Raw genomic sequence first — 230,686 nt, 5'->3', positions numbered from 1 at the left:
CTTCAGTGGTTAGTGAGATTGCTCGGCGTCCGCCGGTAGAGGCCTGTTGAGCGACCTCTTTGATAAGGCCGCGCTCGAGTAATTGGCGGGTAATTTTTGTAACGCTCGCAGGTGCCAACTGACTGACGTCAGCGACTTGGATTCGCGATATTGGCCCTTGCTGATCAATCAGCCGGTAAACTGCTGCGCTGTTTAGCTGTTTTACTAAGTCTACGTTACCTATTTGTCCGCCATTCATTCTTAACTTTGCTCGTATTGTCCATTAACAACCGTCGCCTGAACTTTGAAGTCACGATCAAATATGGCCAAATTTGCAACCATGCCTTGTTTAACTCGGCCTAGCTGCTCTTCGACCCCGATTGCTTTCGCGGGGTATAAGGTTGCCATACGAAGTGCTTCATCCAGAGCGATACCGACGTGCTCAACGGTGTTCTGTACTGCTTCTATCATTGTCAGTGCTGAGCCGCCTAGTGTGCCGTTTTCATCAACACACTTACCATCTCGGTAATATACTTTCTTACCAACAAAAATAAAGTAATCCATGTCAGCGCCTGCAGGAGCTGTGGCATCTGTCACTAATACTAATTTTTCGCCCTTAATTTTGTGAGCGATACGAATGTTTGCATAATCGACGTGGAACCCGTCCGCGATGACGCCGGCATAGACATCAGGTGTGTCGTAAATAGCGCCAACTACGCCTGGTTCGCGGCCCACCATCGGGGTCATGGCGTTAAACAAATGCGTGGCAAACGTAATACCTGACTCAAAGCCTTTTCTTGCTTCAGCATATGTCGCGTTGGTGTGACCAATAGCAACGATGATGCCTGCTTCCTTAAGCTGTTGAATATGCTCTGGGGCGTTATGTTCAGGAGCCAGTGTAACCTTAGTGATGACATCTGCGTTTTCACAGATGAAGTTAATCATGCTGTCGTCAGAAGGGCGGATGTAATCCACACTGTGGATACCTTTTTTCATTACGTTTAAATATGGGCCTTCAAGGTGTAAACCCAGAGATTGGTTTTGGTACTGCGCATGATAATCGCGCGCGGCTGCAATCGCTTGGCGCATGTCTTCATCAGAGGATGTAATAAGAGTCGGTAAGTAACTCGTGCAACCCGACTTTAAGTTTGCCTTATGCATAACCTGCATTGTTTCAGCCGTGATTTCATCATTGAACATGACTCCGCCACAACCATTAAGTTGTAGGTCAATGAAGCCTGGGCTGACATTTGCGCCATTTAAATCAAGAGTTTCAAGGCCTTGAGGAAGGTCAGCTACCGGGCATACTGAATCTATCAGTTGGTCTTTGATGACTACTGCGTGGTCAACAAGTACGTCGTTGCCGGTGTAGATCTTACAGTTAGTTAGCGCATACATGGTTAGCTAATCCTTATAAGTTTGATTTTTAATACTTCTATTCGTCCAACTGAAACATTTACCACGTATCTTTATACTTTATTTGTGAGCTTCAATTAGGTCGCAAAATATCTTTAGCAAGCAGAAAATATTCTATATGAATTTAGTTTTATCCTCATCTAAGAGCCTACTGAGTATAGAGAAGATAACCGATACGAAATCTGGTAAACCCCTTGCTCTGTCAGCGTGATGTCGATGAGTACATCTTAAGAATACCGTGAATATTGCGTGTGCGTTGCTATTTTTTTGTATTGTAAAATAAGTTTTATGATCTCGCTAGCAAAATCCTTGAACTATGCCGTTTTCTGGTGATTATGATCACAATTGATAAGGTTTTAATTTGCGGGGCAAAATTAATGGCATAAACTGAGCAGGACTAAATTGAGCGACTAAAAAAAGTAGCTCAGCCAAAATACAAAATCCTATAGGGGGAACTTAAGGTGAATATTCTTGGATATGCGCAAAAGTTAGGTAAAGCTCTTATGCTACCTATCGCAACGCTTCCAGTTGCGGCTTTGCTCTTACGCTTAGGTCAACCAGACCTTCTTGATATTGCGTTCATGGCGCAAGCTGGTAACGCAATCTTTAGTAACCTGCCGTTGCTATTCGGCCTAGGTATCGCGATTGGTCTGTCTAAAGATGGCTCTGGTGCTGCGGGTCTAGCAGGTGCGGTTGCCTACTTTGTTCTAACTGCAACAGCAACGACAATCGATGCTTCAGTTAACATGTCATTCTTCGGTGGTATTTTTGCGGGTATCATTGCAGGTCACTCATACAACGCTTTCCATGCAACACGTCTTCCAGAGTGGCTAGCCTTCTTTGCGGGTAAACGTCTTGTACCTATCATGGCTGGTCTATTCGCAGTTGTCGCGGGTGCTATTTCTGGCGTTGTTTGGCCAACGATTCAGGGCGGTCTAGATACATTGGCGCACGCAGTTTCTACTTCTGGTGCGATTGGTCAGTTTGTCTACGGTACGCTAAACCGTGCGCTAATCCCTGTTGGTCTTCACCATGTACTTAACTCTTACTTCTGGTTCGGTATGGGTACATGTCAAGAAGTGTTGGTGACAGGTGCTCAGGCGGCAGGTCAAGCTCTTCCTTCTCTACAGCAGCTGTGCGTGGACCCAAGCATTGCTAAGACTCTAGTTGCTGGTCAGACTCACACCTTCGAATTTGCTAACTCTGTAACACCAGAAATTACAGCAACAGTGAAAGAAGTAACTGAAACTATCAAGTCTGGTGATCTAAACCGTTTCTTCGGCGGCGATAAGAGCGCTGGTGTATTCATGAACGGTTTCTTCCCTGTAATGATGTTTGGTCTACCAGGTGCAGCACTTGCAATGTACCTAGCGGCTCCTGCTGAAAAGCGCAGCCAAGTGGGCGGTGCGTTGTTCTCTGTTGGTTTTTGTTCTTTCCTTACAGGTATCACTGAACCTCTAGAGTTCATGTTTGTTTTCCTAGCGCCTGCACTGTATGCAATCCACGCTGTATTTACTGGCCTGTCACTGGTTGTAGCGAACATGTTCGGTACTCTGCATGGTTTCGGTTTCTCAGCGGGCCTAATCGACTTCATCTTGAACTGGGGTCTAGCAACTAAGCCATTCACGCTACTACTGATTGGTCTTGGTTTTGGTGCGCTTTACTTCTTCACTTTCACGTTCGCGATTCGCGCATTTGACCTGAAATCTCCAGGCCGTGAAGATGACGATACAGAAGTGGCGGCTACTGCAAGCGGTGACGCAGGTAAAGGTGATCTAGCTCGCCAATACCTAAAAGCGTTAGGTGGTCACGAGAACCTAACAACGATTGACGCTTGTATCACACGTCTGCGTCTGACGCTGAAAGATCGCTCAGTTGCGAATGAAGATGTGTTGAAGAAACTTGGTGCTAAAGGTGTAGTGAAACTGGGTGAGAACAACCTTCAAGTTATTCTTGGTCCTTTGGCTGAAATTGTGGCTGGTGAGATGAAAGCCATCGGTGTAAACGAAGATTTATCTGACGTAAAACTGCCATAATCACATTGAATTACACTGGATAAGACAAAAGCCTCCCTTCATGGGAGGCTTTTTGCATTTAGTCTTAAGTGCCGAACTGATGAATTCCTGAGCAAAGCCGGTAAGCAATCCCATCAATTTGCTAATTATTGCCATTTAAACTGCGGTTATAGTTGTGTAACTGCAAAGAATTGTGGATCATTAGCCGTTATATATCTGGTATTGCTAAGAGCCGTCCCAGAGAACTTTTATCTGACAATACTAAACAATTGAGGTGCTATAGATGAGTGAAGCTGAGGCTCGTCCATCGAACTTCATTCGCCAAATCATCGATAAAGATTTAGCGGATGGTAAACACACTAGCGTGCATACTCGTTTCCCGCCGGAACCGAACGGTTACCTGCATATTGGTCACGCTAAGTCAATTTGCTTAAACTTTGGTATTGCTCAGGACTATCAGGGTCAGTGTAATCTGCGTTTTGATGACACTAACCCGGAAAAAGAAGACGTCGAATACGTTGAGTCTATTAAGAATGATGTGAGCTGGTTAGGCTTTGAGTGGGATGGTGAAGTATGTTACTCATCAAACTACTTCGATAAGCTTTACGGCTACGCGGTTGAATTAATTGAGAAAGGCTTAGCGTATGTTGAAGAGCTAAGTCCTGAGCAGATCCGTGAGTACCGCGGTACACTTACCCAGCCAGGTAAGCCAAGCCCATATCGTGATCGTACTCCTGAAGAAAACTTAGCGTTGTTTGAGAAAATGCGCGCTGGTGGTTTCGAAGAAGGTAAGGCGTGTCTGCGCGCTAAGATTGACCTAGCGTCATCTTTCATTGTGCTGCGCGATCCGGTTCTTTACCGTGTACGTTTTGCTGAACATCACCAGACAGGTGATAAGTGGTGCATTTATCCAATGTACGACTTCACACACTGTATTTCTGATGCGCTGGAAGGCATTACGCACTCTTTGTGTACGCTGGAATTCCAAGATAACCGTCGTCTATATGACTGGGTGCTGGAAAACATCACCATTGATTGCCAGCCGCATCAGTACGAATTCAGCCGTCTAAACCTTGAATACACAGTGATGTCTAAGCGTAAGCTAAACCAACTTGTAACTGAAAACCTCGTTGACGGTTGGGATGACCCACGTATGCCAACGATTTCTGGTTTGCGTCGTCGTGGCTTCACGCCTGGTTCAATCCGTGAGTTCTGTAAGCGTATTGGTGTCACTAAGCAAGACAATATGATCGAGATGGGTTCGCTAGAATCTTGTATTCGTGATGATCTTAACGAGAACGCGCCACGCGCGATGGCGGTTCTTGATCCCGTTAAGATTGTTATCGAAAACTACGATGAAGATAAGGTGGAAACACTAACCGTAGCTAACCACCCTAACAAACCAGAAATGGGCGAGCGCGAAGTACCGTTCACTCGTGAGGTTTGGATCGAACGTGAAGACTTCCGTGAAGAAGCTAACAAGAAGTACAAGCGTCTTGTTTTAGGTAAAGAAGTTCGTCTACGCGGTGCGTACGTGATCAAAGCTGAGCGCATCGAGAAAGATGCTGAAGGCAACATCACTACAATCTTCTGTACTTATGACGCCGATACTTTAGGCAAGAACCCAGAAGATGGCCGTAAAGTGAAGGGCGTAATTCACTGGGTATCGGCTGATAAAGGTCTGCCTGCTGAGATTCGTCTATATGACCGTCTATTTACAGTGCCTAACCCAGCTGCGGCGGATAACTTCGCAGAAACAATCAACCCAGAGTCGCTAGTTACGATGAAGGGTTTTGTTGAGCCAAGCCTAGTGTCTGCTGAAGCGGAGAAAGGTTACCAGTTCGAACGTATGGGGTACTTCTGTACTGATGCGAAAGACTCTAAACCTGAAGCACTAGTGTTCAACCGCACGGTTGGCTTACGTGATACTTGGGCTAAGATTGAAGCGAAATAAACTTCGTTTAATAAATACTAAACAATGAAAATGCCCGTCATAGTACGGGCATTTTTTTATCCAAAAATTGTCGTGTGGCGACATAGCATTTCTCCTTGTCTGAGAACGTGAACTCAAGGTCAGTGAAGATTCTCAACAAGTAAAAAAACGTTGCATAGAAAAAAACGCTCCCGATTGGGAGCGTTTTATTATTTCTTCTTGTGAGCGTCTGGGTTATCTCGACAGCTACCATCTGCGCACTTGCCGTAAAGGTACAAACTGTGGTTTGTCAGAATCACATTGTATTGTGAAGCGATCTCTTTTTGGCGTTCTTCGATAATGTCGTCGGCAAACTCAATAACTTCACCACAGTCCAGACACACAAGGTGATCATGGTGGTGTTGAGTGGACAGTTCAAACACTGACTTGCCGCCTTCGAAATGGTGGCGAGTGACAATACCTGCATCATCAAATTGGTTCAGAACTCGATATACTGTTGCCAGGCCGATCTCTTCACCAAGATCAATAAGCTTTTTGTACAGTTCTTCGGCGCTGATATGTTGGCATTCCGGCTGTTGTAATACTTCTAAAATTTTCAGTCTCGGAAGGGTAACTTTTAGACCAGCGTCCTTAAGAGCTTGGTTATTGTCTGACATATACTTTCCTGTTGATGATCTGCAGTAAATAACAGAGTTCAATATTCCTATCATTATAGGGTAGTACAAGATAACAATAAACCACGAACTTCAAAGGGTTACTAGTATTTTTTTGTAAACTCGCGCAACGTCACTGATAAAACACGTCAGACCAGTTACAATTAATTAACATCTTGTTGTTAACACTCTATTTTCAGGGATGGAAGAATGAATAAATCGCTGGCAAAAATATACAAGCCCGGAATTGTAAAATTTGCCCTTAACATATGGCCACCCTTTTGGGGGGCTGGGATTCGGATCATTTCCATCAGCGAAGATTTCCGTCAGGTAAAGATGAAACTTAAACTGCGCTGGTGGAACAAGAACGCCAATCGGACTCAATATGGCGGAAGCATCTTTTCTCTCACTGACCCTGTCTACTCGTTGATGCTGATGGGAATTTTAGGTGAGCGCTATTTTGTGTGGGATAAAGAAGCGAGTATCAATTTTATTAAACCGGGACAAAGCGATCTGTATGCGGACTTTATTGTTCCTCAGGACTTACTTGATGACATCTTAAGTCAAACGGCCAACGGCGATAAGTGTTTCCCTGAGTTCATCATTTATGTCAAAGACAAAAATGGCAATGTCGTCTCTGAAGTCCAACGTAAACTGTATGTTCGTAAGAAGCCCCAATATCGTGAAGACGATGAAGGTGAAGAACAAGTGGCATAAAAAAACCTCCGCAAGGGAGGTTTTTTCAAAATTTCGGGCTTAGCCTTCTAGTTCGGCTAGGCACATTTCTTCGTGAATCTGTTTACACCAGTTGCTCACGCGTTCGTCAGTTAATTCTGGCTGACGATCTTCATCAACACATAGGCCGACAAACTGACTGTCATCACCTTCAACTAGGCCTTTTGAAGCTTCAAACTCGTAGCCTTCAGTCGAAGTGTGACCGAGAATAGTACCGCCTTTCGCTTCGACGATATCACGTACTGTGCCCATTGCATCACAGAAGTACTCTGCGTAATCTTCTTGGTCTCCGCAACCAAAGATAGCAACAAGCTTAGTTGAGAAGTCGATTTGCTCAAGCTCAGGGAAGAAATCATCCCAGTCACATTGTGCTTCACCGTAATACCAAGTTGGGATACCAAGCAACAGAAGATCGAAGTTATCGATATCTTCTTTACTGCTTTTCGCGATATCTTGTACGTGAACTAGTTGTTTACCTAGTTGCTTTTGAATCATCTTTGCAACAGCTTCAGTGTTACCTGTGTCGCTACCAAAGAAGATACCTACACTTGCCATAGATTCGTTACCTTTACTATTTTCTGTTGTGGCCAATCAAAGAGGGATCAACCCAACCCAGTTCCTTCCCAGCTCAGCTGAATGAGGCCTTTAGCGACAAAACCAGCGCAGCCCAGGAACAGAACGAGCCAAACTATACGACGACCGAAAGGTGGAACATTCCCCGCTTTGAGGACATCTTTTATCGCCATACCAATAAAGAAGAAGATAGACGCAAAAAGTAAATCGAGACCAATTGACTCGAGCATGTTCATATAGTCGTAAAGCATGGAATCCCTTTATGCCAGATTACTTGCGCCGCACTATACCACTGTTAAAAGATAAAGTTAACGGGCAGGGCGCAACAGACCTCTCATTCTGTTTTTAAGCGATAAATTTGCGTATAGCGCGCAGAACTTCCTGAGGCTTTTCTGCGTGTAACCAGTGACCAGTATTGGCGATGACATGCGCCTTTACATTGGCAAACTGTTTTTGCACTTCACCTTGATGCTCTGCTGTGAGGTAGTCTGAGTCTCCACCTTTCACCATCAGAGTCGGAGTGGTGATTTTATCTATTGGATTCCAACCTAGAATCTGAGAGTAATTGTCCCAAAGACTGGCAACGTTAAACCGCCATTCTAAATGCTCACCATTGTTGTATAGCGACTTGCCAAGAAACTGCCTGACGCCTTCCATCTCGATATGATGCGCAAGAATGTCCAGAGCTTGCTTACGTGAAGTCGGTTTCTGTTCAAGTACTGCTTTTAGGCCCGCAAAGACATTATCGTGTCGACGTTGGCCGTACGCGACTGGCGCCATATCTAAGACCAATAGTTTTTCAACTTGAGCTTGGGCAAGCCCTGCTAATTTCATTGCCACTTTGCCGCCCATCGAATGACCAATCAGAATGTAGCGTTCAAGGCCAAGGTGTTGCAGCGTGTTTAACACGTCTTGAGCCATCAACTCATAATTGTGTTGAGAGGATTGAAAAGACAAACCATGATTGCGCAGATCAATGCTGACCACCTGAAAATCTTGGCGTAAATCTCGGGCTAGCAGACCAAGGTTATCTAGGTTGCCAAATAAGCCGTGGATCAAAACTATGGTGTGACCCTCACCTTCGATTTTGTAGTTGAGCAGTTGTGACATTTTACTATATTCGTGACTGGTTTAACGTAGCGCCTCATTCGGCCATTGATCTGCTTCAGATAGCAAATCTGGAACTCGCATATTGAGGGGACTTGGGTATATAATCCCACAGAGTTTAAACATAGAGATTGTGAAAAGCGAATGAAAACAATTGAGGTTGATGAGGATCTATACCGTTACATCGCAGGTCAAACCCAACACATCGGTGAAAGTGCATCAGACATTTTACGTCGCCTTCTCGCGGTTGATGAGCAGAATCAACCATCAACACCTGTAGTGCAAGCCGCACAACCTAAAGGAATTGTGGTAAGCCGTGATGCTGCAAAAGAAGAGAAAGTAGACAGCGTAAAAGCAATGCGCTCGCTGCTCATTTCTGATGAGTTTGCTGGTCTGAAAAAGGCCATCGATCGATTCATGTTGGTATTATCGACTCTGAACCGCATTGACCCGCAGGGATTTTCAGAAGCAACTCAAGTCAAAGGTCGTAAGCGTGTGTATTTTGCTAACAATGAGCAAACGCTGCTAGAGAGCGGTAACACGACAAAACCAAAAGCGATTCCTGGCTCGCCTTTCTGGGTGATTACTAACAACAACACCAGTCGCAAGCGCCAAATGGTTGATCAGTTGATGGCGAGAATGAACTTCCCCGCTGATTTAATTGAGAAGGTCACGAACTCAATTTAAGAATTCTGATTTAAACCTCATAATGTTCAAATAGCTCTGAGTATTATGAGGTTTTTTTGTTTCTGATAATTTTTAAGAAAGGATGTCAAAATGGCTATGCACCCACGCGCTGGACAAAAAGCCCAACAGCAGGATCTGCATAATATCCCTGCACTTGTCGCGAACTATTTTCTACTTCAACCTGACCCTGCTAATCCAGAGCACAAAGTTGAATTCGGCACTTCTGGACACCGCGGTACAGCGGACAAATCTACCTTCAACGAAAATCATATCTTGGCGATCGCTCAAGCGATAGCTGAGGTGCGTGCTGAGAAAAAAACGACAGGGCCTCTATTTGTTGGCAAAGATACGCATGCTCTGTCGGAGCCTGCCTTCTCCAGTGTTGTGGAAGTGTTGATTGCAAACGGTGTTGAAGTTGTTGTACAGCAGGATAATGGTTACACGCCAACGCCAGGGGTGTCACACGCGATTTTGACTCATAACCTTAAACATCAAGATAAGGCGGATGGCATTGTTATCACGCCTTCGCACAACCCGCCGCAAGATGGTGGTATCAAGTACAATCCAACGCACGGTGGTCCGGCAGAAGGTGAATTGACTCAGGCGATACAAGATCGAGCAAATGTCCTGATTGCTGAGGGCTTGCAAGGTGTTAAGCGTATGCCATTAGCGGAAGCAAAAGCATCAGCGCTTTTCACAGAGAAAGACTTAGTTAAGCCATACGTTGACGATCTTGTGAATGTGATTGACATGGATGCAATCCAAAAAGCAAACCTCAAGATCGGGGTTGATCCACTTGGCGGCAGTGGGATCGACTACTGGCGACAAATTGCAGCGGCGTATAACTTGGATCTCACTCTAGTCAGCGAAGCGATTGACCCTTCTTTCCAGTTTATGTCTCTGGATAAAGACGGCGTTGTGCGTATGGATTGCTCGTCACCTTATGCTATGGCTGGTCTGTTGGCGTTGAAAGACGAGTATGATCTCGCTTTTGGTAATGATCCTGATTACGACCGCCACGGTATCGTGACGCCTAAAGGTTTGATGAACCCGAACCATTTCTTAGCTGTGTGCATTGATTACCTATATCGCCATCGCCAAGGTTGGGGAAGTGACGTTGCAGTGGGTAAAACACTAGTTTCCAGTGCCTTGATTGACCGTGTAGTGGCAGACTTAGGCCGCGAACTGTGTGAAGTGCCAGTTGGTTTCAAGTGGTTTGTTGATGGCTTATATCAAGGTAAGTTCGGCTTTGGTGGTGAAGAAAGTGCAGGCGCTTCGTTCTTGCGTAAAGATGGTACACCATGGTCAACAGATAAAGACGGCATCATCCTTTGTCTGCTAGCTGCTGAAATCACGGCAGTCACTGGTAAGAACCCACAAGAATATTATGAAGAGTTGGCAGCTAAGCATGGCGAGTCTCAATATAATCGTATTCAAGCCGTAGCAAGCGGGCCTCAAAAAGAGGTACTGAAAAAGCTGTCTGCAGAAATGGTCAAAGCAGAGACGCTAGCAGGAGATAAGATCACTGCTCGCTTGACGCATGCGCCTGGTAACGGTGCTGCGATTGGTGGCCTCAAAGTCACGACTGATAACGGTTGGTTTGCGGCGCGCCCATCAGGTACGGAAGATATCTATAAGATTTACTGTGAAAGCTTTAAAGGTGCTGAGCACTTAAAGCACATTGAATCCGAAGCGCAAGAGATCGTGAATCAAGTGTTTGCAGACGCTGGCTTGTAAATTAAATACTTAAGCTGAAGAAAAAGGCTGACCGAGTGTCAGCCTTTTCTTTTTTGCGGGTTAGAACTCTCATTATATGGAGAGAACTGCGCTTCATTTGGCTATCCGTTAGGCCAGTGGTCTGGAACCACAAACCAAAATTGCCCTTGTTCAGTTTGTGCATGAACAAATCGGCCATCAGGTTTGGTAATTGGCTGCTCAAAACCTTGCCTACCTGTTGCCCAGAAAGGTTTGTCTAGCTGGTATAAAGGCTCATCAATGAGTTCCCACTGGCTTTCATAGCACCAAAACCCTGATATTTGGGTTGTGTCGATCTCATAGCCTAGGCAGTGTGTGGGAATGGGCTCGGTGGAAAATGGATTAATATAGAGCCTCCCCTGAAGCAGGAGATGCTCAGTTAAATTGTCTAATTCAGGGTACTTGGATGAAAATTGCGTTGAACTGCTCATTTTTAATTGATGAGAGAGCATGCGATCAAGTTTCTTATCCAGTTGGTCGTGGGCGTTAGGGCCGTACCAAATGCCTTGATGCAATAAATAGAATTTAATTGCCACTTCCCAGTGCTCTAACTGATTCGAACTTTCATTTTTCAAAATCAGATCGATGGCCCCAAGTGTCTGGCCATTTTCCCGATGGATTTGGACTTCTTCTAGCTCTACAGAATATCGACCACTATTGACGAGAAGTTGGGTACATAAATGTTGGTATAGAAAACCGAGTCTAGGGTTACCGTGATAATTTGGGTCACTTAAGGGATGTACCGGCAAAGTCTGCAGAGACTCGAATGGTGGAGTCAGCGTAAACAGAGATGGTGAAGAGGCAATCCAATGGTAAAAACGCTGTAGCTGATTCATCTCTGATCCTTTAAAACAAAATTGACGCTATTGTAACCGCAACCGATTGAAACTAGCATCCTTTATATAGTTGCAATACACTTTGCAAATCGTGCAGTTACTGGAAGTCACAATGAACAATATACAGCTGGAACAGATTCTTAACGAAAAACTTTCTCCTCAACTCATCAAAGATTATGCACCGAACGGTTTACAGGTCGAAGGTAAAACAGACATTAAACGTGTGGTAACGGGGGTGACGGCCTCTCAAGCTCTGATTAACAAAGCGGTTGAGTTGAAGGCGGATGCATTGCTTGTTCATCATGGATACTTCTGGAAAGGAGAACCTGAGCCTATTCGTGGAATGAAAGGGAATCGCATCCGAACGCTAGTCAAAAATGATATCAACTTGTTCGGCTACCACTTGCCCTTGGATATTCATCCTGAACTCGGTAACAACGCAGAGCTAGCACGATTATTAGAGATTGACGTGGAAGGTGGCCTGGAAGGACATCCGCAATCATTGGCAATGTTTGGTCGTCTGGAACAGCCGATGACTGGTGCAGACTTCTCAGCCAAGATAGAAAAAGTACTGAGCCGTACTCCTTTACATATTTCACCTGATAATGCAGATAAAGTAATTGAAACTGTAGGTTGGTGTACCGGTGGTGGGCAAGACTTTATCGAGTTAGCAGTAAAACATGGTCTGGATGCGTTTATTTCGGGTGAAATCTCTGAGCGCACTACCTACACAGCCAGAGAAATGGATATACACTATTTTGCAGCAGGGCATCATGCAACAGAGCGTTATGGTATCAAAGCTCTTGGTGAGTGGTTAGCTAAAGAACACGACTTGGATGTTGAGTTTATCGATATTGACAACCCAGTTTAAGGTTCACAATCGCTAAAGGAGCAGAACCAATCGGAGGCTGTACTTATGAATAGAGCCTCCAATATGGACGAAGCGATTCAAACCGCGCTTTATAACTCCCAAAATATTAAAAGGGTTGATGCGAAAGCATCAACCCTTAATTTTTCTAGCTTCTAGCTTCTAGCTTCTAGCTTCTAGCTTCTAGCTTCTTATTCGCGTTCGTGAATAGGCTTGAAGTTACGCTGAGTTTCACCAGTGTAAAGCTGACGCGGACGACCAATGCGGTTCAGTGGATCACTGTGCATTTCGTTCCAGTGAGCGATCCAACCAATTGTACGTGAAAGTGCGAAGATTACTGTGAACATTGAAACCGGAATACCAATCGCTTTCAGAATAATACCTGAGTAGAAATCTACGTTCGGGTACAGCTTCTTAGATACGAAGTACTCATCAGACAGAGCAATACGCTCAAGTTCCATTGCTACATCCAGTAAAGGATCGTCAATGTTCAGTTCTTTCAGAACGTCATGACACGTTTCGCGCATTACCGTCGCACGTGGATCGTAGTTCTTGTAGACACGGTGACCAAAGCCCATTAGGCGGAATGGGTCATCCTTGTCTTTAGCACGATCAATGTACTCAGGAATGTTGTCGACACTGCCGATTTCTTCCAGCATCTTCAGACACGCTTCGTTAGCACCGCCGTGTGCAGGTCCCCATAGTGATGCGATACCCGCGGCAATACATGCGAATGGGTTTGCACCTGAAGAACCAGCAAGACGAACCGTTGAAGTGGAAGCGTTTTGCTCGTGGTCTGCGTGAAGTGTGAAGATCTTATCCATCGCACGTGCAACCACTGGGTTTACTTCGTATTCTTCACATGGGTTAGCAAACATCATGTGTAGGAAGTTTTCCGCGTAGCTTAGGTCGTTACGTGGGTAGATAAATGGTTGACCGATAGAGTACTTGTAACACATTGCAGCAAGCGTCGGCATTTTCGACAGTAGACGATAAGCCGTGATCTCGCGGTGAGTGTCGTTGTTGATGTCTAGTGAATCGTGGTAGAAGGCTGCCAAAGCGCCAACTACACCACACATTACTGCCATTGGGTGTGCGTCACGGCGGAATCCGTGGAAAAAGCTCGCGATCTGCTCATGCACCATAGTATGGCGAGTGACAGTAACTTTGAATTGCTCGTATTGTTCTCGTGTAGGGGCTTCACCGTAAAGAAGGATGTAACATACTTCTAAATAATCAGCATTATTAGCTAACTGATCAATAGGGTAACCACGGTGCAAAAGGATACCTTTGCCGCCGTCGATGTAGGTGATTTGAGATTCACAGGATGCAGTGGCAAGAAAACCTGGATCAAAAGTGAAATAACCATTTGCTCCAAGTTTACGAACATCAATTACAGGCGTGCCAAGGGCACCTTCCATAATTGGCAGTTCGATAGGCGCTTGACCTTCAACATGAAGGGTCGCTTTCTTATCTGCCATAACAATCTCCTTTGTTTATTATTTAATCCGTCCAGGATGTTTGTGTGACATTTTTGTACGTGTGTTCGTTATCAAAGTCAATTTTTCTCCTCCGACTTGTGCACTTGTTTTGATTTTTTATACGTATAAGGTTAAAAATCTGTTCTGTGTAGCAAAAATTGTTACATCAATTGTGCTAAAATGTTTCCAGCCGTATAGTGGCGCCGTAAATTTTGGTGGAAACCTTATAAATTCAAGGTTTGAAACAAATGTGAGGTGATGTTTCAAATCTTGTTGTTAACAAATATTTTACAAATTTACCCCGGTTTTTTGCCTGCTTGTTGTTAAATAAATGTTAACTTTTGTAGGTTTGCAATCAAATTTCGTTCATAACAATAAATGCTTCAATGGAGCTGAGTGAGCAAGCCCGTGAAAGAAAGAAAGTCAAGACCTGTTAATTTAGATTTGCAGACTATCAACTTTCCGATCACAGCAATCGCATCTATCCTGCACCGAGTTTCAGGTGTAATTACGTTTGTCGCGATCGGGATACTTCTTTGGTTATTATCCATTTCCCTGTCTTCCCCTGTAGGTTACGCACAAGCTGTCGACATCGTTGACGGTTTCTTTGTGAAATTTATTTTGTGGGGTATTTTGACGGCTTTGGCCTACCATATAGCAGGTGGTATTCGTCACTTGTTGATGGACCTAGGTCATTTTGAAGAGCTGGAATCTGGCGCAATGAGCGCTAAGGTTGCATTCGCAGCGACGGCCGTTCTGTCTGTACTTGCGGGGATTCTGGTATGGTAAAACACATTTCATCTTTTGGTCGTAATGGTGTGCACGATTTCCTACTAATTCGTGCAACTGCAATCATTATGACGCTTTATACTATCTATCTGGTGAGCTTCTGTGCTTTCTCAGATATTTCTTACGTATCTTGGACACAGTTCTTCGGTGGGACTTTTACTAAAGTCTTTACCATGCTTGCGTTGGTATCCGTTCTTATCCACGCTTGGATTGGTCTATGGCAAGTTCTTACAGACTACATCAAATGCGCTAAGCTTCGCGGTTTTCTACAGCTAGGCATCATTGCAGTGCTATTTGGTTACTTCTTCTCTGGTCTATTTATTCTGTGGGGTGCGTAAGTGTCTATTCCAGTTCGCGAATTTGATGCCGTAGTAATCGGCGCTGGTGGTGCAGGCATGCGTGCTGCGCTACAAATTTCTGAGCAAGGCCTGACTTGTGCTTTGCTATCTAAAGTATTTCCTACTCGTTCACACACTGTTTCTGCTCAAGGTGGTATTACCGTAGCACTGGGCAATTCACACAAAGACGATTGGCAATGGCACATGTACGACACCGTTAAAGGGTCGGATTACATCGGTGACCAAAATGCTATCGAGTATATGTGTAAGAATGGTCCTGAGTCGGTTATTGAATTAGAAAAAATGGGTCTTCCATTTTCTCGCTTTGATAACGGAACGATTTACCAACGTCCTTTTGGCGGCCAGTCGAAAGAGTTTGGTGGCGAGCAAGCCGCTCGTACCGCTGCTGCCGCTGACCGTACTGGTCATGCACTGCTTCATACTCTGTACCAACAAAATGTAAAACACAAAACCACTATCTTCTCTGAATGGTACGCGCTTGATCTGGTTAAGAACCAAGACGGTGCCATCATGGGTTGTACAGCAATCTGTATGGAAACGGGTGAGATTTGTTACTTCAAATCTAAAGCGACCGTTCTAGCCACTGGTGGTGCTGGTCGTATCTACGCTTCAACGACTAACGCACACATCAATACTGGTGATGGTGTTGGCATGGCACTACGCGCAGGCGTACCAATGCAAGACATGGAAATGTGGCAGTTCCACCCAACAGGTATTGCAGGTGCAGGTGTACTTGTGACCGAAGGTTGTCGTGGTGAAGGTGGCTATCTTCTTAATAAAGATGGTGAACGCTTCATGGAGCGTTATGCGCCTAACGCGAAAGACCTAGCGGGTCGAGACGTTGTAGCGCGTTCAATGATGATCGAAATCCGTGAAGGCCGCGGCTGCGATGGCCCATGGGGTCCTCACATCAAACTGAAACTGGATCACCTAGGTAAAGATGTTCTTGAGTCTCGCCTACCAGGTATTTGTGAGCTTTCACGTACGTTTGCTCACGTAGATCCAGTTAAAGAACCAATCCCAGTTATTCCAACTTGTCACTACATGATGGGTGGTGTACCAACTCAGGTTTCAGGTCAGGCTATTAAACAAGCGGCTGACGGCAGCGAATCTGAAGTTCAAGGTCTTTTTGCGTGTGGTGAAATTGCTTCGGTATCTGTTCACGGTGCTAACCGTTTGGGTGGTAACTCACTGCTTGATCTGGTTGTATTTGGCCGTGCTACTGGTTTGCACCTTGGCGAAACGTTGGCGGCTCAAACAGAAGCTCGTCCTGCGACAGAATCTGACATTGAAGCCTCTCTAGCGCGTACTATGCGTTGGGAAAACAGCACAGGTGGCGAAGATCCAGTACAGATTCGTAAAGATCTACAAACTTGTATGCAAAACAGCTTCTCGGTTTTCCGTGAAGGTGACGCAATGGCAACGGGTCTAGAAGAACTAAAAGTTATTCGTGAGCGCTTGCAAGACGCACATCTTGCCGATAAATCGTCTGAGTTCAATACTCAGCGTATCGAGTGTCTGGAGCTAGACAACCTAATGGAAACAGCGTTCTCGACAGCAGTTGCGGCAAACTACCGTACAGAGAGTCGTGGAGCACATGCTCGTTTTGATTACCCAGAGCGTGATGACCAGAATTGGCTATGTCACTCTATTTATAACCCGGAAACAGAAGCGATGACTAAACGTGATGTCAACATGACGCCAGTTCATCGTGAAGCTTTCCCGCCGAAAGTACGTACATACTAAGGGAGGAATAAATGATGAAACTAAACTTCTCTTTGTATCGTTACAACCCAGATGTCGATGATAAGCCATACATGAAGGATTATATCCTTGAAGTAGACGAAGGCTCTGACATGATGGTTTTGGACGCCTTGATTCTGCTTAAAGAACAAGATCCAACAATTGCATTCCGTCGTTCGTGTCGTGAAGGGGTTTGTGGTTCAGACGGCCTTAATATGAATGGTAAAAACGGTTTGGCCTGTATCACTCCACTGTCTGCGCTAGCAGGCGATAAGCTAGTGATTCGCCCGTTACCTGGCTTACCAGTTGTTCGTGATTTGATTGTCGATATGACTCAGTTCTACGATAACTACGCAAAGGTTAAACCATTCTTGATTGATGATGATGCGTTGCCACCATCACGCGAGAACCTTCAATCTCCTGATGAACGTGCTCATTTAGATGGATTGTACGAATGTATTATGTGTGCGTGTTGTACTACCTCGTGCCCATCGTTCTGGTGGAACCCAGATAAATTTATCGGTCCTGCAGGGTTGCTTGCTGCTTATCGTTGGCTGATCGATAGCCGCGATACTGCAACAGATGAACGTTTGTCAAATCTTGATGATGCATTTAGCGTTTTCCGTTGCCATGGCATCATGAATTGTGTAAGTGTTTGTCCTAAGGGACTAAACCCAACGAAGGCTATCGGTCACATTAAGACAATGCTGGTCAATCGTTCGGTTTAATAAACAATAAAAATTGCCGATCACTCTGGTGATCGGCTCTTTATAGCTCGGCATAGACCGAAGCAAACGTGAAAACTACTGGTTAAGGGAAAATATGCACAACGGCGTGATGAAGGCATGGCTCGAGTCTTCACACTTGGCTGGCGCCAATGCAACTTATGTAGAAGATCTCTACGAACTGTATCTAAGTGATCCCGATCTGGTAAGTGAGGAGTGGAAACGTGTATTTGATGGCTTGCCTAAGCCTTCTGAAGAGGTTGTTGAGCAGCCTCATTCGCGTGTCCGCGACTACTTCCGACGACTCGCTCAAGAAACAAAGCATTACAATGTCCAAGTTAGTGATCCAGATGTCGACGCTAAGCAAGTAAAAGTTCTTCAACTTATTAACGCATACCGTTTCCGCGGTCATGAAGCTGCAGAACTTGATCCACTCGGTTTATGGCAACGTCCAACAGTGGCGGAGCTAGACCCAGCATTCCACAATCTCACCGAAGATGACTTCGAAGAATCGTTTAACGTCGGTTCTTTTGCAATTGGTCAAGAGACCATGTTGCTGAAAGACATCTACTCCTCTCTCAATAAAATCTACTGTGGCTCCGTTGGTGCAGAATACATGCACATGACAGACACTGAGCAAAAACGTTGGATCCAGCAACGTTTAGAATCAGTGGTAGGTAAGCCTTCTTTTTCAAAAGAAGAGAAACAAGAGTTTCTTGAAGAGCTGACCGCTGCAGAAGGCCTAGAGCGATACTTGGGCGCTAAGTTCCCTGGTGCGAAGCGTTTCTCGCTAGAGGGTGGTGATGCGCTCATTCCAATGACGAAAGAACTAATTCGCCACGCTGGTAAAAACGGCATGCGCGAAGTTGTTATTGGTATGGCACACCGTGGTCGCTTGAATATGCTGGTCAACGTTCTAGGTAAAAAGCCTCAGGATCTGTTCGACGAGTTTGCGGGTAAACATGACGAAACATGGGGTACTGGTGATGTTAAGTATCACCAAGGTTTCTCTGCAGATTTTGCTACCCCAGGCGGCGATGTGCATTTAGCACTGGCTTTCAACCCGTCTCACCTTGAGATTGTTAATCCAGTAGTTATTGGTTCGGTTCGCGCGCGTCAAGATCGTCTTGGTGATACTGAGGGAAGTACTGTTCTTCCTATCACTATTCATGGTGACTCTGCAGTTGCAGGTCAGGGTGTTGTTGCTGAAACATTTAACATGTCTCAGTCTCGTGGTTTCCGGGTTGGTGGTACTGTTCGCATTGTTGTGAACAACCAGGTTGGTTTCACTACGTCAAACCCGAACGATACGCGTTCGACTATGTACTGTACTGATATTGCGAAAATGGTACAGGCACCAATTTTCCACGTTAATGCTGATGATCCAGAGGCAGTTGCATTCGTGACTCGCATTGCTCTTGATTATCGTAACGAGTTTAAGCGTGATGTTGTGATTGATTTGGTTTGTTACCGTCGCCATGGTCACAACGAAGCGGATGAGCCAAACGCTACTCAGCCATTGATGTATCAAAAAATTAAGAAGCATCCAACGCCACGTAAGCTTTACGCTGACGTGTTAATTGAGCGTGGGGACTTTGGTATTGATACCGCTACTCAGCTAGTAAATGAATATCGTGATGCTTTGGATCGTGGTGAAGTCGTTGTTAAAGAGTGGCGTCCAATGGCTCTTCACTCTGTCGACTGGGCTCCGTACATTGGGCATGATTGGGACGTTGAGTGGGACAGTGAGTTCCAAAAAGAACGTTTGCTAGAGTTGGGACAGCGCATTTGTCAGTACCCAGAAAGCCACAAGCTACAGAGCCGTGTTAACAAGCTATACAATGATCGTAAAGCGATGTTAAGTGGTGAGAAAGCGATTGACTGGGGTATGGCAGAAACACTGGCATATGCGACTCTTGTTGATGATGGTAAGCGTATTCGTATTTCTGGACAGGACTCGGGTCGTGGTACTTTCTTCCACCGTCACTCAGTTCTGCACAACCAAACGGATGCAAGTACATTTGTGCCATTGGCCAATATTCATGACAAGCAGGGTCCGTTTGAAGTTTATGACTCTGTTTTGTCAGAAGAGGCCGTGCTGGCATTTGAGTATGGATATGCCACAGCAGAGCCAAGCGGCCTAACTATTTGGGAAGCGCAATTTGGTGACTTTGCTAATGGTGCTCAGGTAGTTATTGACCAGTTCATATCCTCAGGTGAGCAAAAATGGGCGCGTCTGTGTGGCCTGACAATGTTGCTGCCACATGGCTATGAAGGTCAGGGACCAGAGCACTCTTCCGCACGTTTGGAGCGATACCTACAGCTTTGTGCTGAGCAAAACATGCAGGTTGTTGTGCCATCTACGCCAGCTCAGGTGTACCACATGATTCGCCGTCAGGTTGTGCGCCCGATGCGCCGTCCTCTTATCGTGATGTCTCCTAAGTCATTGCTTCGTCATCCTCTATGTACGTCATCTATTGAAGAGCTTGCGGAAGGTACCTTCCAGCCAGCGATTGCTGAGATAGACAAGTTGGATGCTAAGAAAGTGAAACGCGTCGTTTTCTGTTCAGGTAAGGTGTATTTCGACCTATTAGAACAACGTCGTAACAACGAGCAAGAAGACGTAGCGATTGTGCGGATTGAGCAACTTTACCCATTCCCTCTGGAAGAGGTTAAAGCTGCCATCGAGCAATACACAAATGTAGAAGATTTCGTTTGGTGTCAGGAAGAGCCGCAAAACCAAGGTGCTTGGTACTCAAGCCAACACAACTTCCGTGCTGCTATTCCGGCAGGTGCAGATCTTAAATACGCTGGACGTCCAGCGTCAGCATCACCTGCAGTAGGTTACATGTCAGTACACTTGAAACAACAGAAAGCGTTGATTGAAGACGCACTTACCGTGAATACAAAAGCTTCAGACTAAGAACTGAAGTTAAAGGAAGAAACAGATATGACAATTGAAATTCTGGTTCCAGATTTACCTGAATCTGTTGCTGATGCGACAGTAGCAACATGGCACAAACAACCAGGTGACGCGGTAGAGCGTGACGAAGTTCTGGTTGACATTGAAACTGATAAAGTAGTTCTAGAAGTACCGGCTCCTGAAGCGGGTGTTCTAGAGGCTATCATCGAAGAAGAAGGTGCTACCGTTCTTTCTAAGCAACTGATTGCTAAACTTAAACCTGGTGCTGTTGCTGGTGAGCCAACAAAAGATACGACTGAGGAAGCGGAAGCGTCTCCAGATAAGCGTCACAAAGCGTCTCTGAGTGAAGAAAGCAACGATGCGTTGAGCCCAGCTGTACGTCGTCTTCTTGCTGAACACAACTTGGAAGCAAGCCAAGTGAAAGGTACAGGTGTTGGTGGTCGTATTACGCGCGAAGATATTGAAGCGCACCTTGCGAATGCCAAAGCTGCACCGAAAGCAGACGCTCCTGTAGCCGAAGCGCCAGCAGCTGCTCGCAGCCAGAAACGCGTTCCTATGACGCGTCTGCGCAAAACTGTTGCAAATCGTCTGCTTGAAGCGAAAAACAACACGGCAATGCTGACTACGTTTAACGAAGTAAACATGAAGCCAATCATGGATCTTCGTAAGCAGTACAAAGATCAATTCGAAGAGCGCCACGGCATCCGTCTTGGTTTCATGTCTTTCTACGTGAAAGCGGTTACCGAAGCACTGAAACGTTACCCAGAAGTAAACGCTTCTATTGATGGCGATGACATTGTTTACCACAACTACTTCGACATCAGCATGGCGGTTTCTACGCCTCGTGGTCTAGTTACTCCAGTCCTAAAAGATTGCGATACGCTAGGTTTTGCTGATGTAGAAAAAGGCATCAAAGAATTAGCGATCAAAGGTCGTGACGGCAAGTTGACAGTAGACGAGCTGATGGGTGGTAACTTTACTATCACTAACGGTGGTGTTTTTGGTTCACTAATGTCTACGCCAATCATCAACCCGCCGCAATCAGCGATTCTTGGCATGCACAAGATCCAAGAGAGACCAATGGCTGTTGATGGCAAAGTAGAAATTCTACCTATGATGTACCTTGCACTTTCTTACGATCACCGTTTGATTGATGGTCGTGAGTCAGTTGGTTTCTTGGTTACCATCAAAGAGCTACTGGAAGATCCAGCACGTCTACTTCTTGACGTGTAATTAACTCAGGCACCAGATTGATTTTGGTAATCTGGTGCCTAAAGTTTCTAAGGCTGAGCACGCTCAACGCTCAGCCTTCATTTGAAGCACTCGTTATTGAATTGGATAGCTAGTGGTTTAATTGAGAAGACCCTACAGACGTTAGGTCGTTTCGATCAAAGCGTCATGGACATAATAATCCCTCAAGGGAAAACAAACGGAATATCAAAATGAATTTGCATGAATACCAAGCCAAACAGCTGTTTGCAGAATTCGGTTTGCCTGTACCGGAAGGCTATGCGTGTGATACCCCTCAAGAAGCTTTCGAAGCTGCGGGACGCATTAGCACAGAGAAAAAAGTTGTTAAATGTCAGGTTCACGCTGGTGGCCGCGGTAAAGCGGGTGGTGTTGAACTACATGACACAAAAGATGGCGTAAAAGAATTTGCGCAAAAATGGCTAGGTAAGAACCTGGTAACTTACCAAACAGATGCAAATGGTCAGCCTGTTACAAAAATCCTTGTTGAAGAAGCGTCTAATATTGCTAACGAACTTTACCTTGGTGCGGTTGTTGACCGTGCAAGCCGTAAGATCGTTTTCATGGCTTCAACGGAAGGCGGTGTTGAGATTGAGAAAGTTGCGGAAGAAACGCCGGAGCTAATCCACAAAGCTGCGATCGACCCATTGGTTGGTCCTCAAGCTTATCAGGGCCGTGAACTTGCGTTCAAACTAGGCCTAGCGGGTGACCAGATCAAGCAGTTCGTTAAGATCTTCATGGGTCTTGGTACTATGTTTGCTCAGTACGATCTAGCACTACTAGAAATCAACCCACTAGTTGTTACTGGTGAAGGTAACCTGCTTTGTCTAGATGGCAAGATTAACATCGATTCAAACGCTATGTACCGTCAGCCTAAGCTGCGTGAAATGCACGATCCTTCACAAGAAGATGAGCGTGAAGCTCATGCTGCTCAGTGGGAACTGAACTATGTCGCTCTAGATGGCAACGTTGGCTGTATGGTTAACGGTGCGGGCCTAGCAATGGGCACAATGGATATTGTAAACCTACACGGTGGTAAGCCAGCTAACTTCCTAGATGTAGGTGGCGGCGCGACTAAAGAGCGTGTAGCAGAAGCATTCAAGATCATTCTATCTGATGACAATGTAAAAGCAGTACTAGTAAACATCTTCGGTGGTATCGTGCGTTGTGACATGATCGCAGAAGGTATTATTGGTGCAGTTAAAGAGGTAGGTGTAAGCGTACCTGTTGTTGTTCGTCTTGAAGGTACTAACGCAGACCTAGGTCGCGAAGTTCTTGCTAATTCTGATGTTGATATCATCGCTGCTGAGTCACTAACTGACGCAGCTCAGAAAGTTGTTGCTGCTGCGGAGGGCAAATAATGTCTGTACTAATTAATAAAGACACCAAAGTAATCTGTCAGGGTTTCACTGGTGGTCAAGGTACTTTCCACTCTGAGCAAGCTATCGCATACGGTACACAGATGGTTGGTGGTGTATCTCCAGGTAAAGGTGGTCAAACTCACCTTGGTCTTCCTGTATTCAACACTGTACGTGAAGCAGTAGAAGCAACTGGCGCAACAGCAACAGTTATCTACGTTCCAGCACCTTTCTGTAAAGATGCAATCCTAGAAGCGATTGATGCAGGTATCGAGCTTATCGTAACGATCACTGAAGGTATCCCTACAACAGATATGATCGACGTTAAAGTGAAGCTAGAAGAAACTGGCGTTCGCATGATCGGTCCTAACTGTCCAGGTCTAATCACTCCTGACGAGTGTAAGATTGGTATCATGCCTGGTCATATCCACAAGAAAGGTAAAGTAGGTATTGTTTCTCGCTCTGGTACTCTAACGTATGAAGCGGTTAAGCAGACTACAGATGAAGGCTTCGGTCAGTCTACTTGTGTTGGTATCGGTGGTGACCCAATCCCAGGTTCAAACTTCATTGATATCCTAAAACTGTTCCAAGAAGATCCAGAAACTGAAGCTATCGTAATGATCGGCGAGATCGGTGGTACAGCAGAAGAAGAAGCAGCGGCGTTTATCAAAGAGAACGTGACTAAACCTGTAGTTTCTTACATCGCTGGTGTTACTGCACCTCCAGGTAAACGTATGGGCCACGCTGGTGCAATCATCTCTGGTGGTAAAGGTACAGCGGAAGACAAGTTTGCAGCTCTAGAGGCAGCAGGCGTTAAGACGGTTAAGTCTCTAGCAGACATCGGTAAAGGTCTACGTGAAGTAACAGGTTGGTAATTCACCAGTCTGCCTAAACAAACAAAGGCTTGGCATTGCGCCAAGCCTTTTTTATTTTCTGGCCCTAAACCACCTTCTTTAGAAGGTGGTGATCGTTCTTTTGGGCTTTGCCCGAAGAACGCTCATGTTCAAGATGTCCTCGTTTGCAACCAACAAATGAAGGAAATAACGAACATGAGCAGATATGAATCCGCTTCACACGTTTATCATCGGTGCCAATATCATATTGTTTGGACACCTAAATATCGACTAAAGATTCTGAAAGGAAATTTAGGCAAAGAGCTGTATCGAAGTATCTACGTTTACAGCAATATGAAGAAATGCAAGGTTGTCGAGCTTAACGTCCAAATTGATCATGTCCATTTAGTCGTGAGGCTTCCGCCGAGCATGAGTATCTCAAATTACATGGGGTTTGTTAAAGGTCGTACAGCGATTAGGTTGTTTAACAAATTTCCGTATTTGAGAAAGAAAAAGCTCTGGGGTAATAAGTTCTGGCAACGAGGTTACTTTGTTGATTCGGTAGGGATGAACGAGGAAATTATACGTAGATACGTCAGGCACCAAGATCGTGTGGGGAAAGAAGAAGAGGAGCGACAAATGCTTCTAGGGTTAGATAAATAGCAGTGAGCCCCCTTATAGGGGGCCAACCAAAGCCACCTGCTATGCAGGTGGATTTTTACTCTGGGTCTTATCAGCGAGATAAACTCACTTACGAGTTCGCCATCTTCTCTTCTAATAGTGCCAACCTAGTGGTCAACTCAGCGACTTGTTTTTCCAGCTCAGTAATTCTGCATGCGTCATTAGCTGTTTTAGCAGCGACTTCTACTTTGGGAACACGGTTAGCACTTTTCCAGCTTTTAATTGTCGTTATAAGAGCGGGCATAGGGATGGCTGTACTAAGGCGTGCTTTCACCAAGGCGACGGTTGGCTCCTTACCCTCTTTTTGGAGCTGTTCTAAAACTTCCTTAAGCTCCTGACTAACATCTTGAGTGAGCATATGACCTCCTTGAATGCGTTTAGCGTCATGATACTCAACGTATCCTGTGAATGCGAATAGAAAATGCACGCTTGTAATGTGCGAGATCTCTTACGCTTAGTGTGCGATAAAACAGTCTTACACAGGTGTGATAAACGCATTGTTATTTTATGTTGTTGAATTTGTTTGATATTAAATCTAAATAGCGTATTTATGTAACCTGAGCATTCGTTTATCGCATTGCTTATAGAAAGAGGTAGGGTAAATTACCAAGTGTTGGACGGGATGCTGACACGGAACAGGAACGTTAAGGACTGAACATCTTCGGGACGAAGATTTGGCTAGTAAGGAGTGCTAGTCAGCAAGGAGCGAAGGATACTGTAGGGAAGCAGTTACTGATGGGAACTCAGTACTAAGGACGGATAGGGCCCCTCTGGGAAGAGGCGTGACATTATCAGGATGATGCAAAGGACACCGCTCAGGGAACTAGTGACGTGCGCTAACAGGTCAGTTAGCTATCAGGACGATTAGGACACCGCTAGGACGGCGAAGCCAGGATAACACTGAAGGATTCAGTGACTATTAAGGAAGATGCATGGAGCACCTTTTGTGGCCGGACTGCTACGAGTAAGACTATAGCCCCGATATTTGCGTATCGGGGCTTTTCTTTAACCTTAGGCATAACTCACACTAACAACGTCAAAATAACAATCTAGATCAATAACTAAACCTATCAGTTGGTATAACTTTTCGGCTTTGTTTCTACGTTTGGAAACAAAAAATAGCCCCTGTGCTTCGGGGGCATGCTGTCAATAAGGATGTGTTGTGACTATCGTAACTCGCCGAACATTACTGGTGCCATACAATGAATCATTACAGTCAGAATTCTTGATGCTTAACTGTTGTGCCAAGAATCGAGCTGAGATGAATGGACCGCACACTGTTTCTTCAGCAAAACAACTTTTCCAGCAAGTTTTACATGATCACACCATTTATGCGTTGGCTGTTTTAGACAGTCATTCACGAGAATATATCGGGCATGTATTTATCTATCATTTGGATAGTGGGCCGGAATTAGGGTATATCTTTGATAAAGCCTATTGGGGGAAGGGATACGCCAGTGAAGTACTGAAGGCCTTTTTCCCTAAGGCGGTGCGGGATCTCAACTTAACTCGCGTATCAGCAACAGCCAACATTGAGCACACGCCATCGATTCGTATTCTAGGCAAGCTGGGTTTTGAGTTATGCGGTCAAAATCGTGATGCATTTGGCCCGTATAATCAGTATGTATTTACATCCGATGAGGTGGCAGATCGACCTTTATCAGTCGAAAGCCTTGCATGATCAACTTGCCTTGGTAGCAGTCATCACCAAGCGATGAAAACTCAAATTGATAAACAGAGTGCCAACGCCAGATTCCGTCTGGCGTTTTCAGTTTATGACCTTTTAGCGCGACGCTGATCAATTGCAAATCGAGCTGCTTACATTTGTTGGCCGCGATTGATTTGGCTAACTCAGCTTGTCTTCTCTGTTGCCAGAATAAAAAACAGCCGAATACCAATCCCAGAATGGCTAGAAGGTCACCGATCATCTTTTAGCCCTTAGTCGCTTGTTGAAGTTTTACCAGTGCCTCTGCCAGCTCCTGAGATGGTGCAGAATGAAGCAGGGGTAATAACACCATTCTCAATTCAGGCAGCATCACCAGATCGGCAAACAGTTGATTAAATAGTGCCTGATTTCCAGTCTGAGCTAAACGCAGAAGAAATTGCTGCGCACGTTGTGGGTCGCGGAGAAGGTACCAACTGCGGCCTGCTACACCAATCAACACTTCTTGATGACTTAAGCGAGGAGACGCGAGTATTTTGTCGAGTATCACTCCTGAATACGACGTGTTAGCTCCAGACAATGCACGAGCGAGAGCGCCGAGGAGGAAGATATCTGGGTCTTTGCTGTCTATCTGCTCAAGGGCCATTTCTTGTAAACGCTCTGCCAGTTTATCCGGCAAAGGAGTGTGCTCCAGCGCTCCTAACAAGGCATAAAGGGGCTCATTAGGCAGGTGCTTTAGTGCTTTACGTAAGTTGACGCCGTTTTGGTTGTGTCCAAGGCGAGCACAGATATCGGTTACACCTTGAAGGCCGACGGTCTGCCATTTGTCCCAGCCGAGACCTCCAGAAAAGTAGTGCTGTGCGTGCTCATAGTACTGACTGCATGGTAAGTCGAGTTGAGCTCTTATCTGACTGTGAAACACAGCCATTTTATCTTCAGCAGGCTTATAGGTATAAGGGTTATTCGATAGCTTTTGTTGCTGCTCTTCCGTCATTTCCTGACTCAAGCGCGTTCCCATCGCCTCAACGACATATTTAATGAAGTTGCCTACATCAGCCTGCTTCAATAGACCACGCTCATCCAGCTCAAACTTTAAAAACCAAATCCACGGTTGCTTGTGTTCATTCCAGTAAGCAATCGCGAGATGCGCTTTGCGTTGTAAAGGGAACGGATAGGGTTGAAGGCCTTTTTCTACATCGGCAAACACTTTGCTGTCTATGTGTTTGATTCGGCGCCCTAGATCGTAAACCTGATATTGGCATTCACTATTGGTTAATAACTGGCTGAGGGTATGAATGGTGTCCATTGCTGAATAGTCCTAACTTTCTTTCCTCTATAAATGGTACTCTTATGCCTAATTTCAAGGTTTCCCCTCAGGTTTATGACAAAAGAACAGCAATTAGTACCACTTCTAGACCAGTTACCCTCTGTCATGCGCGAGCTAAAACTATGGCAACGACACAAGCCTGCTGACCAAGCACTACAAAGTGCTGAACCTTTTGCGGTCGATACGTTACAACCAGAACAATGGTTACAGTGGGTATTTTTACCAAAAATGGCATATCTTCTTGAGCAGAAGATGCCTTTACCCGCGGGCTTTGCGATTACGCCTTACTTTGAAGAGTGTTGGAAAGAGCATGGGGCATATACTCCATTACTTGATCTACTTAGAGCGATAGATGAGGCCTGTGCGTGATATTAGATATTGTTTTTCAGGACGAGTACTTTGTTGCCGTGAACAAGCCTGCTGGGATGTTGGTTCACCGTAGTTGGTTAGATAAACACGAAACTCAGTTTGTGATGCAGACATTGCGTGACCAAATTGGTCAACATGTATTTCCACTTCATCGTCTTGACCGACCGACGTCGGGTGTACTGATTTTTGCGTTGTCGAGTGATGTGGCCTCTCAAGTGATGCCTATGTTTGCCAACCATGAAATGGTCAAGACCTATCACGCCATTGTGCGAGGTTGGATTGAAGAGGCGGGACGATTAGATTATGCCTTAAAGGTTGAGCTGGATAAGATCGCCGATAAGCATGCGAGCCAAGAGAAGGAGGCTCAGGAAGCGATCACCGATTACCACACATTGGCAAAAGCAGAGATCCCTTATTCAACAGGAAAGTTTCCCACGACTCGTTACTGTTTGATGGAATTAAAGCCTCTGACTGGGCGTAAACATCAGCTCAGACGACATATGGCTCACCTTCGTCATCCGATAGTCGGTGATACCACGCATGGCGATGGCAAGCACAACAAATTGTTTAGAGAAGTCTATGACTCCCACCGCTTGCTTCTGCATGCCTCAAGCTTAGAGTTTGTGCACCCGTTTACTAACCAAACGGTGCTGATTAAAGCGAAAGTCGATGATACATGGCAGAAGATTTGCGATGAGTTTGCTTGGCAGATGCCTGAATAGAATGAAAAAAGCTCTCGAAAGAGAGCTTTTTAGCAGTAATGTAAGCTGAACTGAGCGCTATTTTTCGAGGTAATTTCGAATTGACTGCTCAATGCCTGTGGCATCTAATCCGAGCGCTTGGTGCAGCTCATCTTGAGTTCCTTGAGCAATGAATTGGTCAGGAAGGCCTAAATTCAGTACTGGTTTAATGAGTTTTTCTTGCATCATAAACTCAATCACACCAGCACCAGCGCCGCCTGCGATGGCATTTTCTTCTAATGTGACAATCACATCATGCTCATCAACAAGCTGTTTGATCAAAGCTTCATCAAGTGGTTTGACAAAACGCATATCAGCAACAGTCGCATTGAGTTTTTCAGCCGCTTCCAGTGCATTGCCTAAGAAGGTACCGAAGCTGAGAATCGCCACTTTTTCACCTTTTCGTACGACTCGGCCTTTGCCAATTTTTAACGCAGTGAAATCTTGCTCAATTTCAGTTCCGATGCCGCTCCCACGAGGGTAACGTACAGCACTTGGCCCAGTGTGCTTATGTCCTGTGTAGAGCATTTGGCGACATTCATTCTCATCACTTGGTGCCATGATGACCATGTTTGGAATACAACGCATAAAGCTCAGATCGAACGCACCTTGGTGAGTCTGACCGTCAGCACCGACTAACCCAGCACGGTCAATCGCAAACATCACTGGGAGATCCATGATGGCGATGTCGTGAATTAACTGGTCGTAACCGCGTTGAAGGAAAGTAGAGTAAATTGCGACAATTGGGTTGTTGCCCGCAATCGCCATACCTGTTGCCAAGGTGACGGCATGTTGTTCCGCGATCGCGACATCAAAATACTGCTGTGGGTATTCTTTAGAGAAGCGAACCATGCCGGAACCTTCACGCATCGCTGGCGTGATGGCCATCAATTTCGGGTCCTGAGCGGCCATATCACACAAAAAATCACCGAAAATTTTAGAGAAGGTTGGCTTGCTGCCGCTGCTCTTTGGCAATGAAGTATGGGCAGGGTCGAACTTAGGCACGCCGTGATAACCGATAGGGTCTTTCTCTGCAGGCTCGTAACCTTTGCCTTTCTTAGTCATGATATGAAGGAATTGCGGACCTCTTAGTTCACGCATGTTCTTCAATGTTTTGACCAGTTCGTTAACATCGTGACCGTCAACCGGTCCAATGTAGTTAAAACCCAATTCTTCAAACAGAGTGCCGGGTACGACCATGCCTTTAAGATGTTCTTCAGTGCGGCGAACCAGTTCTTTGATTGGTGGAACGCCTGACAGTACTTTTTTTCCGCCTTCACGAATAGAGGTGTAGAGGCTGCCAGAAAGCACCTGAGCAAGGTGGTTATTCAGTGCTCCGACATTTTCAGAGATCGACATCTCGTTGTCATTCAGCACGACTAGCATGTCCGAATGAACGTCGCCTGCGTGGTTCATAGCTTCAAATGCCATACCTGCGGTAATTGCACCATCACCAATCACGCTGACCACTTTGCGGTTTTCACCTTCTTTCTCCGCGCTGATCGCCATACCTAGCGCAGCGCTGATAGAGGTTGATGAGTGACCGACAGATAGCGTGTCATACTCACTTTCTTCGCGCCAAGGAAAAGGGTGCAGCCCGTCTTTCTGACGGATAGTCGACATTTGGTCTCGGCGACCTGTCAGAATCTTGTGCGGATATGCTTGATGGCCAACATCCCAAACCAGTTGATCAAACGGGGTGTTGTACACATAGTGAAGCGCCACTGTAAGCTCCACAGTACCTAAGCCTGAGGCTAGGTGACCGCTGGATTGACTGACAGAGTTCAGTAAGTAGGTGCGTAATTCGTCACACAGCGTAGGCAAAGCTTCCTTAGGAAGGCTACGTAGTTCATCTGGAGTATTTGCCAGAGCCAGTGTTGGATATTTTGAAATATCAAGAGTCATATAAATGCGCGCTTTTAGTTTAGTTCTTGCGCTCGATGACGTATCGGGCGAACTCTTCGAGTAATTCTGTATTGTATGGGATTGCTTCTAAAGCTTGAAGAGCTTCCGTTAACAGAGTGTGAGCTTTGTTAATAGCGCCTTCTAATCCTAGCAGTGCAGGATAAGTACTTTTGTCTAAATCCTGATCAGAACCTTGAGGTTTACCTAAGGTCTCTGTGTCACTGATAATATCTAAAATGTCGTCTTGAACCTGAAACGCTAGGCCAATAGCGTCAGCAAACTGGTCTAACTGAGGTAAGATTTCAGAGCCTTTCTGCCCTGCAGCAAGCGCTCCAAGCCGGATTGCACATTTCATTAGTGCACCGGTTTTATTACGGTGAATGTTTTCCAACTCTGCAAGCGATACCTTTTGACCTTCTGCCGATAGGTCCAAAGCTTGTCCTAGGCACATACCATTTGCGCCGGATGCTTCTGCCAGTGCTTTCACCATCTTTATACGATAGGTTTCTGCTTCAGGGCTCAATTCGCCATCAGCAAGAATAGTAAATGCCAAGGTTTGCAGGGCATCGCCAGTCAGGATCGCTGTAGCTTCATCGAATTTGATATGGCAGGTTGGTTGTCCACGACGAAGCTCATCATCGTCCATCGCAGGTAAATCATCGTGGATAAGCGAGTATGCATGGATGCATTCAATCGCCGATGCTGGGGTATCTAACTCTTCCAGCTTACAGCCCAACATCTGGCCTGTGATATAGACCAGAAACGGGCGTGCGCGTTTTCCACCTAATAGCAGGCCGTAGCGCATAGCTTCAATCAGAGGCTGTTCCTGATGAGGAAGCTGGTTTAGCCAGCGCTCTAATTGTCGATTGTTTCTTTGTTGTAGAGAGGTTAACGCCTCGTGCATAGGAGCAATTCTTCTGTGGTAATTATTCTGGCTGAGTCGAGAACTCTGAAAGCGGGGTCTCATCGTCGTTCTGTAGTAAGATACTGACGCGTTGTTCTGCATCGCTTAGCTTACTCTGACCTTCACGGGCAAGCGCGATACCACGTTCGAACTTTTTCAGTGCGTCATCAAGAGCCAGATCACCGTTTTCAAGGTGTTCAACAATAGAGTCGAGTTCTTCAATTGCTGCCTCAAAGGACATGTTTTCAGGTTTCTTGCTCGCCATAATATTTCTACATTTGAAAAGATGCACGAAAGTTACCTTAGCAGGTAATGATGGTCAAATTTAACCGAGGAAAATTGACAGAAAAATCGAGTTGGCGCGGTCAATATTATCTATAAAGGTCACGTCACTGCTTTAGTCTAGTTTACTCTGTCGCCATAACATCTATATTTGTGTGAGTGCGATACCAATAAAACACTAAAGATCTGAAGATGTTGCCGATATAATTTACCAGAAGCTTAAAAGATAGCATGAGGAGTGCTTTGTGGATTTAGCAACGCTGATAGGGCTCATTGGCGGCTTTGCTTTCGTAATCATGGCGATGATTCTGGGCGGAAGCATAATGATGTTCGTCGATGTGACCTCTATTCTAATCGTAGTTGGTGGCTCGACCTTCGTTGTCCTGATGAAATTTACCATGGGGCAGTTTTTCGGCGCGGCTAAGATTGCGGGCAAAGCCTTCATGTTCAAAGTCGATGAACCTGAAGATCTGATTGCTAAAGTGGTCGAAATGGCGGACGCCGCACGTAAAGGTGGCTTCCTGGCTCTTGAAGAAATGGAGATCACTAACAACTTCATGCAGAAAGGCATTGATTTACTGGTCGACGGCCATGATGCTGACGTCGTGCGTGCGGCACTGCAAAAAGATATTGTCCTGACTGATGAGCGCCATGACTTTGGTGCTAGTGTATTCCGAGCTTTCGGCGACGTTGCTCCTGCAATGGGGATGATCGGTACGCTAGTTGGTCTGGTTGCCATGCTGTCCAACATGGATGACCCGAAAGCGATCGGCCCAGCCATGGCGGTCGCACTTCTGACGACGCTCTACGGCGCAATCTTATCTAACATGGTGTTCTTCCCTATTGCTGACAAATTGTCACTGCGCCGCGATCAGGAAAAACTCAACCGTCGCCTAATCATGGATGGTGTGCTCGCTATTCAGGATGGACAGAACCCACGCGTTATCGACAGCTATCTGAAGAATTACCTCAACGAAGGTAAGCGCGCTCTTGATGTAGATAACGAGTAAGGTCGCTGGTATGGAAGAGGAAGAACCAAAATGCCCACCCCCCGGTTTACCGTTATGGATGGGAACATTTGCTGACTTGATGTCACTGTTGATGTGCTTCTTCGTACTTCTGTTGTCATTCTCTGAGATGGACGTACTGAAGTTCAAGCAGATTGCAGGTTCAATGAAGTTTGCGTTCGGTGTACAGAACCGACTGGAAGTAAAAGATATTCCTAAGGGTACCAGTATCATTGCGCAGGAGTTTCGCCCAGGCCGACCTGAGCCGACCCCGATTGATGTCATCATGCAGCAAACCATTGATATTACTCAGCAGACACTAGAGTTTCATGAAGGTGAATCAGATCGTGCTGGTGGTACGCAGCGTGATAAAGGTAAGCAAACAGGTGGTAAGTCACCGGACACTTCGACACAGGATAGTCAAAACTCTGAATCAGACAGCGAACAGCAGCAGTCAGCGGAGCTTTCTCAGGAGCTGGAAACCTTGATGGAGAGCATCAAGAAAGCTTTGGAGCGTGAAATTGAGCAAGGCGCGATTGAAGTTGAGAATTTAGGCCAGCAGATTGATATCCGTATTCGAGAGAAAGGGGCATTCCCTGAAGGTTCTGCATTCCTTCAGCCTAAGTTCCGTCCGTTAGTCAGACAGATTGCGGAGTTAGTCAAAGATATTCCGGGGATAGTGCGTGTCTCTGGTCATACAGATAACCAGCGAATTGACTCTGAGTTGTATCGCTCCAACTGGGATCTTTCCGCTCAACGAGCTGTATCAGTCGCACAGGAGATGGAAAAAGTTCGTGATTTCTCTCATCAGCGTCTTCAAGTCCGCGGTATGGCAGATACGCAGCCGCTTGGGCCAAATGATACCGAAGCGCAGCGTTCACGTAACCGCCGCGTTGAAATCAGTATTATGCAAGGGGAACCTCTCTATAGTGATGAAGTTCCATCCTTACCAAGTACGAACTAAGAAAAGACGAGCGAAATGCTCGTCTTTTTTATGGTCTTTGCTTCATGTATAATCTTGCGCCCTTAGAGGCAGCTTAAAGCTAAACACAGCTGCTAGGCTCCGTAGAGCGTGAAAATAGCGAAACAGTTAACTTGTGAAGTGAATTATGAAATTTATCGTAAAGCCCCATCCAGAAATTTTTGTAAAAAGTGAGTCTGTGCGTAAGCGCTTCACAAAGATTCTTGAATGTAATATCCGTAACATTATTAAGAGTCGTACAGAGTCTGTAGCTGTTTTCAATCGTCGCGACCATATTGAAGTCACATCTGAAACGGATGAATTCTACAAAGAAACAGTGGAAGTGTTGACTCAAACTCCAGGTATTCACCATGTTCTGGAAGTTCAGCAATCAGAGTTTAAAGATTTGCACGATATCTTCGAGCAAGTACTTGAGCTCAATCGTCCTAGCCTTGAGGGCAAAACCTTTGTTGTTCGAGCTAAGCGTCGTGGTAAGCATGATTTCACTTCTATTGAGCTAGAGCGTTATGTTGGTGGTGGTCTGAACCAAGCGATTGAAAGCGCGAGCGTGAAACTGCGTAACCCAGATGTGACGGTTAAAGTGGAAGTGGCAAACGAGAAGCTCAACCAAGTAATTAAACGTCACAAAGGTCTGGGCGGTTTCCCGCTAGGCACTCAGGAAGACGTATTGAGCCTTATCTCTGGTGGTTTTGATTCTGGTGTTTCAAGCTACCTACACATCAAACGTGGTTCTAAAGTTCATTACTGTTTCTTTAATCTTGGTGGTCCAGCACACGAAATCGGTGTTAAGCAGGTATCTCACTACCTTTGGAACAAGTACGGCTCTTCTGCCAAGGTACGTTTTATCTCGATTGATTTTGAGCCAGTTGTGGCTGAGATTCTCGAGAAGGTCGATGATGGTCAAATGGGCGTTATCCTCAAGCGTATGTTTATGCGTGCCGCTGGTATGGTTGCTGAGAAGTTTGGTATTCAAGCTTTGGTAACCGGTGAAGCATTGGGCCAGGTATCAAGCCAGACGCTCACGAACTTGCGCCATATTGATAACGTGACAGATACGTTGATTCTGCGTCCGCTTATCAACTGGGATAAAGAAGACATCATCAACCTAGCGCGCGACATCGGTACTGAAGATTTCGCGAAGACTATGCCTGAGTATTGTGGTGTGATTTCGAAGAAGCCAACAGTGAAAGCAGTCAAAGTTAAACTTGATGCAGAAGAAGACAAGTTCGATTTCAGTATTCTTGAGCAAGTGGTTCGTGATGCCCGTCAGATGGATATCCGTGATATTGCTAAAGAAACGGAAGCGGCAGCACCGGAAGTAGAGCAGGTGCAGGCGGTTGAGCAACACGCGATTGTTCTTGATATCCGTAGCCCAGAAGAAGAAGAAGATAATCCACTTGAGATCGACGGTGTTGAAGTGAAACACCTGCCTTTCTATAAGTTGGGTACACAGTTTGGTGATTTAGATCAGTCTAAGACTTACCTGCTGTACTGTGATCGTGGCGTCATGAGCCGCCTACAAGCGTTATACCTTCAAGAGCAAGGTTTTGCTAACGTTAAGGTTTACCGCCCTTAATAGAGGCTTTATGAATCTAGAAAGCGCAAATCGTTCATTCGGTTTGCGCTTTTTTATTTGTATGGCTCTTGATGACTTTGTCATGATACCAAAATGGTATCTAGGGTAAGTTAAACAGATAAAAAAACACCGCCATAAGGCGGTGCTAAATAATTTGACAGACAGGTCAAAATAAATACAGGAAGTATGTGTTTCGTCTCTAGTTAGAGAGGCGAAACTTGGTAGAAACCTACCTAACTCGAAATACGAGTTTGCAAACACAACATCGCAACAATATGCCAATTGATTCCACGAAGGAATCAAGCCGTTCTGGCTCTTGCTGCGGGAGGAAATATAGAATTTCTCTGGTCGTCAGGCAATGGACATTTTATAATGTTTCAGATTAAAAAAACTAATCCAATTTATGGAAGGGCACCATGTCTAGAAGATTGCCACCTTTGAACTCCCTGAAAGTGTTCGAAGCTGCTGCACGTCATTTGAGCTTTACTAGAGCTGCGGAGGAGTTATTTGTGACTCAGGCTGCAGTTAGCCATCAAATCAAAGCGTTAGAAGAGTTTCTTGGCCTGAAGCTCTTTAGAAGACGCAACCGTTCATTACTGCTGACGGAAGAAGGTCAAAGCTACTTTCTGGATATAAAAGATATTTTTACTTCTCTTTCAGAAGCCACAGATAAAGTGCTAGAGCGCAGTGAGAAAGGCGCATTGACGATCAGTTTGCCGCCAAGCTTTGCGATCCAATGGTTGGTTCCGCGTCTGGCTGACTTTAATCAGCAGGAACCGGATATTGATGTTCGTATTAAAGCGGTTGATATGGATGAAGGCTCCCTTACCGACGATGTTGACGTGGCAATTTACTATGGTCGAGGAAATTGGCCAGGTCTGCGTGCGGATAAACTCTATCAGGAATTCCTTATTCCGCTTTGTTCACCATCCCTGTTATTGAGCAATAAACCATTAGAAACTCTAACTGACTTGAAGAAACATACTCTGCTACATGACACTTCACGTAAAGACTGGAAACAGTTTGCGAAAGAACATGGTATTGAAGGGATCAATGTCAACCACGGGCCTATCTTTAGCCACTCTACGATGGTGTTACAAGCCGCTGCTCACGGGCAAGGGGTAGCGCTAGGCAACAACGTGTTAGCTCAACCAGAAATGGAAGCTGGGCGATTGATTGCGCCATTTGATGAAGTGTTAGTGTCTAAGAACGCGTTCTACGTGGTGTGCCATGATAAACAGGCCGACATGGGGCGTATTGCTACATTCCGTGACTGGATGCTTGCCAAGGCACAAAGTGAGCAAGAGGAGTTGCTTGATGACTGATTTCCTGATTGATGGTGAGCAAGGCAACCCTGTTTTTATTTTTGCTCACGGTGCGGGAGCTGGTATGGAGCATAATTTCATGGCGGCAGTGGCAAAAGGGCTAGCGCATAAAGGGATACAAGTTGTCCGCTTTAACTTCCCTTATATGGTGAAACGTGCCGAAGATGGTAAACGTCGTCCGCCAGATCGAGCGCCTAAGCTTCTGGAAGCGTATCAGGCTGTGATTGCCAAGTTTTCTGATGTACCGGTTGTGATTGGTGGGAAATCCATGGGCGGGCGCATGGCCAGCTTGCTTGCTGAAGACGGTAATGTAGCAGCGATTGCTTGTTTAGGTTTTCCTTTTCACCCGCCGGGTAAGCCCGAAAAGTACAAAGGTGAGCATCTAGCGACGCTCGATAAGCCGTGTTTAATCCTTCAAGGAGAGAGGGATACTTTTGGTAAGCAAGAAGAGTTTAAAGATTTCGCTCTCTCAGATGACATCAAGGTGAAATTTATCCCTGATGGCGATCATAGTTTCAAACCTAGAAAGAGCTCTGGTCACACCGAAGCGGGCAATATCGCTTTGGCGGTTGAGCATTTAGCTGATTTTGTATTGGAGAGCTATGGTGAAAAGTAAGCAGTTACTTACCGTTGGTGGAATATTTGCCGGAGTTGGCGTCGCACTTGGCGCTTTCGCCGCACACGGGTTAAAGCAATCATTATCACCTTATTTACTGGAGGTCTTTAATACAGGCGTCCAGTATCAATTTATTCATGCCCTAGCGATTTTGCTCTGTGGAGTCTTACTCTCGATGGGGATGGCTGAGAAAGCGCAAAAATATTTCGCCCTTGCTGCAAATTGCTTTATCATCGGCATCTTTTGTTTTAGTGGCAGCCTCTATGCCCTTGCATTAACCGGAATCAAATGGTTTGGACCTATTACTCCATTTGGCGGTTTAACCTTTATGCTTGGCTGGGGACTGTTTGTTTTCGCAGCGTTACAGATTAAAGAGGTGAATCAGTGAAACACTTAATGCTCTACTGCCGAGCTGGTTTTGAAAAAGAGTGTGCTGGAGAGATTCAGGATCGCGCTACCCAACTTGAAGTGTTTGGCTTCCCTCGTGTAAAAAACAACACTGGTTACGTACTGTTTGAATGTTATCAGCCGGGTGATGCAGAACGTCTGGCGAAAGAACTCGACTTTAAGTCGCTGATTTTCGCACGTCAGATGTTTGCGGTTGCGGTGGAGATTAAAGACCTTCCACGTGAAGATCGTATTTCTCCTATTTTAGAGGAACTCAGCGAGGTTGAGTCTTTCCCGCGTTGTGGCGATATCCGCATCGAAACGCCGGATACCAATGAAGCGAAAGAACTGCTTAAGTTTTGTCGTAAGTTCACGGTTCCTATGCGCCAAGCCATGCGTGGCAAAGGCATTTTGTTCCCGAAAGACAGCCCTAAAAAGCCTGTGCTGCATATTTGTTTTGTTGCTCCTGGCCACTGCTTTGTTGGTTACTCTCTGCCAAGCAATAACTCACAGTTCTTTATGGGGATTCCACGTCTCAAATTCCCAGCAGATGCACCAAGCCGCTCAACGCTTAAGTTAGAAGAAGCGTTTCATGTCTTCATTCCACGAGAAGAATGGGATGAACGTCTTGCTGCTGGTATGTGGGGTGTCGATTTAGGCGCGTGCCCAGGAGGCTGGACTTATCAGTTGGTTAAGCGCTCGATGTTTGTTCATGCGGTGGACAATGGCATGATGGCCGACAGCCTGATGGAAACCGGTCAGGTTAAGCATCATCAGGAAGATGGCTTCAAATTTGAGCCTGCACGTAAAAACGTGACTTGGCTTATTTGTGACATGGTTGAGAAGCCGTCTCGCGTTGCTCAATTAATGGGTGAGTGGATCATCAGCGGATGGGCCAAAGAAGCGTTATTTAACCTGAAATTGCCTATGAAAGGTCGTTACGATGAAGTTCTAGAAGATATTGAAAATCTCAAGATCTTCCTGATTGAGAACAAAGTGAAATTTAAGCTTCAGGCGAAACACCTTTACCATGATCGTGAAGAGATCACGGTTCATGTTCAGTGCTTATCAAACATCTCACCAAGATAAGAAAACGCTCCCTCGGGAGCGTTTTTTACATTTACTCAGATGTAGGCCACATCTCCCAAAGCTGAGACTCCATTGAATTCTCAACGCTATCACTAAGTAGTGAGAAGAAGTCCAGCCCGGTTTGTTGTTCGACATCGTCAATAGTGGTGACAAAGCTTGCCAGTTCGCTACTGGAAACATCACGATGTGGGACTACAAACGCAATTGCATCGTTGAAGTAGGGGTCAAGAATGACTTTATAGAATGCACTTGGAATCACGACATTGTCGCCAATGCTGCTTTCACCGCCTTGATAAATTGGCCCAGTCACGACGTACAGTTCGTTATATTCATTGGCGAGATCGCGGACATGTTCCTCCAAAATACGCCAGCCGACTCGATTAAAGCCCGGAAGCTGAGGTGACATATTGCTCATCAAAAAGCTTTGTGTCATTGATTCCTGACTAAAGTCCATTGTTGCTGAAGGGGCAAGGTGTCCACGGTCGTAACCAGAGCCACTGTAATCGGCGAGGGTTGAGCGTGCGTAATCAGGCAGTTCAGTGTCCTCTTTGAAACTGTTACTGCGTTTATAGCTGGCGTTCACACTGTCTGCCGTAATGTGGTAAGCAACCCAGTCTGCGTTTTTCATCTGGTAGTTGTAGCCTACCGCGTAGCCGTCGCGGCAAAGGACTTGATCAGATTGATAGGAAGGTAAGCCAACGTCGAGGTGCTGACCGCAGGTTTGTGCTACGGCTGGCAGTGAAAAGACAACAGCAAGACTTAGTAAAATAGTATTTTTCATTATTATGCTCCTTGTTATTGGAGCTATGAAAAATAGAGAAATTAGTCAGTAGTGCTGTGATGTTGATTGAAATTTAATCAACACTCAATCTGGTATTGATTAAATGAATGTTAACTGTGTGAAAGCAAAGGATTTCACAACAGATTTTATAAACATTGTTTTATAATCAAAGGCTTGATGTTAGTCAGGCGTTAGGTTGTTGGAGTATTGGCACCGGTAAAGCGAATATCTTGTAGATTGAAACCTAACTCAATGTCTGTTTTCAGTGCAGAAACTTTTTTACATCGGCGGGCTGAATCAATGTGCTCATCCAGTTTCTTGCGATATTTAGCAACCAGCTCATCGGATGTATAGGCTTGTTCAATATCTTCAAACTGTGTAAGGATTTCTTTGGCCGCCTTCGGGCCAACACCTGGAACTCCTGGCACTTGGCTAGAACTCACGCCTGCCAGCCCCCAGTAGTCAGCCAGCTGAGAGGGTTTGACGCCGAATTCTTTATCAATAAAAGGTGCATCAAGCCAGCGATGTTGAAAGTAATCGCGGATCTGTAAAGTTGGTGACAGCAACTGGCAGTAGCCCTTATCTGTTGAAATGATCGTCACCTTTTCTTTGTGGCTCGCCACTTTCATTGCCAATGTTGCCACCAAATCATCTGCTTCATCGCCTTCAGACAGCAGAGAATCAATCCCCAGTTCCCACCATGCTTGCTGAATTGCATCCAAGCCGTTAAGTAACGGCTCTGGCATGGGTTTTCGGTTTTGCTTGTATTCAGGGAGGACGTCAGCACGCCAACCTCTTTCTTGGAGGTGATGATCGAATACCGCGATGATGTGCGTTGGTTGCGATTCGTTGATGATTCGATTCAGTGTTCGTGTCGTTGTGGTAATGGTTCTTGCTATGTCGTTTGGGTCTGGTTGCGCTGAGTGGACACGTCGAATGAGATTCAGAGCGTCGATAATAACAAGATGAATAGACATGAAAATCAAAAAAATAAGGGCTGAGAAGCCCTTATTGTAAAGCATGGGGGAGAGATTGCCAGTTGTTAAACTAGGTCTTAATTTGGTAACAAGGCTCGTACGCGGTTCCACCGGGCAATTTCATGCGATCTTGCTCGACAAAGTCACGCAGAAGTTTATCCATTTTCTTCATTAGCGTAGCATCGCCATCAAGGGCAAATGGACCATGCCGTTCAATCTCTCGAATCCCTTCGGCTTTGACGTTACCCGCAACAATGCCTGAGAAGGCCTGCCTTAGAGCCGCTGCCAGGTTTTCCGGACGCTGATTGAGATGCAGATCCAGGCTGGCCATATTGTCATGTGTTGGTTCGAATGGCAGCTGAAACTCTGGCTCAATCTTCAGCGACCAGTTGAAACTGTAAGCATCGCCTGTGTCTTTACGATGTTGGCGAACATCGCTCATTCCACGTTTCATGATTTGCGCGACTTTTTCTGGGTCATCAACCACTATTTCATAATGGCGCTGAGCTTCTTCGCCTAATGTCTCGCCAATGAAACGGTCAATGGAGCGGAAGTACTCTTCACTTTCCTTTGGACCTGTTAGGACGATAGGCAGAGGCTGGTGGGCATTATCTGGGTGCATCATGATGCCAAGAATATAAAGCAGCTCTTCTGCTGTCCCTGCGCCGCCAGGGAAGATAACAATGCCATGTGCCATACGCACGAACGCTTCGAGACGCTTTTCGATATCTGGCATGATGACCAGTTCGTTGACGATAGGGTTTGGTGGCTCAGCCGCAATGATGGATGGCTCGGTTAGGCCTAAGTAACGTTGATCGTAGTAACGCTGTTTTGCGTGACCAATTGCAGCGCCTTTCATTGGGCCTTCCATCGCACCAGGGCCACAGCCTGTACAGATGTTAAGCTCGCGCAGGCCTAGTTCATGGCCGACTTCTCGCGTGTACTGATATTCCGTACCGTTAATGGAGTGACCACCCCAACAGACCACTAGGTTAGGCTCAATACCAGGGGTTAAGGCGCCTGCGTTACGCAAGATGCCAAACACTAGATTGGTAATGTGACTAGCATTGGTTAAGTTGAGGCGTTGGTTGTCTGCAAGGTGCATGTTGACGTAGACAATGTCACGCAACACGGAGAATAAATGCTCTTGAATCCCTTTGATGATGTGCCCATCAACAAAAGCGTGCTCAGGGGCATTACTGAGTTCGAGTTTGATGCCGCGTTCACGGCGAACCACGTTAACATCAAACGACTTGTATTTATCGAGCAGTTCTTTGGAGTTATCTGTGTGGCTACCTGAATTCAGCACCGCAAGCGTACAATTTCGGTAGAGCTGATACAGATCACTGGCGGCAGTTTTCTTAAGACGCTCAACTTCGAGTTGAGAAAGCAGATCCATACTACCAGCCGGACTGATGTGAGTGATCATAGTGACCTCCTTGATGAGAGAAAACTTCTCTACAAAACCCTTCTTATTGTTGTTGTGCCTCAGCGCGATAATGGCTGCTAATCAAGCGATGGAATCGCGAGAGGTACTATCAAGCTTAGCACGCTTTGACGGATATAAAAGGCTAACTGATTGATATATCTACATCAATCAAGGCATGAATGGCTTTTGGGAAGGAGGAGGGGGTAGGGTTATTTCCAAACAAGCTGGTTAGGGCCAATGGTTTTGGCTTCGTTGAGAACGCGATTTAAACGCTCCAGTACTTCCTCTGGCGTATCGGATTCTTTAAAACCAGTGCTGGATGCTGACATGGTAATGACCAAGTTTTGTTCGCGAAATTTGAACGGCAGTTTGGCCACTTTGCTCTGAATGCTCTGGATAGTATTAAAGCAATCATTATCTGAGCTATCTGGCATCAGTACGATGAACTCTTCACCTGAAAAGCGGGCGACAGTGTCGGTGTCAGACAGTTCTTTCTTGATGGTACGAGCGATGATTTTTAACGCCTTGTCTCCGGCGGTGTAGCCGAAGCTGTCGTTAATTGCTTTAAAGCCATCAATGTCGAGCAAAATAATACGCAAGTTGTTCTGCGAGCGTATCCAGCGTCGATATTCCAGCTCTAAGCGGTCATTAAACGCTGTGCGATTGTAAACCTTGGTCAAAGGATCTAAGAGGACGCGTTGAGCTTGATCTTCCAGACGTCGACGGTAATCTTGTGTCACCTCGAATAAAGCTTCTAACTGACTCTTGCCATAGCCCATACGTTCGATCAGTGCTTGTTCACGTCGCTCTGCATGATGAAGACGTTCAGAAAGAGAACTTAGCTTGGCTAATAATGGGTTGAGTTGAGTTTGCAGCGAATCGAGAGAGCTAGCCGTGTCGACTTTGGCCTTAGTCTCAGCAACTAATTCATCCAGCTCACCATTCATTTCCTGACGATGTTCAAAGTAGGTTTGACTTTGATCGACATTCTGCGAAGAGCTTTTCAGCGTTGAGGAGAGGGAAGCATTAACTTGCTCGAGAAATTGTTCTGAGGTCTTGCGCTCGTATTTTGTGCCTTCGATAACCAGCTTAAGTACTTGCAGAGTCAGTTCAATCAACACGTGTGTATTGACACCGAGGAGCAGCTTAGCGCGGATATCTGTCAGTAAGTCACCAGATTCGCCTTCAAAGTCCAGTTCAGTAATGACATGCTGAAGTTCATCAGAAAGTCGCAATAGCAGTTCTTTATCAGCACTATTGGTAATTTGATTGATGGCAGTATCAGGGTTGGAGGTGATGATTTTCAGGGAGCGTTCGTAAATGGCAAGCAGCTTCATTGCCGAATCGGCTTTCGGGCGTTCGACACCGTTGGAATAGCTGAGCAGGTCACGCAGGTCACGCTTTACTTTGGCAGGTAGCCCAGTCACACGTAACAGGGTTTCACCGCTGTGTTTTATCTGGGAATCCAGATGCTCCGTTTGTTTTTCCATAGCCACACTCTGTTGCTTAAGCAAGCGCTCAAGTACTGCCAACTTCGGGATAAGAGAACTGACATCTTTTTGTTGCTCTATGGCTTGTCTAAGTTCGGTTAGCCCTGACTTCAGTCTTGGATCTTCACCGCCGCATGCATCACTCAGTGATGCAATGATGCGCTTCAATACCTTTTGTTCTCTTTTAAATTTGAACGAGGTATCTCTTTGTGTCAATCGAACTTGCTCTAATTGAGATTTCAGATTGTGCAGCTGTGACTGAATATCTTGCTCGAGGACGCCCATGAAAATCTATGCTTATGAAGATAAGATCGAAGACGATCTTATTAATTAATCAAACGATAATAACAAATAAAATTACCGCGTCACGTTCAACACGGTCTGTTTGAGCAGCTTTTACTCATCTTTTAATAATTTTTTGATGCTCTCCTCATTCTTGTAAGAAGAGTGAACTTTTATCAGCCCCTGACTGATGGAATGTTTGCACGCTTTGCGAATATTACCGGTTGCTAGGCTGGCCGCAGGCGCATTCTCTATCGCTTTCAGATACACCCACTGGCTTGAATGTTCTTTCATACTCAAAGTACGAGCAGCGCTGGTCGACATGAGCAAAATATCCAGCAATTCTTTGTCATTGATTGCAGTGTAAGCACGAGGCAAAAACGGGTAATCGGCCATGCCCATACGAATGATATTATTTAGCCCATACTTCTGCGCAAATTCATCTACCCAGCTTTGAATCTTTTCAAACACCAGCTCCGGGTCGGCCATGCTATCACTGTTCGGCTCTATGTAGAGTAGGTTCGCATCAGAGAAATGATACACCCTTGCTGGGCGTTGTACCTTCCCTCTGAGGTACTGACCGAAGGCTTTCTCAATCTTGAGTCCATCTGAGTAGCCATGTTGTAAGTACATATTGCGCAGGAAGGGCACATCGATCATCACAAAGCGCAGTCGATCATTCAGTGGCTCGTGGATCAGTTCACCCACATGCCACTTTTCAAACTTGTGGCTGCTCGCTTCCAACGAGGCAGGCAGCTTGGCGTTGAGCATACGAAGGTTTTTTAGACCTGAGCGGGAGTGAGTATAGAGATCATCATTCAGTTCATCGATTTCATCTTTTTGCACACTCATGATGTGGCCACGGCGGAGTAAGAAAATAAACAGCAGTGCGCAGGTGACGAACAATGTAAACGAGATCTTCTGGAACTTGCGATATTCGTTTTCGGTTTGCTCCAGTTGCTGTTTCTGCCCCACGAGGTGCAGTGTCTGTTCAACAACGTCTTTCTGTTGTCGAAAGTCATCTTCGTTGATCAGATCCGATTCTTGCTGCTCAATATTCGCTAGCGCGTTGTATTGCTGGAGATATTGTAACGCGGCTTTGTAGTTGCCCAGTAGTTCATTACCTACGTTAAGCATCTGATAGGCATTTTTCTGTATCGAGAGATCTTCGAGCTCGACTGCGATGTCTAATGCTTTGGTGGCTTTGGCGACGACCTCTTGGGGATGCCTCTGATGTGAGGCTAAACCTGCCTCCAACAGCAACGCTTGTGCTTTGAGCTTTGGAATATCAACATAGCTCAGCAGCTCTTCGGCACGCTCAAGATATTGCTCGGCAAGAGGGAAGTTGACCAGTTGCAAGTAGGTGGCTGCCAGTGCGAGACGAATGGCGATGACGTTTTCAATATTATTCTGGATACGCTCGTGATCGATGGCATTGAAGTAGTGCACTAACGCGAGGTTGTATCTGCCCTGATGGTAATAGATATCGCCCATACGTTTGAGAATTGGAGGCAGAATCGGCGAGTTTTCATAGTTGTCGTAAAAATCGGCAGCTTGCGAAAAGTGATCCGTTGCTTTGTCCAGTACGCGTCGCTCGTAGAAAAGTTGTCCTAGTAGGCGATTCACTTCAGCCAGCTGTAGACCAGATGTATCTTCAATTGCGCTCCAGTAGCTTGTTAGCAGCTCTGATAGGGCTTTGTTGTAGATCTTATGAGCCAGAAAGTGCTTGCCCAAGGCGATATGGTAGGCAATGACGGTGTGCTTATTATTCGACTGTTCGATATAAGGGATCACGTCCTCGTACAACTGATTGGCGAGCTCGATCTGGCCTTCAGCAGATGCGATATCTGCTTTGAGCATTGTCAGCTGATAATTGAGCCCCTTAGCCAGTTGTTCTGGATTCTGGATGGCATTAAACGCTTGCTCAACCTCCGCAATATCCTTTCTAGCGGTTTCTGCATCACCATCGATTTGCCAGCGCAAGCGAATTTCGAGCAATCGTAAATCAAGACGTAAGTATGGGAGGCGATACTTGGTTGTCAGTGCTTTGGCTTCATGCAGATATTTCAGCGCTGCATCGGTATTACCCAAGTTGAATTCAGCACGGGCAAGAATTTTCAGTGCATCGATGGTACCGCCGGGCGTTCGCACTCGGCTATCGGAGTCATCACGGGAAATCGCCGACGGACTTTTTTCGGTTTGGTCGGTCAGTTTGCGCTGAGCGAGATAACTGGTCGCAAGCTGTTTGGACTGTTTTGGCACAATATCTACCAAGGTACTGGCTTCATTGAGCATGGCCGATGAATACACGGTTGACGCCATCACTTGAGATGATAGCAACAAAACCAATAGTCCAAACAAACGTTCCCAGCGCAAAATCTGCATTCTGTAGTCCAATCCTTATTGACGTGCCATACGTTGGTTATGAGTAGGCAGAGCCTGCTCGGTTGAACGGTAAGGGTTGATATCCAGACCACCGCGGCGCGTGTATCGAGCGTACACGGTTAGCTTTTCTGGCTGACAGTATTTCATAATGTCAGTGAAAATACGTTCGACGCACTGCTCATGGAACTCATTGTGTTCACGGAATGACACTAGGTAGCGTAACAGAGCTTCACGATTGATTTTTTGACCCTGATACTGAATCTCTACACTGCCCCAATCTGGCTGGTTAGTGATCAGACAGTTGGATTTGAGAAGATGGCTATGCAGACTTTCCGAGACGTGTTCTTGTTCGGCGGCACCTTCTAGCAAGCTGGTATCAAACTCGTAGCTCTCAATCTCAATATCCTGATCATCAATGCAGTCACCGTCCATTGTCACGACCACACTGTCGGTATAGTCGACGACAGAACGAATAGTGACTGAAACCTCTTCACCTGCACAGTGGGAGAGATCCTTCGCTAATGTTTGTTCAACCTGATCCCATGAGCTAAAGCGGGTTTGGTTAAAGCTGTTGAGGTACAACTTAAAGGACTTGGATTCAATCAGGTTAGCACTGGTCGCAGGAATGGACACGTCGCCAATGGCTACCTGTGGCAGGCCTTTCTCGTTCAACCAAGACAGCTCGTACAGTGTCCAGATATCACAGCCCTGAAATGGCAACTCATCACCCAGATTCAGGTCATCGCGGTTTAAGCTGCGTGGCACAGGTTGAAGTAAAGAAGCGTCGTATTGGTTGGCGTATTCGGTTTTTTGACCGAGCGTTAATCCCGCCAGTTCCTTTGCGTCAGAATATTTGCTCATACTTTGCATAGATTTGGATTAGAATGGCGAGAATTTTACGCAATCCTGTCGTTAAAAGCGAACATTCGAAGACTCAATTGGAGAATCTAATGGCTGAAACTGCCTTGCAAGCGCTGCGCTCGTTCAGTGAAAAGTACCGTCAGAGCTGTCTTGACACCCATGGACATTTGCCAAGAAGCGAAGAGCTGGTGGATCTCGTGTCACCTTGCGTTGAAGCAAAGCAAACTCACCATGTTGAATGGCAGGCACATGAGCGTGAGCATCCAGCGGATTTCACTAATGTTGAAAACGGTATCGAACTGACACTCCATCAAGACATTAAAACCTTCTATGGTTCGCAGTACAGTGCGGATATGGAGGCGACTTGGAATGGGAACGAGCTGACGCTACTTCAGGTATGGAGTGATGAAGATTTTGTTCGTTTGCAGGAAAACATTCTTGGTCACCTAGTCACTCAGCGTCGACTTAAACTGAAGCCCACGGTTTTCATCGCAGCAACTGATGCGGAATTGGACGTGATTTCCATTTGTAACCTGACGGGTAACGTTATTCTCGAACGATTAGGTACTGATAAACGCGATGTTCTTGCAGAGAATGTAGCGGAGTTTTTGGCTAACCTAGAGCCAGCGGTATAACCATGTACGTTGTTGAATTACAGTTTGAGTGTTTTGATAACACCACTATTTCTGCTGTCGATAAAGCGATAAATGGCCTGATGGATGCGTTGCGTTATAACGGTCAGGTACTTGGACGTGAGTTCTCTATCGTGATGGGGGAAGGGGAATTTTTTGTTCGGGTAGTATGCCCTGAGCAGGAAAGCTTGCACCCTAAATACCATTCGGATTTTGTTAACGTCTGCATCGAACGTTTGGCAGAGGCGTGCTTACTGGCACCGAAAGCCCGTTTGCTTGGGCGAGATTTGAATTCAGAGCAAGCCGCAGAAGAAACCACACCTGAGTGGCAGGTGCTCTACACCACATATGTGCATACTTGTTCGCCTTTGCGCAGTGGTGAAAGTTTGTTGCCAATCCCTCTTTATCGTAATGGCCCGACGCTCAATGGCGACCATAAAGCGGTCATCAAATGGCAGACTGAGTGGCAGGCGTGCGATGAAATCCAGATGGCTGGAGCTTGCCGAGCGGAACATGCGGCACTACATGAAATTTGTGATGCCGACAGTGTCCTTTTCAAGCGTGGTTGGGATTTACGTGGTCGGATCGAATATGTGACGGAAATTCCGACCTATTACTATCAGTACCGAGTCGGTGGCAAAAGTCTGACAGATGAAAAACAGCGTAAATGCCCTAAGTGCGGCGGAGAGTGGTTGTTGGATGAACCACTGCATGACATTTTCCACTTTAAGTGCGATGAATGCCGAATTGTCTCCAATATTTCTTGGGATCACATCAAATAGTGCATCTTAAATGAAAAAGACCCGTGTTATTACGGGTCTTTTTTTTCCTCTTGCTCAGTGGATTCTTCGTCCTGAGAGCGAGCTTTTTTTTCCGTTTGTCCAAACTTCATTTTGGCTGTGTACTTCAGTGCTGCAATATTACCTATGATGACACTCAAGACGATAAAGATGATCACCCAAGGGTTGGTGAGTAGTTCCATTAATCCACCTCATTGGAGATATTGGTGACAAATTGATTGTAGATCGTTTCGAGATTCGACAACACCAATTCCTCACCCTGTATTCCACTGTTTATCAGCTCTTTTTGAAGTGTCTCCAGACTAAGCTGGGATAAACAAGACGATGCAGTTGCACTATGACTAATGTGCCATGGCTCTGCTGCGACACCGCCCTGATCTTTTGCATATGGAAAGAAGAAACCAAATTCAGTCAGAGACTCCGTGAGCCAGCGATAAAAATCTGCCTGATGGCCTGTTAGGTATTCCCATTGCTCAAGCTGCAACTGGATGTCTTGAGGTAGACTGCTGCGATCAAATACATCAAAGTCACATCCCCAATGATGTCGGCTGGCACCCGGAAGTGCAGACCAACGTAAGATAGCCATGATCTTTTCTGAATCAGAAAGTCGCTGGCTATCTAGAGGTTGGCTGTTTTGATCAAGAATGGCTGTTTGACCAGCCATCTTTCTGTTCCAGATAGCTTTCTGGCGCTCAAAATCGCGGAAACCGCTGGCAATATTGAGATTGAAACCAGACTGAGCAGCAGCTTGTCGCAAAGCTTGTAGATCGTTTTCGACATTAGGGTGAACGGCGAAAACCTTCTGACCAAACATAGTGTCAGTCAGGTGAGTTGAAACTTTGCCAGTCAGCTGCTCAGGGGTCATGTTCACGCCAGAAGATTCTCCAGAGTTTTCTGATACATCTTGGTCAGTTTCTCAAGATCGTCCACTTTCACGCACTCGTTCACTTTATGAATGGTCGCGTTAACTGGGCCTAACTCGACTACCTGGCCACCCATACGGGCGATAAAGCGGCCATCGGATGTACCTCCGGTGGTGAGTAGGGCTGGTTTGGTTTGATTGACGGTATCAACGGCATCAACCACAGCGTCGAGAAGTGCGCCTGTATCTGTCAGGAATGGGTCGCCGTTGAAGGTCCACTTAAGCTCGTAGTCTAAGTCGTGTTTATCAAGAGTATCAGTGACACGTTTAACGATTATGTCGTTGTTAAGCTCGGTGCTGAAACGCAGGTTAAACTGAACATTGAACTCGCCAGGGATCACGTTAGATGCACCGGTTCCCGCATGCACATTCGGGATCTGGAAGCTGGTAGGTGGGAAGTAGTCATTGCCTTTGTCCCACTCGGTTGACGCCAATTCATGAATCGCCATCAGCGACTGGTGAACGGGGTTCTTAGCTAAATGCGGGTAAGCTACGTGACCTTGAACACCTTTAACGGTTAAGTCTCCGGTGATAGAACCTCGACGACCATTTTTCACTACGTCACCGACGAGTTCAGTACTTGATGGCTCGCCGACAATACACATATCGATGTTTTCGTCGCGCGCCATTAGGGTTTCGACAACACGGACTGTACCATTGATAAATGGGCCTTCTTCGTCCGAAGTAATTAGAAAGCCAATTGAACCTTTATGGTCAGGGTGTTCGGCAATGAACTGCTCAACAGCAACAATCATACTTGCTAGAGAGCCTTTCATATCGGCGGCTCCGCGACCATGTAGATAGCCGTCAACCATAGTCGGTTCGAATGGAGGCGTATCCCATAGCTCGACATTGCCCGCTGGCACAACATCAGTGTGACCAGCAAACGCAAACAGCGGTGCTTCTGTGCCACGACGTGCCCAGAAGTTTGTGGTGTCTTCAAACACCATCACTTCAATTTCAAATCCTAAAGCTTTCAGGCGTTCAATCATCACATCCTGACAACCTGCATCCACAGGTGTTACCGATTGGCGGCTAATTAAGTCTTTTGCAAGCGCCAAAGTAGGGCTGTCTGTCATCCTTGAATTCCTTTTGCTTAAGAGAAAATGGCTGAGTATTGATCGGCTTTAAAGCCAAGATGGTAGTCATCACCAGAGACTAAAATTGGGCGTTTGATCATCGCCGGTTGCTCTACCAGCAGATCAATGGCGTTGGCTTCGTTCAGGCTGTCTTTCTGTTCCTGAGTTAGCTGACGAAAAGTCGTGCCGCGTTTGTTAAGCACATTTTCCCAGCCTAGTTGCTGGCAAAATGTTTCAACCATTTGTTTATCAACGCCCTGTTTACGGTAGTCATGGAATTGGAATTCCACACCTTCTGCTTCCAGCCATTTTTTGGCTTTTTTGATGGTATCGCAGTTCGGAATTCCGTACATGGTGATTGTCATAGTTAAACCTTTGAGAGTGACTTATATAAAGTTATTAGAAGCTTTTTGGCATCCTAGCAGGAACTGTAATCAGAGACAAAAGTGTCTCAGATATATTTCATCTGACAAAAAAAATGTGTTTCAAAAGTTGAGGATCGATGAGTTATTGATCAAACGCAACACACCGCATAGCAAAACAGAAATAATGACTCTAGAAATTTATAGGAGGTATCAATGGAATTGAGTCCTGTTTTTGCAAGGCGCTTATATTTAGCATTACTGGTCCAAAATCTCGATAGGCCGAATGTGCCAAAACTGATTGAGAAAACGGGCTGGCCACGCCGGACGATTCAAGACGTAATCAAAGCTCTGCCTGGTATTGGCATCGAACTGATGTTCATTCAAGATGGCCGCAGACACAACGATGGGTATTATCAGTTGTCTGACTGGGGGCCTTTTGACAGCCAGTGGGTATTAGACAGAGAAGCGGACATTGCCGCTAGTCTAGGGTTTTGTGCCTAACGGCCTGTTGGGCAGTTATAGGCACTACCCAGTATGGTAAAAGATGTCGTGAAGTCTTGTGGCGACGTCATATAAACGGTATTCGCGCCAAGTTGACTGGCGCGATTTTTTATCTGATTAACCGCTCCCTGAACCATGACATCGTTAGGGTAGAACAGGTAGGTATACCAGTGTCCTTCACTGCCAGTCAGATCGCCCTGCCACTGACAGTTCGCGGGATCGAAACTGCTGTCCATTCTGATCTGGACGCTGCTGGCATCCTTATTGAGTTGAGAGATTGGGGTTGTGCAGCCTGCGAGTAAAGTAATCGGCAAAGCGATGAAGCATAGCTGACTAAATTTGAGTGACATAAATAATAAAACCAATCCAACTGAGGGCTAATAATGCCCATGGTAGCATATTGGTTTTTGCTTGCGCTTCTACTGTGGTCACTGTTTCAGCTTCTGGCTGCGCGATGGCAGAGTGTTGAGCTTGCTTGGCTTTTTGTGCTTTTTTCTTGGCTTTATCCGCTTGGCGAGCTTTATCTTTGTGCTGCTTTTTGTACTGAGCGATGCCTTTTTCGATTCCCTGAGCAATCAACTTAGTCTGTTCTTTAGTTTGGCCCGGTTTCTGTGTCGCTTTGGCGATTTTCATCGCTTCTTGTTGTGTTTCCTGAGAAGGAACGACTTTATTTTTCATGAGGGTTGTTACCGCGAGATCAAAGATAGCGTTATCTTAACACGATATAATTCTGCCTATCATTGAAGTTATTCCTTTGTCGATGGAACGGATAAATGAAGCGTATCTTGGTGACCAGTTTAGTCATTTCACTCCCCGTGTTTTTGTGGCTACGGGGTGAAGCGCCACAACCTCAACAACCTGTGCTTTCTGCTCAAACTCATGATGCGTGGATGCAAGATATCCAGAATCAGCTTAAACAGGATCCCAATCAGGCGGAGTTGTGGTTTCAACTGGGACACGGTTATCTGAATAAACAGGACTTTTCCTCGGCACTCACTTGTTTCGATTATGCGATTCGCCTAAGTCCGGAAGCTAGCGCCAATCAGTTTGCTGCCAAAGCGACTGCGCTTTATTTCGAACGATCTCAGCGTATGACTGATGAGGTGAATCATCTACTGGCAAAGGCACTGGAGTTGGATGCCAGTAATGTGACGGCTCTGACCTTAATTGCCAATGATCATTTCATCAGTTTTCGCTATCAAGAGGCCATCGATACTTGGACTCAACTGTTGGACTCTCAGCGTCAGGATATCGACCGAGTTGCCGTAATTCATTCGCTTAATCAAGCAAAAGCCATGTTAGACCGAGAATAAATCGACGGCGCGTCTTGAAAACAAAAAAACCTCCCGTGTCAGGGAGGTTTTTTATTAGTAGTGAGTGTCTAGTACGTCGCCTCTTCGCGTTTCTGGGCGGATTTTTCCCACTCCGGCACAACCGTTTTAAGGAAATGTTGTTTATCGCTGTTCATTTTTTCCATGTCCATGCCAAGAGCCTGCTGGGCTTTGGCCTTAGTCGAAATGTCCGGCAGTTCAACGGGCTCTGTTACGCCTTTGGTTGCGAGTAAGCGCACCAATTTTGTACGGGCATCCGCCGCACGGTCGACCGCTGTACCTAACACTTCAAGTGCCACTTCTGGCGCATGCATGTGAATACCATGAGAGGCGATCGCGTAGTCCCAACGCCACTGAGCATGACGAATATCCTGAAGAATGTCTTTCATTTCATCTTCAGTCGCGCCAGCTTTCCATGCTGCTCCAGCTTCAAAGTGTGCGGCGACGATCTGCTTCTCTGCCGTAAGCTTCATGTTGAGTACCTGAGCTTTGCGCGATGAAACGATGTTCTTCAATTGATCTTTGCTTTGCGTATGGCAGTTGGCACAGGTGTCTTCAAAGCGGTCAAAGGGGTTACCCACTTTATGATCGGTATAGATGGTGCCATCTTCTTTGGTGACTTTTGGCATATGGCAGTCCACACAGGCAACTTTGTTCTTACCATGAATGCCGTCACGCCAGGTTTCATAGCCAGGGTGCTGTGCTTTCAACATCGGTGCTTTCGATACTTTATGCGTCCAGTCTTTGAAGCCAATAGAGTCATAGTACTCTTCCATTGCCGCGACGTTGGTGCCTTTATCCCAAGGGAACTTGACCGATTTTTTGGGCCCAGTGAAGTAGTATTCGACGTGACATTGGGCACAGACTGTCGCTTGTTGGTCGAGGCGTGACTGTTCTTCAAAAGGTTTGTCGATAGCTTGGAAAGCACGTTCTACATAGGGCTTAGTTATAGCTAAAGCGGGCTCGCCATTTTTGAATGATTCACTGCGGGTATCATGGCAGTCAGCACAGCCAATTGGGTTAACGATCTGATCGCCAAGTCGTGCCCATTTGCCATCGAAATAGCCGTCTTCGCCACGTTCATCGATCACTCGGCCTACATCAGGGCTTTTACAACTCCAGCAAGCCATCGGCATTGGGCCTGATTTTTCGTCACTTGGAGCGCCAGTCCTCAGTGTTTGGCGCACGTCGTCAATGGCATAAAAGTGGCCGCGGGCTTTATTGTAGTCTTTGGCAAAGCCATAACCTGCCCACATGATGACCATATTGGGGTCATCGGCGAGAGCATCTTCAATATGGTCACTTTCTGATGTTTCTTTCCAAGATTGGTACTGATCAGGGTGATGTTGTTCATAGGCCTGATTTCGCGGATCGATAAGGCCTTTTTCATCAGATGCAGCAACGCTGGTGGTACTGATAACAGTACCCGCCAATATTACTATTGCTGCAACGGATTTTGGTATCCAGTGCAATTTATTCACAGTGCTATCTCCATAATTCTGTTTTATTAGCAGCGTTGTGAACTGGCTAATTCCAAATTAAGAATTGGAGAACTGAAATAAATTGTAATAAAAGGAAATATTTGTAAAAACTCACGAATAACCCTTCATTGCTTTAGATCAATTTAGGTCAGTGATCTGGCTCAAAGTTGATTTTTAATAACCCTAAAGGGGTAGGCTTATTGTTAGGTATGGATAATGAAATTCATTATCATCAATGACTTATGGCTATTAACCATGTATAAAATAAGGTGATAAGGATCGAGGTTTTGTGCAAAAAATCTACTACTAAAGAGTAGGCTGAGTAAAATGTAATCGATAGCGTTGTGGCTTTTCCAAAAATAAGAATTGATCTCATTTAGTGGTGATTTAAATACCGCTAAAGGGCATTGGTTTTGACCAGACTGTTTATTTTGAGCGTGGCTCAAAATCTGTTCTGGAATAAGGAAAGGATAAAATGGGCAATATAAAGTTGGCCATAGTCATAATGCTGAAAACCATTCTTGCATTCTGCCTCTATGGCTATTCTCTTCATGCCGTTGCTGCTGATTCTTCTGCCCCTACAGCCGAAGAAAGCTCGACTCGTCATGAAGTTACGCTTATCCGGGACAAAGATTACAAATGTATTCAATGTCATAAGGATTCCAAAGAATCACTTCAGCAATCTCATGGTGAAAATGCTCATGAGATTCTAGGTCGTGAAGTGAATTGTACTAACTGTCATAGCAACATCGGGCCTGACCACCGTGAAGGTGCTCCGCAAGTCATCAAGTACTCATCTGCACAATCTCAGCAGGGAACAGACAAAACCTACCTAGACCCTGACGCCATTTTGAAGGCCAATAGCCAGTGTACTGATTGTCATAAGCCGAAGTATCTGCGTGAAGATAGCTGGACACATGATGTGCATGCCAAAAACCTCACCTGCTCTAACTGTCATGATGTTCATGCCAGTAAAGCAAAAGTCCTTGGTTTGGAGCGCAAGCAGAAAATCAAGCTGTGTGTCGACTGTCATTCAGACTTCAATCAGTTGAAAGAGGAGCAATGATATGAGTTGTTCTAGACGAAATTTTTTAACTGGTGCTGGCGCCTTGATTATGACCACAGGCGTAGCCGGGACTGCGATGATCAGCAGTCGTAAGACGTTAGCAAATGTCGAACAGGTCGATGACAAGCTCTATGGCATGATTCACGATGAGACCGCCTGTATCGGTTGTACCGCTTGTACTGAAGCTTGTCGCGAGGTCAACAAGGTACCAGAAGGGGTGTCGAGACTGGAAATCATTCGTAGCGAGCCACAAGGCGAATTTCCTGATGTGGAATATCGCTTTACCCGTAAATCTTGCCAGCACTGTGAAAACCCACCTTGTGTGTATGTTTGCCCGACGGGCGCAGCATATAAAGATGAGAAGACAGGCATTGTCGATGTGGATAAAGACAAGTGTGTCGGCTGTGGTTACTGCCTTGCCGCGTGCCCTTATCAAGTGCGCTTTTTCAATCCCGAAGACCATTCCGCAGACAAGTGCAATTTCTGTCGTGATACCAATCTTGCCGAGGGCAAATTACCCGCCTGTGTAGAATCTTGCCCGACCAAAGCCTTGGTGTTTGGCGATCTCAACGATCCGCAGAGTCAAATCAATCAAGTGTTAAGTAACCATGTGGTCTATCGCGATAAAGCGCACTTAGGTACCAAGCCTAAGTTGTACAAGATCCCACACAACAAAGGGGAGGTTTCATGATGAACGGTATTGAAACGGCTTTCCATTTCGATTCATTGGTCTGGGACTGGATCATTGCCATTTACTTGTTTCTTGCGGGAATGTCCGCTGGGGCTGTGATGATTGGCTTGTATCTCAAACGCCGCGTAATTGAAGGTGACCCTGCCAATAACGGCATCCTTAAAGCCGTCGCTTGGCTGGCTCCCTTTGGCATTATTGCCGGTTTGACCATATTGATTTTCCACCTCACCAAACCTTTGTCGTTCTGGAAGATTATGATCTACTACAATCCGTCTTCAGTCATGTCGATGGGGGTAATTCTCTTCCAAGTTTATATGGCGGTCTTATTCGTTTGGATTGGTGTGATTTTCCGCCACCAGATCATACAGTTCTGCGAAGGCAAGCTTCCGGGTGGGCTATTAGACTGGGTTGATGGTGTGTTGATAAAAGTCGGTAAGATAAACAACCCTGTCGAGTTGTTTCTGGGTGTGTTGGCGATATTGCTTGCGGCTTACACTGGTTTTCTGCTCTCTGCACTGAAAACTTACCCGATGCTGAACAACCCTGTGTTGCCGATCCTGTTCCTGTTTTCCAGCCTTTCTTCGGGCGCAGCGGCATGTTTGTTGTTTGGCATTCTAGTGTTCAAAGAATCGGCACACAGCCCAAGTGTCCGTTGGGTGCATGGGTTTGAACGTCCGGTTGTGTTATTCGAACTGTTTGTGTTGGTGACCTTCTTTACTGGCCTGATATTCAGTGGCGGTCAGAATGAAGTGGCGGCTTGGAATGCGATCGGGGGAGGCTTCTGGTCAAACTGGTTCTGGTTTGGCGTTGTGTTGATTGGGATGTTACTGCCGCTGACTCTCAATGCCGTTACGCCAAACGAAGTGCGCCATAACGGCAGTTACATCTTCATAGTGACAACGCTGAGTTTGGTCGGGGTACTGATGTTACGTACCTTTATTCTCTACGCCGGTCAGATGACGGTGGTGTAAGCATGTGGGGAGAGATAGGACATTTTGCTCTGATATGGGTTGCTGTTTCGAGTTCAGTTTGCGCTGTAGTCTGGGCGCGGCAGCACTATTTTGATCAAGGTGCAACGTTCTCTCTGATATGGCCTGTCAGGCTCAACGCAGCAATGGCTTCGTTGAGTCTGATTGTTCTGGCGATTTTGTTTGCCTCTGACCGATTTGAATTCGAGTACGTGGCCACTCACTCTAATATTGAGCTACCACCACTCTTCAAGCTGGCTGCTGTGTGGGGAGGCCATCAAGGTTCCATGCTGTTTTGGGTGTTTACACTCAACTTGTGGGCAGGTTTGATTTCATTTATTCGTCATTCTAATGGGCGATATATCGCCCATGTTCTGTGGATCATGACATTGTTTATTGCAGCGTTTTCATGGTTTACCTTACTCTCTTCAAATCCGTTTGTTTACGCTCAAACCTTGTTAACTCAGGGGCGCGATCTCAATCCTATGCTTCAGGACGTGGGGCTGATTTTTCATCCTCCGCTGTTGTACCTTGGCTACATTGGTTATTCCACTGTACTGGCATTTGCGTTGGCGGCGTTGATGCAAAAACCGTATGACAACCAATGGGTCACACTATGTAAACCTTGGGCGATATCTGCGTGGGCATTTCTCACGCTTGGGATACTGGTCGGTTCATGGTGGGCCTACAATGAGTTAGGCTGGGGAGGATGGTGGTTCTGGGATCCAGTTGAGAGTGCATCATTGTTGCCTTGGCTGACGGGGACAGCTTTGCTGCATAGTATGGTGGCCTCTAGGCGCCATCAGCAGTTGATGGTCTGGACGTTGATCTTAGCTTCGGTGACATTCAGCCTTAGTATTCTCGGTACCTTTATCGTCCGCTCGGGAGTATTGACCTCGGTGCATGCCTTTGCGGTTGACCCGGGAAAAGGCATTGCGCTTCTTGGTATTTTGGCTGTTACCTTGTTCGCCTCTTTTGCCCTTTTAATTGACCGAGGGGAGACCATACGAAGCCAAAAGTTGACGGCTATTATCAGCCGATCTTATCTCGTGCTTCTTGCGATTGGCCTGCTGGTGATCGCCACGTTTACTGTTTTCCTTGGTACTTTTTACCCCATGGTTTATGAGTTGCTGCAACTGGGAACAATATCAGTTGGCGCCCCCTATTTTAATACATTGCTTCTACCTTTATCGGCTCTGGCGCTAACGGCAATGGGCTGGGCTCCTTTTCTGAGTTGGCAATCAGGGCTGGTGAACTCATGGCAACGGATGGTCGTGTTTTTTGTCTCCTCATTCTTTGTCGGTGCAATGTTGTATTTTTGGCAGGTGGAAACGTGGTCATTCGCAGTCATGTTGATTTGGGGGCTGGCGTGCTGGGTGGTGTTTAGCCATCTGTGGTGGGCTGTCCGTTTAGGTAAGCTCAATTTTATGCTCTTGGCTCATATCGGGTTGGCTATCGGCGCGATAGGGTGTGTTATGAATGCGGAGCACTCATCTCAGCTAACTCGCAAACTTGGTCCAGGAATGTCAGCAGAGTTTCGCGATTGGCAAGTTGAGTATCTGCAAACGGAGTGGCGTGTAGATAAAAACTTCACGGCAGAGCAAGCACAGCTGCGTTTTACTGATGCTGAAGGTCGAGCGTTTGAGCTCAAACCTGAGCGTCGCCATTATCCCGTTCGAGTCATGAACATGAGCGAGCCTGCGATTCACACGACTTGGCTTGGAGATTATTATGTGACACTTGCTGCCAAAGTCGACGGGCACAGCTACGCGGTCAAAATTCAGTACAAAGCATACATCTGGTGGATCTGGGGTGGGGGATTATTGGCGACGTTTGCTGCATTTTTGCCTCTTATCACCAAACTTTCGCCGAGAATAGTGAGAACAAAATATGGCGTCGTCCAAAAAGTCTAAATTCATCGTCCTTTGCGTCTCGCTGGTAGTGTTTATCCTAATCCTCGGGGCGGCACTGAGTGAAGACACTTCCAACTCAGGCAGTCACGCTGTTCGAAAATTTCCAGTGAACGAGGTTGAGTTACTGGCTGGGAATGAACGGGTTCAGGCTAAGGCGTTATTCCAGTCAGAGTATCAACTGGTTAATGTCTGGGCATCGTGGTGCAGTATTTGCCGTGCGGAACATGATTTTCTTAATCAATTGAGTGAGCAAGGCATTGCTGTGATCGGACTTAACTACAGAGACCAAGCAAAGGCAGCAAACCAGTATCTGGCTCAATTGGGTGACCCTTATCAAACGGTGATCTACGATCCTCAAGGGGAGTTATCTATCGATCTGGGTGTGGTTGGCACCCCCGAGACATATCTTATCAATCAGGCCGGGGAAATTGTGTATAAACACTCAGGGCTGCTCAACCCTAATATCTGGAAGGAGCAATTTGCCCGCTTCTTTACTGAGGAGAAGAGTTGATGAGAGCGCTTTATTACTTGATCCTGTTGCTGTTTGTTCAGAGTAGTTACGCGGGTGATGAAGAGCTATTTGTTGCGGTTTCAGAACAGCAAATATCCCAAGTTGAGTTGTTTGAGTTTACCTCTCCAGAGTTACACGAAAAAGCGTTACGTTTGGCTAAGTCCTTGCGTTGCCCGCAGTGTCAAAATCAAAATCTGATCGAATCCAACTCCCCCATAGCAAAAGACTTGCGTCTGATTGTTTTCAATAAGATCAATCAAGGGGAGAGTGAGCAGGAAGTGAAGGACTTCATGACGGCGCGCTACGGCGAATTTGTGTTATATCAGCCTGAGTTTACCGTCCGCAATGCTCTGCTTTGGTTCGCGCCGATCTTATTACTTCTGATGTTTATCACTTTATCAATAAGGCGAGTGCGGGTGAACTCTAACAATATCGGATGAGTTTTATAGGTAATATCTGATAGAAAAATACCTCAATTGGTATAGAGTGGAGTTTATTTTCTCAACCGCAGTTACCTATCAGTGCGATACGCTTTAGAACAATACGATAAACATGGTTTTCTCAAAGCCCCTAAATGGCTTTGGCTTGGTTGGCTTTTTCTCGCCAAAGCGTGGGTGGTGTTTGTTGTCGCCGGTGCAAGCCGAGAAAGCGGCGCTAAGATCCTTAATATTGTCTATCCCGATCATTCAATGTTGTATCTGGGGTTGGCGATGGGGCTGCCTAGCATTGCGTTAATGTGGATGATCAGCTTGCGCAGCCCGGAACGCAAATGGATAAGCCATTTAGTCAGTTGGGGTAAAATGATTACCATGCTGGCGATTGGCGGCCAGTTTGTTCAAACTCTTTATCACGTCTACCTAGAACATGGCGCTTTCCGCTGGGCGAATGCCGCTACCTTGCTATTTCTGCTGTGGTTTATGCTTTATATCTATAAGAGTCGCAGCGTACGCGATTGTTTTTCTGCGCCGCCATCCGATTGACGTAACGGGTGATGATCGCTATCAATACACTGAAAACAGAACATAATACACTGAGCAAATATGTAAATGTGAGGACATAAAAATGACAATCCCTCAAAGTGCCATCCTTCCTGAAGCAGGACCTTTCGCTCAATACACGCTGCTTAAGGTGACACAGGAACCTGCTGCCGTACTGGAACAGCTACAGGCTCTACCAACACTTGTAGAAGAGCTTAATCAGCAGCAGCCTGGGGCTGAATTGACTCTTTCCGTTGCGTTCAGCAAATCATTCTGGTCAAAGTGTGACGCCGCGATGCCAGACGAACTGATTGATTTCCCACAGCTCGGTGAAGGCAGCACCTTAGCGCCGAGTTCTGATGTGGATGTGCTTATCCACTGTCATTCGAATCGTCATGATTTGCACTTTTATCTGCTGCGCACATTCTTTGCACAAGCATCAGATAACGTAGTGGTGGTTGATGAAACCTATGGTTATCGCTATCTCGACTCTCGAGACATGACGGATTTTGTCGATGGGACAGAAAACCCGAAAGATAGTCAGCGTCATGAAGTGGCAATTATTCCTCAAGGAGAGTTGGCTGGTGGCAGTTACGTTATGGTCCAGCGTTTTGTCCATGACCTGCCTTCTTGGAATCGACTGAATGTGTCTGCCCAAGAAAAAGTCATCGGGCGAACTAAACCGGATTCGATTGAGTTAGATAATGTGCCAGCTGCGTCTCACGTTGGTCGTGTGGACATTAAAGAAGAAGGTAAAGGCCTGAAGATTGTTCGCCATAGCTTGCCTTATGGCAGTGTGTCGGGTGAGCATGGTCTGCTGTTTATTGCCTACTGCAATACGTTACATAATTTTAAAGCCATGCTGGAAAGCATGTATGGCGAGACCGATGGTAAAACAGACCAGTTATTGCGCTTTACTAAAGCCGTGACAGGAGCATACTTCTTTGCCCCGTCTGTAGAGATGCTAAACGGGTTAAAGCTTAAGTAAGTCAATGAAAGCAAACTAAAGCCTGCAAACTATACCGACTATAAACCGAGCCAACGCGCTCGGTTTTTTTGTGCAAAAAGGCTAAAGAAAATCTCTTCAGGCCGATATAACAAATAACCCTGTTGAGGAAACACTATCTATCGTTATGGCAATCACTGTTAATACCAACGTATCAGCAATGACGGCGCAGCGTTATCTTACGAATGCGACGGACATGCTGAACCAATCACTGGAGAGGCTATCTTCAGGGAATCGTATTAATAGTGCCAAAGACGATGCAGCAGGTTTGCAGATCTCGAATCGACTTGAGTCTCAGATGCGTGGTTTGGACGTCGCAATGCGCAATGCGAACGACGGCATATCCATCATGCAGACAGCCGAAGGTGCGATGAACGAGACAACCAACCTTCTTCAACGCATGCGTGATCTTTCATTACAATCGGCGAATGGTTCGAACAGTCGAGCAGAAAGAGATGCATTACAGGAAGAAATGGCGGCTTTGAATGATGAATTGAATAGAATTGCCGAAACCACCTCTTTCGGTGGTCGAAAATTGCTCAATGGTTCATTTGCCAGTTCTTCTTTCCAAATCGGCGGCAGTTCCGGTGAAGCGGTTCAGGTATCTTTGAAGAACATGCGATCCGATAGTATAGAGATGGGGGGCTTCAGTTATATCGCTGCTGGAAAAGCGGACAATAACTGGCAGGTTTCTCAGGGCAGCCAAACGTTGGTGATGGAATATACCAATGCCGAGGGCCAGCAGGAATCGATTCAGATAGAAGCTAAAGCTGGCGATGACATCGAAGAGTTAGCCACATATATCAATGGTCAAACGGATAAAGTCTCGGCCTCAGTAAATGAAGATGGGCAGCTGCAGGTCTTTATGGCAGGCAAAGAGACATCGGGTACTATTTCCTTTTCTGGCAGCCTTGCAGGTGAACTGCAAATGGGGCTAGCTGGTTATGAAGCGGTTGATAATCTGGACATTTCTAAAGTTGGCGGCGCACAGCGAGCGGTATCTGTAATAGACACCGCGCTTAAGTATGTTGATGGTCATCGTGCTGAACTAGGGGCGATGCAAAATCGCTTTAATCATGCGATTAACAACCTAGGCAACATCAACGAAAACTTGGCCGCGTCGAATAGCCGTATAAAAGACACCGATTACGCCAAAGAAACCACCCAAATGCTTAAGCAACAGATTTTACAGCAAGTTAGCACATCAATCCTGGCACAGGCTAAACAACAGCCAAATCTAGCCCTAACCTTATTGGGTTAATTATCAAAAAAAGAAAATATTATCGACTGAGTGAATTAAAGCTTTAGCGAAAAATTGCGTTTTTTAAAGTTTTTTCGTATTTGGTCAACTTTCCTCCTCCAAAAGCATTTTTTTCAAAAAAAACTTAAAAAAATACTCAAGGTTCTCGAAATTGAGCCGTTAATAAAAGTAACTTTGAGAGAACTACTTTGGTTTTCCGAGACGTCGGAAACCGGTTACATCGGAAAATCAAACGGAGAAATCACCATGGCAGTGAATGTAAACACTAACGTAGCAGCAATGACAGCACAGCGTTACCTAAATGGCGCTAACAATGCACAACAAACTTCAATGGAACGTCTATCTTCTGGCTTCAAGATTAATAGCGCTAAAGATGACGCAGCAGGTCTACAGATCTCTAACCGTTTGAATGTGCAAAGCCGCGGTCTAGATGTTGCAGTACGTAACGCGAATGACGGTATTTCTATCGCGCAGACTGCTGAAGGTGCGATGAATGAAACGACTAACATCCTGCAACGTATGCGTGACCTTTCGCTACAATCTGCGAACGGCTCTAACTCTAAATCAGAGCGTGTTGCGATTCAGGAAGAAGTTACAGCACTAAATGACGAACTTAACCGTATCGCAGAGACAACCTCTTTTGGTGGTAATAAACTACTGAACGGTACTTACGCGACGAAATCTTTCCAAATTGGTGCAGACAACGGTGAAGCCGTGATGTTGACTTTGAACGACATGCGTTCAGACAACGTTGGCATGGGCGGTACAAGCTACCAAGCAGCAAATGGTAAAGATAAAGATTGGACAGTACAGGCCGGTGCAAACGACTTGGCTATCACACTGACCGATACTGACGGCCAACAGCAAACTATTAATATCAATGCAAAAGAAGGCGATGATATTGAAGAGCTAGCGACATACATCAATGGTCAGACTGACATGGTAAAAGCGTCTGTCGACCAAGATGGTCAACTACAGGTATTCGCTGGCACTGATAAAGTTGAAGGCGCAGTAAGCTTTGGTGGTGGTCTTGCTGGTGAACTGAGTATGGGTCAAGGTCAAGCAGTTACTGTTGATACTATTGATGTAACATCTGTGGGTGGTGCTCAGGAATCTGTAGCAATTATTGACTCGGCACTGAAATATGTAGATAGCCACCGTGCTGAGCTGGGTGCATTCCAGAACCGATTCAACCATGCGATTAGCAACTTAGATAACATCAACGAGAATGTGAATGCGTCTAAGAGCCGAATCAAAGATACGGACTTTGCTAAAGAAACAACGGCACTGACTAAGTCGCAAATTCTTTCTCAGGCTTCAAGCTCAATTCTTGCTCAGGCAAAACAAACGCCAAACTCAGCTCTGAATCTTCTAGGCTAAGTTTAAAACCTTCGAAAAAAATCCAGCTTCGGCTGGATTTTTTTTCGTTTATATAATCCATTGATTTAAAAGATGTTTATAGCTTGTTGATACCCATCACAGAAATTTTTTTTAAAATTTTTCTAAAGGATATATTTCTTCCGCCGTTAAAAGACTGAGAGAAATGAGATGCACCAAAGTGAGGTGAGAGACGCTGAGGTGCATCACCCTTAATGCCTAAGGAGATCAATATGGCAATTAACGTAAACACCAATGTGTCTGCGATGACTGCTCAGCGATACCTTAATGGTGCTGCTGACGGCATGCAGAGATCGATGGAGCGTCTATCATCGGGTTACAAAATAAACAGTGCTCGTGATGACGCTGCAGGCCTTCAAATTTCCAACCGTTTAACATCGCAAAGTCGTGGTTTAGACATGGCGGTGAAAAACGCAAACGATGGTATCTCCATTGCACAAACCGCTGAAGGTGCAATGAATGAGACGACCAACATCCTTCAACGTATGCGTGACTTGTCACTGCAATCGTCAAATGGTTCGAACTCCCGTTCAGAGCGTATTGCGATTCAGGAAGAGGTTACGGCTCTTAACGATGAATTAAATCGTATCGCAGAGACTACCTCGTTTGGTGGTAACAAGCTCCTCAATGGTACGTTTGGTAGCCAATCATTCCAGATCGGTGCGAGTTCAGGTGAGGCAGTAATGCTCACTATGGGCAATATGCGCTCAGATACATCAGGAATGGGTGGTAAAGCCTATATTGCGCAACAGGGTAAAGATACTGACTGGGCCGTCTCTCAGGGTTCAACAGACCTTACTCTGGACTATACTGATGTACATGGGGAAGCCAAACAGTTAACCATAAATGCTAAGGTTGGTGACGACATCGAGCAGCTTGCGACTTATATCAATGGTCAGAGTGAAGACGTGAAAGCGTCGGTCGGTGAAGAAGGGAAGCTACAGTTGTTCGCTGCGAATAACAAAGTAGCGTCGGACGTAACAATTGGTGGTGCGTTAGGCGGTGATATTGGTTTTGGTGCCGCTGAAAACAAAACGGTTTCCGACGTTGATGTTTCTACCGTAGCAGGGTCTCAGATGGCAGTTTCTGTTATCGATGGTGCTCTGAAAACGGTTGACAGTCAGCGCGCGGAACTGGGTGCATTCCAGAACCGTTTTAGCCATGCGATCAGTAACTTGGATAACATCAACGAGAACGTTAACGCGTCTCGTAGCCGTATCCGAGATACTGACTATGCGAAAGAAACGACTCAGATGACTAAGTCGCAGATTTTGCAGCAGGCAAGTACCTCTGTACTGGCGCAGGCAAAACAATCACCATCGGCAGCTCTTAGCTTATTAGGTTAATCGATAGGTTCGAACGAGCTTATTGGTAGGTAACGTGATTACCAACCTATAAGGTGGAAGGGAGATTGTTATGGAAATACCATCCTACACATCGAACGTCCAGCCTTACGGCTCAGAAAGTGGCACTAAAATTGCTTCAAAATATGATGGTGCACAGCAAGTTTCCTCGCGGAAAGAACAGGTTTCTACAGCCGAAGTGAGAGAGCAAGCTGCTGAAGCTGTTAATCAAGCGATAGAAGCGTCTCAACAACGTGAAAAGCTTAACAGGGAAGAGCGGCAACGTATGGTACAGCAAATGAACGAGTTCATTGCGTCCATCAACACTGGCCTATCTTTTCGGGTCGATGAAGAGTCGGGAAGAGATGTAGTTACCATTTATGAAGCGGATACTGGCGATATAATTCGTCAGATACCCGATGAGGAAATGTTAGAAATACTGCGACGCCTGAGGGATCAAACAGCCCGGTATTCATCGGGGTTGTTGAACCAGACGGTATGATCGTATTTTGAGGTGATTGAATGAGCTTTGGCCCTGTAGGGATGAATTCTGGCATGGATATCAATGCCATGGTCAGCAAAATTGTTGATTCGGAGCGCGTACCTAAGCAGCAACGAATCGACAATGAGCGTGGCAAAATTGATTCCAGTATCAGTGCCTACGGTCGGCTCAGAGAGTCGTTGGATACGATGAAAAACTTGATGGCGAGCTTTCGTCAAGAGAAAGCTTTCGCCGCAAGAAAGGTAGAATCTACGGATGATACCGTTGTATCCGCGACGGCAACCACTGAAGCTATCGCTGGTAGATATGCTATCGATGTGTTGCAGCTTGCCCAGAGTCATAAAATTGCGTCTGACGTATTACCGGAAGATGCGAAATTTGGCCCGGGTAAGCTGCAGATTTCTCTCGGTGAAAAAAAGTTCACCGTTGAGGTTCAGGAAAATTCTAAGCTGGTTGATATTGTTCGCGGTATCAATGGCAGCAAAACCAACCCCGGCGTTCGTGCATCAGTCATCAATGATGTCGAAGGCCCACGTCTTATTGTCGCTTCAAGTAATTCAGGTGAACAAAACGCACTCAAACTGAGTGTGGAATCGGCACCGGATAATCTTCTTAAAAGACTCGAATACAAAACACTTGAACAGCGCGTTAAAGACCTTGAGCAAGCTCGTGCGGCTGCGCAAGATCTACTCAAACCACTCACTGCTGAAGAACAAGCCGTTGCCGATCGCATTGCTGAGCAAAATATCGAGGCGGCAAAGGTTGTCGATCAAGAGATTGCCGATACGTCCAAACAAGCGGCAATTGCTGCCGATGCCAATGCGGCAAAGGATGCAAGTGCTGGTAATGAACTTTCAGATGCAGCCGCTGCAGCCGCTGCTGCGGCCGGTGCCGAAGCTAATAAGTACTTAAAGCCAGAAGAGCGCATTCCTGGCTGGACCGCGACCGCGTCCGGTACATTGCTTGACTCGTATTGGGAGCCAGAGCCTCAGCTAGATGCAAAAGCGCTGGAAAAAGCCCCTGATGTTCCCGGTTGGAGTGTCACGGCTTCCGGTACACTGACGGATTCTTATGTAACACCAAAAGAAGCGCAGGCCGCGTTAGATGCGAAACAAGCTGCGTTGGAAGATAAGCTAGCTCAGGAAAAAGCATCACTTCAAGCGCGTGTTTTGGCAGGCGAATTAACCCCTGAGCAAGCTAAAGAGCTTGAACGTGCCAAACTGCCAAAAGAAGAAAGGGAATATCTGGAGCGAATAGATCAGGCTCAGGCTGACCTGAAATCGGCGCAGGAGTCATTTGACGCTTATCGTGGTATGAGCCAAGTACAAGCGGCACAGGATTCGAAAGTGCTGCTTGATGGTGTGGCTCAGCTTTCCAGTGATAACAACATTATTGAAGATGCCATTGAAGGTGTAGACCTAACCTTAAAAGGCCGTTCTGAGCGTGGCAAGACACCGTCAGAGATTGATATCGAATATGACCGTCAGGGCGTACGAGACGATATTGAGCAGTTCGTTTCGGCATACAACCAGTTCTATCAGGTCTCTCAAGAACTTTCCGGTGTAGATCCACGAACTGGAGCCGCAGGCCCACTGGCGGGTGACAGTGTGGTTCGCAGTGCCGATTCAAGACTGAAGTCGGTGTTTTCATCACGAGTTGAACCTGCTCCTGAAGATCTTAAAACATTGACTGAGTTTGGTATTACAACGACACGTCAGGGTACACTGGAAATCAACTACGACATGTTGGATCGCCAGCTCAATAACAACTTCAATAAGTTAGAAGATTTCTTTGGCGGCAACCAAGGGTTTGCAAAAAAAGTTGAAGATGCGATTCAGGGTATCACTGGTGTCACCGGCTCAATTCGTACTCGTGAGCGGAGCATGGTGGAACAAAATTACCGCCTTGATGATGATCAGGCATCTCTGGATCGTCGTATGGATAGCTTAGAGAAACGTACACACGCCAAATTTACGGCGATGCAGGACGCGACGAGCAAGATGCAGTCTCAGCTAGCAGGTATGATGAATGCACTTGGCGGATGATTTTTTGGCACAGATCTCATTTCTTGGTGATCTTGATCACGATATTACTAGTAATCTTTCAGCAGCTGACATTAATACTGAAGAAATCGTTCAGTTGGTCGATAAAAGGGAACAGTTATTGCTAACCTTGATCAGTACTATTAATGAGCACCAAGAGTTAGCGCAGTTACCAGAGTGGCAGAGTGCCATTGAGCGCACTCAGTTGACTGTTGAGTTGATGCAGAAGAAAACCGCTGAGCTTGGCAGTAGTTTGCAAAAGTACCGCTACGGCAATAAATCGGTGCAGCAGTACAAGAAATTTATATAAAGAGGATTGTTATGCGTGGTTCATTACAGGCTTACAAGAAGGTATCGGTAGATAGCCAGCTCAGTGCTGCCTCCCCGCATAAAATTGTTCAAATGCTGATGGCGGGTGCTATCGAGCGCTTGATTCAGGGTAAAGCGGCAATGGAGCAGGGCAATATTCCTGTTAAGGGTGAGAGACTGGGTAAAGCCCTAGACATCATCATTAGCTTACGCAGCTGCCTATCGATGGACGATGGCGGTGACATTGCCCAGAACCTGGATCAGTTGTACGAGTTTATGATTACCCAAATTACTGAGGCAAATCACAAGAATGATCCTCAACCCATCGATGACGTGATTGATATTATTCGTGAGATTAAATCAGCATGGGAGCAAATCCCACCTGAATACCACAATCTGACTGCGACTGATGTAGGAATTTAAGATATAAGTTTAATTTATACTGTTGTATTGAAATATCTTGCATAAAAAGCTTTTGGGCAAACGTCACATCGCCTAATTGCTTGGTTGCCTTTATTTTTTTATCAAATAGAATAGAAGCCACTTAGTAGCCTAGTGGCTTATTTTGTTGCTGAAGTTTATAAATTGTCTATCACTAATCCTGTTCTATAGTTAGGTTAGTTGTTAGAAACAGAAATAACAGCCACAACGTTTCAAGATAAAGGCAATAATTCTCACCTATGCAAGGTTTAGCAAAGCTGCTCGTAATTGAAGATGATGCTCAAGCACGCATCAATCTGAGTAATATATTAGAATTTGTCGGAGAACAATGTGAGGCGATCAGTTCCGCACAACTGAGCGACGTTAACTGGTCGGATGTTTGGGCTGGCTGCATTGTGGGTTCGCTTCAAGGCCATAACTTCTCTACTCAGTTGAGTACACAACTCTCCCAAGCTAACCATATTCCTTTACTTATCGCGGGAACGCATTCTTATCCAGTCGAAGAAATGACCAATTATGTTGGTGAACTGGAATATCCTTTAAATTACCCTCAGTTAAGTGAAGCGCTTCGTCATTGTAAAGACTTCCTTGGTCGCAAAGGCGTCAACGTTGTTTCTTCTTCACGAAAAAACACCCTGTTCCGTAGCCTAGTTGGGCAAAGTATCGGTATTAAAGAAGTTCGTCACCTGATAGAGCAAGTCTCCGCTACCGAAGCGAACGTTCTTATTCTTGGCGAGTCGGGAACAGGTAAAGAAGTCGTTGCGCGTAATATTCACTACCATTCTGCACGTCGAAACGGGCCATTTGTACCAATCAACTGTGGTGCTATTCCTCCTGACCTACTCGAAAGTGAGTTGTTTGGCCACGAAAAAGGGGCCTTTACTGGGGCGATAACCTCTCGTAAAGGGCGATTTGAACTGGCAGAAGGTGGCACATTATTCCTTGATGAGATCGGTGATATGCCGATGCCAATGCAAGTTAAATTGCTGCGTGTGTTACAAGAACGTTGTTTTGAGCGCGTTGGCGGTAACACCACTATTCGTGTCAATGTTCGCGTGATTGCGGCGACTCACCGTAATTTGGAAACCATGATTGATGATGAGTCTTTCCGTGAAGACTTATACTACCGTCTCAATGTGTTCCCAATCGAAATGCCGGCACTGCGTGACCGGATTGAAGATACACCATTGCTGTTGCAAGAGTTGATGACGCGAATGGAAGCGGAAGGCGCTCAGCCAATCTGCTTTACGCCACGGGCTATCAACTCACTGATGGAGCACAACTGGCCGGGCAATGTTCGCGAGTTGGCAAACCTTGTTGAAAGGATGATCATTCTTTACCCAAACAGCTTAGTGGATGTTAACCATCTGCCAACTAAGTATCGTTACAGCGATATCCCTGAATTTCAGCCAGAGCACAATGTGTTTGCTTCTGTTGAAGAGCAGGAGCGTGACGTGCTGCAGGACATTTTTGCCGAAGATTTCAGTCTTGATGAGACCGATGGCTTGCATGAAAACTCCAATGCACCTCAAGAGTTACCACCTGAAGGCGTTAACCTTAAAGAGATGCTAGCCGAGTTGGAAGTCAACATGATAAACCAAGCGTTAGAGGCTCAGGGTGGCGTGGTTGCCCGTGCCGCTGACATGCTTGGAATGCGTCGAACAACTCTGGTTGAGAAGATGCGAAAATACAATGTGCAGCGATAAATTGGGTATTTTCGACGCTGTCAAAATATCGACTTTACATTAAGTTCTTGAAAAATATAAAAAATAGCCTGGCGTGCTTCTTGCATTTCAGGCTATTGTAGTTTTTAAGGCAGAAATACGACATGCAATCAGCTCAGGCGATCATGAATCAGCAACCACTCGGAACACTCGAAGAACAAGTTGAACGATACAAGCAGGTATTGGACGTTATGCCAGCAGGCGTGATTCTTCTCGATACTCAGGGTGTTGTTCATGAAGCGAACCCAGAAGCGCAGCGTTTGTTAGAGATGCCGCTTATTGGGCAGAAATGGTTTGAAGTGATTCAGCAAGCATTTGCTCCGCGCGAAGATGACGGTCATGAAATCTCTCTTCGCAACGGCCGCAAAGTGCGCTTGGCGATTTCAGCATCCACAACAGGTCAGCTGATTTTGATTACCGACCTGACAGAGACGCGTTTGCTGCAATCTCGCATCAGTGATCTACAGCGTTTGTCCTCGTTGGGTCGTATGGTGGCGTCGTTGGCGCATCAAGTCCGAACGCCTCTATCCAGTGCGATGCTCTATGCGTCCAATCTGGCGGCTCCGAACCTACCGCCAGCAACGAAAGATCGATTTCAGAATAAATTGATGGATCGCCTGCATGACTTGGAAAAGCAAGTCAATGATATGTTGTTGTTCGCTAAAGGGGGCGACAATAAGGTGGTGAAGCCGTTTACGATTGCTGAATTGGTGAGTGAGTTTTCTCCTATGGTGGAAGCCGCACTGAAAAATAATCAGATTGATTATCACCTTGAAGTTGAGCAGGAAGAAACGCAACTGTTAGGCAATGCGAACGCGGTGGCATCAGCACTGAGCAACTTGGTGATGAACGCAATTCAAATTGCCGGTAAACAATCACAAGTCGATGTCTTTTTCCGCCCGGTAAACAATGAGCTGAAGATTTCCGTTCAAGACAGCGGGCCGGGCGTTCCAAAAGAACTACAAAACCAAATTATGGAACCTTTCTTTACGACACGATCACAGGGAACAGGACTTGGATTAGCTGTTGTCCAGATGGTATGTCGTGCTCATGATGGAAGGTTAGAATTGATTTCCGAGGAAGGTGATGGTGCTTGTTTCACCATCTGCATTCCTCTTGATCGTGCTCCGCAAGCTAACCACGATGTAATGACTGGAGAAGGATAATGGCACAAAGCAAAGTACTAATCGTAGAAGATGATGAAGGTCTACGCGAAGCCTTAGTCGATACCTTGGCGCTAGCCGGATATGAGTGGTTGGAAGCGGACAGCGCGGAAGATGCGTTAATCAAACTCAAAGCTCATTCAGTCGATATCGTTGTTTCTGATGTACAGATGGCAGGTATGGGTGGCCTCGCTTTACTGCGCAACATCAAACAACATTGGCCCAATCTACCAGTATTGTTAATGACGGCTTACGCCAATATTGAAGATGCTGTCTCTGCTATGAAAGATGGTGCGATCGATTACATGGCTAAGCCGTTTGCGCCTGAAGTCTTATTGAATATGGTCAGTCGTTACGCTCCGGTTAAATCCGATGATAACGGTGACGCTGTGGTGGCGGACGAGAAGAGCCTCAAGTTGCTTGCTATGGCCGATAAAGTGGCAAAAACCGACGCTAGCGTTATGGTGCTTGGCCCAAGTGGTTCGGGTAAAGAGGTAATGTCTCGTTACATCCATAATGCTTCGAACCGCAAAGATGGGCCTTTTGTTGCGATTAACTGTGCCGCGATTCCTGACAACATGCTGGAAGCGACATTGTTTGGCTACGAAAAAGGCGCCTTTACCGGTGCGGTTCAAGCATGTCCAGGTAAATTTGAGCAGGCTCAGGGCGGGACAATTCTTCTCGATGAAATCAGTGAGATGGACCTGAACCTTCAAGCTAAGTTGCTTCGTGTTCTGCAAGAGCGTGAAGTCGAGCGATTGGGTAGTCGAAAGAGCATCAAGTTGGATGTTCGTGTATTAGCTACCAGTAACCGTGACTTAAAGCTCTATGTTCAGGAAGGTAACTTCCGTGAAGATTTGTACTACCGCTTGAACGTTTTCCCGCTAGCGTGGCCAGCACTTTGTGACCGTAAAGGTGATATAGAGCCTCTAGCCAACCATTTGATTGAACGTCACTGTAAAAAGCTAGGCCTACCTGTACCGACATTATCTGCCAGTGCAATGAATAAGTTGCTGGCTTATTCATGGCCGGGGAATGTTCGTGAGTTAGACAACGTTGTGCAACGTGCATTAATCCTCAGTGAGAACGGCAATGTGTCGAGTGACCATATTTTGCTGGAAGGATTAGATTGGCAGGATGCGGGCAGTTTGCAACAGGTCGTTGAAACCGGAGAAATCACAGCTCCTAACATTAAACCAATTGCGGAACCAGATAACGCATTCGCGACCAGTGCTGGTTTAGGTGGTGAACTTCGTGAACAGGAATACGCCATTATTCTTGAGACTTTAACCGAGTGTAACGGTCGTCGTAAGGAGATGGCTGAAAAATTAGGCATTAGCCCACGTACATTGCGCTACAAGTTAGCAAAAATGCGTGATGCGGGGATTGATATTCCAAACTAACGTGCTATTTTCGACGCTAAAATTGATATGGCATGTAGATTGCAACGTCATATTTACAACAAGAATTGTAGTCAAAGAGTTGACGTCCGAGGTATTCAATGAAAATTGATGGTTTTCAAGGCGAAATGCAAGCAATGATGTTCGAAGCAACGAACACAAAACCTGCCGCGACTGGTCATACAGTCGGTGCTGATTTTGGCGATTTGCTCAACAATGCCATCAACAACGTTAATGGGCTGTCAAAAACCTCTAGTAACTTGCAAATGCGATTTGATCGTGGTGATGAAAATGTGTCGTTGTCTGATGTTATGATTGCCCGAAACAAGTCGAGTGTTGCATTTGAGGCAACGATTCAAGTACGTAACAAGCTCGTCGAAGCGTACAAAGAATTGATGAACATGCCAGTTTAAGTGATAGGTACAGTCTGTGGCAGAACAAAATCAATCAACGGATCTTGCGGTTTCGGATGGTGGTCCTGACACCGCAATGGTAGCAACATCAGATATGGATACTGATGTTCAAAATCCGGACTTGGATGAACAAAGCACGTCCAAATTTGACATGGCAGTCGGTGATTTAGATCTCCTACGTCAGGTCGTCCTCGTTCTCTCCATTTCGATTTGTGTCGCACTGATTGTGATGTTGTTCTTCTGGGTACGTGAACCTGAAATGCGACCTCTTGGGGCCTATGACACCGAAGAGCTTATTCCTGTCTTAGATTATCTCGATCAAGAAAAAGTCGAATATAAACTGGATGGTAACACCATTTCTGTTCCCGCCAGTGACTACAACTCGCTCAAACTGAATATGGTTCGTGCTGGCTTAAATAATGAAAGACAAGCCGGTGATGAAATCTTAATGCAAGATATGGGTTTTGGAGTATCTCAGCGTTTAGAGCAAGAGCGCCTCAAACTGAGCCGCGAGCGCCAGTTGGCCAAAGCTATCGAAGAGATGAAACAAGTGCGCAAAGCTCGCGTGCTGCTCGCATTACCGAAGCAAAGTGTCTTTGTCCGTCATAATCAAGAAGCGTCTGCTTCTGTTTTCCTTACTCTCCGTACCGGTACGTCACTTAAGCAAGAAGAAGTTGACTCTGTCGTTGACATGGTTGCTAGTGCTGTTCCGGGGATGAAACCGACCCGAATTACCGTGACAGACCAACACGGTCGGCTACTTAGCTCAGGCTCGCAAGACGCAGCGTCAGCCGCGCGTCGTAAAGAGCATGAGTTAGAGCGTAAGCAGGAACAAGCCCTGCGAGACAAAATTGACTCCGTACTCATCCCTATTCTTGGCTTTGGTAACTATACCGCTCAGGTTGATATTCAACTCGATTTCAGCGCGATAGAGCAAACCCGTAAAAGCTTTGACCCTAATACCCCATCGACACGAAGTGAATACACTTTGGAAGACTATAATAATGGTAATGTCGTTGCTGGTGTACCGGGTGCGCTGAGTAACCAGCCTCCTGCTGACGCTTCTATCCCTCAGGATGTGGCACAGATGAAAGATGGTTCTTTGATGGGGCAGGGTTCAGTGCATAAAGAAGCGACGCGTAACTTCGAACTGGATACCACCATCAGTCATGAACGTCGCCAGTCCGGAATAGTCAACCGTCAAACAGTGGCGGTCGCGATCAAGAATCGTGCGTCGGTCAATCCGGATACTGGTGAAACGACTTATCAACCATTGTCGGATGCAGAGTTGCAGTCGATCCGTCAGGTATTGATTGGTGCCGTTGGTTTCAGTGAAAGCCGCGGTGATTTATTGAATGTACTGAGTATGCAGTTTGCTGAACCAGAAGTTGAAGTGCTTACTGATGTCCCGATTTGGGAGCATCCGAATTTCAACGATTGGGTTCGTTGGTTTGCCAGTGCATTGGTTATTATCGTTGTCGTATTGGTTCTGGTTCGCCCAGCGATGAAGAAACTGCTCAACCCAGCTTCGGATGACGATGATGATCAACTATACGGACCAGATGGGTTGCCAATTGGTGCTGATGGTGAAACTAGCCTGATTGGTGGAGATATGGATGGCGGTGAGCTGTTTGAGTTTGGCTCAAGCATTGACTTGCCTAACCTCCATAAGGATGAAGATGTGCTGAAAGCAGTTCGAGCGCTTGTTGCTAACGAGCCTGAGCTAGCGGCACAAGTAGTGAAGAACTGGATGGAAGATGCCTAACGAAGTCGTACCTCAGGGAGAAGGCGGTGGTGAAGTTGTCGAGAACACCGTGGATATCGAAACGATACCGGGCGAAGAACGCGCGGCGATCCTTCTACTCAGTCTGAATGAAGAAGACGCTGCGGGAATCATTCGTCACTTAGAGCCGAAACAAGTACAACGCGTTGGTAGTGCAATGGCACGTGCTGCTGACCTAAGCCAGGAAAAAGTCGGTGCAGTACACCGTGCTTTTCTGGAAGACATTCAGAAATACACCAATATCGGTATGGGCAGTGAAGACTTTATGCGTAATGCACTGGTTGCGGCCCTTGGTGAAGATAAAGCTAACAATCTTGTTGATCAAATTTTGTTGGGTACTGGTTCGAAAGGTCTCGATTCACTCAAGTGGATGGATCCTCGTCAGGTTGCCAGCATTATTATCAACGAGCACCCTCAGATTCAAACCATTGTTTTGTCCTACCTCGAACCGGATCAATCTGCAGAAATCTTATCTCAGTTTGCCGAACGTGACCGTCTCGATTTGATGATGCGAATTGCGAACTTAGAAGAAGTACAACCATCGGCACTGGCTGAGTTGAATGAAATCATGGAGAAACAGTTCGCAGGTCAAGCTGGTGCGCAAGCAGCCAAAATTGGCGGCCTGAAGGCAGCAGCAGAAATCATGAACTACATGGACAACAATGTCGAAGGTATCCTGATGGAGCAGATTCGCGATCAGGACGAAGACATGGCAACTCAGATTCAGGATCTTATGTTTGTCTTCGAAAATCTTATCGAAGTCGACGACCAAGGTATTCAGAAGTTGCTGCGTGATGTCCCACAGGATGCATTGCAGCGTGCACTTAAAGGTGCCGACGATGCTCTTCGTGAGAAGATCTTCAAGAACATGTCTAAGCGTGCCGCTGAGATGATGCGTGATGACCTTGAAGCAATGCCGCCAATCAAAGTGTCGGATGTTGAAGCCGCACAGAAAGAAGTATTGGCAGTGGCTCGTCGTATGGCTGATTCTGGTGAGATTATGCTGGGCGGCGGTGCCGACGAATTCTTGTAAAGTAAAGGGTTAAGGTTTCTATGTCTGGGGAAAGAAAGCGTGGTTTTTTGCGCTTAGATAATGATGAACAAATTCAGAAGCCTGAGCGTTGGGGGATGCCGGACTATACGTCTGACACTCACAAGCACGCAAAAGAAACGGCGATGAATTACGACCCAGGCTGGATGCCGACCTTGTCTGAGCCTGAAGAAGAAGCCCCCAAAGAACTGACTGAAGAAGAAATCGAGCTCATCAAGCAGCAGGCTTATCAGGATGGTCTGCATCAAGGTCAAGAAGCTGGTTTTAAACAAGGCTACGATAAAGGCAAAGAGCAAGGCCAACAAGAAGGTCATCAAGAAGGGCTGGAAGCAGGTAAAGTAGAAGGCATCGAAGCAGGGCAAGAATTTATTCAGCAGCAAGTCCAGACATTTGTTGGACTGGCGAATCAGTTTGCCCAACCTCTTGAGTTGATGAACGCTCAGGTTGAAAAGCAACTAGTCGATATGGTGCTGACTTTGGTTAAAGAAGTCGTCCATGTTGAAGTTCAGACCAACCCTCAGGTTGTTTTGGATACCATCAAACAATCCGTTGAATCTCTGCCAGTATCAGGCCATTCCATTACGCTCAAACTTCATCCAGAAGATGTTGAAATCATTCGCACTGCTTATGGCGAAGAGGAATTGGAATTTCGTAACTGGACACTGATGTCAGAGCCTGCACTGAATCGCGGAGATGTGCAGATCGAAGCGGGTGAATCGAGTGTTAACTATCGCCTTGAAGACAGAATACGTAATGTGCTGCAAAGCTTTTGTGGGGTAAATCGCCACCAAGGTGGTGAGTAATGTTAGCACTGGCTGAACGCCTATCTCAGTACCAAACTCAAGGGTTAACTTGTCGCCCTGTTGCTTCAGGGAAGTTGGTTAGAGTTGTTGGATTAACTCTTGAAGCCACCGGATGCCGCGCTCCTATCGGCAGTCTCTGCAAAGTTGAAACCATGCATGGTGAGATGGAAGCAGAGGTGGTTGGTTTCTCTGGTGATAACCTCTACTTGATGCCCAGTGAGCAAATCACGGGTGTCTTACCTGGCGCTAAAGTTACGCCTTTGACGAGTGAAGCCGGTTTGCCTGTAGGCATGGAGCTACTTGGTCGCGTTATTGATGGTGTTGGTAATCCGTTAGACGGTCTTGGCCCTTTGTATACTGAAAAGCGAGCAGCCTTCAACGCCGATCCTATTAACCCTCTTGCGCGCAAACCTATTTCTGAGCCTCTCGATGTTGGTATCAAAGCCATCAACGGACTTTTGACGGTTGGTAAAGGTCAGCGTATTGGTCTGTTTGCTGGTTCAGGTGTGGGTAAGTCGGTCACGTTGGGTATGATGACTCGAGGAACGACCGCTCAAGTGGTGGTTGTAGGCCTAATTGGTGAGCGTGGACGTGAAGTAAAAGAGTTCATTGAAGAAATCCTTGGAGTGGATGGGCGTCAACGATCAGTTGTTGTGGCGGCACCTGCTGACTCTTCACCACTGATGCGCCTCAAAGGCTGTCAGACCGCACTGACGATAGCAGAGTATTTTCGTGACCAAGGGTTAGATGTACTGCTGCTGATGGACTCTCTGACTCGATTTGCGCAGGCTCAGCGTGAAATTGCCCTATCTGTAGGCGAGCCGCCTGCAACTAAAGGTTATCCACCTTCGGTATTTGCGAAACTACCAGCCTTGGTAGAGCGAGCGGGGAATGGCGGTCAGGAGCAGGGTTCTATCACGGCATTCTTTACCGTGTTGACGGAAGGGGATGATCTTCAAGACCCAATTGCAGATGCATCGCGAGCAATTCTGGACGGTCATATTGTGCTATCGCGTGAAATGGCTGATGCAGGCCATTATCCTGCCATTGATGTTGAGAAGTCGGTCAGTCGTGTCATGCCACAGATTACCTCTGAAGAGCAGATATTGATGTCCAAAGCGGTACGTCAGGTGCTGTCTGTTTGTCGTAAAAATCAGGATTTGGTATCAATTGGCGCTTATAAACCGGGATCTGACCCGGCAATCGACAGTGCGTTTACTTTAAAGCCTCGACTGGATGGTTACTTACAGCAGGCTATGAAAGAAACGGTTCCATACGACATGTGTGTCAATATGCTGCGTAATCTTCTTCAGGGAGATTCGTAATTTATGGATAATGCGCTGGATTTTCTATTAAGTCAGGCTCAGGAGCGAGAGAACCAAGCGGTACTTGCACTCAGTCAAGCGCGAGTTGAATTGGATGGTTATTATCAGCAACTAGAGCAGATAGAAAACTATCGTTTGGATTACTGTAATCAGCTGGTTGAACGAGGTAAGCAAGGGCTTACAGCCAGCCAATATTCTCATCTTAACCGCTTCCTCACGACATTAGATGAAACTCTGTCTAAGCAGAAACAGGCAGAAGAGCATTTCAAATCTCAAGTAGAAAGCTGTGAGCAAAATTGGCTGGAGTGTCGCAAACAACGTCGCTCTTACGAATGGCTGATTGAGAAAAAGCAGACGGAAAAAGAACGCTTACAGAATATTCGTGAGCAAAAACAGATGGATGAGTTCTCTACCCTTCAATATTCTCGCCGTACTTCGAACTAATATCACGTTAATACCCTCTTCTCCTTTCTGATTGGCGCACTTCTTGCAAAATTTCCCGTTAAATAACGTGTTGCCGCTACTTGCTATTCGAATGATTGGCCGTGACTGTTCTCTCAATTATGCGTGAGTGATCTATTTATGAATGTGAATCTAACTCCGGTTTCCGATACGCCTAAAACATCGAGCTCCGCTTCTCCATCAGTTGAAGCAGGAGACGAAACACAGCAGTCCGAAGGCTTTTTTTCCAAACTGGCGGCTTTAATCAAGGGAGACTCTGGCGAGAAAAAAGTGTCAGAGTCAGACTCTGCAAAAGCTGAGCAAGCGAGTGATGGCGAAGAAAGCACTAAAGCACTTCTAGAACAAGAAGTTAGTGGTGACGAAGAAATTAGTATTGATGATGGTGAAGGCGCTGAATTTGGAAAAGTAGTAGCAGCAGATACAGACGGTGCTGTGGCTGATGAGCTGTTAAAATCTGACGATAGCAAGCAAAAGCAAAGTGCAGCGACTGACCTTGAATCTTCGGCAGAAGGTAAGGTCTCTGTTAAGGCTGATGGAGACGCAGAGAAGATAATCTCAGAAAATGAAGAATTGCTCGGGCGATTGAATGAAGCTAATAAAGCCCTGCAACCTAAAGACGGCAACGATTTGCCACAGAAATCTCAATTAGTGGCTGAGGGTGAAAAATCGGCTAATCCGCTTAAGGTAGAGAAAATTGGTGAGCAAGCGCTAAAGAGTGCGGCTAAATCCGATGTTGAGGCAGAAACCAATCTGAAGTCTAACACCATTAAAGACGGCGCTATACCTCTTGAACAAAACAAGCTAGCCTCTGAGTCTGTATCGCTAAAGCAGCAAGTGGGTGAAGAAGCTGTCGTCATTCCTGAAAACGCCAAGCGATTCATTGAGCAAGATGGCGGTCAAGAACCAGAGTTGGCATCAGCAGCAAGTAAAATTCAACCAGAGCATGTCGCTGTTGTAGGTAGTGTGGGGGCTGCTGCTAGTCTTACCCAATTAGTCGATAGTAAAGCGGAGATGACCAGCCCTGAGATTGAGCTTCTAAAACAAGAGCTTAAAGCTCAAGGCTTAACCGACAAAGAAATTGAGCAAGTCGTGGAAGCCGCGAAAGCTGAAGCTCAAGCACAATTAGCCGCGACAAAAGGGGCTGAAGTGGTTCAACCCTTGAAAGCGACAGCGGAAAAACCGGTTCAAGCTAAAGCAACTCAAGTTCTGCAAGCAGCTAGTGATGCGACTTCAAACAGTGTTGATGAGCCTACCGTCGCAGCAGGAGCTGTTGCTGGAGCGGTGGCCATTCCATGGGCTGTTTCTTCAACAGAAACAGGGGTAGAGGAATTACAAATTCAGTCGGATGCCAAACCTAAGGCGCAACAAGCCCATTTAGCTCAGTCTGTACAGCAGGCATTGCATAGCTCTTCAGCTACAACGATGAGCGCCGCTCAAAACAATCTTCAAGCGACTCAGCAGGCTTCGGCTATGCCATTACCTAATGAATTAGCGGCAAGTCAGCTTCAACAAGCGGTCGCTAATCCAGCTGTGAGTGAGCAAGCGATGCTAAAAGCGGTAATGGGGGCAAAAGCGGCGGGAACTTTGGGCAAATTAGCTACAGTGGAAGGCAAGCAGGGGCAGGGCCATGAAGCGGGATTTGCACAACAGCTTTCTCAAGCAGCAGGACAACAAGGTTTGACGGTACAGAATCAGTTACGTGCCGAACAAGCAGCCGCGCAAGCACCAATGCAATTGAATCGTGAGATTGCAGGCGAGCAAGTTGCTGAACGTGTGCAAATGATGATGTCGAAAAACTTGAAAAATATCGATATTCGCCTTGACCCACCGGAGCTGGGGCGTCTACAAATCCGTATGAATATGACTGGAGATGGGGCTACCGTGCACTTTACAGTCGCCAACCAGCAAGCGAGGGATGTTATCGAACAATCTATGCCGCGCTTGAGAGAAATGTTAGCTCAGCAAGGGGTCCAACTGGGGGACTCTTCAGTGCAACAGCAATCTTCTGGTCAGCAACAAAACCGCTATGCGGCTGGAAATGGTCCGGAAACTGGTCAAGGTGACGGCAATCAAGCCTTCTTAGGTGAAGAAAACCTTGAACCAGACGTCAATCTTGATTTGAATGTCGCAACAAAGCGTGATGGAATTAGTTATTACGCTTAAACTGTAGAAAAGTAAGAAAAATAGAGAAAGATCAGATATGGCAGACGAAGAATTAGAAGCAGAGGCACCCAAAGGTAAAAGCAAGCTGTTAATTATCATCATCGCTGTTGTCGTTTTGTTAGTTGGTGGCGGTGGTGCTGCGTTTTTCCTGATGGGATCAAGCGAACCAGAACAGATGGAAGAAACTACTCAACAAGAAGTGGTTGTTTCTACTGACCCCGTTTCTTACGTCAATATTGCGCAGCCGTTTTTGTTCAACGTGACTGGCGACAAAAAAGATCGTTTAGTTCAGATAAAAGTGCAGTTAATGGTGCGTGGAACTGACAATGAAAACCTTGCACGTTATCACTCTCCACTAATTGAAAGCTCGCTACTTGGCACATTCGCATCAGCGACCGTTGATCAACTTCGCAGCGTCAATGGCCGTGTTGAGCTTCGTGATAAAGCGACAGAAGATATTAAAGCGAGCCTGACTCGTGCGGTAGGCCAGCCCGTGATTGAGCGCGTGTTGTTTACCGACTTTGTAATACAGTAGGTGAAGAGTGACCGATCTATTAAGCCAAGACGAGATTGATGCGCTACTCCATGGTGTCGACGATGTTGATGAGGTAGAAGAAGAGAGTGGTGGTGCCGCGGCGGATCCCAGTGCGGTAGACTTTGACTTCTCCTCTCAAGACCGCATTGTTCGTGGTCGAATGCCGACACTGGAGTTGATCAATGAGCGTTTTGCGCGTCACATGCGTATCAGCTTGTTCAATATGCTGCGAAAAACCGCTGAAGTGTCGATAAATGGCGTACAAATGATGAAATTTGGTGAGTACCAAAACACTTTGTACGTACCCACCAGTTTGAACATGGTGCGCTTTAGGCCACTGAAAGGGACAGCACTGATCACCATGGAAGCACGGTTGGTGTTTATTTTGGTGGAAAACTTTTTCGGCGGTGACGGTCGTTTCCATGCACGTATCGAAGGTCGAGAATTTACGCCTACCGAGCGTCGAATTGTTCAACTGCTGCTTAAAATCGTTTTTGAAGACTACAAAGAAGCATGGTCGCCAGTGATGGGGGTCGAGTTTGAATACCTCGATTCTGAAGTGAACCCAAGCATGGCGAACATTGTCAGTCCGACGGAAGTGATTGTTGTCAGCTCTTTCCATATCGAAGTCGATGGTGGTGGTGGTGACTTCCACGTGGTGATGCCTTACTCCATGGTTGAACCTATTCGTGAGCTTCTGGATGCAGGTGTCCAGTCAGATAAAATGGAAACGGACGTTCGTTGGAGTACAGCGCTTCGCGAAGAAATTATGGATGTTCCGGTTAACTTCCGAGTTAACTTGCTGGAGCAAGACATCTCACTGAGAGACTTAATGGAGCTTCAACCGGGCGACATTATCCCAATCACTATGCCTGAAAACGCTACTATGTTTGTTGAAGAGCTGCCTACTTTCCGTGTGAAGATGGGACGTTCTGGTGAGCAACTTGCGGTTCAGGTGTCTGAGAAAATCAAGCGCCCAGATGTGGTGAAAACCGATATCGCCTTCCTGGGTAAAGACGTCATTTCTGAATTAGAAGAAGATGACGGTGAAATTGAAGATTAATACAAAAGTAAATAGGTAACAGGTATGGAACCGAGCGACGATCAAAAACTGGCGGACGAATGGGCTGCGGCATTAGGCGAAGACCCTGATGCGCCAGAGGTAGATGTAGATGAGGTTATGGCCGCTCAACTTGATGAGTTGCAAGACACCGGGTCACCTATTTCAGAAGACGAACGCCGTAAACTCGATACAATTCTGGACATTCCGGTAACGATTTCTATGGAAGTCGGCCGTTCACAAATTAGTATCCGTAACTTATTGCAACTCAACCAGGGTTCAGTTGTAGAACTGGAACGCTTGGCTGGTGAGTCATTGGACGTTTTGGTTAATGGTACCTTGATTGCACACGGTGAAGTGGTTGTGGTCAACGACAAGTTTGGTATCCGTCTGACTGACGTAATAAGCCAGACTGAGCGAATTAAGAAGCTAAGGTAGGTTATGAGACAACAGTTAAAAGGAGCGTTACTGTGTGTCCTGACACTTCTCTCTCCTGCTGTTTGGGCTGAAACTGCGACAAGTAATCAATTAGATTGGGCGACCACGTTTGGGTCGCTCTTGTTCGTTGTGGCGTTCATTCTCTTTTTGGCTTGGTTACTGAAACGCATGCGTGTGCCTGCGATGATTAACCAAAGTGGGCTGAATATCGTGCGCCAGATTCCAGTCGGCACCCGTGAACGAATCATGATTGTGCAGGCAGGTGAAGAGCAGTTTTTAGTTGGAGTGACAGCACAGTCTATACAACTGATTTCCAAATTGGATACCCCTTTGACTCAGGAGGAGCTGAACAAATCTGCATTGGCGGGCAGTCCTTTTGCCACTCAATTGACTCAGCTATTAAAAAAGAATGATAAACACTAGTCGATTCGCTTCACTGATACTGACTATATGTCTGAGCTTTTTTTCAGTAACTTCGTTTGCTGAGGAAAGTATCGCAACGCCTATTCCTGACAATGCCGCACCATCGCAATCGGTAACCGTCTCTGCCATGGAGAAAGAGCAGGGCGCAGCAAGAACCATCTCAACGGGCAGCTTCACCGGTGGCGGTGGAGGCATTCCAGCGTTCACTATGACCACTAACCCAGATGGCAGTGAAGACTATTCGGTTAACTTACAGATTCTAGCCTTAATGACCATGTTGGGCTTCTTGCCTGCCATGGTTATTTTGATGACGTCTTTTACGCGTATTGTCGTGGTGATGTCGATTCTTCGTCAGGCGATGGGTTTGCAACAAACGCCTTCCAACCAGGTCATCATAGGCATCGCGATTTTCCTGACCTTCTTCATCATGTCGCCTGTGTTGAACGAAATCAATGACAAGGCGATTCAGCCTTATATCAACGAACAAATTACGGCTCGCCAGGCCTTTGATGTTGCTCAGGCACCGATGAAAGACTTTATGCTCAAGCAAACACGAGTCAAAGATCTGGAAACCTTTGTCAATATCTCTGGCTCGGATGCAACTGCTCCTGAAGATGTTTCAATGGCCGTATTGATCCCAGCATTTATCACGTCTGAATTGAAAACGGCTTTCCAGATTGGCTTTATGCTCTTCTTGCCATTCTTGATTATTGATTTGGTGGTTGCTTCGGTTTTGATGGCTATGGGTATGATGATGCTTTCTCCAATGATCGTTTCTCTACCGTTTAAACTGATGCTGTTTGTCCTTGTTGATGGCTGGAACCTGATTTTGTCGACCCTAGCCGGCAGCTTCGCCTTATAGCGGGAGGAAAGCATGACGCCTGAAGTATTTGTCGAGTTATTCAGAGGTGCATTGTGGATGGTGCTTCTGATGGTGTGTGCCATTATCATTCCCAGCCTCCTTATTGGTTTGATTGTCGCGATTTTTCAGGCCGCCACATCGATTAACGAACAGACGTTGAGTTTCTTACCTCGTTTGGTGGTGACTTTGCTGGCGTTGATGTTGTTCGCTCATTGGATGACACAGATGTTGATGGAGTACTTTTTCTCGATTGTTGAGCGCCTGCCTCAGGTTCTCTACTAAGGCGGTTTCACGTGGAGTACCCAACGAGCCTGATACTCGACTGGATAGCCAACTACTTCTGGCCTTATACCCGAATTGCTGCCATGTTGATGGTCATGTCGGTGACAGGGGCTCGTTTTGTTTCTACTCGTGTCAGACTCTACCTTGGTTTGGCAATCACATTTGCTGTAATGCCAGTTATTCCAGCTGTGCCCGACACCATAGAGTTGCTCTCCTTCCAAGGGTTCATGACCCTCTTAGAGCAGATCATCATTGGTGTCGCAATGGGCACCATTACTCAGTTCATGATTCAGACCTTCGTCATTCTCGGTCAGATCCTAGGTATGCAAGCGAGTTTGGGTTTTGCTTCCATGGTCGATCCTGCCAATGGGCAGAATACGCCATTGCTAGGTCAGCTTTTTATGTTCCTTGCTACGATGTTTTTCCTTGCAACCGATGGTCACTTGAAAATGATCATGCTGGTGGTGATGAGCTTCAAGTCGTTACCTATTGGTAGCGGTTCACTGAACTCCGTCGATTTTAGGGAATTAGCCCTTTGGCTAGGGATCATGTTTAAAGTCGCACTGAGTATGTCTTTGTCTGGGATTATTGCGTTGTTGACGATTAACTTATCATTCGGCGTTATGACTCGTGCAGCACCACAGCTGAACATCTTCTCTCTGGGTTTTGCGTTTGCTTTGATCGTCGGCTTGTTACTCTGTTGGTACATTATTGCCGGGCTCTTCAGTCACTATGAGCTATTCTGGTTGCAAGGGGAGCAGCAAGTGTGCAGCTTCATACGCTTAAATTGTTAGGGGGCTGAATTGGCAGAATCAGACGGTCAAGAACGCACCGAAGACGCCACGCCCAGGCGCTTGCAACAGGCTCGTGAAAAAGGGCAGGTTGCAAGGTCAAAAGAACTAGCGTCGGTATCTGTGCTTGTTATTGGCGCCATTGCCTTGATGTGGTTTGGCGAGTCACTTGCTCGTGCGTTGTATACAGTCATGGGGCGTCTGTTCGACCTCTCTCGTGATGAAATTTTTGATCTGCCAAAGTTGTTTGATATTGCTCTTGGCTCGATGGGGAGTTTGCTTGGCCCGCTGCTGTTGATTCTTGTTGTCTTGTTCATTGCCGCTTTAATCGGCGCAGCAGGGATCGGCGGTATTAGCTTCTCAGTTGAAGCAGCGATGCCCAAGTGGTCAAAAATGAACCCACTCAGCGGTCTGAAACGAATGGTAGGTCTGCAAAGCTGGGTTGAACTACTTAAGTCGATTCTGAAAGTGACGTTAGTATCTGGTGTTGCTTTCTATTTGATTGATGCTGCGCAGGAAGACCTGTTTCAGTTGAGTATGGATGTCTATCCGCAGAACATTTTCCACGCGTTAGATATCTTGCTTAACTTTGTACTATTGATCAGTTGTTCGTTGTTGATTGTCGTTGCGATCGACATTCCTTTCCAGATCTGGCAACACGCCAATCAATTGAAGATGACCAAACAGGAAGTCAAAGACGAGTATAAGGAAACGGAAGGTAAGCCTGAAGTTAAAGGGCGGATACGTATGTTGCAACGCGAAGCCGCTCAACGTCGAATGATGTCAGAAGTCCCACAAGCCGATGTAATTGTCACTAACCCGGAGCACTTCTCTGTGGCTCTGCGCTATAAACAGGATACTGATAAAGCGCCGATTGTGGTGGCGAAAGGTACCGATCACATGGCGCTAAAAATACGAGAAATTGCTCGTGAACACGACATTTATGTTATTCCAGCCCCTCCGCTTGCTCGAGCGTTATATCACTCTACGGAATTAGAGCAAGAGATCCCTGATGGTCTGTTTACAGCGGTGGCGCAAGTACTGGCCTATGTGTTCCAGCTTAAGCAGTACCGCAAACGTGGTGGCCAGCGTCCGCACTTTAAAGCGTCAGAGTTACCGATTCCACCAGACTTAAGGCAATAGAAGCTGGCTTCTATTTATGAGTGTGTTTCTATTTTTCCGGTATCGACAGCAGAACCAACAAAGCGCCGTCACCACCAAACTCTAATGGTGCTTGGTGAAATGCCATCACATCAGGGTGCTGCGCCAACCAAAGCGGCGTTTTCTGCTTGAGAATATGCTTACCAATGCCGTGTTGAACACACGCACACGAAATTTCATTTTTGATGCAGTATGCGATCATCGAGCCGAGTTCACGCTTCGCTTCATTTTGTGTCATACCGTGCATATCTAAGAACACATCCGGGACGTACACCCCACGGCGAAGGCGTTTCACCTCATATTGAGAAACATCATCGCGGGCATAGCGAGTCGGGCCGTCTTCGTTGAGAAGTGGCACGAACTCATCAGAAAAATAAAACTCTGTATCGCGGGCTTCACGCGCGCTACGTTTGATTTCTTTTTGCTTAGTATTTTTTTTTGGCTGCTGGACTATGGTATCCTGTCGCAACTTTTTTACGCCTTGTACTGCATCCCTGAAAAGGGCGAAATCATCATCAATTTCGGTGTCTTTTTTGCTCATTGGGTCATAGATACATAAATAAAATGCTATTGGCAGTATTGTAGCGCTTTTCGGAGGCAATTTTGGATAAGATTTTTGTAGAAGAAGCGGTATCAGAGTTACACACGCTTCAGGATATGATTCGTTGGACTGTGAGTCGTTTCAACGCCGCAAACCTATTTTATGGTCACGGTACTGATAACGCATGGGATGAAGCGGTTCAGCTGATCCTGCCAACGTTGTACTTGCCAATTGATGTGCCTCCGCATGTATTAAACTCTCGTTTAACCAGCAGCGAGCGCCTGCGCATTGTTGAGCGCGTTGTGAAACGAATTAATGAGCGTACTCCAACCGCTTACCTGACCAACCGAGCTTGGTTCTGTGGTTTAGAGTTTTTTGTCGATGAACGTGTTCTCGTGCCTCGTTCTCCAATTGGTGAGCTGATTCAGGCAGAGTTCCAACCTTGGCTAATCGAAGAGCCAACACGCATCATGGACCTGTGTACCGGGAGTGGCTGTATCGCGATCGCCTGTGCACATGCTTTTCCGGATGCAGAAGTTGATGCCATTGATATTTCGACAGATGCACTGCAGGTTGCCGAACAGAATGTTCAGGACCATGGTATGGAGCAGCAGGTATTCCCTATTCGCTCGGATCTGTTCCGTGATCTGCCTAAAGAGAAGTACAACCTGATTGTGTCTAACCCACCTTATGTGGATCAAGAAGACATGAACAGTTTGCCTGATGAGTTTACTCATGAGCCTGAGCTTGGCCTCGCTGCGGGTACGGATGGCCTGAAACTGGTGCGTCGTATTCTGGCTAATGCGCCAGATTACCTGACGGAAAACGGTATTCTTATCTGTGAGGTGGGTAACTCTATGGTTCATATGATGGAGCAATATCCACATATCCCGTTCACTTGGCTTGAGTTTGAAAATGGTGGCCATGGTGTATTCATGCTGACGCGTGAACAAATGCTGCAACATGCAGAAGAGTTCTCTATCTATAAAGACTGAGTATTATTCAGCTCGCTTGATTTGATAAAACGCCGGACAGCCCTGTCCGGCGTTTTTTATTGGTAAAGAAAAGCAAAATAGATCGGCTTTAGGGCTTTACATCAAATCGCAATAACGCCACTATGAATTTACGAACAATTGTAATGTACAGCTTTGTTTACAGAGCTGAAGAAATTTGAGGAAGTAATGGCAGGAAACAGTATCGGACAGCATTTCCGAGTGACGACATTCGGAGAAAGTCACGGTATCGCACTAGGATGTATAGTCGACGGGTGCCCTCCAGGGCTGGAAGTAACTGAAGCAGATATTCAGACGGATCTGGACCGTCGTCGTCCGGGTACTTCTCGTTATACCACTCAACGTCGCGAACCAGATGAAGTGAAGATTCTGTCTGGCGTATTCGAAGGTAAAACCACGGGTACTTCGATTGGTCTGTTGATTGAAAACACAGACCAACGCTCAAAAGATTATTCGGAAATTAAAGATAAGTTCCGTCCAGGTCACGCTGACTATACCTACCACCAGAAATACGGTGTGCGTGATTACCGAGGCGGAGGCCGCTCTTCCGCACGTGAAACCGCTATGCGTGTAGCTGCGGGTGCTATCGCTAAGAAATACCTGAAGCAAGAGTTTGGTATCGAAATCCGCGCTTACCTATCTCAAATGGGTGATGTGTCGATTGAGAAAGTGGATTGGGGCGAGATCGAAAATAACGCGTTTTTCTGCCCAGATGTCGACAAAGTTGATGCGTTAGATCAGCTGATTCGCGATCTTAAAAAGCAAGGCGACTCGATTGGTGCCAAACTACAGGTTGTCGCCACCAACGTACCTGTTGGTTTAGGCGAACCTGTGTTTGACCGTCTGGATGCTGATATCGCTCATGCGCTGATGAGCATCAACGCGGTCAAAGGTGTTGAAATCGGCGATGGATTCGACGTTGTTAGCCAAAAGGGCAGCGAGCACCGTGATACTTTGTCTCCAAACGGTTTCGGTAGTAACCATGCTGGTGGCATTTTAGGTGGTATCTCGACTGGTCAGGATATTGTTGCGAACATTGCGCTAAAGCCGACGTCTAGTATCACCGTTCCGGGTGAAACCATCACCAGAGAAGGAGAGCCTACTCAGCTGATCACCAAAGGTCGTCATGACCCATGTGTTGGTATTCGCGCAGTGCCTATTGCAGAAGCAATGCTGGCAATTGTAGTGATGGATCACTTACTTCGCCATCGAGGTCAGAATCACGGTGTGACGACAGAAACACCTCAGATTTAATGAATAGAAACGGCTTCCACAAGGAAGCCGTTTTTAATTAGGCTTATTGTTTTGCTGAAATCCAGTTGTTGATGTTGCTTTTCATCACTTCCATCGGTTGCTGCCCGTAGCGTAGCAGTTGGTCGTGGAATTCAGCGTATTCAAACTTATCTCCTAGCTCTTGTTGAGCCTTTTCAAGCAATTCTCGGATAACCAGATAACCGGACTTATAAGAAACCGCCTGACCGACATAGGCGGCGTAGCGGAAGCTTTCTGACTCTATATCACCTTCGCCGAGCGCGGAGTTGGCGTGCATATAATCGCGTGCTTGCTGAATACTCCAGCCGTTAGCGTGAATGCCGGTATCGACCGCCAATCGCATATTCCTCAGCTGTGCTTCGTTTAGACTGCCAAAGTACTGTAGGGCGTTACACTCTTGCTCATCCGTATAGATTCCACCTTGGAACTGGCTATAGTCAGTGTTGGGAGCGCACATGCCTTTGCCGTTAACAAACGTCGGCTGATTCTGCTCGTTAAGCTCTCCATAAATGCCCATTTCGATACCAAGCCACTCGGTGTAGAGCGCCCAACCTTCACCATAGGCGGTGTACCAGATATCCTGCATATAATCGGGCAGATTAGCAGGTGGGTATTCCTGCGCGTACGCGTTTTGGAAATGATGACCAGGCGCCGCTTCATGTAACAGCAAGGTCGAGACATTCCATTTTTGCAGGCTGTAATCTGGGTTAGTGTTGAGAGTGAACACATTGTTATCGTAAGAGGCCACACCATCATACATCTCGCTTTCAGCAGGGGTTGGCTCTATGGTGTAGTCGGCTTCGATAGGTTTAAAATAGCTGGCAACGACACCGTTGGCATTGTCTTTAAACACGTAATAGTCTGTCAGCGCGTTTTCACAGGCAGAAGGAGAGGACGCGCTGCTGCAGACTGCTGCGTATTGCTTGTTTGTTGTTTGTAGACCATCTCGGCCATAAAAGAATTGCTCGCTGTTGAGGTATTTAAAAAACTCGCCGAGATTGATCTGACCTGAGTCCGTCGCGAGTTCAAACGTCCGAGGTGAAACGTCTCCTGTTGCTGGATCACGATACGCAGCTTCCACGATGGAACCGCGCTTGGCCACCACCACTTTTGCCACGCGAATCATTTCCGCTTTAGCTTCTGCGACCAGTTGTTCACCCATATTATGTAACTCGGCGGCTGACTTTCCGGTAGTACTGTTTCGGTCTAGGTGCCACTGATACCAGCTCTGCCCATTGGGTAAATCACCCCAGCCAATATTCTTGTCGGTGAGTTGGCCTTCACCGCGAGCGCTTTTAACGTACTGATTGTGTAGATACGCTAACAGCTCTTGGGTTGCCCGCTGTGCTTTCTCAACTTCCTGCGTGTATTGATTGATAAAAGTTGGCGTATACCCTGACTGAGTTTTTAAGTCGTTTAATCCTATCTTGAGCATGGCAAAATTATTGTAGCTAATCGTGTCCACGCTGTTTTGATATAGGCGCTCAGCAAGAATGGCGGGTAGTTGAATACCCTGCTGCGTAGCTTGCTGGTATTGGCTGTGTAAGCCCCTGACCCAGGAAGTGTACTCTTTGAGTATGGTAAGTTGATCTTGGTACGTTTGTTCACTGTCTGAATCATCAATCGCAGCGCCCGCTTCTTCGGCATTCCACTGGATGTAGTTGTAAAAATGCGTGACTGGGACATCGAAGTTGCCAAAACGTGTATTGGCGAAGCTTGCACCACGAATCGCAATGGTGCGGTCAAAGCGGAACGTGTCGTAATAGACCTTTTCTTCATCGGTTAAAGCGCTTCTTTCTATTTCAAGAAGCTTGTCGAGATAGATACGATCCAAAGACTGACGTGCGGCAGCCATCTGATCATTGATGATACCAAAGTGAGTGCTATCCAGAGATTGTGATTCATGTTGGTAGCTGTCAAGTAGTGCCGTCAGCTGGGTGGAAGCATCATTTGTTTTTGGCGTGGAACTACAGCCAGCCAAGATGACGGCTAGCGTTATTGCCGATAGGGTAATACGTTGTTTGTTTCTCATCTTCAGACCTTTCAGCTTATTTTAAGTGACGGCAAGGAAAAGAATGGAGAGAGATTAACGATAGTGAAGTCGGACTCTTCCTTGCGGGTGACCAGAGTAAAATAAGTCGTCTGCTGTGTTTGTGCAAAAGGTCACAGGACAAATTAACGGATAATTAACCCGTCACGCACTCATAATTGAAAGTTGCATCAATATGTTAGCGATTGGTGAGCAAGTACGTCGTTTTGAAGAGGCGTTATTAAACCAATGAAGAGATTTGCAGAATACTTGAATGTACTTTCATCGCACAATCGCGCTTCGATGGCAGGTTTTGGTGGTAAATCCAAGTTGGCTCACAAATGATTCTTAGCGGTAAATATTCGGGCGAATATTATTCATAGATAGGCGACAAGCTAGAGAATAAAACGCCCCGAGAGTGGGGCGTTGTGAATTAGTGCAGAGAACCTTCAGTCTCTAGGTGGAATGAAGGCAGACGCCATTTAAAGCGAACCGCAGCCATGCGCAGCATGTAGCCTACGACTAGCGTTGAGATGGTCGCGGTGACGTCATTAATACCAAACTCCAGCAAGGCTAAGTAAAGGCCTGAAGCAATCAGGGCGACAGACGCGTATAACTCTTCGTGCAATACAAGCGGTGTTTGACGGCAGATTAAGTCACGTAATAGCCCACCAAAAACGCCTGTTACCAGTGCCGCTACCATACAGATCATTGCATGATGGCCCATTGCTAACGCCACTTTAGTACCGATTATGCTAAACACAATCAGGCCCAGCGCATCGAGGCGAATGAACAACCCTTTAAACTTGATGATCCATTTGGCTAATCCCGTGGTTAGCACGCCCGCAATACAGGTGATCGCGAGAAATTGTGGATTCTCTACCCAGCCGAGCGGGTAGTGGCCGAGGAGGATATCGCGCACTGTTCCACCGCCAATCGCTGTTGCACTCGCAACGAGCATAACCCCAAACCAATCCATTTTTCTTCGACCTGCACTGAGTGCGCCGGTCATGGCTTCAGCCGTGATGCCAATGATATATAAAATGCTCAATAACATTGTTTTGCCCTACGTGACTAGCGGATTGGAAATTTGCCATTCTGTAACCAATAAAAGGCAGTTTAGTGGGAAATGTGATCTGTGACGAATGAGATTTTATGAATGTGAAGGGGGCTTTCGCATAATTATTTCTAATGTCAGTAGTTGGTGTAGGGATTTGCAATTGGGATCAAAAATGCGAGAATGCCGAGCGCTGTAATTTAAACCATGATTTTATCCCCATGAGCCACAAATATCAGGATCTGATCAACATTTTTAACGCCACTTTTCTAAGTGAATATAATACGCGTTTGGAGTTAGGGGGCGACGAGCCTATTTACCTGCCAGCGGATGACAGTCAGCCTAATCACCGGATTATTTTTGCTCGTGGTTTCTATGCGTCAGCACTTCACGAAATCGCGCATTGGTGTGTCGCAGGACCAGAGCGTCGCTTATTAGAGGATTTCGGCTATTGGTACGAACCGGATGGACGCACTGAAGCGGTTCAGGCTGAGTTTGAGAAAGTAGAAATTCGACCTCAGGCGTATGAGTGGATCCTCTCTCTTAGCGCAGGTTTTCCGTTTACAGTGAGCTGTGACAACTTAAACGGAGACTTTGAACCTGATCGTTTAGCCTTTATGCACAAAGTTCATACGGAAGTCGGCAAGATATTTGAGCAGGGTATGCCACTGCGTGTTCGTATGCTTTCAGATGCATTACGGTCTTTTTATCAACAGCCTGCGCTGGATTATTCCATGTTTGAAGTAATGTAAAACCAGCCGCAGTATGCGGCTGGTTTGCTTTTCGTTACTGAATGAGCCAAGTCGATTCGGCTTGGTTGTTGTGATTGAGCGTATAGACCAATGGCGCAGTGTTGGGTTCCATGACGGAAACTACCGCAATCAATGATTCGCAATGATTAGGTACTCGTAGTTGATAACTGCCTGTTCCGGATTGCAACGCAGCTTTCAAAAGGCACTTGTCATAGTCAACAGACTCCACGTTCCCCCCAGCATTATCACAGACGGAGATGTAAACCTGAGAGGCTGAAAGGTGAGGTAGGCTGACATCTATGTCGACCTGATACACCGAAGAAAGATTATTGTCATAATCGATACGCACATCGGCCAAAGTGTTGGAATCTTCATCGGTTGATGCTGCAGCGGCTGAAGAGCCCGTTGATGAACCTGAAGAGCCTCCTTCACCACCTCCGCCGCCGCCACAGCCGGAGAGAGAAACAAGTATTACCATTGCAAATAAGTGCGTCAGTTTGATATTCCACATAATCGTTTCTCCTTTAGTCGATATAAATTTTGCCGTCTACAGAAGTTTCGTACCAGGTCGGTTCAGTTTGACCTGTGGCGTCTTCGGCGTAATCGTCAAATTTGGTGTAAGCCTCTAAAATATTGACCTGTTCGTATGGATGCTGCCAGGTTGTAGGGATTTCTATACCCCAAGGTAGACCTTTGTCATCGTGGTAGTGGGTATCGCCACTTGATGCATCGACACCGTAAGACTTGTATCGCGTGTCAAACTTACTGGTCGGGGATTGGTTTTTGAGGTGAATTTCTAAACCTCGTCCTGGGAACCCGCCTGTCAACTGATAACCAATATCACCGTAATAATGACCAGGTGCTGCAAATATAAATGGGTCATACGGGAATTCTGGCATGGTTGATGTGTCGACTGCATTTTCAAACGAAAAGGTGAGGCTCCAGCTTGGACGATAACTCGTTCCGCAGTTTTCTTGAGTTCGGAACATAGTGCACTCTTCAGCTTCACCAGGCTCAGTAATATCCCACAAGTCTTCGTGAATGATGAATACCGCGTCGACAGTGTCTGTTTCTAGTACGGTCGCGGTTTGCAACTCGTTATTCACGTAAAGTTGTACTGAATCTGATTTAACGTCTTCTTTTGCGACATTAGGCAATCGAATAGCAAAACCTGAGTGGTAGTTACCGCCGAGAGCGGCGACCTGACCTTCAATCTTCATGCGAATGACTTGGTCGTTGAGCTGGTACTCCGTGTATTTAACGTTCATCAGGACGTCGTTCATGTCATAGTCGCCGCTTCTTGGGTACTGATCTTCATAGGCGAAAGAAGTATAACCACCACCGCTGGGGTATAGTTCGGTCACTACACCGCTCTCCGTGATGTCGACTAGGTAGTCTTCCACCTCACCCGCGGGAACACCGCCGCTTGGACCAATGCCCGATGTGTTGGAAATTCTGAATCGAGCCCAAGTCTCTCCGGTGACAGCCCAAGTTGGCACAGTAAAGAAGATGTCGCCAGTGCTATCGTTCATCGATTGGTCGCTGATGATGATTTCGTTAGACTCAAACTCACCATCTCGGTCGAAATCAATCCAAGCATTGAGCACTGAACTGTCAGATGTACCTGCAGCCGTTGCGATGATTTTACTGGTTTGTCCCACCTGAATTGGGACGGGGAATTGGATACCGTCATCATCGTCCGAACCATCTGAAGTATCATCACTGAGCGGATATGGGCTACCGTCGGTCTCTCCATCAATAACAGAACCTAACTTAAGATCTGACATACCATGACGCGCACCAGAAGAAGCGAAAGTCGTTTTGTAACTGTCTGGCGCATCGCCGAAATCGGTGTATTCACTGGGTTCGACTGGAGCGAGAGCACAGCGAGCACCATCGTTGGAATTACTGGAAGGGCCATAAGCAAAAAATTCTGCGTTGGAGCTGTTTCCATTGATAGTTACTTTGAAGACATACCCATTGCTGTTGTTGCTGGCGTAGAAATTACCATCGACATCGAAATAGACCGCACCAAAAGTAAAGCGATATCCGAGTACATTTTTATCTAACAGTTGGTTTAGTCGATTGGAAGTGCCAGCGTTGACATCAATCTCCCAAAGGTAACCATTTGAATCGATGGAATAAGCCAGGCTGTTGTCAGGATGAAAGGCCAAATCGTATATTGAAGGATTACCGAATTGGCTAGGCGGTGATGAAAGCTCCATGACAAGAGTATCTAAATCAATTTTGTAGAGCCCGTAATTAGGTCTATAGCCGTACCAGGCGTTCTCATCAAGAGATACGTCACCAACGTAGATAGAAGTAGGGGCACCAGATGGCTTGCTGACATTGAGCAACGTTTTTGTAAAGGTGGAATCAATGCGAGAAAGTGAGGCTGTGCCATAATCCCAGCCGTAAATGAAGTCGTCATGTTTGCTATAACCCACACCATTTAGCTTTGCAGTATCTAAATTGGAATCCAGTGTGACGTAGCTACCGACGTCGATGTTGACACCATAGGCGACTGGCGTGCCTGTTGGATTCTGAATCAAAAATGCTTGAGTCGGACACGAGGTGAATGGTGTCTCTGCAAAGGCGAATGATGCTTGGAACAAAGCACTGGCTACCACCGATATGTTTAAAGCCGTTTGTTTTCTTTTCATGGGTTCTTCCTCGCTGAACTTCGTTGAATAGTTGAGGAAGTGCACAGCGCGTGCCATGCTGCCAGCCCTTGATATAACTAGGGTTTGCGTTAATTTTCTCAATGTGAGAAGCTCTGCATTCTTTTTGAGAATCAAACTGACCCGGGCAATAGAGCATTATGATTATTGAATTTGAAGAGAAGCTACTAGAAATGATTGATGCGCGTATTGAGACCGCATCTGATGATGAGTTGTTTGCTGGTGGGTACCTACGTGGACATATTTCTCTATCTGCTGCTTCGTGTGAAGAAGAAGGCGTCAATGATATAGAAGAACTGAAAGTACGTATTCAAGGCAGTCTGGATGACGCACGTTCCGAATTGAGTCCTGCCGATCGCACTATCGTCAACGACCTATGGTTAGAGTTAGTCAATCAAGCCTAACCTCTACAGATATCTTTTTATTAAGGGCTTGTTCGAATATTTCGAACAAGCCCTTAAACATTTTATAGTTGTTGGTTTTCTGTTCGCTGGATATGCTCTTCTGTACATAGTAAGGAGAGAGTCAGGAGACAGAATTATGAAAATCGTCGCTTTTGGAGCTTCAACCAGCTCAACGTCTATCAACAAAACGTTAGCAACTTATGCTGCTCATCTAGTTGAAGGAGCAGATGTGACTATCTTGGATCTTAACAGCTACGATGTTCCGCTGTTTAGTGAAGATAAAGAAAAGGAAATTGGTCAGGCTGAGGAAGCAAAAGCGTTTTTGGAGGACATTGCTCAGGCTGATGCGTTGATTATTTCTTTCGCAGAGCACAATGGTTCTTACCCTGCTGCGTATAAAAACCTGTTTGATTGGGCAACACGTATTGAGCGTAACGTATTTGCCAATAAGCCAGCCATTTACCTGTCTACATCACCAGGCCCTGGCGGTGCGTCTAATGTTTTAGCTGCTGCTACAGGTTCTGCTCCATACTTTGGTGCTGAAGTGAAAGCCTCTGTATCTATTCCAAGCTTTTACGACAATTTTGACTTGGAGTCCGGGTCATTTAAAAGTCAGGAAGTGGCTGAGCAAGTCAAAGCTGCAGTATCAACGTTACGCTGATCTTAAGACAGAGAGCTTATAGGGAATGACTCGGTAAGCTCTCTTTGTCACTTTAGAGCTCAGTGATGGCTTTGCCTTTTCTCAATTTTCTTACCCACATACGGCTTGGATGAAGCTCTTCCAATACATCCACTGGTAGCGGTAGTGGGTCACCACATATCTGTGAAGCTAAGGTTTCTGCTAAGAGCGGTGCGGAGCTTAAGCCGCGCGATCCCAGACCAAGCATACAGAATAGGTTAGGGTAAGACGGCGCTTTTTCTGCGTCTTCCAGCTTAGTGGTTTGCAGATTGTGGTAAACCTGCTTGGTTTTGTCTAAATCTCCGACACTGCCAATAAATGGCAAGTGGTCTCGGCTCACACAACGAATACCCTGGCGTGATTGGTTACCTGAGGTGTCGACTTGGTGGGGCCAGCTTTGTTCTGGGACACATTTACGTAGCTTGTCTCCGTTACCTTGTTGGGCGACGGGGTCAAACTCACGATTCAGATTCTCTCTGTCGTAGCTCGCACCAATGCAATGAAATCCGTTATTCGGGTTTACCGGCGTCATATAGCCGTCGTAGCAAAGCACCGTTTTGAGTTTGCTGAGCTCACTGTTGGTCGGAATATGGCTCACCTGACCTTTAACCTGACCAAGAGGTACGTCTTTCGTCTGAGGTAATTCACTGAACTGATGACCATTGGCTACCACAACAGTATCGTGAGTGAAGGTTTTGTCACCGCTGCTTAATGTCCAGCTAGCGTGTTCTTCATCCCAACGCATATCGTCTATCTTAGTTTGATAACGTCCTTCAAACAGTGGAGTTTGGGATAAATGTTCAATCAACTCTTGAGTAAACTGAGCTGGGCATAGCCATCCGCCAAGTGGGTAATGCACGCTGCCCATATTAACCGGCAAACCAAGTATTTGGTTGGTTTGTTCAACGCTAAGTTGGCGGATAAGACCATTATCAAAATTACCACTCAACATGCGTTCCAGCTTGGCTTGTGATTTTTCATCCCACATCAGTTGAGTCACGCCACACCAATCATGGTCAAAGTTAGTTGATTGAGCCGCTTGTTCAATAAACTGGCGAGCAAACAAAAAAGCCGGAGCAAATACGCGAGAGACACCTGTGTGCGAACCATTCAGTAGTGGGTAGACTGCACCCTGACGATTACCCGACGCTCCTTGCGCGGCTTCGGAGTCTTGGCAATATAGGGTTACTTTTATTCCTCGGCGGATGAGCGTTGTTGCTAAAGTGGCACTGGCAATACCTCCGCCAATAATCGCTACGGACTGAGTCGAGCCACTACTATCGCGATGGAACCAAGGCTTATGGTTAGTGTGAGGCTCCCGCTGGGCTAGGTGTCCGGCAATCATGTCACGTTTGGTGCCAAAGCCTTTGACTTTTTTCATTTCGAAACCGGCTTCAATCAACCCACGTCGCACGAAGCCCGCCGCAGTGAAAGTGGCACAGGTACAATCTTGCTTAGCGAGTTTGGCCATGCCATCGAACAGTTCTTGATTCCACATTTCAGGATTCTTGCTGGGAGCAAAACCATCAAGAAACCATGCATCAATCAACCCTTGTTCACCAACAGGGACTTTTGGCATGCAATCTTTTATATCACCAAACCATAGGTCTAGGGTTATCGCGCCGTCTTCAAGGACAATTCGGTGGCACTCTGGAACCGCAATCGGATAATATTGCTGTAATTTTCTTGCGTATTCAGCCAGTTCCGGCCAAGCTTGGTGAGCTTTAATCAGGTCATCTTTACTCAGAGGGTACTTTTCGAAACTCACAAAATGCAGCTCTTTTAGTGGCGCATCCGGGTTTTGACGCCTAAATTCTTCAAACCATTGCCAAACTGCGAGGAAATTCAGACCTGTACCAAAGCCTGTTTCTCCGATGACAAAACGACGCTGGTCATAATCTTGCCATCTTTGTGGCAGATGATTTTGATGAAGAAAGACGTAGCGGGTCTCTTCAAGGCCGTTTACGTTGGAAAAATAAACGTCATCAAACTGGTCTGATACTGGGGTTCCGGCATCGTTCCAGCCCAGCTGAGCATTGGTAATTGAGGTCATAATGTCTGAATTTTTGTGATGAAGACGATAAAGTTGTGGCGATTGTACGGTTTTCTGGGAAAGCTGACCACTTTTCACAGGTAACTTAGTTATCATCTAGCAGATTTTTGAATTATAGGAATGTCATAATGAAACGAGTCGTAATCACCGGTATGGGTATTGTTTCAAGTATCGGTAACAACGTCGAAGAAGTTTTAGCGTCTCTAAAAGCAGGTAAATCTGGCATTACTGCCTCTGAGCAGTTTAAAGAACAAGGTCTACGTTCACAGGTTTGGGGTGATCTGAAAATCAACCCATCAGAGCATATTGACCGTAAACAGATGCGCTTTATGGGTGATGCGGCTGCGTATGCATACCTATCAATGCAGCAGGCAATCGAAGATGCTGGCCTGACTGAAGAACAGGTTTCTAATGACCGCACAGGTATCGTAGCTGGCTCTGGTGGTGCTTCTGCACTGAACCAAGCATTGGCAGTAGATACTATGCGTGCAAAAGGCGTGAAACGTGTGGGCCCTTACATGGTTCCTCGTACTATGTCCTCTACAGTTTCTGCGTGTCTTGCAACGCCATTTAAAATCCGTGGCGTAAACTACTCAATGAGTTCAGCGTGTGCCACTTCTGCACACTGTGTTGGTCACGCAATGGAGCTTATCCAGCTTGGTAAGCAAGACATCGTATTCGCTGGTGGTGGTGAAGAGCTAGATTGGTCTCAAACTATGATGTTTGACGCGATGGGCGCACTATCTACTAAGTACAACGAAACGCCAGATAAAGCTTCTCGTACTTACGATGCTGATCGTGATGGTTTCGTTATCTCTGGTGGCGGCGGCATGCTGGTTATCGAAGAGCTAGAACACGCTCTGGCTCGTGGCGCGAAAATCTACGGTGAGATCGTTGGCTATGGCGCGACGTCTGATGGCTACGACATGGTTGCTCCATCAGGTGAAGGCGCAGTGCGTTGTATGAAGATGGCGATGCAAGACGTAGACGCAATTGACTACGTGAACACGCACGGTACATCAACACCAGTTGGTGACGTAAAAGAGCTAGGCGCTATTCAAGAACTGTTTGGTGACAACAGCCCAGCAATTTCTGCGACAAAAGCGATGACAGGTCATGCTCTTGGTGCGGCTGGCGTACATGAAGCGATTTACTCTACGCTAATGCTAGACAACAACTTCATCGCACCAAGCGTGAACGTTGAAAATCTGGATGAAGCGGCTCAAGGCCTAGACATCGTGACTGAAACACGTGATGCAGAATTGACAACAGTAATGTCAAACAGCTTTGGTTTTGGTGGTACAAACGCAACATTGGTTATCAAAAAATACCAAGGCTAACTGAACGGCTGGGGTTTCCCAGTACACAGGTTTCCAGAGCTTGACTACGCTTTGATACAAAACGTAGTTGAACAGACGCAGACTCTGACCCATGGAGAGCGGGTCGGGATCCTTTTGTTCTGGAACTTTGCCCGGCTTATGCCGGGCATTTTTCTTTCTGCCGCTAGTGCTCGACAGAGACAGCGCTTTTCTGCACAATCACTGCAATTCTCAAATCAAATCTCTTAAGCCATGAAAATCCTAATTGATGAAAATATGCCTTATGCTGAGCAGCTTTTTAGCCAGCTGGGCGAGGTTGTTTTAAAATCCGGACGTACTCTGAACGCCGATGACTTGGTCGATGTAGATGCGTTGATGATTCGCTCTGTTACTAAAGTGAATGCAGAGCTTATTTCTAAAGCGAATCGACTGAAGTTTGTTGGAACAGCAACCGCTGGTATGGATCATGTTGATCAGGCGTTACTTAAAGAGAAAGGCATCTTTTTCACCGCGGCACCTGGGTGCAACAAAGTCGGTGTAGCTGAGTATGCGTTCAGCGTTATGATGGTACTTGCGCAGCAACAAGGCTTTTCAGTATTTGATAAAACCGTTGGAATTATTGGCGCAGGTCAGGTGGGTAGTTATCTACAGCAATGTTTGGAAGGCATCGGTATTAAGGTGCTTATCAATGATCCACCTAAGCAAGCGGCGGGAGATGAGCGTAATTTCACCCCGTTAGATGCATTGTTTGAGCAAGCGGATATCATTACGACTCATACTCCAATCACCCGTGATGGTGATTTTCCGACTCATCATCTAATCAATGAAACTGTGTTGAATAAGTTACGTGGTGACCAAATTTTAATCAATGCGGCGCGCGGGCCAGTCGTTGACAACGCTGCGTTGAAAGCTCGTCTGAGAAAACAAGATGGCTTTATTGCGGCATTGGATGTGTTCGAATTCGAGCCAGAGGTTGATATGGAGCTTCTGCCTCTGCTAGCATTCGCAACCCCCCATGTTGCCGGTTATGGTTTAGAGGGGAAAGCTCGCGGGACAACGATGATTTTTAATAGCTTCTGCGAGTTTCTGAATAACGATTTACGTGCACATGCCAGTGAACTTCTGCCTACAGCTCCAGTGCCGGAGTTAGTATTGGACAGAGCTTGGGAAGAAGCCACGCTGCACAATCTGACGCAACTTGTCTATGATGTGCGTAAAGACGATGCATTGTTCCGTCGTGAAATCAGTCAAACCGGTGCGTTTGACTTGATGCGTAAGAACTACTGGGATCGCCGTGAATATAGTGCAGTCACGCTAAGAGGAAATGCAGAGGCTAACCTGCAACCACTAGCGAAATTAGGTTTTCAAATTGAGGTAAGTCAATGAGCCAGCAATATAACGTTGCCATTTTAGGTGCGACCGGCGCAGTCGGTGAAACAATTCTCGAAGTACTGCAGGAACGTAAGTTTCCTGTTGGTGACCTTTTTCTGCTAGCCAGTGAACGCAGTGAAGGCAAGACTTACCGTTTTAATGGCAAAACCATCAAAGTCGAAAACGTTGAGAACTTTGATTGGTCTCAGGTACACATCGGCCTGTTTTCCGCTGGAGGAGAACTATCGGCTAAGTGGGCGCCAATCGCCGCCGATGAAGGGGTGATTGTCATCGATAATACCTCTAACTTCCGTTATGAGTATGACATTCCTTTGGTTGTGCCTGAGGTTAATCCTGAAGCGATTGCCGAGTTCCGTAACCGCAATATCATCGCTAACCCGAACTGTTCGACGATTCAAATGTTGGTAGCACTTAAGCCGATTCATGATGCCGTGGGCATCGATCGTATTAATGTCTCGACTTACCAATCCGTTTCTGGCGCTGGTAAATCTGGTATCGATGAGTTGGCAGGCCAAACTGCTAAGCTGCTTAATGGCATGCCGGCTGAAAATGAGCAGTTCTCACAGCAAATTGCTTTTAACTGTCTGCCGCAAATTGACCAGTTTATGGAAAATGGCTACACCAAAGAAGAGATGAAAATGGTGTGGGAAACGCAGAAAATCTTTAATGACTCGTCAATCACGGTTAACCCGACTTGTGTGCGAGTGCCTGTTTTCTATGGTCATGCGGAAGCACTTCATATCGAAACTCGTGCACCTATTGATGCTCATGAAGTGGCTAATTTATTAGAGCAGACCGAGGGGGTTGAAGTGTTCCATGGTGAAGATTTCCCGACACAGGTTCGTGATGCGGGTGGTAAAGATCACGTGATGGTTGGTCGTATTCGCAACGATATCAGCCACCATAGTGGTATCAACTTGTGGGTTGTAGCAGATAACGTTCGCAAAGGCGCAGCAACCAATGCGGTTCAGATTGCAGAAGTTCTGATTCGCGATTACTACTGAGCGTATTATTAACACTTATAGCAAAGCCTCACCATCGTGTGAGGCTTTTTTAATCAGATTCCTAAATTTAGTGTGAGATTAGTGCGAATATGGCGGCAGCCACACATTTTTTAGCTATGCACCTATAGTTTTAGCGTGTTTATCCGATATATTTAACAGATCATTACATTAAAATTTATTGAGCACATAGCTGAGCCTTCTATGCTTCGAATTTTTAAGCGTCTGCTGCTGCCTGTTGCATTAGTAGCCGTGACTCAGACATCGATTGTTAGTGCAGAAACTATTCGCCTTAAGGGACCTGACGGCGAGATACAAGCATCGCCGCAATATTCTGATTTTGTCCCCCAAGATCTGCGTAACAACGAGCCTTCTCGCTTTTATGGACCAACTACTTCTCAAGAAACACTTTGGGCTATTGCCAGCCGTTTGCGTCCATCAGCTAGCGTTTCTGTACAACAAACGTTACTTGCTGTGTATCAGCTAAACCCTCAAGCGTTTGAAAATCAAAACATCCACGAGCTTATTCCAGGCAGTACACTACGAATTCCTTCGTTGGCTCAAGTTCAAAGCGTTTCGACACAAGAAGCTGTCAATGTTATGGCGGCCCATCAAGCACGCTTGACGGATATTCCTGCGGTTTCTCGCCCAACCCCGCAAACCTCGCCTCAGCAACAACCTGAAGAAATGAAACCATCTGACGCTGAAAAGCCAATGATGGATGATACCAAACCGGCAATGCAGCCAAATGCGGATTTAGCAAAAATAGCCAAGCAAGAGCAAAAAGCGCAAGTTTCGACTTTGGAGAAACAACTCGAAAGTTCAGAAGGCGAGTTGATGGCTCTGGAAGAGAAAAATCATAAGTTGCGCTTGATGTTGGCTGATGTTCAGTCCGAAGTGGATGTGCTGAAAGATGAGCTGGGTGATGAGTCTCGCATTCGCAATGAGGTAGAAAAATTACTCGAAGCGGAACGTCTGCGACTTGCCGAAGAGCAGAAAATGCAACCCTCTCCGCTCGATGAACTGCTCTCTAATACTTGGCTTGTCGCTGCGCTGGCTATCATCCCAGGCTTGCTGATTGGCTTGCTGATCATGATCTTGCTGGGTCGCCGTAAGAAAGAAGATTCAGAAGCACAAACCGCGACCGAACAAACCGCTGAACCTGTTGCGCCAATCGCTCCGGATTCTCTTAATGAAGAAGTGGATGATGATTTACTGCTTGATGATGACTTGTTTGGTGAATCAACCGACGATGAAGAAGAGTTGTTCTCGGATGATTCTGGTTTAGATGAAGGTAAAGAAGATGGCGAAGTAGATGTCTTTGCCGACTTAGAAGATAACGATCTCGATTTCAATCTTGAAGGTGAAGATGGCGAAGACCCATTCGCGGGCATCGGGGACGATGGCGAGCTAGACGAAGCGCTTGCCGATATGGATATGAGCTCCAATGGCATCAGTGTGAATAGCGAAGATAAAGCACTGGGCCTTGAAGAAATGGAGCGAGCCCTGGATGAAGTTGTTATTGAGGATGAGTCACCAGAAGGTGAATTTGATTTATCAGATGATGACGATGAGATTTCTCAAGACGAGCTAGACTCACTGCTGGCATCAGATGGAGACTCGGAAGATCTTGGCACCGATGAGTTGGATCAGTCACTGTTAGACGACTTGTTCAATGAAAGTGACACTGATGATACGAGTGACGATCTGGACTTTGACTCGTTGCTTGATGAGGCTGATGGTGGCTTTGATCTGAGTGATGATGATGCTGGGAGCACCGATACAGATGAGCCTAGTCTAGCGTCAGATAGCGAAATTGATGACCTCTTTGCTCAAGTGGAAGCTCAGGCAGACCTAGAAAAGCTTGAAGCTGAAGCACTTGATGAGACTGCGCTTCTGGATGAAATGGTGGAAGAGCCAACACCAGAAGTCAGTGAAAACAGTACAGACTTACTCGATGAGCTGATTGATGATGGTGAGGAGACAGATCCTAGTTCAGATAAGGCGCTAGATGACTTCTTAAGCGACGATCTCGATCTTAGCGATGATAATGTCTTCGATGAACTGATCACCGATGACAGCAATGAGCTTGATGCAGAGTCAACCGAAACACTTGATGAGTTTTTGTCTGATGATCATACCCAAGATGTAAGCTCACTTGAAGATAGTACAGAGTTACTGGATGATTTATTCGAGACACAATCTGAGCAACAACAGCAAGTTACTGAAGAACTCGGTGATGAAGGCACCGACCTGTTTGAAGAGTTGCTAGAGATTGAAAAGCAGAGCGATGAATCGGTAGAGGAAGAGAATGAAGATCTCACTCTGAGCAATGAGTTGAACCAAGATGTTGCGCTTGCTGACGCTGTTGAGTCTTTGGATGACATTGCTGGTACAGATAAATTCTCCAGTGAAGATTTTATCGATGACATGTTGAGCGCTGCGCCCGAAGGTGATCCATTGCTCGATGAGCTTGATTTGGATGAACCCGATTTAAGTGAAGCAGTATCTGAGGAAGCTGTTGCACCGCAACCTGAAGATGATTCAAACTTTGCAGAGCCAGAGCCAGAGCCAGAGCCAGAGCCAGAGCCAGAGCCAGAGCCAGAGCCAGAGCCAGAGCCAGAGCCAGAGCCAGAGCCAGAGCCAGAGCCAGAGCCAGAGCCAGAGCCAGAGCCAGAGCCAGAGCCAGAGCCAGAGCCAGAGCCAGAGCCAGAGCCAGAGCCAGAGCCAGAGCCAGAGCCAGAGCCAGAGCCAGAAGAGGATGATTGGCTGACTTCAGCGATTGATGAGGTGGAAAACCCTGAATTAGCCGAAGAGTCTGAGTTTGATTTGGCTGAGGACGAAAATCAGGATGCTCTTTCAAGCGATGTAGAACCACTTGAACTCGATGAGCCGGAAGCTACGGGTTCGGAGTCCGAGCACGAAGATGATTGGCTGACGTCTGCTATTGATGAAGTCGAAAACCCAAGTTCTGAACTGGAAGAGAGTCATGAAGTTCCGGTTACTTCTTCAGCAGAGTTAGATGAGAGTACTGCCATTGCTGCTGAAGAAAATGCGCCTGTTGAGGAAGATTTACTTGCTCAGCAGGAGCAAACGGACACACCATCTGAAGAGACTCCAGAGACTCCAGAGACTCCAGAGACTCCAGAGACTCCAGAGACTCCAGAGACTCCAGAGACTCCAGAGACTCCAGAGACTCCAGAACCAGCAATAGAACAATCAGCGGCCCCAATGCCTGAAGCTATTCCAAATGAATTTGGGGTTCCGGAAGATGATGATTGGCTGATTGAAGATGAAGCGTCCGAAGCAATATCTGATGATCTCATGGCTGATACGCCTGCTGCTGAAGAGCCAGAGCTTGAAGCACCTGCCGCTGAGTCAGAAGAGTCGCTAGCGCTGGATGATTTAGATCTTCCAGAATACAGCGAAGAAGACGCACTAGCGGATGTTGCAGAAGAGCCGGAGCTTGAAGCGCCTGTTGCTGAGTCAGAAGATTCATTGGAACTGGACGACATAGAGCTTCCAGAGTACAACGAAGAAGACGCACTAGCGGATGTTGCAGAAGAGCCGGAGCTTGAAGCGCCTGTTGCTGAGTCAGAAGATTCATTGGAACTGGATGACATAGAGCTTCCAGAGTACAGCGAAGAAGATGCACTAGCAGACGTTGCCGAAGAGCCAGAACTTGAAGCACTTGTCGCTGAACCTGAAGAGTCGTTAGCCCTAGACGATTTAGATCTTCCAGAATACAGCGAAGAAGGTGCACTAGCAGACGTTGCCGAAGAACCAGAACTTGAAGCACCTGTTGTTGAATCTGAAGAATCGTTAGAACTGGATGATATAGAACTTCCAGAATACAGCGAAGAAGACGCGCTAGCGGATGTTGCAGAAGAGCCTGAACTTGAAGCACCTGCCGTTGAATCTGAAGATTCATTAGAACTGGATGATTTAGATCTTCCAGAATACAGCGAAGAAGACGCGCTAGCAGACGTTGCTGAAGAGCCTGAGCTTGAAGCTCCTGCCGTTGAATCTGAAGAATCATTAGAACTGGATGATATAGAACTTCCAGAATACAGCGAAGAAGATGCGCTGGCCGATGTTGCCGAAGAGCCGGAGCTTGAAGCACCTGCCGTTGAATCTGAAGATTCATTAGAACTGGATGATTTAGATCTTCCAGAATACAGCGAAGAAGACGCGCTAGCAGACGTTGCTGAAGAGCCAGAGCTTGAAGCACCTGTCGCTGAACCTGAAGAGTCGTTAGCCTTAGACGATTTAGATCTTCCAGAATACAGCGAAGAAGACGCACTAGCGGATGTTGCCGAAGAGCCAGAGCTTGAAGCACCTGCTGCTGAATCTGAAGAATCGTTAGAACTGGATGATGTAGATCTTCCAAAATACAGCGAAGAAGACGCACTGGCAGATGTTGCAGAAGAGCCTGAACTTGAAGCATCTGTCGTTGAATCTGAAGAATCGTTAGAACTGGATGATATAGAACTTCCAGAATACAGCGAAGAAGACGCACTGGCAGATGTTGCCGAAGAGCCAGAGCTTGAAGCACCTGTCGCTGAACCTGAAGAGTCGTTAGCCTTAGACGATTTAGATCTTCCAGAATACAGCGAAGAAGACGCACTAGCAGACGTTGCCGAAGAGCCTGAACTTGAAGCACCTATCGCTGAACCTGAAGAGTCGTTAGCCTTAGACGATTTAGATCTTCCAGAATACAGTGAAGAAGATGCGCTAGCGGATGTTGCCGAAGAGCCAGAGCATGAAGCGCCTATCGCTGAGTCAGAAGAGTCTTTAGCGCTGGATGATTTAGAGTTACCTGAATACAGCGAAGAAGACGCACTAGCGGATGTTGCTGAAGAGTCAGAGCTTGAAGCACCTGCCGTTGAATCTGAAGAATCGTTAGAACTGGATGATTTAGATATTCCAGAATACAGCGAAGAAGATGCACTAGCGGATGTTGCTGAAGAGTCAGAGCTTGAAGCACCTGTCGCTGAGCCTGAAGAATCGTTAGAACTGGATGATTTAGATCTCCCAGAATACAGCGAAGAAGACGCACTAGTAGATGTTACTGAAGAAGCTGAACTCGAATCTTCTCCTTCCGAGTCAAAGGGCTCGCTAGAGCTCGATGACTTAGACATTCCAGGATATATAGAACAAGGAGCGTCGGCGGACGCAATTGAGGAACTAGACCCTGAAGTAAATACTGTTCAACAGGAGGAATCTCTTGAAGTCAACGAGCGGGACTTGCCTGAATTTGACGAACAAGATGCGTTAGCCGAAGCGTTCGATAGTGGTTCTGATGATGTTGACTTCAAACTTGATGAGCTCGAACTACCATCTCTTGAAGAGATTCCATCTGAGGCCATGGATCGTTCTGATGAAGCCGAGGAATTGGCGCATCACGCTTTCAATGAAGCTGCATTTAATGAATTGCTTTCTGAAAGTGAACCAGAACAAACTGCTAGCTTTGACTTTGATAAACCTGTCGATTCAGTCACTTCTGATAGTGCAGGGATGGATATTGAAGCCATGCTGGAAGTGGGGGGAGAAGACTGGAACGGCTTTAGTTTATCCCCTGAACAACAAGCTCAAATTACTGATGATATACCGGAAGATCAACAGGGTGTCTGGGATGATGGTAATCGTCCTGAACAAGCTCAAATCTTAGATGAAAACTGGGAAGACCAAGAAGAGCTGGGTGATTTCAATCCGCAAGAAGGAGAGTTCCGTACCATTGATGAGCTGATGGCTGAGGTTGAAAAAGAAGAGCAGCAAAGCTTTGAAGAAGAAGAGTTGAAGCTTGATGTCGGGTTAAGTGACTTCCCAGACGTTATCGGGGATACCGGAGATGTTGATGTTGACAACAATTCAGAGGCGTCTGGCAAACTTGATTTAGCTAAAATCTACATTGAGATGAATGATGCTCAAGGCGCAATTAAGTTGCTAGAAGAGGCTATTGTGGATGGTAGCGACGAGATTCGCCGAGAGGCGAAAAACTTAATCGATGCGATCAACGGTCGATGAATGAGTAATCTACAAGGGGGCGCTGAGCCCCCTTATCTTTTTTTGCAAAAATGTTTATACTTCCCGCCCCATTTTCAAAGAGAACACCCTGATGAGAATTGCGTTAGGTATTGAGTATAACGGTACTCATTACTATGGTTGGCAGCGACAAAAAGAAGTGAAAAGCGTACAAGAGAAACTTGAGCGTGCTCTGAGTATCGTTGCAAACCATCCTGTAGAAGTGCAGTGTGCAGGGCGCACTGATGCGGGCGTTCATGGAACGGGTCAAGTGGTCCATTTTGACACTAGCGCCAGCCGAAAAATGGTTGCGTGGACAATGGGTGTCAATGCCAATCTACCGAATGATATTGCAGTTCGTTGGGCAAAAGAGGTGCCTGAAGAGTTCCATGCTCGTTTTTCCGCTACAGCACGGCGTTATCGATACATCATTTTTAATAGCGCATTCCGACCAGGCATTATGTCCTCTGGTGTTAGCCACTATCACGGCGAGTTAGATGCTGAGAAGATGCACCAAGCTGGTCAATATTTGTTGGGTGAGAACGACTTCACGTCGTTCAGAGCGGTACACTGCCAGTCCCGTAGCCCTTGGCGTAACATTATGCACTTGGATGTGACTCGTCACGGACAATACGTAGTGATTGATATCAAGGCGAATGCCTTTGTTCATCATATGGTGCGTAATATTACCGGAAGCCTTATCTGTGTTGGCCGCGGGGAACAGAAACCAGAGTGGATAAAGTGGTTGCTCGAAGTGAAAGATCGCAAGCTTGCGGGAGCAACAGCGAAGGCAGCAGGCCTCTATCTGGTTGATGTTGATTATCCAGCAGAATTTGAATTGCCAAGAGTGCCAATTGGGCCACTATTTTTGCCAGACAATTTGAACTAATTCGTGATAAATTGTCCAACTAATCAGTTCTTTAGGGCGTGAGACATTAGTGTAAGAAATAGGTACAACCAGTTTTTTGTCTACACTTGGCATTTTATATGCTTTAATCCTCTCGCGTAAATTCAGAATTTTTGTCCTTCGCAAAGTGCGGAGGCGATGAGAGAAAAAGGTCTTCCATGAGTTGGCTTGAAAAGATTTTAGAAAAAAGCAACATTGTTAGTTCACGTAAAGCGTCCATCCCTGAAGGTGTGTGGACCAAGTGTACATCTTGTGAACAGGTGCTTTATCACGCTGAACTAGAGCGTAACCTAGAAGTATGTCCGAAATGTGATCATCACATGCGTATGAAGGCGCGTCGTCGTCTGGAAACATTTTTGGATGAAAACAACCGTGTTGAACTAGCGGATGAACTTGAGCCACAAGACAAGCTTAAGTTCAAAGATTCAAAGAAATACAAAGATCGTATCTCGGCTGCACAAAAGAGCAGTGGGGAGAAAGATGCCCTTGTTGTAATGAAAGGTGAACTATTAGGCCTTCCTGTTGTTGCTTGTGCATTTGAATTCTCTTTCATGGGCGGTTCAATGGGCTCTGTAGTTGGCGCTCGTTTTGTCCGCGCTGTAGAAGCGGCTATTGAGAGCAACACAGGTCTTGTTTGTTTCTCTGCAAGTGGTGGTGCACGTATGCAAGAGGCTTTGATGTCTCTAATGCAAATGGCGAAAACCAGTGCTGCACTTGAGCGTCTGTCTCAAAAAGGCCTGCCGTTTATCTCAGTCATGACTGATCCGACGATGGGTGGTGTTTCTGCAAGTTTGGCAATGCTAGGTGACGTAAATATCGGTGAACCTAAAGCGTTGATCGGTTTCGCTGGTCGTCGTGTTATCGAACAGACGGTACGTGAAGATCTTCCGGAAGGTTTCCAGCGCAGCGAGTTCTTGCTTGAGCATGGTGCTATCGATATGATCGTTGATCGCCGCGAAATGCGTCAGCGTGTTGGTAGCCTGATTGCGAAAATGACCAACCAACCTTCGCCTCTAGTGGTTTCTGTGAACGATTCACAAAATGAAGCTGCTTATTCTGTACCAGAAGCGGACGAAAAAGGGTAAAGTAACAAACTAACAAACAACCACAATTACTTGGTTAGAGTTAGATGAGTCAAACCCAAATTCCTCAAGCCACATCCCCTCTTGCGATGTGGCTTGATTATTTAACAAACATACACACCTCTGCTATCGATCTCGGTCTAGATCGTGTTCAGGCTGTCGCCGAGAAAACCAATCTAGTTAAACCTGCTCCTACTGTGATTACTGTCGCGGGGACCAATGGAAAAGGTTCCACTTGTGCACTTATGGAAGCCATATTGCTTGATGCAGGTTACTCCGTTGGTGTTTACAGTTCTCCCCACCTAATTCGTTATAACGAACGTGTCCGTATTAATGGCCAAGATCTGGCTGATGAGAAGCACACAGAAGCGTTTGATTTTATTGAAAAGCAACGTGGTGATATTAGCCTAAGCTTTTTTGAATATGGGACTTTGGCGGCGTTGCGCCTTTTCCAAACTGAAAAAGTGGATGTCGTATTGCTAGAAGTCGGGCTAGGAGGGCGATTGGATGCCACTAATGTTGTTGACCATGATGTTTCGGTGATTACTAGCCTCGCTATCGACCATGTTGACTGGCTCGGTGATGACATCAATGTGATTGGCTATGAGAAAGCAGGCATCTACCGAAGTGGTAAGCCCGCAATCTGTGGTCAGCCCAAGGCGCCTTCTACTGTGGCAGCGCATGCTGATGATATTGGTGCAGAACTTTATCAAGTGGAAATTCAGTATAACTATCAAGTTGTCGATGAACATACTTGGCGTTGGACGCATGGCCCATACGAGTTAGAAGCGCTTCCTATCCCTGGTTTACCTTTGCAAAATGCAGCAACCGCTTTAATGGCACTCGCGACAGCAAATCTGGACTTGTCGGACATCAACATCGTTAAAGGCCTCAACAGCGCTAAGCTACCTGGTCGAATGCAGGTGGTGAGTACGAAGCCTATAATCATCCTCGATGTGGCACACAACCCGCATTCTGCTGAGTATTTGGTTGAACGCATTCAACAGAAGTACTTGGATAAAAAAATCCACGCTGTGGTTGCGATGCTGCACGACAAAGATATTAAGGCCACGCTTGAAGTGTTGGCTCCGGTTGCCAGCCATTGGTATCCAGCGTCGTTACAAGGGCCAAGAGCTGCAAGTGCAGCGGAACTTTGTGAGTATCTTCCTGATGGCAATGACCGCTTTGAAGCTCCTGTCGACGCATTTAAAGCCGCGTTGACAAAGGCTGAAGCGGAAGATGTCATTCTGGTTGTAGGTTCTTTCCATACGGTTGGTGAAGTACTCGAACACTGGCAGAGTCAAGGAGAGTAAATGGCAAGTAAGTTTCAAAATCGTCTGGTCGGCACCATCATTTTGGTGGCGATCGGCGTGATCGTATTACCAGATGTCCTTGATGGTAAAAAAACGCATTACAAGGAAGAAGTCGCCAGTATTCCGATTAAGCCAGAGCTTGATAGCGATGTAGAAAGCTTCGAAGTTTTGGAGCCCATTGATGATTCTGCAAGCCTACCTGAAACACCAGTTGAAGTTGTTGTGCAAGAACCTGAGGCTCCTGCCTCTGCTGAAAAGGTGAATGATGAACCTCTGCCTGTCGTAGTTAAAGAGGTTCCTGAGCGCAATGAATATCAGGACAGTGCTTGGATTATTCAGTTGATGGCGTTGAAGAACGCAGAGAATGCGAAAAACGTTGTTAAAGACCTACAAAAACGCGGTTATCAAGCACACACTAAACTCGAAAATGGTTTTACTCGTGTGATTATTGGCCCAGATGTGTCAAAGAGTAAGCTAGAGCGACAAGTGACTGAGTTGGAAAAAATTACTGGCTCAAAAGGTCGATTGCTCAAATTTAAGCCATTAAATCCATAAGAAAACGTTTGCGTCAGCGTTTTTTCTGTTAAAATGCGCGCCAACTTAAGATGTAAGAACAGATGAATTCGTTAGATATTGTCATTTTAAGTGTGATCGGCCTGTCGGCAGTGATCAGTTTAATTCGCGGCTTCGCAAAAGAAGCGTTGTCTCTGGTTATTTGGTTTGGGGCGTTTTTTATCGCCAGCCAGTATTACGCAAAATTGGCGGTGTACTTTTCCAATATTCAGGACGACATGTTTCGAAATGGAGCAGCGATAGCAGCCCTGTTTGTTTCGACACTTATCGTAGGTGCGATCGTGAATTACGTTATCGCCCAATTAGTACAGAAAACAGGCTTGTCAGGAACAGATAGAGTACTAGGAGTCGTCTTTGGTGGCTTAAGAGGTGTTCTGATTGTTTCAGCTGCACTATTTTTTATGGATGCGTTTACATCGTTTCCAGACTCAGAGTGGTGGAGAAGTTCGCAACTGGTACCGGAGTTTAGCCGTATCATTGCCCCTTTCTTCGAACACTTACAAGCAACATCGAGTTTCTTATCTGGCGCGTTATAGCGCCAGCCATTGTCGCAAATCGAGGGTTAGGACATGTGTGGTATTGTTGGAATCGTGGGTACAACGCCTGTAAACCAGTCTATCTATGACGCACTGACTGTGTTGCAGCATCGTGGCCAAGATGCCGCGGGTATTTGTACCATAGAAAGCAATCGTTTTCGTCTGAGAAAGGCGAACGGTTTAGTTAAGGATGTGTTTGAAGCAAAACACATGCAACGCCTTCAGGGAACGGTGGGTATTGGCCATGTTCGCTACCCAACAGCGGGTAGTTCTAGCGCATCTGAAGCTCAGCCCTTCTATGTTAACTCTCCTTTTGGTATTACTCTTGCTCACAACGGTAACTTAACCAATGCAGCGGAAGTTCGTGAAAAACTGTTTGAGAAAGACCGCCGTCACGTAAACACCACATCGGATTCCGAAGTTTTACTGAATGTTCTTGCCCACGAAATTGATACAGTGAAAGGCAATGTAGCCGCAGAAGATGTATTTCGTGCTGTGACTAATGTTCATCGTACGATTCGCGGTGCTTACGCTGTGTCAGCAATGATCATAGGTCACGGTATGATTGCTTTCCGCGACCCAAATGGTATTCGTCCTCTGTGTCTTGGTAAGCGCGAAGTCGGAGACTCGGTTGAGTATATGGTTGCTTCTGAATCTGTTGCATTGGATGCCGTTGGCTTTGATTTCATCCGTGATGTAGCACCAGGTGAGGCGATATATGCGACTTTTGATGGTCAGCTACACACTAAACAGTGTGCGGATAACCCTACCTTAAACCCTTGTATCTTCGAGTTTGTTTACTTCTCTCGTCCAGACTCCTTCATTGATAAAATCTCTGTTTACAGTGCACGTGTAGAAATGGGTAAGAAGCTTGGCGAGCGCATCCGTGATGACTACAGTCATCTAGATATCGATGTGGTTATTCCGATCCCTGAAACGTCATGCGATATTGCGTTGCAGATTGCTCAAGCTATTGATAAGCCATACCGCCAAGGGTTTGTTAAGAACCGCTATGTGGGCCGTACATTTATTATGCCGGGTCAGCAGCAACGCAAGAAATCCGTTCGCCGTAAGCTCAATGCTATCCGCTCTGAGTTCAAAGACAAAAACGTTTTGCTGGTGGACGACTCTATCGTTCGTGGTACCACATCTGAGCAAATCATTGAAATGGCGCGCGACTCTGGTGCGAAAAAAGTATTTATGGTCTCTGCAGCACCGGAAATTCGTTTCCCGAACGTTTACGGCATCGACATGCCAAGCGCGAACGAGCTGATAGCACATGGTCGTGATAACGACGCTATTTGTAAGCAAATCGGTGCCGATGAGCTAATTTTCCAAACATTAGATGATCTTGTGGCAGCGGTGGGCATGGGTAACACTGATATCACTAAGTTCGAAACGTCCGTCTTTAATGGCGAGTACGTGACAGGAGATATCGATCAGAAGTACCTCGATTTCCTAGAGTCATTGCGTAGTGATGATGCAAAAGTACAGCGCGATATTCAGCAAGAGCTGGCTAACCTCGAACTGCACAATGAAGGTGCTTAATCTAAGATTCTCGTTTAGGTAACAAAAAGGGTTGGCATGTGTGGCCAACCCTTTTTCATTTTAGCTTCTAGCTTCTAGCTTCTAGCTTCTAGCTTCTAGCTTCTAGCTTAAGCCTTTACTCGATATAGCTGTGACAACATAAACATAGCGGTGGCACTGATGACCACAGAAGGCCCCGCTGGAGTATCGTAATGCCATGAGAGGCTAAGGCCTAAGAGCACAGCGACTGCACCAATAAAAGAGGCAGTTATGGCCATCTGCTCTGGAGTTCTAGAGAATCGCCGCGCAGTAGCCGCAGGAATAATCAACAGTGAAGTCATGATCAAAGCGCCTACGAATTTCATACCGATGGCAATCACAAGGCCAACCATAATCATCAGAACTAAACGCATTAAGTCGACATTGTGACCTTCTACCGCGGCGAGATCCTCGTTAACCGTTGTTGCAAGCAGAGAACGCCAAAAATAGACCAGTATTGCGGAAACGAGCGCTGCGCCTGCATATATATAAACGAGGTCCGTTGGGCTAACAGCGAGTAAATCACCAAACAAGTAACTCATCAGGTCGATTCGTACATTGTCTAGAAAGCTGACCGCCACTAAGCCAAGAGATAAGGCACTGTGTGCCAGAATACCCAGCAGCGTATCGGTTGCGACCAATTGCTGTCTCTGGAGGGCGACAAGAATAAAGGCGAGAGCCAAGCAGCAGACAATCAGGGCAAAATACAGATTGACGTCAAGAAGGAAGCCTAATGCAAGCCCCATCAAGGACGCGTGAGCCAAAGTGTCGCCAAAGTAAGCCATTCTTCGCCATACAACAAATGACCCCAGCGGCCCCGCGATGGCTGCAATCCCCAAGCCTGCGAGGATAGAAGGTAATAGAAACTCAATCATGATGGTGACCGTGTGAATGCTGTGAACAGGTAGACGCTTCGCCAGATACAGGATCACCCGCTAAATCATGGTGATGATGTTGATGCTGGTGGTGGTAAAACGCAAGAGACTCATTTCTCGTTTCGCCAAACAGAGCAATGTAACTTGGATGTTTGGTGATGTCGGCTGGCGCGCCTGAACAACAGATATGGTGATTGAGGCAAATGACGTCGTCAGTTTTCGCCATTACCAAGTGTAAGTCGTGGGATACCATGAACACCGCGCAGCTGAAACGATGGCGAATAGTATCAATTAACTCATATAAATCAATCTGCCCTTGGACATCAACACCTTGAGCTGGTTCATCAAGAACCAGCAAGTCTGGTCGTTGGAGTAGTGCTCTTGCTAAGAGAACACGTTGGCTCTCTCCACCAGAGAGAGAATGCATGTTCGCTCGCATTAAGTGTTGTGCACCGACAAGTTTCAACGCATCTTGCAGTTCTTGCTCACTAAATTTACCCGCGAGCTTCATGAAACGTTTCACATCCAGAGGTAATGAGTCATTCAGCCTAAGTTTTTGAGGGACATAACCAATTTTTAGGTTCGGCGTCTTATTGACTGTCCCGCTGAACTGTTTTTGGAGACCTAACAACACCTTTACTAGAGTGGATTTACCCGCTCCGTTAGGGCCTATCAATGTTGTTATTTCTCCTCGCTTAAGGGTAAGACTAATATTATCAAGGACTTTGCGTTTTCCGAATTGAACACAGACTTGTTGAAGTTCGACCAGTGCCGACATGAATGGAACTCATTTGCAAATAACTATTGTTATAATGTAACATTTGAAAAACTTTAACGCCAGAGACTAGTGGTATTGATTTATGAAACACCTAATTCCTTTGCTATCCATTTTTGCTATAGGTAGTGCAAACGCCAGTGAAATACTGACCAGTATCAAACCCATTCAGATGATTACCTATGAAATTACGCAAGGTGTTTCTGAGCCAGATTTATTGCTTGAGTCCAACACTTCCCCACATGATTACGCGCTGAAACCATCTGATGTGAAGCGAGTTAGAAAAGCCGATTTAGTCGTTTGGTTCGGTAATGACCTAGAACCTTTTTTAACTAAAGTTCTTGAGGGTCAGAAGAATGTTTTGACCATCAGTGAAGTGGATGGTTTGAACCTTCGCGAGTTTTCAGAAGACGGACATAATCACGATCATGACGGGCATAATCATGGCTCGCACGATCCGCATTTCTGGTTAGGGCATGAACAAAGTATTAAGGCTGCTGAAGCGATTAGCCAGAAACTTTCTGAGTTAGACCCGACCAACAAAGATGTTTATCTAGCGAATTATCAGGCATTTGTGAAAAATGCTAATCAGTACGATGAAAAGTGGCGAGCGTCGCTAGAGCCAGTAAAAGAGGTAGGTTACTACGTATTTCATGATGCCTATGGTTATTTCGAGCAGGATTATGGCTTGAATCATTTGGGTGAATTTACGGTTAGCCCTGAGAGAAAACCTGGGGCTAAGACACTCATTAAAATCAAGAAAGCGTTGGCAAAAGGGGATGCTAAATGTGTCTTTGCTGAACCTCAGTTTACTCCAGCTGTTGTTGAGTCTGTGACGCGTGGTAGTCAAGCCAAGCAAGGGGTACTTGATCCTATTGGTACTAATGTTCAAGTTGGACCAGGCAGCTACTTTACTTTTATTCAGTCCATCACAGACAGCTTCACTGAATGTCTTAGTAACTAAATATTTGTTTGATATGCCATCAAAGGGAAGCACTGCGCTTCCCTTTTTTGATTGATCCAGATAAGAAAACGCCGATTTTTTGAAGCAGCATCTTGTTTATGGTTGGAAATCCAAGATAATTATTATCACAAAATAATTTGATGACTCAGTTCAATTAGCTTTGAGTCTTGATCTGGGTGGATCATTCGAAACGCTTAGATATGGAATGTTATTGACTGTCCAATTTTGCTGCAAGGGAATCGCTAGTGAAACAAGCCGTTTGTTTTCTGTCGTTTTTATTTTTGACTCGTGTCGCGATGGCAATGGATCTCCCTTTGTCAGTCTTCTACCCCTTGCCAACGCAATCTCAGGGTAAAGCGTTTGCCGCTAAAGAACTTTTTCTCGCTGACAATGGAGGTATCTGGTTTCAAGATGTTAGAAATCAGGTGCTGTTTTTTGATGGGCAAAACATTTTGCCCAAGTCAGGTTCTGCACTCGATTTTGAATCAGAGCAAGTTGCCTTTCTCGGCAGTGCTTTTTGGTCATTTGCGGGCAATGAGATTTATCGCACCACCCCTGGTAAAAGTCGAGAACTGATATTCAGTCTCACGCCGGGTACTGAGATTTTACGAATAGGGGTATCGAACCGTTACGTTTGGGTCTCCGATGCTTCAAACTTCTACACCTATCACGTTGATAGTGGAGAGTTTTTTTCTTACTCCTTAATGGAGCTGTATCAATACAACCAGTCTGCTCAAATCAGCATTACCGATGCCAAACTGATTAAGTCAAAGTGGGTACTGGCAACAAACTCCGGAGTGTATTTGTCAGATGGTAGCCATTTCGAACATGCCCCTCGCTCCGGCACGAGTCATATAGAAACCCTCTATTTTTCCGAAAATCGTCAAGAGTTAGTCGTCGGCACTCGACACGGGGCAATTCTTTTCAATTTTAACCATCCTGACGCTCCACTTAAACGAATCCCAGGTGGACATGTTTTGAGTATTGCGGAAACGCAAAAAGGCTACTGGATAGGTACCGAATCCGGTTTGCAATCGTACTCTTTTGCATCACAAGAGAGTGCCTATTTCGCCAGAGAACACACACACAGCCATGCGTTGTTTGGTGAAAAGGTTTACTCATTACTCAATGATCATCGAGGGGGAATGTGGATTGCCACTGAACGAGGCATTCATTACTTCTCATTGTTTGCTCATCATTTTAAGCGTTTTCCTGATTTGATGTTAACCCGCGGATCAGCGTCAGAAAAACTGATTCAACTGACTAAGAAGAAGAGTCGTAGTGGGTTTTGGATGGTCACCAATGTGGGTGTATATTCACTAAAATTGAACCATAAGGCGTCAAGAAAGCTGCTTTATAAAGGTAGAGTGAACGATGTTATCGAGCATAATGGCGTGCTCTGGTTAGCCACTGAGAATGGCGTCATCTGTATTGATAGTGTATCCGGTACTGTGATTGCGGACCGTTTACCTAACTTTTTAAAAACATCGTCAGTTGAGTTGTTGGAACTGGATAACAACGGTCGAATCTGGGGAGCCAGCGACCATAAGTTATGGCGTTTTGATACCCAAAGTCGCGAGTTGATGCAATATGGCTCTGAGTGGATGCTGAACAAGTATTTACCAGCGCAAGTTACTCAGATGGCAGTGGCTGACAATGGCAGTCTAATCTTGGGCACTGATCATGGCACCTATGTACTGATCAACGGCCAAATCCACTATGTTAGTGCCTCAGAACACTACGGGCGTGTGGCTAGTATAAAAGAAGTGAATGGTGGTGAAATCTGGGTGGCGAGCACTTACGGATTGTATCAATTAGACGCAGCCAGCTTGCAACTTAAGCCTCTGACTATGGTGGATGATCATATCACGCCTAAGTGTTTGATTAGTAATCGCAATGGTGTTTGGATGACTTCTTCTGCTGGTCTGACCCATTATGCGAAGAACGGGCAAATAGCAGCACACTATGGTGAGCCGCTCGGTTTAGTGAATAACGAATTCCAGTCAGGACTATGCAGCTCTGGTTCAGAAAGCCTACAAAATCTATTAATTGGCTCAAGGCGAAACCTTATCAAGGTTGACACCAAAAGTCTTAGTGCTAGCAAATCTCCCAACGTACAGGTGATATACAGCCAAGTGGTTGCTAATCAGGATTTGTACTCTCTTGGTGGGAGTGTTTTGGGGGCTCCACATGTGACATATGGAGAATCGATTGCGTTTCAGTTTGGTGTGCTTCCACAGGTCAGTAATGTTTCCCTGCAATATCGACTGGGAGAACAGGATGAATGGCAGAATCTCGAAGGAATGAAGCTGACCATTGAACATATCCTTCCCGGTGACTACGCGCTTGAGGTGCGTGCTGTAAATAATGGCATGGCGCAGGGTGCTATCGAGCCGTTTGTTTTCTCAGTTGACGAGCCTTGGTATATCCGAGGGTATGCGATTTTCTCCTACGTGACAGCCGTATTTATTCTGCTAGCGTTTGTTATTTATTGGCGCTCTCGCATGATGGCAAGAACCAATAAAGATCTGAGGTCTCAGGTAGCGCTTAAGACTAATCAACTGCGTCATCAAAGCCGAATCCTGCTAACTAACAACGATCAATTAAGAAAACAGCTACAAATCCGACGCATCCTTTATAGACAATCAGTGCAATCGTTGCGGGAAAGGCTGCAAGGTTGTGCATCACAGACGACCACAGATTCAGAACAAGGCAAACAGCAATTATTGAGATTTGTGATTCACGAACTGGATCTATTGCTTAACGTACGCGCGGCTAATGGCGATGCCTTGCCAGTTTACAACCTGTCTTTGGTATTGCGCTCTGCATTGGATGGTTGGCAAGAAGAGCTTATTAAGGCTGGTTTATCTGTGGAGGTACACTCAGAAGAAGATAAAGACAAAGACATTTACGTCACTCTCGATGTTTTTAATCTCGATAGTGTGTTTAATCTTTTGATTGATAATCTGATTAAGCGCTCATATCGAGGGCAAGTTGTGTTGATGAGGTATCGTATCAATGACGGAGAAGTCTCTTTTTCCATGACCGAACAAGGTGCAAAGCTTGATGATGCTTCTGTGACGCCCATTGAGTTGTGGAATGAAATCGAGTCTTTGGTCAAAGAAAATGGTGGTAGCTTCCATCGATACAGCTCCGATGAACGAAACTTAATTGAGTTTGTGTGGCCAGTTGGAAATGAATTTGAAGAGAACTCGATTGTTCAACTTACCGACACAGGCTTATCTGAAGAACAGTCGAAAGACCCGTGGATTGAAAAACTGGAAGCCTTAGTCGTCCAACATTATTCAGATCCGGAATTTGGTACGGCTTCAGCGGCTAAGCAAATGTACGTGTCCGAGCGTAGTTTACAGCGTCGATTTAAATCGGCTGCAGAACGTACGTTTATGGATTACGTGACTGAGGTGCGGCTGGACTATGCTGTCGACGTTGCTGGCTGGTGAAAAAATCTCAGATGTAGCGTTTGAATGCGGGTTCAATGACCCTTCCTATTTCAGCCAGCGATTTAAACATCGTTTTGGCGTTTCCCCTTCTCAGTTTATTGAAGATCAAGATCGGTAGCTTGTTGCTGTCCACGACTTAATTGAACCAGAAAACTAAATAAAATGAGTTGTGTTAGGCAGGATGAACTTAGCACACTGATTGGCGTGATGCGTGATGCGTGATGCGTGATGCGTGATGCGTGATGCGTGATGCGTGATGCGTGATGCGTGATGCGTGATGCGTGATGCGTGATGCGTGATGCGTGATGCGTGATGCGTGATGAAAAAAATATCGTGGTATAGCCGGGGGGACTATACCACGGGTGCCAATGACACCTTCGCTTGCTGCCGGAGTGGTGCGGGTAGCACCACCTCTGGAATTCAATGTCTTCCAAGGAGCTGTCCTTGTCGACGTGCTTAACTATAAAACTATCGACTTATTTTACTTATAAAATTAACGCCAAGGTTACATGATAAAAGCGACATTGAATCTATATGATTGATTTATAGTTATTTTTTGATTTTTGTTAGTAAGGATTTGAAATGGGCAGTGTTTATTAACTGACCGGAAATGATTGTTTTTAACGGAATTAACGGGTGTTTAATTGACGAAAGTGACGTTCCATATTCGCAATGTTTGATTTCAGACAAGATTTACAAAATTTACACAGGCTAAGATCTAAAGTCTTAATAATAATATTTCTCATTTTTATCTTTAATTGGCCTGTCTATGAAACTTTCAGATTTAACACAAGGGCAAAAAGCAACGATCACCGGTTTTTCAGAGCTTTCTAATGATGTTAGGAAAAAGCTTATGGTGATGGGGTTGCTTCCTCAAACTCCAGTCACGCTTATTCGTAAAGCCCCAATGGGCGATCCTCTTCAGGTCGAAGTCCGCGGTGTGTCTCTGGCAGTCAGAACCAATATTGCTAATTCAATTCATGTGGAGGCCAACTGATGAAGTACAAAATTCTGACTGTCGGTAATCCGAACAGTGGTAAAACAACCCTGTTTAATGGCCTGACAGGTGCCAAACAGCAAGTAGGTAACTGGGCAGGTGTGACGGTTGAAAAGAAAACAGGTCGTTACAGTCATTCTGGTGATGAATTCATGCTCACCGACCTTCCTGGTATCTACGCATTAGATAGTGGTAACGATGGCAACAGTATCGATGAGTCAATCGCTTCACGTGCGGTCTTGACGCATCCAGCGGATCTAATCATTAACGTTGTTGATGCGACGTGTCTAGAGCGCAGCTTATATATGACGCTTCAGCTGCGAGAGCTTGGCAGACCGATGATGGTTGTGCTGAATAAAATGGATGCATTGAAGCGTGAACGACAAACTATCGATGTTAAAGCGTTAGAAAAAATGCTGGGCTGTCCGGTATATGCTTTATCCGCAAACAACAAAAATCAGGTTCAACGCCTGAAAGAACGTCTACATAAAGCGGTGGTTCAAGGCGTTGCGCTGAACGAACTGAAGATTGGCTATGATGTAGAATTTGAGCGAGCGATAGACCAAATCCAACCTGTTTTTGTCAATCATTCTGAGGTTTCCGCACGCGCTCTTTCTATTCGAGCTTTAGAGCAGGATCTGTTGGTCTTAAACAATCTTTCTTCTGAGGAAAGAGACAACATTGCGAAAATTCAGGGCGGTCTCGACCTAGATATCGATCTCATGGTTGCCGATACGAAATATACTTTCCTCCATGAGCAGTGTAAGAAAGTGCGCCGGACTGAAGGCAAGCTTAGTCATAGCTTTACGGAAAAGGTGGATAACGTCATTCTTAATAAATGGGTAGGCGTTCCATTTTTCTTTGTCGTTATGTACCTGATGTTTATGTTCTCTATCAACATCGGCAGTGCATTTATCGACTTCTTTGATATTGGTGTCGGCGCTTTGCTGGTTGATGGTGGGCACTATTTGTTAGATGGTCATCTGCCTGTTTGGTTGGTGACATTGATTGCGGATGGCGTGGGTGGAGGTATCCAGACCGTCGCCACTTTCATTCCTGTGATTGCTTGCTTGTATCTCTTTTTAGCAATCCTGGAAAGCTCAGGCTATATGTCTCGTGCTGCTTTTGTTCTCGATAAAGTGATGCAGAAGATTGGTTTACCGGGTAAAGCCTTCGTTCCATTGGTTCTTGGCTTCGGTTGTAACGTACCAGCCATCATGGCAACACGAACATTAGATCAGGAACGTGAACGCAAACTTGCTGCCTCAATGGCGCCGTTCATGTCTTGTGGTGCTCGTCTTCCTGTATATGCATTGTTTGCCGCCGCGTTTTTCCCTGAAAGTGGCCAGAATATCGTATTTGCTCTTTACCTACTGGGGATTGCTGCGGCTGTATTCACTGGGTTGGTGCTAAAGCATACGCTCTACCCGGGCTCAAGCGACAGCTTAATCATGGAAATGCCCGATTACGAATTACCAACGATACAGAATGTACTGATAAAAACGTGGCAAAAACTGAAACGCTTTGTCCTTGGAGCAGGTAAAACTATCGTTGTTGTTGTGACCATTCTTAGCTTCCTCAACTCTGTCGGTACTGATGGGTCATTTGGCAATGAAGACAGCGAGAATTCAGTGCTGTCTAAAGTTTCTCAGGTGGTGACGCCTGTATTTGAACCGATAGGCGTTCATGAAGATAACTGGCCGGCGACAGTTGGTATTATCACAGGTATTTTTGCCAAAGAAGCGGTAGTGGGAACTTTGAACAACCTTTACGCGCCAAGTGAAGGAGAAGAAGGTGAGTTCAATCTCATGGCGAGTTTGGAAGAGGCAGTTATGTCTATCCCGGAAAACTTAGCTGGATTGAGTTATTCCGATCCATTGGGTATTGAAGTGGGTGATTTGACCGATAGCTCTACTGTGGCAGAGGAGCAGGAAGTTGACGCTTCTATTTTTGGTAACCTGAACCAATATTTCGTCTCAGGCCATGCCGCGTTTGCTTACTTGATTTTCATCTTGCTGTACACGCCGTGTGTCGCGGCTATGGGAGCTTATGTCCGTGAATTTGGCCAGAAATACGCGCGCTTTATTGCTGTATGGACTATGGGTCTTGCTTACGGCGGTGCAGTGCTTTACTACCAGACGATGCACTTCACAGACCACCCAATCTACAGTGCAGCCTGGATAGCCGGAGTCATTTTGGTTTCCTTTGCGACTTATCGCGCGTTGAAAGCGGCGGGGCAGAAGCAGATGCATTATGCTGAGGCACAAACAGCATGATCTTACAGGAGCTGAAACGGCACATCGAGCAGCAGGGCTGCGTTAGCCAGAAAGAGCTCGCGAAGAAATTTTCAATGAGCGAAGACGGTGTCGATGCCATGCTGGCGGTATGGATAAAGAAAGGGAAGATATCTCGCTTGGTCGATACCAATAAAGCTCAGAAAGTGACCCGGGTCAGATACTCCGCGAATGGTGCCGATGAGTTATCTCTCACGGTGACCATGTAAAGAAAATGCCGCTGGTAACAGCGGCATTTTTTTATGCTTTTTTAAACAAGCTACTTAGTGATAAGACATTCTGAATCTTACTGAGTATCGCTTGTTGTTCCTCTTCAGAACGAAAATCCCCCTGAGTATTTCCCCATACGGGCCCTGGCCAGGCAACATCATCCTTAAAACGTGCGATGTGATGGACATGAAGTTGCGGAACCATATTACCAAGCGCACCTAAGTTGAGTTTATCTGGGCGAAAAGTTGCTTCTAATGCTTGGCTTACCGCTTGTGATTCGAGTAAGAACTGTTGTTGCTCTTGCATTGGCAAGTGATGCAGTTCTTTTAAATTTTCCCGTTTAGGAACAAGAATGACCCAAGGAACAGCGTTGTCCTTGTGGAGCAGGGCAATCGTCAAAGGAAAGTGGCCAATGACGCTAGTATCCTTTGCCAGTTGTGGGTGGAGTTCAAAACTCATGATTCATTCCTATTAGTATTTTTAGCCAGTATACGCCAGATAAAACAAAAGGTTGATGCTTTCACATCAACCTTTATTTTGTATCGCTAAAGCCCTAGCTTACATGCGTTCTAGCGTATCAATACCTAGCAGAGAAAGACCTTGCTTGATGGTCTTCGCTGTCAGTGCTGCCAGCTTCAGGCGACTCTGTTTAACAGACTCATCTTCTGTGTTCAGAATTGGGCATGCTTCGTAGAAGCTTGAGAACTGGCCTGCAAGTTCGAATAGGTAACTACACATGATATGCGGTTGACCTTCACGAGCAACTGACTGCACCGCTTCTTCAAATTGAAGTAGCTTGGCGATAAGAGATTTCTCTTTCTCTTCGGTGATCTGAATGTCACCAGCCAGCTCATCCATAGAGATGCCTGCTTTGGCAAAGATAGATGCAACGCGCGTATAAGCGTACTGCATGTATGGCGCTGTGTTGCCTTCAAATGCCAACATGTTGTCCCAGTCAAACACGTAGTCAGTCGTACGGTGTTTAGACAGGTCTGCGTACTTAACAGCAGCCATTGCTACAGTGTTGGCGATGTTTTGCTTTTCAGCTGTTTCTAAGTCTGGGTTCTTAGACTCGATAAGTTTGATTGCACGCTCTTCTGCTTCATCTAGTAGGTCCGCCAAACGAACTGTGCCACCTGCACGCGTCTTAAATGGACGGCCATCTTTACCTAACATCATACCGAAAGCGTGGTGCTCAAGAGTTACCTCTTCTGGTACATAGCCTGCTTTACGAACGATTGTCCATGCTTGCATTAGGTGTTGATGCTGGCGTGAGTCAATAAAGTACAATACGCGGTCTGCACCTAGCGTTTCGTAGCGGTATTTCGCACAAGCGATATCGGTAGTGGTGTACAAGAAGCCGCCGTCACGCTTTTGGATGATGACACCCATAGGCTCGCCGTCTTTGTTTTTGTACTCTTCAAGGAATACAACTTGTGCACCGTCATCTTCTTGTGCAAGACCTTGTTCTTTCAGGTCTGCCACAATACCAGGAAGCATGTCGTTGTACATGCTCTCACCCATTACGTTTTCACGAGTTAGAGAGACATTAAGACGATCGTAGTTGCGCTGGTTTTGGATCATGGTGACATCCACCAGTTTTTTCCACATCTCTGCGCAGTATTCGTCACCGCCTTGAAGTTTAACTACATAGTTACGCGCCTTAACTGCAAACTCTTCATCTTCGTCATAAAGCTTTTTCGACTCGCGGTAGAAGGCTTCAAGGTCAGCCAGCTCCATTGAAACTTCGCCAGACTCTTGCTGTACACGCTCTAGGTTGGCGATAAGCATACCGAACTGAGTACCCCAGTCACCGATGTGGTTAGCACGGATCACTTTATGACCAAGGAATTCGAGAGTACGAACCACAGCGTCACCGATGATTGTTGAGCGCAGGTGGCCAACGTGCATTTCTTTAGCAACGTTTGGCGCAGAGTAGTCAGCAACGATAGTTTTTTGCGCTTCAGCTGCAACACCAAGACGAGAGTCAGATAGTGCAGATTCAGCTTGTTTAGCAAGGAATTCTTCGCTCAGGAAGATGTTGATAAAACCAGGGCCTGCAATTTCAGTCTTGCTTGCAATACCGTCAAGGTCTAGAACATCCAATACTTTTTGAGCAAATTCGCGTGGGTTTGTGCCTAGTTTCTTAGCAACGCCCATTACACCGTTTGCCTGGTAATCACCAAACTGTGGCTTTGCTGATTGACGAACGGCTGCAGGACTGCCTGCAGGTGCGCCAGCGGCTTCAAGAGCCTGAGATACTTTGTCGTTAATAAGTGCTTGGATATTCACACGCGCTTCCTTCAATTCTTGGGAATTGGTTGGATATGCATTGAGTTATTCAGCTTCGTCAGACGCTATTGCTGAATAATATCCACTCTGGTGGAATGAATGCATATCTCTATAGAGTTCATAATTTGGCGCACATAATACCAACTTTATTGCTTTTCTTATAGGGAGTGTTCTGGGAAATTTTCTACTTTTCCTTAGGTTCTTGCTAGTATTGCGGAAAAATCAACGTTTTGGATAGATGAAAATGTCTCAAAGACTACTGGATGCTGAATTGATGCCTTCACAAATGAAAGGCAAGATTGAAGATTTTATGCATAAAATTCAAGGTTTAAGCGAGAAACTGCATATTAATTTACGTCCTTTTAAGGCGGATCATATTGCATTACGTATCAATGACTTGGAATTGGCAAAACTGGCTCATCAAGAATGGTTAAAAGAAGGCTGTGAAATATCAAATGCGGTGATAAATGGTCGTCCGATCATTGTGATTGAATTTAGTCAGCCTTTGAAGGCGTTAAATTGGTCGATTGAGTGCTTAGAATTGCCTTATCCAGCCGAGGGGAAAAGCTATCCGCAGCAGTCATGGGAGCACGTCGAGTTCGTTGTGCCTTCGCAAGCTGAAACAGCAGAGGAATTTTTGCAGGGCATCAAGCAACAACAGCCAGAACTTGCGAAACACTGGAATCAGCTGGGAGAGCAGGGAATTAAGGTGAAATTATCGAGCCCGAAAGGAGAGGGCGAGCGACTCAACAACCCAACAGTGGCATTTAAGCACGATGGAATTTGTATCAAGCTTCACCCACATTCATTGAAAAAGATTGTCGAGTCGGAGCAATCAGCCTAAATCGATGTCTTTTGGTCTCAATTGAAATTCCTCAATCGAGCCAATTTCAAAACCTAATTCAAGCGGAGCGGACTCATGATGTGCGTTCCCTTGAGTGTGCATAATGAGACGGTTCGCTGTTCTGGGTTTGAGTTCGTTCACGACAAAGCGAATCATGTCAGCGCGAGTAAGTGTCTTGAGTTCTTCCAACACCACTTCTTTTTGGTTAAAGCCACGATCTTTATTACCTATCGCAACCCATAAACGTTGAGCTCGACTGCGTAAGGTGGTGTCTGGCGTTGCAATCTGGTTCCACAACCCTCGTTTACTGCTGTGCCATTGATATTCGTTGAGCTCAAGAAGCACCATATAGAACGCATTGAGAAACTCGTCAATCGAGCTAATTAAATCGACAGGGGCGGCATTGGGAGATTGTACATAGAGCACAATACCCGGATGACGATTGAGTGGTAAGTTCCCTGTTCCTACCATATAACCCAGCTGTTGCTTGGTACGTATCTCATGGAAAAACGTAGCTGACATCAGGTGATTAGCTAGCGAGTAGAGGGCGATGTTTCGTGGTTCGATATCGTCACACTGGTAGTATACGACAACGGCAGAATCTTCCTGATTACATTCCACCGAACGTTGGAATGTCCCGTTTTTACCAAGCATCACAAGAGGACGAAGTGCTTCCTCATATTGTTGATTATGGACTCTCAGCGCGTCTTTGAGTGTCTCGCCGAGGCTGATTGCGTCAGTGCGAGTCCAATCACCATAAACAAACATCTCGACATGCAATTCGGCCAAAATTTCCTGAACGAACTCGGCTAATTCTTCGACATGAATGGTTTCAAGCGCTTCCAACAATGCCACGTAAGGTGGGTTATTGGGTTGCAACAGGCCAGTCATGGCGTTGAACAACTGAGAAATGGGTTTGTCTTGGGCTGCGTTACGCCAGTTCCTGATTAACTGAGTTTTGATGGTCTCAAAGCGTTTGGCACTGAACTCACGTTTAGCAAAGCGGTTGAGGATCATTTTCATCAACTCGGGCTGCTTCTTGCTAAATCCGGACAGTGTTAACGTCACGCCACCTTGATGGGCATACATGTTGTAGCCCATACCGGCAATTTCCGCCTGATAGGTCTCTTTAGCCAGCGAATCGAGAAACATCTCTACACATAAGCGTGTTTTGACAATGTTTCTCGGATTAGCGACCGCATGCGGGCTATCAATCGCTACATAGATAACACCTTTAGGTACGCGGAATTCATGGTCTTGGAGGTGCCATAATTTGAAGCCTGGAAGCTCTTCAATGATTTCAGGGATATCAGACCGAGAATCGATGGGCTGCGGATCTAAGTCGTAACAAATAAACGGGTTCTTTGGCGGCAGGCAAAAGCTCAATTCGCTTGTTGCTTTATAGTAGGCTAACTTCTCTGAATTAAATGGAGTGACAGAGTAGGGAGATGCGTACCATTGGGCTTGCTTATCATACTTGAAGCCCTGCGCAATTAGAGTAATGCGAAGGTTCTCAGGCGTTAAATATTGCAGCAGCTCTTTGAGCAGAGGTTCGTCATACTCATTCATCATAAAGTCGCCGTAGATTGTATCTTCTGGCGCGTAATGTTGCATATTGACCACAAGGTGACTGACCAAGTCTAATGGTCGTGTCGGCTCTTGAAAGCGGAAAGCCGACTCGAGCACGGCCTGCTTTTCAAGGTAACGCCACTCATCAAACCCATCGCGGCTTAATAGTGTTAAATAGGAGAAGATCGCCTGTACAATTTCATCAACACAGCCAAGCCCCTCTGTGGTTAACGCGCAGCTAACCGTAAATTCACGATAGTTGCTGCCACTGGTGCCACCACCGGCAGAAAGGGAAGTTATCCAACCAGCTTCCTTCAACGCTAACATCAGGCTGCCTTCACCCTCATAACCAAGCAAATGCGCGAAATAAGAGAGAGGTTTCTGACGATAATGCTCATTCATGCTTGGCATTGGAAAGGTCAGAATCAGTTTGCGGATTTCTTTGATTGGCTCCACATTCACCATAATGCTGGTGGAGTTTTCGTCCGTATAGGGTGTGCTGATAGATTTACCCGCCAGACCATGGGTTGGGATGGACGAAAATCTTTCTTCCACCCAGAGCGCAAGCTCGTCTGGAGATTGAGGACCCATAACGGTTAGCGTCATCAAATCCGCAGAGTATTGCTGATAGTGAAATTCGACAATCTCGTCACGGATCGACTGCCCATCACGATCACCTAGTGTTTCTAGGTTACCGACCGAAAACTTGGCAAACGGATGTTCTGGATTCACCAGCTCCTTGTGAACCTGATACAGACGACGAGAATCATCTTTAAGTTTGAGCTTATATTCAGATTCAACCGCTTGGCGTTCTTTATCTAGCGCTTCAGGGTTAAACAGTGGTGCAGTAAAAAATTGGCTAAACCGGTCGAGGCTATCCTCAAAGGCTGAAGGAGTAACGTCAAAAAAGTAGCAAGTGTGCTCGGTGCCAGTCCAAGCATTATTGCTGCCACCGTGCTGATTAATATAGCTTTGAAACTCCCCGACTTTAGGGTATTTTTCTGTACCCAAAAACAGCATATGTTCTAGGTAATGAGCGAGCCCCTGACGATCCATCGGGTCATCAAAATGCCCTACATTGACTGCAAGCGCGGCGGCTGATTTTTGTGCATCGCGATCCTGAACCACCAAGACTCTGAGCCCGTTTTCCAACGTGAGGTAGCGATATTGGTTGGTGTCATTTGGGCTTATATGCACAAGGGTCTCTCCGCTGAAGATGCTTAGATACTAGTATGTACGGGATGTGAACGAGTGCCAACTATCTCTTTGAGAAATATAAGCATACGTAATTTAATTATCCATTCCTTAAGATTGTTAAGAAAGTCGAAGTCTTTAGCAAGGTACTTGATATAATTATTTTTAAACGGACAGCAAAAGTCCGTGTATTAAAGAATAACAATTGCGGTTAGTAAGCAGTCACCGATTTAGGAAGAAGCCATGAAAATATTTATAATGCGCCACGGAGAAGCAGAGCATTACGCAGCTTCTGACGCTGAGCGTGCGCTAACAGAAAGAGGACGCACTGCCTCAGCCGCAGTGGCCAGAGCTTGTGCAGAACAAGGCTATGCCCAGTTTGATAAAGTACTAGTAAGCCCTTACTTGCGGGCCCAACAAACCTGGCAGGAAGTATCCCGAAGTTTCAATGCCAAACAAATCCAAACATTTGAAGATATCACGCCATATGGTGAATCGACACATGTGGCCGATTATGTGGCAGCGGTTGCTGAAGTGGAAGGTCTTGAATCGATCCTTTTAGTCTCACACTTGCCATTGGTCGGCTATCTGACGGCGGAATTTGTGCCAGATATGGTGCCACCGATGTTCCCTACCTCCGGTATCGTATGTGTTGATTACGATCTGAATAAACGACGTGGTGAGCTGATTTTTAATATCCAACCTTAAAGTACATTGCTTGTGTAGGAAGTAATGTAATTCAATGAGTTACAGCTTTCTGCGACTTTTCTGTTTAGCCATAAAATTGACAGGACTTATGGACTGGAACTTGCATAACCGCCTAAGTCCCTTAATTTTGGTTAAATTATAGATTTCTCTTCTATGAAGTTTACATTGCCGTTCGCGGATAAGTTACCTCCCATCCCTCAGAGAGCGATGCCAGCGATAGGTGCGCCTGTCATGGTATTGGCGACACTGGCGATGGTTGTGCTGCCAATACCGCCATTCCTGCTCGACTTATTCTTCACATTTAACATCGCACTGGCGATGGTGGTGTTATTGGTCACAGTCTACACCCGTAGGCCATTAGATTTCGCTGCGTTTCCAACCGTACTTCTTATCGCGACCTTACTGCGCCTAGCGTTGAACGTTGCTTCAACTCGAGTTGTTTTGTTGTATGGCCACGAAGGTACCGGAGCGGCAGGTAGTGTGATTGAAGCGTTTGGTAGCGTGGTGATTGGTGGTAATTATGCCGTCGGTCTTGTTGTCTTCCTCATCCTGATGATCATCAACTTTATGGTTGTGACCAAAGGTGCAGGCCGTATTTCTGAAGTGAGCGCACGTTTTACCTTGGATGCTTTACCAGGTAAGCAAATGGCGATTGATGCTGACTTGAACGCAGGATTGATCGATCAAGACCAAGCGCGCACTCGTCGCCAGGAAGTGACGAAAGAAGCTGACTTTTACGGTTCGATGGACGGTGCATCAAAATTTGTTAAGGGTGATGCCATTGCAGGTATCCTGATTTTGTTTATCAACATCATCGGTGGTCTATCGATTGGTATGGCCCAGTATGGATTGGCATTCAGTGACGCCATCCAGATTTATACCTTGTTGACTATTGGTGATGGCTTGGTTGCCCAGATACCGTCGCTACTCTTGTCGATTGGTGCCGCAATCATGGTAACTCGTCAGAACACTGACGAAGATATGGGACAGCAGGTTGTGTTCCAGATGTTCGACAACCCGAAAGCACTGATGATTACCGCTGGTATTCTTGGCGTGATGGGTGTCGTTCCTGGTATGCCGCATTTTGCGTTTCTGTTGCTTGCGATTTTAGCAGGTGCTGGTGCGTACTGGATTCATCGAAAACAGAAACAGGAAGCGGAGAAATCCAATCTACCAGCCACCACAGAGCAAGATGCTCCGACACCTAAAGAATTGTCTTGGGATGACGTTCAACCCGTTGACATCATTGGTCTTGAGGTAGGTTACCGCTTGATCCCGTTAGTGGACAAAGACCAAGGAGGCGAGTTGTTAGAACGGGTTAAAGGGGTTCGCAAAAAGCTTTCTCAAGATTTTGGTTTTCTTATTCCTGCGGTCCACATTCGCGACAACTTGGAGCTGACTCCCAATAGTTATCGGATTACTTTGATGGGCGTTGCAGTAGGTGAAGCAGAGATTCGCCCTGATATGGAGTTGGCTATTAACCCGGGGCAGGTATATGGCATGGTGGAAGGCGAACCAACCATTGACCCTGCTTTTGGTCTTGAGGCGGTGTGGATCAAAGATGAGCAGCGAGAGCACGCCCAAGCACTTGGTTATACCGTCGTGGACTCTTCTACCGTTCTTGCTACTCATTTAAGCCAACTACTAACGAACAACGCTTCAAATCTGATTGGTCATGAGGAAGTGCAAAACCTGCTAGAGATGCTTGGACGAAGTGCGCCTAAATTGGTAGAGAACTTTGTGCCGGATCAGCTTCAGCTTGGCGTTGTGGTGAAAGTATTACAGAACTTGCTTAATGAAGCGGTACCTATCCGAGACATCCGAACTATCGTCCAAACCTTGGCTGAATATTCAAGCAAGAGTCAAGAACCTGACATCCTCACAGCAGCCGTTCGCATTTCTTTAAAACGATTAATTGTTCAGGAAATCAATGGAATAGAGCCAGAGTTGCCAGTTATTACATTGATTCCAGAGCTGGAACAAATATTGCATCAAACAATGCAAGCATCTGGGGGAGAGTCTGCAGGCATCGAACCAGGTTTGGCAGAACGACTACAATCTTCTTTAACTCAGGCAACTCAAGAGCAAGAGTTGAAAGGAGAGCCAGCCGTCCTTCTGACCTCTGGCGTATTGCGTTCAACATTGGCTAAGTTTGTGAAGAACACAATCCCATCGCTGCGAGTGCTCTCTTATCAGGAAATCCCAGACGAGAAACAAATACGTATTGTTCAAGCCGTTGGTAACTAGCAGTAATGCGTGAATAGATGGATATCTACTTTGAAGATTAAACGATTTTTTGCCAAAGACATGCGGACCGCCTTACTCCAAGTCAAAGGGGAGTTAGGTGATGATGCGGTTATCATGTCTAATAAAAAAGTCGCTGGTGGTGTGGAGATTGTTGCGGCGGTCGACAATGAGACAGCCGCGGCGCGCTCAGGCGCTAACTATAACTCCCAACCTCGCTACAACAACTCTCAGGCCGCTGCGAATATGAAGAGCGCGCCAGCTCCCAAGCAACGTCAGTTAGACGAAGATAGAGTGAGTCTGCAAGGTAAGGCGGACTCAGGCCGCTCCATGACGAAGCGCTTTGCTACCATGCTTAAGCAATACAGTAATGGTGCTGGAGAAGCCGATGGCAATGAGCCAGAAAGTGCGGACTCACTATCGGCATTACTTAAGAGACAATCTGCTGCTCGAGGGGATAATAACGGCGTTCAGGTACGTGAAGACTCTCCGTTAGCCCGACTCATTGCAGAAGACCGAAGCGCAGAGCGACCAGCACCACGTCTTGACCCGACACGTTATGAACGCAGTCGTGCCGAAGAGCAGAATGTGCGCGGCGAAGATCTTGAAGATATGCGTGAAGAGATGACGTCAATTCGCCGACTTCTTGAGCATCAAGTATCTGGACTTATGTGGCAGGAAGTTGAGCGCCGCGAACCTCTTCGTGCGATGTTGATTAAACGACTTGAACGTATGGGGGTTTCTGCTGAGCTAGCGGATCAACTCGCATGTTATATTCCTGAAGATACGCCACCAACAAAAGCATGGAAAGCGTTGCTGGGTCTAGTTTCGGACCAAATTCCTATTTCCAAACAGGATATTCTTAAGCGTGGTGGCGTGGTTGCCTTACTAGGGCCTACAGGTGTGGGTAAAACGACGACGGTTGCCAAGCTTGCAGCAAGAGCTGCAATGGAGTTTGGCTCAGACAACGTCGCGTTAGTTACAACGGATACTTATCGTATCGGTGCACACGAGCAATTATCGATTTACGGTCGCATTATGGGATGTGCTGTAAAAGTTGCTAAAGATTCCAAAGAGTTAGCCGATGTAATATATCAATTGAGAAATCGTCGCCTAATTCTGGTTGATACAGCAGGTATGGGACAGCGTGATGTTCGCTTATCAGAGCAGCTTGATACGCTCATGCATGAAAGCGGTGAAGTGATTCATAGCTACCTAGTTTTACCTGCTACCGCGCAGCGAAAGGTACTGCAAGAGACCATCGACCACTTTAAGAGAATTCCACTTTCGGGTTGTATTCTCACCAAACTGGATGAGTCGTTAAGCCTAGGGGAGTTTGTCAGCGTCGTAGTACAAAACTCATTACCTGTGGCTTATATCGCGAATGGACAGCGAGTTCCAGAAGACATAGTGATAGCGCAGCCTAAGTACATGGTTGCGAAGGCAAATGAATTGTTAGAGAAGTCGACAGATGACGAACCTCACTATTGGAATAGTGAATCAGAAAGGTTCTAGGCGGCGGACGATTATGACTAAGAATATGATACAAGACCAAGCAAGCGGACTACGCCGCTTAACACAACCTTCACTGACTAAAGTAATTGCGGTTACTGGTGGTAAGGGCGGCGTGGGTAAATCAAATGTGACTTTAGGCCTGGCGATATGTATGGCGCGCCAAGGCAAAAAGGTCATGGTGCTTGATGCTGACCTTGGTTTGGCAAATGTTGATGTAATGCTGGGTATACGGTCGAAGAAAAACCTCGGCCATGTATTAGCAGGCGAATGTGACTTACAAGATGCTATTGTTGAAGGACCGTATGGAATAAAAATTATTCCGGCGACTTCTGGCACTCAGTCAATGACCGAATTGTCTCATGCGCAACATGTCGGTTTAATTCGTGCTTTTGGCAGCCTAGAAGATGAGATGGACGTGTTACTCATTGATACTGCTGCCGGGATCTCAGATATGGTAGTGAGCTTTTCACGCGCAGCTCAGGATGTGGTAGTTGTGGTTTGTGACGAACCGACTTCTATCACGGATGCATATGCTCTGATCAAACTTTTGAGTAAAGAACACCAAGTTCAACGATTTAAAATTGTTGCAAATATGGTCAGAAGCTATCGTGAAGGGAGAGAATTGTTCGCAAAGTTGACCTTGGTCACAGAGCGATTCTTGAATGTTAGCCTTGAGCTCGTAGCATGTATTCCATTGGATGATAAAGTTCGACAAGCTGTGAAAAAACAAAAGATTGTCGTGGATGCATTCCCTCGCTCGCCAGCGTCATTAGCTTTGGGATCGTTAGCAAATAAAGCGCTAACTTGGCCAATTCCTAAGACACCGAGTGGACATCTGGAGTTTTTTGTAGAACGCTTACTTCATAGAACAGAGATGTTAGAGGAACCATTTGGTGAATAAGGCATTGACCTATGACCAATACGCAAATCAAGACAGCCAGCGAGCATTTTTAGAAAAATACTCGGTGCTGGTAAAGCGCATTGCTCACCATTTGCTCGGGCGATTACCTCCGAGCGTACAGGTCGAAGACCTAATTCAAGCCGGAATGATCGGCTTATTAGAAGCTCAAAAGAACTACGACGGCAGTAAAGGCGCCAGTTTTGAAACCTATGCTGGCATTCGCATCCGTGGTGCTATGCTTGATGATATACGCCGTGGGGATTGGGTTCCCCGCTCAGTACACAAAAACAGTCGAGAAATCAGTCAGGCCATTGCGCAGTTAGAAGGTGAACTCAATCGGGACCCAACCGATGCAGAGGTCGCCAAGCGCTTAGAAATGAGCCTTGAGCAATACCACAGTGCATTAACGGATATTAACAGTTCTCGTCTCATTGGTATTGACGATTTAGGTGTGTCAGAAGATGCGATATCGCACGAAGATGCTGACGAAGAAAATATCCCTTTTCAGGGCGTCGCAGATGAATATTTTCGTACTGCACTAGTAGAATCAATTAAATCACTTCCTGAAAGAGAAGCTCTAGTACTTTCGCTTTATTATGATGAAGAGTTAAACTTGAAGGAAATCGGCGAAGTTATTGGTGTTAGCGAGTCGCGCGTTAGCCAAATACTAAGCCAATCAATGCAGCGTCTACGCACAAAGTTGAGTGTTTGGACAAATAATGACTAAAAATCACTGATATCGAACTCAGTGGAGGCAATTTTGAATAAAAACATGAAGATCCTTATTGTTGACGACTTTTCAACAATGCGCCGTATCGTTAAGAACTTACTTCGTGACTTGGGTTTCAATAATACTCAAGAAGCGGATGACGGCTTAACGGCGTTACCAATGCTTAAGAAAGGTGAGTTCGACTTTGTAGTAACAGACTGGAACATGCCTGGTATGCAAGGTATCGACCTTCTGAAGCATATTCGTGCCGACGAGGAGCTTAAGCATCTACCTGTTCTTATGATCACAGCAGAAGCGAAGCGCGAACAAATCATTGAAGCTGCGCAAGCAGGTGTTAATGGCTATATCGTTAAGCCATTTACCGCAGCTACACTAAAAGAAAAATTAGATAAAATCTTTGAGCGTTTATAAGTCAAGGAATTGACGACGTAACGCGAAAGGCCAATTCAGAATGATTTCATTAGAACAGGCAAAGCACCTCGTAGAGTTGTTAGAAAACGATCAGCAGAAAGAAGCTGACCAACTTGTCAAAGACATACACGAAGGCTCTTCTAATCCAATGCTACAGGAAATAGGCGAGCTGACGCGTGATCTTCACGAATCTATCAAGCAATTTAGCATTGATGAACGCATGAGTGAGATTGCGAACGATGAAATCCCTGATGCTAGGGACAGACTCCAGTATGTCATTGATAAGACAGAAACTGCGGCGAATAAAACCATGGATGCTGTTGACCGCTGCATGCCAATAGCAGACAACCTGCATGAAGGGTTGCTCCAGGTCCGCCCTCAGTGGAACGAATTAATGCATGGGCGTATTGAACTTGCAGAATTTAAAGCTCTGTGCCATCGCATTGATGGTCTACTTGGTGAAGTAGAAGGAGATAGCTCCGAGCTTAGAGGGCAGCTAACAGAAATTCTAATGGCGCAGGATTTTCAAGATTTGACAGGTCAAATCATTCGTAGAGTGATTACCCTCGTTAATGAAGTTGAAAAGAGACTAGTGGAAATTCTGACAGCGTTTGGCGCAAGTCAACTACAAGACGCTGCAAACGATAAGAACAAATCATCGATAGACCCAGAGGGGCCAATACTCAACCCTCATGAAAGGGAAGATGCGGTTTCATCACAAGACGAAGTCGACGACTTACTCTCAAGTCTTGGGTTTTAGAGGTAACTTATGAGCTATGAATTAGACGAAGATATTCTACAGGACTTTTTGGTTGAAGCTGGCGAGATACTAGAGCTTCTTTCTGAACAGTTGGTAGAACTAGAAAACAACCCTGACGACAAAGACCTTTTAAATGCAATATTTCGTGGTTTCCACACTGTCAAAGGCGGGGCGGGTTTCTTATCATTAACCGAACTGGTTGATACCTGCCACGGTGCTGAAAACGTGTTTGATATTTTGCGTAACGGTCAGCGTCAGGTAACAGCAAGTCTAATGGATACCATGCTGAATGCACTGGATACTGTTAACGAGCAGTTTCAGGCAGTACAGGATAGAGAGCCTCTGACTCCAGCAGACCAAGCACTGCTTGATGAGTTGCATCGTCTAAGCAAACCTCAAACTGAAGATGAAGCGGAACCTACGGCAGAAGCGCCTGCTGCTCCAGTGGTGGAAGAGCCTATTGTCGAAGAGCCTGTCGCTTCAGAACCAGTGGCAGCATCACCAGAAGCACCTAGTACGCAAGCCGTGTCCGCTGGTTCTATTGACGAAATTACACAAGATGAATTTGAAAAATTATTAGACGAGCTTCATGGTGAAGGTAGTGCACCAGGGACCTCTGAAGCCGCTGCAGCAACAGAAGCTCCGGCCGCTCCGTCTGTGCTTGATGGTGATATGAGCGGTGACATTACTGATGATGAATTTGAAAAGCTTTTAGATGAGCTACATGGTAGCGGGAAAGCTCCCGGTGAAGGTTCGGCAGCCACTCCTGCCCCGCCACCGCCGAGTAAACCTGAAACGCCTGCACCTGCAGCTGCTGCCAGTGGTGGCGATAGCGATTTAATGACAGACGCTGAGTTTGAAAAGCTACTTGATGATTTACACGGTTCAGGTAAGGGGCCTTCAGTTGAAGAGCTTGATGCAGCAACTAAGCCCGCAACACAAAATGTAGAGCAAGGCCCAGAACCTGCTAAGCCGGCTTCAGCCCAAAAAGCTGCGGCACCAGCTCCTAAGGCGGCAGCACCTGCAGCTTCAACAGTTGCATCTGCCCCAAAACCAAAAGAGAAAGCTGCACCGCCGGCTAAAAAAGAAGCTGCGCCGCCAGCGACACAAGCTAAAAAACCTCAAGCGGAAGCAACGGTTCGAGTCGATACATCAACACTAGATACCATTATGAATATGGTCGGTGAATTGGTGCTTGTTCGTAACCGACTACTAAGTTTGGGCCTCAACAGCAATGATGAAGAAATGTCAAAAGCGGTAGCGAACTTGGATGTTGTTACTGCTGATCTTCAAGGCGCTGTGATGAAAACACGCATGCAGCCCATAAAGAAGGTATTCGGTCGTTTTCCTCGTGTTGTTCGAGATTTGGCTCGTAGTCTGAAGAAAGATATTAATCTTGAGATGCGTGGTGAAGATACAGACTTGGATAAAAATCTAGTTGAAGCACTAGCGGATCCACTGATTCACTTGGTACGTAACTCTGTCGACCACGGCGTTGAAATGCCTGATGACCGAGTCAAGGCCGGTAAGCCGAGAACGGGTAAAGTTATCCTGTCTGCTTCTCAAGAGGGCGACCATATCGAATTAGCCATTGTAGATGATGGTGGTGGTATGGACCCAGATAAGCTTCGAGGCATTGCGGTCAAGCGCGGTATCATGGATGAGGATGCAGCTTCTCGCTTGACCAATAAAGAATGTTTTAACCTGATCTTTATGCCTGGCTTCTCTAGTAAAGAACAAATCTCAGACATTTCTGGTCGTGGTGTGGGTATGGATGTGGTGAAAACCGCTATTAACACCCTTAATGGCTCCATCGACATCGATTCAGAAATGGGTAAAGGAACTAAGATTACGATTAAAGTTCCGTTAACTCTGGCTATTCTTCCTACCTTGATGGTCGGTGTTGCTGGACATCCGTTTGCGCTACCACTGGCAAGCGTGAATGAAATTTTCCACCTCGACTTGAGCAGGACTAACGTCGTAGACGGTCAGTTGACTATTATCGTTCGTGAAAAATCGATTCCGTTGTTCTACTTACAGAATTGGTTAGCGCCTCAAGCTGGAGATGTAGAGCTTCGTAAAGGTCATGGGCATGTTGTGATTGTCCAGATCGGTAGCCAACGTGTTGGTTTTGTTGTGGATACCTTGATTGGGCAAGAAGAAGTGGTTATTAAACCGCTTGATAGCATGCTTCAAGGCACGCCAGGAATGGCAGGTGCAACGATTACCAGCGATGGTCATATCGCTCTAATTCTGGATGTGCCGGATTTGCTTAAGCAGTATGCAGCTGCTTCTCGAATCTAAGTCGTAGAACAAAAAAGGATTGCTATGGCGATTAAAGTTTTAGTGGTAGATGATTCGAGTTTTTTCCGTCGCCGAGTCAGTGAAATAATCAATTCAGAGCCTAGACTAGAGGTGATGGATGTTGCGACCAATGGTAAAGAAGCGGTCGAAAAAGCGATCAGATTGAAGCCAGACGTCATTACTATGGACATTGAAATGCCAGTCATGGACGGTATAACAGCCGTTCGTGAGATCATGGCAAAAAGTCCGGTTCCAATTTTGATGTTCTCTTCTTTGACTCATGATGGTGCTAAAGCAACGTTAGATGCGCTTGATGCAGGTGCATTGGACTTTTTGCCGAAGAAGTTTGAGGATATTGCACGTAACCGTGATGATGCAGTTTCTCTGTTACAGCAGCGCGTAATTCAAATCTCGTCACGCCGTACCTTTATGCGTCGCCCTGCGGCAAAACCAGCACCAACGGCTACTCCGACGGCAAGGCAACCTTCTACGTCGACAGCTCCCACGCAGCGACCGACGCGCCCAGCAGCGACCGCCTCTAAGCCGTCTTCAGCTGCGAGATTTAAAGCAAGTGGCAAAAAATACCAGCTGACTGCAATCGGAACTTCCACCGGAGGGCCTGTTGCACTACAAAAAATACTTACAAAGCTACCTGCTAACTATCCGCATCCAATCGTGTTGATTCAGCATATGCCAGCAACGTTTACGGCTGCGTTTGCGAGTCGTTTAAACTCGCTATGTAAAATTCAGGTTAAAGAAGCGGCCGATGGCGATGCGCTCAAACCAGGAGTTGCATACCTAGCGCCTGGTGGTAAACAGATGATGATTGACGGGCGCCCTGGCTCTGCAAAGTTACGTGTCATCGATGGCGGTGAGCGAATGAATTACAAGCCTTGTGTTGATGTAACCTTTGGCAGTGCAGCGAAAATCTATTCTGATCAAGTACTTTCAATGGTTCTGACTGGTATGGGAGCAGATGGAAGAGAAGGCGCTCGTATGTTGAAAAGCGCAGGCTCAACAATTTGGGCGCAAGACGAAGAGAGTTGTGTTGTCTATGGCATGCCTCAAGCTGTGGCTAAAGCGGGTATTTCCACCGAAGACTTACCATTAGAGCGCATTGCTGAGCGCATTCTGGTAGAAGTTGGCCTGTCGTAGAGGTATCGCATGATTGTTTGGAGTATTGCAAACCAGAAAGGCGGTGTTGGTAAAACGACAACGACGATCACGTTGGCTGGTTTGCTTAGCAAACAAGGAAAACGCGTTCTACTTGTAGATACGGATCCGCATGCATCTCTGACTACGTATTTAGGTTATGACTCCGACGGTGTGGCTTCAAGCCTGTTCGATCTTTTCCAACTCAAAGAGTTTAGTGAACAAAGCGTTTTACCTTTGGTCATGAAGTCAGATATTGAAGGCATTGATTTAATACCTGCCCATATGTCGCTTGCGACGCTTGACCGTGTAATGGGCAATCGCAGTGGAATGGGGTTGATCCTCAAGCGAGCTCTAATGGCAATAAAAGAGCATTATGACTATGTGCTCATTGATTGCCCGCCGATTTTAGGGGTCATGATGGTCAATGCGTTGGCTGCGAGCAATCGTATATTGATTCCAGTCCAGACAGAGTTCTTGGCGATGAAAGGCTTGGAGCGTATGGTTCGAACATTGGCGATTATGCAAAAATCGCGTAATCGTGAATTTAAAGTAACCATTGTTCCGACAATGTATGATAAGCGAACGCGAGCATCATTGCAGACATTACAGCAACTGAAGAAGGATTACCCTAATCAGGTTTGGACATCGGCTGTACCGATCGATACCAAGTTCCGAGATGCCAGTTTAAAACATCTTCCAGTTTCACATTTTGCATCGGGTAGTCGGGGTGTTTTCGCATACAAGCAACTGTTGATCTATTTAGAGAGGTTAGCAGTGGATGAGTAGCAATACTTTACTCTCAAGTGAACAAGCGCTGGATGAGTATTTTTCAGCGTTACTCGACGAATCAATTGAAATTGAAGAATTGTCAGAGGTTCCCGAAAGCGCTCCAGATACCTTACCAGCGCCGGAAGAGATGGAACTGGAGCCCGTTGTTCAGTCAGTTGAAGAGAAAAGCTACTATTCAGCACCAACTGCGGAAGTAGAAGTTCCCAATTTAGATGATGTGGAAAGACTGCTGGAACAACTGGAGTCCACCAACCCTGTTGCAGAGCTTCAGCTTGAAGAGGTGATGGAGCAAAACACGGTTCAGATTGCTGAAGCCAAAGAGGTTGCTGAAGAAGTTCAGGATTGGGAAGTTGAAGTTCCTGACTTAGACGAGCCGAAAGTTGAGGCTGAGTTGGACGCTTCTGACCTTGTTGAAGAAACCATCCAAGTAGAATCAGAAGCTGAAATTCAAATTGAAGAGCCAGAAGTTGAATTGGCAGAAGAAGCTTCTGTCGAACCTGAGACTCAAGCTGGTGGCAGCGCATTAGGTATTTGGCATTCGACTGAGCGTGACGCAGAGTTTCAGGTACTTTACTTTGATGTGAATAGCGTGACTTTTGCGGTTCCCCTAGACGAACTAGGTGGTATACACCGAATAGCGGAATTGAATCATCTGATAGGGCGTCCTGAATGGTATTTAGGCCTCCAAACAAGCCGAGAGGCTCAGCTAGATGTGGTAGACACGGCAAAGTGGGTGATGGCCGAAAAGCTGATAGATGATAGCTATAAGGATGAATATCAATACATAGTGATGCTAGATGAAAGTATGTGGGGGCTCGCTTCAACACAGCTAAAAGGAACAGAATCGCTTAATCCAGAGAAAGTCCGCTGGCGCAAAACGGCAGGGAAGCGTCCGTGGCTAGCTGGAATGGTTAAAGAAAAAATGTGTGCTTTGATCCATGTTGAAGCATTGATAGCTATGCTTAATGCAGGACTTGATGTAAAAGCCTTAGATAAATAAAACATTTATGCCGATTTAGGCTTAGAGAGGAATAGGTATGTCTCAAACTAATGAAGTCGAAGTAAGAAAAGATCAGTCCAATGACGAAGTACTTCAGTGGGTGACGTTCCAGCTAGAAGAAGAAACTTACGGTATCAACGTAATGCAGGTACGTGAAGTACTTCGCTATACAGAGATTGCTCCTGTACCGGGCGCCCCTGATTATGTTCTAGGTATTATTAATCTACGTGGTAACGTCGTAACGGTAATCGATACTCGTTCACGCTTCGGCTTGATGGAAGGTGAAATTACCGATAATACGCGCATCATTGTGATTGAATCTGAACATCAGGTGATTGGTATTCTAGTGGATAGTGTTGCGGAAGTGGTTTATTTGCGTTCTTCTGAAATTGATACCACGCCAAGTGTTGGTACTGATGAAAGTGCTAAGTTCATTCAGGGTGTGAGCAACCGCGACGGTAAGCTACTAATCTTGGTTGATCTGAACAAACTTCTGACTGACGAAGAATGGGATGAGATGGCTCACCTGTAATGGATGCAGTTGTATTTGCAAATGCTCCTGTGATCGCAGGAGCTATTGCGTTAGTTGTACTGTTGTTTGTATTGGCTCTTTTTCGAATTAAGAAAAGTCAGCGGCTAATGGCCGATCATTGGCGGCAACAGAATCGCCACCTCGATAAAGAGCTGCAGAAGGCTACAAAACAACTGCTTGAAGTACGCTCTGTGGTTGTCGGCTTAGGGCAACGAGTCAGTGAGCAACAGGATCTCATCCAGCACCTGAATGAAAGAATATCAGAACTAGAACAGGAAGATGGTGATGGTCGATTGTACTCGAGAGCCACAAAAATGGTTCAGTTAGGCGCTGACGTTAACGAGCTTATTGAAGAGTGTGAATTGCCTAAAGCTGAAGCTGAATTGATGTTATCCTTGCAAAAGAAGATTGCAGGGAAAGAGAAGATTCCTCCCCTAAGAGCTGGCAATGAACAACGAAAAACATCAGTGCGGCGAAAAAGCGCGAGAAAATAACGATTGAAAAAGGATGCAAACAGCATCCTTTTTTTGTGTTCATTTGTAACCATTTAGTGGTAGTTAAATGGGGCTGTGATAGATTATTAACAGAATCTTACCGAGTTTCGTGATTCGTATGGGGCTAATTCTATTTTGTGTGAGTACGGCTGTGGTACTATACCCGCACGAAATTTATGTAGTGAACGTTCATGTTAGAAGTATCTCAACTGACTGCCATCAGAGATGAAAGAATTCTCTTCGAATCCCTATCTTTTACTATAAATTCCGGTGAGTTAGTACAGATTGAAGGCCGAAATGGTACGGGCAAAACAACGTTGTTGCGTATCGTAACTGGGCTCGGAGATCGTGATAGTGGTGAGATTTTCTGGAACGGCGAAAATATTGAGTCAAACCGAGATGCTTATCATCAGGATCTGCTGTTTTTGGGCCATCAAACAGGTGTGAAGCGTGAGCTAACTGCTTATGAAAATTTAAGGTTCTATCTCAATATTCATTCTCGTAAGCCTGTAGGTAAAGAGACTATCTATAGCGCTTTGATGAAAGTAGGGTTAGTGGGTCGTGAAGATGTACCCGTTGCTCAGCTTTCTGCTGGACAACAACGTCGAGTTGCATTGGCCCGTTTGTGGCTGAGCGACCATAAACTTTGGATCTTGGATGAGCCGCTGACGGCGATTGATAAACAGGGAGTGAAAGTTCTGGAATCTCTCTTCCTTAGTCATGCTGAAGATGGTGGCATTGTGATACTTACAACGCATCAGGACATGTTCGCTGACAATCCAAAACTAAGAAAAATAAAACTGGGTGATTAGCTATGTTTGCAACAATGAACAGCATTATTCGACGTGAATTGCTTATAGCGTTTCGCCGTCAGGCAGACATATTCAATCCACTGTGGTTTTTCATCATAGTGATTACACTTTTCCCACTCAGTATTGGCCCAGAACCCAACCTGCTAGCTCGTATTGCTGCTGGTATTGTTTGGGTTGCGGCATTGCTGTCTGCACTGTTATCTCTTGAACGATTATTCAGGGATGACTTTCAGGATGGTTCACTGGAACAAATGATGTTAATGCCTGTCCCATTGCCTATAGTCGTGATTTCAAAAGTGATTGCACATTGGGTTTTGACAGGCTTACCGTTGATTCTGATTAGCCCTTTGCTGGCTATTTTACTTTCTCTTGATATGAATTCTTGGCTGGCTGTTGTTACAACATTACTGATAGGTACACCAACGTTGAGTTTTATAGGTGCTATTGGTGTCGCGTTGACAGTCGGTCTACAAAAAGGGGGCGTGCTACTCAGCTTGTTGGTTTTACCGCTGTACATTCCCGTATTGATCTTTGCGACCTCGGCTATTGACGCTGCTTCACTTGGAATGGCGTATAACGGTCAGCTTGCAATACTAGGGGCGATGTTTATGGGAGCTATGACACTGACACCATTTGCGATTAGTGCTGCGTTGAGAGTAAGTGTCAATTAATTGTTTTCGATCAAGCACGAAATTTCCCCCTTTCTATAAATTACAAAACTAATAATTGTCAAAAAAAAGTCCAAGAGACGTAAATAAGACAACACTGAAGTAAGAGTGAGAACGACGATGTGGAAATGGCTCCATCCTTATGCCAAGCCCGAAACCGCTTATCAGCTGTGTGGTAAGCTATTGCCCTGGTTTTCCATATTAGCCCTACTGTGTTTATCGGTAGGAACGGTATGGGGACTGGCCTTCGCCCCTTCTGACTATCAACAAGGTGATAGCTTCCGGATTATTTATATCCATGTCCCTTCTGCGATTTGGTCTATGGGTGTTTACATGTCTATGGCGATTGCTGCGTTTATTGGCTTAGTCTGGCAGGTCAAGCTGTCAGACATGGCCGCCTCTGCAATGGCTCCAATCGGTGCGGTTTATACCTTCATTGCTCTGCTTACAGGGGCTGTATGGGGTAAGCCGATGTGGGGTGCATGGTGGGTATGGGATGCACGTTTAACCTCTGAACTGATCCTCTTGTTCCTTTACCTCGGTGTCATCGCGCTTTATCACGCGTTTGATGATCAGAAAACAGCAGCCAAAGCGGCAGGTATTCTGGCGATTGTTGGTGTTGTGAACTTACCGATTATTCATTTCTCAGTAGAGTGGTGGAATACCCTACATCAGGGAGCGACTATCACTAAATTTGCAAAACCTTCCATCTCTAGCGATATGCTTTGGCCTCTATTGCTGAACATTTTCGGTTTTGCATTTTTCTTTGGTGTAGTGACGATGATTCGTCTACGCAATGAGATTATTAGCAAAGAGAGTCACCGCCCGTGGGTGATTGCTTTAGCTCAGGCTAAATCTCAGCGAGGTAACTAAACGATGCATTTTGAATCTTTGAGCGATTTTTTCGCGATGGGCGGTTATGCCGGCTATGTTTGGAGCGCTTTTGGTATCACATTCTTTTCGATGTTTGTTCTGCTTCTGGTCAGTATCCGCCGTGGTAAAAACCTGTTGAATGAAGTGCAGTCGAAGGTAGACAGGCAAGCGCGTATTGATGCGGCTAAAAATTTGGAGAACACATTATGAACCCTAGGCGAAAGAAAAGGCTGGGCATTGTCTTAGCAATTTTCATTGGTATTAGCGCTACCGTTGGTTTAATGCTTTACGCACTAAATCAGAATATGGATTTGTTCTATACACCAACAGAGTTGGTTGACGGTAAACCTGATGGCACCAAACCTGAAGTCGGCCAACGTCTACGAATTGGCGGTATGGTGGTTGAAGGTTCGGTTCGACGAGACCCTGAATCACTGCGTGTTTCTTTCGATTTGCATGATGTCGGCCCTAAGGTCACCATCGTCTATGACGGTATTCTTCCAGATCTGTTCCGTGAAGGGCAGGGCATTGTTGCTCAGGGTGTGTTGAAAGATGCGACGACCGTTGAAGCTTTTGAAGTGTTAGCAAAGCATGATGAAGAATACATGCCGCCAGAGATAGCGGAAGCGATGAAGAAAAATCACCAACCGCTTGAGTATACAGAACAACAAAAACAAGGAAGCGGTCAATGATTGCTGAAATTGGTCATTTTGCAATGATCGTTTCACTGGCAATGGCAGTGCTGTTGAGCATACTGCCGTTAGTCGGTGCGTCTCGAAATAATACTATGCTGATGAACACCGCAAGACCTCTGTCTTGGGGCATGTTCCTGCTACTTCTTTTATCTTTCTGTGTGCTGCTTTGGGCGTTCTACACCAATGACTTCACGCTCAACTATGTTGCTACCAACTCAAACAGTCAGTTACCTTGGTACTATCGCCTGACAGCGGTTTGGGGAGCACATGAAGGCTCTTTGCTTCTTTGGGTTTTGATTCAAGCCGCTTGGACAGTTGCCGTTGCGACATTTAGTCGTGGCATGCCACAAGAGTCGGTTGCTCGTGTTCTTGCTGTAATGGGCATGATTACGGTTGGATTCTTACTGTTCATCATCGTTACATCTAACCCGTTCCTACGTACCTTGCCATTCTTTCCTGTCGATGGTCGTGACTTAAACCCACTGCTTCAAGACCCAGGTTTGATTATTCACCCACCAATGCTTTACATGGGTTACGTAGGCTTCTCAGTTGCGTTCTCTTTTGCTATTGCGTCATTGATGACAGGTCGACTTGATACGGCTTGGGCTCGTTGGTCTCGACCTTGGACGACAGCGGCTTGGCTATTCCTGACTCTAGGTATTGCACTAGGTTCTTGGTGGGCGTACTACGAACTCGGCTGGGGTGGCTGGTGGTTCTGGGATCCAGTAGAAAACGCCTCCTTTATGCCTTGGCTTGCGGGTACAGCGTTAATGCACTCATTAGCTGTAACTGAAAAACGCGGCACCTTTAAAGCTTGGACTGTGCTTTTGGCAATCTCCGCGTTCTCGCTGAGTTTATTAGGTACTTTCCTAGTACGTTCGGGTATTTTGGTTTCAGTTCACGCGTTTGCATCTGATCCATCACGCGGCATGTTTATTCTCGGTTTCCTAGTGTTTGTTATTGGTGGTTCGTTACTGCTGTTCGCTCTGAAAGGGGCAACCGTTCGTGTCCGAGGTAACTTTAGCTTAGTTTCACGTGAGAATGCCCTGCTATCAAACAATGTCTTGTTGATTGCTGCTTTGGTGGTGGTTTTGGTCGGCACATTGTTACCGCTAGTTCATAAACAGATTGGCTTGGGCTCAGTGTCTATCGGTGCACCATTCTTCAATATGTTGTTTGCGTGGCTGATGATTCCTTTCTCTTTCTTGCTAGGTATCGGTCCGCTGATTCGTTGGAAACGAGATAGCTTATCAAGCTTGATCAAGCCTATGCTGGTTTCCGGTGTAGCGTCACTTGTACTTGCAGGTGTGTTTGTTTACTTGTTTGCCGATTTCTTCCAGTTTATGGCTTATTTAGGCTGGGTGATGGCGTTGTGGATTATCTTCATGCACGGTTTTGAGTTGCATGAGCGTGCGACTCACCGTCACAGTTTTTCTGTTGGTATCAAGAAACTTCAACGTAGCCACTGGGCTATGATGATGGGGCATATTGGGCTTGCTGTAAGCATCATTGGTATTGCGATGGTTCAGAACTACAGTATCGAGCGAGATGTACGTTTGGCTCCTGGTCAGCATTACAACATTCAAGGCTATGACTTCTACTTTGAAGGACTTCGTGACAAAGATGGCCCTAACTATGATGGTTATATTGCAGACTTTGAAATCACTCATAACGGCAAGTACATCAATACACTTCATGCAGAAAAACGCTTCTATCGCACTGCACGCTCGATGATGACAGAAGCTGCGATTGATCGTGGTGTGACTCGTGATTTGTATATCGCGATGGGCGAACGTCTAGACGATAACAAGTCTTGGGCAGTACGTATCTATTACAAACCGTTTGTTCGCTGGATCTGGGCTGGTTCATTGCTAATGGCTCTAGGCGGTGCTATTGCAATCAGTGACAAGCGTTATCGTTTCAGAAAAAGTGCAAAAACGCAGGAGGCATAATGAATAAGAAATTACTATTCATCCCACTGTTGGCGTTTTTGGGGTTGGTGGCAGTTTTCGCCACCCAACTTGTTAAAAACTCACATGGCGATGATCCTACCAAGCTAGAGTCGGTACTTGTCGGCAAATCGGTTCCTGAGTTTCGTCTTGAAGATCTCGCCGAGCCAGGCAAGCTTTACGATCAGTCCATCTTTAAAGGTGAGCCACTACTGCTAAACGTATGGGCGACTTGGTGTCCAACTTGTTATGCAGAGCACCAGTACCTGAATGAGTTAGCGTCGCAAGGTGTTAAGATCATTGGCATGAACTACAAAGATGAACGTGATAAAGCCGTTCAGTGGCTGAATGAACTTGGTAATCCATACCTGATCAGCTTATTCGATGGTAACGGAATGCTTGGTTTAGATTTGGGCGTATATGGTGCTCCAGAAACATTCCTTATTGATGCGCAAGGCAAAATTCGTTATCGCCATGTCGGTGATGTGAATGACCGTAACTGGAACGAAACACTGAAGCCGATGTATGAGCAAGTTCTGGCGGAGGCTGGACAATGAAAAAGATGATATTGGCTCTGTTTGCTGCGATGACTTTGTCTTTGGCAGCACATGCCACAATCCAAATCTATGAGTTTGATGACTTGGAACAAGAGCAGCAGTTCAAAGAACTCGGGAACACCCTTCGTTGTCCTAAGTGTCAAAACAATACTATCGCGGATTCCAACGCAGAGTTGGCTGTCGACTTACGTCAAAAAGTGTATGAAATGACCAAAGAAGGTAAGTCAAAACAGGAAATCGTTGATTATATGATTGCTCGTTACGGCAATTTTGTTACCTACAATCCACCATTCACAATGGCGACATCAATTTTATGGCTAGGGCCGATTTTTGTCGTGGTATTTGGCTTTGGCTTTATTGTCCTAAGAGCTCGAGCACGTAAGGTGCAACCTGAACAGGCAGAATCTTGGGATAAAGAGAAAGAAGCGCGCTTGAAAGAGCTGCTGGATAATAAGAATGATGGAGATAAGCAGTAATGACACTATTTTGGGTAGCTTCAGTCATTCTTGTGGTACTGAGCTCACTGCTGATTGCTTTGCCGATCATTAGAAAAAAAGCGAATAATGATGAAGCATTGCGTGATGAGTTAAACAAGGCGTTTTACAAAGACCGTTTATCGGAGCTCGAAGAAGAAGCCGAAGAAGGGTTAGTTGAAAACCAACAAGATCTGATCGACGATTTGAAACAATCGCTATTAGACGATATCCCGGAAGATCAGAAAGTCGAGCGTGAAAACGGCATCTCACCAATGGCAGTGCTTATTCCATCGGTTCTTTTGGTTGTAGTGTTGTCTTACACCATGTACATGAAATTCGGTGCTTCGGATGAAGTTGTGGAATGGCAGCAAGTGAGTGCAAATCTTCCTGCTTTGTCTAAAAAGCTTATGGCACCAGAAGGTACGGCATTGAGCGACGACGAAATGCAGGATCTGACTCTGGCACTTCGTACCCGTCTGCACTACCAACCTGATGATTCTACAGGCTGGTTGCTCCTTGGTCGTATTGCACTAGCCAATAGGGATGTGGAAACGGCAATTGGGTCAATGAAAAAAGCGTACAGACTTGAACCAGACAACGCAGATGTCAAATTGGGTTATGCGCAAGCTTTGATGTTGTCTCAGGATGATATCGATCAAGACAAAGCACGTAAGATTCTTGGTCAGCTGGTTCAGAGCGATTACGTTGATTTACGCGTATTCTCATTGTTAGCTTTCGATGCATATGAACGCAAAGACTACCCAGCAGCAGTTCGCTACTGGAGTGTTATGCAGCAGATGATCGGTCCGCAGGACAGTCGTTATGAGATGCTCTCTCGCAGCATTGAAAATGCTCAGAAACAAATGGGTGATCACGTTTCGAGCGGTAAATCTGTTTCTGTCTCTATCGCGTTGAGCGCTGAGGTTCAGGCTGATCCCAATTCAGCGCTGATCGTTTCAGTTCACACTGCCGATGGTTCTCCGATGCCAGTAGCTGCTGCCAGGTACCCGATGGGCTCTTTCCCAAGAACCGTTGTTTTGGATGATGGAAACAGCATGTTGCAAGACCGTAAACTGTCTTCACTTGAATCTTTGATGGTAAGAGTGCGTCTAGATAGCGATGGAAATGTGGCAACCAAACAAGGGGACTGGTTTGGAGAGAGCGAAGCCGTTAAAATGGGCGAACCTGTTGAAGTTATAATTGATAAGCAGTATCAATAGATACCCCTTATGAATGTACGAAGGCCGGTGACTACACCGGCCTTTTTTATGGAAATTATAATAATGAAGAGCTTTAAGTCTCAGATATGGGTGATTGCTTGTACGTCAATTTTTCTATTTGGCTGCGCGGGCTCACCTCAGGAAAGTGAACACTCAACGTCAGCCGAATCTGAGGTCAATGACCCATTTGAGGGGTTTAACCGCACGATGTGGACAATTAACTATGACTATTTAGACCCTTACTTCGTTCGTCCGGTTTCGTTGGCATACGTTAACTACGTGCCTGATCCTCTGCGTCATGGCGTATCCAACTTCCTTGGCAACTTAGATGAGCCAGCAAGTATGGTGAACAACATCTTAATGGGGAATGGTGAGAAAGCACTCGATCATTTCAATCGCTTTTGGATTAACAGTACCTTTGGGCTTTTAGGCATCATTGATATCGCGTCTGAAGCGGGGATCACCGACCATAATGAGAAAGCTTTCAGTGACGCCGTTGGCCATTATGGGGTAGGTAATGGGCCATATGTGATGGTACCAGGCTATGGTCCTTGGACTGTGCGCGAATCTACAGACATTGTTGATGGCTTATATGTCCCACTGTCATTACTCAATTTCTGGGCTGGGCTAGGTAAATGGGCGCTCGAAGGTATGGAAACACGCGCTGCATTAGTATCTCAAGAAGCGATGTTGGAGAACTCTCCCGATCCTTATGCGCTTACACGCGATGCATTTCTTCAAAGGCAAGACTTTAAAGCAGAAATCGAGCCTAAGGACGATTACGATGCAGATGAAGAAGCTTACCTAGATGAATATCTGGATGAAGATTTCTAATTAAAAAGGCTTGGTTATGACCAAGCCTTTTTCTTTGCGGGATAATTTATTTAGAATTTGTAATTAGCTTGAACACCGATTAGCCAGATGTTGCCTTTAGTCTCGCCGACGAATTGGCCTGCAACATTTTGTGCTTCATCATCCGATGCGTATCCACGTGATTCGGTGATTGGTGCATCTTTCGCAAGGATGTAGGTTAATCCGCCATCCAATGTGAACTGTTTAGTAAACTCGTAGCTTGCACCAAGGCTCAGCCATGTACGATCGGTTTCTGGAATGGTAATTGTACGGTTTTTATCACTAACTGCTGACGTGTCGTATGCCGCGCCTGTGCGTAGAGTTAGTTTTTGGTCAACCTGATAGGTAGCACCGATAGCAAAGCGGTAATTGTCTTCCCAATTTTCAACCTTAACCATTTTAGTGCCATAGGTATCAAGCTGTGCTTCAAGTTTCTCGAAGCTGCTCCAATCTGTCCAGTTTAAGCTAGCATGGATCGCCAGTTTTTCCGTTAGCTGATGGAAGCTTGCTATTTCTGCAGTTGCAGGTAAGGCGAGATCCATAGAGCCGTTGTCACGGTTCCCGTCCCTAAGGGCTGAGTCAAAACCAATACCCGTTGCGTAGCCCTCAAGTTTAAGATCAATTTCAGATTTGTAAGTAAAACCAACTCTATGCTCTTCATTAATTTGCCAAGCTGTACCGACTTGCCAACCCCAAGCGGTATCATCACCTTCCATGTACTTTAGAGTAGTGCCTTGCGGCTGTGACAATACATTGTATTGCGGTGTTTTTGCGCCAAAGCTGCCTTCACCTATTACGTAGCGGATACCACCACCAAAACTGAACTGCTCATTAAGCTTGTAAGCAGCGTTCAGGTTGGCTTCCATGGTTGTGACGCTAGCTTCATTACCAAAATGTGCTGCTGCAAAGTCATCGCCTAGATTAGTTTCCATGCCGTAGTTGGTACCCATTGCAAAACCGACAGCGACTTTTTCAGAGTACTTGTGAGAGATATAAAAGTTAGGAATAACGGCATCATTCGCGAAATCATCGGAAGATGCATTAGATGTAGGAAGTAAAGGGCTTAAAGACTTTGAGCCATCCACACTACCACTAACATCAACATTAGGATTTACATAGATAGCACCGACAGAAATCTGAGTACCTTCGAGATAGGTTAGCATTGCTGGGTTGCGCCACTGTGCGCTCGCGTTGTCGGCCATAGCTGCTTCACCAGCGTATGCACGACCTAAACCTGTTGCTGAATATTCAGCGAGCTGGAATCCTGCTGCGTTTACTGATGCAGATGCTGAAAGAAGGCTACCTGCCACTGCAAGAGATAAGAGAGTTTTGTTTGTTTTCATTTTTATGTTCGCTGAACGTATTGATAATTTGTCGTGCGATCATAAGTTTAGAGCTATTACTTTAAAAATTAAAAACAGTGTTAACTCTATATTTGGCATAAAATATTGTAATGTGGTCATATCCCTTTCTAATTGACTAAATGTTAATGGCTTGTTTTCGATGTTGAGCGTACATACGTACTATGAAAGGGGTATTTTTGAGTACATGTGTAAGCTGAAAATAGAGTAGAAACAGTGGGTTGAGTAGAGTGTAAGACTTGCTGTAAAAGAAAAGGGTCAGTTTCCTGACCCTTTCAAGAGATAAATTATGCTAACTTTCTAACTTAGAAGCTACGGCTGTACTGTAGGCCTAACAAGATAGCATCCGCACGAGTTGTACCAGTTACTTCTGAAAGAAGTAGGGCAGAGTTGGTTGGGCTATATGTTGTTTCTTCGACTTTAACATCCTCACCCATGAGATAAGTGAAGCCAAAATCGATGTCAGATTTTTCATCTAGGTGGTAAGTAAATCCAGCGGACAGCCAGTTACGGTCTGAGTCCGGAACAGAGATAGAAGTCACTTGATCTTGGGCACTTGTGTCATGCATATAACCAGCACGCAATGTCCAGTCTTGGTTCAAGTAATATGTACCACCGATAGCATAGTGCATACCATTTTGCCATTTGTAGTCATTAATATCACCTGCTTTGTCCGCGACTAACTTATCGAATTCACTCCAGTTTATCCACTGTACGCTATAATGCACAGCGTATTTGTCATTAAGGCGATGGTAACCTGAAAATTCAGCCATATCTGGTAGTGGCATATGTAGCGTATCGGAGGTGTAAGTAGTACCCAGCTTGGTAATATCACCTTCTGCTTCTAAATCAGGGCTATAGCGGTAAGAAAATCCGAAACGGTTTTTATCATCCATTTCATAAACTGTACCGACATTAAAACCCACAGCCCAACCGTCTGCTTTAGTATCAAGTGCTGTAAATGAAGTTGATGCTCCGCTAGTTAAAACGCTAGATAGAGTCGGACTAGCTGTACGTTGAAGCTTACCTTCACCATAAATAAAGTCGATGCCGGCGCCAAAACTCCATTGCTCATTTAAACGGTAAGAACCAGCAACGCCGAGGTTCATACTTTTTACATCTGTTAGACCGCCGTACTCTGAAGCAGCAAATGAGCTATCGAACTCTGTTTTCGTGCCAAAGTTGGTGTATGCGTTCACACCCCAAGCAAACTTGTCATTTACTGGGACGATAAGATGAATGTTAGGGGCAATTGATGTATCGCCTGCATCATCATAGTTAGAAGCGGAAGTTGTGTAACCTGTGCCATTGAATACTCTATATTGAGCATCTTTTACTTCAATTTGAGACGTAATTGAAACGAAACCTAGAGATAGAGACATTTCATCAAACAATGCCATTGTCGCTGGGTTACGAGCCATTGATGAAGCGTTATCAGCAATTACAGCATCACCAGCGAATGCTCGGCCAAGGCCTGTTGCTGATTGAGCATTAAGTTGGAAACCTGCAGCGAGAGCTTGCTGAGAAGCCATTGTAGTTGTGGCAATGGTCACTGCTAAAAGTGATTTTTTAAACAGACGCGTCTTGTTCATTTTTGCTTTTTCCTTTTTTGTTCGTCTCTACCGGACGTTATACTCGAGCAAAAGCTCAGTGGTGGCTGATACTAGACTCAAGTATAAAAGATAGAAATCCGACCATTGCCTAATTGGATGATAAAATTATGGAAATGATGTGTATCTGGCAAGAAAATGCTGAAAAATTCTTCTTTTTAGAGCTTGAGCTCTAATTTTATGCTAAAAAAATGGCTTAAACGATTCGTTCAAGCCATGAGGTAGGTCACAAAATGTTAAAATTTGGTTAACTCATCGGTTTGATGATAGTCATCAGATTTTCGGCGATTTTGGCAACATCTTCACCTTCTTCTCCGACCAAGATTAAACTGGTCTGACCGACAGGTTCTACAACACCCGCCATACCTTCTTTCTCGAAGTCGACCGTCTTGTCTGAAGCGATGCCCGTTAAGAACAAGGTAACTTTACCTTTTTCACCACGGAAGACCATGTGAAGTGCATTCGACTTACCAAACCCACAATGATTTAGGTAGTAGACGTGGTAAGGGAAGTTTTCACCAAGCTGATGATCGAACGGCATCATCTTGGCGTTTATTTGTGATGAAGCGACGTTTTCATCTAAATTTTGAACAAATGGCTTTTCATCGATGACGTGCTTAATGGCTGTATCAGCTAGGCTAGCTTGTGCTGGAGATACAACGATGTTCCCCCAATTCACCTGTCCAACGAGCAAACCAAAAACAAAAGCAATCGATGCTGCCATGGCCATGGCACGTTTAGCAAAGTTCGGTCTAACTACGTTTGATTCTGTGCTTGATGTCTGATTGAATAATATTCTGTCGGCCAGATCTTCAGGGACATCTACATTCATTGCTTTGGCAATCTGAGCGTCGAGATCCAGAATATCATCGGCGAACTTGCCATTGGCATCATTCGACTTCATTGCTTCTAAGATATCGCTGTCCCGGTCTTTAGGATCGGACATGATGCGACGACGAAATTCTAACTCATCCATTTTGCTGCCCTCTGTGACTGTTTTCTGTATCTAACATGTCTTTCAATTGATTTCTTGCTCTGAACAGACGAGTCATCACAGTATTCTTATTCAGACCTAGTATCTCACCAATCTCTTCACCGCTAAAGCCACCGACGACTTGTAAGAAAAGTGGTTCGCGATATTCATCTTCCAGCTTCATGATCTGTGCCTGGACCCATTCCGACTGATGGTGTGGGTCATCGCTGACCTTTGCATCATTACCATGATCATCAATATCGACCAGATCAAACTGTTTTCTTTCGAAGCGGCGAGCATTTTCTCGTCTCAAAATAGTAATGAGCCAAGATTTTGCTGCTTTTTCGTCCTGTAAGCTATCCAGAGATTTCCATGCCCTTAGGCAAGTTTCTTGTACCAAATCCTCTGCCACAGACTGATCTTTGCACAACCAGTAAGCGTAGCGGTACAGATCTCTGTGATACGCTCTGACAAGCGCTTCGTACTTTCTTTGTCTGTCCATATCCGAGTTGACCGGACTACTGGACTTTTTCTTCCCAAAAAAATTGATGACTGACACATGAGCCTCCAAATTTGCTCTGTGGTTTTTGTTGTACGCCTGTAAGTAAAGGCTATAGCGTGAGACCTAAATCAAACGGGTATGTCCAACTTTATGTGCAAGCGAATGTTCTCATAGCTACTGATAGAGTGAAAGTGAATAGGATTATTTTATAAAATCGAATTAGGGGGATAAATACACCTAAACTTGATCTATTTCAAAATCCGATGAATTTCAAAGGTTATAGTACTCCTTGTCATCTAGTTGGTCTTATGACTAACAAGTTGAGCAAGATGACACTTCCTTTTGAAGGCTGACTTTACTTTCTCCTAATCAGGAAACTGATTATTTTCAATTGGCGTAAGTTAATTGTTTTATATATTCCGACCACACAGTTCTGTGTGGTTTTTTTTTGCCCACACTTAATTCTTGTATAGCAATTATAGATGATAGAGCTTTTTGCTCACAGATTGTCTGGACTAAGTCTTTGTCTGCAAGCTATTTGTTCTATAAATGACTGCTGCGTTCAGCTTTAGTTCATTCTCTTGGTTTAAATTGCTTTTCCATCCTAAGTCACGTTTATTTAAACGGTTGTTTGATTGTGTTAACATTCTGATTACAATGTTTCTGGTCAGACCTCTCATTCTTAAAGGAGAAACAATGGGCAAGCAGGAAGTGAAAACGCGTTCCGGAGAGCGCGTCGCAGTCGTCGCTGGTTTGCGTACGCCATTTGCACGCCAAAGTACTGAGTTCAGCCAAGTTCCAGCGGTTGATCTAGGTAAAATGGTAGTGAGTGAAATGATGGCTCGCACCGAGATTGAACCAAAGTTGATTGATCAAGTGGTATTCGGTCAGGTTGTGCAAATGCCGGAAGCTCCGAACATCGCACGTGAGATTGTACTGGGAACGGGAATGAACATTCATACCGATGCTTACAGTGTGACGCGCGCTTGTGCGACGAGCTTTCAGTCGGCAGTGAACGTGGCAGAGAGCATTATGTCAGGCACAATTGATGTGGGTATCGCGGGCGGTGCGGATTCTTCTTCTGTTTTACCTATTGGCGTTTCTAAAAAGCTTGCCGCGAACCTACTGGCGCTGAGCAAAACCAAGACCATGGGTCAAAAGCTCAAAATTCTTAAAAGCCTGTCGTTTAAAGATCTGATGCCAGTGCCTCCAGCGGTTGCAGAGTACTCAACAGGCTTGTCGATGGGCCAAACTGCTGAACAGATGGCGAAATCACATTCGATTACCCGCCTAGAGCAGGATGCGTTAGCGCATCGCTCGCATACTCTTGCGGCTCAGGCTTGGAATGACGGGAAAATAGAAGGGGAAGTCATGACGGCATTCCCTGAGCCGTACAAAAAGTGGCTCTCGCAAGATAATAATATTCGCCATGATTCTACCCTTGAAGGTTACGCGAAACTACGCCCTGCTTTTGATCGTCAATATGGCAGCGTAACCGCCGCCAACAGTACTCCACTTACAGATGGCGCAGCGGCAATTATGCTGATGCGTGAAGGTAAAGCGAAAGAGCTGGGCCTTGAAATTATGGGCTACATCCGCTCTTACGCATTTTCCGCTATTGGCGTTGAAACCGATATGCTGATGGGGCCTTCTTACTCAACGCCGATGGCGCTCGACAGAGCGGGTATCGAACTGTCCGATCTTACCTTAATTGACATGCATGAAGCATTCGCTGCTCAAACCTTATCCAATGTGAAGATGTTTGCTTCTGATAAGTTTGCACAAGAGCAACTGGGCCGCTCTAAAGCGATTGGTGAAATCGATATGGATAAGTTCAATGTGCTTGGTGGTTCGATTGCCTATGGTCACCCATTTGCAGCCACTGGCGCACGAATGATTACTCAGACGTTGAGAGAGCTAAAACGTCGAGGTGGTGGACTGGCGCTGAATACAGCGTGTGCCGCAGGTGGTTTGGGTGCAGCTATGGTTTTGGAGGTTGAGTAATGAGCGAGCACAAAGCGTTTGAGTTAAAAATAGACGAACAAGATATCGCCTGGCTGTCTATTGATGTTCCGGGTGAGAAAATGAACACCTTGCAGGCAGCGTTTGCTCAGGAAATGGAAGACATCTTTACTCAACTGAAGGAGAAAAAATCCTCAGTAAAAGGTTTGATTGTCCACTCTCTGAAACCTGATAACTTCATCGCAGGTGCTGATGTTAGGATGCTAGATGCATGTAACAGCGCGTCAGAAGCTCAAGCTTTAGCTGAGCAAGGCCAGCAGATGTTTCAACAGCTATCTGACCTACCTTATCCTGTTATTGCTGCCATTCACGGTCCGTGCTTAGGAGGTGGTTTAGAGCTTGCTCTTGCATGTGATTACCGTGTTTGTACAAATTCAGATAAAACCCGTTTAGGCTTGCCAGAAGTGCAACTTGGTCTTCTGCCGGGCTCTGGTGGTACGCAGCGACTGCCACGTCTGATCGGTTTGTTGCCATCTCTGGATATGATTCTTACAGGTAAGCAGTTACGCGCTAAAAAAGCCAAGAAGCTTGGTGTCGTGGATGCTGTGGTACCTGAGACTATTTTACTTGAGGTAGCGAAGAGCTTTGTCGAAAAGCATGCCGGAAAATCGCGAGCTAAACGCAAGGTTTCAACGAAAGAGAAGCTAATCGCTAATACCGGTCTTGGTCGTAAAGTGATCTTTGAACAAGCATCTAAGAAGACCATCGAAAAGACTCGTGGCAATTACCCAGCGGCAGAGGCAATCCTAGAAGTGATTCGCCACGGCCTAGAGAAAGGGTTTGAGAAAGGCCAGCAAAAAGAAGCGCAGCGCTTTGGTGAGTTAGTGATGACCTCAGAGTCGAAAGCACTTCGTTCTATTTTCTTCGCGACAACAGAAATGAAGAAAGAGAATGGCAGCGATGCTGAGCCTAAAGCGATTGAACGTGCAGCGGTTCTTGGTGGTGGCCTGATGGGTGCTGGAATTAGCCACGTCAGCGTCTCGAAAGCGAAAGTTCCAGTGCGTATTAAAGATGTCTCTAATGATGGTGTTCTTAACGCATTGAAGTACAACTACAAGTTGTTTGATAAGCAGCGTAAGCGTCGCATTATTTCTAAAGCACAACTGCAATCCAAAATGCTTCAAATGTCAGGTGGTACAGATTTCACCAGTTTCAATCACGCGGATGTTGTCGTTGAAGCCGTATTTGAAGATTTGAACCTGAAGCAGCAAATGGTTGCTGATGTGGAAAAGAATGCGAAAGATACCACCATTTTTGCTACTAATACCTCTTCGCTGCCTATTCATCAGATAGCGGACAAAGCGCAGCGACCTGAAAACATCGTAGGTCTTCATTACTTTAGCCCAGTAGAAAAAATGCCGTTGGTTGAGGTGATTCCTCATGAAACAACGTCTGATGAAACAATCTCGACTGTAGTTGAGTTTGCACGTAAGCAAGGTAAAACGCCGATTGTTGTTAAAGATTGCGCTGGTTTCTACGTGAACCGTATTCTTGCTCCGTACATGAATGAAGCAGCGCAAGTGTTGATGTCTGGTGAGCCGATAGAGCAACTGGATAAAGCTTTGCTGAACTTTGGCTTCCCAGTAGGCCCTATCACCTTGCTTGACGAAGTCGGCGTCGATATCGGTGCTAAGATTATGCCGATTCTGGTTGAAGAATTAGGTGAACGTTTCCAAGGTCCTGACGTGTTCGATATCTTGCTGAATGACAATCGTAAAGGGCGTAAGACAGGTAAAGGTTTCTATACCTATAAAGGTAAGAAGAAGGAAGTCGACAAGTCAGTGTATAAGCTATTGAGCTTATCACCAGAGTCTAAGATGGCAGAGAAAGACATCGCGATGCGCTGTGTGCTACCTATGTTGAACGAAGCGGTTCGTTGTCTGGACGAAGGCATTATTCGTAGCCCTAGAGACGGTGACATTGGTGCTATTTTTGGTATTGGCTTCCCTCCTTTCCTTGGCGGCCCTTTCCGCTACATGGATCAGATTGGCGTGAAGAAACTGGTAGAAATGATGAACGAGAACGCACAGAAATATGGTGATCGTTTCGCTCCATGTGACGGTTTGTTGACCCGAGCGGGGTTAGAGAAATCGTTCTACGAGTAATACACGACTAGATGACAATCAGGCGAGCCGTAAGGTTCGCCTTTTTTGTAACCTGAGGTTATGATCAAACCAAAGCAATTATAAAAACTCAGTAAGGATTTCAAATGGATGCTTTAGATTTGTTGCTCAACCGCCGTTCAATAGCAAAACTGTCTGGCCCAGCGCCAGAAGGTCATGTGCTTGAGAACATAATCCGCGCAGGATTGAGAGCCCCGGATCATGCAGGCCTGACGCCTTGGCGCTTTGTTATTTCCCAGGGAGAAGGGCTGAACAAGCTGTCAGACATTCTGGTTTCAGCCGCCAAAGCAGAGAGCAGCGAAGAAGCGGTAATAGAGAAACTGAAAAATGCGCCATTCCGTGCACCTATGGTTATCACAGTGATTGCCAAAGTTACCGAGCACGAAAAAGTACCGGCATTAGAGCAGTACTTATCTGCGGGTTGTGCGGTTCAGGCGATGCAAATGGCGGCAGTTGCTCAAGGTTTTCAAGGTTTTTGGCGTTCAGGCAAGTGGATGTTCCATCAAGCGGTTCATCAAGCATTTGGACTGGAAGGCGACGACGAAATTGTCGGTTTTCTCTATTTGGGTACACCAGCTTGCACACCGATGAAGGTACCAGAGCGCGACCTGAGTAAGTTTGTTGAGTATCTGTAGGGATTAGGAAAAGAGCTTGGTTTGTCCAAGCTCTTTTTTTCATCTAGTGAATATTGTAGGCAATAACAAAGTCGATAAGTAAGCGTACTTTTTCTGGTAGGTGATCTTTATGATTGTAAAGCATATAGATATCGCGGGGGTTTGCACTCCAGTCTTCGAGTACGCGCGTTAAACTGCCATCTTCAATGTACTTTTTAAGCATAGCATCTGGCATAAGGGTGATCCCTAATCCGTTGGAACACGCGCTGCGTACGACATCCAGAGTACTTGCTTGGAAGCGTCCTTTGTCATTGTTGACGACGGTTTCACCGTTGCTGTTGGTTAGTTGCCATTTAAGAAGAGGTGCGCCTTTTAATAGGGAATGATTGTGCAAATCTTCTGCATGTTTTGGAGTAGGGTTGTTTTTTAGGTACTCAGGACTGGCAACTAAGATGTCCTCAACTGAGCTTATCTTACGCGCAATCAGGCTTGAGTCTCTCTGAGGGCCAACACGGAAAATGACATCCCACTCTGTCGGATCAAGTTGATCAGCATGATTGCTAGTCGTTAGTTCAATGTTGATGTCAGGGTAGTGTTTCATAAACTCATTCAGCATAGGCATCATTCTACGCTTAGTGAGGTTTGAGGGAGCGGAAATGCGGATTTTGCCTGCAGCGCCTCGGCATTCGTCAGTGATCTCTTCGGCTGCAGAGGTTAATCGGTTAAGTAGGGGAGAGCATTCGTTGTAGAAACGTTCACCGGCTTCCGTAAGGGAAAGTTTACGTGCATGGCGGTTTAATAACCTAAGGTTAAGTGCCTCTTCTAACGCTTGTATGCGTCGTGTGATTGTTGCAACGGGAATCATTGTCTTGCGAGATGTCGCAGTATAACTCCCATTTTCAACGACTAGCCTAAAAAGGTTGAGATCATCTAATTTCATTACGTCCGACACATTTTTTTACGAATTTGGGTAATTTATATCTATAACAGATGTCAAAGGTTGAGTCACATCAACAAGTTTTACGATCTTTGACATTGCATACATATAGTATGCAACAAGGGCGCAAAGTGGAAGATTTGTATAAATACACTTTCGCGACTACTTTTAAATGAGTGTTTGAAACAATTTACAAAAACAATAATAACAGCAGTTGTACGTTTTTAGTTGCGTGAGGCGAAGGTTTATGCATAAAACATATGAAGTGGCGACAACGCCCTCAACTCAGCTGGCTGCCAGCCAAAAATTGATCATGCTAGTCGATGATGATCCTGTCTTCCGTAAGATCACTTGTGGATTCCTTAAGGCTCAAGGTTATCAGGTTGTCGAAGCTGAAAATGGTTTAGAAGGTCTGAAAAAGTTAAGAAGCGCTGAGCCAGATCTCATCCTTTGTGATCTGTCTATGCCTGTTTTAGACGGTATCGAATTTGTTGAAGAGGTGAGTTTAGAGTACCCATCTCTTCCTTTAATTGTGGTGTCAGCAACAGATGAAATGTCTGATGTTGCTAAAGCACTTCGCTTTGGTATTAAAGATTTCCTACCAAAACCAATTTCTAATCATGAGCACCTTGCGAGTGCGATCGAAAATACACTTGATGATTCAGACAACCATCTGTGTGACCAGCGTGATTTCGCCAGTCAATGGTTTCGTGTAGACAGTGGCGATATGCCTGAAGAGCAGGAATTACATTGGCACCTAGAATATCTCGAAGATAATCCCATGGCTGCGAAAGATTTACTTCACGCATTACTTCCAGATAAGGATACCTCTCAGGGGGATTGGAAGTGCAGCTACCGCTTGTTGCAGTCAACAGATGTTATGCCTTTGGTGTTCGATTATGCGTGGCTAATGAATGGTCAGTTTGCGTTTTATCTTGTTGATTCAGCAAGTGAAGGCCAGCATGGTGCGGCAACTACTTTACTAGTCCGCGCTCTATTCCATGACTATTTACGTAACCTTAAATGTTTTAACGCGGATCTCAAAGACATTGCAGATTTGCTGGAGAAAGGTTTAGCCTGTTCAGACTGTGCTAGCCCAGTACATGCCATGTTTGGTATTGCTGATGTCTCTGAAGGTACTTTGTCTATTTTGCCGGCAGGGCTGGATGCCCAATGGTCTAATGGCTATTTTTCTCAGCACATCCCGGCGGGTGTGAGGCTAGGGGATAGTTGCGCGAAGAACTTTATTACCACCGATTTGCCAATACAGTCTGCTTGCCAGCTAACTTTGAGCTGTCTTGGGTCAAGTAGTTTCAGCTTGGACATTTTCCGCGGAGGCAGTGCATAAGCGCTGCCTCGTTATTGAGCTCAATATCGAAATAACCCTTCTTTTGCTCGGTGTTTATGAGCAAGAGATTAAGGTATAGTCCGCCAAAACAAAAATGACCCAATGTTTTAACGAAAGTTTAACTCGTGGTTTGAAAAATCGTCACTTACATTAGAGAAGTAATCCCATGGCAGACAAAGATTTCAAAGAACCTTATAATATTTTCTACTTTCTAGGTTTTATTGCAGCTCTATTGATTCCAACACTACCAGCCACGTTAACTTGGATTCGTGTAGTAAACGGATACGCGGGCTTCTAACTGATTTCTCGGAGCTTACCATCAGTATTCAAAGATTTGGCTTAAATATTGTTGGTGGCTTAAGTTTGTGCCTAGGCTTTCTGGGCATATTCCTCCCTCTTCTTCCAACGACTCCTTTTATTCTTCTTGCTAGCGCTTGTTTTATGCGCAGTAGTCCAACTTTTCATCGTTGGTTGCATGAACACAAAACGTTCGGACCTATTCTAGACAATTGGCATCAGCATGGTGCTGTAACCAGCAAAGTAAAAACACGTGGTGCTATCTGTATGGTCGCGAGCTTTACTTTTTCTATTTGGATTGTTCCTCACTTTTGGTTAAAGATTATGCTGGTGGTCATGCTGATCATCTTATTGACTTGGTTTATTCGTTTGCCTGTGATTGAGCGCCTTGCTGACAAGCAAGAAAATCACTAAGATTGCAGGGAAGTGTGCCCGCTCTTCGAGTGGGCGTTTGTTATTGTAGGCACAGATAATTTAAGTCAGCTGTTAATGACCCAATTGTGCTGAGAACCCCGCTAGCGCTTGCCACATAATGACACAATAAAGTACAAGCTTAGCCAATCTAAGAAATGAGTTATGACAACTGAAACAATCTCACTGATCAAATCTAGCATCAAAAGTATTCCAGATTACCCAAAGCCAGGCATTCTATTTCGTGACGTGACTAGCTTGATGGAAGACGCTCCTGCTTACCAAGCGACGATCCAACTATTAGTTGAAAAGTACAAGGACATGGGCTTTACCAAGATTGTTGGTACAGAAGCGCGCGGTTTTCTTTTTGGCGCTCCTCTTGCACTTGAGCTAGGGCTAGGCTTTGTGCCTGTTCGTAAGCCGGGTAAATTGCCACGTGAGACGGTTGCACAATCTTATGAGCTTGAGTACGGCACTGACACACTGGAAATTCACACTGACGCGATTGCAGAAGGTGATAAAGTGTTAGTTGTTGATGATCTGCTTGCGACTGGTGGAACGATTGAAGCTACCACTAAACTGATTCGTCAGTTGGGTGGCGTTGTAGAACATGCTGCATTCGTTATCAATCTTCCAGAGATTGGTGGCGACAAGCGTCTAGAAGGTTTAGGCCTCGACGTATACAGTATTTGTGAATTTGACGGCCATTAATCGGATATATTCATGAGTTATCTTGCTTTAGCTCGAAAGTGGCGACCTACAAAGTTTAATGAAGTTGTAGGGCAACGCCATGTTTTGACAGCATTAGAAAATGCTTTAGCCCAGAACAGGCTTCATCATGCCTACTTGTTTAGCGGGACACGTGGTGTCGGTAAAACGACCATAGGTCGATTGTTTGCCAAGGGGCTGAACTGTGAAACAGGGATTACCGCTACGCCATGTGGCATCTGTGATACTTGTAGAGAAATCGATGAAGGTCGATTTGTCGATCTATTAGAAATCGACGCAGCGTCACGCACTAAAGTTGAAGATACTCGTGAATTGCTTGATAACGTGCAATACAAACCTGCACGTGGTCGATTTAAGGTCTATCTAATCGATGAAGTTCACATGCTCTCGCGCCATAGTTTTAATGCGTTGCTTAAAACACTTGAAGAGCCGCCTGAGTATGTGAAATTCCTTCTGGCGACAACCGATCCTCAGAAACTGCCAGTTACCATTTTATCTCGCTGTTTGCAGTTCCATCTTAAGCCAATCAGTGTTGATAATATCCATGAGCAATTGGATCATATTTTAAAGCATGAGCAAGTTTCTTCTGAGCCCCGAGCGCTTGGAATGATTGCGCATGCCGCAGATGGCAGTATGCGTGATGCACTAAGCTTAAGTGATCAGGCTATTGCATTGGGGAATGGACAGGTGCTTGCCGACAGTGTGGCGCATATGTTGGGTACACTGGATACCGATCAGGCGTTGCATTTGCTTGAGGCGATCAGCTCAAAGCAACCTCAGGTTGCGATGGACAGTTTATCGGCTTTAGCGCAAAACGGTGTTGAATGGGATGGGCTACTCCAACAGCTTGCGACTCAGTTACACCGATTAGCAATGTATCAGGCACTGCCTGCGACCCTAGACAAGGCGCAACCTGACGCAGAAAAAGTAGAGCTCTTGAGCCGTGCGTTAGCACCTCAAGATGTTCAGCTGTATTATCAAATTGCTTTGAAAGGCCGCCAAGATCTACCTTTAGCGCCTTCAGAGCGCATCGGCCTAGAGATGATTGTGCTGAGAATGATGGCATTCAGACCGTCGGCAAAACCTCATGCACATGCTATCTCGACAGATGTTGTTCAGTCAGAACCGTCGACACCAGTTTCAGTCTCTCAGCCTGTCTCTAGTGCGCCTGATCCCAATGTAACGCCGCCTGTCGCACCGACTCCTTCCTATTCGCAGGAGCGAGAAGAGTTACCTCCGGCTGGTTACATGCCTGAGCAATATAGTCCTGAGCCTATGGATTACACTCCTCCGCAGTATGAAGCACCGGTTCAACCTATGCCTCAAGAGCAGCAGGTTCCGCCTTCAGTGCAACAGAACCAACTTACGTCGCCTGTGAGTGGATTGCGTCACCAGCTTCGTTCTCAACGCAAAGGGATCAATCAAGGAAATACGCCAAAAAAGGCTAACGCGACATCAGCAAAAAAATCAGATTCTGTTCTTGACCGAGTTGCTCAGCGACACTCAGGAACTATGCCGGTGTCGCCATTGTCAAACTCACAGTCGGTAGCGACACCTGAGCTGGATAAGAATGAGCCTTATCAGTGGAAGCCGACACTGCCTCAAGTCGAAAAACAGGGCAGTGAACTTACTCCAACTCAGATAAAAAAGGCGTTGGAACATGAAAAAACGCCTGAAATGGCCCAAAAATTGGCAGAAGAGAGCTTAGAGAAAAATGAGTGGGCGAAGCTGATTAGCCAGTTGGATACGGCAAAGCTGACCGAACAATTGGCTCTGAACTCTCATTTTGAAAAACAAGGCCCATCAATTGCACTGACATTAAGGCCTCAGCAAGCGCATTTAAATACTGAGCGCGCGCAAAGTGAGTTACTCGAGGCAGTCAACAGAGCTACCGGTGAGGAATGCCATCTTACTGTTGAGGTAGGTGACAGTGGAGAAACACCTTTAGAGCTGAGAGAAAAGCTTTATCAAGGCAGATTGCAACAGGCTTTTATCAGCCTAGAAAATGACAATCATGTCCAGTTTATAGAGCAGCGATTTGCTGCTGAACTGGATAAAGACAGTGTACGACCAATTTAAGTCTGGGGTTGAAAACTTACACTTCGACCCCATCTATTAACGAAATAAGCTAAATAACCAGAGAGATAATCATGTTTGGTAAAGGCGGTATGGGCAATCTAATGAAGCAAGCCCAGCAAATGCAAGAGCGTATGCAAAAGCTTCAAGAAGAAATTGCAAATATGGAAGTGACAGGTGAGTCTGGTGCTGGTCTAGTAAAAGTCACTATCACGGGTAGCCACAGTGTGCGTCGCGTTGAGATTGATGAAAGTCTGATGGAAGACGACAAAGAAATGCTAGAAGACCTTATCGCTGCTGCTTTCAACGACGCTGCTCGTCGTGTTGAAGAAACTCAGAAAGAAAAAATGGCTGGCGTGACTGGAGGTATGCAACTACCACCAGGCATGAAAATGCCTTTCTAATCGATAGGGTTAGTTAATGCGCACCAGTCATATGCTGGAGCAATTGATGGAGGCCTTACGTTGTCTGCCTGGGGTTGGCCCCAAGTCAGCTCAGCGTATGGCCTTTCATTTGTTACAGCGCGATAGAAAGGGTGGTTTGCAGCTAGCGGATGCGCTAAGCCAAGCAATGACGGAAATCGGCCACTGCAATGAATGTCGCACTTTTACCGAAGAAGAAACATGTCATATTTGTACCAATCCTAAACGTCAGGAAAATGGTCAAATTTGTGTGGTTGAAAGCCCAGCTGATATAGCTGCAGTGGAATCTACAGGTCAGTTCTCTGGCCGTTATTTTGTTCTTATGGGCCATTTGTCACCACTTGACGGAATTGGTCCGAGTGACATAGGCCTTGATGTGCTCGATTACCGCTTACGCCGAGGGGATGTATCTGAGGTTATTCTCGCAACTAACCCAACGGTCGAAGGGGAAGCAACGGCTCACTATATCGCTGAATTGTGTAAGGAACATCAGGTTCAGGCGAGCAGAATTGCTCATGGTGTCCCTGTTGGTGGTGAATTGGAGCTAGTGGACGGAACAACGCTTTCACATTCCCTATTAGGCCGACAAAAGCTGTGATTCATATCGGATGATTGAAAAAGCCACTCTTGCGAGTGGCTTTTTTGTTATTTCTTTTTAGTGTGAAACTGCTCACAAGCCAACATAGTGTTCTCAATCAAGCTGGCCACTGTCATTGGCCCAACGCCACCAGGAACGGGAGTAATAAAGCTCGCGCTTTCCTTTGCGTTTTTGTAATCGACGTCACCTACTAATTTGCCAGATTCTAAGCGGTTGATACCGACATCGACTACCACGGCGCCTTCTTTGATCCAATTACCTGGAATAAAGTTAGGTTTACCCACAGCCACTACCACCAAGTCTGCTTGACGAACATGGCTTTCTAGATCTTTGGTGAATCGGTGGCAAGTGGTCGTTGTACAGCCAGCTAGCAGAAGTTCAAGCGTCATAGGGCGGCCAACAATATTGGAAGCACCAACAACAACAGCATGCATACCGCGAAGATTAATATTGTAGCGGTCAAGTAACGTGATGATGCCTTTTGGTGTGCATGAACGAAGCTTAGGAATGCGCTGAGCAAGACGACCAACGTTATAAGGGTGGAAACCATCAACGTCTTTTTCTGGGTGAATACGCTCTAAAACATGTGTTGCATCGATACCAGCGGGTAATGGCAGCTGGACCAGAATGCCATCAATTTCTTCGTCAGCATTCAACTCATCGATTAGAGACAGCAACTCTTCTTCTGATGTTGAAGCGGAAAGATCAAATGATTTTGATACGAATCCTACTTCTTCACACGCGCGGCGCTTGCTTCCAACGTACACTTGCGACGCTGGATCTTCACCGACCAGCACAACAGCCAGGCCAGGCGCTCTTAAGCCCGCATTAACCCGAGCTTTTACACGAGCGGCAACTTCCGATCGAACGGTTTGAGAAATAAGTGTTCCATCAATATTTTGAGCAGTCATGGCGTTCCTTTAAATAGAATGGCTATTTAGTTGCTGCGCATTGTCGCAAAAAATTTGACGAACATCTATAAGCAAACGTTTGCTTTGGGGTGTTTTTAATCAAAATGAAGTTCGGTGACCTTTTTTTAGTCATTCAGATCAGAATGTTAAGAAAAGACCTTGTTTTAAGGACTCGAACTCGTATAATCCTTTTCCTGTAGCGCGCCCTTAGCTCAGTTGGATAGAGCACGTGCCTTCTAAGCATGTGGTCGCAGGTTCGAATCCTGCAGGGCGTGCCATTTATTTAGAAACCCTGATAGCTTAACGGCTGTCAGGGTTTTGTCGTTTCGTAGAAGGATGAAAATTGGGTCGCAACCATAGCGTGACGATTGCACTGAATTCGACCTGTACATAGGCTGAGCTTTTCTGTAGCATGGCGTTCCTTCTCAAAGTACCTAAATTGATTAAAGCTTGAACAGGGCACCATACGTTCAGACAACATGCGCAGTATCCATACTAAAATTAAACCCGAGTTTGAGCCTCTCCTGTCTGAGCTAGCATTGCATGCATTGCTTCATCTGCACACCAATCATTCAGCACAGGTCTTAGGCAGAAAATCGCGTTCGGACATTAACGACATTCTTTCTGCTTGGCTGAACAAAGCGGCTAATAGCAAGAAATATAAGCCTTTTAAGAAGAAAATTCGTTCTCTGGTTAGCCACGCTCGATCTCAGCGTCTGGATATGGAATCAATGCTAGGCAATCTATTCTCGCCCATTCATGGTGATGAACTGCCGCATCTAGATAGCTTTTTATTGCTGATTAACATGCTAGAGAAGGAACTCAATACGACAGTACTGTTGTCTAGTGCAGAGGAGGTGGACTTAACCTTTAATCCTAAAGGTTGCCTATTGTGTGTGCTGTCACCGGATTTGAATGCGCATTTTGACAATCGCAATCGTCTATCTGCTGATATTTCAATGCTATTTCGTGGCACTCGTGGCGAAAAGCATGCCATTCTTCGAACCATTTACGCTTCTGCTATTTTTGAACATAAAGTTGATTACGAAGATGATAATTTTGTGCGGATTAGCTTAGGCTTGAAATAGTTTACTGCTTCTCACCTGTTCGAGCCTAAATTTCGATTATTGTTATTTAATTGAATTTTCGCGAACTTTAGCAGCAACTTGGCTGCAAAGTTCGAACTGGAACAGATTCTTTACATCCTCTAAAACTCAAAAAAGAAGCCTGACCTCTCAATTTTTTCAGATTGTCATAAAAATTTAATCTTGGTGTGTATTGAGAAAAGTCTTCGATTTCATCATATTGTAATTAAGATGTAATAAAAACAACGAGGAGAACGTATGCAGCATCAAGAAATGATCCAACCTTCTAACTTTGGCGTTATCAGTCGTACTTGTCTATTTTCACTTGTTGGTATTGTGGGTGTTTTTGCTCTCATCTAACATTGGACGTCAGTGAAGCTAAGCCTTAATAAGTGTGTAACTACTTACTTTTAGAGTCATTTATTAGGGCAGCTTTCAAAGCATATCTATCCGCTTTATGCTACTTTCTGCGATAACAGCTTTGCAAATGGACTGCATATGTCTTCCCCGTCGTTGCTCAACCTTAATTACCGCTTTAGTCAATTTCCTTCAGCATTCTATACCCATGTTCAGCCGCAAGCGCTCGACAACAGTCACTGGGTGGCTTGGAACAGTGAGTTTGCTCGCCAATTCGGCCTACCTTTGCAAGCACCACAAGGCTCACTGAAATCTTTTCTTGCCGGCGAACTTAAACCTATGCCTACCCCTTGTTTGGCCATGAAGTATGCGGGTCATCAGTTTGGTATTTACAACCCAGATTTAGGTGATGGCCGAGGATTGTTGCTGGGAGAAATTTCTAATCAGTCAGGTACCTTATTTGACATCCATCTTAAAGGTGCTGGATTAACGCCTTATTCGAGGATGGGTGACGGGCGCGCGGTACTGCGCTCCACGATCAGAGAGTATTTGTGCAGTGAGGCAATGGCAGGCTTAGGGATCCCAACGACACGGGCGTTAGCGATGTTAACCAGCGATACTCTTGTTTACCGTGAAAAAGCCGAGCAGGGCGCGCTTTTACTGCGAATGTCTCAGAGCCATATTCGTTTTGGGCACTTTGAGCATTTCTTTTACACCAATCAGATAGCCGAACTGAAGTTGCTAGCGGATAAAGTGATTGAGTGGTACTGGCCGGACTGCATCGAGACTGACAAACCATACTTAGCGATGTTTGAACATGTGGTCAAAGGTACAGCTAACTTGATTGCGCACTGGCAGGCTTACGGTTTTGCACACGGCGTGATGAATACCGACAATATGTCTATTCTTGGCGAGACGTTTGATTATGGACCGTTTGGATTTCTTGACGATTATGATCCTAGTTACATCAGCAACCACTCTGACTACGAAGGCCGTTATGCGTTTGATCAGCAACCTAGAGTGGGATTGTGGAACTTATCGGCCCTTGCCCACGCGTTAACCCCGCTCATTGAGAAGAACGACTTAGAATCAGTACTGGAGAAGTACGAAGGTATACTTGGTAAGAGTTTCAGCCGATTGATGCGAAGCAAACTCGGCCTTCAGAGCAAGCGAGAAAAGGACAGTGAGCTCTTTCAATCTATGTTCGAATTGTTAGAGCAAAACCAAGTCGATTACACACGCTTTATGCGTGAGATATCCAATCTAGACCGTACGGATCCCCAAGTCGTAATTGATTTGTTTGCCGATCGTGAAGCGGTAAAAGTATGGCTTACAGACTATCTTGCCCGATGTGAACAAGAAGCCGATGAAGCTGGTTCTCCCATCGAAGCATCAGAGCGCTGCGAAGCCATGCGGCGTGTGAACCCCAAGTACATATTGCGTAATTATCTCGCTCAACTGGCGATTGATAAAGCGGAAGAAGGCGATTTTAGTGAAGTGAACCGAGTCGCTGAACTACTCAAATACCCTTATGATGAGCAGCCGGAAATGGACGAGTACGCTAAGCTGCCTCCCGAATGGGGGAAAAAAATGGAGATCAGTTGCTCTTCCTAATTGACCTCTCTTGTGAAAAAGTACTGAATTACTTTTATATTTGTTAATAGGTTGTGATCTGAATCTGTTTTGTGATCAAATAATCCAATTTTATCAATCTGCCCCATTCCTATTAATCTCTAAACTAGAGCAAGACATCGTAAGTAATAATTGAAGTGAATGAACGCAAAGATACTTGTTGTAGATGATGATCTAGAAATACGGGAGCTGTTGGGTGAATACCTGACCAAAGCGGGTTATCAGGTCAACGCCGTGGCGGATGGCGATGAATTAAAAGCGCACCTCGATCAAGAAGGCTACCCAGATATGGTGCTTCTTGATGTGATGCTACCGGGTGATGATGGCTTTACATTGTGCCAACACATTCGTCGCGACTCTAATGTACCTATTATTATGCTGACCGCAGTGTCGGACGAAACTGATCAGATCATTGGTCTGGAAATTGGTGCCGATGACTACATTGCCAAGCCATTTAATCCACGTCAGCTCATCGCTCGAATCAAAGCAGTCTTGCGACGAGTTCAAATCAATGAAGAAAAAGGTTCAGACGCTCTACCGAAACAGATTACGTTTGGTGACTGGCAACTTGATACCTTAGCGCACAAAATTACCCATAGTGATACTCAAGAAGAACACGATCTGTCGGGCAGTGACTTTGCACTCTTAATGTTGTTTCTCTCGCGTCCGAATGAAGTTTTAGATCGCGATACGATCTCTTTTGCGACCAGAGGACGAGAGGCACTTCCTTTTGAGCGAGGTATTGACGTCCAGTTGAGTCGCTTGCGTCAGCGTCTGGGTGATAGCGGAAAATACCCGCAATATATTAAAACTATGCGCGGAAATGGCTATATCCTCGCCGTACCTGTCAGTATTGAACATTGATAGATGAACACTCTGTTAAGTAGGCTAAAACCCAATTCCTTGGTAACCCGTACTCTAGGGTTAGCGTTATTAGCGGTGATATTAGCGCAGGGTATTGCCACGGCGATCTGGTATACCGAATCGAAGCAAAAAGAGCTGGCGGGTATTCAGTCAGCCTCTGAAAGCATGGCGAACATGTTTGCTTCAACCGTGACGTTTTTCCAATCCCTACCGACGCGGTATCGTCATATTGTGCTGGATCAGATTCGTAATATGGGTGGCACGCGTTTCTTTGTGTCATTCAATAAAGAAAAGCTGATTGTTGAGCCCATTCCAGATACACAATTAAAAAGAGCCTCTCTTTCTGCGGTGGAATCTGTGCTCAACGACAAGTTACCTAAGGTGTCTTCGATATCTGTCGACTTTTCTCATGCGCACAATCTTCGTCTACTAAAGAATGATATCTACCTTAGTGATTTACCCAAATCATGGGCGCATCATACTTTAACATTATCGCCCATTGATCCTCCCGTTCTGGTGGTACAGATCGAGCTCAAGAGCAATGAATGGGTCTACATCGCCGCGTTACTTCCCGCACCTTACGTCACATTGGATGACACCTTAATTGGCCGAGAGCAGATCCTGTTTATTTTCTTCTCGACGACCTTGTTGCTTGGTCTGACTTATCTGTTAATGCGCCGACAAGTCAAACCCTTAAAGCGTTTAGCAAAAGCGGCCAATGAAATGAGTATGGATATTGATCAGCCGCCATTAGGTGAAGAGGGGGCGAGTGAACTGGTCACCGCGACTCGAGCGTTTAACAGAATGCAGCAGCGTATTAGGCGCTATGTGGCTGATAGGGAGCACCTGTTTTCGTCCATATCCCATGATCTCAAAACGCCGATCACTCGATTACGTTTAAGAGCTGAGCTGCTCGATGACGACAAAAAACGTCATAAATTCAATCAGGACTTAGATGAGCTTGAGATGATGGTCAAAGGGGCACTTCAATGTGTGAAAGACACCGATTTACACGAGAACAACGCCTTTATTGATCTCAATGCCATGATTCGGTCGGTAATCGAGCCGATGAACTTTAAGCGTGATTGTGTCACTTTTACTCCAATCGAAATGGAACCTATGGTGGCTAAGCCCTTAGCCATTAAACGAGTGTTGACCAATTTAATCGATAATGCGGTTAAATATGGAGAGAGTGCCACTGTGTCGATTGAAGTGACGGATGAATGGATTTCCGTCTCGATTGACGATGTTGGACCGGGCATACCAAGTGATAAGCTCGAAGCCGTTTTTGAGCCGTATTTTCGCTTAGCTTCTGATGATCAGGGCCACGGTTTAGGCTTAGGTATCTGCCGCAACATTCTGCATGGGCATGGTGGAGATCTCATTATTAGCAATCGTCCACAAGGCGGTTTAAGAGCGCAACTCTTTATTCCACCGACACTTGAAGTTTAATGTAACATTGTTGTTACATTCCTATTACGGTTTGTTTCAATCTAATCTGTGCAAATCTATACACTCATTTTCGAACACATGAAACAGGGGCTTGTTCGCTGTCAGCCCTGTGTCTAATCCAATACATGGAAGATAATAATGAAAATGAATAAAACCCTACTTACCTTATCCCTTCTATCAGCGGCTTCTATGACTCAAGCGGGTGAAGTTGAAGTGCTTCACTGGTGGACTTCGGGTGGCGAAGCTAAATCCATTTCTGTTCTGAAAGACATGCTGGAAGAGCAAGGCCACAGCTGGAAAGATTTTGCTGTTGCTGGTGGCGGTGGTGAAAGTGCGATGACGGTACTGAAAACTCGCGCGGTGTCAGGCAACCCACCTTCAGCGGCACAGATCAAAGGTCACGACATTCAAGAGTGGGGTGGTCTGGGCTTTCTGACTAACCTTGATGACGTTGCAGAAAAAGGTAACTGGGATGGCGTTGTACCAAAAATGGTGACCGACGTTATGAAGTGGGACGGTGATTTTGTGGCTGTACCAGTCAACGTTCACCGTGTGAACTGGCTTTGGGCAAACCCGGCGGTATTTGAAAAAGCGGGCGCAAAAGTCCCAACGACCTTGGATGAGTTTTTTGTCGCAGGTGACAAAATTAAAGCAGCTGGTTTAATCCCGTTGGCTCACGGCGGTCAGCCATGGCAGGACGCAACCGTGTTTGAAGCGGTTGCGCTTGATGTTCTAGGCAGCGAAGACTACGTCAAAGCCTTTGTTGAGCTAGATATGGATGTTCTGTCTGGCGATAAGATGGTCGAAGTGTTTGCCAAATTCCAGAAAATGCATGATTACATCGACTCAAACTCGCCGGGCCGTGACTGGAACGTTGCGACTTCTATGGTGATCAATGGTGAAGCAGCGATGCAAATCATGGGTGACTGGGCGAAAGGCGAATTCTCAGCAGCCGGCAAAGTGGCAGGTAAAGATTATGTCTGTGTGCCAGCTCCGGGTACCGCAGGTCAGTTTACTCATAATGTCGACAGCTTTGCTTTCTTTGAGCTAGGCGAATCAGGCAACCAACAAGCGCAAAAAGCGTTGGCAGCCACCATTCTTGACCCTAAATTCCAAGAAGTGTTCAACCTGAATAAAGGTTCTATTCCAGTGCGTCTGGATATGGATATGTCGAAGTTTGATAAGTGTGCACTGGATTCAATGGACGAGTTTAAAGCGACGGCGAAATCCGGTGATCTCGTACCAAGTATGGCGCACGGCATGTCAACAACCAGCTACGCACAAGGCGCGATCTTTGACGTTGTGACTAACTTCTTTAACGACAAAGATGCCAATCCGCAAGACGCCGCGCAGAAATTGGCGAAAGCAGTAAAAGCGGCGATCTAACGGCGCTTTATTCTGTCACCCCCAAGGGCAGGCAGGCTTGTGGGGAGCCTGCTTGTCCTTTCCTTCTAAGACTTACTTTCAGGGAAAGTGTCACAAGGATTCGTTATGGAGCATGTTTTGACTGGGTCAAAAAGTCAGTCTGTCTATAAGCCAAGCTTTGCTGACAGGCTACAAACCTGGCTACCGAAGATCGTATTAGCACCGACCATGTTGGTTACTGTGGTGTGTATTTACGGCTACATCTTCTGGACTGCCGCACTATCTATGACCAACTCTCGATTTCTACCTAGCTTTAATTTTGTCGGTTTTACCCAGTACGAAAAGCTAATGGACAACGACCGTTGGATCACTTCGATTTCAAACTTAGGCATTTTTGGCCTGCTATTTATGCTGGTCGCAATCGGCTTAGGTGTCGGTCTAGCAATATTGCTCGATCAAAATATTCGTCAGGAAGGAGCGATTCGTACTATTTATCTCTACCCGATGGCGTTGTCTTTCATTGTCACGGGTACGGCTTGGAAATGGATTCTAAACCCAGGTCTGGGCATCGAGAAACTGATGCACGACTGGGGATTTACAGACTTCAAATTCGACTGGTTGGTAGACTCTGATATGGCGGTTTACACGTTAGTCATCGCTGCAGTATGGCAATCTTCCGGTTTTGTAATGGCGATGTTCCTCGCGGGTCTTCGTGGTATCGATTCATCGATCATCAAAGCTGCTCAAATTGATGGTGCTAATCTGCCGACGATTTACGTGAAAATTATTCTACCTTGCCTAAGGCCTGTGTTTTTCAGCGCGGTAATCATTACTTCGCATATTGCGATTAAGAGTTTTGATTTAGTGACCGCAATGACGGCTGGGGGGCCAGGTTATTCCTCAGACCTACCAGCATTGTTTATGTATGCACATTCATTTACGCGTGGTCAGATTGGCCTTGGTGCTGCCAGTGCCATGATGATGCTAGCCGGAATTCTTGCCATTCTGGTGCCGTATTTGTATTCCGAACTTAGGGAGAAAAAATCATGACCAATAACATGAATTTTGCTCGCCTATTCATTTACTCAGCGCTGGTTTTCTTCTGTCTGGTTTACTTGATGCCACTGTTTGTCATGGTCATTACGTCATTCAAAACCTTACCAGATATCAAAGCGGGGAATTTGATGAGCTTACCCAAAGAGTGGGTGTTTGATGCTTGGTATAAAGCTTGGGACGGAGCTTGCACCGGAGTTAAATGTGAAGGTGTGAAAGGTTATTTCTGGAACTCTTTCCAGATGGTAATACCTGCTGTTGCGATCTCAACCTTACTTGGCGCTTTCAATGGCTATGTTGTGACTAAGTGGCAGTTCCGTGGTTCGAACCTCTTCTTTAGCTTATTGCTGTTTGGCTGTTTTATCCCATTTCAGGTGATCTTGCTGCCTATGGCGGCGGTGTTAGGTAAGTTGGGTTTAGCGAATACCACGGCGGGCTTGGTGACCGTTCACGTTATCTACGGTATGGCCTTTACGACGCTGTTCTTCCGCAACTTCTATATCAGCATTCCTGATGAGCTTATCAAAGCAGCAAAACTGGATGGGGCGGGCTTCTTTACCATCTTCTTCAAAATCCTGCTGCCACTTTCAACGCCAATCATCATGGTGACCGTGATTTGGCAGTTCACATCGATCTGGAACGACTTCTTGTTTGGTGTTGTGTATTCAGGATCCGATACACAGCCGATTACAGTGGCACTTAACAACCTAGTGAATACCAGTACAGGTGTGAAGGAATACAACGTGGATATGGCCGCAGCCATCATCGCCGCTCTACCGACGTTGCTGGTTTACGTGCTGGCAGGAAAATATTTTGTTCGTGGCCTGACCGCCGGATCAGTAAAAGGATAATCATAATGGCAACTTTAGAACTCAAACAGATCCGTAAAACCTACCCAAAAGCGGAACAGGAAACCCTTAAGGGAATCGATATCAGCATTGACTCGGGGGAGTTTCTGATTTTGGTTGGCCCATCGGGCTGTGGTAAATCAACCTTGATGAATACCATTGCTGGCCTAGAGGGTATCAGTTCAGGTGAGATCGTGATCGATGGCCGTGATGTCTCAGTCGTGGAGCCAAAAGATCGTGATATTGCGATGGTTTTCCAGTCATACGCTTTGTACCCTAACATGACGGTGCGTGGCAACATCGCGTTTGGCCTTAAGATCAGTAAAATGCCCGACGCTGAGATTGATGCTGAAGTGCAGCGTGTGGCCGAGATGCTACAAATCGACCATCTGCTTGACCGCAAGCCGTCTCAGCTATCTGGCGGTCAACGTCAACGTGTTGCGATGGGAAGAGCGTTAGCGCGTCGACCTAAGTTATATCTGTTTGATGAACCGTTATCGAATCTTGACGCGAAACTCCGTGTCGAAATGCGACATCAGATCAAACGCCTTCATCAACAACTCAATACCACCATTGTTTATGTCACTCATGACCAGATTGAAGCCATGACCTTGGCTGATCGCATTGCTGTTATGAAAGATGGTGAGTTGCAGCAACTGGGCACGCCTCAGGAAATCTACAACACGCCCAATAATATGTTTGTTGCTGGTTTTATGGGCTCTCCATCGATGAACTTCATTAAGACCATGGTTGATCTTGATGATGAGCAGCAGCCTGTGATTAAAGTTAAAGGTGGTAACGATCAGGAGCACCATATCCGTTTGCCTAACTCAATGCGTGAGCAAGATGGGAAGGAAGTGGTGATTGGTTTGCGCCCGGAGCACATTACTGAGAAACGAAATCAGGAATCGAGCGCTAGCACGCAACTTGATCTGCAACTTGAGGTTCTGGAACCCACTGGGCCAGATACTATCGCGATGATTAAAGTCAATGATCAGGAGGTGGCATGTCGACTGTCTCCGGAGTTTGACGCTCGTGTTGGTCAGGTTGCTCCTCTGCATTTTGATCTTTCAAAAGCGGTATTCTTTGATGCGCAAACAGAACAAAGGATTGAGTTCCATTAATAAGATTGAACACACTCCCAATCAGTACGGGGGAGAATCGGACTGGCTTGCTGTCCGAATTGGGAGTGTGTTCGCCCTTAATCCAGCTAGATAAAAATGATTATTAATAAAAGCATTAATACCGACTATGCTTATAGCATCAACATGAATATGAAATTCGTGTTTGTCTTGAGAGTGGGAGCCAGTCTGTCTCCTTGCTGACTCTCAAATCTCATGTAATAAAAATGGCAGCATGGCGCTGCCATTTGTTTATCTAGCGTTTGGGTAATGTTAAATATGTGTAAAATGACACATTCGAGAAGTTTCGATGTGTCATTTCCCACCCATTTTTATCTAATAAATCTGTTTATAATTATTTTTCCGCATAGGACTGAATTTAATTCATTGAAATATAAATATTAAATTTATTTTCATAAGTTGGCTTAGTTATTGCCCTTATAAATATATCAACACCCAGTGATGGGGTTGTTCTATTAACAAGGAGAAAAACAATGCTAAAGCCTTTGACCCTACTATCTGCTTCGATTCTCGCTGTAACCAGTTTTAATGCGGCCGCTAACTGTGACCCAGGCGAGACTGTGATCAAGTTCAGCCACGTAACGAATACAGATAAGCACCCTAAAGGTATTGCGGCTTCACTGCTGGAAAAACGTGTTAACGAAGAGATGAACGGAAAAGTGTGTATGCAGGTTTTCCCGAACTCGACACTTTACGATGACAACAAAGTACTGGAAGCGCTTCTAAACGGTGACGTGCAACTTGCTGCCCCTTCTCTTTCTAAGTTTGAAAAGTTCACGAAGAAATACCGCATTTTCGATCTGCCATTCCTATTCGAAGACGTTGACGCCGTTGACCGTTTCCAAAACTCAGAGTCTGGTGAGAAGCTGAAAAATGCAATGAAGCGTCGTGGTCTGCAAGGCCTAGCTTTCTGGCATAACGGCATGAAGCAAATGTCGGCAAACAAGCCACTACTGTCACCTGAAGATGCTAAAGGTCTTAAATTCCGTGTTCAGGCTTCTGATGTATTGGTAGCGCAGTTTGAGCAACTAGGTGCGAACCCACAGAAGATGTCGTTTAAAGAAGTGTATGGCGGTCTACAAACTAAGGTTATTGACGGCCAAGAAAACACTTGGTCAAACATTTACGGTAAGAAGTTCTTTGAAGTTCAGGACGGTATTACAGAAACCAACCACGGTATCCTAGATTACCTTGTGGTTACCTCGAACGACTTCTGGAAAAAACTCCCAGCAGATCAGCGTGAACAACTGAATACCATTATTCAGGAAGTCACTGCACAGCGTAATGCAGAATCAGCTAAGGTGAACCTAGCGAATAAGAACAACATCATTGAAGCGGGTGGTGAAGTTCGTACATTGACGTCAGAGCAGCGTCAGCAATGGGTTACTGCGTTGCAACCTGTTTGGAAGAAGTTTGAAAAAGACATCGGCTCTGACCTTATCGAAGCTGCATTGGCTTCAAACCAGTAACACGATAATAAAAACATCCCTGACTATTGGCCCTCCGAATCGGGAGGAGGGCCTTTTTTACCCTGCAATACCTGTTAGGCGCGACCAACGGGTGATCAAAGCGATGTAACTATGGAACAGTCAATTTTTGCCAGAATAGGAAAGGTGACAGATGCTATCGAGGAAACGCTGATTGCGTTTTTCTTGGGAGCAATGACACTGCTAACCTTTGCTAATGTAATCTTTCGATATGTCTTTAACGACAACATTCTTTGGGCTCTTGAGCTCACCGTTTTCCTTTTTGCCTGGATGGTTCTGGTCGGTGCGTCTTATGGCGTAAAAAAACACTTTCACATTGGTGTCGATGTCATCATCAACATGGCACCAGACCAACTGCGTAAAGTCTACGCGTTACTTGCAGCGGCTTGCTGTTTAGCATTCTCAATTCTTCTTCTGGTTGGTTCTTGGAACTATTGGTATCCGTTTGTCACTGAACGGGCTTGGTATGAAACCGACGATATTCCAATGCCAGAAATATTGCAGTTCCTAGCTGACTGGCTGAATGAAGGTGAGCGCTACGAAAAGCTTCCACGCTTTATTCCTTATATGGCGCTGCCAATTGGCATGGCGCTGATGACATTCCGTTTTATTCAAATCACCGTACAAATTGCAACAGGCAAACTAGACCGTTTGATTGCAGGTCATGAAGCGGAAGAAGAACTTGAGGCGCTAAAAGAAGAGCTCAAAGACGCTGGTGAAGCGATGGAGCCGAAAAAAGCCGACGATAAGAGCAAGGAGAGCTAAGCCATGGATATTTTGTTTTTATTCGTAATGGTGGTTGGCTTTATGCTGATTGGTGTGCCAATCGCTGTATCGCTTGGTCTATCGAGCATCCTGTTTTTGATGATGCACTCTGACGCTTCTTTAGCCTCAGTAGCCCAAACTCTGTTTAACGCGTTCGCAGGCCACTACACCTTACTCGCTATTCCATTCTTTATTTTGGCATCAAGCTTTATGTCGACAGGTGGTGTGGCTAAGCGAATTATTCGTTTTGCTATTGCAATGGTCGGTTGGTTCCGTGGCGGATTAGCGATGGCTTCTGTCGTCGCGTGTATGATGTTCGCCGCGTTATCAGGTTCGTCTCCGGCCACGGTTGTTGCCATCGGTAGTATCGTTATCGCAGGTATGATCAAAAACGGTTACTCCAAAGACTTTGCCGCTGGGGTGATTTGTAACGCGGGTACGTTAGGTATATTGATTCCACCGTCAATCGTTATGGTTGTATACGCCGCTGCGACGGACGTGTCGGTTGGTCGTATGTTCCTCGGCGGTGTGATTCCAGGTCTTCTGGCGGGCGTGATGCTGATGATCGCTATCTATATTGCCGCGCGTGTTAAAAATCTGCCAAAACAGCCATTTGTTGGCTGGGGTGAAATGTTTGATGCCGCGAAAGACGCAAGCTGGGGTCTACTACTGGTTGTGATCATTCTAGGCGGTATCTACGGTGGTATTTTCACGCCGACTGAAGCTGCAGCGGTTGCAGCGGTCTATTCTTTCTTTATTGCGAATTTCGTCTACAAAGACATGGGTCCTTTCGCAGAGAAAGAGAATGGTAAACCAGCCATCGTCAAGATTTTCCAAGCATTTGTCCATAAAGACACTAAGCATACGCTGTATGAAGCGGGCAAGCTGACTATTATGTTGCTGTTTATCATTGCAAATGCCTTGATTCTTAAGCACGTACTAACAGAAGAGCGCATCCCGCAGATGATTACTGAGTCGATGTTATCTGCTGGCCTTGGGCCGATCACCTTCCTAATCGTGGTTAATGTCTTGCTTCTGATTGGTGGTCAGTTTATGGAGCCGTCGGGTCTGCTGATCATTGTTGCTCCGTTGGTGTTCCCAATTGCGATTGCACTGGGCATCGACCCTATTCACCTAGGTATCATGATGGTCGTGAACATGGAAATCGGGATGATCACACCGCCTGTCGGGCTCAACCTGTTTGTGACGGCCGGGGTCGCCAAAATGTCGATGATGCAAGTGGTCAAAGCAGCACTCCCTTGGGTGGCGGTGATGTTCTTGTTCCTCATTATCGTTACTTACGTACCATGGGTATCGACTTGGCTTCCAACGACACTAATGGGGCCTGAAATCATAACCAAGTAAACTTGCCCAGAATTCTAATGATAAAGCCTCACTGTCGATGTGAGGCTTTTTTTGCTCGGAGCGATTCGGTCTATAGTTAAAGAGGAATAGCTACTGTAATTGTGGCTTAGTTGTTTGTTGTAAGAATCGAGTGAGGACATTATGGAAATGCACCAACACTCAATGCGTGATTTGTTTCAGCAACTTGGATTAGCGAGCTCTGACGACAGCATTCGGGAATTTGTTAATCACCACAGTGGGCTGGTGGTCGGCACTGCACTGCATGAAGCCTTTTTCTGGTCGCCTTCACAGGCCGCGTTTCTAAAAGAAGCGATAGAAGAAGATGCCGATTGGGCAGAACTGGTCGATCAGCTCGATGTGATGTTGCGGACCTAAATTAAAAAAGCCAGCATCTGATGCTGGCTTTGTTATTGCTACGATTAATCGGCTTTGTAGTTGGCCTTGTCTAGCCCGTAACGCTGCATTTTGTCGTAGAGCGTTTTTCTCGCCAGACTGAGTTTGTCCATGGTTTGTTTGATACTACCCCCAGACTCAAGCAAGGCTTGCTCTATTGCACTTCTTTCGAACTCAGCCACTTGTGTCGCCAGTGAGAGTGGTTGATTACTTTGCTCGATACTTTCCCCAAATTGAGTCAGCTTACCCAGCAAGACGAAACGTTCGGCGGCGTTTCTTAGCTCGCGGACGTTACCGGGCCAATCGTGGCTTAAAAGCTGACTCAGCGCGCTGTTTGGAAGCGCAGGGGCGCTTTTTCCATAGCGTGAAGCGGCAACCAACAGGAAGTGGTGGAACAGAGCCGCGATGTCTTCTTTACGCTCTCTCAGTGCAGGCAAATCAAGCGTGACGATGTTAAGGCGGTAGTAGAGATCTTGACGAAATTCCCCTGCCTCTGCCGCTTTCTTCAGATCCATTTTTGTAGCAGCAATGACTCTTATATCCAGTGGTAACAGCTCATTCGAGCCCACTCGTTCAATTACGCGTTCCTGAAGGACGCGTAACAGTCGTATTTGTGCCTGCATCGGCATGGATTCAATCTCATCAAGGAATAATGTTCCGCCCTGAGCATGCTCAAACTTACCGATACGTTTAGTTTCTGCACCAGTAAATGCTCCTTTTTCGTGGCCATAGAGTTCACTCTCGATGAGGTTTTCAGGCACTGCGCCACAGTTGATGGCGACAAAGTTCGCGTCGCGTCTTGAACTTTGTTCGTGAATCGAACGAGCAACCAGCTCTTTGCCTGTCCCAGTTTCACCAAATAAGAGAATATCGGCGTCGGTATCGGCAATATGTGAAATGGTTTCTCTCAGCATTTGGATAGACGGTGTGTCACCTATGATCCGAGGGCCGAGGGTCTGGCTTGCTTTGAGACTACGCTTGAGTTCCTGATTCTCCAGAGTGAGGTCACGCTTTTCCAATCCTCGTCGTGTGGTATCGATCAGCCGGTCGATGGGGAAGGGTTTCTCGATAAAGTCATAAGCCCCATTTCTGAGAGCATTGACCGCCATGGATATATCTCCATGGCCCGTAATGAGAATGACGGGAACATCTTTGTCCTGATGTAGTACCGTTGAAAGCAGGTTTTCACCGGAAAGACCGGGCAAGCAGATATCGGAAATGACTACTTTTGGCAAACCGTCCTGCTTAATGGCAAGAAGTGCATCTTCGGCACTGGAAAAAAATAGTGCGGATATTTCTTCTAACTCGAAGCTCTGCTCTATGGCTAAGCGAATATCGCTTTCGTCATCGATAAAAAAGACGTCGTACATCAAGATTCCTTTGCGTTGTCTCTTACAGTCGAAACATGAAATGGTAGCTGTATGGCAAACCTTGCTCCGCCATATGGTGAGGTTTCCACGGTTAACTGGCCATCCATTGCTTTAATAATCTGTTGGGAAATCGATAGGCCCAGACCCAAGCCATTTTTCTTCGTAGTAAAGAATGGCTCAAATAGGTGCTTAGCTTGATCTTTTTTAATCCCAGGGCCGTTGTCATCGATGTAGATCATGATCGATGCCTCTGTTTGTTCAGTGCGGAGTTCGACAATGCGTTCGTCCTGTTCTTCCACAGCTTGCGCAGCGTTGGTGATTAGATTAATCAAAACCTGTTCCAGCTGAATCGCGTTTACCTCGGCGGAGCCTGTGGTGTGATTAAAGTGCGTGGCTAATTCTACCCGATAAGATTTTATCTGAGGTGCAACCAGTTCTTTCGCTGAGAGCAAAATAGGTTCGATATCGAGAACGCTTTTGTCGCTGGTGTCTGATTTGCGTGTAAAGGATTTTAATTGATTGCTGATTTTGGCCATCCGGTCAGTCAATGCTGAGATTCGACTGAGATTATCGTCGACACGATCAAGTTTGTTCTTATCCAAAAAGCGGCGGCCATTGTCTGCAAAGCTTCGAATCGCGGCTAGTGGATTATTTAACTCATGGCTAATACTGGCAGACATTTGACCAAGAACCGCCAGTTTAGCGGCTTGGATTAATTCGTCTTGTGTTTGACGCAACATTTGTTCGGTGCGAGAACGCTCTAACACTTCGGCCTGTAATTCTGACGTTCGTTCAAGAACCAGAAATTCCAGCTTTTGTTTTGCTTCAGACTGCAGTTGCTCAAACTGGCGCTTTTTGAGATGCCTTTGGTAGGTAAGTTGCAGTGTTAAAAATGCAATTACAAACAGCAGAGTCAGTATCAGAGCGAAACTTAGCGTAGACCAAAAAACCGTTATCTTTTCAGTCAATACACGAATGGTAAGATCGAGCAAGGAAAGCGTGCGACTGGAGACAATGTAGTCGCCTTGTATCCAGCCGAGCAAATGGTTTTCGAGTTCAGACTGAGCCTTATCGAGCTGTCCAACCAGCCCGAGAGATTTTATGTCTTTATCTAGGTATTGACGGCTGTTAGAAATTTGATTCCGTTCCGCTTCTGTCAGAGTGAGCAGGCTTTTAAATAACCACTGCGGGTTACTCGACATGAAAATCACGTCGTAGCTGTCGGTCGCAACAAACGTATTTTGCTTACCCTTCCAGTTCTCTTCGATTGCAGACAGGTCCATCTTGACCACAATAACGCCGGCTATTTCACCTGCGTACACAACGGGGAATGAATAGTAGTAGCCTCTTTGCCCAGACGTTGAACCAAGTGCGAAATACTGGCTGGAGTTGCCTTTCACCGCTTCTGAAAAATAGGGGCGCCACGAAAAGTTTTTGCCAATAAACGAGCGCTCCAAATTCCAGTTGCTGGCAGCAATGGTGTTGCCGACCCGATCTATCAGATAAGTATCGGACGCTTGGATGATGTTATTGACGTTTCTAGATAGCGGTTTGTGATGTCAAGTTGAGCCGGGTTGTCAGGCTGCATTAAGGCAGAAATTAGCTCAGTATCTTTAGCAAGTAACTGGGGGAGGTGGGCGTACTTATCCAGTCTTGAGGCGATATGGCTAGCAAAGCGATCAAGTTGTGCCTGATGTTCGTCGAGTAGGGATTGATAGTGGTAATTCCATACCCATTGAGAGCCAACAATTAGGCAGAACAGGTAAAGAATGAGCAGGTAGGCATTTGCCCGACGAAAAGGTGACATTACATTCCCTGTAACTGAGGTACTACTGATAACTTAGGGTAATGTTTTTTGTTACGGGTGTGTTTAGTTGTGTAACGAAAATGAGGAACAAAACCGGACTTGGATCTAGTTTTCTCGTTTAATTCAGAAAAAAGATTAGTTTCTCTTGAAAAACCGATTAATGTCCCCATTTCTGGAACGGCTAGCTGTTTGATTGATGTTTTTTATAGCAGTTAACTGAGTTTTTAGGGTAAAGCCTGACCTATGTTAGTGATCGGCTCGACAGTGACCGACGAGGTCGGTAGAATGCTGCGTCTGAATTTTTATCCTGAGGCTAATCGGAGATACCTTTCACCAACTTGGTTGGAAAGATATCGCTAATTAGTCCGGTAACTGACTCGTTTGGTTATCGATACTCGATTTACGAAGAGTGCTCTTAGAGCGCAAACAAGGATGGGTCCTGAACTTTTCAAGGTTTTAGGGCACATACGCTCAGCTCAGTCTGAGCCAGTTTTGAGGTTAATGAATAATGCAAGTTACTGTTGAAACGCTAGAGGGCCTAGAGCGCCGTCTAAACATTACTGTTCCTGCTGCTAACATCGAAGATGCTGTAACAGCTGAACTACGCAACATCGCTAAAAACCGTCGTTTCGATGGTTTCCGTAAAGGCAAAGTGCCTCTGAAAATGGTTGCGAAGATGTACGGCAAAGCAGTACGTCAAGACGTAATGGGTGAAGTAATGCAACGCCACTTCATCGAAGCGATCGTTAAAGAAAAAATCAACCCAGCAGGCGCACCAACTTTCGCTCCAGTAGAGAGCAAAGAAGGTGAAGACCTAGTATTCAACGCAACTTTTGAAGTTTACCCAGAAGTTGAGCTGAAAGGTCTAGAGAACATCACTGTTGAAAAGCCAACGACTGAAGTTCAAGATGCTGACGTTGAAGAGATGATCGAAACTCTACGTAAGCAACAAGCTACTTGGGCAGAAGTTGATTCAGCTGCTGAAGAAGGTACTCGTGCAACTATCGATTTCGTTGGTTCTATCGACGGCGAAGAGTTCGAAGGTGGTAAAGCTGAGAACTTCCCACTAGAAATGGGCGCAGGTCGCATGATTCCTGGTTTCGAAGACGGTATCACTGGTAAAACAGCGGGTATGGAATTCGACATCGATGTAACATTCCCAGAAGATTACCACGCTGAAAACCTAAAAGGTAAAGCAGCTAAGTTCGCGATCAAAGTGAACAAGGTTGAAGCACGTGAACTTCCAGAAATCAACGATGAGTTCGTTTCTAAGTTCGGTGTAGCTGAAGGTGGCGTTGACGCTCTTAAAGCTGAAGTTCGTAAGAACATGGAGCGTGAGCTTAAGCAAGCAGTTAAAAACCGCATCAAAGAGCAAGCGATTGACGGTCTAGTTAACGAAAATGAAATCGACGTACCAGCTGCACTTATCGATCAAGAGATCGGTACACTACGTCAGCAAGCTGCACAGCGTTTTGGTGGCAACCCAGAAGCAGCTGAGCAACTTCCACGTGAACTGTTCGAAGAGCAAGCTAAGCGTCGCGTAGTTGTTGGTCTTCTTCTAGGTGAAGTAATCAAGTCTGAAGAGCTAAAAGCTGACGATGAGAAAGTGAAAGCGCTTATCGAAGAAATGGCTACAGCATACGAAGATCCATCAGAAGTAATTGCTTACTACGAGCAAAACACTCAGATGATGGACAACATGCGTAACGTTGCGCTTGAAGAGCAAGCCATCGATGCAATCATCGCTAAAGCACAGGTTTCTGAGAAAGAAGTTAGCTTCAACGAGCTAATGAACCAACAGCAGCCAGCTTAATAAGCAATATCTTGCGTAGAAGGTTGACGGAACGTTAACTATTCTGCTAACAATGGTCCGTATGATATTTATCATCCGGGCCATTTATTTTAGGGACATAAGAATATGAGCTACCAAGAAAAAAATGCAATGTCACCAATTTTAGACGCGCTGGTACCAATGGTGGTTGAACAGACTTCCCGCGGTGAACGTTCTTACGATATTTACTCTCGTTTATTAAAAGAGCGCGTGATTTTCTTAACTGGTCAAGTGGAAGACCACATGGCAAATCTTGTCGTGGCGCAGCTGCTTTTCTTAGAATCTGAAAATCCTGATAAAGATATTTTCCTCTACATCAACTCGCCGGGCGGCAGTGTAACTGCAGGTATGTCGATCTACGATACGATGCAGTTCATCAAGCCAAACGTTAGTACAGTATGTATGGGCCAAGCGTGCTCAATGGGTGCTTTCCTTCTTGCTGGTGGTGCGCCAGGCAAGCGTTATGTACTACCAAATTCTCGCGTGATGATTCACCAGCCTCTGGGCGGTTTCCAGGGCCAGGCGTCTGACATCCAAATCCACGCTCAGGAAATCCTGACCATCAAACAGAAACTGAACAAGTTACTTGCTGAACACACAGGTCAACCTCTTGAGGTGATTGAGCGTGACACTGACCGTGATAACTTTATGGCCGCTGATCAAGCTGTTGAATACGGTTTGGTTGATGCAGTGCTAACTCATCGCGGTGAGTAATAATTGCCAGAGCATTTTGGCTATAATTGATATACACTCAGATCATAAAGAGTAAAGGCTAAGAGGTTAGCGAATGACAGACAAAAGCAAAGAGAGCGGTAGTAGTAAGCTTCTTTACTGCTCTTTCTGCGGCAAAAGCCAGCACGAAGTTCGCAAGCTAATCGCTGGTCCATCCGTTTACATTTGTGACGAATGTGTCGATTTGTGTAACGACATTATTCGTGAAGAAATCAAAGATGTTCTGCCGAAGAAACAATCGGAAGCACTGCCAGTGCCAAGAGAGATTCGTGAACACCTTGATGATTACGTGATTGGCCAAGATTACGCTAAGAAAGTGCTAGCAGTAGCCGTTTATAACCACTATAAGCGTTTACGTAATGGAGACACGACAAGTGAAGGTGTTGAGCTCGGTAAGAGTAACATCCTTCTTATTGGTCCTACGGGTAGTGGTAAAACACTACTGGCTGAGACATTAGCGCGTTTCCTAGATGTACCATTTACAATGGCGGATGCCACTACGCTAACCGAAGCCGGTTACGTAGGTGAAGATGTTGAAAACATCATTCAGAAGCTACTGCAGAAATGTGACTATGACGTAGCAAAAGCCGAACGCGGCATCGTGTACATTGATGAAATCGATAAGATTTCACGTAAGGCTGAAAACCCATCAATCACTCGTGACGTGTCCGGTGAAGGTGTTCAGCAGGCGTTGCTAAAACTGATTGAAGGTACTGTGGCTTCAGTTCCACCTCAAGGTGGGCGTAAGCATCCTCAACAAGAATTCCTTCAAGTTGACACATCTAAGATCCTATTTATCTGTGGTGGTGCATTTGCGGGCCTAGATAAAGTGATTGAGCAGCGTGTTGCGACGGGTACAGGTATTGGTTTTGGAGCTGAAGTCCGCTCTAAAGACGAAACGAAGACAGTAGGTGAGCTCTTCACTCAGGTTGAACCAGAAGATTTGGTTAAATATGGCCTGATCCCAGAGTTCATCGGTCGTCTACCTGTGACAACAACGCTAACAGAGCTGGATGAAGAAGCACTGATTCAGATCTTGTGTGAGCCTAAGAACGCGTTGACCAAACAGTACGCAGCGTTGTTCGAGCTAGAAGACTCTGAGCTTGAATTCCGCGAAGACGCTCTACGTGCTATTGCGAAGAAAGCGATGGAACGTAAAACAGGTGCTCGTGGATTACGTTCAATCTTGGAAGGCGTCCTGTTGGAAACCATGTATGAGCTTCCATCCATGAATGACGTTAGCAAAGTCGTCATTGATGAATCAGTGATTAATGGTGAGTCTGACCCACTGCTGATTTACAGCAACTCGGATAATCAGGCCGCGGGCGCAGAATCTTAATCAGATTCACATAAATTAATGAATAATTTAAGGAGGTAATCATTTACCTCCTTTTTTTTATTCTTTCATTGAATCCAACCAATTAGCCCCCATATACTGCTCATAAGACTAAGCGGAAGAGAGAAGAATATGAACTTGGAACGTTCCGAACGTATCGAGATCCCCGTACTACCTCTAAGAGATGTAGTCGTTTACCCGCACATGGTAATTCCTTTGTTTGTTGGACGTGAAAAGTCGATTGCTTGCCTTGAAGCGGCAATGGATAACAACAAGCAAATACTGCTAGTTGCGCAGAAAAAAGCCGAAACCGATGAGCCAGCAAAAGACGATTTGTTTGATGTTGGTACCGTGGCAACCATTCTTCAATTGCTAAAGCTGCCGGATGGGACAGTAAAAGTGTTGGTTGAAGGCCAGCAACGAGCAAAAATTCATAAATTTGAAGAAGACGAATTCTTTACTGCTGACGCAGAATATCTGACGACAGAGCAGCTCGATGAACGCGAAGAAGAAGTGATTGTTCGCAGTGCGATTAATCAGTTTGAAGGCTTCATCAAGCTAAACAAGAAAATTCCACCTGAAGTTCTAACATCACTCAACGGTATCGACGAAGCGGCTCGCCTTGCTGATACGATTGCTGCTCACATGCCACTAAAACTGGCAGATAAGCAAATCGTGCTGGAAACGTTGGACGTGACCGACCGTCTTGAGTTCCTGATGGGGCAGATGGAATCGGAGATTGACCTGCTTCAAGTTGAAAAACGTATTCGTACACGCGTTAAAAAGCAGATGGAAAAATCTCAGCGTGAGTACTATCTGAATGAGCAGATGAAAGCCATCCAGAAAGAACTGGGTGAGACTGAAGATGGTGTTGATGAGTTTGAAACGCTGAAGCAGAAAATCGTCGACTCTAAGATGCCGCAAGAAGCGCGCGAAAAGACCGAGCAAGAGCTACAGAAGCTGAAGATGATGTCGCCAATGTCTGCGGAAGCAACGGTTGTTCGTGGCTACATTGATTGGATGCTGGGTGTACCGTGGCACAAACGCTCAAAAGTTAAGAAGAATCTGGCAAAAGCCGAAGAAGTGCTGAATGAAGATCACTACGGTCTGGAGCGCGTTAAAGAACGTATCCTAGAGTACTTAGCGGTACAGAATCGCATTAACAAGTTGAAAGGGCCTATCTTGTGTCTAGTAGGGCCTCCAGGTGTTGGTAAAACATCCTTGGGTCGCTCAATTGCGGCGGCTACTGGCCGTAAATACACTCGCATGGCGCTGGGTGGTGTACGTGATGAAGCTGAAATCCGCGGTCACCGCCGTACTTACATTGGTTCCATGCCAGGTAAGCTGATTCAGAAAATGTCCAAAGTCGGTGTTAAAAACCCGCTGTTTCTTTTGGATGAGATCGACAAAATGTCTTCTGACATGCGCGGCGATCCTTCATCAGCTCTATTAGAGGTACTCGATCCAGAGCAAAACAACGCATTTAACGATCACTACCTAGAGGTGGATTACGACCTATCTGACGTGATGTTCGTTGCGACGTCTAACTCAATGAACATTCCAGGTCCTCTGTTAGACCGTATGGAAGTAATTCGTCTATCTGGTTACACCGAAGACGAGAAACTCAATATTGCGAAACGTCACTTAGTAGAGAAACAGATCAAACGTAACGGTTTGAAACTGGGTGAAATTGAGATTGAAGATTCTGCAATCATCGGCATTATTCGTTACTACACACGTGAAGCGGGTGTACGTAGCCTAGAGCGTGAAATCTCGAAGATCTGCCGTAAAGCGGTGAAAAACATCCTGCTCGACAGCAGCCTTAAAACGGTCACTGTGAACATGGATAACCTAAAAGAGTACTTAGGTGTTCAGCGTCACGATTACGGAAAAGCGGACGACAGCAATCGTATTGGTCAGGTAACGGGTCTGGCTTGGACTGAAGTCGGTGGTGATCTTCTCACGATTGAAACAGAAGCGATGCCGGGCAAAGGTAAATTGACTCAAACTGGCTCTCTTGGCGATGTGATGCAAGAATCGATTCAAGCGGCGATGACAGTAGTTCGTTCTCGTGCGGTGAAATTGGGCATCAACTCTGACTTTTATGAGAAACGTGATATTCATGTCCACGTTCCTGAAGGTGCAACGCCGAAAGATGGCCCAAGTGCAGGTATCGCAATGTGTACAGCGCTTGTTTCTAGCCTGACAGGTAACCCGGTAAAAGCTGAAGTGGCAATGACAGGTGAAATTACCCTTCGTGGTGAAGTTTTACCTATTGGTGGTTTGAAAGAAAAACTACTGGCGGCACACCGTGGAGGCATCAAAACGGTACTGATTCCTAAAGATAATGAGCGTGATTTGGAAGAGATTCCAGACAACGTTATCGCTGATCTTAAGGTGATTCCGGTGCAATGGATTGATGATGTTCTTAAAGTTGCGCTAGAAAAAGACCCGTCAGGTGTCGAAATTGCTGCTGTAAAATAGTGATGTGCAGCAAAAATAAGTAAAAGATTACGCTGATAAGCATAAAAAGGCTTGTCAGCGTTTTTTTTGGACGCTAACGTTACCCACATAGCTTCAGGCCTTGTTGTATAAGGGGTTGGAGTTACTTTAAAATTGAAATGGAACGAAAGCTGCCTTTAAAAATAATAACAGGTGGCGCAAAGGGGAATCACAGTGAATAAAACACAATTAGTAGAAAAAATTGCAGAAAACGCTGACCTTTCAAAAGCTTCAGCAGGCCGCGCTCTAGACGCATTCATTGAAGCTGTGGGCGACACTCTTCAGTCTGGCGACCAAGTTGCTCTAGTTGGTTTCGGTACATTCAGCGTACGTACTCGTGCCGCTCGTACAGGTCGTAACCCAAAGACTGGTGAAGAAATTCAAATCGCAGAAGCAAAAGTTCCTGCGTTCAAAGCTGGTAAAGCTCTAAAAGACTCTTGCAACTAGTCTGAAAATTGCCGATAGCGGCAGTTTTTATCGAACCTTTTTAAATTATGCGCATCATACTGATGCGCATTTCTTTTTCTGGTATTATCGCGCTATCTGATTTTAATTATAACGTACGTCGTGTTAGCAACGATTAGAGCTAGTGCGGTCTACACGCGGAGAGTGTTTTAAATATGATGGATCGATTACGCGAAGGCGTTAATAGCATCGCGGTTAAAATTATCCTTGGATTAATCATCCTATCTTTTGTCTTTGCCGGTGTTGGCAGCTACATCGTTGGCGGTAGCAATAACTCAGCAGCAAAGGTTGGTAACGTTGAGATTGGTCGTGGTGAGTTTGAACAAGCTTATCAGAACGAACGTAATCGCATGCAAGCTCAGCTTGGTGATTATTTCTCAACTCTGCTAGCAGACCCAAACTACGTTGAGTCTTTCCGCAAGTCAGTGCTTGACCGAATGATTAACGATTTGCTGCTAGAGCAACACGCTGAGTCTTTAGGTCTACGTGTCAGTGATTCTCAAGTTCGTAGCATGATTGTCGATATGCCACAGTTCCAAGTCGATGGAAAGTTTGACCAAGAGATTTACCAAGCGTCTCTTCGTCGTGCAGGCTTCTCGCCAGATAGCTTTGCCGAATATCTGCGCAGAGACTTGGTTCGCAATCAACTCCTGACTGCAATTCAGGCGAGCGACTTTTCTCTTGAGGGAGAAGTGGAAGCTCAAAGCAAGCTTTTGACTCAAACGCGTGAAATCAAGAAAGTAACGCTTTCATTGTCAGACTTTGCATCTAAAGCTGAATTGTCAGAACAGGAAATTAACGACTACTACACTCAAAACCCAGAGCGTTATACTCGTCCTGAACAGGTTAAAGTGGCGTATGTTGAGCTTTCTGCTCAGCAGTTGAAAGACGCTATTGACGTTTCTGATGAGCAGGCAAAACAATATTACCAAGAGCATCTTGATAAGTACTCATCGGAAGAGCAGCGTCGTGTTAGTCATATCCTGATTGAAGGTGATGACGAAGCGAAAGCTCAAGCGATTTTGGATGAGCTCAATGCTGGTGCAGATTTTGCGACGCTAGCAGAAGAGAAATCTGATGACTTTGGCAGTGCTTCAGAAGGCGGCTCTCTAGGTTGGATCGAGCGTGATGTTATGGACCCAGCATTTGAAGAGGCCGCGTTTGCTCTGAAGAAGGCTGGTGACGTGACAGGTTTGGTGAAATCTGATTTTGGCTATCACATCATTAAACTGGACGAGTTGAAAGATTCGGTAGCTAAGCCATATGAAGAAGTGGCTTCAGAAATCAAGCAAGAGCTAAAAGATCAGCAAGCGATCGACCAGTTCTATGAGTTACAAAGTCAGCTAGAAACGGTCGCATTTGAGTACCCTGATTCTCTGGATGATGCTGCTGACGCAATCAAAGCTGAAATTCACACGACAGACTTCATTTCTCAAGCTGATGCGCCAGAGTTGTTAAAAGCACCTGCTGTAATGCAGGCCATTTTAAGCCCTGAAGTAAAAGAAGACGGGTTGAACTCAGAAGTGATTGAAGTGGCACCTGAACACGTGATTGTTGTTCGTGTAGAAGATGCGCGTGACGAAACAGTGCTTCCACTAGACGAAGTTCGTGAGCAAGTGACAACGGCGCTGGCGAAAGTGAAAGGGGAGCAAAGCGCAATTAAGCTTGCCGACAATTTGGTTGCAGAGCTGAAGAAGGGTAACAAAGACCTAATGACTGAAAATGGTCTTGCGTTCAGTGACTCGGAAAACATTGATCGTAGCTCTCCGTTGGCTGATGTTGTCTTCTCGATGAAGAAGCCAAGTAGTGGTCAAGTGGAGTTCGCTCAAGCTAAAGATTTCAACGGTGACATCGTTGTGGTTGAGCTGACCAACGTGAAATCTGATGTTAATGCGCAGTACAACGAACAGATTGGTACTCAGTTAACCCAGATGAACGCACAACAAGATCTTTCTGGCTTAATCAATATTCTTCGTAAAACTATCGATATCGAATATTACGTTGTGACTCAGTAATCCTAGTTGATGTAATTGATAGACTACTCATAACGGGCTGCATTTGCAGCCCGTTTTATTATGCGCTGTTTTCTCTACTCCTATTGTTAGGTTCCTCTACGGTATCTATTCCACCAAGTGACATAGAGGAATATGGGAAATGCTACGCATACTTTGGACGAGTCTTTTAATGGTGCTCGCGGTATATAGCCCAACTACTGTATCGGCTGAAAAAACCACCAACTCAGAATACGCTGGAATAGAGATTACAGTGAATGTTAATACGGCTGAAGCGGCTGAATTAGCGGCGCTACTAACTGGTGTTGGTGCGAAAAAAGCTGAGGCTATTGTTCAATATAGGGACGAAAACGGTCCCTTTTTGAAGGTGACTGATTTGGCTTTGGTTAAAGGTATTGGCCCCGCTTTAATAGACAAAAACCTCAGTCGTATAAAGTTGTAAATTGATAGAGCGCTAAGCGCTCTATTTTTTGGCTTTTTACTGTCAATACTCTCTGGTGCGAAGAGGCGAATCCCACTATAATTCACGCCGAATATTGGTCAGCTCAATGGCTATTATTTTCAACTAATGTGGAGTAAAACATGTCGTCTCATACGCCGGTTGTAACCGTTGATGGACCAAGTGGTGCAGGTAAAGGCACTCTCTGTATGCTTCTGGCGAAGAAGCTTGGCTTTCACTTACTGGATTCCGGTGCGATTTATCGAGTATTGGCTTTAGCTGCGATTCATCATGGCGTTGACCTAGAATCTGAAGATGCGCTTGTCCCCTTGGCCACTCATCTAGACGTACAGTTCATCGCAGAAGGTGACTTAGTGAAAGTCATCTTGGAAGGCGAAGATGTTTCAGGTGAGTTACGCAAAGAAGAAACCGGAATGGCCGCTTCAAAAGTAGCTGCGTTTCCTCGCGTTCGTGAAGCTTTACTGCGTCGTCAGCGTGCTTTTGCTGAAGGCTCCGGCCTTGTAGCTGATGGCCGTGATATGGGAACTGTAGTGTTCACTGAAGCTGAAGCCAAAATCTTCCTTGATGCTAGTGCTGAAGAGCGTGCGAACCGCCGCCTTAAACAGTTGCAAGGCAAAGGGTTAGATGTTAAATTTGACGACCTTTTGAGCGAGATCCAAGAGCGTGACGATCGAGATCGTAACCGCCAGGTGGCGCCATTACGCCCCGCTGAGGATGCGCTGTTGCTAGATTCTACTTCGATGAGTATCGACGAAGTGGTAGAAAAGGCACTACAATATATCGAATCTAAGCTAGTCGTTTAGGCGGCTAGGTCAGAGCGTTGGTCGCATGGATGATGACTGGCGAATTTAATAACCCCACGCGGTAGGATACCCGTGGACGTTTAATTTATTGAAGATTAAATAAATGACTGAATCTTTTGCTCAACTCTTTGAAGAGTTTCTAAACGAGACTGAATTCCAACAAGGTACTATCGTTAAAGGTACTGTAGTAGCTATCGAGAACGGTTTCGTTCTTGTGGACGCTGGTCTTAAGTCTGAGTCTGCAATCCCTGCTGAACAGTTCAAGAACGCTGCTGGCGAACTTGAAGTTGAAGTTGGTTCTGAAGTAGACGTAGCGCTAGACGCTGTTGAAGACGGTTTCGGTGAGACTCAACTTTCTCGCGAGAAAGCGAAGCGTCACGAAGCTTGGATCGTTCTTGAGAAAGCTTACGAAGAAGCTGAAACTGTTGTTGGTATCATCAACGGTAAAGTTAAAGGCGGTTTCACTGTTGAACTAAACGGTATCCGTGCTTTCCTTCCTGGTTCTCTAGTAGACGTACGTCCAATCCGCGACACTGCTCACCTAGAAAACAAAGAGCTAGAGTTCAAAGTTATCAAACTTGACCAGAAGCGTAACAACGTAGTTGTTTCTCGCCGTGCGGTAATCGAGTCTGAGAACAGCGTTGAGCGTGATGAGCTTCTTGAGTCTCTACAAGAAGGCGCAGAAGTTAAAGGTATCGTTAAGAACCTAACAGACTACGGTGCATTCGTAGATCTAGGTGGTGTTGACGGTCTTCTACACATCACAGACATGGCTTGGAAGCGCGTTAAGCACCCTTCTGAGATCGTGAACGTTGGTGACGAGATCCAAGTTAAAGTTCTTAAGTTCGACCGTGAGCGTACTCGCGTTTCACTAGGTCTTAAGCAGCTAGGCGAAGATCCATGGGTAGCAATCGCTAAGCGTTACCCAGAAGGTCACAAACTATCTGGTCGCGTTACTAACCTAACTGACTACGGCTGTTTCGTTGAAATCGAAGAAGGCGTTGAAGGTCTAGTACACGTTTCTGAAATGGATTGGACTAACAAGAACATCCACCCATCTAAAGTTGTTAATGTTGGCGACGAAGTTGAGGTTATGGTTCTTGAAATCGACGAAGAACGTCGTCGTATCTCTCTAGGTCTGAAACAGTGTAAAGCTAACCCATGGCAGTCTTTCGCTGAAGCGCAAGCTAAAGGCGACAAAGTTACTGGTAAGATCAAGTCTATCACTGACTTCGGTATCTTCATCGGTCTAGAAGGCGGCATCGACGGTCTTGTTCACCTATCTGACATTTCTTGGAATGTTGCAGGTGAAGAAGCAGTACGTGAGTACAAGAAAGGCGACGAAATCTCTGCAGTTGTTCTAGCAGTAGACGCAGAGCGTGAGCGTATCTCTCTAGGCGTTAAGCAAATGGAAAATGACCCATTCAATGCTTACGTTTCTGAGAAGAAGAAAGGTGTACTAGTTAACGGTACTGTTACTGCAGTAGACGCTAAAGGTGCAACTATCGAGCTTGAAGAAGGCGTAGAAGGTTACATCCGCGCTTCTGAAGTTTCTCGCGACCGCGTAGAAGATGCTTCTCTAATCCTAAGCGTTGGCGATAGCGTTGAAGCGAAGTTCACTGGTGTAGACCGTAAGAACCGCGTAATCAACCTATCTGTTAAAGCTAAAGATGAAGCAGAAGAGCAAGAAGCAATGGCTTCTCTGAACAAAGCAGATGACGCTTCGTTCGGTAACGCAATGGCTGACGCTTTCAAAGCAGCTAAAGGCGAATAATATCTCGCTTTATTGAAAAAGGAGCCGAAAGGCTCCTTTTTTATGGATTGAGCTAAAATAGTCTTAATACCAATCTCAGCAAGTGACTCTGATAAAACGCGATTTGGAATTGCGCAAATTGTTGGTTTGTGTCTAGAATTGATAGCAAGTGTTTGTTGGAATTGGTATTACTTACTATAATAAGTGATAAACTACTCTACGAGGGAAACTATGACTAAGTCTGAACTGATTGAGAGACTCTGCGCTGAGCAAACCCATCTTTCAGCGAAAGAGATTGAAGATGCTGTGAAAGACATTTTAGAGCATATGGCTTCGACACTAGAAACTGGCGATAGAATCGAAATTCGTGGATTCGGTAGTTTCTCTCTGCATTACCGCGAGCCTCGTGTAGGCCGAAACCCAAAAACGGGCGAGAAAGTAGAGCTGGAGGGCAAATACGTCCCTCACTTTAAACCAGGCAAGGAATTACGAGAGCGCGTTAACCTCGACTAATTTCAAAATACTTATTATTGAGGCGGCATACGTAGTGTATGCCGCTTTTTTATGAAATGAAATTCTGAGATAGGCATGGTTTGTTCAAGGGTTTTACTGCATAATCGTATCGGCAGATATCGACTTAGGTGATAGAACATGAAAATTATAAAAATTGTTATCGTGCTGGCCCTATTTTTAATTGCACTGGCTTTAGGCTCTCAGAACCAGGAAGTAGTCAACTTTAACTACTTAATGGCACAAGGTGAGTTTCATCTTTCGACACTACTAGGTGTAGTGTTTGTGACTGGCTTTGTTTTGGCTTGGATTATCTTCGGTAGTTTACATCTACGTTCTCAAATGCAACTACGCAAGCTGAAAAAACAAGTGAAAAAACTTTCACCTCCAGAGAGTGAACCTCAACAGGTTAAAGCCCAATAAGTTGTATAGGTAGGCTTTTTACTCAATGTTAGAAATACTCTTCTTGTTACTACCAATCGCAGCAGCATACGGTTGGTATATGGGTAATCGCAGTGCCCAGCAAGACAAGCAGAAGCACTCCAACCAAATCTCTCGTCAGTATGTGACGGGTCTTAACCTGCTATTGTCCGATCAATCGGATAAAGCGGTAGACCACTTTATCGAACTTCTTCAGGTCGACAACGAAACGATAGATACACATTTGGCCTTAGGTAACCTTTTCCGTTCTCGTGGAGAAGTCGATCGCGCCATCCGTATTCACCAGAATTTAATTTCTCGTTCTGGGCTGACCATAGACCAAAAAAACATAGCTCTTCAGCAACTAGCTAAGGATTACATGGCATCGGGCTTTCTTGACCGCGCAGAGAAAATCTTTGAGCAGCTCGTTGATGAACCTGATCATCGTGAAGCAGCATTGCAACAGCTAGTGTCGATCTACCAACAAACACGGGAATGGGGCAAAGCGATCCAATACGCGACCCAGTTGGTAAAATTAGGTAGAAAACGTATGCGTACAAGCATCGCACATTTTTGGTGTGAGCTTGCAATGCAAGAAAAAGCGGATGGTGATAATAGTCGCGCAATTCAGCACTTTAAGCGCGCACTATCTGAAGATCCAAAATGTGTTCGTGCCAGCATCGCCCTAGGTAAGCTCTATCTTGAGGTTGAAGATTATGCTCAGACCATTAAGTACATGGAGATGGTGATTGAGCAGGACATCGACTTTATTAGCGAAGTACTCCCAACATTGGCAGACTGTTACCATCATTTAGGGCAGGAAGAGGAGTTACTGGACTTTTTACGCCAATGTATTGTCTCCAAGGCTGGCGTCTCGGCAGAGCTCATGCTTGCTCAAATGGTTGCTCAACATGAAGGTTCTGGTTCTGCGCAGGAGCTACTCACTCGTCAGCTCGTTAAAAATCCAACCATGAAAGGTTTTTATCGTTTGATGGATTATCATTTGGCCGACGCGGAAGAAGGCCGAGCAAAAGCGAGTTTGCAGACGTTGCAAAAACTGGTGGGAGAGCAGTTAAAAGTTAAACCTCATTACCGATGTCGTAAGTGTGGTTTCTCTACCCATTCAATGTACTGGCATTGTCCATCATGTAAAGGTTGGGGAACCATCAAGCCAATTAGAGGCCTTGATGGTGAATAAGAAATTCGATTGGGGATTCCAATCAAGAAAATAGCAGCGGTGATCCCGCTGCTTTTTTTAGGCATGTAATTAGTTAGTAGGAGATGAAATGATTGACCAAAAAGTTATTGTTGCACTGGATTACGACAATCAAGCTGACGCCCTTACTTTCGTAGACAGAATTGATCCAAGCTCTTGTCGATTGAAAGTTGGTAAAGAAATGTTCACGCTGTTTGGTCCTGATTTCGTTAAAGAGCTACACAAGCGCGGCTTTTCAGTATTCCTGGATCTAAAATTCCATGATATTCCGAACACATGCTCGAAAGCAGTGCGAGCAGCCGCGGAGCTTGGTGTATGGATGGTGAATGTTCATGCGAGTGGAGGGGAGCGCATGATGGCGGCTTCACGCGATATCCTAGAGCCATATGGTAAAGACCGCCCGTTACTGATTGGTGTGACTGTGTTAACCAGCATGGAGCAAAGTGATCTTACCGGCATCGGACTCAACGTTGAGCCAAAAGAGCAAGTTATTCGTCTAGCAACATTGACCAAAAACTCTGGGTTGGATGGGGTTGTGTGCTCTGCTCAAGAGTCTTCAATGCTGAAGAGTGAGTTAGGGCGTGAGTTCAAGTTGATTACACCAGGCATCCGTCCAGCAGGGGCTGCTGTAGGGGATCAGAAACGCATCATGACGCCAGTCGATGCAATTCAAGCAGGTTCAGATTATTTAGTTATCGGTCGTCCAATTACTCAAGCTGCGGATCCTGACAAAGTCTTGATGGATATCAACCAGTCACTCAGTATCTAGAGTTTTGTAAATCGCCAGTTTGACTGGCGATTTTTTTTCGTTACAGGTACAACCTCTCGATATTATAAACATTCATGCTAGTTATTAGTCTGCTTTTCGTTTAGCTTGGATTTAGTGACTATAATGAACCTCTAAACAAGGAGTTGGTTATGACTGATACATTATCGGCGTCAGTTGGCGCTAGCGAAGCTTTGACTGATGCAGCAACCAAAAAAGTAACACCAGCAGATGTGGCTAAGGTGAAAGCGGAGGTTTTAAAGCGCATCGAACAATCCACTCACTTATCTCAGGGCTTCCGTCTGGTGAACCAAGCGGATTATCAGTCTGGTCTCGCAGAGCTCAAAGCCAAATTGAAATCGAAGAGCTTCCAACGAACTGAAGAAGGCAAGATGTGTAAGCTGATGCTCGACATATTGACCGATGATGCTCATCTTGCGGAATATCTAGACGAAGATTTGTCCCAGTATTTAGTGACCAATGATGCAGGGAAGAAAGTACTCGATACAAGCGCGATGGATTTTAAGGCTAAAAATCAGGTTGCCAATGCTAAGTTAAAGCGCAAGCAGCTGTTCCTTATGTTCAAAGAGATCATTCAAGCTCAGGTCGAATTGAATACCTTTGCTCAAAGATTGAAAGTGGCATTTGGCGCTGAAATCAGCTTTCCTCCCGGTGCTTACGGCGGTATTAAGAGCTACAGTGGAGCCTTGGCAAAAATTACCACCCGAGAGCGTACTAACGATGTTGGCGACTTAAAGGACTGTGCTCGTATTACAGTGAAAGTAAAAAGCTTTAGAGACCTTCAGGGGGCGAAACTGTTCATCTGCCGTACTGAGGAGTTCAGGGCTGTTGCTCAATATCAAAAAGCATTGAAAGACCGTTACCAGCTCGCTAAATCGGGCTCTAGTTTAGAGCGATTTAATGTCGAGGCCGATGGCAGTGGCTATAAGGATATCAAGTTCTTTCTTAAGATGAGTAACGGCCAAATCGCTGAACTACAGCTCAATATCCCGGGTATGCTGGTTGCGAAGAAAAAAGCACACATTATCTATGATATCGCACGGACCAATCAGGAAGCATTTGACTCCAGAGTCGAGTTTCAGGTCGCTAGCCAAGAAGTTCTCGATAAAGTAAAAGAGAAGATGAACGATGACTGGTTTGGCTTTATTCGCTCAAAACTGTCAGGTGTCGACAGCGATGCTAACTGCATTGAATCTATGATTGAAGTTTTACGCAGCAAAGGGAGTTTGGTGATTGGTGCCAATGAAGCAGAGGCACTCAATCGAGTGAGTAAGAAGTTGTATGCTGCTGGGTTGGGCAATGCACTTTTGGACCCGAGTCCCGCCTCCAAATAAATAATCTAAGCAAAAGAAAGGATGCCAATTTGGCATCCTTTTTAATATTTAGTGCAGAGTGGTTAGTTTTTAAGGGGAGTACCGCTGTGGAATTTAAAGTCGCTATCAGGACTGGTGATTAAGTCGGCTTCGAGTTGACCAAAGTAAGCGACTCTATGTGAGATATCTTCGCCAGCGATCTCTTCAGCAAGGCTTAAGTAGTCCTGATAATGGCGTGCTTCCGAACGAAGCAGCGAGATATAGAATTTAGCAATATCTTCATCCATATGAGGAGCGAGCTTTGCAAAGCGTTCACAGGAACGTGCTTCAATGTATGCTCCAATGATCAATTTGTCTATGAGTGTTTGCGGTTCGTGAGTTGCCATACTTGCAAGTAGCCCTTTTGCGTAGCGGCTCGCTTGTACAGGTTCGTAGGCAATGCCTCGGCTATCCATAATTTCCAAAACCTGATAGAAGTGATGTAACTCTTCTTTGATTAGCAACACCATTTTGTCTATCAAGTCCTGACTATAAGGCGAATCAGATTTGGCCATGATCGCTTTCGAAATATTGCTCTTACCCTTGAGAGTTTCCAAGCTACCTGTTTTTCTATAAGCGAAATCTTCGTAGGGCTTAAACCAGTTCAGCAAGTTGTGAGCGCTGCTTTTGTCTACCGCATACTTACGAATTAAATACATCGCCGATTGGCCAGCCTTAAGCTCACACAATAAATGATCGATGAGAACGGTTTTTAGGTTATCTGGTTTACTGGCTTCGGTGATCCACTCTTCCGGTGTGGCACACTGAAGAAAACTGTTGATTGGTTCCAGTAAGGTATCGTAGCTTTTCAAATCGATCATGATGTTATTCAATAAATAGAAAAGGCCGCATAAGCGACCTTTTGGAAACGGACTGAGTGGATTATATTACCATTTTTTCTTTTCGCCAAAGAGCTCGTCCATATCATTTTTGCGTTGGTCTTCTTCAATCTGATGAAGCTCTTCTGCATTTTTAGATTGACGTTTCTGCTCTAGGTCATCGTACATTTCTTGAAGCTTTTCTCTGGCTTGATTCGAGTAATTATCGTTTTTATTACTCAGAGCATCGAGGCCTTTACGCAGTAACTGAATCGCAGTGCCAGGTTGACCACGAACAATAGCATCATTAGCGCGTTTAATTACGTTCTCGATGTTAATACGAATCTGAATTGTCTCTAGACGAGCGTTTTCAGCGACATAAGCTTGAGTCTCAAATCGGCCTTTATTATGTTCACTACGGATAGTGTCACGTAAACGCTTCACCAGCTTCAACATCACTATTGCTTGCTTGTCGCTACTTGGCGTCTTGAACGAGGTGCTTTCGCCCCCTTTTTTGTCGTTCTTTAATTGCTGTATTTGCTGCTTAACATGTTCAACACGTTGTTCCAGCTGCTTATTCTTTGGATCCAGCTCAAACATGCTTTCGACAGCGTCAAGAATTCGAGTATTCAGACAAACCAGTAGTTCTTTGCTGTACGGCATGTGGTGTGCGTGGCCAATCAGCTCTTCTGTCGCATCGATGATGGCGAGGTATCTGGCACCTTCTTGCTTTCTTGCAGTTTCAACTTTGACTTTGTACTGGAGCATGATGTTATAGCCAAGCACTAACACCAGTAAGATGGCAACTAAAGCTATGATTAACCCAATATTCATAAATTCCGTATCTTATGTTTTGTTGGCTAGCGAGTAAGGATACACGATTCTTAAGAACCACTGCACCTATTTTGTATTATTACGTTTCCATGGCTAATTATTAACGAAAACTCTGATCTATGGGTAATTTTTGAGTTATTGCTTACAAAAAAGCCATCCAAATCAGAAATTACTCTTTATAAAGTACCCAAATAGTCAATTGTGCTATCAATTTTAACCAAGAGGCGTTATAACTAAATATTATAAACTATATTTGCTCAGAATGGGGCGTCGAGTAAGGGATTACGGGGTCGAGAATGAAGTTACAACAACTGAAGTATATTGTTGAGGTAGTTAACCACAATCTGAATGTATCTGCTACTGCCGAGAGTTTATATACCTCACAACCTGGCATCAGTAAGCAGGTCCGTTTGCTTGAAGATGAGCTTGGCATTCAGATTTTTGAGCGAAGTGGTAAACACCTGACTCAAGTGACTTCAGCGGGCGAAGATATTATCCGCATTTCTCAGGAAATTCTTGCACGTGTTGAAAGTATTAAAGCGGTTGCTGGAGAGCACACGCATCCTGAAATGGGAACCTTGAATATATCGACCACCCATACTCAAGCACGTTATGCGTTGCCGGACGTAATTAAAGGTTTTACCGCTCGATATCCTAAAGTGTCGCTTCACATGCATCAAGGTACGCCGACACAGATGTCTGAAGCGATAGCTAAGGGAACGGCAAATTTTGCGATTGCGACGGAAGCTCTGCATTTGTATCAAGATGCCATCATGCTGCCTTGTTATCACTGGAATCGTTCAATTGTTGTACCCAAAGAGCACCCTTTGGCTCAGAAAGGTAAAATCTCAATTGAAGATCTCGCCTCTTATCCGTTGGTTACATACGTGTTCGGCTTTACCGGACGTTCAGAATTGGATACAGCCTTCAATAAGGTCGGCTTGACGCCACGAGTAGTTTTCACTGCGACAGACGCCGATGTGATTAAGACCTATGTTCGTATGGGGATTGGGGTTGGCGTGATTGCTAGCATGGCTATCGATAAAGAGCAGGATGAAGATTTAGTTGCGATCGACGCTAGCCATATTTTCGGTGCGAGTACGACCAGCATTGGTTTCCGCCGAGGCACTTTCCTTCGCTCGTACATGTTCGATTTTATGGAGCGATTTGCTCCGCATTTGACTCGTCCAGTCGTTGAGCAAGCTCTCTCTCTGAAGTCGAGCTCGGAAATTGAAGAAATGTTTAAAGATATTGAACTACCGGTACGCTAGAAACTTTCTTCTCACCTTGCTTCCCTCTAGAATAAACCCTTGTCAGGGGGAAGCATGCAAGACACATTTCAACAACTCGATTCATTTCTCTTATCTCATCAGAAATTTTGGCGCTTTGAGCCCTTCTTTTCTAGCTATGATGATCAATTACCTTGGCAAGCTGAACACCCTCAGTTGTGCCAATGGCTTACTGAACTTTGCCCTCAACAAATTGAAGAGTTGAAATCTGCCCCCGAGCAACTCCATAAAGCCCTTGAGCAATTTATCCCTGCTCTATCTATCGTTCATGACCTCACTCAGCTCACCAGCTCTGCTTTATACGGTTTGCAATTGGAACGAGGTATTGAAACAGGAGTTCCGGGCAGAAAGCTTGAACAGATTGTGTCGATGGGGGAGGCGGCGTTACGCTCTCACCAAGGCAGTGAATGGCTTGAATGGTGCTCAGGTAAAGGCTTCTTGGGCCGTATACTTGCCAGTCAAAGTCAGCAGCCAGTGACCAGCTTCGAATTTCAACAAATGCTGTGTGATTCGGGTCAGCAAGAAGCGGATAAACAGAACTTACCCATGAGGTTTGTCCAAGGAGATGCGCTTTCCGCTGACGCAAAGCAAGCACTTAACCCTAAACAGCATGCGGTTGCATTACATGCATGCGGCGATTTGCATGTTTCTTTGATTGAAAAGGCAGTTTCGGTTGGATTGCCAGCATTAAGCATCTCGCCTTGTTGTTACCACCTTATCCAACAGGATAAGTATTGCCCTTTGTCTAAGCTTGCTTGTTCGTCAGCACTTAAGCTAACAAAGCCAGAGCTGCGTATACCACTTCAGGAAACCGTTACAGGTGGTGAGCGAGTTAAACGGCATCGCTTTCTCGAAATGAGCTACCGGCTCGGTTTGGACCTGCTATTGAAAGAAGTCGGTGGTCATCAAGATTACATACCAGTACCAAGTGTTAAAAAGTCCTTGTTGGCCGATGGATTCGGCGCTTTTTGCCAATGGGCGGCCGATCAGAAACAGCTGGATTTGCCAACGAATGTGTCGTTCGCGGAATTTGAAGCGAAAGGTGAACAACGTTATTGGAAAATGGAGAGGCTCAGCCTTGTTCAACAACAGTTTCGTCGCAGTCTGGAAATGTGGTTGGTACTAGATAAGGCTTTGTATCTTGCAGAGCATGGTTACCAAGTATCTGTTGAAGCTTTTTGTGCTAAAAAAATTACGCCGAGAAATATCCTGATTCAGGCGATTAAAAATTAGCCGTATACACACCTCTAAGTTTGTTGATTAATTGTTAAAACTCCCTTCCAATTTTTCTAAGTTATTGGTAATAATGAATGATGTGCACAGAAAATGTGCAACTCAATCAATAATTATATAAACACTAACCGCACACAACATCACATCAATAATGCTGTAATCAAGGAGTCGAGATGAAAGCAGGAAAAGTTATTGCTACCGCTGTATTGGCAGGAGCAGCACTACTGTCATCAACAAGCATCATGGCGAAGACAGCCAAAGTAGCTGTATCACAGATCGTTGAACACCCGGCACTGGATGCCACTCGCCAGGGGCTTATTGATGGCTTGAAATCAAAGGGCTATGAGCAAGGAAAAAATCTCGAGTTTGACTACAAAACGGCCCAAGGCAACCCTGCGATTGCCGTACAGATTGCTCGTCAGTTTGTCGGTGAAAAGCCTGACGTTTTAGTTGGTATCGCTACTCCGACCGCACAAGCATTAGTATCAGCAACGCGCTCAATTCCTGTTGTATTCACGGCCGTTACGGACCCAGTAGGCGCTAAATTAGTCAAAAGCATGGAGAAACCAGGAAAGAACGTCACGGGCTTATCTGATCTTTCCCCAGTGAGTCAACATGTCGAACTGATTAAGGAAATCATGCCAGATGTGAAATCCATCGGTGTTGTGTTTAACCCTGGAGAAGCGAATGCTGTCACTTTAGTGGAACTACTCAAAGAGAGTGCAAAAGCGCAGGGTATTGAAATTGTAGAAGCTACGGCGCTAAAGAGTGCTGATGTCCAGTCTGCGACTCAGGCAATTGCGGAGAAGTCTGATGTGATTTATGCACCGACAGATAATACTGTTGCCAGTGCGATTGAAGGTATGATTGTAGCGGCGAATCAGGCCAAGACACCTGTTCTGGGTGGTGCGACTTCATATGTTGAAAAAGGCGCGATTGCTAGCTTAGGTTTTGATTACTATCAAGTTGGCGTTCAGACAGCAGACTATGTTGCGGCGATTCTTGAAGGTTCGGCGCCAGGTTCATTAGACGTTAAAGTTGCCAAAGGGTCTGATTTAGTCGTTAATGAGACGGCGGCGAAAAAGCTGGGTGTGACGATTCCAGCATCAGTACTTGATCGCGCAACTAGCGTTAAGTAACCCAAAAAGAGAACGCGCTATGCGTTCTTTTTTTTAAGGCAGAAAAGGGAGTTGTTATGTCTGCTTTTGCTTTTTTTGGTGCGCTTGAGATTGGCCTGCTTTACGGGTTAGTGGCATTGGGCGTTTACCTGACTTTTCGGGTATTGGATTTCCCCGACCTCAGTGTTGACGGCAGTTTCCCTATGGGAGCCGCTGTGGCTGCGACGGCAATCGTTGCGGGTATCAACCCTTGGGTTGCAACCGCAATGGCTATCTTAGCGGGAGCGGCAACCGGCTGGGTGACGGCTTTTCTAGCGGTTAGGTGTGGGATCCTTCATCTTCTCGCCTCCATTCTTACCATGATCGCTGCATTCTCGATCAACATTCGCATTATGGGTCGCCCGAATATGGCCTTATTGGGGGAAGAAACGATTCTGACTCCATTTGAAGCAATTGGTGACCCGATGCTAATGCGGCCATTGTTGGTTGGGATACTCGTGCTCGTTTCGGCATGGTTTGTTGTTAGGCTCCTTAACAGTGATTTTGGCTTAGGTTTACGTGCAACGGGTGTTAATGCGCGTATGGTATCCGCACAAGGTGGCAGCACGTCCTTTTACACTTATTTTGGTCTTGCTCTATCAAATGGCTTTGTTGGTTTTGCTGGTGCTCTATTTGCCCAGACTAACAGCTTTGCAGATGTGACTTCTGGAGTGGGGACTATTGTTGTTGGTCTTGCTGCAGTTATCTTGGGACAGACGCTCATTCCTGGAAGAAAGATATGGGTGGCTGTGTTGGCTGTTATTGTAGGCTCTGTGCTATATCGACTGGCTGTAGCATTTGCATTAAGTACAGGCATGTTTGGTCTACAAGCCTCTGATCTTAACTTGGTTACAGCGATTTTGGTAGCAATTGCGCTGATTGCGCCGAAGCTAAAAGGAAACTTCAAATCAAAAAAGCCTAGTTCACCTGCTCAGAACAAAGTCATATCTAAGCAGGTAGAAAAATCAGGAGATGCAGCATGATTCAGCTTGAGAACATTCAAGTCACTTTTAATCCTGGAACCATTCTTGAAAATCCAGCACTGAAAGGTGTTTCACTGGAAGTCCCTGAACATCAATTTTTGACGGTTATTGGCTCTAATGGCGCCGGTAAGTCAACATTGTTAGGAGCTGTGACGGGTGAAACGCCAATGGTGGGGGGACGAGTCGTCATTAATGAGTTGGATGTCACACGGCAAACTGTTGATCAAAGAGCGCGTCAATGTGCTCGAGTATTCCAGGACCCACTGGCGGGAACCTGCGGTGATCTTACGATAGAAGAAAACATGGCTTTAGCTTATATGCGAGGAAAAAAGCGTGGCTGGAGTCTGTCTTTGTCAAGTAAGCGTCGCAAACTGTTTCAAGAGCGTATCAGCATTCTTGGGCTAGGGCTGGAAGACCGTTTGGGGGACAACATCGGCCTGCTATCGGGTGGTCAGCGTCAGGCTGTAAGCCTAGTGATGGCAACGCTATCTGATAGCAAGCTGCTATTACTTGATGAGCATACTGCGGCGCTTGATCCAAGAATGGCGGCATTCATCATTGATTTGACAAAGAAAATTGTGACTGAGTTTAATCTGACCGTGATGATGGTGACGCACTCAATGAAGGATGCGCTAGCGTGTGGTGATCGCACCGTGATGCTCCATCAGGGAGAGATTGTGCTTGATGTAGCAGGTGAGCAAAGAGCGAATATGCAAGTGCCAGATTTATTAGAGATGTTCTCTAAAGTAAGAGGAGAGGAACTGGCGGACGATAGCCTTCTCCTTAACTGATTAGTGGAAGTTAACGATACCTTAACCTTATTGCTTTGAGTTCTAACAAGTTTCTATCTAAAGCCCATTTTGTAGATTATCCTATGAATGGGCTTTATTAATTTGCAAGGCACTCCCCCTAATGAAGGTGAAAGGGCATTTCAGTCTTAAGTTTGTTATTTTTGTTCCCGCAGTGATCGCCAGCATATTGCTTGCTCTCACGGTAAAAAACTATCTAGATGCGGTCAATCGCGATATCGATGATGAATATCAGCGCATCGAAACTTCTCTTGAACGGGCAACAAAAGTGGTTACTGCGCTGGATTACAGTTTCAGTAATTACTACAAGTCAGGAACTGGCCTTTTACTGGAGCACAACAGGAAGATTGAAGACGGCTTATGTAAAATGTGGCCGATTGACGCCCTCCTTTTGGCAGAGAACAAAACACTCGACATTCCTTCAGTCGACATCAGTTATATGCTGGTGGGTGACAAGTCTTTGTGTCAGCAGGAAAGTGCGCTGTATCAGAATGTGACCGACCATGTGTCTATGGCGCCGCTTCTCTCATTCTTACATGATATTGATGATTTTTTATCGGGTGTTCACTACATTGATTTCGATGGTTTCATCATGTCGTCGCCAGATACGCTTGCAAAACAGATTACCAAGCCCCTATTGAATAGTACATTAGTTCGAGCGCGTGGTTTATTTAGGAAACACGATATTAGTAAGGATAATATTGTCATCTATGGTCCTGAAACGTTAACCAATCCCGCCAAGAAGCGCTTGAACATTAGTTCTCCGGTTGTTAGTCAGATCGATTATGAAGGTCTCCTTACCTTGCAGATTGATCTTGCGCGCTTGCTGCAATCTGAAGTCAAATTAGCAAGCGATATTCATCTTATAAACACTTCAAATTCAAAGCCTTCTGGAAGAGCCGTTAGAGAATACGTACTTGGGATCAACGGCATTGTCTCTAGCCATATGTTGTATTACGAACTGGATTTGCGAGCCGAGATTAAGAATTTCTTTGTGTTTGAAAAGTACAGCTTGATTGTCACGGGGTCGCTCTACATATTGTTGGTGACGGTACTTTTTTATGTCAATACACGAGTTGAACGCAGTTATTTTCGAGAACTTGCGGCCAGAGACCCGATGACAGGGCTGCTAAACCGGCGTGGAATGGAAGCCTTCCTTCGAAACACAACTCATAGTGAGTATCTTGCGCTTTCTGTGCTGGATATTGATAACTTTAAATCGATCAATGACGCTTATGGCCATGATGTCGGTGACGATGCGATCTGTTTTATGGCGGAGCAAATTGAAAAAAATATTCGCGACAGTGATGCTGTAGCACGGTTTGGTGGCGAAGAATTCGTGGTTTATCTTCGTGGTCGAGATGTTGAAAAGATGCGCATGACGATGGAGCGTGTCCGCGAAGCGATCAGTCGATATTCTGCAAATGTTGTCGAGGGGGGATTCACGGTCTCGGGGGGAGTCGAGATAGTCAGAACTGAAGAAAACAGCGACTTTGAACGTCTATTCAAAGCCGCTGACGAAAAGCTTTATGAGGCCAAAAACAGTGGTAAAAACAGGTTAGTGTTTTAGGCCACACATAACTGAGTTTGGTATTCCTTAATACGTTCTACGATTGGTTCAGCCTTGTTAAAGGTACGAATTTCACGAAAGAGTTCGTTGGCTTCAGGGTACTCGTGTCGTAAGTAGGAGAACCATTGTTTGACGCGGTTCGGGTAGTAGAGGCCTTTATCGCCTTTCATTTCGTACTGCGAGTAAAGCAGCAGCAGTTTGACCACTTCTGTCCAAGGCATCACGGTATGGTTGTGCTTAACCACATTGCCTAAGTTAGGCACATTGAATGCGCCACGGCATACCATTAAAGAGTCGACACCCGTGGCTTTGATACAGGCTTGGCCATCTTCGTAGTTCCAAATCTCCCCATTGGCGATTAATGGAATAGTAAAGCGCTGACGAATCTGGTTTATATAGTTCCACTTAATTTCGCTGGCCTTATAACCACCCGTTTTTGTGCGTGCGTGAACAGTAAGTTCGTCTGCACCAGCGCTTTGAATCGCATCTACGATCTCGAAGCAATCTTCTGGGTTATCCCAACCAAGGCGAATTTTGGCTGTGAGCGGAGTACCTTCTGGTACGGCTTCACGACAGGCTTTGACCACGCGATGAATAAGCTCAGGATGCTGAAGTAGTGCAGCTCCGCCCTTACTTTTGTTTACTAGCTTTGCTGGGCAACCGAAGTTGATATCAACGCCTTTCGCTCCCAGTTCAGCGGCGCGAACCGCATTTTCAGCCATCCAATGAGGGTCTTGTCCTAACAGCTGGATATGAACTGGGACACCGGATTTGGTGTGTGAGCCTTGTTTTAGCTCTGGGCAGAGGCGATAGAATACGTGTTCTGGCAATAACTGATCGACCACGCGAACGAATTCTGTGACACACAGATCATAGTCGTTGATGTCAGTTAATATCTCTCGCATCAAATGGTCTAAAACGCCCTCCATAGGGCCCAGAACAACTCGCATAAAAAACGCCTCCGAATTAGGAGGCGTGATTTTAGTGACTTCATTACGAGATGTCTAACAACTAGGCGTTATTTCTTCCGATCGCCTTCTCAATGACTCCAGTTAAGGGTGAGTAGCGCAACATCGGGAACTCTTCATCTTCGTCATAGCCGCTGGTGTAGTAATACGTGCACTCATTGTTGGCGGTATACCAAGCGACAATATCGGTATCGGAAGGCAATATGGTAGAAGTCAGTGGCCTGATTGTTAAATCCACCTGCATCAGTGCATTCCACATTGCGACACAATCTTCCCCTCGGATAGGTCCTAAAGCGGGATCAGAAGGCTCATGATTGACTGACATAGGGAAGCCCAGTGCAGAAGGGTATATGTCTTCAATCCCATAATCGACGTGACTGGTAGGCTCACCTTCTATGAGCCATTTCGCTTGATAGAGCTGAATGGCATTGGCAAAACTGGCAAACGCAGCGTCGGCCCTCGAAACATGAGCATCACGTTGGTAATTCAAAAATCTGGGGGCGGCGGTGACGGCAAGCACGCCGAGAATAACAATCACGACCACCAGTTCAATCAGCGTAAAGCCGCTGGGTTTGTGCTTTTTCATGGTTAACCCGACTGCATCCAAATAGGTTGCTAAAACTATAATCGACGGGATTTTGCATTCATCATTCTAATTCTCAAAGTGAAATAAGTCATTGAATTGAATATTTACTCCATTTAGGTCTAAGTTTGTTAAATGAAATGAACGACTTCTCAAAAATGAACCAATGGAGCCGTCTATGTTCCTTACCAAGACTTGGGTGACCCACAGCGGCGCATAGGGTTATAATGGCGTGAGAATCTAGCAACATTGAATCAGATAATGACTTATCAACTACTGACACTTGAACCATCCAAAACTGAAGAATCTGCACTGTATCTTGAAGGGATCACTTTGGCCGCAAACTTGGCGACAAAGCCTCTCGCACCAGAAAGTTGGTTGCCTAGCCTTTTTTCCGAGCAAGCACAGTCTGTTAAGGCGGAGGTTGAAGGTCATATAAATCAGCAATACAGCTATTTAAAGAGCAATGAATATTCTTTGTTGTCCTTGCTTAATGAAGAGCAGAGCGACGAGCAGCTCGCTGATTTCGCTGAAGGTTTTATGATGCTCTGGCCCACCATCGAAGAGCAATGGGCGGAAACGTCTATCGGTGATGGGACATTACGCATGCTACAAGCTTTGCTAACCACAATGATGTTGGCAATCGATGAAGAGCAGACTCAAGCACAAATGAAAGAGGCAGGTATCGAAACGCCACCGGCACTAAATGACTTTCTTGGTCAGCTGGATTTGATGATTAATGAAGTCGCACAAGCGGCAGATGAAGCCATGGTCGGTGCCAAAGCACAAAGTGTAAACCCATTTAAAGATATCGGGCGTAACGACAATTGCCCGTGTGGTAGTGGTAAAAAATTCAAACAGTGTTGCGGTCAGTAGAACAAAGTTAACGTTACCCGGTCAAAACAGTATCGAAACCGAGGTATAACGTCGTATTCGCGACGAAATAGGATGATAAAGAATGAAGAAATTAGCCGCGTTGTTTTTCCTTAGCTTCTCCGTCATCGCAGCGCCCAAAGATGAATTGGGCCAGCGACTGCAACTGACTGACGGGTTTAGTGCGGATTTTTCACAGCAGTTGATCAGCCCGGAAGGGGAAATGTTGACGGAAGGTGAAGGCAAAGTCGAAATTGCGCGTCCAAGCTTGTTCCGTTGGACTACCACGTCACCAGATGAGAATGTCTTGGTGTCAGATGGTGAATCTTTGTGGTATTACAGCCCTTTCATCGAACAAGTTAGTATTTACTGGCAGGAGCAAGCTACTGAGCAAACCCCTTTTGTTCTGCTGACTCGCAACCGCGCCAGCGATTGGGAAAACTACAAAGTGTCACAACAAGGCGATGTGTTTACACTGGTACCGACCGCAGTGGACACCAATCAGGGGCAGTTTAAGCTAGAGATTGATGGTAAAGGTGCGGTGAAAGGCTTTAGTGTTATAGAGCAAGATGGCCAAAAAAGTACCTTCAAGTTTAATAACATCAAACTGGCTAAACCAAGTGCCGATCGCTTTACCTTTACCATTCCTGAAGGGGTAGAGGTCGACGACCAAAGGAATTAATAGTGAGCAACTATTCATTGGACTTTTCAGGGGACGAAGATTTTCGTCCCCTTGCTGCTAGAATGCGCCCAGAAACGCTGGACCAATACATCGGTCAGCAACATATTCTTGGTCTAGGTAAGCCCCTGCGCCGTGCGCTGGAGGCAGGTCATATTCATTCGATGATTCTTTGGGGGCCGCCTGGAACCGGAAAAACAACTCTAGCTGAAGTTGCGGCAAATTATGCCAATGCGGAAGTCGAGCGAGTTTCAGCGGTGACCTCTGGCGTCAAAGACATTCGTGCGGCGATTGATAAAGCTCGTGAAAATAAACTAACTGGTCGAAGAACGATTTTGTTTGTTGATGAGGTTCATCGCTTTAACAAATCCCAACAAGATGCGTTTCTCCCTCATATTGAAGATGGCACCGTGACTTTTATTGGCGCGACAACGGAGAATCCCTCCTTTGAGCTTAACAATGCTTTGCTGTCGCGTGCTCGAGTTTACAAACTCACCTCTTTAGCTCAGCAAGATATTCGTCTGGCGTTAGAGCAAGCAATCAGTGATGCTGAGCGTGGATTAGGTCAGTTTGAAGCCCACTTCGTCGATAACGTATTGGATCGCTTATCTGAGTTAGTGAATGGTGATGCACGCATGTCACTTAACTATCTTGAGCTGCTGTATGACATGGCGCAAGAGGATGATAAGGGCGTTAAGCAAATCACGTTAGAGCTCCTTGCTGAAGTGGCTGGCGAAAAAGTGTCGCGCTTTGATAACAAAGGAGACATTTGGTACGACTTGATCTCAGCAGTGCATAAATCGATTCGTGGTTCGAATCCAGATGCGGCACTTTACTGGTCAGCACGTATGATTGCCGCAGGTTGTGACCCTTTGTATATCGCTCGCCGATTGTTAGCGATTGCATCTGAGGACATTGGTAATGCCGATCCGCGAGCAATGCAGGTCGCGCTGTCAGCGTGGGATTGCTTTACCAGAGTGGGCCCGGCAGAAGGTGAGAGAGCCATTGCCCAGGCTATTGTATATCTTGCTTGTGCACCTAAAAGTAATGCGGTTTATACCGCTTGGAAACAAGCCCTGCGTGATGCTCACAATCAACCTGAGTACGAAGTACCACCTCATCTTCGCAATGCTCCGACAAGTTTAATGAAAGATCTTGGTTATGGAGCGGAATATCGTTACGCTCATGACGAACCCGGTGCTTACGCGGCTGGAGAGAAATATCTACCACCAGAAATGGGGGAGATTCGTTACTATTCTCCTACAAACCGAGGCTTAGAGGCGAAAATTGGCGAAAAGTTAGATTACTTGGCTAGTTTAGATGCAAAAAGCCCACAAAAGCGCTATGAATAAGCGTCTTTTTTGGATACATTTGTTCGGTTAATTATAAAAGCGTTTGAGCATGAAGTTTGGACGCACTTTCACAACCAAAAAAGCATAGGATTAACAATGCTGGATTCTAAATTACTTCGTACAGAGCTGGATGAAACAGCTGCTAAACTGGCGCGTCGTGGCTTTAAGCTAGACGTAGAGACAATCCGTACACTTGAAGAACAACGTAAGTCCATTCAAGTAGAAGTTGAAAATTTACAATCCACGCGTAACTCCATCTCCAAGCAAATTGGTCAGAAAATGGCTGCTGGAGACAAAGAAGGTGCTGAAGAGATTAAAAAGCAGATTGGTACGTTAGGTAGCGATCTGGAAGCGAAAAAAGCTGAGCTGGTGGAAATCCAGAACAAACTGGAAGACATCACGCTGTCTGTGCCAAACCTGCCAGACGATGAAGTGCCAGATGGCAAAGATGAAAACGAGAACGTTGAAATCTCTCGTTGGGGTGAGCCTAAGTCTTACGATTTTGAAGTAAAAGATCACGTTGATCTAGGTGAAATGGGCGATGGCCTAGATTTCGCTAGCGCAACAAAGATCACTGGCGCTCGCTTTATCATCATGAAAGGCCAATTTGCTCGTCTACACCGTGCAATTGCTCAGTTCATGCTGGATCTTCATACAGAAGAGCATGGCTATACGGAAATGTATGTACCTTACCTAGTGAATTCTGACAGCTTGTTTGGTACTGGTCAGTTACCTAAGTTTGGTGAAGATCTGTTCCATACTGAGCCATTGACTGAAAAAGTGAATGATGAAGAACCACGTAAACTGTCTCTTATCCCAACGGCAGAAGTACCGGTAACCAACATGGTGCGTGACACTATCGTTGATGAAGCGGATCTGCCAATTAAGATGACAGCACACACTCCTTGCTTCCGTTCTGAAGCAGGTTCTTACGGTCGTGATACTCGTGGTCTTATTCGTATGCACCAGTTTGACAAAGTTGAGCTAGTACAAATCACTAAGCCAGAAGAGTCAATGGCAGCACTTGAAGAGCTGACAGGTCATGCTGAGAAAGTGCTACAACTTCTAGAGCTTCCTTACCGTAAAGTGGTTCTATGTACAGGTGACATGGGCTTTGGTGCTCGTAAAACTTATGACCTTGAAGTTTGGGTTCCAGCTCAAGAGACGTACCGTGAGATCTCTTCATGTTCAAACACTTGGGATTTCCAAGCTCGTCGTATGCAAGCTCGTTTCCGTCGTAAGGGCGAGAAGAAACCAGAGCTAGTGCACACGCTAAACGGTTCAGGTCTAGCAGTTGGTCGTACTATGGTTGCGATTCTTGAAAACAACCAAGAAGCGGATGGCCGTATTGCAATCCCTGCTGTACTGCAAAAGTACATGGGCGGTGCAACGCACATCGGTTAACCTGAAATAAACACCAAAAAGCCAGCTCAAGTGAGCTGGCTTTTTTTGTATCTGTTTATTATCCACGAAGAATTGGGTAGGTATAAAAGAGCAAGTGACTGAAGTTAAATAGAAAGTGCACCAAAACTGCAGCCCATAGTCTTCCAGTCGTATGGAAGGTTAAGCCGTAGCCAAGCCCAGCTAATGACGCGAAAATAATTAATAATGGGCCGCCTGCAAAGTGTGCGACTCCAAATAACAGACTCGCGACTACAACGCCGATATAGGCACCATACTTATTCGTTAACTTTTGTTGGATAAAACCACGGAACAGGGCTTCTTCAGCGACACAGGTGAAGAATAGATTGTTAAAGGCAAACAACCACCACCAGTTGGGGATAGAGAACTCGGGTTTGATTGCTCCTAGCAGTGACGCAATAGGCAGTAAAGCGAACAGTGGGATTGATATCAACAGCATGGTTCGATAATTGATCTTGCGGTTTTCACCTAGCAACGCAGGGAAGGCCAAAAGAAGGGCGAAGAAGGCCAGTGGTTTGTCTAGGTTCAAATACATGCTGAAATCGGCACTCAGAAGACCAGCTTGCACATTTTGAAGTACCTGCGGATTGCTAAAGCCAGGCACCAAATGTAGAAAGAGTGCGAGGCTCCCAATGATGACTACAGTTGAGAGTATTTCTGGTGGTAGCGAGGACTTGTTTTTGAGGTAGTAAGTAGCTGCTAGAAAGGTAACTACGAGTATCAAGCCTAGAGGTGATAATACACCAGCTATCAAGCCACCGAGGAGAGTTGCTGCAAGCAAACTCAATGAGGCTTTCGGCGCTTTAAGAAACGCGGCAAGAATGGAAGCGCTGAATAGTAGCCAAACCCATATAGAATGATCGATGTGCATAAGGTGAAATGGATTGCGATTGAAAAGCGTATGATGAACTGAATCCTCAGTCAGAACAAGCTCGCCGAATCTCATCAGAGCACTGAATTAAAAAGAAAAAGTCGACATATTGTCGACTTTTTTATCAGTAAAATTTCTTGAAGATATGTTGTTATATCGACATTTCACCGCGCAGTACTTGCTGCATTTGGACTTTGACCTGTTCGTAAGTCAGATTTTGACTCAAGAGGTAATGCAGTTTGGCAAGTGCAGCTTCTGGGGTCATGTCGTAACCACTAATTACACCAGCTTCAGCCAGTGCACAGCCAGTCGCATAGCCACCCATGTTGACTTTACCCGCTAAACATTGAGTTAGGTTGACCACGATAACACCACGCTCTGAAGCATCCTTAAGGTGAGCGAGTAGCTCTGGGTTTTGCGGCGCATTACCCACACCAAAGGTCAGTAGGATCATCGCATTGACTGGCTGAAGTAGCGTGTTACGGATCACTTCGTGTGAGATGCCCGGGTACATGGTGATCACGCCAATTGGCTGAGGTGTTATGTCATGAACCTTAAATTCGCCTTCTGGCTTTTCACCCACCACAATATCGTTGCTGATCTGGATGTTGATCCCCGCTTCTAACAACGGTGGTAAGTTCGGGGAAGTAAAGGCATTGAAACCATCTGCGTGTGATTTCGTACTGCGGTTACCACGCATCAATTTGTTGTTGAAGAACAGAGTGACTTCATTGATTGGGTAGTTGGCCGCAATGTGCAGAGCGTTCAGCAGGTTGGCCTGGCCATCCGAACGTAGCTCCGCAAGTGGGATTTGTGAGCCCGTCACAATCACAGGTTTGCCGAGGTTTTCCAGCATGAAAGACAGTGCCGAGGCAGTATACGCCATCGTGTCTGTGCCATGCAGAATAACGAAACCATCGTATTTGTCGTAATTCTCGCGAATATCATCTGCAATTTGCTGCCAGTCCTTTGGCGTCATATCGGATGAATCGATCAGAGGGTCATACTCGTGAATAGTGAATTCTGGCATTTCTGGGCGCTGGAACTCTGGCATGCTAGCCAGTTGTTTTTCCATGAATCCAGCCACTGGAACGTAACCATGGTCATCTGACTTTTTCATGCCGATGGTTCCGCCAGTGTAAGCGATATAAATGTGTTTTCTTGCCATTGCTTAGAAACCAGTTAATTGTAGGGGGAACAGAGCGTGGGATTATATATCAATCAGTAGCAATAAAAAGGGGCATCCCGCACAGGAATACCCCAGATAGACTTAATCCAGTTTGTGAATCAGTCGCTCAATCGTTACTGAACCTGACAGTTTAAACAGAACGCATATTGGCCTTTTGGATCATTGAAACTGTCCAGCAGGCTAGCATCCTGAACAACTTGTGTAGCTACAGGCTGCAGGGCGGCAGGGAGCAATGCGCTGGCATCGACACCAAGATTGACTTTGACTTGATTCATGAAGTCTTGGATGAACTGTTCAGCAGGCGATAGTGGCTCTTCTACCCAGTACAGGTTGTAATCTTCGACTTTTGCCAGCTCTGCAGCCAGTTTCACGGCGTCGTCAAAGTCACCCATCTTATCAACCAGACCCAACTTCGCTGCATCTTGGCCCGTCCAGACACGACCTTGAGCAATACTGTCCATGTCTTTCAATGGAATCTCACGGCTTTCACTGACTAGGCCGATAAAGCGATGATAGCCGTGCTCAATGCCCATTTGGAAGGCATCTGCGGCACCATCTGACAAGCCAGTGGTAATGCCCACGCCTGAGAACGGGGAAGTCCCGACACCATCAGTGTATACGCCGAGTTTATTTAGGCCTTTTTCAAACGTTGTAATCACACTGAAGATGCCGATTGAACCGGTCAACGTCGTTGGCTGAGCAACAATTCGATCTGCGCCCATTGAGATCCAGTAACCGCCGGAAGCCGCTAAGCTCGACATAGACGCAACCACAGGTTTGCCAGTTTCTTTCAGCGCTTCGATTTCATTACGAATCACTTCGGAAGCGAATGCGCTACCACCTGGGCTGTCCACACGTAAAACAACAGCTTTGATTTTGTCGTCATTGCGCGCTTGACGTAGAAGTGCCGCGACGGTATCACCACCGGTTGCACCTCTTGGTTGGGAACCGTCCATAATGGCACCGCTAGCAACGACAATCGCAATGTCATCTTGCGACAAATCGAATTTCGGCTTCATTGTGGTTTGATATTCGTAGTAATCGACGTAGTTGTAGCTGTCTTCACCATTACTACCAAATACTTCGGTCAAGTCGGAACGTACTTGTTGTCGGGTCGCCAGCTCATCTACCAAGCCAAGCTCCAAAGACAAAGCAGCCAAGTCGCCGTCTTGTTCTTTTAATAAACCTAAAAACTCTTCCATGGTTGGATTGAGCGTTTTGGCGGAAACCTGACGATTAGTGGCAACGTCATCCACATAGGCTCCCCATAGCTGGCCTAACCAGCGTGACGCGGACTCTTTCGCCGCATCTGACATGTCGTCACGTACAAAAGGTTCGATGGCTGATTTGTAGGTACCGACGCGGAAAACGTGAGTATTCACATCGAGCTTTTCTAACAGCGTCTTGTAGTACATCGAGTAAGCGCTATAGCCTTTAATCAACACAGCGCCATCTGGAGCTAGGTAAATCTTGTCGGCATAACTGGCTAGGTAATACTGACTTTGATTGTAAAACTCACCCGCGGCGTAAATAGGCTTTCCTGATGCTTTGAACTCATTCAGAGCCTTTGCAATGTAGCGAAGCTTAGTCAGGTTGGTTTCTGGCATGTCACGCAGAGCTAGCACAATACCAGTGATCTTAGGGTCGTCTTTGGCATGACGTATTGACTCAACAATATCAAACAAGACGTTTTCTCTTGGCATATCCTGACCAAATAGCGAGCCAGTGAAAGAGTCCATTGGGTTAACGTATCTTGATTGCTCAACAATGGGGCCTGAAATATTCAGTACCAAAGCGGATTCTTGAGGCACGGATGGGACCGGAGATTCTGCGCTGGTGTAGATGAAGTAGATAATACCGATAGTGGCGAGAAAGATAAGATTAACTAGGGCAAGACGAATAAAGGTAATCAGCTTCCATATGCCTTTAAAGATCATACCGATAAACTTAAATAATTTTTTCATTAGGGCTCCGCTGCGCTTAGCGCAGGTATAGGCCTTGATAGTCTAAGACCTTATAAATACAGATAACTTATATCCTACTTAAACTAGTATACCCAAACAACTGCAAGATTGATCGGTGTTACAAAATTGTAAACGCTTGTTTGATTTTTATTACAACTCGCCGTATTCTGGTCAGACCAGAACAAAATAACAAAGTGATGTCTGCCATGTACCCAAACTTGTTAGAGCCGTTGGATCTAGGATTTACTCAGATTAGAAACCGAGTCTTAATGGGCTCGATGCACACTGGTCTGGAGGAACACAAAGAAGGTCTCGGAAAACTGGCTGCTTTTTACGCTGAACGTGCGAAAGGTGGTGTCGGTTTGATTGTGACCGGTGGCTTCTCGCCTAACCTACGTGGTCGTTTACACCCGTTTAGTGCGGAATTCAGTAAACCTAAGCATGCCAAAGCGCACAAAGTCGTGACGGAAGCCGTTCACGAACATGGCGGGAAAATCGCTTTACAGCTTCTTCATGCAGGGCGTTACGCCATGCACCCGTTTTCACAAAGTTCTTCTGCCATAAAGGCGCCAATTGCTCGCTTTTCTCCAAGTGAGATGAGTACTCGTCAGATCCACAAAACCATTGATGCATTTGCTAACAGCGCCAAGCTGGCACAATCTGCGGGCTACGATGGTGTCGAAGTGATGGGTTCAGAAGGTTATCTGATCAACCAGTTCATCTGTAAACGTACCAACATGCGCTACGACGAGTGGGGCGGTTGCTACGAAAATCGCATGCGTATGCCATTAGAGGTTGTGCGTGCAATTCGTAAGGAAGTGGGTGAAGAGTTTATCATCATCTTCCGCCTTTCTATGCTGGATTTGGTTGAGGAAGGCAGCACGTTTGACGAGGTGATTACTCTGGCAAAAGAGCTTGAAAAAGCTGGAGTGACAATTATTAATACCGGTATCGGTTGGCATGAAGCAAGAGTCCCGACTATCGCAACTCAAGTGCCGCGAGGAGCCTTTACTTGGGTGACGGAAAAAGTGCGCCCACATGTCAATGTGCCGATTGTCACCTGTAACCGTATCAATACGCCAGAAGAAGCTGAGCGTATTCTCTCAGGTGGTCACGCTGACATGGTGTCCATGGCAAGACCTTTCCTTGCAGACCCGCATTTTGTCATTAAGGCTGAAAATAAACAGTCGCATTTGATTAATACTTGTATCGGTTGTAACCAAGCGTGTCTGGATAATGTCTTCAAAGGCAAACGGGCTAGCTGTCTGGTCAACCCGCTTGCCTGTCGTGAAGATGAACTGAAAATTACACCTACCGATAAGCCGAAGAATATCGCTGTAGTTGGAGCTGGTCCAGCTGGCCTTTCATGTGCGACGACTCTGGCGAAACGAGGCCACCATGTTGATCTGTTTGAGCGCAATGATCGAATCGGTGGGCAGTTCCGCTTAGCCATGCAGATTCCCGGTAAAGAGGAATTCCGCGAGACCATTCGTTATTTTGCCAATCAGATTGATGAAACAGGCGTGAAGCTACATCTTGAAACGGATGCCAACTTTGATCTATTGGTCGAGTATGATGAAGTAGTCATGGCATCGGGCGTGGAGCCGCGTAAAGTCAAGATTGACGGGATCGACAACCCAGAAAAAGTGATTGATTATCAGACGCTAATTAAAGAGAAAACTTACGTTGGTGAGAAAGTTGCGATTGTTGGTGCGGGTGGCATCGGTGTGGATGTAGCAACCATGCTGACAGAGCCAGCTGGTCACAATTTAGACGACTGGCTGCATGAGTGGGGAATTGATAAAGAGATCGCGCATCCGGGCGGTTTGTACCCTTACCCTGAATCCCTAAGCGAAAAAGATGTTTGGGTTCTGCAGCGCCGCAAGGGCAAAGTTGGTAAAGGGCCGGGTAAAACCACGGGTTGGATTCATAAACGTACACTTGAGAAGCGTGGCGTGAATCTGGTGGGTGGTGTTAGCTACGACAAGATTGATGATACTGGTCTGCACATCAGCCATGATGGCAAATCTGAGTTACTTGAAGTGGATAAAGTAATCATCTGTGCGGGTCAGGAGTCGGTGAGACCTTTTGAGGACCAGTGGCAGCAGTTTGGTGACAAGCTTCATATCATAGGTGGCGCCGATCATGCCGGTGAGTTGGATGCTGTTCGTGCTATCAGACAAGGTGTTGAATTGGCTGCGAAGCTTTGAGTAGGTTGAAATAAAGTCCTGAAATTAAAAAGACCTCCAATGGGAGGTCTTTTTGCATTTAGATACAAGATTAAAGAATAACAGTCTTGTTGCCATAGACAAATACGTGGTCGTTTATCACCTTATTGAGTGCTTTGCTGAGTACATTCTTCTCAACATCTCGTCCTGCTTGTGCCATATCTTTCGCGCTAAAGTTATGATCGACCGGAATCACGTCTTGCTTGATGATTGGTCCTTCGTCGAGGTCATTAGTGACGAAGTGCGCTGTTGCACCAATGATCTTAACGCCTCGCTCGTAAGCTTGCTGGTAAGGCTTCGCGCCAATGAAAGCGGGCAGGAAGCTATGGTGGATATTAATGATCTTATGGTGGTACTTTTCGACGAATGATGGTGTTAGTACGCGCATGTATTTAGCCAGAACCAGATAGTCCGCATTGTACTGATCGATGACTTCAAGCATCTTCTGTTCATGTTCTTCACGGTTTAGCCCTTCGTGAGACACATGATGATATGGAATATCAAACTTTTCAGTCAGGCTCTGTAGTGTATCGTAGTTGCCCACCACTGCCGCAATATCGACATCCAGACTGCCGTCGTAGTTTTTCATTAGGATATCACCAATACAGTGCGCTTCTTTGGTGACGAGAATGACAATGCGTTTACGGTTTGGGCCAATCAACTTTCGTTTAGCGCCTTGAGGCAGAGCCTGGTCGAGATCGGCAAGGAAGGTTTGATCATTGAAGTAACCTTCCAGCTCAGTACGCATGAAGAAATGGCCGCTGGTATTATCGACAAATTCATTATTGTGGATGATGTTGAGTTGGTGCTTGTAACAGATATTGGTGATCTTAGAAATCAAGCCAGGTGCATCTGTACAATGAGTGAGCAGTGTTTTCTTTTCCATTGGGTTAAAACTTCCGTGAATTATTTTTTTCGTATTCTGAAATTTTTGCCGGGCGTTGAACGGTGAAGCGCCCCACAATATGGAAGCTACAATTAAACTAATATCAAGATGGTTTCAACAATTAATCCGAGTTAACCGATTAGCTCGGCGAATTTGTTTAAAAATTGTCAGATTTTAGCCCGACAGGTGGTACGTATGGATAAAGATCTACTAGCACGTAAGTTGTATTCCGAAAGAGTCAGTGCGCTACTAGGTGACCACGAAATCAATGAAGAGCTTCTCAATGAAATGTGGGAAAACAAAGCGTCGCCCAGTGAAGCAGCTCGAGCCATGATGGATAGTCAGAATGAGTTTGCTGGTCCCGCTTGGCTATCGCGTTATCTCAACCGTCGTTAACACAATTTACTCATCAATAAAGTGACCTATCGGCGCGGATCAGATTTGCATTCGCGCCACGTCTTTAAACCTGCCATAATCCCTCGTTCCTAATCTTGTTCAACTCAAATTACAGCCTTTGATGATCTCTAAAACGTTCTCAGCAGATGGTGCTCTAGGTAAAGCGATTCCTGGGTTCCAACCACGACAGGCTCAGCTAGATATGGCTGAATCTGTGGTTAAAGCGATAAAAAGCGACCAGCAAGTGGTCATTGAAGCAGGAACCGGAACGGGGAAAACCTTCGCTTATTTAGTTCCAGCTCTGCTGAGTGGCAAAAAAACCATCATCAGCACGGGCTCGAAAAACCTGCAGGAACAGTTGTTCCATCGTGATTTACCTTTAATGACAGATGCCTTGGGCTTTTACGGGCAAGTGGCGTTACTTAAAGGTCGAGCAAACTATTTGTGTTTAGATCGCCTTAGCCGCCAAATGGTGGAGAGTCATGGACATCATGCGGATCCAACACTGCTTAGCCAGTTGGTTAAAGTGCGCTCATGGGCGAGCGAGACCAAAAGTGGGGATTTAGGCGACTGTGACGAAATCGCTGAAGACAGCCCAGTGATCCCAACAATCACTTCAACCAACGACAATTGCTTAGGTAAAGAGTGTCCAAGTTATCAAGATTGCTTTGTTCTTAAGGCTCGCAAAAAAGCCATGGATGCGGATGTAGTGGTCGTCAATCATCACCTGTTTTTGGCAGATTTAGCGATAAAAGAAACGGGGTTTGGGGAACTGATACCAGAAGCAGAAGTGTTTATCTTCGACGAAGCTCATCAGCTACCTGATATTGCCAGTCAGTACTTTGGCCAGTCTCTGTCCAGTCGTCAGATTCAGGAGCTATCCAAGGATATTGAAATTGGCTATCGCACCGAAGCGAAAGACATGCGCCAATTGCAGAAGATCAGTGAGAAATTGCTGCAAAGTGCGATGGACTTAAGAATTGCCCTCGGTGAACCAGGTTTTCGTGGTAACTGGCGTGAAGCGATTCAGTCTCCCTCAATTGCCAGAGAATTAGAAAGATTACGTGAGTCGCTGGATTTTTGTCTCGAAGTGCTCAAATTAGCGCTGGGTAGAAGCCAGTTGTTGGATACGGCGTATGAACGGGCCAGCACGATTCAAGCTCGATTAGAGCGAATTTGTGAAGTTTCCATTACGGGATACTCTTACTGGTACGATACGACCCCGCGTCATTTTAGCCTTCATATCACTCCGCTTTCGGTATCAGACAAATTTCAGGAACAGATCGAGCTAAAGCAAGGGGCGTGGATATTTACTTCCGCTACCTTGGGGGTAAAAGGGGACTTCGGTCATTTTACTTCTCGACTGGGTCTAAAACCTCAAACGGAAATGTCTTTGCCAAGCCCATTTGATTATCAAAGTCAGGCAAGGCTATGCGTTCCGCGTTATCTTCCTGAGCCGAATAGTCCGGGGATGGCGGATAAGCTTGTTCGCATGCTCAGCCCTTTGATTGAACAGAATCAGGGTCGCTGTTTTTTCCTTTGTACCTCTCATAGCATGATGCGAGAGCTTGGTGAAAGGTTCCGTGAGTGCTTGAGTATTCCGGTGCTGCTGCAAGGGGAAACCAGTAAACAAAAAACACTGGCAGAGTTTATGGAGCTGGGTAATGCTTTGCTGGTGGCGACCGGAGCATTTTGGGAAGGGATTGATGTTAGAGGTGACACCCTGAGCTGTGTTATTATCGACAAATTACCTTTCACTGCACCTGATGATCCGTTGCTTAAGGCGCGGATAGAAGATTGCCAGCTTAAAGGCGGGGATCCATTTTCTCAGGTTCAGATGCCGGATGCTGTGATTACCCTCAAGCAGGGGGTTGGTCGCTTAATCCGAGATAAGAAGGACAAAGGTGCGCTGATCATTTGTGATAATCGATTGGTGACGCGCGAATATGGCGGCGTATTCCTTGCCAGCTTACCTCCAATTCCTCGAACACGGGATTTAGAGTTAGTGCAGGATTTCCTTAAACAAATTTCAGAAACAACCGAATAATCAGAGAATTCAATGAGCGCAAAAATTCTTGCCTTAGACACGGCAACAGAGAACTGCTCTGTTGCATTGCTAGTTAATGACCAGATCTATGTTCGCAGTGAAGTAGCACCGCGAGACCACACCAAAAAGATTCTCCCTATGGTAGATGAAGTGCTGAAAGAAGCGGGGCTCACTCTAGCTGAACTTGACGCGCTCGCGTTTGGTCGTGGACCGGGTAGCTTTACAGGTGTCCGCATTGGCATTGGTATTGCACAGGGTTTAGCGTTCGGTGCTGATCTGCCTATGATTGGTGTTTCAACATTGCAAGCAATGGCTCAAGGTAGTTACCGTAAACACGGTGTAAGCCACGTGGCGTGTGCGATTGACGCACGTATGAGCGAAGTCTACTGGGGTCGTTTTTCGCGTCAAGAAGATGGCACTTGGATGGCTACTGATGCCGAATGTGTTATTCCACCTGCGGTTTTGGCTGAAAATAGCCAAAGTGATGAACAACGCTGGTTGACTGCAGGAACGGGTTGGGAAGCGTATCAGGAAGCGCTAGCTGAGCTGAAATTTGAAGTCGCGGCGGGAGAGGTTCTTTTCCCTGATGCCGAAGATATCGTCGCACTGGCGAAATTCGAATTGGAGCAGGGTAACACCGTGACGGTAGAAGATGCCAGCCCTGTGTATCTGCGTGATACCGTAGCATGGAAGAAATTGCCAGGCAGAGAATAAGGTGTAATTAGACGGATAGTATGGTTTCGATTAATGGATTGCCTCCTTCGGTTCCGGGACCGAATAAGGCCAATAAAACCGGAAAAAAGAATGAGGTAAAAAAATCTCAGGAGAAGTCATCCGTTGGCCAGCCATCCAAAGTCGCCAACGCGGTGGCGCATTCTATCCGTCACGTAAATGAGTCAGACATTCATAAAGCTCAAGTGCAATACGACTTGCCAGAAGGGCAGGGCCGCAAAGCGATGGAAGAGTATATGAATGTGATGAATCAGTCTAAGCGTGATGAACTATCGCAGCTGTTAGGTGTCGATATTTATATATAACCCTTTTTGGTAAGTCCTTATGATGCCACGTGTTTTTAAACTTGTTTCTATGGCCAGTGTGCTTGTTGCACTTACCGCGTGCAGTACTCTTCCAGAAAACCTCGCGTCAGATAACCCAGACCTACAAACGGATTACTCCGGCTGGCAAGCTTCTACAGCAAAAAAGCAGGAACTTCGCTTGGGCGGTGTGATTGCCAGTGTGACTAACCTGAAAGACAAGACGCGAGTGGAAGTCGTTAATTTACCCATCAGTTCCAATGGTAAGCCTGATATTGACCAAGAACCTCAAGGCCGATTCGTAGGCTACATCACCGGTTTCGCCGACCCAGTAACGCTGTCAGAAGGGCGATTGATTACCTTGCTCGGTGATAGCAGTGGCACTGAAGCTGCCAAAGTGGGTGAATATAGCTATGATTTTCCAGTCATGAAGATCAAGAGTTATCATCTGTGGCGAATTGAAGAGCGTGTGATTGTGCACGATGACTTTGGGCCATCAATGTACCCTTGCCGCAGTTTGTATTGTCGCGACCTCACCCGAGGTACCAGACAGGGCAAAGTGATCCAAGAAGTCAAATGACCCGAAGAGACACTCGTTACCCGCTAGCTGAAGGTCATCTAGCCGCTATCGAATACGGTTATAGCCAAACAGCAGACTGCTCTATCGTTTTCCTTCATGGCTGGTTGGACAATGCCGCCAGCTTTGAATCCTTGATGCAAGAGCTACATCAATCCGCCCCTTCACTGCACTTGTGCGCTATTGACCTGCCTGGTCATGGTCATTCCAGTCACAAGTCAGGCAGTAATTTCTACCCATTTCATGACTATATTGACGATGTTTATCAGTTTTTGGCTAACTTATCGCCAAACAGACTGGTGTTGGTTGGTCATTCTCTTGGTGCTTTGATTGCAAGTTGCTATAGTGCCGCCTTTCCTGAACAGATCAGTGGATTGGTTCAGATAGAAGGGCACGGGCCTTTGGCGGAAGAAGAGAGCGAAACGGTTTCTCGTTTGAGAGAAGGCGTTTTGAGTCGTCAGAGAATTCGTAGCAAACCAACCAGAGCATTTGAGTCTGATGCCACTGCTATTGAAGTCAGGGCTAAGGTTAATCAAATTGCTTCTGACCTTATCAGACCCATCGTCCAGCGAGGATTGGTAAAGACCAATGATGGTTGGATATGGCGCCACGATGAGAAATTACAAAGCCAGTCTTTGTATCGCATGTCATTTGAGCATGCACAATCAATCAGCCGACAGATCACCTGTCCGCAGATTGTTGTGCTAGGCGAACAAGGTTTCTCCCACTTGCAGAAAACACAGGATGACACTCCTAATCCGGCCGAAATTTTTACGGTTGAGGGTGGACATCACTGCCATCTACAAGTCCCTTCTAGAGTATCTAACCTAATTTTTGGCTTAGTTAACAAAATTTAAACAAGTGTTTGAGTCTTTCGTGCTCAACCCCTTTGCCTGTGTTGTAATAGTCGTCAGTAAAAACACGGCGTTTCGTCGACAACAGTCAGCTTAATTCGAGGAGTATTACCGTGGATAAACCTTGGTTATCACGCTATCCAAGTGATGTGCCTGAGCATATCAACCCTGATCAATATCCGTCATTGGTGGAAATGTTTGAGCAGTCAGTACAGAAATATGCTGATCAGCCTGCCTTTATGAACATGGGCTCGGTAATGACATTTCGTAAGCTTGAAGAGCGTAGCCGCGCTTTTGCTGCTTACCTACAGAACGAACTTAAGCTGGAAAAAGGCGACCGCGTTGCTTTGATGATGCCAAACCTTCTGCAATACCCAGTGGCATTGTTTGGCGTCCTGCGTGCAGGTCTGATCGCTGTTAATGTGAACCCTCTATACACGCCACGTGAACTTGAACACCAGCTAAATGACTCTGGTGCGAAAGCGATTGTAATCGTATCTAACTTTGCGAATACATTAGAGCAAATCGTAGACAATACTCCTGTTAAGCATGTTGTACTGACCAGCTTAGGTCAGATGCTTCCACGTGCTAAAGGCACATTGGTCGACTTTGTGGTTAAGTACGTGAAAGGCATGGTGCCTAAGTATGACCTACCAGGGGCGATTTCAATGCGTAAGGCACTGCATAAAGGTCGACGCTTGCAATATGTTAAGCCTTTCATGTCTGGCGATGATATTGCTTTCCTTCAGTACACCGGCGGTACTACTGGGGTTGCAAAGGGCGCAATCCTGACTCATAGCAATATGATTGCAAACATTTTGCAGGCCAAGGGAATGTACGGGCCAGTATTAGAAGAAGGCCGAGAAGTGGTTGTGACCGCGCTGCCTCTTTACCACGTATTTGCTTTGACAGTGAACTGCCTACTGTTCCTAGAACTGGGGGGACGTAACCTGTTGATCACTAACCCGAGAGATATCCCAGGTTTTGTCAAAGAGCTACAAAAGTGTCCGTTCACTGCAATTACCGGTGTGAACACGCTGTTCAATGCTTTGGTCAATAATGAAGATTTCCACGAGCTGGACTTTAGCAATCTAAAGTTAGCGGTAGGTGGCGGTATGGCCGTTCAACGTGCGGTTGCTGAGCAGTGGAAGAAGACAACTGGTGTACACCTATTAGAAGGTTATGGTCTTACCGAATGTTCACCTTTGGTGACGGTGAACCCATATGACCTCACAGAATACACAGGTGCAATTGGTTTGCCTGTCCCTTCTACAGAAGTGCGTATTGTTGATGATGAAGGGAATCCTGTACCGAATACTGAAGTTGGTGAACTGCAGGTTCGTGGCCCTCAAGTGATGCAAGGTTATTGGCAAAGACCAGAAGCCAGCAAAGAAGTCATTAATAGTGAAGGATGGCTGTCGACGGGCGATATCGTTAAGTTTGATGAGCAAGGTTTGATTCACATTGTGGATCGCAAAAAAGACATGATTCTGGTGTCCGGCTTTAACGTGTACCCAAATGAGATTGAAGATGTCGTGGCACTGCATGGAAAAGTACTGGAAGTCGCAGCGATTGGTCAGCCGCATGAAGTGTCGGGTGAGCTCGTGAAAATTTACGTTGTCAAGCGAGACCCAAGCCTGACGAAAGACGAGCTCATTGCTCACTGTCGTCAGCACCTGACGGGCTATAAAGTGCCTAAGCTAGTTGAATTCAAAGATGAATTACCGAAAACCAATGTCGGTAAGATACTACGCCGTGTTTTGCGTGAAGAGAATGATGCAAACTTGGCAAAGGCTAGCTAAAGTTAAAAATAAGCAGAACCAAGTGTTTAGTGTTAAAATGCCGACTAATACCAGTCGGCATTTTTATTTGCAGACCCCATCAGTCACAGTGAGAGCTTTGTGAATTATCAAATCATTACCCGCCCAGACCAGCTAGAAAAAGTGTGTGCACAAGCTAGAAATGCAGATGTCGTCATGCTTGATACCGAGTTTGTCCGAACACGAACCTACTACCCTCAGCTTGGCCTTATTCAGTTATTTGATGGTGAAACACTTTCTCTGATTGATCCAACAGTCATTGATGATATGACGGCGTTTGTTCACCTTCTAAAGGACACATCAGTGTTAAAGGTTTTACACGCGTGTGGTGAAGACTTAGAAGTGTTTAACAACAGCTTTGGTTGTCTGCCTTACCCGATGGTGGA

Annotated in this window: 215 protein-coding genes, 1 tRNA gene and 1 pseudogene (2 of these 217 only partly in view); 163 read left to right on the top strand and 54 right to left on the bottom strand. The window is 45.8% G+C overall.

What is annotated here, in order from left to right; translation table 11 throughout:
* Together nagC and nagA are read right to left on the bottom strand one after the other, a co-directional pair.
* Nucleotides 1-238: the start of a DNA-binding transcriptional regulator NagC gene (nagC, locus tag VIC_RS10240; protein ID WP_006959596.1), read on the bottom strand. Its footprint begins 977 nt before the window's first position; 238 of the gene's 1,215 nt are visible here — the first part of the coding sequence; it begins with the start codon at nt 236-238; the stop codon falls past the left edge of the window.
* A gap of 2 nt (nt 239-240) precedes the next feature.
* On the bottom strand, nt 241-1,377 hold the full coding sequence (nagA, locus tag VIC_RS10235; protein ID WP_006959595.1) for an N-acetylglucosamine-6-phosphate deacetylase: 1,137 nt from the start codon (nt 1,375-1,377) through the stop codon (nt 241-243).
* 479 nt (nt 1,378-1,856) lie between these two features.
* Here nagA and nagE point away from each other — a divergent pair, with 479 nt between their 5' ends.
* Nucleotides 1,857-3,431, top strand: a complete 1,575-nt coding sequence (gene nagE, locus VIC_RS10230) for an N-acetylglucosamine-specific PTS transporter subunit IIBC (RefSeq protein ID WP_038513134.1) — start codon at nt 1,857-1,859, stop codon at nt 3,429-3,431.
* Nucleotides 3,432-3,693: 262 nt separating this feature from the next.
* A complete protein-coding gene (gene glnS / locus VIC_RS10225; RefSeq protein WP_006959593.1) occupies nt 3,694-5,364 on the top strand; it encodes a glutamine--tRNA ligase in 1,671 nt (556 codons plus the stop codon).
* A gap of 188 nt (nt 5,365-5,552) precedes the next feature.
* On the opposite strand, the gene fcrX is transcribed toward glnS, so the two are convergent.
* Entirely contained in the window at nt 5,553-5,999 is a 447-nt protein-coding gene (fcrX, locus tag VIC_RS10220; protein WP_006959592.1) for a ferric iron uptake transcriptional regulator FcrX, read from the bottom strand.
* Nucleotides 6,000-6,206: 207 nt separating this feature from the next.
* On the opposite strand from fcrX, the gene VIC_RS10215 reads away from it, so the two are divergent.
* Nucleotides 6,207-6,713, top strand: a complete 507-nt coding sequence (locus VIC_RS10215) for a DUF4442 domain-containing protein (RefSeq protein ID WP_038156581.1) — start codon at nt 6,207-6,209, stop codon at nt 6,711-6,713.
* Between the two features lie 39 nt (nt 6,714-6,752).
* Here VIC_RS10215 and fldA read toward each other — a convergent pair whose 3' ends face one another.
* The 3 genes from fldA to VIC_RS10200 form a co-directional block, all read right to left on the bottom strand.
* Nucleotides 6,753-7,286 carry a flavodoxin FldA gene (fldA, locus tag VIC_RS10210; RefSeq protein ID WP_006959590.1) on the bottom strand — a complete coding sequence of 178 codons (534 nt, stop codon included), beginning with the start codon at nt 7,284-7,286 and terminating at the stop codon, nt 6,753-6,755.
* Between the two features lie 47 nt (nt 7,287-7,333).
* A complete protein-coding gene (locus tag VIC_RS10205; protein WP_006959589.1) occupies nt 7,334-7,555 on the bottom strand; it encodes a DUF2788 domain-containing protein in 222 nt (73 codons plus the stop codon).
* Nucleotides 7,556-7,649: 94 nt separating this feature from the next.
* Nucleotides 7,650-8,414 (bottom strand): alpha/beta fold hydrolase, encoded by a 765-nt coding sequence (locus VIC_RS10200; protein ID WP_006959588.1) that lies wholly within the window; start codon nt 8,412-8,414, stop codon nt 7,650-7,652.
* 141 nt (nt 8,415-8,555) lie between these two features.
* Between VIC_RS10200 and seqA the strand changes: the two genes are divergently transcribed.
* Nucleotides 8,556-9,098 carry a replication initiation negative regulator SeqA gene (gene seqA, locus VIC_RS10195; RefSeq protein WP_006959587.1) on the top strand — a complete coding sequence of 181 codons (543 nt, stop codon included), beginning with the start codon at nt 8,556-8,558 and terminating at the stop codon, nt 9,096-9,098.
* Between the two features lie 90 nt (nt 9,099-9,188).
* Nucleotides 9,189-10,835, top strand: a complete 1,647-nt coding sequence (pgm, locus tag VIC_RS10190) for a phosphoglucomutase (alpha-D-glucose-1,6-bisphosphate-dependent) (protein WP_006959586.1) — start codon at nt 9,189-9,191, stop codon at nt 10,833-10,835.
* Between the two features lie 101 nt (nt 10,836-10,936).
* On the opposite strand, the gene VIC_RS10185 is transcribed toward pgm, so the two are convergent.
* On the bottom strand, nt 10,937-11,689 hold the full coding sequence (locus tag VIC_RS10185) for a DUF1853 family protein (protein ID WP_006959585.1): 753 nt from the start codon (nt 11,687-11,689) through the stop codon (nt 10,937-10,939).
* A gap of 112 nt (nt 11,690-11,801) precedes the next feature.
* Here VIC_RS10185 and VIC_RS10180 point away from each other — a divergent pair, with 112 nt between their 5' ends.
* Entirely contained in the window at nt 11,802-12,560 is a 759-nt protein-coding gene (locus tag VIC_RS10180) for a Nif3-like dinuclear metal center hexameric protein (protein ID WP_006959584.1), read from the top strand.
* 188 nt (nt 12,561-12,748) lie between these two features.
* Here the strand turns inward: VIC_RS10180 and VIC_RS10175 are convergent, their stop codons facing one another.
* Entirely contained in the window at nt 12,749-14,038 is a 1,290-nt protein-coding gene (locus VIC_RS10175; RefSeq protein ID WP_006959582.1) for a citrate synthase, read from the bottom strand.
* A gap of 396 nt (nt 14,039-14,434) precedes the next feature.
* Here VIC_RS10175 and sdhC point away from each other — a divergent pair, with 396 nt between their 5' ends.
* The 9 genes from sdhC to tnpA all read left to right on the top strand — a co-directional run bounded on the left by sdhC (nt 14,435) and on the right by tnpA (nt 24,679).
* Complete coding sequence (gene sdhC, locus VIC_RS10170) at nt 14,435-14,827, top strand: succinate dehydrogenase cytochrome b556 subunit (protein WP_006959581.1); 393 nt, start codon at nt 14,435-14,437, stop codon at nt 14,825-14,827.
* Nucleotides 14,821-15,165, top strand: coding sequence for a succinate dehydrogenase, hydrophobic membrane anchor protein (gene sdhD / locus VIC_RS10165; RefSeq protein ID WP_006959579.1), 345 nt, complete (start codon nt 14,821-14,823; stop codon nt 15,163-15,165). The genes sdhC and sdhD overlap by 7 nt, the downstream gene beginning before the upstream one ends.
* The gene (sdhA, locus tag VIC_RS10160; protein WP_006959577.1) at nt 15,166-16,932 is read left to right on the top strand and encodes a succinate dehydrogenase flavoprotein subunit; all 1,767 of its coding nucleotides are present in this window, start codon (nt 15,166-15,168) and stop codon (nt 16,930-16,932) included.
* A 14-nt stretch (nt 16,933-16,946) separates the two neighbouring features.
* Nucleotides 16,947-17,657 (top strand): succinate dehydrogenase iron-sulfur subunit, encoded by a 711-nt coding sequence (locus VIC_RS10155; RefSeq protein ID WP_006959575.1) that lies wholly within the window; start codon nt 16,947-16,949, stop codon nt 17,655-17,657.
* Nucleotides 17,658-17,751: 94 nt separating this feature from the next.
* The gene (gene sucA / locus VIC_RS10150) at nt 17,752-20,577 is read left to right on the top strand and encodes a 2-oxoglutarate dehydrogenase E1 component (RefSeq protein WP_006959573.1); all 2,826 of its coding nucleotides are present in this window, start codon (nt 17,752-17,754) and stop codon (nt 20,575-20,577) included.
* Between the two features lie 27 nt (nt 20,578-20,604).
* Nucleotides 20,605-21,810, top strand: a complete 1,206-nt coding sequence (odhB, locus tag VIC_RS10145) for a 2-oxoglutarate dehydrogenase complex dihydrolipoyllysine-residue succinyltransferase (RefSeq protein ID WP_006959571.1) — start codon at nt 20,605-20,607, stop codon at nt 21,808-21,810.
* A 209-nt stretch (nt 21,811-22,019) separates the two neighbouring features.
* Nucleotides 22,020-23,186 (top strand): ADP-forming succinate--CoA ligase subunit beta, encoded by a 1,167-nt coding sequence (gene sucC / locus VIC_RS10140; protein ID WP_006959569.1) that lies wholly within the window; start codon nt 22,020-22,022, stop codon nt 23,184-23,186.
* Nucleotides 23,186-24,058 (top strand): succinate--CoA ligase subunit alpha, encoded by an 873-nt coding sequence (gene sucD / locus VIC_RS10135; RefSeq protein WP_006881309.1) that lies wholly within the window; start codon nt 23,186-23,188, stop codon nt 24,056-24,058. The genes sucC and sucD overlap by 1 nt, the downstream gene beginning before the upstream one ends.
* 174 nt (nt 24,059-24,232) lie before the next feature.
* A complete protein-coding gene (gene tnpA / locus VIC_RS10130) occupies nt 24,233-24,679 on the top strand; it encodes an IS200/IS605 family transposase (RefSeq protein WP_039951144.1) in 447 nt (148 codons plus the stop codon).
* Between the two features lie 88 nt (nt 24,680-24,767).
* Here tnpA and VIC_RS10125 read toward each other — a convergent pair whose 3' ends face one another.
* Nucleotides 24,768-25,055 carry a hypothetical protein gene (locus tag VIC_RS10125; protein ID WP_006959568.1) on the bottom strand — a complete coding sequence of 96 codons (288 nt, stop codon included), beginning with the start codon at nt 25,053-25,055 and terminating at the stop codon, nt 24,768-24,770.
* 804 nt (nt 25,056-25,859) lie between these two features.
* Here VIC_RS10125 and VIC_RS26275 point away from each other — a divergent pair.
* Nucleotides 25,860-26,378, top strand: a complete 519-nt coding sequence (locus VIC_RS26275) for a GNAT family N-acetyltransferase (protein WP_031342745.1) — start codon at nt 25,860-25,862, stop codon at nt 26,376-26,378.
* On the opposite strand, the gene VIC_RS10120 is transcribed toward VIC_RS26275, so the two are convergent.
* Together VIC_RS10120 and VIC_RS10115 are read right to left on the bottom strand one after the other, a co-directional pair.
* Complete coding sequence (locus VIC_RS10120; protein WP_006959567.1) at nt 26,326-26,625, bottom strand: DUF3301 domain-containing protein; 300 nt, start codon at nt 26,623-26,625, stop codon at nt 26,326-26,328. The genes VIC_RS26275 and VIC_RS10120 overlap by 53 nt on opposite strands.
* A 3-nt stretch (nt 26,626-26,628) precedes the next feature.
* Entirely contained in the window at nt 26,629-27,666 is a 1,038-nt protein-coding gene (locus tag VIC_RS10115; RefSeq protein WP_006959566.1) for a DUF3549 family protein, read from the bottom strand.
* Nucleotides 27,667-27,741: 75 nt separating this feature from the next.
* Here VIC_RS10115 and VIC_RS10110 point away from each other — a divergent pair, with 75 nt between their 5' ends.
* Both VIC_RS10110 and truC read left to right on the top strand, forming a co-directional pair.
* On the top strand, nt 27,742-28,056 hold the full coding sequence (locus VIC_RS10110; RefSeq protein WP_006959565.1) for a YqcC family protein: 315 nt from the start codon (nt 27,742-27,744) through the stop codon (nt 28,054-28,056).
* Nucleotides 28,056-28,778, top strand: a complete 723-nt coding sequence (gene truC, locus VIC_RS10105) for a tRNA pseudouridine(65) synthase TruC (protein ID WP_038176466.1) — start codon at nt 28,056-28,058, stop codon at nt 28,776-28,778. The genes VIC_RS10110 and truC overlap by 1 nt, the downstream gene beginning before the upstream one ends.
* A 57-nt stretch (nt 28,779-28,835) precedes the next feature.
* On the opposite strand, the gene dxs is transcribed toward truC, so the two are convergent.
* The 3 genes from dxs to xseB are packed head-to-tail and all read right to left on the bottom strand — an operon-like array spanning nt 28,836 to nt 31,870.
* Complete coding sequence (gene dxs / locus VIC_RS10100; protein WP_006959563.1) at nt 28,836-30,701, bottom strand: 1-deoxy-D-xylulose-5-phosphate synthase; 1,866 nt, start codon at nt 30,699-30,701, stop codon at nt 28,836-28,838.
* Between the two features lie 19 nt (nt 30,702-30,720).
* On the bottom strand, nt 30,721-31,605 hold the full coding sequence (gene ispA, locus VIC_RS10095) for a (2E,6E)-farnesyl diphosphate synthase (protein WP_006959562.1): 885 nt from the start codon (nt 31,603-31,605) through the stop codon (nt 30,721-30,723).
* Between the two features lie 22 nt (nt 31,606-31,627).
* The gene (gene xseB / locus VIC_RS10090) at nt 31,628-31,870 is read right to left on the bottom strand and encodes an exodeoxyribonuclease VII small subunit (RefSeq protein WP_006959561.1); all 243 of its coding nucleotides are present in this window, start codon (nt 31,868-31,870) and stop codon (nt 31,628-31,630) included.
* Nucleotides 31,871-32,132: 262 nt separating this feature from the next.
* On the opposite strand from xseB, the gene pomA reads away from it, so the two are divergent.
* The 7 genes from pomA (at nt 32,133) to rlmM (ending at nt 38,869) form a co-directional block, all read left to right on the top strand.
* Nucleotides 32,133-32,897 (top strand): flagellar motor protein PomA, encoded by a 765-nt coding sequence (pomA, locus tag VIC_RS10085; RefSeq protein ID WP_019276544.1) that lies wholly within the window; start codon nt 32,133-32,135, stop codon nt 32,895-32,897.
* 10 nt (nt 32,898-32,907) lie between these two features.
* Nucleotides 32,908-33,858 carry a flagellar motor protein MotB gene (locus VIC_RS10080; RefSeq protein WP_039951715.1) on the top strand — a complete coding sequence of 317 codons (951 nt, stop codon included), beginning with the start codon at nt 32,908-32,910 and terminating at the stop codon, nt 33,856-33,858.
* Nucleotides 33,859-34,003: 145 nt separating this feature from the next.
* Nucleotides 34,004-35,452 (top strand): tRNA uracil 4-sulfurtransferase ThiI, encoded by a 1,449-nt coding sequence (gene thiI / locus VIC_RS10075; RefSeq protein ID WP_006959558.1) that lies wholly within the window; start codon nt 34,004-34,006, stop codon nt 35,450-35,452.
* Between the two features lie 416 nt (nt 35,453-35,868).
* Nucleotides 35,869-36,777 carry a transcriptional regulator GcvA gene (locus VIC_RS10070; RefSeq protein ID WP_019276541.1) on the top strand — a complete coding sequence of 303 codons (909 nt, stop codon included), beginning with the start codon at nt 35,869-35,871 and terminating at the stop codon, nt 36,775-36,777.
* Entirely contained in the window at nt 36,770-37,393 is a 624-nt protein-coding gene (locus tag VIC_RS10065) for an alpha/beta fold hydrolase (protein WP_006959556.1), read from the top strand. The genes VIC_RS10070 and VIC_RS10065 overlap by 8 nt, the downstream gene beginning before the upstream one ends.
* Nucleotides 37,383-37,781 (top strand): DUF423 domain-containing protein, encoded by a 399-nt coding sequence (locus VIC_RS10060; protein WP_029236195.1) that lies wholly within the window; start codon nt 37,383-37,385, stop codon nt 37,779-37,781. The genes VIC_RS10065 and VIC_RS10060 overlap by 11 nt, the downstream gene beginning before the upstream one ends.
* Nucleotides 37,778-38,869: a 23S rRNA (cytidine(2498)-2'-O)-methyltransferase RlmM gene (rlmM, locus tag VIC_RS10055; protein WP_006959554.1), complete on the top strand. Its 1,092-nt coding sequence runs from the start codon at nt 37,778-37,780 to the stop codon at nt 38,867-38,869. The genes VIC_RS10060 and rlmM overlap by 4 nt, the downstream gene beginning before the upstream one ends.
* Before the next feature lie 31 nt (nt 38,870-38,900).
* Here rlmM and VIC_RS10050 read toward each other — a convergent pair whose 3' ends face one another.
* The 6 genes from VIC_RS10050 to queF all read right to left on the bottom strand — a co-directional run bounded on the left by VIC_RS10050 (nt 38,901) and on the right by queF (nt 47,074).
* A complete protein-coding gene (locus tag VIC_RS10050; protein WP_006959553.1) occupies nt 38,901-39,650 on the bottom strand; it encodes a DNA/RNA non-specific endonuclease in 750 nt (249 codons plus the stop codon).
* Nucleotides 39,651-39,841: 191 nt separating this feature from the next.
* The gene (xni, locus tag VIC_RS10045; protein ID WP_038156618.1) at nt 39,842-40,627 is read right to left on the bottom strand and encodes a flap endonuclease Xni; all 786 of its coding nucleotides are present in this window, start codon (nt 40,625-40,627) and stop codon (nt 39,842-39,844) included.
* 70 nt (nt 40,628-40,697) lie between these two features.
* Nucleotides 40,698-42,056, bottom strand: a complete 1,359-nt coding sequence (gene ppnN, locus VIC_RS10040) for a nucleotide 5'-monophosphate nucleosidase PpnN (protein ID WP_006959551.1) — start codon at nt 42,054-42,056, stop codon at nt 40,698-40,700.
* A gap of 209 nt (nt 42,057-42,265) precedes the next feature.
* Entirely contained in the window at nt 42,266-43,831 is a 1,566-nt protein-coding gene (locus VIC_RS10035; protein WP_006959550.1) for a GGDEF domain-containing protein, read from the bottom strand.
* 111 nt (nt 43,832-43,942) lie between these two features.
* On the bottom strand, nt 43,943-46,213 hold the full coding sequence (locus VIC_RS10030) for a tetratricopeptide repeat protein (protein WP_006959549.1): 2,271 nt from the start codon (nt 46,211-46,213) through the stop codon (nt 43,943-43,945).
* A gap of 15 nt (nt 46,214-46,228) precedes the next feature.
* Nucleotides 46,229-47,074, bottom strand: coding sequence for an NADPH-dependent 7-cyano-7-deazaguanine reductase QueF (gene queF, locus VIC_RS10025; protein ID WP_006959548.1), 846 nt, complete (start codon nt 47,072-47,074; stop codon nt 46,229-46,231).
* An 89-nt stretch (nt 47,075-47,163) separates the two neighbouring features.
* Here queF and syd point away from each other — a divergent pair, with 89 nt between their 5' ends.
* Nucleotides 47,164-47,709, top strand: a complete 546-nt coding sequence (gene syd, locus VIC_RS10020) for a SecY-interacting protein (protein ID WP_006959547.1) — start codon at nt 47,164-47,166, stop codon at nt 47,707-47,709.
* Nucleotides 47,710-47,711: 2 nt separating this feature from the next.
* Nucleotides 47,712-48,488 carry a Zn-ribbon-containing protein gene (locus VIC_RS10015; protein WP_006959546.1) on the top strand — a complete coding sequence of 259 codons (777 nt, stop codon included), beginning with the start codon at nt 47,712-47,714 and terminating at the stop codon, nt 48,486-48,488.
* 29 nt (nt 48,489-48,517) lie between these two features.
* Here VIC_RS10015 and VIC_RS26270 read toward each other — a convergent pair whose 3' ends face one another.
* The 4 genes from VIC_RS26270 to VIC_RS10000 are packed head-to-tail and all read right to left on the bottom strand — an operon-like array spanning nt 48,518 to nt 50,872.
* The gene (locus tag VIC_RS26270; RefSeq protein WP_006959545.1) at nt 48,518-48,688 is read right to left on the bottom strand and encodes a DUF2897 family protein; all 171 of its coding nucleotides are present in this window, start codon (nt 48,686-48,688) and stop codon (nt 48,518-48,520) included.
* Complete coding sequence (locus tag VIC_RS10010) at nt 48,688-49,371, bottom strand: M15 family metallopeptidase (RefSeq protein ID WP_006959544.1); 684 nt, start codon at nt 49,369-49,371, stop codon at nt 48,688-48,690. Before VIC_RS10010 ends, VIC_RS26270 begins: the two co-directional genes overlap by 1 nt.
* A gap of 2 nt (nt 49,372-49,373) precedes the next feature.
* Nucleotides 49,374-50,507, bottom strand: coding sequence for a succinyl-diaminopimelate desuccinylase (gene dapE, locus VIC_RS10005; RefSeq protein ID WP_006959543.1), 1,134 nt, complete (start codon nt 50,505-50,507; stop codon nt 49,374-49,376).
* Nucleotides 50,508-50,524: 17 nt separating this feature from the next.
* Nucleotides 50,525-50,872: an ArsC family reductase gene (locus VIC_RS10000; protein WP_006959542.1), complete on the bottom strand. Its 348-nt coding sequence runs from the start codon at nt 50,870-50,872 to the stop codon at nt 50,525-50,527.
* Between the two features lie 213 nt (nt 50,873-51,085).
* On the opposite strand from VIC_RS10000, the gene VIC_RS09995 reads away from it, so the two are divergent.
* Nucleotides 51,086-51,373: a winged helix-turn-helix domain-containing protein gene (locus VIC_RS09995; protein ID WP_038161197.1), complete on the top strand. Its 288-nt coding sequence runs from the start codon at nt 51,086-51,088 to the stop codon at nt 51,371-51,373.
* Here the strand turns inward: VIC_RS09995 and VIC_RS09990 are convergent.
* Nucleotides 51,370-51,723 carry a DUF4156 domain-containing protein gene (locus VIC_RS09990; protein WP_050778617.1) on the bottom strand — a complete coding sequence of 118 codons (354 nt, stop codon included), beginning with the start codon at nt 51,721-51,723 and terminating at the stop codon, nt 51,370-51,372. The genes VIC_RS09995 and VIC_RS09990 overlap by 4 nt on opposite strands.
* The gene (locus tag VIC_RS09985; RefSeq protein ID WP_006959539.1) at nt 51,707-52,051 is read right to left on the bottom strand and encodes a DUF2956 domain-containing protein; all 345 of its coding nucleotides are present in this window, start codon (nt 52,049-52,051) and stop codon (nt 51,707-51,709) included. The genes VIC_RS09990 and VIC_RS09985 overlap by 17 nt, the downstream gene beginning before the upstream one ends.
* 95 nt (nt 52,052-52,146) lie before the next feature.
* Between VIC_RS09985 and VIC_RS09980 the strand changes: the two genes are divergently transcribed.
* The gene (locus VIC_RS09980; RefSeq protein WP_006959538.1) at nt 52,147-52,686 is read left to right on the top strand and encodes a TPR domain-containing protein; all 540 of its coding nucleotides are present in this window, start codon (nt 52,147-52,149) and stop codon (nt 52,684-52,686) included.
* A 68-nt stretch (nt 52,687-52,754) separates the two neighbouring features.
* Here VIC_RS09980 and nrfA read toward each other — a convergent pair whose 3' ends face one another.
* Entirely contained in the window at nt 52,755-54,167 is a 1,413-nt protein-coding gene (gene nrfA / locus VIC_RS09975; protein WP_413788333.1) for an ammonia-forming nitrite reductase cytochrome c552 subunit, read from the bottom strand.
* A 493-nt stretch (nt 54,168-54,660) separates the two neighbouring features.
* Here nrfA and nrfB point away from each other — a divergent pair, with 493 nt between their 5' ends.
* The 33 genes from nrfB to flhB all read left to right on the top strand — a co-directional run bounded on the left by nrfB (nt 54,661) and on the right by flhB (nt 86,434).
* Nucleotides 54,661-55,251 (top strand): cytochrome c nitrite reductase pentaheme subunit, encoded by a 591-nt coding sequence (nrfB, locus tag VIC_RS09970; RefSeq protein ID WP_006959536.1) that lies wholly within the window; start codon nt 54,661-54,663, stop codon nt 55,249-55,251.
* Nucleotide 55,252: 1 nt separating this feature from the next.
* Nucleotides 55,253-55,942: a cytochrome c nitrite reductase Fe-S protein gene (gene nrfC / locus VIC_RS09965; RefSeq protein ID WP_006959535.1), complete on the top strand. Its 690-nt coding sequence runs from the start codon at nt 55,253-55,255 to the stop codon at nt 55,940-55,942.
* Nucleotides 55,942-56,913, top strand: coding sequence for a cytochrome c nitrite reductase subunit NrfD (nrfD, locus tag VIC_RS09960; RefSeq protein ID WP_039951785.1), 972 nt, complete (start codon nt 55,942-55,944; stop codon nt 56,911-56,913). The genes nrfC and nrfD overlap by 1 nt, the downstream gene beginning before the upstream one ends.
* Before the next feature lie 2 nt (nt 56,914-56,915).
* Nucleotides 56,916-58,823 carry a heme lyase CcmF/NrfE family subunit gene (locus tag VIC_RS09955; protein WP_006959533.1) on the top strand — a complete coding sequence of 636 codons (1,908 nt, stop codon included), beginning with the start codon at nt 56,916-56,918 and terminating at the stop codon, nt 58,821-58,823.
* The gene (locus VIC_RS09950; protein ID WP_006959532.1) at nt 58,801-59,334 is read left to right on the top strand and encodes a DsbE family thiol:disulfide interchange protein; all 534 of its coding nucleotides are present in this window, start codon (nt 58,801-58,803) and stop codon (nt 59,332-59,334) included. Before VIC_RS09955 ends, VIC_RS09950 begins: the two co-directional genes overlap by 23 nt.
* Complete coding sequence (locus tag VIC_RS09945; RefSeq protein WP_006959531.1) at nt 59,334-59,774, top strand: cytochrome c-type biogenesis protein; 441 nt, start codon at nt 59,334-59,336, stop codon at nt 59,772-59,774. The genes VIC_RS09950 and VIC_RS09945 overlap by 1 nt, the downstream gene beginning before the upstream one ends.
* Before the next feature lie 81 nt (nt 59,775-59,855).
* The gene (locus tag VIC_RS09940) at nt 59,856-60,314 is read left to right on the top strand and encodes a DUF2919 domain-containing protein (RefSeq protein ID WP_006959530.1); all 459 of its coding nucleotides are present in this window, start codon (nt 59,856-59,858) and stop codon (nt 60,312-60,314) included.
* Between the two features lie 82 nt (nt 60,315-60,396).
* Entirely contained in the window at nt 60,397-61,299 is a 903-nt protein-coding gene (locus VIC_RS09935) for a Dyp-type peroxidase (RefSeq protein WP_006959529.1), read from the top strand.
* Between the two features lie 145 nt (nt 61,300-61,444).
* Nucleotides 61,445-62,578 carry a flagellin gene (locus tag VIC_RS09930; RefSeq protein ID WP_006959528.1) on the top strand — a complete coding sequence of 378 codons (1,134 nt, stop codon included), beginning with the start codon at nt 61,445-61,447 and terminating at the stop codon, nt 62,576-62,578.
* A 246-nt stretch (nt 62,579-62,824) separates the two neighbouring features.
* A complete protein-coding gene (locus tag VIC_RS09925; RefSeq protein WP_006959527.1) occupies nt 62,825-63,958 on the top strand; it encodes a flagellin in 1,134 nt (377 codons plus the stop codon).
* A gap of 230 nt (nt 63,959-64,188) precedes the next feature.
* Entirely contained in the window at nt 64,189-65,322 is a 1,134-nt protein-coding gene (locus tag VIC_RS09920; protein WP_006959526.1) for a flagellin, read from the top strand.
* Between the two features lie 70 nt (nt 65,323-65,392).
* Nucleotides 65,393-65,821, top strand: coding sequence for a flagellar protein FlaG (gene flaG, locus VIC_RS09915; protein WP_006959525.1), 429 nt, complete (start codon nt 65,393-65,395; stop codon nt 65,819-65,821).
* Nucleotides 65,822-65,841: 20 nt separating this feature from the next.
* Nucleotides 65,842-67,866: a flagellar filament capping protein FliD gene (gene fliD, locus VIC_RS09910; RefSeq protein WP_006959524.1), complete on the top strand. Its 2,025-nt coding sequence runs from the start codon at nt 65,842-65,844 to the stop codon at nt 67,864-67,866.
* On the top strand, nt 67,850-68,173 hold the full coding sequence (locus tag VIC_RS09905; RefSeq protein ID WP_006959523.1) for a flagellar protein FliT: 324 nt from the start codon (nt 67,850-67,852) through the stop codon (nt 68,171-68,173). Before fliD ends, VIC_RS09905 begins: the two co-directional genes overlap by 17 nt.
* 11 nt (nt 68,174-68,184) lie before the next feature.
* The gene (gene fliS / locus VIC_RS09900) at nt 68,185-68,595 is read left to right on the top strand and encodes a flagellar export chaperone FliS (RefSeq protein WP_019274549.1); all 411 of its coding nucleotides are present in this window, start codon (nt 68,185-68,187) and stop codon (nt 68,593-68,595) included.
* Between the two features lie 257 nt (nt 68,596-68,852).
* A complete protein-coding gene (locus tag VIC_RS09895) occupies nt 68,853-70,319 on the top strand; it encodes a sigma-54 dependent transcriptional regulator (protein WP_006959521.1) in 1,467 nt (488 codons plus the stop codon).
* A 122-nt stretch (nt 70,320-70,441) separates the two neighbouring features.
* Complete coding sequence (locus VIC_RS09890) at nt 70,442-71,503, top strand: sensor histidine kinase (RefSeq protein WP_006959520.1); 1,062 nt, start codon at nt 70,442-70,444, stop codon at nt 71,501-71,503.
* Entirely contained in the window at nt 71,503-72,903 is a 1,401-nt protein-coding gene (locus VIC_RS09885; RefSeq protein WP_006959519.1) for a sigma-54-dependent transcriptional regulator, read from the top strand. Before VIC_RS09890 ends, VIC_RS09885 begins: the two co-directional genes overlap by 1 nt.
* A gap of 98 nt (nt 72,904-73,001) precedes the next feature.
* Nucleotides 73,002-73,313, top strand: coding sequence for a flagellar hook-basal body complex protein FliE (gene fliE / locus VIC_RS09880; protein ID WP_006959517.1), 312 nt, complete (start codon nt 73,002-73,004; stop codon nt 73,311-73,313).
* A 76-nt stretch (nt 73,314-73,389) separates the two neighbouring features.
* Nucleotides 73,390-75,078, top strand: coding sequence for a flagellar basal-body MS-ring/collar protein FliF (gene fliF / locus VIC_RS09875; RefSeq protein WP_216603155.1), 1,689 nt, complete (start codon nt 73,390-73,392; stop codon nt 75,076-75,078).
* Entirely contained in the window at nt 75,071-76,129 is a 1,059-nt protein-coding gene (gene fliG / locus VIC_RS09870; RefSeq protein ID WP_006959513.1) for a flagellar motor switch protein FliG, read from the top strand. The genes fliF and fliG overlap by 8 nt, the downstream gene beginning before the upstream one ends.
* A gap of 20 nt (nt 76,130-76,149) precedes the next feature.
* A complete protein-coding gene (gene fliH / locus VIC_RS09865) occupies nt 76,150-76,950 on the top strand; it encodes a flagellar assembly protein FliH (RefSeq protein WP_006959511.1) in 801 nt (266 codons plus the stop codon).
* Entirely contained in the window at nt 76,950-78,275 is a 1,326-nt protein-coding gene (gene fliI / locus VIC_RS09860) for a flagellar protein export ATPase FliI (RefSeq protein ID WP_006959509.1), read from the top strand. The genes fliH and fliI overlap by 1 nt, the downstream gene beginning before the upstream one ends.
* A 3-nt stretch (nt 78,276-78,278) precedes the next feature.
* Nucleotides 78,279-78,719 carry a flagellar export protein FliJ gene (fliJ, locus tag VIC_RS09855; RefSeq protein ID WP_006959507.1) on the top strand — a complete coding sequence of 147 codons (441 nt, stop codon included), beginning with the start codon at nt 78,279-78,281 and terminating at the stop codon, nt 78,717-78,719.
* A gap of 138 nt (nt 78,720-78,857) precedes the next feature.
* Nucleotides 78,858-80,900, top strand: a complete 2,043-nt coding sequence (locus VIC_RS09850) for a flagellar hook-length control protein FliK (protein WP_006959505.1) — start codon at nt 78,858-78,860, stop codon at nt 80,898-80,900.
* A gap of 37 nt (nt 80,901-80,937) precedes the next feature.
* A complete protein-coding gene (gene fliL, locus VIC_RS09845) occupies nt 80,938-81,435 on the top strand; it encodes a flagellar basal body-associated protein FliL (RefSeq protein ID WP_006959503.1) in 498 nt (165 codons plus the stop codon).
* A gap of 7 nt (nt 81,436-81,442) precedes the next feature.
* Nucleotides 81,443-82,498 carry a flagellar motor switch protein FliM gene (gene fliM / locus VIC_RS09840; protein WP_006959501.1) on the top strand — a complete coding sequence of 352 codons (1,056 nt, stop codon included), beginning with the start codon at nt 81,443-81,445 and terminating at the stop codon, nt 82,496-82,498.
* A 24-nt stretch (nt 82,499-82,522) separates the two neighbouring features.
* The gene (fliN, locus tag VIC_RS09835) at nt 82,523-82,933 is read left to right on the top strand and encodes a flagellar motor switch protein FliN (protein WP_006959499.1); all 411 of its coding nucleotides are present in this window, start codon (nt 82,523-82,525) and stop codon (nt 82,931-82,933) included.
* Between the two features lie 3 nt (nt 82,934-82,936).
* Nucleotides 82,937-83,356, top strand: a complete 420-nt coding sequence (gene fliO / locus VIC_RS09830) for a flagellar biosynthetic protein FliO (protein WP_006959496.1) — start codon at nt 82,937-82,939, stop codon at nt 83,354-83,356.
* Nucleotides 83,343-84,218, top strand: coding sequence for a flagellar type III secretion system pore protein FliP (gene fliP / locus VIC_RS09825; protein WP_039951701.1), 876 nt, complete (start codon nt 83,343-83,345; stop codon nt 84,216-84,218). Before fliO ends, fliP begins: the two co-directional genes overlap by 14 nt.
* Nucleotides 84,219-84,230: 12 nt before the next feature.
* Nucleotides 84,231-84,500 (top strand): flagellar biosynthesis protein FliQ, encoded by a 270-nt coding sequence (fliQ, locus tag VIC_RS09820; protein WP_006959490.1) that lies wholly within the window; start codon nt 84,231-84,233, stop codon nt 84,498-84,500.
* Between the two features lie 11 nt (nt 84,501-84,511).
* On the top strand, nt 84,512-85,294 hold the full coding sequence (gene fliR / locus VIC_RS09815; RefSeq protein ID WP_006959488.1) for a flagellar biosynthetic protein FliR: 783 nt from the start codon (nt 84,512-84,514) through the stop codon (nt 85,292-85,294).
* Nucleotides 85,295-85,303: 9 nt separating this feature from the next.
* A complete protein-coding gene (gene flhB, locus VIC_RS09810) occupies nt 85,304-86,434 on the top strand; it encodes a flagellar biosynthesis protein FlhB (protein WP_006959486.1) in 1,131 nt (376 codons plus the stop codon).
* A 28-nt stretch (nt 86,435-86,462) separates the two neighbouring features.
* Here flhB and smrB read toward each other — a convergent pair whose 3' ends face one another.
* A complete protein-coding gene (gene smrB, locus VIC_RS09805) occupies nt 86,463-86,993 on the bottom strand; it encodes an endonuclease SmrB (RefSeq protein WP_006959484.1) in 531 nt (176 codons plus the stop codon).
* 62 nt (nt 86,994-87,055) lie between these two features.
* On the opposite strand from smrB, the gene prmB reads away from it, so the two are divergent.
* Together prmB and aroC are read left to right on the top strand one after the other, a co-directional pair.
* Nucleotides 87,056-87,988: a 50S ribosomal protein L3 N(5)-glutamine methyltransferase gene (gene prmB / locus VIC_RS09800; RefSeq protein ID WP_006959482.1), complete on the top strand. Its 933-nt coding sequence runs from the start codon at nt 87,056-87,058 to the stop codon at nt 87,986-87,988.
* Between the two features lie 186 nt (nt 87,989-88,174).
* The gene (aroC, locus tag VIC_RS09795) at nt 88,175-89,260 is read left to right on the top strand and encodes a chorismate synthase (protein WP_006959479.1); all 1,086 of its coding nucleotides are present in this window, start codon (nt 88,175-88,177) and stop codon (nt 89,258-89,260) included.
* A 43-nt stretch (nt 89,261-89,303) separates the two neighbouring features.
* Here the strand turns inward: aroC and VIC_RS09790 are convergent, their stop codons facing one another.
* Both VIC_RS09790 and VIC_RS09785 read right to left on the bottom strand, forming a co-directional pair.
* A complete protein-coding gene (locus tag VIC_RS09790) occupies nt 89,304-91,310 on the bottom strand; it encodes a DUF885 domain-containing protein (protein ID WP_006959477.1) in 2,007 nt (668 codons plus the stop codon).
* A 430-nt stretch (nt 91,311-91,740) separates the two neighbouring features.
* Nucleotides 91,741-92,364 (bottom strand): trimeric intracellular cation channel family protein, encoded by a 624-nt coding sequence (locus tag VIC_RS09785; RefSeq protein ID WP_006959475.1) that lies wholly within the window; start codon nt 92,362-92,364, stop codon nt 91,741-91,743.
* Between the two features lie 221 nt (nt 92,365-92,585).
* Here VIC_RS09785 and VIC_RS09780 point away from each other — a divergent pair, with 221 nt between their 5' ends.
* Entirely contained in the window at nt 92,586-93,116 is a 531-nt protein-coding gene (locus VIC_RS09780) for an elongation factor P hydroxylase (protein ID WP_006959474.1), read from the top strand.
* Nucleotides 93,117-93,150: 34 nt separating this feature from the next.
* On the opposite strand, the gene VIC_RS09775 is transcribed toward VIC_RS09780, so the two are convergent.
* Nucleotides 93,151-93,627: a hypothetical protein gene (locus VIC_RS09775; RefSeq protein ID WP_006959473.1), complete on the bottom strand. Its 477-nt coding sequence runs from the start codon at nt 93,625-93,627 to the stop codon at nt 93,151-93,153.
* 13 nt (nt 93,628-93,640) lie between these two features.
* Nucleotides 93,641-95,779: an LruC domain-containing protein gene (locus VIC_RS09770; protein WP_006959472.1), complete on the bottom strand. Its 2,139-nt coding sequence runs from the start codon at nt 95,777-95,779 to the stop codon at nt 93,641-93,643.
* A 158-nt stretch (nt 95,780-95,937) separates the two neighbouring features.
* Here VIC_RS09770 and VIC_RS09765 point away from each other — a divergent pair, with 158 nt between their 5' ends.
* Together VIC_RS09765 and VIC_RS09760 are read left to right on the top strand one after the other, a co-directional pair.
* Entirely contained in the window at nt 95,938-96,201 is a 264-nt protein-coding gene (locus tag VIC_RS09765; protein ID WP_006959471.1) for a YfcL family protein, read from the top strand.
* 136 nt (nt 96,202-96,337) lie between these two features.
* Nucleotides 96,338-96,862, top strand: a complete 525-nt coding sequence (locus VIC_RS09760) for an NADPH-dependent FMN reductase (protein ID WP_006959470.1) — start codon at nt 96,338-96,340, stop codon at nt 96,860-96,862.
* Between the two features lie 52 nt (nt 96,863-96,914).
* Here the strand turns inward: VIC_RS09760 and mnmC are convergent, their stop codons facing one another.
* On the bottom strand, nt 96,915-98,933 hold the full coding sequence (gene mnmC, locus VIC_RS09755) for a bifunctional tRNA (5-methylaminomethyl-2-thiouridine)(34)-methyltransferase MnmC2/FAD-dependent 5-carboxymethylaminomethyl-2-thiouridine(34) oxidoreductase MnmC1 (protein ID WP_039951783.1): 2,019 nt from the start codon (nt 98,931-98,933) through the stop codon (nt 96,915-96,917).
* A 128-nt stretch (nt 98,934-99,061) separates the two neighbouring features.
* On the opposite strand from mnmC, the gene fabB reads away from it, so the two are divergent.
* The 10 genes from fabB (at nt 99,062) to purF (ending at nt 114,628) form a co-directional block, all read left to right on the top strand.
* On the top strand, nt 99,062-100,273 hold the full coding sequence (fabB, locus tag VIC_RS09750; RefSeq protein WP_006959468.1) for a beta-ketoacyl-ACP synthase I: 1,212 nt from the start codon (nt 99,062-99,064) through the stop codon (nt 100,271-100,273).
* A 231-nt stretch (nt 100,274-100,504) separates the two neighbouring features.
* Nucleotides 100,505-101,638 (top strand): 4-phosphoerythronate dehydrogenase, encoded by a 1,134-nt coding sequence (locus VIC_RS09745; RefSeq protein ID WP_006959467.1) that lies wholly within the window; start codon nt 100,505-100,507, stop codon nt 101,636-101,638.
* Nucleotides 101,635-102,648: an aspartate-semialdehyde dehydrogenase gene (locus VIC_RS09740; RefSeq protein WP_006959466.1), complete on the top strand. Its 1,014-nt coding sequence runs from the start codon at nt 101,635-101,637 to the stop codon at nt 102,646-102,648. The genes VIC_RS09745 and VIC_RS09740 overlap by 4 nt, the downstream gene beginning before the upstream one ends.
* A gap of 201 nt (nt 102,649-102,849) precedes the next feature.
* Nucleotides 102,850-108,672 (top strand): FimV/HubP family polar landmark protein, encoded by a 5,823-nt coding sequence (locus VIC_RS09735; protein ID WP_006959465.1) that lies wholly within the window; start codon nt 102,850-102,852, stop codon nt 108,670-108,672.
* 91 nt (nt 108,673-108,763) lie between these two features.
* Nucleotides 108,764-109,558 carry a tRNA pseudouridine(38-40) synthase TruA gene (truA, locus tag VIC_RS09730; protein WP_006959464.1) on the top strand — a complete coding sequence of 265 codons (795 nt, stop codon included), beginning with the start codon at nt 108,764-108,766 and terminating at the stop codon, nt 109,556-109,558.
* A gap of 176 nt (nt 109,559-109,734) precedes the next feature.
* Nucleotides 109,735-110,661, top strand: a complete 927-nt coding sequence (accD, locus tag VIC_RS09725) for an acetyl-CoA carboxylase, carboxyltransferase subunit beta (protein ID WP_006959462.1) — start codon at nt 109,735-109,737, stop codon at nt 110,659-110,661.
* Nucleotides 110,662-110,705: 44 nt separating this feature from the next.
* Nucleotides 110,706-111,971: a bifunctional tetrahydrofolate synthase/dihydrofolate synthase gene (folC, locus tag VIC_RS09720; protein WP_006959461.1), complete on the top strand. Its 1,266-nt coding sequence runs from the start codon at nt 110,706-110,708 to the stop codon at nt 111,969-111,971.
* Nucleotides 111,972-112,526, top strand: a complete 555-nt coding sequence (locus tag VIC_RS09715; RefSeq protein ID WP_006959460.1) for an SPOR domain-containing protein — start codon at nt 111,972-111,974, stop codon at nt 112,524-112,526.
* A gap of 62 nt (nt 112,527-112,588) precedes the next feature.
* Nucleotides 112,589-113,080, top strand: coding sequence for a CvpA family protein (locus VIC_RS09710; RefSeq protein WP_006959459.1), 492 nt, complete (start codon nt 112,589-112,591; stop codon nt 113,078-113,080).
* A 33-nt stretch (nt 113,081-113,113) separates the two neighbouring features.
* Complete coding sequence (gene purF, locus VIC_RS09705) at nt 113,114-114,628, top strand: amidophosphoribosyltransferase (RefSeq protein ID WP_019277834.1); 1,515 nt, start codon at nt 113,114-113,116, stop codon at nt 114,626-114,628.
* 107 nt (nt 114,629-114,735) lie between these two features.
* Here purF and znuB read toward each other — a convergent pair whose 3' ends face one another.
* Together znuB and znuC are read right to left on the bottom strand one after the other, a co-directional pair.
* Complete coding sequence (gene znuB, locus VIC_RS09700; RefSeq protein WP_006959457.1) at nt 114,736-115,521, bottom strand: zinc ABC transporter permease subunit ZnuB; 786 nt, start codon at nt 115,519-115,521, stop codon at nt 114,736-114,738.
* On the bottom strand, nt 115,514-116,299 hold the full coding sequence (gene znuC, locus VIC_RS09695) for a zinc ABC transporter ATP-binding protein ZnuC (RefSeq protein ID WP_006959456.1): 786 nt from the start codon (nt 116,297-116,299) through the stop codon (nt 115,514-115,516). Before znuC ends, znuB begins: the two co-directional genes overlap by 8 nt.
* 82 nt (nt 116,300-116,381) lie before the next feature.
* Between znuC and znuA the strand changes: the two genes are divergently transcribed.
* The 6 genes from znuA (at nt 116,382) to VIC_RS09670 (ending at nt 124,221) form a co-directional block, all read left to right on the top strand.
* A complete protein-coding gene (gene znuA, locus VIC_RS09690) occupies nt 116,382-117,260 on the top strand; it encodes a zinc ABC transporter substrate-binding protein ZnuA (RefSeq protein WP_006959455.1) in 879 nt (292 codons plus the stop codon).
* A gap of 245 nt (nt 117,261-117,505) precedes the next feature.
* A complete protein-coding gene (locus VIC_RS09685) occupies nt 117,506-120,721 on the top strand; it encodes a two-component regulator propeller domain-containing protein (protein WP_236612172.1) in 3,216 nt (1,071 codons plus the stop codon).
* Nucleotides 120,696-120,839, top strand: a complete 144-nt coding sequence (locus tag VIC_RS27030) for an AraC family transcriptional regulator (protein WP_236612171.1) — start codon at nt 120,696-120,698, stop codon at nt 120,837-120,839. The genes VIC_RS09685 and VIC_RS27030 overlap by 26 nt, the downstream gene beginning before the upstream one ends.
* Before the next feature lie 651 nt (nt 120,840-121,490).
* Nucleotides 121,491-121,718 carry a FeoA family protein gene (locus tag VIC_RS09680; RefSeq protein WP_021457201.1) on the top strand — a complete coding sequence of 76 codons (228 nt, stop codon included), beginning with the start codon at nt 121,491-121,493 and terminating at the stop codon, nt 121,716-121,718.
* Nucleotides 121,718-123,994, top strand: coding sequence for a Fe(2+) transporter permease subunit FeoB (feoB, locus tag VIC_RS09675; protein WP_006959453.1), 2,277 nt, complete (start codon nt 121,718-121,720; stop codon nt 123,992-123,994). Before VIC_RS09680 ends, feoB begins: the two co-directional genes overlap by 1 nt.
* Nucleotides 123,991-124,221, top strand: coding sequence for a FeoC-like transcriptional regulator (locus VIC_RS09670; protein WP_006959452.1), 231 nt, complete (start codon nt 123,991-123,993; stop codon nt 124,219-124,221). Before feoB ends, VIC_RS09670 begins: the two co-directional genes overlap by 4 nt.
* A gap of 31 nt (nt 124,222-124,252) precedes the next feature.
* Here VIC_RS09670 and VIC_RS09665 read toward each other — a convergent pair whose 3' ends face one another.
* Both VIC_RS09665 and argS read right to left on the bottom strand, forming a co-directional pair.
* Nucleotides 124,253-124,681: an HIT family protein gene (locus VIC_RS09665; RefSeq protein ID WP_006959451.1), complete on the bottom strand. Its 429-nt coding sequence runs from the start codon at nt 124,679-124,681 to the stop codon at nt 124,253-124,255.
* A 99-nt stretch (nt 124,682-124,780) separates the two neighbouring features.
* A complete protein-coding gene (gene argS, locus VIC_RS09660) occupies nt 124,781-126,514 on the bottom strand; it encodes an arginine--tRNA ligase (RefSeq protein ID WP_006959450.1) in 1,734 nt (577 codons plus the stop codon).
* 244 nt (nt 126,515-126,758) lie between these two features.
* Between argS and VIC_RS09655 the strand changes: the two genes are divergently transcribed.
* Entirely contained in the window at nt 126,759-127,358 is a 600-nt protein-coding gene (locus VIC_RS09655; RefSeq protein WP_006959449.1) for a VOC family protein, read from the top strand.
* Here the strand turns inward: VIC_RS09655 and VIC_RS09650 are convergent.
* Nucleotides 127,350-130,124 (bottom strand): insulinase family protein, encoded by a 2,775-nt coding sequence (locus VIC_RS09650; RefSeq protein ID WP_006959448.1) that lies wholly within the window; start codon nt 130,122-130,124, stop codon nt 127,350-127,352. The two genes, VIC_RS09655 and VIC_RS09650, sit on opposite strands and share 9 nt — an antisense overlap.
* Nucleotides 130,125-130,364: 240 nt before the next feature.
* Here VIC_RS09650 and sixA point away from each other — a divergent pair, with 240 nt between their 5' ends.
* From sixA to VIC_RS09535, 23 genes are all read left to right on the top strand, one after another.
* Nucleotides 130,365-130,829 (top strand): phosphohistidine phosphatase SixA, encoded by a 465-nt coding sequence (sixA, locus tag VIC_RS09645; RefSeq protein ID WP_006959447.1) that lies wholly within the window; start codon nt 130,365-130,367, stop codon nt 130,827-130,829.
* 153 nt (nt 130,830-130,982) lie between these two features.
* Entirely contained in the window at nt 130,983-133,076 is a 2,094-nt protein-coding gene (flhA, locus tag VIC_RS09640) for a flagellar biosynthesis protein FlhA (RefSeq protein WP_039951694.1), read from the top strand.
* Between the two features lie 30 nt (nt 133,077-133,106).
* Nucleotides 133,107-134,588 (top strand): flagellar biosynthesis protein FlhF, encoded by a 1,482-nt coding sequence (gene flhF / locus VIC_RS09635; protein ID WP_006959445.1) that lies wholly within the window; start codon nt 133,107-133,109, stop codon nt 134,586-134,588.
* A gap of 13 nt (nt 134,589-134,601) precedes the next feature.
* Nucleotides 134,602-135,489, top strand: coding sequence for a MinD/ParA family protein (locus tag VIC_RS09630; protein WP_019277847.1), 888 nt, complete (start codon nt 134,602-134,604; stop codon nt 135,487-135,489).
* The gene (locus VIC_RS09625) at nt 135,482-136,216 is read left to right on the top strand and encodes an RNA polymerase sigma factor FliA (RefSeq protein ID WP_006959443.1); all 735 of its coding nucleotides are present in this window, start codon (nt 135,482-135,484) and stop codon (nt 136,214-136,216) included. Before VIC_RS09630 ends, VIC_RS09625 begins: the two co-directional genes overlap by 8 nt.
* 45 nt (nt 136,217-136,261) lie before the next feature.
* On the top strand, nt 136,262-136,630 hold the full coding sequence (gene cheY, locus VIC_RS09620; protein WP_019277848.1) for a chemotaxis response regulator CheY: 369 nt from the start codon (nt 136,262-136,264) through the stop codon (nt 136,628-136,630).
* A 40-nt stretch (nt 136,631-136,670) separates the two neighbouring features.
* Nucleotides 136,671-137,390, top strand: a complete 720-nt coding sequence (locus VIC_RS09615; RefSeq protein WP_006959441.1) for a protein phosphatase CheZ — start codon at nt 136,671-136,673, stop codon at nt 137,388-137,390.
* 9 nt (nt 137,391-137,399) lie between these two features.
* Nucleotides 137,400-139,694, top strand: a complete 2,295-nt coding sequence (locus VIC_RS09610; protein ID WP_006959440.1) for a chemotaxis protein CheA — start codon at nt 137,400-137,402, stop codon at nt 139,692-139,694.
* A gap of 24 nt (nt 139,695-139,718) precedes the next feature.
* Nucleotides 139,719-140,849: a protein-glutamate methylesterase/protein-glutamine glutaminase gene (locus VIC_RS09605; RefSeq protein ID WP_006959439.1), complete on the top strand. Its 1,131-nt coding sequence runs from the start codon at nt 139,719-139,721 to the stop codon at nt 140,847-140,849.
* A gap of 9 nt (nt 140,850-140,858) precedes the next feature.
* Complete coding sequence (locus VIC_RS09600; RefSeq protein WP_006959438.1) at nt 140,859-141,635, top strand: ParA family protein; 777 nt, start codon at nt 140,859-140,861, stop codon at nt 141,633-141,635.
* The gene (locus VIC_RS09595) at nt 141,628-142,638 is read left to right on the top strand and encodes a chemotaxis protein CheW (protein WP_006959437.1); all 1,011 of its coding nucleotides are present in this window, start codon (nt 141,628-141,630) and stop codon (nt 142,636-142,638) included. Before VIC_RS09600 ends, VIC_RS09595 begins: the two co-directional genes overlap by 8 nt.
* A gap of 37 nt (nt 142,639-142,675) precedes the next feature.
* The gene (locus tag VIC_RS09590; protein ID WP_006959436.1) at nt 142,676-143,170 is read left to right on the top strand and encodes a chemotaxis protein CheW; all 495 of its coding nucleotides are present in this window, start codon (nt 142,676-142,678) and stop codon (nt 143,168-143,170) included.
* On the top strand, nt 143,170-143,664 hold the full coding sequence (locus tag VIC_RS09585) for a DUF2802 domain-containing protein (RefSeq protein ID WP_006959435.1): 495 nt from the start codon (nt 143,170-143,172) through the stop codon (nt 143,662-143,664). Before VIC_RS09590 ends, VIC_RS09585 begins: the two co-directional genes overlap by 1 nt.
* Before the next feature lie 191 nt (nt 143,665-143,855).
* On the top strand, nt 143,856-144,476 hold the full coding sequence (gene ccmA, locus VIC_RS09580; protein ID WP_006959434.1) for a cytochrome c biogenesis heme-transporting ATPase CcmA: 621 nt from the start codon (nt 143,856-143,858) through the stop codon (nt 144,474-144,476).
* A 2-nt stretch (nt 144,477-144,478) separates the two neighbouring features.
* Nucleotides 144,479-145,147, top strand: a complete 669-nt coding sequence (gene ccmB / locus VIC_RS09575) for a heme exporter protein CcmB (RefSeq protein ID WP_006959433.1) — start codon at nt 144,479-144,481, stop codon at nt 145,145-145,147.
* Nucleotides 145,148-145,264: 117 nt separating this feature from the next.
* Entirely contained in the window at nt 145,265-146,017 is a 753-nt protein-coding gene (locus VIC_RS09570) for a heme ABC transporter permease (RefSeq protein ID WP_006959432.1), read from the top strand.
* A 3-nt stretch (nt 146,018-146,020) separates the two neighbouring features.
* Nucleotides 146,021-146,227 carry a heme exporter protein CcmD gene (gene ccmD, locus VIC_RS09565; protein WP_006959431.1) on the top strand — a complete coding sequence of 69 codons (207 nt, stop codon included), beginning with the start codon at nt 146,021-146,023 and terminating at the stop codon, nt 146,225-146,227.
* Nucleotides 146,224-146,709 (top strand): cytochrome c maturation protein CcmE, encoded by a 486-nt coding sequence (gene ccmE / locus VIC_RS09560; RefSeq protein WP_006959430.1) that lies wholly within the window; start codon nt 146,224-146,226, stop codon nt 146,707-146,709. The genes ccmD and ccmE overlap by 4 nt, the downstream gene beginning before the upstream one ends.
* A complete protein-coding gene (locus tag VIC_RS09555; RefSeq protein WP_006959428.1) occupies nt 146,706-148,664 on the top strand; it encodes a heme lyase CcmF/NrfE family subunit in 1,959 nt (652 codons plus the stop codon). Before ccmE ends, VIC_RS09555 begins: the two co-directional genes overlap by 4 nt.
* Nucleotides 148,664-149,218: a DsbE family thiol:disulfide interchange protein gene (locus VIC_RS09550; RefSeq protein WP_006959426.1), complete on the top strand. Its 555-nt coding sequence runs from the start codon at nt 148,664-148,666 to the stop codon at nt 149,216-149,218. Before VIC_RS09555 ends, VIC_RS09550 begins: the two co-directional genes overlap by 1 nt.
* Nucleotides 149,215-149,694 (top strand): cytochrome c-type biogenesis protein, encoded by a 480-nt coding sequence (locus VIC_RS09545; RefSeq protein ID WP_006959423.1) that lies wholly within the window; start codon nt 149,215-149,217, stop codon nt 149,692-149,694. Before VIC_RS09550 ends, VIC_RS09545 begins: the two co-directional genes overlap by 4 nt.
* The gene (ccmI, locus tag VIC_RS09540; RefSeq protein ID WP_006959420.1) at nt 149,694-150,914 is read left to right on the top strand and encodes a c-type cytochrome biogenesis protein CcmI; all 1,221 of its coding nucleotides are present in this window, start codon (nt 149,694-149,696) and stop codon (nt 150,912-150,914) included. Before VIC_RS09545 ends, ccmI begins: the two co-directional genes overlap by 1 nt.
* Before the next feature lie 63 nt (nt 150,915-150,977).
* Nucleotides 150,978-151,748 (top strand): MlaA family lipoprotein, encoded by a 771-nt coding sequence (locus tag VIC_RS09535; protein WP_006959417.1) that lies wholly within the window; start codon nt 150,978-150,980, stop codon nt 151,746-151,748.
* A 50-nt stretch (nt 151,749-151,798) separates the two neighbouring features.
* Here VIC_RS09535 and VIC_RS09530 read toward each other — a convergent pair whose 3' ends face one another.
* The 4 genes from VIC_RS09530 to VIC_RS09515 form a co-directional block, all read right to left on the bottom strand.
* Nucleotides 151,799-153,109 carry an outer membrane protein transport protein gene (locus VIC_RS09530; RefSeq protein WP_006959414.1) on the bottom strand — a complete coding sequence of 437 codons (1,311 nt, stop codon included), beginning with the start codon at nt 153,107-153,109 and terminating at the stop codon, nt 151,799-151,801.
* A gap of 323 nt (nt 153,110-153,432) precedes the next feature.
* Entirely contained in the window at nt 153,433-154,719 is a 1,287-nt protein-coding gene (locus tag VIC_RS09525; protein ID WP_006959412.1) for an outer membrane protein transport protein, read from the bottom strand.
* Nucleotides 154,720-154,984: 265 nt separating this feature from the next.
* Entirely contained in the window at nt 154,985-155,713 is a 729-nt protein-coding gene (locus tag VIC_RS09520; RefSeq protein WP_006959410.1) for a DUF3379 domain-containing protein, read from the bottom strand.
* Nucleotides 155,706-156,281 carry a sigma-70 family RNA polymerase sigma factor gene (locus VIC_RS09515; protein ID WP_029236321.1) on the bottom strand — a complete coding sequence of 192 codons (576 nt, stop codon included), beginning with the start codon at nt 156,279-156,281 and terminating at the stop codon, nt 155,706-155,708. Before VIC_RS09515 ends, VIC_RS09520 begins: the two co-directional genes overlap by 8 nt.
* Before the next feature lie 627 nt (nt 156,282-156,908).
* On the opposite strand from VIC_RS09515, the gene fadI reads away from it, so the two are divergent.
* From fadI to VIC_RS09500, 3 genes are all read left to right on the top strand, one after another.
* Nucleotides 156,909-158,216 carry an acetyl-CoA C-acyltransferase FadI gene (gene fadI, locus VIC_RS09510; RefSeq protein WP_006959406.1) on the top strand — a complete coding sequence of 436 codons (1,308 nt, stop codon included), beginning with the start codon at nt 156,909-156,911 and terminating at the stop codon, nt 158,214-158,216.
* The gene (gene fadJ, locus VIC_RS09505) at nt 158,216-160,339 is read left to right on the top strand and encodes a fatty acid oxidation complex subunit alpha FadJ (protein WP_006959404.1); all 2,124 of its coding nucleotides are present in this window, start codon (nt 158,216-158,218) and stop codon (nt 160,337-160,339) included. The genes fadI and fadJ overlap by 1 nt, the downstream gene beginning before the upstream one ends.
* Nucleotides 160,340-160,443: 104 nt before the next feature.
* Complete coding sequence (locus VIC_RS09500; RefSeq protein ID WP_006959402.1) at nt 160,444-160,992, top strand: NAD(P)H nitroreductase; 549 nt, start codon at nt 160,444-160,446, stop codon at nt 160,990-160,992.
* Between the two features lie 43 nt (nt 160,993-161,035).
* Here VIC_RS09500 and VIC_RS09495 read toward each other — a convergent pair whose 3' ends face one another.
* Nucleotides 161,036-161,911, bottom strand: a complete 876-nt coding sequence (locus tag VIC_RS09495; protein ID WP_019277863.1) for a LysR family transcriptional regulator — start codon at nt 161,909-161,911, stop codon at nt 161,036-161,038.
* 244 nt (nt 161,912-162,155) lie between these two features.
* Between VIC_RS09495 and VIC_RS09490 the strand changes: the two genes are divergently transcribed.
* The 7 genes from VIC_RS09490 to recR all read left to right on the top strand — a co-directional run bounded on the left by VIC_RS09490 (nt 162,156) and on the right by recR (nt 167,789).
* A complete protein-coding gene (locus VIC_RS09490) occupies nt 162,156-163,256 on the top strand; it encodes a response regulator (protein WP_006959399.1) in 1,101 nt (366 codons plus the stop codon).
* A gap of 166 nt (nt 163,257-163,422) precedes the next feature.
* Nucleotides 163,423-163,554, top strand: coding sequence for a hypothetical protein (locus tag VIC_RS27130; protein WP_006959397.1), 132 nt, complete (start codon nt 163,423-163,425; stop codon nt 163,552-163,554).
* Between the two features lie 47 nt (nt 163,555-163,601).
* Nucleotides 163,602-163,967, top strand: coding sequence for a YbaN family protein (locus VIC_RS09480; protein ID WP_050778619.1), 366 nt, complete (start codon nt 163,602-163,604; stop codon nt 163,965-163,967).
* A 162-nt stretch (nt 163,968-164,129) separates the two neighbouring features.
* Entirely contained in the window at nt 164,130-164,675 is a 546-nt protein-coding gene (gene apt, locus VIC_RS09475; RefSeq protein WP_006959393.1) for an adenine phosphoribosyltransferase, read from the top strand.
* A gap of 12 nt (nt 164,676-164,687) precedes the next feature.
* Entirely contained in the window at nt 164,688-166,772 is a 2,085-nt protein-coding gene (gene dnaX / locus VIC_RS09470; protein WP_006959391.1) for a DNA polymerase III subunit gamma/tau, read from the top strand.
* Between the two features lie 71 nt (nt 166,773-166,843).
* Nucleotides 166,844-167,173 (top strand): YbaB/EbfC family nucleoid-associated protein, encoded by a 330-nt coding sequence (locus tag VIC_RS09465; RefSeq protein WP_006959389.1) that lies wholly within the window; start codon nt 166,844-166,846, stop codon nt 167,171-167,173.
* Nucleotides 167,174-167,189: 16 nt separating this feature from the next.
* On the top strand, nt 167,190-167,789 hold the full coding sequence (recR, locus tag VIC_RS09460) for a recombination mediator RecR (protein ID WP_006959387.1): 600 nt from the start codon (nt 167,190-167,192) through the stop codon (nt 167,787-167,789).
* Nucleotides 167,790-167,836: 47 nt separating this feature from the next.
* Here recR and folD read toward each other — a convergent pair whose 3' ends face one another.
* Complete coding sequence (gene folD / locus VIC_RS09455) at nt 167,837-168,700, bottom strand: bifunctional methylenetetrahydrofolate dehydrogenase/methenyltetrahydrofolate cyclohydrolase FolD (RefSeq protein ID WP_006959385.1); 864 nt, start codon at nt 168,698-168,700, stop codon at nt 167,837-167,839.
* Nucleotides 168,701-168,901: 201 nt separating this feature from the next.
* On the opposite strand from folD, the gene VIC_RS09450 reads away from it, so the two are divergent.
* The 13 genes from VIC_RS09450 to VIC_RS09390 all read left to right on the top strand — a co-directional run bounded on the left by VIC_RS09450 (nt 168,902) and on the right by VIC_RS09390 (nt 182,490).
* Nucleotides 168,902-168,978: transfer RNA gene (locus VIC_RS09450), tRNA-Arg, on the top strand.
* A 201-nt stretch (nt 168,979-169,179) separates the two neighbouring features.
* Nucleotides 169,180-169,788, top strand: a complete 609-nt coding sequence (locus VIC_RS09445; RefSeq protein ID WP_006959382.1) for a DUF2913 family protein — start codon at nt 169,180-169,182, stop codon at nt 169,786-169,788.
* A gap of 495 nt (nt 169,789-170,283) precedes the next feature.
* Nucleotides 170,284-171,756, top strand: coding sequence for a protein adenylyltransferase SelO (locus VIC_RS09440; RefSeq protein WP_006959379.1), 1,473 nt, complete (start codon nt 170,284-170,286; stop codon nt 171,754-171,756).
* A 159-nt stretch (nt 171,757-171,915) separates the two neighbouring features.
* Nucleotides 171,916-172,638, top strand: coding sequence for a response regulator (locus VIC_RS09435; RefSeq protein WP_039951688.1), 723 nt, complete (start codon nt 171,916-171,918; stop codon nt 172,636-172,638).
* A gap of 3 nt (nt 172,639-172,641) precedes the next feature.
* Nucleotides 172,642-174,090: an ATP-binding protein gene (locus VIC_RS09430; protein WP_006959374.1), complete on the top strand. Its 1,449-nt coding sequence runs from the start codon at nt 172,642-172,644 to the stop codon at nt 174,088-174,090.
* A 138-nt stretch (nt 174,091-174,228) separates the two neighbouring features.
* Nucleotides 174,229-175,476 (top strand): ABC transporter substrate-binding protein, encoded by a 1,248-nt coding sequence (locus VIC_RS09425; RefSeq protein ID WP_006959371.1) that lies wholly within the window; start codon nt 174,229-174,231, stop codon nt 175,474-175,476.
* A 105-nt stretch (nt 175,477-175,581) separates the two neighbouring features.
* Nucleotides 175,582-176,505 carry a carbohydrate ABC transporter permease gene (locus VIC_RS09420; RefSeq protein ID WP_006959370.1) on the top strand — a complete coding sequence of 308 codons (924 nt, stop codon included), beginning with the start codon at nt 175,582-175,584 and terminating at the stop codon, nt 176,503-176,505.
* Nucleotides 176,502-177,359 (top strand): carbohydrate ABC transporter permease, encoded by an 858-nt coding sequence (locus VIC_RS09415; RefSeq protein ID WP_006959367.1) that lies wholly within the window; start codon nt 176,502-176,504, stop codon nt 177,357-177,359. Before VIC_RS09420 ends, VIC_RS09415 begins: the two co-directional genes overlap by 4 nt.
* A 5-nt stretch (nt 177,360-177,364) precedes the next feature.
* On the top strand, nt 177,365-178,480 hold the full coding sequence (locus VIC_RS09410; RefSeq protein ID WP_006959365.1) for an ABC transporter ATP-binding protein: 1,116 nt from the start codon (nt 177,365-177,367) through the stop codon (nt 178,478-178,480).
* 491 nt (nt 178,481-178,971) lie between these two features.
* Complete coding sequence (locus tag VIC_RS09405; protein ID WP_006959363.1) at nt 178,972-179,967, top strand: TRAP transporter substrate-binding protein; 996 nt, start codon at nt 178,972-178,974, stop codon at nt 179,965-179,967.
* Nucleotides 179,968-180,078: 111 nt separating this feature from the next.
* The gene (locus VIC_RS09400) at nt 180,079-180,750 is read left to right on the top strand and encodes a TRAP transporter small permease (RefSeq protein ID WP_006959361.1); all 672 of its coding nucleotides are present in this window, start codon (nt 180,079-180,081) and stop codon (nt 180,748-180,750) included.
* 3 nt (nt 180,751-180,753) lie between these two features.
* Nucleotides 180,754-182,115, top strand: coding sequence for a TRAP transporter large permease (locus VIC_RS09395; RefSeq protein ID WP_006959359.1), 1,362 nt, complete (start codon nt 180,754-180,756; stop codon nt 182,113-182,115).
* Nucleotides 182,116-182,256: 141 nt separating this feature from the next.
* Nucleotides 182,257-182,490 carry a DUF2789 domain-containing protein gene (locus tag VIC_RS09390; RefSeq protein ID WP_006959358.1) on the top strand — a complete coding sequence of 78 codons (234 nt, stop codon included), beginning with the start codon at nt 182,257-182,259 and terminating at the stop codon, nt 182,488-182,490.
* A gap of 44 nt (nt 182,491-182,534) precedes the next feature.
* Here VIC_RS09390 and VIC_RS09385 read toward each other — a convergent pair whose 3' ends face one another.
* Nucleotides 182,535-183,878, bottom strand: a complete 1,344-nt coding sequence (locus VIC_RS09385; RefSeq protein WP_006959356.1) for a sigma-54-dependent transcriptional regulator — start codon at nt 183,876-183,878, stop codon at nt 182,535-182,537.
* Nucleotides 183,878-185,685: pseudogene (locus VIC_RS09380) on the bottom strand (sensor histidine kinase). The gene VIC_RS09385 and the pseudogene VIC_RS09380 overlap by 1 nt, the downstream one beginning before the upstream one ends.
* A 508-nt stretch (nt 185,686-186,193) precedes the next feature.
* Here VIC_RS09380 and tig point away from each other — a divergent pair.
* The 14 genes from tig to VIC_RS09310 all read left to right on the top strand — a co-directional run bounded on the left by tig (nt 186,194) and on the right by VIC_RS09310 (nt 201,846).
* A complete protein-coding gene (gene tig, locus VIC_RS09375) occupies nt 186,194-187,498 on the top strand; it encodes a trigger factor (protein ID WP_006959351.1) in 1,305 nt (434 codons plus the stop codon).
* A 105-nt stretch (nt 187,499-187,603) separates the two neighbouring features.
* Nucleotides 187,604-188,230, top strand: coding sequence for an ATP-dependent Clp endopeptidase proteolytic subunit ClpP (clpP, locus tag VIC_RS09370; protein WP_006959350.1), 627 nt, complete (start codon nt 187,604-187,606; stop codon nt 188,228-188,230).
* 73 nt (nt 188,231-188,303) lie between these two features.
* On the top strand, nt 188,304-189,587 hold the full coding sequence (gene clpX / locus VIC_RS09365) for an ATP-dependent protease ATP-binding subunit ClpX (RefSeq protein WP_006959348.1): 1,284 nt from the start codon (nt 188,304-188,306) through the stop codon (nt 189,585-189,587).
* 129 nt (nt 189,588-189,716) lie between these two features.
* Nucleotides 189,717-192,068, top strand: a complete 2,352-nt coding sequence (gene lon / locus VIC_RS09360) for an endopeptidase La (RefSeq protein WP_021457152.1) — start codon at nt 189,717-189,719, stop codon at nt 192,066-192,068.
* 192 nt (nt 192,069-192,260) lie between these two features.
* Nucleotides 192,261-192,533, top strand: a complete 273-nt coding sequence (locus tag VIC_RS09355; protein ID WP_004414742.1) for an HU family DNA-binding protein — start codon at nt 192,261-192,263, stop codon at nt 192,531-192,533.
* A gap of 173 nt (nt 192,534-192,706) precedes the next feature.
* Entirely contained in the window at nt 192,707-194,566 is a 1,860-nt protein-coding gene (ppiD, locus tag VIC_RS09350) for a peptidylprolyl isomerase (RefSeq protein ID WP_006959344.1), read from the top strand.
* A gap of 169 nt (nt 194,567-194,735) precedes the next feature.
* Nucleotides 194,736-195,005: a ComEA family DNA-binding protein gene (locus VIC_RS09345; protein ID WP_006959342.1), complete on the top strand. Its 270-nt coding sequence runs from the start codon at nt 194,736-194,738 to the stop codon at nt 195,003-195,005.
* A 140-nt stretch (nt 195,006-195,145) separates the two neighbouring features.
* Complete coding sequence (cmk, locus tag VIC_RS09340) at nt 195,146-195,826, top strand: (d)CMP kinase (protein ID WP_006959340.1); 681 nt, start codon at nt 195,146-195,148, stop codon at nt 195,824-195,826.
* Between the two features lie 103 nt (nt 195,827-195,929).
* A complete protein-coding gene (gene rpsA / locus VIC_RS09335) occupies nt 195,930-197,600 on the top strand; it encodes a 30S ribosomal protein S1 (protein WP_006959338.1) in 1,671 nt (556 codons plus the stop codon).
* A 210-nt stretch (nt 197,601-197,810) separates the two neighbouring features.
* A complete protein-coding gene (ihfB, locus tag VIC_RS09330) occupies nt 197,811-198,092 on the top strand; it encodes an integration host factor subunit beta (protein ID WP_006959336.1) in 282 nt (93 codons plus the stop codon).
* 138 nt (nt 198,093-198,230) lie between these two features.
* Nucleotides 198,231-198,512: a LapA family protein gene (locus tag VIC_RS09325; RefSeq protein WP_006959333.1), complete on the top strand. Its 282-nt coding sequence runs from the start codon at nt 198,231-198,233 to the stop codon at nt 198,510-198,512.
* 25 nt (nt 198,513-198,537) lie between these two features.
* The gene (gene lapB, locus VIC_RS09320) at nt 198,538-199,707 is read left to right on the top strand and encodes a lipopolysaccharide assembly protein LapB (protein WP_006959331.1); all 1,170 of its coding nucleotides are present in this window, start codon (nt 198,538-198,540) and stop codon (nt 199,705-199,707) included.
* Nucleotides 199,708-199,795: 88 nt separating this feature from the next.
* Nucleotides 199,796-200,494, top strand: coding sequence for an orotidine-5'-phosphate decarboxylase (gene pyrF, locus VIC_RS09315; protein ID WP_006959329.1), 699 nt, complete (start codon nt 199,796-199,798; stop codon nt 200,492-200,494).
* A gap of 149 nt (nt 200,495-200,643) precedes the next feature.
* Nucleotides 200,644-201,846, top strand: coding sequence for a hypothetical protein (locus VIC_RS09310; protein WP_006959328.1), 1,203 nt, complete (start codon nt 200,644-200,646; stop codon nt 201,844-201,846).
* A gap of 62 nt (nt 201,847-201,908) precedes the next feature.
* On the opposite strand, the gene miaE is transcribed toward VIC_RS09310, so the two are convergent.
* Both miaE and VIC_RS09300 read right to left on the bottom strand, forming a co-directional pair.
* A complete protein-coding gene (gene miaE / locus VIC_RS09305) occupies nt 201,909-202,685 on the bottom strand; it encodes a tRNA isopentenyl-2-thiomethyl-A-37 hydroxylase MiaE (RefSeq protein WP_006959326.1) in 777 nt (258 codons plus the stop codon).
* Nucleotides 202,686-202,751: 66 nt separating this feature from the next.
* The gene (locus VIC_RS09300) at nt 202,752-203,516 is read right to left on the bottom strand and encodes a hypothetical protein (RefSeq protein WP_006959324.1); all 765 of its coding nucleotides are present in this window, start codon (nt 203,514-203,516) and stop codon (nt 202,752-202,754) included.
* 296 nt (nt 203,517-203,812) lie between these two features.
* Here VIC_RS09300 and cysB point away from each other — a divergent pair, with 296 nt between their 5' ends.
* The 6 genes from cysB (at nt 203,813) to VIC_RS09270 (ending at nt 210,557) form a co-directional block, all read left to right on the top strand.
* A complete protein-coding gene (cysB, locus tag VIC_RS09295; RefSeq protein WP_006959323.1) occupies nt 203,813-204,787 on the top strand; it encodes an HTH-type transcriptional regulator CysB in 975 nt (324 codons plus the stop codon).
* 54 nt (nt 204,788-204,841) lie between these two features.
* Nucleotides 204,842-206,038 (top strand): methyltransferase, encoded by a 1,197-nt coding sequence (locus VIC_RS09290; protein ID WP_006959320.1) that lies wholly within the window; start codon nt 204,842-204,844, stop codon nt 206,036-206,038.
* A gap of 173 nt (nt 206,039-206,211) precedes the next feature.
* On the top strand, nt 206,212-207,177 hold the full coding sequence (locus VIC_RS09285) for an ABC transporter substrate-binding protein (protein ID WP_006959317.1): 966 nt from the start codon (nt 206,212-206,214) through the stop codon (nt 207,175-207,177).
* 56 nt (nt 207,178-207,233) lie between these two features.
* Nucleotides 207,234-208,178, top strand: coding sequence for an ABC transporter permease (locus VIC_RS09280; protein WP_006959316.1), 945 nt, complete (start codon nt 207,234-207,236; stop codon nt 208,176-208,178).
* The gene (locus VIC_RS09275) at nt 208,175-208,969 is read left to right on the top strand and encodes an ABC transporter ATP-binding protein (protein WP_006959315.1); all 795 of its coding nucleotides are present in this window, start codon (nt 208,175-208,177) and stop codon (nt 208,967-208,969) included. Before VIC_RS09280 ends, VIC_RS09275 begins: the two co-directional genes overlap by 4 nt.
* 121 nt (nt 208,970-209,090) lie before the next feature.
* Nucleotides 209,091-210,557, top strand: coding sequence for a GGDEF domain-containing protein (locus VIC_RS09270; RefSeq protein ID WP_006959314.1), 1,467 nt, complete (start codon nt 209,091-209,093; stop codon nt 210,555-210,557).
* Here the strand turns inward: VIC_RS09270 and dusC are convergent.
* Both dusC and VIC_RS09260 read right to left on the bottom strand, forming a co-directional pair.
* Entirely contained in the window at nt 210,554-211,507 is a 954-nt protein-coding gene (gene dusC / locus VIC_RS09265; protein ID WP_006959313.1) for a tRNA dihydrouridine(16) synthase DusC, read from the bottom strand. The genes VIC_RS09270 and dusC overlap by 4 nt on opposite strands.
* 61 nt (nt 211,508-211,568) lie before the next feature.
* Nucleotides 211,569-212,111, bottom strand: coding sequence for a prepilin-type N-terminal cleavage/methylation domain-containing protein (locus VIC_RS09260; RefSeq protein WP_006959312.1), 543 nt, complete (start codon nt 212,109-212,111; stop codon nt 211,569-211,571).
* 258 nt (nt 212,112-212,369) lie between these two features.
* Between VIC_RS09260 and VIC_RS09255 the strand changes: the two genes are divergently transcribed.
* From VIC_RS09255 to serS, 4 genes are all read left to right on the top strand, one after another.
* Nucleotides 212,370-212,984 carry an SEC-C metal-binding domain-containing protein gene (locus VIC_RS09255; protein WP_006959311.1) on the top strand — a complete coding sequence of 205 codons (615 nt, stop codon included), beginning with the start codon at nt 212,370-212,372 and terminating at the stop codon, nt 212,982-212,984.
* A gap of 82 nt (nt 212,985-213,066) precedes the next feature.
* Nucleotides 213,067-213,663, top strand: coding sequence for an outer membrane lipoprotein periplasmic chaperone LolA (gene lolA, locus VIC_RS09250; RefSeq protein WP_006959310.1), 597 nt, complete (start codon nt 213,067-213,069; stop codon nt 213,661-213,663).
* A 2-nt stretch (nt 213,664-213,665) separates the two neighbouring features.
* Nucleotides 213,666-215,012: a replication-associated recombination protein A gene (locus VIC_RS09245; protein WP_021457163.1), complete on the top strand. Its 1,347-nt coding sequence runs from the start codon at nt 213,666-213,668 to the stop codon at nt 215,010-215,012.
* A 96-nt stretch (nt 215,013-215,108) separates the two neighbouring features.
* Nucleotides 215,109-216,416: a serine--tRNA ligase gene (serS, locus tag VIC_RS09240; RefSeq protein ID WP_006959308.1), complete on the top strand. Its 1,308-nt coding sequence runs from the start codon at nt 215,109-215,111 to the stop codon at nt 216,414-216,416.
* Nucleotides 216,417-216,474: 58 nt separating this feature from the next.
* On the opposite strand, the gene VIC_RS09235 is transcribed toward serS, so the two are convergent.
* The 3 genes from VIC_RS09235 to sppA form a co-directional block, all read right to left on the bottom strand.
* Nucleotides 216,475-217,305, bottom strand: coding sequence for a CPBP family intramembrane glutamic endopeptidase (locus VIC_RS09235; RefSeq protein ID WP_031342944.1), 831 nt, complete (start codon nt 217,303-217,305; stop codon nt 216,475-216,477).
* Between the two features lie 151 nt (nt 217,306-217,456).
* Nucleotides 217,457-218,473 (bottom strand): asparaginase, encoded by a 1,017-nt coding sequence (gene ansA / locus VIC_RS09230; RefSeq protein ID WP_006959306.1) that lies wholly within the window; start codon nt 218,471-218,473, stop codon nt 217,457-217,459.
* A gap of 134 nt (nt 218,474-218,607) precedes the next feature.
* Nucleotides 218,608-220,458, bottom strand: a complete 1,851-nt coding sequence (gene sppA, locus VIC_RS09225) for a signal peptide peptidase SppA (RefSeq protein ID WP_006959305.1) — start codon at nt 220,456-220,458, stop codon at nt 218,608-218,610.
* A 206-nt stretch (nt 220,459-220,664) separates the two neighbouring features.
* Here sppA and VIC_RS09220 point away from each other — a divergent pair, with 206 nt between their 5' ends.
* Nucleotides 220,665-222,668, top strand: coding sequence for a 2,4-dienoyl-CoA reductase FMN-binding domain-containing protein (locus tag VIC_RS09220; RefSeq protein ID WP_039951677.1), 2,004 nt, complete (start codon nt 220,665-220,667; stop codon nt 222,666-222,668).
* Between the two features lie 70 nt (nt 222,669-222,738).
* Here VIC_RS09220 and purU read toward each other — a convergent pair whose 3' ends face one another.
* A complete protein-coding gene (purU, locus tag VIC_RS09215; protein ID WP_006959303.1) occupies nt 222,739-223,572 on the bottom strand; it encodes a formyltetrahydrofolate deformylase in 834 nt (277 codons plus the stop codon).
* Between the two features lie 195 nt (nt 223,573-223,767).
* Here purU and VIC_RS09210 point away from each other — a divergent pair, with 195 nt between their 5' ends.
* The 8 genes from VIC_RS09210 to rnd all read left to right on the top strand — a co-directional run.
* Nucleotides 223,768-223,968: a hypothetical protein gene (locus tag VIC_RS09210; RefSeq protein WP_006959302.1), complete on the top strand. Its 201-nt coding sequence runs from the start codon at nt 223,768-223,770 to the stop codon at nt 223,966-223,968.
* Nucleotides 223,969-224,089: 121 nt separating this feature from the next.
* Nucleotides 224,090-226,015 carry an ATP-dependent DNA helicase gene (locus VIC_RS09205; protein WP_006959301.1) on the top strand — a complete coding sequence of 642 codons (1,926 nt, stop codon included), beginning with the start codon at nt 224,090-224,092 and terminating at the stop codon, nt 226,013-226,015.
* A gap of 12 nt (nt 226,016-226,027) precedes the next feature.
* Complete coding sequence (gene tsaB / locus VIC_RS09200; RefSeq protein ID WP_006959300.1) at nt 226,028-226,729, top strand: tRNA (adenosine(37)-N6)-threonylcarbamoyltransferase complex dimerization subunit type 1 TsaB; 702 nt, start codon at nt 226,028-226,030, stop codon at nt 226,727-226,729.
* Nucleotides 226,730-226,749: 20 nt separating this feature from the next.
* Nucleotides 226,750-227,052, top strand: a complete 303-nt coding sequence (locus VIC_RS09195; protein WP_006959299.1) for a hypothetical protein — start codon at nt 226,750-226,752, stop codon at nt 227,050-227,052.
* 19 nt (nt 227,053-227,071) lie between these two features.
* Nucleotides 227,072-227,629, top strand: coding sequence for a Slp family lipoprotein (locus VIC_RS09190; RefSeq protein WP_006959298.1), 558 nt, complete (start codon nt 227,072-227,074; stop codon nt 227,627-227,629).
* Nucleotides 227,626-228,483: an alpha/beta fold hydrolase gene (locus VIC_RS09185; protein WP_006959297.1), complete on the top strand. Its 858-nt coding sequence runs from the start codon at nt 227,626-227,628 to the stop codon at nt 228,481-228,483. The genes VIC_RS09190 and VIC_RS09185 overlap by 4 nt, the downstream gene beginning before the upstream one ends.
* 110 nt (nt 228,484-228,593) lie before the next feature.
* Entirely contained in the window at nt 228,594-230,282 is a 1,689-nt protein-coding gene (gene fadD / locus VIC_RS09180; protein ID WP_006959296.1) for a long-chain-fatty-acid--CoA ligase FadD, read from the top strand.
* A 99-nt stretch (nt 230,283-230,381) separates the two neighbouring features.
* Nucleotides 230,382-230,686: the beginning of a ribonuclease D gene (gene rnd, locus VIC_RS09175; RefSeq protein ID WP_006959295.1), read on the top strand. The gene runs 811 nt beyond the window's last position; only the first 305 of its 1,116 coding nucleotides appear in the window; it begins with the start codon at nt 230,382-230,384; its stop codon lies off the right edge, out of view.

This window comes from Vibrio coralliilyticus ATCC BAA-450 (assembly GCF_000176135.1).
Classification (GTDB): Bacteria; Pseudomonadota; Gammaproteobacteria; order Enterobacterales; family Vibrionaceae; genus Vibrio; species Vibrio coralliilyticus.
The sequence above is the reverse complement of the archived record's forward strand: the minus strand, read 5'-3'. Positions and strand labels throughout refer to the sequence as shown.

Coding starts and splice junctions, on each gene's coding strand:
- fliO (WP_006959496.1), top strand. CDS start 82,937: ATGAGACAACAGTTAAAAGGAGCGTTACTGTGTGTCCTGACACTTCTC.
- VIC_RS09290 (WP_006959320.1), top strand. CDS start 204,842: ATGCAAGACACATTTCAACAACTCGATTCATTTCTCTTATCTCATCAG.
- VIC_RS09395 (WP_006959359.1), top strand. CDS start 180,754: ATGGATATTTTGTTTTTATTCGTAATGGTGGTTGGCTTTATGCTGATT.
- VIC_RS09415 (WP_006959367.1), top strand. CDS start 176,502: ATGACCAATAACATGAATTTTGCTCGCCTATTCATTTACTCAGCGCTG.
- VIC_RS09740 (WP_006959466.1), top strand. CDS start 101,635: ATGAGCCAGCAATATAACGTTGCCATTTTAGGTGCGACCGGCGCAGTC.
- VIC_RS09260 (WP_006959312.1), bottom strand. CDS start 212,111: ATGAAAAAGCACAAACCCAGCGGCTTTACGCTGATTGAACTGGTGGTC.
- seqA (WP_006959587.1), top strand. CDS start 8,556: ATGAAAACAATTGAGGTTGATGAGGATCTATACCGTTACATCGCAGGT.
- clpP (WP_006959350.1), top strand. CDS start 187,604: ATGAGCTACCAAGAAAAAAATGCAATGTCACCAATTTTAGACGCGCTG.
- VIC_RS09465 (WP_006959389.1), top strand. CDS start 166,844: ATGTTTGGTAAAGGCGGTATGGGCAATCTAATGAAGCAAGCCCAGCAA.
- ccmB (WP_006959433.1), top strand. CDS start 144,479: ATGTTTGCAACAATGAACAGCATTATTCGACGTGAATTGCTTATAGCG.
- VIC_RS09665 (WP_006959451.1), bottom strand. CDS start 124,681: ATGAGTTTTGAACTCCACCCACAACTGGCAAAGGATACTAGCGTCATT.
- VIC_RS10205 (WP_006959589.1), bottom strand. CDS start 7,555: ATGCTTTACGACTATATGAACATGCTCGAGTCAATTGGTCTCGATTTA.
- VIC_RS09925 (WP_006959527.1), top strand. CDS start 62,825: ATGGCAGTGAATGTAAACACTAACGTAGCAGCAATGACAGCACAGCGT.
- VIC_RS09435 (WP_039951688.1), top strand. CDS start 171,916: ATGAACGCAAAGATACTTGTTGTAGATGATGATCTAGAAATACGGGAG.
- znuC (WP_006959456.1), bottom strand. CDS start 116,299: ATGTCGGCACTGGTCGAACTTCAACAAGTCTGTGTTCAATTCGGAAAA.
- sdhD (WP_006959579.1), top strand. CDS start 14,821: ATGGTAAAACACATTTCATCTTTTGGTCGTAATGGTGTGCACGATTTC.
- VIC_RS09550 (WP_006959426.1), top strand. CDS start 148,664: ATGAATAAGAAATTACTATTCATCCCACTGTTGGCGTTTTTGGGGTTG.
- VIC_RS09850 (WP_006959505.1), top strand. CDS start 78,858: ATGAATGTGAATCTAACTCCGGTTTCCGATACGCCTAAAACATCGAGC.
- dapE (WP_006959543.1), bottom strand. CDS start 50,507: ATGACAGACAGCCCTACTTTGGCGCTTGCAAAAGACTTAATTAGCCGC.
- VIC_RS09285 (WP_006959317.1), top strand. CDS start 206,212: ATGAAAGCAGGAAAAGTTATTGCTACCGCTGTATTGGCAGGAGCAGCA.
- VIC_RS09985 (WP_006959539.1), bottom strand. CDS start 52,051: ATGAAAAATAAAGTCGTTCCTTCTCAGGAAACACAACAAGAAGCGATG.
- VIC_RS09780 (WP_006959474.1), top strand. CDS start 92,586: ATGAGCCACAAATATCAGGATCTGATCAACATTTTTAACGCCACTTTT.
- VIC_RS09950 (WP_006959532.1), top strand. CDS start 58,801: ATGGCGTCGTCCAAAAAGTCTAAATTCATCGTCCTTTGCGTCTCGCTG.
- fliN (WP_006959499.1), top strand. CDS start 82,523: ATGGAACCGAGCGACGATCAAAAACTGGCGGACGAATGGGCTGCGGCA.
- thiI (WP_006959558.1), top strand. CDS start 34,004: ATGAAATTTATCGTAAAGCCCCATCCAGAAATTTTTGTAAAAAGTGAG.
- flhA (WP_039951694.1), top strand. CDS start 130,983: ATGAAGTTTACATTGCCGTTCGCGGATAAGTTACCTCCCATCCCTCAG.
- VIC_RS09275 (WP_006959315.1), top strand. CDS start 208,175: ATGATTCAGCTTGAGAACATTCAAGTCACTTTTAATCCTGGAACCATT.
- mnmC (WP_039951783.1), bottom strand. CDS start 98,933: ATGACCTCAATTACCAATGCTCAGCTGGGCTGGAACGATGCCGGAACC.
- VIC_RS09220 (WP_039951677.1), top strand. CDS start 220,665: ATGTACCCAAACTTGTTAGAGCCGTTGGATCTAGGATTTACTCAGATT.
- VIC_RS09895 (WP_006959521.1), top strand. CDS start 68,853: ATGCAAGGTTTAGCAAAGCTGCTCGTAATTGAAGATGATGCTCAAGCA.
- VIC_RS09630 (WP_019277847.1), top strand. CDS start 134,602: ATGACTAAGAATATGATACAAGACCAAGCAAGCGGACTACGCCGCTTA.
- VIC_RS09615 (WP_006959441.1), top strand. CDS start 136,671: ATGATTTCATTAGAACAGGCAAAGCACCTCGTAGAGTTGTTAGAAAAC.
- dnaX (WP_006959391.1), top strand. CDS start 164,688: ATGAGTTATCTTGCTTTAGCTCGAAAGTGGCGACCTACAAAGTTTAAT.
- clpX (WP_006959348.1), top strand. CDS start 188,304: ATGACAGACAAAAGCAAAGAGAGCGGTAGTAGTAAGCTTCTTTACTGC.
- sucA (WP_006959573.1), top strand. CDS start 17,752: ATGCACAACGGCGTGATGAAGGCATGGCTCGAGTCTTCACACTTGGCT.
- fcrX (WP_006959592.1), bottom strand. CDS start 5,999: ATGTCAGACAATAACCAAGCTCTTAAGGACGCTGGTCTAAAAGTTACC.
- VIC_RS10050 (WP_006959553.1), bottom strand. CDS start 39,650: ATGAAAAATACTATTTTACTAAGTCTTGCTGTTGTCTTTTCACTGCCA.
- VIC_RS09210 (WP_006959302.1), top strand. CDS start 223,768: ATGGATAAAGATCTACTAGCACGTAAGTTGTATTCCGAAAGAGTCAGT.
- VIC_RS09235 (WP_031342944.1), bottom strand. CDS start 217,305: ATGCACATCGATCATTCTATATGGGTTTGGCTACTATTCAGCGCTTCC.
- VIC_RS09345 (WP_006959342.1), top strand. CDS start 194,736: ATGGTGCTCGCGGTATATAGCCCAACTACTGTATCGGCTGAAAAAACC.
- VIC_RS09920 (WP_006959526.1), top strand. CDS start 64,189: ATGGCAATTAACGTAAACACCAATGTGTCTGCGATGACTGCTCAGCGA.
- VIC_RS09185 (WP_006959297.1), top strand. CDS start 227,626: ATGACCCGAAGAGACACTCGTTACCCGCTAGCTGAAGGTCATCTAGCC.
- fliJ (WP_006959507.1), top strand. CDS start 78,279: ATGGATAATGCGCTGGATTTTCTATTAAGTCAGGCTCAGGAGCGAGAG.
- tig (WP_006959351.1), top strand. CDS start 186,194: ATGCAAGTTACTGTTGAAACGCTAGAGGGCCTAGAGCGCCGTCTAAAC.
- ccmA (WP_006959434.1), top strand. CDS start 143,856: ATGTTAGAAGTATCTCAACTGACTGCCATCAGAGATGAAAGAATTCTC.
- VIC_RS10215 (WP_038156581.1), top strand. CDS start 6,207: ATGAATAAATCGCTGGCAAAAATATACAAGCCCGGAATTGTAAAATTT.
- VIC_RS09585 (WP_006959435.1), top strand. CDS start 143,170: ATGGATGCAGTTGTATTTGCAAATGCTCCTGTGATCGCAGGAGCTATT.
- VIC_RS09680 (WP_021457201.1), top strand. CDS start 121,491: ATGAAACTTTCAGATTTAACACAAGGGCAAAAAGCAACGATCACCGGT.
- queF (WP_006959548.1), bottom strand. CDS start 47,074: ATGAGCAAATATTCTGACGCAAAGGAACTGGCGGGATTAACGCTCGGT.
- VIC_RS09935 (WP_006959529.1), top strand. CDS start 60,397: ATGACAATCCCTCAAAGTGCCATCCTTCCTGAAGCAGGACCTTTCGCT.
- VIC_RS09600 (WP_006959438.1), top strand. CDS start 140,859: ATGATTGTTTGGAGTATTGCAAACCAGAAAGGCGGTGTTGGTAAAACG.
- ccmI (WP_006959420.1), top strand. CDS start 149,694: ATGACACTATTTTGGGTAGCTTCAGTCATTCTTGTGGTACTGAGCTCA.
- VIC_RS10115 (WP_006959566.1), bottom strand. CDS start 27,666: ATGGACACCATTCATACCCTCAGCCAGTTATTAACCAATAGTGAATGC.
- ppnN (WP_006959551.1), bottom strand. CDS start 42,056: ATGATCACTCACATCAGTCCGGCTGGTAGTATGGATCTGCTTTCTCAA.
- miaE (WP_006959326.1), bottom strand. CDS start 202,685: ATGATCGATTTGAAAAGCTACGATACCTTACTGGAACCAATCAACAGT.
- dxs (WP_006959563.1), bottom strand. CDS start 30,701: ATGACTCTTGATATTTCAAAATATCCAACACTGGCTCTGGCAAATACT.
- VIC_RS09945 (WP_006959531.1), top strand. CDS start 59,334: ATGAGAGCGCTTTATTACTTGATCCTGTTGCTGTTTGTTCAGAGTAGT.
- VIC_RS09745 (WP_006959467.1), top strand. CDS start 100,505: ATGAAAATCCTAATTGATGAAAATATGCCTTATGCTGAGCAGCTTTTT.
- smrB (WP_006959484.1), bottom strand. CDS start 86,993: ATGAGCAAAAAAGACACCGAAATTGATGATGATTTCGCCCTTTTCAGG.
- lon (WP_021457152.1), top strand. CDS start 189,717: ATGAACTTGGAACGTTCCGAACGTATCGAGATCCCCGTACTACCTCTA.
- cheY (WP_019277848.1), top strand. CDS start 136,262: ATGAAGATCCTTATTGTTGACGACTTTTCAACAATGCGCCGTATCGTT.
- pyrF (WP_006959329.1), top strand. CDS start 199,796: ATGATTGACCAAAAAGTTATTGTTGCACTGGATTACGACAATCAAGCT.
- fadJ (WP_006959404.1), top strand. CDS start 158,216: ATGAGCGAGCACAAAGCGTTTGAGTTAAAAATAGACGAACAAGATATC.
- VIC_RS09770 (WP_006959472.1), bottom strand. CDS start 95,779: ATGAAAAGAAAACAAACGGCTTTAAACATATCGGTGGTAGCCAGTGCT.
- VIC_RS09590 (WP_006959436.1), top strand. CDS start 142,676: ATGTCTCAAACTAATGAAGTCGAAGTAAGAAAAGATCAGTCCAATGAC.
- recR (WP_006959387.1), top strand. CDS start 167,190: ATGCGCACCAGTCATATGCTGGAGCAATTGATGGAGGCCTTACGTTGT.
- purU (WP_006959303.1), bottom strand. CDS start 223,572: ATGGAAAAGAAAACACTGCTCACTCATTGTACAGATGCACCTGGCTTG.
- pgm (WP_006959586.1), top strand. CDS start 9,189: ATGGCTATGCACCCACGCGCTGGACAAAAAGCCCAACAGCAGGATCTG.
- tsaB (WP_006959300.1), top strand. CDS start 226,028: ATGAGCGCAAAAATTCTTGCCTTAGACACGGCAACAGAGAACTGCTCT.
- VIC_RS09570 (WP_006959432.1), top strand. CDS start 145,265: ATGTGGAAATGGCTCCATCCTTATGCCAAGCCCGAAACCGCTTATCAG.
- ccmE (WP_006959430.1), top strand. CDS start 146,224: ATGAACCCTAGGCGAAAGAAAAGGCTGGGCATTGTCTTAGCAATTTTC.
- tnpA (WP_039951144.1), top strand. CDS start 24,233: ATGAGCAGATATGAATCCGCTTCACACGTTTATCATCGGTGCCAATAT.
- fliH (WP_006959511.1), top strand. CDS start 76,150: ATGTCTGGGGAAAGAAAGCGTGGTTTTTTGCGCTTAGATAATGATGAA.
- VIC_RS09525 (WP_006959412.1), bottom strand. CDS start 154,719: ATGAACAAGACGCGTCTGTTTAAAAAATCACTTTTAGCAGTGACCATT.
- VIC_RS09495 (WP_019277863.1), bottom strand. CDS start 161,911: ATGAAATTAGATGATCTCAACCTTTTTAGGCTAGTCGTTGAAAATGGG.
- VIC_RS09205 (WP_006959301.1), top strand. CDS start 224,090: ATGATCTCTAAAACGTTCTCAGCAGATGGTGCTCTAGGTAAAGCGATT.
- truA (WP_006959464.1), top strand. CDS start 108,764: ATGAGAATTGCGTTAGGTATTGAGTATAACGGTACTCATTACTATGGT.
- VIC_RS09310 (WP_006959328.1), top strand. CDS start 200,644: ATGACTGATACATTATCGGCGTCAGTTGGCGCTAGCGAAGCTTTGACT.
- VIC_RS09425 (WP_006959371.1), top strand. CDS start 174,229: ATGAAAATGAATAAAACCCTACTTACCTTATCCCTTCTATCAGCGGCT.
- cmk (WP_006959340.1), top strand. CDS start 195,146: ATGTCGTCTCATACGCCGGTTGTAACCGTTGATGGACCAAGTGGTGCA.
- VIC_RS09400 (WP_006959361.1), top strand. CDS start 180,079: ATGGAACAGTCAATTTTTGCCAGAATAGGAAAGGTGACAGATGCTATC.
- VIC_RS26270 (WP_006959545.1), bottom strand. CDS start 48,688: ATGGAACTACTCACCAACCCTTGGGTGATCATCTTTATCGTCTTGAGT.
- accD (WP_006959462.1), top strand. CDS start 109,735: ATGAGTTGGCTTGAAAAGATTTTAGAAAAAAGCAACATTGTTAGTTCA.
- VIC_RS09885 (WP_006959519.1), top strand. CDS start 71,503: ATGGCACAAAGCAAAGTACTAATCGTAGAAGATGATGAAGGTCTACGC.
- lolA (WP_006959310.1), top strand. CDS start 213,067: ATGAAGAAATTAGCCGCGTTGTTTTTCCTTAGCTTCTCCGTCATCGCA.
- syd (WP_006959547.1), top strand. CDS start 47,164: ATGGCTGAAACTGCCTTGCAAGCGCTGCGCTCGTTCAGTGAAAAGTAC.
- cysB (WP_006959323.1), top strand. CDS start 203,813: ATGAAGTTACAACAACTGAAGTATATTGTTGAGGTAGTTAACCACAAT.
- aroC (WP_006959479.1), top strand. CDS start 88,175: ATGGCAGGAAACAGTATCGGACAGCATTTCCGAGTGACGACATTCGGA.
- VIC_RS10000 (WP_006959542.1), bottom strand. CDS start 50,872: ATGACAATCACCATGTACGGAATTCCGAACTGCGATACCATCAAAAAA.
- VIC_RS09995 (WP_038161197.1), top strand. CDS start 51,086: ATGGAATTGAGTCCTGTTTTTGCAAGGCGCTTATATTTAGCATTACTG.
- znuA (WP_006959455.1), top strand. CDS start 116,382: ATGAAACACCTAATTCCTTTGCTATCCATTTTTGCTATAGGTAGTGCA.
- VIC_RS09760 (WP_006959470.1), top strand. CDS start 96,338: ATGAAAATCGTCGCTTTTGGAGCTTCAACCAGCTCAACGTCTATCAAC.
- VIC_RS10185 (WP_006959585.1), bottom strand. CDS start 11,689: ATGAATCAGCTACAGCGTTTTTACCATTGGATTGCCTCTTCACCATCT.
- VIC_RS09555 (WP_006959428.1), top strand. CDS start 146,706: ATGATTGCTGAAATTGGTCATTTTGCAATGATCGTTTCACTGGCAATG.
- VIC_RS09765 (WP_006959471.1), top strand. CDS start 95,938: ATGATTATTGAATTTGAAGAGAAGCTACTAGAAATGATTGATGCGCGT.
- VIC_RS09270 (WP_006959314.1), top strand. CDS start 209,091: ATGAAGGTGAAAGGGCATTTCAGTCTTAAGTTTGTTATTTTTGTTCCC.
- VIC_RS09905 (WP_006959523.1), top strand. CDS start 67,850: ATGCACTTGGCGGATGATTTTTTGGCACAGATCTCATTTCTTGGTGAT.
- fldA (WP_006959590.1), bottom strand. CDS start 7,286: ATGGCAAGTGTAGGTATCTTCTTTGGTAGCGACACAGGTAACACTGAA.
- VIC_RS09410 (WP_006959365.1), top strand. CDS start 177,365: ATGGCAACTTTAGAACTCAAACAGATCCGTAAAACCTACCCAAAAGCG.
- VIC_RS09655 (WP_006959449.1), top strand. CDS start 126,759: ATGTCTCAAAGACTACTGGATGCTGAATTGATGCCTTCACAAATGAAA.
- xni (WP_038156618.1), bottom strand. CDS start 40,627: ATGTCTATTCATCTTGTTATTATCGACGCTCTGAATCTCATTCGACGT.
- nrfD (WP_039951785.1), top strand. CDS start 55,942: ATGAACGGTATTGAAACGGCTTTCCATTTCGATTCATTGGTCTGGGAC.
- VIC_RS27030 (WP_236612171.1), top strand. CDS start 120,696: ATGCTGTCGACGTTGCTGGCTGGTGAAAAAATCTCAGATGTAGCGTTT.
- fliL (WP_006959503.1), top strand. CDS start 80,938: ATGGCAGACGAAGAATTAGAAGCAGAGGCACCCAAAGGTAAAAGCAAG.
- fliP (WP_039951701.1), top strand. CDS start 83,343: ATGATAAACACTAGTCGATTCGCTTCACTGATACTGACTATATGTCTG.
- dusC (WP_006959313.1), bottom strand. CDS start 211,507: ATGCGAGTTGTTCTGGGCCCTATGGAGGGCGTTTTAGACCATTTGATG.
- serS (WP_006959308.1), top strand. CDS start 215,109: ATGCTGGATTCTAAATTACTTCGTACAGAGCTGGATGAAACAGCTGCT.
- VIC_RS09535 (WP_006959417.1), top strand. CDS start 150,978: ATGAAGAGCTTTAAGTCTCAGATATGGGTGATTGCTTGTACGTCAATT.
- VIC_RS09255 (WP_006959311.1), top strand. CDS start 212,370: ATGACTTATCAACTACTGACACTTGAACCATCCAAAACTGAAGAATCT.
- VIC_RS09300 (WP_006959324.1), bottom strand. CDS start 203,516: ATGAATATTGGGTTAATCATAGCTTTAGTTGCCATCTTACTGGTGTTA.
- VIC_RS09405 (WP_006959363.1), top strand. CDS start 178,972: ATGCTAAAGCCTTTGACCCTACTATCTGCTTCGATTCTCGCTGTAACC.
- VIC_RS10080 (WP_039951715.1), top strand. CDS start 32,908: ATGGAAGAGGAAGAACCAAAATGCCCACCCCCCGGTTTACCGTTATGG.
- VIC_RS09445 (WP_006959382.1), top strand. CDS start 169,180: ATGCGCAGTATCCATACTAAAATTAAACCCGAGTTTGAGCCTCTCCTG.
- VIC_RS10035 (WP_006959550.1), bottom strand. CDS start 43,831: ATGGGCGTCCTCGAGCAAGATATTCAGTCACAGCTGCACAATCTGAAA.
- VIC_RS10120 (WP_006959567.1), bottom strand. CDS start 26,625: ATGATCGGTGACCTTCTAGCCATTCTGGGATTGGTATTCGGCTGTTTT.
- xseB (WP_006959561.1), bottom strand. CDS start 31,870: ATGGCGAGCAAGAAACCTGAAAACATGTCCTTTGAGGCAGCAATTGAA.
- VIC_RS09955 (WP_006959533.1), top strand. CDS start 56,916: ATGTGGGGAGAGATAGGACATTTTGCTCTGATATGGGTTGCTGTTTCG.
- VIC_RS09280 (WP_006959316.1), top strand. CDS start 207,234: ATGTCTGCTTTTGCTTTTTTTGGTGCGCTTGAGATTGGCCTGCTTTAC.
- VIC_RS09520 (WP_006959410.1), bottom strand. CDS start 155,713: ATGGATGAGTTAGAATTTCGTCGTCGCATCATGTCCGATCCTAAAGAC.
- folD (WP_006959385.1), bottom strand. CDS start 168,700: ATGACTGCTCAAAATATTGATGGAACACTTATTTCTCAAACCGTTCGA.
- VIC_RS09530 (WP_006959414.1), bottom strand. CDS start 153,109: ATGAAAACAAACAAAACTCTCTTATCTCTTGCAGTGGCAGGTAGCCTT.
- nrfB (WP_006959536.1), top strand. CDS start 54,661: ATGGGCAATATAAAGTTGGCCATAGTCATAATGCTGAAAACCATTCTT.
- VIC_RS09790 (WP_006959477.1), bottom strand. CDS start 91,310: ATGAGAAACAAACAACGTATTACCCTATCGGCAATAACGCTAGCCGTC.
- fliF (WP_216603155.1), top strand. CDS start 73,390: ATGGTAGCAACATCAGATATGGATACTGATGTTCAAAATCCGGACTTG.
- ispA (WP_006959562.1), bottom strand. CDS start 31,605: ATGCACGAGGCGTTAACCTCTCTACAACAAAGAAACAATCGACAATTA.
- VIC_RS09710 (WP_006959459.1), top strand. CDS start 112,589: ATGAATTCGTTAGATATTGTCATTTTAAGTGTGATCGGCCTGTCGGCA.
- ihfB (WP_006959336.1), top strand. CDS start 197,811: ATGACTAAGTCTGAACTGATTGAGAGACTCTGCGCTGAGCAAACCCAT.
- sucC (WP_006959569.1), top strand. CDS start 22,020: ATGAATTTGCATGAATACCAAGCCAAACAGCTGTTTGCAGAATTCGGT.
- VIC_RS09980 (WP_006959538.1), top strand. CDS start 52,147: ATGAAGCGTATCTTGGTGACCAGTTTAGTCATTTCACTCCCCGTGTTT.
- VIC_RS09930 (WP_006959528.1), top strand. CDS start 61,445: ATGGCAATCACTGTTAATACCAACGTATCAGCAATGACGGCGCAGCGT.
- VIC_RS09420 (WP_006959370.1), top strand. CDS start 175,582: ATGGAGCATGTTTTGACTGGGTCAAAAAGTCAGTCTGTCTATAAGCCA.
- VIC_RS10010 (WP_006959544.1), bottom strand. CDS start 49,371: ATGACCCCTGAGCAGCTGACTGGCAAAGTTTCAACTCACCTGACTGAC.
- VIC_RS10200 (WP_006959588.1), bottom strand. CDS start 8,414: ATGTCACAACTGCTCAACTACAAAATCGAAGGTGAGGGTCACACCATA.
- VIC_RS09325 (WP_006959333.1), top strand. CDS start 198,231: ATGAAAATTATAAAAATTGTTATCGTGCTGGCCCTATTTTTAATTGCA.
- VIC_RS09775 (WP_006959473.1), bottom strand. CDS start 93,627: ATGTGGAATATCAAACTGACGCACTTATTTGCAATGGTAATACTTGTT.
- glnS (WP_006959593.1), top strand. CDS start 3,694: ATGAGTGAAGCTGAGGCTCGTCCATCGAACTTCATTCGCCAAATCATC.
- VIC_RS09990 (WP_050778617.1), bottom strand. CDS start 51,723: ATGTCACTCAAATTTAGTCAGCTATGCTTCATCGCTTTGCCGATTACT.
- VIC_RS09430 (WP_006959374.1), top strand. CDS start 172,642: ATGAACACTCTGTTAAGTAGGCTAAAACCCAATTCCTTGGTAACCCGT.
- VIC_RS09670 (WP_006959452.1), top strand. CDS start 123,991: ATGATCTTACAGGAGCTGAAACGGCACATCGAGCAGCAGGGCTGCGTT.
- VIC_RS09195 (WP_006959299.1), top strand. CDS start 226,750: ATGGTTTCGATTAATGGATTGCCTCCTTCGGTTCCGGGACCGAATAAG.
- VIC_RS09500 (WP_006959402.1), top strand. CDS start 160,444: ATGGATGCTTTAGATTTGTTGCTCAACCGCCGTTCAATAGCAAAACTG.
- fliG (WP_006959513.1), top strand. CDS start 75,071: ATGCCTAACGAAGTCGTACCTCAGGGAGAAGGCGGTGGTGAAGTTGTC.
- VIC_RS27130 (WP_006959397.1), top strand. CDS start 163,423: ATGGCAGACAAAGATTTCAAAGAACCTTATAATATTTTCTACTTTCTA.
- fabB (WP_006959468.1), top strand. CDS start 99,062: ATGAAACGAGTCGTAATCACCGGTATGGGTATTGTTTCAAGTATCGGT.
- VIC_RS09390 (WP_006959358.1), top strand. CDS start 182,257: ATGGAAATGCACCAACACTCAATGCGTGATTTGTTTCAGCAACTTGGA.
- VIC_RS10180 (WP_006959584.1), top strand. CDS start 11,802: ATGAACAATATACAGCTGGAACAGATTCTTAACGAAAAACTTTCTCCT.
- flaG (WP_006959525.1), top strand. CDS start 65,393: ATGGAAATACCATCCTACACATCGAACGTCCAGCCTTACGGCTCAGAA.
- VIC_RS10070 (WP_019276541.1), top strand. CDS start 35,869: ATGTCTAGAAGATTGCCACCTTTGAACTCCCTGAAAGTGTTCGAAGCT.
- fliI (WP_006959509.1), top strand. CDS start 76,950: ATGTTAGCACTGGCTGAACGCCTATCTCAGTACCAAACTCAAGGGTTA.
- lapB (WP_006959331.1), top strand. CDS start 198,538: ATGTTAGAAATACTCTTCTTGTTACTACCAATCGCAGCAGCATACGGT.
- folC (WP_006959461.1), top strand. CDS start 110,706: ATGAGTCAAACCCAAATTCCTCAAGCCACATCCCCTCTTGCGATGTGG.
- VIC_RS09545 (WP_006959423.1), top strand. CDS start 149,215: ATGAAAAAGATGATATTGGCTCTGTTTGCTGCGATGACTTTGTCTTTG.
- VIC_RS09785 (WP_006959475.1), bottom strand. CDS start 92,364: ATGTTATTGAGCATTTTATATATCATTGGCATCACGGCTGAAGCCATG.
- fliS (WP_019274549.1), top strand. CDS start 68,185: ATGCGTGGTTCATTACAGGCTTACAAGAAGGTATCGGTAGATAGCCAG.
- ansA (WP_006959306.1), bottom strand. CDS start 218,473: ATGGCAAGAAAACACATTTATATCGCTTACACTGGCGGAACCATCGGC.
- VIC_RS09490 (WP_006959399.1), top strand. CDS start 162,156: ATGCATAAAACATATGAAGTGGCGACAACGCCCTCAACTCAGCTGGCT.
- sppA (WP_006959305.1), bottom strand. CDS start 220,458: ATGAAAAAATTATTTAAGTTTATCGGTATGATCTTTAAAGGCATATGG.
- VIC_RS10065 (WP_006959556.1), top strand. CDS start 36,770: ATGACTGATTTCCTGATTGATGGTGAGCAAGGCAACCCTGTTTTTATT.
- apt (WP_006959393.1), top strand. CDS start 164,130: ATGACAACTGAAACAATCTCACTGATCAAATCTAGCATCAAAAGTATT.
- VIC_RS09715 (WP_006959460.1), top strand. CDS start 111,972: ATGGCAAGTAAGTTTCAAAATCGTCTGGTCGGCACCATCATTTTGGTG.
- odhB (WP_006959571.1), top strand. CDS start 20,605: ATGACAATTGAAATTCTGGTTCCAGATTTACCTGAATCTGTTGCTGAT.
- VIC_RS09190 (WP_006959298.1), top strand. CDS start 227,072: ATGATGCCACGTGTTTTTAAACTTGTTTCTATGGCCAGTGTGCTTGTT.
- rpsA (WP_006959338.1), top strand. CDS start 195,930: ATGACTGAATCTTTTGCTCAACTCTTTGAAGAGTTTCTAAACGAGACT.
- nrfC (WP_006959535.1), top strand. CDS start 55,253: ATGAGTTGTTCTAGACGAAATTTTTTAACTGGTGCTGGCGCCTTGATT.
- VIC_RS10110 (WP_006959565.1), top strand. CDS start 27,742: ATGACAAAAGAACAGCAATTAGTACCACTTCTAGACCAGTTACCCTCT.
- sixA (WP_006959447.1), top strand. CDS start 130,365: ATGAAAATATTTATAATGCGCCACGGAGAAGCAGAGCATTACGCAGCT.
- fadI (WP_006959406.1), top strand. CDS start 156,909: ATGGGCAAGCAGGAAGTGAAAACGCGTTCCGGAGAGCGCGTCGCAGTC.
- feoB (WP_006959453.1), top strand. CDS start 121,718: ATGAAGTACAAAATTCTGACTGTCGGTAATCCGAACAGTGGTAAAACA.
- VIC_RS10155 (WP_006959575.1), top strand. CDS start 16,947: ATGAAACTAAACTTCTCTTTGTATCGTTACAACCCAGATGTCGATGAT.
- fliE (WP_006959517.1), top strand. CDS start 73,002: ATGAAAATTGATGGTTTTCAAGGCGAAATGCAAGCAATGATGTTCGAA.
- VIC_RS09890 (WP_006959520.1), top strand. CDS start 70,442: ATGCAATCAGCTCAGGCGATCATGAATCAGCAACCACTCGGAACACTC.
- znuB (WP_006959457.1), bottom strand. CDS start 115,521: ATGATTGAGTTTCTATTACCTTCTATCCTCGCAGGCTTGGGGATTGCA.
- VIC_RS09735 (WP_006959465.1), top strand. CDS start 102,850: ATGCTTCGAATTTTTAAGCGTCTGCTGCTGCCTGTTGCATTAGTAGCC.
- ppiD (WP_006959344.1), top strand. CDS start 192,707: ATGATGGATCGATTACGCGAAGGCGTTAATAGCATCGCGGTTAAAATT.
- VIC_RS09385 (WP_006959356.1), bottom strand. CDS start 183,878: ATGTACGACGTCTTTTTTATCGATGACGAAAGCGATATTCGCTTAGCC.
- VIC_RS09605 (WP_006959439.1), top strand. CDS start 139,719: ATGGCGATTAAAGTTTTAGTGGTAGATGATTCGAGTTTTTTCCGTCGC.
- VIC_RS09610 (WP_006959440.1), top strand. CDS start 137,400: ATGAGCTATGAATTAGACGAAGATATTCTACAGGACTTTTTGGTTGAA.
- sucD (WP_006881309.1), top strand. CDS start 23,186: ATGTCTGTACTAATTAATAAAGACACCAAAGTAATCTGTCAGGGTTTC.
- ccmD (WP_006959431.1), top strand. CDS start 146,021: ATGCATTTTGAATCTTTGAGCGATTTTTTCGCGATGGGCGGTTATGCC.
- VIC_RS09440 (WP_006959379.1), top strand. CDS start 170,284: ATGTCTTCCCCGTCGTTGCTCAACCTTAATTACCGCTTTAGTCAATTT.
- VIC_RS10175 (WP_006959582.1), bottom strand. CDS start 14,038: ATGGCAGATAAGAAAGCGACCCTTCATGTTGAAGGTCAAGCGCCTATC.
- purF (WP_019277834.1), top strand. CDS start 113,114: ATGTGTGGTATTGTTGGAATCGTGGGTACAACGCCTGTAAACCAGTCT.
- VIC_RS10015 (WP_006959546.1), top strand. CDS start 47,712: ATGTACGTTGTTGAATTACAGTTTGAGTGTTTTGATAACACCACTATT.
- VIC_RS10030 (WP_006959549.1), bottom strand. CDS start 46,213: ATGCAGATTTTGCGCTGGGAACGTTTGTTTGGACTATTGGTTTTGTTG.
- VIC_RS10125 (WP_006959568.1), bottom strand. CDS start 25,055: ATGCTCACTCAAGATGTTAGTCAGGAGCTTAAGGAAGTTTTAGAACAG.
- VIC_RS09595 (WP_006959437.1), top strand. CDS start 141,628: ATGAGTAGCAATACTTTACTCTCAAGTGAACAAGCGCTGGATGAGTAT.
- nagA (WP_006959595.1), bottom strand. CDS start 1,377: ATGTATGCGCTAACTAACTGTAAGATCTACACCGGCAACGACGTACTT.
- fliD (WP_006959524.1), top strand. CDS start 65,842: ATGAGCTTTGGCCCTGTAGGGATGAATTCTGGCATGGATATCAATGCC.
- fliQ (WP_006959490.1), top strand. CDS start 84,231: ATGACGCCTGAAGTATTTGTCGAGTTATTCAGAGGTGCATTGTGGATG.